The following is a 230,686-nucleotide window of genomic DNA, read 5'->3' as shown; positions in this document are numbered from 1 at the left end:
TTCGAAACCGACGAGCTGGTGGCCCGCCTCGCGGAGGCGGGCGCCGCCGTCGAGCCTTCCAGCCTGCAGGCGGACTTTGACCGCCTCACCGGCGAGGTCCTCAAAGAGGCTGAGCTGGACGTCCCCGACGTGCCGTTCGCCCCGGGCGGCGGCCGCCAGGGCAAGCACTCCGAACACCTGGGCTACATCCTGGCCGAGATGCAGGTGCTGGCCCGGGAGCATCCCGGAGCAAGCTGGTGACTGCCGTGTACGTATCGGACTTCGAGACCAGGGCCGGAGTCTCCGCCGAGCAGAAGGCGTGGGGCATCGCCGCCACGGTCTGCGATCCCGAGATTCCGGTGCTCACCATCGAGGACCTCGGCATCCTCCGCAGCGTGAGGCTGTTCGACGACGGCGGTCCGGTTCCCGCTGTCCAGGTCACCATCACGCCCACGTACTCGGGCTGCCCGGCGATGGACGCCATCCGCGATGACCTGAAGGCCGCCTTCTCCAACGAGGGCTACCCGAGCGTGCACGTGGAGCTGGTGCTCGCGCCGGCGTGGACCACGGACTGGATGACCGAGGCCGGCAAGGCCAAGCTGCGGGAGTACGGCATCGCCCCGCCCTCCGGCAGGGCAGCGGCAGGCGGCCACTCCGGCCCGATCCGCCTGAGCCTGGCCGTGAAGTGCCCGCAGTGCTCGTCGCTGAACACGAAGGAACTCACCCGCTTCGGTTCCACCTCCTGCAAGGCGCTGTACGTGTGCCAGGACTGCAAGGAACCGTTCGACTACTTCAAAGTCTTGTAAGGAATTTCCCATGCCTGTTGTCCGCCAGACTGCCGCCGAATCGGCGCAGGCCACCGGCCGCCGTCGTCCGTCCTTCCACACCCTCACCGTCGCGGAGGTGCGCCGGCTCACCGAGGACGCCATCGAGGTGACCTTCGCGGTGCCGGCCGGGCTCGCCGGGCAGTTCGACTACCTGCCGGGCCAGTACGTGGCGCTGCGCACCACGCTGCCGGATGAGGCCGGCGAGCCGAAGGAGATCCGCCGCAGCTACTCCATCTGCGCCGAGCCGCGCAACTTCGCCGACGGCAGCAGCGAGATCCGGGTGGCCATCAAGAAGGACCTGGGCGGGCTGTTCTCCACGTGGGCCAACGCCGAGCTGAAGGCCGGGGACACGCTGGAGGTCATGAGCCCCATGGGCGCGTTCGTCTCCAAGCACGGCCGGGACGGGCAGGCCGTGGACCAGAACGTCATGAACTCGATGAACCATCCGGAGGATTTGGCGGGGGAGCCGGGCAACTTCGTGGCGATCGCCGCGGGCTCGGGCATCACGCCGGTGATCGCGATCGCCCGGACGCTGCTGGCCGCCAGCCCGGACACCCGGTTCGACCTGATCTACGCCAACAAGGCAGCCATGGACGTGATGTTCCTGGAGGAGCTCGCGGACCTGAAGGACAAGTACCCGTCCCGCCTGGCGCTGCACCACGTGCTGTCCCGCGAGCAGCGCATCGCCCCGCTGCTGAGCGGCCGGATCGACGCCGAGAAGCTGCGGGCGCTGCTGGGCACCGCCATCCACGCGGACGACGTGGACGAGTGGTTCCTGTGCGGGCCGTTCGAGCTGGTGCAGCTGTGCCGGGACACCCTGGCCGAGCGCGGCGTGAAGCCGGAGCACATCCGGTTTGAGCTGTTCACCTCCGGCAAGCCGGACCGGCCCGAGGGCAACGCCGGCCGCCCCGTCATCGAAGACGAGTCCAAGGAGACCTACAAGATCACGTTCAAGCTGGACGGCCTGCAGGGCGAGGTAGCCAGCCCCACGCACGCCCGCGAGTCCATCCTCAACGCGGCGCTGCGGGTCCGCCCGGACGTGCCGTTCGCGTGCGCCGGGGGAGTATGCGGCACCTGCCGCGCCAAGGTGGTCACCGGCACCGTGACCATGGACGAAAACTACGCGCTGGAGCAGGATGAGCTGGACAAGGGCTACGTCCTGACCTGCCAGAGCCACCCCACCAGCAAGGAAGTCTCCGTCGACTTCGACGTCTAGCATTCCGTCCCGCCCTTCCCGGTCTCAAAGGAGCAGCCATGATTTCCCTTTCCATTGCCGACGGCGTTGCCGAGGTGGTCCTCAACGCCCCGCAGAAGCTGAACTCGCTGGATGAGCAGGCGCTGGCGGACCTGTCCCAGGCGTACGACGACGCCGCTGCCGCCGCCTCGCGCGGTGAGGTGCGGGCGCTGCTGCTCAGGGGAGAGGGCCGCGGCTTCTGCGCGGGCCGGGACATTGCCGGCGTGACGCCGGAGAGCGACGACGCCGAGGCGTACCTGGGCGGGCTGGTGCAGCCGCTGCTGCAGAAGATGAGCGCCTTCCCGGCGCCGACGTTTGCCGCGGCCCAGGGCGCGTGTTTGGGCGTTGGTCTAGGCCTGCTGCTGGCCACGGACGTGGTGTACGTGGCGGAGAACGCGAAGTTCGGCTCGCCGTTCGCCAAGCTGGGCGCCACGCTGGACTCGGGCGGGCACTGGTACTTTACCGAGCGGCTGGGCATGCACCGGACGCTGGACCTGATCTACACGGCCGAGCTGATCTCCGGCACCGAGGCCGTGGCCCAGGGGATGTTCAGCCGGGCGTTGCCTGCCGAGGAGCTGCTGGACACCACGCGCTCCATCGTTTCCCGCGTAGCGACCGGTGCGACGGGTGCGTTCAAGGCCAGCAAGGAGCTGGTGGCGCACATCCGCGACCAGCGTCTTGGCCTGTGGACGTCGATGCAGGAGGAGAACGCCGAGCAGGCGCGTCTGTGCAAGAGTGAGGACTACGCCGAGGGCTTCCGCGCGTTCCAGGAGAAGCGGGAGCCCCAGTTCAAGGGCTAACCGATCTTCGGGGGCCGGGTAGGCTTAGGCGGCAGAGCTGGGTGAGCTTCCCGCAACCACTGCTCCACCGTGCCCAAAACCCAAACCCCCAGCATGGCCCCGGCAGTATTGGCCACGATGTCCATGGCGCTCGGAAACCTGTCGTGCAGGAAGAACTTCTGCCCCAACTCCATGCAGCAGGACGCGAGGAACGCGCTCAGCACGATCCGTCCTCGATGGAATGCCGGGACGGCCAACGCTGCGAGGATTCCAATGGGTGTAAACAACAGGATGTTCGATGCGAATTCCACGAAGTTGTAGTTGATGAGCTCGGGAAGCCCTGAGTGGTGCAGGGCGAACAGCACCATCTGCAGCCGTCCGGCAATAGGCCGGTCAACGGGAGTCGGCCAGAATGCCACGAACGCCAGAGCAGCGAGATACAGGGCAAGCAGCACACGCGCCATCCCGGCAGCGTCCGCCCGGCTCCATTTCCCCATACGGAAACGCTACGGGAGTCTCGGATTCAGCCGAAATCTGCGCCTGAAATTTCACTTTCTGCAAGTCAATTTGTAAGGTTCGATCATGACATTGGGGAAATCAGTCCGTAAAGCAGTTATTCCGGCCGCCGGTCTGGGTACGCGCTTCCTGCCTGCCACCAAGGCGATGCCGAAGGAGATGCTGCCGGTAGTAGATGCACCGGCCATCCAGTACGTCGTTGAGGAGGCCGTCAGCGCCGGCCTGGACGACGTATTGATGATCACCGGCCGCAATAAACGGGCGCTGGAGGACCACTTCGACAGGGCGCCGGCTCTGGAGCGAACCCTTGAGCTCAAGGGCGACCAGGCTCGCCTCGACGCCGTACAGCATGCCTCCGGTCTGGGGCCCATCCACTACGTCCGGCAGGGCGAGCCCAAGGGCCTGGGACACGCCGTCTTGTGCGGCCGCCAGCACGTCGGAGACGAGCCGTTTGCGGTGCTGCTCGGCGACGACCTCATCGACGAGCGGGACGAGCTCCTGACCATGATGATCGAGGTCCAGGCCAAGACCGGCGGATCGGTGATTGCCCTTATTGAGGTGGAGCCATCCCAGATCAGCGCCTACGGCTGTGCGGACATCACGCCGATTGATGGCGAGGGCTACGTCCGGGTGAATAGCCTAGTGGAGAAGCCGTCGGTGGATGAGGCGCCGTCCAACCTAGCGGTCATCGGCCGGTACGTACTGCACCCGGCAGTGTTCGATGTCCTTGAGAAGACCGAACCTGGCCGTGGTGGGGAGATCCAGCTGACCGACGCCCTGCAGACCCTTGCCGCAGGTGAGGGCGAGGGTTCCGGCGTATACGGCGTCGTCTTCCGCGGCCGCCGCTACGACACCGGAGACAAGCTGAGCTACCTTAAGGCCGTCATCACGCTGGCATCCGAGCGCCCGGAGTTCGGCGAGGACCTGAAAGCCTGGATGAAGAACTTCAACGGGTAGAAGGCCAACGCTCACGTTAATGAGCGAAGCCCCGACTGTTGTCGGGGCTTCGCTCATTAACGGGTACTGATTCGACAACAAAGAAGGGGCCCGTTCCGATAATCCGGAACGGGCCCCTTCTCTTGAAGCGCGGAATGGAGTGCTTAGGCAGATGCCTCAGCGTTCGCGCGGCGGCGAACGACGATCACCGAAGCGGCGCCGGCGGCAAGTGCACCGCCACCAACCAGTGACCACAGAACCAGGCTGGAGTCAGCACCGGTGTTGGCCAGGCCTGCACCGTTACCACCGGTGTTGGAAAGACCGGTGCCCGTGCCGCTGCCGAGGTCAGCTGCTGCGCCTTCCACGGTGACGGTCTGGGTTGTCACCCTGCCGGAAGTAACACCGGTTGCAGTCAGCGTGTAGACGCCAGGTTCGCTGATAGACAGCGGAAAGGCGAAGGCGCCATTGGCGTCAGCCGTGGTGCTGAATTCCTGTGCTGCCAGTACAACGCTGATCTTGCTGGGTACTGAACGGCTGGCACCGCCAGCGATGCTTGCACCGGTGGATGCAGGACGGGCGCCAGGCGTTACACGGATGATGAGTCGTTCGCCAGCGAGGAAGCCCCGGCCGGAGAATGTGAAGGTTTCGCCGGGTCCTACGACGCCGTCCGAAACAGCGGAGTTGGCGGGCGGTGCCGGGTAGTTGTTGCCGTTAACGGCCATGGCAGGCGCGGTGCCGGTCAGTACGATGGTTCCTGCAAGCGCGAGCGCAGCAATAGACTTCTTCATTTGTCCCCCCTGAGACCTTTTAACACGGATGTCACATTATTGTGGAGATTCCCCATCCCCATGTGACCGTGGGGCGAATCTCGTGGTGTTACCCAAGGAGAGATTAGCACCCTAAAGGGGATCTCTCCAAAGTGAATCCAAACACTTTACATACTGTTAATGAGCTGGCTACGAGGCAGGAACGCATGCGGCCGCTTGCGTCGCCAAAACCACGTCTTTTTGCGCCTGTACGGTGGGTGTCACCGATAGTTGGGGTGCTGTGTGTTGGACGATTTTGCCGAAAGTAAACTCAGCAGTGCTGCTTTGACCGGGCGCCAGCCTGACGGTTATGACACCCACTGGCCGACCAGCATGCCGATAGGAGGCGAAGGCTATCTTCTTGCCTCCCGCGAACACTTCTTCGACGTTTGATTGGGCAGGTCCATAGGCGATGATGTTGGTCTGAACACTGCCAGCTGGCACTCCGAAAACTCCGCCCCCTGTTACATACGCGGGAAGGGCACTCGCCGCGTTGGTAGGGGCGGTGTTGGTGCTGGTTACTCGAAGTTTCATTTGGATGTATCCGTCATCGGAACACTGCGGTATGAGCTGCGCGGTTCGCTTGACGTAGTAGTCCATCTTTGCTCCAGTTCCGTCGTTGAAATACAGTCCGAACTGGGCTGGCGACAGATAGGGGCCAGAGAGGGACCCGCTAAGCGGATATTTAGAAATTACGGTCTGCTCCTCCTTCGCGGCAGACCAGGCCATGACTCGTCCCTCTTTGACGCCGGAAGTAACACTGTCCAGCAACCGGGCGGAGTCCGCCTTCCCGTTTGAGAGAGAGTGAAATAGCTCCTTCGCTACGTTCGCGAAATACAGATCTTGCATGGCAGGGTCAGGAATCTCGGCATAGACGTCAGACAAGAGAGTTTTCACGACATTCTTGGCGGAGAGCTCCGTTGGGAGGGCAGCGAAGATTTCGGAGGATCCAGTATCGGTGAGTTTGACGGGGCCCGTCGCCGCCAACAGATAGCTGAGGGCAACCGGATCGATTGAAACAACGCCATCTAGGCGGGTCCCGGTCTTTTGCTGCCACATGGCCAATGCGGCGGAAGCCGAAGTCGGGAAGTCCGGAGTTAGATTGACATCCTGCATGAATTTCCCGACACGGCGAGAATATATTTGTTGCTGTTCGGCCTCGACGCCAATGATCGGCGACATGGCACCCAAGTCGGTTGCGCTCGTCTGATCTGTAAGCGACATCTTGCCGTTGTCGATTTGCAGAACGGCGAGTGCGCCTGGGATGCCTCCGCTGGCGCGGGATTCCGCATTATTCTGGATGAGCAGCAGGTACTTGCGAGGTGCTTCTGCGCCCATCATGCCTGGAGCTACGGACGCTGCATCCGCTGCAGTGGACAGCTCGCCCTGGAGCGAATCGAGTTGCTCTTTTGCTTGCCTGAGTGGTTCAGCAACCTGAGGCAACAACTGATCAGTATTTACTTCCGCGAGACGGTCGGCTGACTGAATGACCGTTTGAGACGCAGTTTGTAGTCTTGGGGCCGCGTCACTCAACGGCGACAGGTCTATTTTGCCGCCATTCGGTGCCAGTGCCTTCCAGTTGAGCGAATCCAATGCCTCCACCAGTGGCACGGCTCCAAACACGGTCATATCGTCGGCGGACGTTGCTAATGCACTTGCGGCCTGAAAGTTAGCGCCCAGCCAAGGTAAAGCCCCAGCCAATGTCCAGATGGGATCCGTTCCTGCCTCGTGCGCTCGACTGGTGGCGTTCCTAAGCTGTTCCACCGTCTTGCCCGCCGCGACGGTGTCCTCCTTGAGGACTTGTTCCTTGAGCTGGGGCATTAGCTGCCTAGCCGTTTCGAGTTGCCGGCTCATATCGAAGGCCTTTACCGCTAGCCAGGCCGAAGCCGCGACTGTCATAGCGCATATAACGCTTAGGGCGACCCACACGTATCTCATAAAGCGGGGCCGCCCCTGCCTGGTGCGGCCCCCTGGCCGAAAGGAATGGTTCCTCTGGCCTACGGAAGTCTTCTCGTTGCTGGTCATTTCAAGGACTCCTGCCAGAAATTTGAAGCAATACGGTCTTGCTTCCGTAAATGTGGGTTGCAACAGCGCTACAAACTCAGGTTTCCGCTGGTCCTCAAGCTGCAAGCTTCGTTGCATGCTCAAGGAACAGACTTATACGGCTCCTGCGCTGGCAAAAACAGCTTTGAATGTCTTGAACAGAATAACTACGTCACTCATGAGTGACCAATTCTCCACGTAGTAGAGGTCAAGTCGAATACTTTCTTCCCACGATAGATTGGAGCGGCCGCTTACCTGCCACAGTCCGCTCATGCCTGGACTGACATATAGCCTCCGGTGGGCCGCGTCGTCATACAGCGCGACCTCGCCGGCCCTTTGTGGACGCGGACCTACGAGACTCATGCTTCCGGTGAAGACATTTATTAGTTGAGGCAGTTCGTCGAGCGAGTATTTACGGAGAATCTTTCCCAGCGGTGTGATCCGGGGATCGTTCTCGACCTTGAACAGAGGCTTGTCAGCAGATCCCTGTGCCTTGAGAAGCGAATGCAATTCGGCATCGGCGTTCGTTCTCATGGAGCGGAACTTGATCATCTTGAATGACGTTCCGCGCAGCCCCACACGTTCCTGTAGATAAAAGACTGGACCTGGGCTGGAAATTTTGACGCATGTACCTACAAGGAGCATCAGTGGTGACAGAACGAGCAGCAGCAGCCCCGACCCAGCGATGTCGAATGCTCGCTTCGCTACCTTTTTTCCACCGGTCAGTTTCGGCGTGGAAACGTGGATGAGTGGAAGCCCGGCAACGGGCTGCGTATGGATTCGGGGCCCCGCAATGTCAGTTAGAGCAGGAGCCAGGATCATGCCGATGTCCCGGGCCGCGAGCTCCCAACCCAGATTACGCAGCTCCTCAGGCGTCATGAGCGCGCCGGCCGAAACTGCTACGGAATCAGCACCGCTGTTCTCTATGGAACGTAGTATCGACTGGGAATCGGCCCCATACCCAGTGACGGGAACGGAGAGCGCGTCTAGCGCTGCGCTCCCTTCGTCTGACCGGGGCAGATGTGCGGCGACGGGAAAATACCCTGCAGCGGGTACTGTCTGAAGCGACCGCACCAAATGAGCCGCCGACGCAGGGCCACCGATTATCAGGACTCGCGAATGACTTCGCCCAAGTCTCCTATCGAGGCTTAGGTGCTGTCGGACTACCCAGCGAGCAGCGAGAAGCCCCAATGCCCCTGCAGGAAAGGCCAGACCCACAAAGCCTCGGGCCGTGTCTATGCGTAGTGCGTAAGAAACGACTGCGACGAAGCCAAAAAGCCAGGCGGATGCGGCCAGGACGCGCTTGTACTCGTCTGCACCTGAGCCCAGTACGCGGCTTTCTCGACTTCCCCAAAAACCCAGCATAAGCCACCAGATTACGGAGAGGCCGATTGCTAGCCATTGGTAGCTCAGATCACTAGCGTCGACTGTGGGTTGGTCTGTGTATCCGAACCGAATTAAGTACGCACCTGCTACTGCCCACACGACGACAGCCGCGTCAACGACCACGAGGCGGCGGGCATAAATCAATCGCCAGGCCTTATGTGGCGTGTCCATCATTCCCCCATTTGTCATCCAGCGTTCTGCACGCCCAATCATAGAGGTAGGCCGAGACGTCCTGGACAACGCCGTGTCACATACTCCGCCGTTCGGTGCAACGCTTCACGGTATGCATCACCGTCCATAGCCTCAGGTAGGGCGCTCTGCCGAACTCACCGCGTAGGTGATGCCTACGGCGGAACTACGCCGGCCTTCGCGAGTCCTGCTAACCTATGTGCGGGCGGCTCTGGCGCGGCCCGCGGGGGAAACAGCTTACCGGAACGGTTTAAAATTCGGCACCCGCAAAGTTAACCGAATTCGGGGGCATCATATTGGCAGGGCGACGTACAACCTTAGGCGCGTTGGGAACCACAGATGAAGGGTCCGCTGACCGCAAAAAACTGTTAATCATCACCCCATACTCGCCGAGCCGAGTAAATGGTCACGCCGCTGACGATCTTGGGCGCCAGCTGGTGGCATCGATGGCGCAGAGTCATGAGGTCCACGTTTACGCACCTGGACAGGAACCTTCGGAAATTCCAGCAGGAGCAGGTGCTGGAATAATCTTTCACGGTGCGAGTGCACCACGCCCATCCTCTTGGCGGCATTTCGGTCTGTACCCAGCCGCTTTAAGAAAAGACTGGTCACGGCTGAACACGAAGGAAGTTTGGCAATTGATCAGCGAGTTACGTCCCGACAGAGTACATGTGGAGTACATCCAGCCTGTCGAATCTGTGCTGGGGTCTACTGGGGTACCTTGGACCGTCACACTGCACGATGTAACTACCCGCGTTTTTCGCCAACGCGCCGATCGTTCTCGTGGCCTGGAGCGCCCTTATCGGTGGCTCGAGTTTCTCCGTGTGTCGGCGCTGGAAAAGAAGGTCGTGAAGAAAGCGAAACGCGTGTTTACTCTTTCTGCGAGAGACGCGGCGTGGGTAGCTCGGTTCGTGCCGCGAAATGCAGTTTCCCACTTGAAGGTTGGGATTGATCGTGCTCCAAAGTTGTGGTCAGCGCGTGATTGCGAATCCACAACATTCGTATTCGCTGGTGCCATGTGGAGGGATGCCAATATTGCCGCTGCTTCCTATCTCGTCCATGAAGTGATGCCAATAGTTTGGGAGTCATTGCCCTCTGCGGTGCTGAGGATCGTTGGCTCCCGCCCGTCTGCTGCCGTTGTTGCTCTCGGAGATGATCATCGGGTTCAGATCGTCGGGGAGGTACCCAGCATCGAGGACGAGTACATCAAAGCAGCTGCGGTGCTTTCGCCATCGCTTGTAGACGCTGGAGTTCTATTGAAGGCGCTCAGAGCCTTGGCGTGCGGTTCCCCTCTGATAGTCAACGATGCCGCGGCCGTTCCGCTGGAAGTCACGGACGGTGTTGAGTGCTTCGTCCGAAACTCGCCGCGGGAGATTGCGAGCCAGATGATTTCGATTTCGGAGGATTCGCGAACCGCTGAAAAAGTAGCAGCAGCAGGCCCGGGATTTATTCACAATAACTTTTCGTGGAAGCGTTTTGAGGAAGATATGGCGACAGGGATTGATGAATAGCATGCCAACAGTATCGGCGATCATAGTTGCCTACGACTCCGAAGAGTTGATCGTTCGCTGTGTCAGAGCGGCTCTCGACGCTGGCGTTTCAAATGTCTACGTCTGGGACAACTCCCCAAAATTAGGGTCCGTTGAGACCTTGAATGATTTTGAGGATCAGCGGTTGGTCGTCCTTTCTGACGGCAAAAACCATGGTTTCGGGGGTGGGATAAACAGAGTCCTTGAACGTGGCGTTACCGGCGACCTTGTTCTGCTCGTCAACCCTGACTGCTTTGTAACGACGGATGTCGTCCAAGAACTGTCCGGTCTCTTTGATGACCAAAGGACAGGTATCGCTGCACCCAGGATGATGTACGAAAATGGCGCGCCAGGAATTGCTGGTGGACCTTTTCCTTCCTTGGCTAAGGAATTTTTTGCCAAACTTCGAGTGGATGAGATCCTTCCTGCTGCAGTAAAACGACAATTGCTCGCCTTGTTTTCTTCGAAGAGAAACGGTTTTTCTTTGGCGGATTCGATGAAGCCTGGTGCCCCGGCTAGTGCCGATTGGGTTTCCGGGTTCTGCATGATGATACGGAAGTCCGTATTGGCTGAACTTGACGGATTCGATGAGGATTACTTTTTGTACTTCGAGGACGTAGACATCTGTCGGCGGGCGTCTTTGGCGGGATACGACGTTAAATTGGCGCGCAACTTTGCTGCCCTTCATTTGGAGAGCACCAGTACCACGGCAGTGGGTAAATCGTCACATTACTATAAGGGACTGTCTGTTTATTTGGCCAAACATGGAACCTTCACCCAAACGCGGATGGCGCGCCTGCTCGGATTGACCAAATGAAGATTCTTGTTGTGGTTCCTTGGGCCCCAAGTGCCATTAGGCCTAGGAGCTTGGGCCTCATTAGACACTTGGCCCGCCATCACAGTGTGTCCGTAGTCGGTGCTGCTTGGAGTGAAGCGGACGTGGCTGACCTCAAGGCTATCGGAGTAGAGCACGTTTCATCCGTAAGGCTGACGAAGGTCGGTGCCGCTTGGCGCTGTTTCTTGGCCCTGTTTTCGCGCGGTTCTCTGCAACAAGCCTACGTCGATGCGCCTTCGCTTAGGCGCGCGATACGGCTAGAAGCAGAAAGGTTCAAGCCCGATCTTGCCTACTTCAATGTGATCAGAAGTGCTCAGTTCGTAAACGAGGTTGGCGATGTGCCTTCTGTGTTGGATCTCGACGAGTTCCGAAGTGCGTACTACGGACTTCTAGCCCAAAACAGCCGCAATGTTCTCTGGCGACTCATCGCCCGAGCCGAGGGAATCCGCATGCAGGGCGCTGAACGCCGCGCCCTACGTAGCTTCTCTCGAATAATCGTTTCGTCTCCCACGGACTTGCGAGCAGACCAACCCCATGTGCGCCTTGTGCGGAGCCCCCATGCCCTGCACGCGGATCACGCACCAAGGATCGACAAACTCGAGCCTGGCTCGATTGTCTTTGTCGGACGACAGAGCTACCGGGCAAACGCTGAGGCTGTGTTGTGGTTCGTTAACGAAGTCCTGCCCCGAGTCTTGTTGAGAGTTCCGTTTGCACACTTGACCATTGTGGGAGATGCGCCGCCGGCTCGGGTCCTGAAGCTTGCTGGCCCAAAGATTTCTGTCACCGGGCGGGTAGATGACCTGACGGCGTTCTACACGTCGGCAGCTGTCTCTGTAATTCCTGTCAGGATGGCCACAGGGGTTCAGATGAAGCTCATCGAATCGATGGCCCTCGGAGCTCCCGTCGTGGCAACGCCAATCGTTGCCAGGGGCGCCGGTGTAGACGAGAACCACTGCCATATTGCTGACACCGTTGACGAGTGGGTCGACCGTGTAGTCGACCTGCTACTCAAAGCGGAATCTCGCGACAGGCTCAGGTCCGGTGCTTTGGGCTGGGTAAGCGAGGCGTACTCGGCGGATGTAATTGCTGACAGCCTGGATGCGGTGTTGTCAGGAGTTTGGGACGACCGTGGTCAGGAGCTTCTGAGTTGATGATGCTGGTCCTGCCTCTAGGCCCTGTGAGGGGCAGATGTCGCTAGGGAGAACGGCCGCCCAGGGAGCGATGGTGACCCTCTCTCTCCAAACAGCGCGCTTCATTGTTCAGTTGTCCGGACTCGTTATTCTCGGACGACTGATTGCTCCTTCAGAGTTCGGACTGGTTGCCATGGTTACCGCGATCATCGGGATTGGCGATATTCTCCGCGAACTTGGCCTGGTGCCCGCGGCCATTCAGGCTAGGGTTCTAACACAGCACCAGAGAACGAATCTTTTTTGGCTATGCTCTGGCCTAGGCGTCTTGGTTGCGCTGCTGGTCTGCGCAGCTTCGCCTCTGATCGCGAACATATATCGGGATGATCGTCTGATTGAAATTGCCCTGATTCTTTCATTGACCTTTGTTTTCAATGGAGTGCAGGCGCAATTTCAGGCAGGACTAGCTCGTGAAATGCGTTTCGCCGCCTTGTCTGTTACTGATTTGTGTGCGCAAAGTGTCGGTTTAGTTGTCGCCGTGACCGCGGCAATTCAAAGTTTCGGATACTGGTCGCTCGTAGCGCAACTGGTTTCACAGTCCTTTGCTTTGCTGGTACTGAGGATTCTAGCTTCCAGATGGATGCCAGGATTGCCGAACAGAAAGGGGGGTATGGGAAGGCAATTGGCTTTCGGAAAAAATCTCACCCTGACGCAATCATTGGTTTATGCTAGCAGTAACGTCGATTCTCTCATTGTCGGCTCCGGTTTCGGAGCTTCCCAGTTGGGCTTCTATAACCGAGGATTTCAAATCCTGATGATGCCACTGAATCAGATACTAACGCCTTTGACGACGGTCGCGCTGCCTGTTCTGTCGCGGGTATCGGATCAGAGGCGGCGATTCAATAAGTACCTTCAGAGTGCCCAAATAGTAATGGCCTATCCGGTTGTATTGTTATTTAGCGGTATGGCCGCCGCTGCCCAGCCGCTCATCCGTTTGATTTTCGGTGAGCAATGGTCTCCGAGCGCTGTGATATTCCAGATTCTTTCTGTCGGCGGCATCTTCCAAGCTATAGGTTATGTGGGCTACTGGATTTTTCTCGCGCGAGGCCTGACGAATAGTCACTTTAGGTTCTCTTTACTTTCTCGGAGCGTACTCATTTTGTCGATCTTGGCGGGTAGTGCTTTCGGGCCTTTGGGTGTCGCTGCTGGGTATACTATTGGCGTAATCATTAATTGGCCTCTTGGTTTGATGTGGCTTGGGCGAGCAGCAGGCGTCCGTGTTAGGCTGCTGTTTCTTGGTGGGCTCCGGGCTGTACTTTTGGGAGTTTTCTGCGCAGGTGCGGCCAGTGCTATCAATTTGGTTGTAGCGCCTACAAGTGAATTCGCTTCTATCCTCATAATTTTTATTAGTGGTCTTATTGTTGCTGGTTTGACCGTGATCATAATCCCCGTTTATAGACGTGATATGAAGACGATCCAGAGCACCATAAAACTTGTCGCGAGACCTAAAGATACAACATCGGTTTTGAAAGCCCCGGAGAGTGCAAAATGAGTACTTTGAAGTTGTTTTGGTGGGCCCCCGCGAGGGACCCACGATTGGCATGGCCGGAAGTGAAGGCGAACCCAGACGTGTGGCTCAGGCTAGCGGCCCGCACTGGAAGATTTGCTACCAACTTCGGCGATGAGTTGTCTAGCCATGTGGTGGAAGCCGTCACTGGGAGAAAGGTGAAATGGGCCAGTCCCCAGCACGCTGATCTAGTAGCGGTTGGCTCGGTGCTTGGCTTATACGCGTCACAGGGCTCTGGTGCTGCCGTGTGGGGAAGTGGAATCCGTGAGCCCGAAGACGCACACGAGTCCAAGGATTTAGTCAGCAAACTGGGCCCGATTCTGGCTGTGCGAGGAGTAAAAACTAGAACGCAGCTTGGCCTGTCGGATTCCGTGACACTCGGCGACCCTGGTGTGTTAGCTCCTATGTTTCGAACCCCACCGCAGACTGGGCAACGAAGCGTACTGGCCATCCCACATTTCAGAGCCTGGTCCAGTCCGTCGGGTCGTGAAACGTTAAAGCTGCTGTTGAACTCAGGCATAAAAATTGCGGAGCCCACTCTGCACCCTAAAACAATGATCGACCGTATCTGCGGTGCGAGCCTCGTGCTCACGTCAAGTCTTCACGGGCTAATTTTGGGTCACTCCCTTGGGGTTCCCACGCAACTCGTGTCGTGGAATAACGATGGCCCCCAAGAACCCGACTTCAAGTATGCCGACTACGGATCCAGCCTGAACCATTCGATTTCGACCGTTTCCATAACTGAAGCTCTAGATCCGCAAAAGCTAAGAGTTCTCCACGAGAACAGCGAGAAGGACGTAAACAAGCTGGCAACGTCGACGGCATTACTCGCCGAAGGCCTTGTGAAGGCAATCGCATCGCTATGAGTCTCTTTTGGGAAGAAATGTCCATGTTATACGGGGTGGAAACGGTGATCTGTGGCGATGACTGAAGTCTTCGTCGTCATCGTACTTGCGGTTGGTTTGGGCTTCGCGGTCCGTGCCTTCGGCTTTGCAAAATGTGCACTGATGCTGATGCTGGTGTGCACCGCTCTTGTGCCCCGAAACTTGACAAGCACATCTCTTTCTAAGCACGTCGGCATTGCGCCGTCCAACCCTGAGCTGACCACCTACGCCGTTGTGCTGGCCGGATTCCTGCTATTCGCAGTATTCAGGCCCCAGCATGGTTACCGGCTGTGGTTGTGGATTCCGCTGCTGCTATGGCTTACCTTGGGCACGATCTTGATCTGGTCCGGAGGCCCGACAGTGGAGGCGGGTGTCCTGCAGCTTATCCTCGCGCCGGCAGGGTGGGTCCTTGGCGTCAATATTTCCGGGCAAGTGAGTAGCGACGGCGGCCGTTTTTTGGTCAGAACCGTATTTCTGATTATTTTCGTTCAGCTTTTAGTCTGCGGACTTCAAGTGCTCGGTCTAAACGTGAATGCCATGGATGCCAGTCAAGAGGCCATTCTGGGTCTGCGATACAACGGGACACTTGGCCATCCAAACGACCTAGGCAAGATCATTTTCTTGCTGGTGGCGCTGATCCTTCCTTTCGGACGAAAGCTGGAGCGCTTTGATCTTGCAATATGGCGCATGGCTATTGCTGCCGCCCTAGTTGTGCTGGGATTGACCGGGGGACGAGCCGTCTCTGCCGCGACGGTCTGCATGCTTCTCCTCTGGTCCGTACTTTCTCCGTCGCGAGAGGGCACGAAAGGCAGGAAAGCCCTTACAGTCGGTATTGCCCTGACTGCTGCAGTGTTCTTGGCCGGAGTGCTTCTGGGCAGGTTTGATGAGGATCCCGAGGGTGGTGCCCGCACTACGTTGACAGATATAGCTTGGGCCCAAATAATGTCTTCCCCATGGGCCGGCGTGGGTCCGAACCTGTATGTTGACGTTGTGGGCAGTTATAACCCCTTGACGGCTTCCGGCGTTCCTGTTCATAACGCATTTCTGCTTGCGTTGGCGGAAATAGGCGTTGTCGGCGCTCTGGCCTTATTGCTGCCAATCGTGGCCTGCCTAATTCGCGTATTGCCGCGCACCCGGTTACGTTCCTTTTCGGGTGAAGCGTCGCGTGTCTACGTCTGCGCGTTACCCGGGCTGTATTTGATCGGTACGACGGGGTGGGGTGTCCTAGGCGGCTACGTATTACCTTTGCTCGCCATGGTGTTTGCTGTTGTGTACTCATGGTCCGCCCAGCCGGAGGTCGAAGAGTTGAGCCAGTTGGAATTCGCACAGCGCTAATCGAAATAAAACGACCGTACCTAAGCGAGTTCGTAGCAGCCACATCACCGTTGTGACAGCGATGTCCTCTATGGGTAGTTTTACATTTTCGTCCGTCCGCGGCCTCAAGAGCAGTGCCCAGCAGGAGTGATTCTCTCTGCGGATGGCATCGCAATTGGTTGCACGTGAAGCAATCTTCGGCGACACGCACCGCAAATCCAAGCCGCAGGGTTACGCGCGTGAGGCACTGATTAATCTGTCCAGTAGCCAGCGGTTACAATTGATTTGACCGCACGAACGATGCTGCCTCCAGGCTCGGCATGTCGGCAGGTCTCAGCCATCGACTCAGGGGGATCCGGTTTGGACTTACGCGACTACCTGCACATAGCGCGCCGCAACTGGAAATTGCTCGTTGCCGCCACAATGATGGGCCTTATGGGCGGTGGGGCGGCGTCAGTGCTGGTTCAGCCGACCTATACGGCCGAAACCCAACTCTTCGTTGCGATCCAAAGCTCCGGCTCTGTTCAGGAGTTGCAGCAGGGAAACACGTTCAGCCAGGCCCGAGTCCAGTCGTACGTGAAGACTGTTACGACGCCAGTAGTGCTTCAGCCGGCAATCGACCGGCTGGGACTCGAGGAGTCCGCCGAAGACCTGTCCAAACATGTCAAGGCAACCACGGACCTCAACACGGTGTTGATCAATATTTCTGTATCGGATACATCCCCGGTGCAGTCGGCAGCCATAGCGCAAGCCGTCGCGGACAGCCTTATTAAGGCTATTGACTCTCTCGAGAAGCCGAAGGCAGGGGGCACGTCTCCTGTTAGCCTCTCGATAATTACGCCTGCTGTTGCGCCCACCGATCCCTCTGCCCCCAATACAAGGCTAAATCTTGCACTGGGCCTCGTTGCTGGGATGGCATTGGGTGTGGGCGCTGCAGCTGTACGCACAACGTTTGACTACCGTATTCGCGGGGAATCGGATTTGAGGCGAGTGACGGATGTTGCATTGTTGGGGGGAATCGCTTTCGATCAAGAAGCTGTGAGGAAGCCACTCTTGACGCAAGCCGCGGCTCAGAGCCCGAGGGCGGAATCATTTCGTCAGCTGAGAACCAACCTAAAGTTTGCAAATGTGTCAGGCGAGGCGAAAACAGTACTCATCACGTCTTCGCTGCCAGGCGAGGGCAAGAGCACAACAGCCACGAATCTAGCCATTGCTCTCGCGCAGGCTGGTCAGTCCGTTTGCCTAGTAGATGCTGACCTGCGCCGGCCAATGGTCCATGAGTACCTGGGCTTGGACCGTACCTTGGGCCTGACGACCGCCTTGGTGGGTTCGGCCGATGTCAACGACTTGCTTCAACAGTGGGGCGAGGACAACCTCTTTGTGCTCCCATCGGGCCAGATTCCGCCAAACCCCAGCGAGCTGCTCGGGTCGGATGAGATGCGGTCGCTGATCGAACGACTAGAGCATGCTTTTGATACCGTGATTGTCGATGCGCCGCCGCTTCTTCCCGTTACGGATGCGGCAGTCCTTTCGCAACATGTGGGGGGAGTGGTGCTCGTTATTGGTTCACAGAAGATCAAACATCAGGACCTGCAGAAATCTCTCAATGCCCTATCTTTGGTGGGGGCGAAGATCCTCGGAGTAGTGCTTAACAGGTTGCCCGGCCGCGGTCCTGACTCTTACGCGTACAGTTACCACAGCCATACTGAAGACAACCCTCCCCGTCAGTTGAGGGGATCAAAGTTAGCCAGCAAGGGTGGCCGTGAGAGTGTCTCAGTTGGCGACTATGAGGGTGCCGTCCGGGCGAGTGCTGGCCGGGATGCCACGGCGTTTCCTAGAACTCGCCTTACTGCAGAATCTATTGATCGGTCTCACTAGAAGTCCGCCTGAATAGGTTGCCGTGCACTCCGCGCAGGAACCAGGGTTGAGTCGTTTCCCTACACTTTGGAATCGGCTCTCGTGGTCGTGTTCAAGTTGGCGTCCGGCCCTCGGTGGTTGCTCGTCAACAGACTGGCGTGGGCCTGTCCGACCAGTGCGATCGGCGTGGTCATCAGCTACAGCCGGGTAGATTGACATAACGGCACTGTCTGACCGTGGCTGCCCGGAGTTAGCGCCACTATCGCGTATCCACATCCTCAAACACGAGGAACGTCTGGGTGTCCAACACCCCTGGCATGGACTGCAGCTGGTCGAAGATCACCCGTCGCAGGTGGACGTTGTCCACGGCCCGCACCAGCAGGATGACATCAAAGTCCCCTCCCACGAGTGCGATGTGATGCACCTCCGGGATTGTGCGGAGCTGCTCCCGCAACTCACGCCACGAGTGCTGCTTCACCTTGAGGGTGACGTACGCCGATGACTTGAGGCCGGCCTTGATGGGGTCAACCAGTGCCGTGAACTTTGTCAGCACACCCTGGCCCGTCAGCCGCGCTATTCGCGTGTAAGCGTGAGCCCGGGAAATGTGGACGTTCCCGGCCACCTGCGTCACGGAGATCCGGCCGTCCTTTGTCAGCTCAGCAATGATGTTGCGATCCACGTCGTCCAGCGGCACCGCCGTCTGCTCCTCATCCGCCTCCGCCATTTGTCTACAACTCCTGCCAGTTACGCAGCTCTCATTTACGATTTGTCTTTCAGAATAAGGGAGTTGGGCGTACTTATCCACGATTCGTGATGGCGCTGGATACGAAACATCGCACGGGACCATACTGAAAGCGAATAGTGGCTACAGAAGGACGGACCAATGACGATCTCCGCAGACCACACTGCGCCCGGCACTGCGGGACAGGGCCAGCCGGCATCGGAGCAGGCCGAGGACAGTTACCTGCCGGGCGCTGCCGCCGAGGCAGTGCGCAAATTCGGCATCACCGCCGAGGATTACATGCTGCCCGCCCGCCATCAAATCCAGATGGTGGACCAAGACGGCACCCTGAAGCATCACTCCGAGCAGGGCACCGAACCCGGCCACGAGTACCCGCTGCCCGGCGATGACGAACTTCTGGCCGCCTATGAGCAGCTCGTTGTCGGCCGCCGAGTCAACGACCAGAACTCGGCCCTCGTCCGCCAGGGCCGCATGGCGGTCTACCCCTCAAGCCACGGGCAGGAGGCCTGCCAGGTGGCGGCCGCCCTGTGCCTCGCCGAGGGCGACTGGATGTTCCCCACCTACCGCGACGCGGTCGCCGTCATGGCCCGCGGCGTGGACCCGGTGCAGGCGATGACGATCTTCCGCGGAGACTGGCACGGCGGCTACGACCCGCTGAAACACAAGGTCGGCATTCAGTGCACGCCGCTCACCACGCAGCTGCTTCACGCCGTGGGCGTCGCCCATGCAGCCAAGTTGCGCGGTGAGGACACCGTGGTGCTGGCCATGTGCGGCGACGGGGCAACCAGCGAGGGCGACTTCCACGAAGCCCTAAACTTCGCGGCCGTTTTCCACCTCCCGGTGGTCTTCTTCGTGCAGAACAACCAGTACGCCATCTCCGTGCCGCTGGCCCACCAGTCCGTCGCTCCTTCGCTCGCGCACAAGGCCGTGGGTTACGGCATGGCCGGCGAACGGGTCGACGGCAACGACGTCGTTGCGCTCCTCGCTGTTCTAGACCGTGCGGTTAAGCTCGCCCGCGAGGGTTCCGGCCCGCTCCTGGTGGAGGCGCACACCTACCGCATGCAGGCCCACACCAACGCCGACGACGCCACCCGCTACCGGCAGGACAGTGAGGTGGCCCAGTGGCTGGCCCGGGATCCGCTGAGCCGGATGCGTACCTACCTCACTGGCAAAGGACTGCTGGACGACGACGGCCAAGCCCGGATCGCGGAAAAGGCGGAGGCGGTTGCCACGCAGCTCCGCAACGGCCTTGGCGAGGATGTTCCCGTCGATCCCCAGGACCTGTTCAAGTACGTCTTCTCCACGCCGACACCGCAACTCAAGGAACAGTCGGCCCTGCTCGCCGACGAACTCGCCCGAGACGCCGCCGGCACTTCATCTACCACGGAGGCCCCGGAATGAGCCCCACCATCACCACATCATCTGAGGCTAATGGCAACGTCAGCTCCGCCACCGCCCGGGCAGCCGCATCCGCCGCAGCCACCGCGGAAGCGGCAGGACCGCAACCGGTCACCATGGCCAAGGCATTGAACACCGCGATGGCCGATGCCATGCACGCTGATCAGTCCGTCCTGGTCTTCGGCGAGGACGTCGGCAGACTGGGCGGCGTCTTCCGCATCACCGATGGCCTCATGGCCACCTTCGGAGAGCAACGCTGCTTCGACACGCCCCTGGCGGAATCGGGAATCGTCGGGATGGCCGTGGGCATGGCCATTAACGGCATGCGGCCCGTCATCGAGATGCAGTTCGACGCCTTCGCCTATCCGGCCTTCGAGCAGATCGTCAGCCACGTGGCAAAGATGCACAACCGAACCAAGGGCAAGGTGAAGCTGCCCATGGTCATCCGTGTTCCCTACGCCGGCGGCATCGGGGGAGTGGAGCACCACTGCGACTCGTCGGAGTCCTATTACGCCCACACCGCCGGACTGAAGGTCTATACGCCGGCGACCGTGGCCGATGCATACCGTATGCTCCGGGAGGCCATCGACTCGGATGACCCCGTGATGTTCATGGAGCCCAAAAAGCTGTATTGGTCCAAGGACTTGGTGGACCTGGACGCACTACGTGCGGAGTATGAGGCAAATGCCGAAAGCGGACGGTTCACTGAGGGGAGCGCCGCCGTCGCCCGCTCCGGCACGGACGCGACACTGATCGCGTACGGGCCGTCCGTCCCCACCGCACTGGCGGCCGCCGCCGCGGCCGCCGAGGAAGGCCGCTCGCTGGAGGTCATCGACATCCGAACGATCGTTCCGTTCGACGACGAAACCGTCGCCGCGTCCGTCCGGAAGACCGGCCGTGCCGTGGTGATCGCCGAGGCGCACGGGTTCGCGTCGGTGTCGTCGGAGATCGTGGCGCGGGTCCAGGAACGCTGCTTCCACCATCTGGCGGCACCGATCCGCCGCGTCACCGGATTCGACGTGCCGTACCCGGCACCGAAACTCGAGCACTACTACCTGCCCGGCGTGGACCGCATCCTCGACGCCGTTGACGACCTCCAGTGGGAAGACTGACAGATGAGCGAAACCAAAGTATTCCCCCTCCCTGACTTGGGCGAAGGCCTCACCGAAGCCGAACTCGTGAACTGGCTCGTGGCCGTGGGCGACGAAATCCGCGTCGACCAGCCCATCGCCGAAGTGGAGACGGCGAAGTCCGTGGTGGAAGTCCCCTCCCCGTACGCAGGTACCGTCGCCGAGCTGCACGGCGAACCCGGCCAGACCTTGGACGTAGGAAAACCACTAATCTCGGTGGTTGAGCCTGGCGAAGACAACGCACCGCCGGTTGAGCCTGTCAAAACCGAACCTGTCGAAGAAAAAGCCCCGGTTGTTGAGCTAGTCGAAACCGAGCCCGTCGGAACGGGGCCTGCCAAAACCAGTTCCGCAGAAGCCGTAGCGGCCGAAATCTACCGGACCGAAGAAAGAGCAGGCTCCGGCAACGTCCTCATCGGCTACGGAACTCCTGGCGGCAACGCAACGGTCCGGCGGACCCGGCCCCGGCGCCCTAGGTCGCTGGTTGAGCCTGCCGACACCCCAAAGGCTGAAGCCAAACTGACTACCTCAGCCGACGATCTCCTTCTCCAGCGGACTCGTGTCCCGGGCAAACTCGGTGCTGTCATCTCACCGCTCGTGCGACGGATGGCGAAAGAGCACGGCGTGGATCTTGGACACGTGCATGGTTCGGGAGACAGCGGTCTGATTATGCGCCGCGACGTTGAAGCGGCTATCACTAAGCCGGCGGAGGTTGAGCCTGTCGTAAACGAGCCCCGCCCGCTGGTTGAGCCTGTCGAAATCGGGCCTGCTGACAGCCGGGTCTCGGCAGGCTCGCCTACGGGCACGATCGATTCCCGCACCGGCCTCAACATCACCAGCCGGACCCCTGTCCGCGGCGTGCGCAAAGCCGTCGCGGCCAACATGGCCCGCAGCCGCGCCGAGATCCCCGAGGCAACGGTCTGGGTGGACGTCGATGCCACTGCGCTGGTGGAGCTCCGCGCCGGATTGAAGAAGACCGACACACACAACACGCCCGGGCTGCTCGCATTCATTGCCCGCTTTGTCACGGCAGGCCTTAAGAAATACCCGGCGTTGAATACGCGGTTTGTCAGCGCCGAGGACACTTCAGGTGGGGAGTCCCAGGAGATCCTGTCATTCGGCGGGGTCAACCTCGGGTTCGCTGCACAGACCGACCGCGGCCTAGTGGTTCCCTCGATCCGCAACGCGGACAAGCTCACCGCCCGAGAACTAGACGCAGAGGTCAAGCGGCTGACCGCCGTCGCACGGGACGGGAAGGCGACGCCAGCTGAACTCGGCAGCGGCACCTTCACGGTGAACAACTATGGCGTGTTCGGAGTGGACGGTTCCGCGGCGATCATCAACTACCCAGAGGTGGCAATTCTGGGCGTGGGCCGGATCGTCGACAAACCTTGGGTAGTCGGCGGTGAACTCGCCGTCCGCAAAGTCACGGAGCTGACCCTGACCTTTGACCACCGTGTCTGTGATGGCGGAACAGCTGCCGGTTTCCTTCGCTACGTGGCGGATGCAATCGAATCCCCAACTTCATTGCTGGCCGACTTGTAGGCCGGAAATCGCCCGTACCCCCTTCGCGGAGCTTCGCCGTCGCTGATCTCTTGCGACGGCGAAGGTCGACGCGTCCTACAGGGTGGTGTCCGAATGATCACTGCAACGCACAGAGGCCACCAGACGGCCGCCGTCGTCGCTGTACGACGTGACGTGGTTGGTGATCGCGTTGCAAGTCTCGCAGTAGTTCCTGTGCTGTTTAGTCCCCATGTGCAGATCATACCCACCAAGGCATTTCGAATGAGTAAATTTAGGCTCGGTGGCCTGTGGCCGTAACCGTGGGCGGCAAAGCAATTGCCCGATGTTCCTCAGCCAGATGGATAGAATCGAGGCCTGAAGACCGCAGATGCTCCCCAGATGTACGGAGAAGAAATGTCACGATGGCTCGACGTCGGCACGGACAACTATGTGCTGGTAACTGACGGTTCCAAGCTCAACACCGGCCTGATTGTTGGTACTGAACGTGCAATGGTGATCGATACCGGCTGCGGGCCGCGGCAGGGCCAGGAAATCCTGCATGCCGTCCGCGAGAAGACGCCTCTTCCCCTTGTTGTTGTCAACACCCACGCGCACTACGACCACTTCTTCGGCAACGCCGTGTTCGCTGAGGCCGGCGTCGAGGAATTCTGGGCGCATGAAAACTGTGCCGAGGAGATCGGCGACAACGGTGACGCCCAGCGCAGCGAGGTCACGGACCTCGAACCCGAGATGGCCGCTGGCGAGGGCGAGAACGTGGAGCTGGTCGTTCCCAACGCGATTGTCCGCGACCAGCCGGTGCTCGTTGACCTTGGCGGGCAGACCGTTACCCTCTTCTACCTGGGCCGCGGTCACACCGACGGTGATCTCCTGGTGGGAACCACCACCACCCTGTTCGCCGGCGACCTCGTAGAGCAGGGATCGCACCCCTCGTTCGAGGACTCCTACCCGGAAGAGTGGGCGGACGCCCTGCGGCACCTCTCCGCCCTCCGTCACCGCTACGAATTTCTGGTCCCTGGGCACGGAGAGCCCTGCAGCGACCGCTTCGTCAAAACCATGGCTGACACCATGACAACGGCCGTCCGGCAGGCCCGGCAGTCCATCAGGGACACTCCCGCAGACGCCACCAAGGCGATTCCCGTGCTGCCTTACGGGCCGGAGCAGTCGCGCTGGTTCATCAAGCGGCTGCAGGAGACCCGGCCACAGCACTGAGCCGAGTACTGCCTGCCGTCCGAGTACTCGACCACCGGAAAGTCAGGTAACGACTACGCTGGGGGCTGCGGGCAAACCTCCCTAGGTTCAGGTCATGAAGACCGGAATCAGCGCAGCCATCCGCCGCTTCATCGAGCAGAACATCGTTGCCGATGACCCGTTGCCCGAGCGGTCGTGGCTGGACCAACAGGACATGCCCCGTTCGCAGGAGTCCGCCAGGGTCGTGGCCGGCCTTCCCGTGAAGCCGCTGCCGCCCCTTCCTAGCCATGAAGCAGGTCATGGCCGGCATCCGCAACGCCTCCGGCGAAGGGTTCGTGGCCACAATGCCAGCACACGCCGCGGTGACGGCGGCTAACCTCATCCGATTGGAAGCGCGTGCGTCTTGATCAAACCTTGAGGTTTCCTTGCGCTTCCCTTGAGTTTCCGTCCGTAGCGTCTCCGCCATGGGATCTCGTGGGGGAGGCCGTTACGGTCGGGACTCGCGGCGCGAACTTCGCCGCGGCCAGCTTCGCGTGCTGTCCTACGTCGGGCTCGCGGTTTTGGCAGTGTCGACTGTGGTGGTGGTGATGCTGGCCCTCCGGTGATAGGGGCAAAGGGCCACCGCGCAATAGTTGAATAGTGGCTGCAGTAATGGGCGTGTCCGATTGGACAGCGCCCTTAACTGGTAAGTACGCTGGCGAACGACCCAAAAATGGGGGTCCATTCCCAGCCCCTTTGTCGTACCCAGACGATGCTTACTCTGGTGGCGCCAAAGGAGTTGCCGCTTACGGAGGTCTCAACCGTGGCTGTCACTGATTTTGTTCTCGCGCTATCCGGCCTATTGGGCAGCCTGCTGGTCCCGTTCGCAGGGCTCTACTGGGTGCTCCGCCTCAAGCGAAGGGCCGTTGCGCCTGTCGCCGTTCCCGCCCCTAACGCTGCTCTGGGGCGCGTGAAATAGCATGCCGTACGTAGACATCAATCCGCACCGCAGCCGGCCCAAATGGTGGGGCTACGTGGGGCTGAGTATCCTGCTGGTGATCACTGCCGCTGTGGTCGTGGCGGCACTCACCCTCGGATGAATACGGCTCGCTCTGGTCCTTGAGTGACCGGCTACCCAGGGTGCTGATCACTAGGTCGTCCGCGGGCACCTAGAATGGATGCTTGAACCAAGCCAATCGACCACCGCAGCGGGACGCCGCTGCGAGTCCCGGGGGACTACATCATGCCTGAACCAGCGGATAACCGATTAGCCGAGGCCGATACTGACGCGGAGCAGCCCGAGCTGCGCCGCCGCTTCCGTCGTCGCAATGCCGACGGCTCCGACGCCTGGACAGGAACCTTTCCCGCCGTGACACCTGAGCCCACCGCACCGCCCCGTCCCATCCGGAGCTCGTCTTGGGCGGAAGCAGCCGCGGCCGCCGACGCTCTATCCGACTCGCCGCCCGCCGCCGCAGCTGCTCCGCCGACGCCGGACCGCCAGCCGGCGGGAGCACCGCCGTCGCGCGTTCCGGAAAGCCTCCCGGAACCGGAGGTGCCGGCAGCGGGCGCCACCGCTATGCCGACGTCGTTCGTCCGCGAGCAGAAGCCGCGGCCCAAGAAGGGCTTCCGCGGCTTCCTGTACCGGGCCACTGGCGGCGCCTGGAACCTCGGTCCAAGCGCGCTGGAACGCGAGGAGGACGAGCTGGCGCGCCGGATCGCGCGCCAGCTGCAGGGCAGCTTCAACACAGCCGTGCTCAGCCTGAAGGGCGGCATTGGCAAGACATCCACCACTGTGGGTGTCGGGCTTACCCTGGCTGAGTTCCGTGGCGACCCGCCCTGTGCCATCGATGCAAATCCCGACTCCGGTGACCTCGTGGAGCGTGCCCTCGGCGAGGGCATCTACCAGCAGGCCACACCGCGGACCATCACGGACCTGCTGAGAAACATCGACTCCGTCGACTCGCTGACTGAGCTGTCCCGCTACATGCACCACTCCGGGCGGCTGCACCTCATCGCCGGCGAGCAGGACCCCGAGGTGTCCGACTCGCTCACAGCGGAGGAGTACCTGCGGATCCGCAAGCTCATCTCCAGCTACTACTCCGTGGCGCTGACCGACTGCGGCACCGGCGTGACGCACAATGCGATGAGTGGAATTCTGCAGTCCGCAGACAACCTGATCATCGCCGCCGGCTACGCAGTGAGCGGCGCCAAACGCGCCCGCAGTACGCTGCAGTGGCTGGCCGGCCACGGCTACGAGGACCTGGCACGCAACGCAATCGTGGTGATCACGGACAAGGACGAGGTCTCCAACCGCGTGGACAAAGACGCCATCGAGGAACACCTGGCCGGCATGTGCCGTGAGCTCATTGCCGTGCCGCACGACCGGGGAGTGGCCGACGGGGACCTGGTAACTCTGGACCACCTGAAGCCCGAGACACGGCGTGCGTACAAGGAGATTGCTGCGGCGATCGTGGACGGGTACCGGTAGCCGGCTTCGCGGCACGAGACCTTCCAGCGACAGTCTGGGGTGCACAAAAGCGGCACTTAACCGGTCTTATCGAGCCCACCGGATGGGTATTAAGGCTCGTTCAAATCGACAGGCGGGGGAACTTCCTCGAGTGACATGCCCAGAATGTAGTGGGTCTCAATGCCCCCTTGCAGTGGTTCACCCGCGTAGCAATCCTGCGGAAATTGAACATCGCCGAGCATGAAACGTGCATCCTGGAGGCTCATGACGACCTCTTGGGCCATCGTCCTCATCGCAGCGAGAATCGGGCTCAATAGAATGTCCTCCGTCTGCGCTGACTGTGGCCACGGCGCCGATCCGTCATCAAACCCTACGGCGAAACCCATGGAGCCTTGCTGGGTCAGTCGACGAACCCTCTCGTTCAGTTTGCCGATATGCGCCCCGCCGTCCCTATTCGCCAAGACGGTCATGAGGTCCTTTCTCGTGAACTCCTCTCGGGCCATGTCCTTGATGACGGGGGCGCCCCACCAGTCGTCAAAAGTCGTCTTGTGTCCGTTCTGCCTGATGTAGCCCTCCGGCACGCTGCGGTAGCCGCCAAGCGGAACCCCGTCGGAACTCTGCCCCAACTCCAACCATGCCAACACGTTCGAGGAAACAAGATTTGCGGGGTTTATTGCGCCAGCTGACCACCATCCCATCTTGCTCTTCACGCCCATCTGGTGCAGCAAGCTGTAGCTACCACCGCCGCGTTGACCCGGAACCTTGGGGACATCGTGGAGTAACACGCGGATGGTTACTGCTAGACGTTTCGCTTCGATATGGACGCCGTTGTCATAGCTCTGACAGCTGGCGTCTAGGAAGGCGAGTTGTTCTTCCAGGTCAAGGACCAAGTTTCGATGCTGAGACATGCCCTTAGCATCTCGCACTTTCCCATAGTCGATCTTCTTGGGCACTCTCATGGCCCCTTTATACTTGCGGCATGACTTCTGGGGGAATTTCCAAGCGCACTGCGCTTATTTGCACTTCGGCTGCGTTCTTTATCGCCGCCCTGCTGTTCGCGCTATGGGGCCACGACGTTTGGCAGAAGATATCCATACTTTGGATGGCGTTCGGCTTCATCTCTGGTGCAGGGTCCTGGTTCGCCGGTCTTCCCGAAGTTGAAGACCCCGACGCTGAAGAGTGGACTAAGTCCATCAAGTAGAATCTGTGCAGGTCTCTATCTGGGGGAAGCACACATGAAGCAGTCCGCGCCGGACATCCGGCATGCAGTCGCGCCGTCGCCACGGGTGAAGTCAAAGTTCCGGGCGGACATCCAGGGGCTGCGTGCCCTCGCCGTTCTGGCGGTGATCGTGGATCACATGCTGCACTGGCCGTCCGGCGGGTTCATTGGCGTGGATGTGTTCTTTGTGATCTCCGGATTCATGATCACGAACCTGATGCTGCGCGAGCGGGCGAACACCGGGCGTATCTCGATCACGGACTTCTATAAGCGGCGGGTCAAGCGGTTGCTGCCCGCATCGGTCCTGACTATCGCCGTGACAGCCCTCGTGGGCTGGGTGGTGTTCGCCAAGGCACGCGCCACTGAGACGTTGTGGGATGCTGCCGCGGCACTGTTCTTCTCATCGAACTGGCGGTTCGCCGCGGCCGGCACTGATTACTTCCAGCAGGACATTCCGCCGTCACCGCTCCAGCATTTCTGGTCCCTCGGCGTTGAGGAGCAGTTCTATTTCGTCTGGCCGTTCCTGCTGATCGCGGTCTTCCTGATGGCGGGCAAGGGCGCGTCCACGCGGCGGCGGGCAGTGTTTGCCGCCGCGACAATGGGCGCGATCATCGTCGCTTCGCTCGCGTGGTCCATGCTGGAAAGCTCGGCGCAGCCGACGTGGGCCTACTTCTCCACTCTGTCCCGTGCCTGGGAGCTTGGCGTGGGGGCCCTGCTGGCCGTCTGCGCGGGTGCGTTCTACAAGCTGCCGGGCTGGCTTCGCCCGGTTCTTGCGTGGGCGGGTCTGGCTGGCATCGTCTACTCGATGTTCATCATTACTCCGGCCTCGGCGTTCCCTGCGCCGTGGGCGCTGCTCCCGGTCCTCTCGACGGCTGTCGTGATCGGCGCGAACATCGGCGGGAACCAGAAGTTCCTCGGGATCCTGACAAACCCGGTGTCGGTCTACATCGGAAACGTGTCGTTCTCGCTGTACCTCTGGCACTTCCCGGCCATCATCTTCCTTGAAGCACTCTTGGAACCGGGCCAGCCAGCAACATATATCGCGATCATCGCCGCGATCATCCTCGTGTCGGTTGGCTCCTACCATGGGATTGAGAACCAGCTCCGGAATAGGCCATGGTCCTTTGGCGGCAAGCGGAGCTCTCGCGCTCCGGCGTCCGCGCAACTCCAAAATATCGGCCTCGGCGTCCTCACTGTTGCCACCGTCGCGGTGGTCGCTTTTGCTTTCGTGAAGAACGCTCCCGTTGACCTGCCCGCCAGTGCCACGGTCAAGCCTGTCGCGTCCGGGACGGCAGCGCCGCTGGCTAAGACTTCCTTGCAGTCGAGCCTGGACAGTGCCCTCGCCGCATCAGCGTGGCCGAAGCTGACGCCCTCCATTGATGAGGTAGGTACGAACTCGAAGGCGACAGAGCTGGGCGTGCCCGGCTGCCTGAACGCGGAAGACCTTTCGGTGCCCGCGCAGTGCGCGTTCAACGAGGGAGCGGCCAAGTACGCTGTGGTCGTTGGCGATTCCATCGGCATCAGCTGGATGCCTGGCGTGCGGGCAGCGCTCGAACCTGCCGGCTACAGCGTGCACGGCATTGGCCTCTCGAACTGCCCGTTCGCCAACGTCGAGATCAAGATCGAGAACGATCCGGAGACGTCCAGCCGGTGCAACGATGGCCACTCGCAGATCTATGAGCAGATCAAGGCGACCAGCCCTGACCTGGTTATCGTCAGTGACGCCGTGGCCGGGATCGTGAACCTCGCGAGCGGCGCGAAGGACGCGGCGGCCCAAGACGAATGGGTCGCCGGACTGTCAGACGCCATCTCCCAAGTCAAGGCAAAGGGGACCCGCGTCGTGGTCCTCTCGCCGAACCCCACCGGCAAGGCCGTGAGCGAGTGCTACAACAACTTCGCGAAGCCTGCTGACTGCGAAAGCAGCATTTCGCAGGCGTGGAAGCAGAAGAGCACAGCCGACACCGCTGCCGCCAAGAAGGCCGGAGCCACGTACGTGGACACCAGCCAGTGGTTCTGTTCCGGCGACAGGTGCCCCATCTTTGCAGGCGGGGCACCCATACGCTGGGACGGCATGCACCTGACAGAGGCCTACTCTAAGAAGATGGCCCCGGAGCTGAAGGCTGTTCTGCTGCCAGCCGGCTCTTGAGCGCTTCGTTCTCCTGCTGGAGGGTGGACACTTGCGCGTAAAGCTCGCCGATCAGGGCAAGTACTGCTGCGGGGTTCATGACTACTCCTAGGCGGGTGCGAGGGTTGTGACGGTTCCGGAGGAACCCTTGTACTTCAGGGCGCCGGCCTCCACATAGAGGGCGCCTGCACCGGTGGGGGTGGCGGGGACTGTGGTGACGTTTTGCAGCAGGTTGCCGCCCGCCGCGAGCACGGTCAGCTTGCCGTTGTACAGTGTGAGGTTGTCCGCACTGGTCAGGCGCATGATTTCCTGGTAGCTCGTTGCGGCTGCGTTCTGCGCCTGGAAGGCCTTGTTGTTCTTGAGCGCCACATCGCCGGAGCTAAACACCTGAAGCGAGTCACCAAGCACACTCACCGCGTCCTGCGCGTTGAGCTTGATTAGTTCCGTCTCGTTGGTCGTGCCGAACTTGATTCCGTAGAGGGGCGTGTTGTTGGGAAGGACAGCCTTGGATCCGAAGTAGACGGACTTGTTGGACCGGATGTCGATGCCACCCTCATAGAGCCGCAGCGTGGCTGCGGAGCTCATGCGGAGAGCGTGTACGAGGACGCCGGCATTGTCATTCCATGAGATGGACTGTGCGTTGCCGAGACGGATGGCCGTGGTGGTGATAGTCGAGCCGCCGAGGCTGATCCCGACATCGTGAGTTCCGATGGAACGGATGAAGCTGTCGGACTTCATGTCGTTCTGGATGACGTTGGAGAAGTCCTTGCCGGTCGGGTTTGCCGCCTTGTCCGCCCGGTTGTTCCCGAAGTACAGGGCATCCGTGCCAATGGCCGTGCCTTGGTTCACGATGGACAGGCCCACCACATCATCGAACGGGACGTTGTTGCGGTCCACGATGGGAGCAACCACGGCCTGCATGGCGTAGAGGACTCCCTTGTTCGCTGCGGTTACGTCGCTGCGGTCACGCGCCTGGAACTGTGCAGCGCCCACGCCGCGGAACGTTGCGTTATCACCTTTGCCCGAGACGAGGTTGAACTCGTTGAAGATCAGGGCAGGGGAGCCGGCCAGTGCAGGCGCGTCGGCGATGTTCCGGGCAATGGTCTGCACCGAGCCACGGTCGGCATAGTTGCCGCCCTCGTCGTAGTAACGGGGCATCTGCGCGAACGCCGCGATAACGTCCCAGTTGGTGCCGCTGTAGCTGGTCCCGGAAGTGAAGGACGAGTTGGCTTTGACCAGTGCGCCGCCAGGGCTGACCACGACATCGCCGGTCGTGTACGCCGTGTTTGGCTTCCAGCGAGGCGTGGACGCCGCGGGCGCGTAGGTACTTGCAGCTTCGGTCTTGTCGAGCTTTGAAGTCTCGACTCCCTTGCTGGCATAAGTGGCATTTTGTTCCCATCCAACTTTGAATGTAACCAGACACGGCCGCCCCAGCTCAACACAAGCGCGTCGTCAGGACGCATCCTGACAGACTTAATGCTCGTCGTCCCGCTTGCCCCAAGCTGTCCCACTCGAGGTCCCAAAGACCGGAGGAGCGCCGTTACCTTTTTGTGATAATGCCCCTTTTCGTGGGTAGACTGGACCGTTCGTCGCCGTCTCACCGAGGGAGAAAGAACAATTTCACGCGCCCGGCTGGATTCACTGACAGGACTTCGGTTCATAGCCGCCATGCTCGTGGTCCTGTACCACGCGGCAGTGACGCTGGTGCCTGAAGTGTACCCCCTCGTGTCCATGGGGCAGACTGGCGTGACGTTCTTCTTTATGCTTTCCGGGTTCGTGCTGGCCTGGTCCATGAAGCCAGACACGCCGAAGCGGCAGTTCTACTGGCGCCGGTTTGCCCGGATCTGGCCGCTGCACGCACTCTCGGCGAGTGCCGCCGTCGTCCTTGCCCTGGCCACCCAGGGAGACCAGTCCCTTCCCAGGCTCCTGGCCTCGCTGCTCCTCGTGCAGGCCTGGCTCGGCGACCAGCACTGGGTCTACGCCTACAACGGCGTGTCCTGGTCGCTCTCCTGCGAAGCGTTCTTCTATTCCGTGTTCCCGTTCCTGGCGGTACGGCTGTCACGCCTCGAACCGGGAAAGCTCTTCCGCGTCAGCGCCGCGGTCTTCGCCGCCGCCGTCTCCCTCGTTTCCGTCCTGCTCGCCTTCGCCCCCGGCTTCGACTGGGGAGCTCTGTTCTACACGTTCCCCGCGTTCCGGATCGCAGAGTTCATTGTGGGTGTGTGCCTCGCGATCGCCATGAGGAAAGGCTGGAAGCCCAGGTTCGGTGTGGGCGTCGGCGCGGCTGCGGCCATCGGTTCCTTCCTCATTCTCGAAGTCGTAGACGGCATCGCGCCATGGCATACCGCCGGGCCGCTGGCGGGAGCGCTCTGCATTCCTGGCTTCGCCCTGCTGATATCGGCCTATGCCGACCGTGACCGCTGCGGAGGCCGCCCCACCTTCGCCAGTGCGCCTGCCATGGTGAAACTGGGCGAATGGTCCTTCGCCCTGTACCTGGTCCACGAGCTCGTGCTGCGGACGGCACTGGAACTCGGCCCGGAGACTCTTGCCGAACGCGTCACTGCCGCCGTCGTCGGAATTGCCATATCGATTCCGCTCGCCGGCGCCGCCTACACCTTCTTCGAGCGTCCCGTTGAGGCCCGGCTAAGGAACCGGGGATCGGGTGGTGGCCCCGTGGCGGACACGCGCGAGCCCGAATCGACGCCCACCTCCACCGAGCCGCAGGTGGAACGAACGCCTACTGGGGCATCTGCACGAGGGTGACCGTCCCTTCTATGGCCCCGCTTGGGATGTACTCTTTGTCCGGAAGGTTCAAAAAGGCGATCGAGCTTCCCACGAATCCGACGGGCGCGGTGCCGACGACGGTGATCGAGGCCAGGCCAATGACGTGGAGGATGCCGCCGACTGGCGCCTTGCCGTCGTGTCCCCCAATCGAGAAGCCCAGTAGGCCCGCGTGGTTCAGGTGGATCCGCCCTGCGTCGATGGCCGTCAAAGGTTTCCGGGCCACGACTTTCTGCGTGGACAGACTGACCACAACCATGGAGTCGAAGCCGTTGATGTAGGCACAAGTCCCCGCCGCGTTGACTGTCACACCGTAGGAGAATTCGCCCACATGGATAACGGACTGTACCTGCCGGGCGCGGGGATCGATGACCGCCAGCTGCCCGTCCGACAGATTGACCATGTCCGGGGGCATTGGGACGGCTAGGGCACGAGACTAGCGCGGGCTCACGAGGGCGTAGTCGTTGACGATGGACGTCAGCACGGGTCCCGGCAATATGCGACTCCACGATCAGGTCCACTGCTGAGTGGGCCAACTTGCAGGCGGGCTTCTAACCGAGGTTAGGTGACGTCAATGATTAGCGGCATGTGGTCGCTATGCGGGAGCCATCGATCAGGTTCACCTACTGCCACCTTCGCGTCCATGGCCGAAGAGAGGAACGCGTAGTCGATATGGTGGCCGAATTTCAGGTTGCGGGTATGGAAGTACGTCTTGGTCATCTCGCTGCCGTGGTCGGCGCTCTCCTGGCGGTGGAAGACGCTCTCAAGTCCGAGGCCGGCCAGCTTGTCGACGAGCATTGAATGGTTCCTGCCTGGGTGTTCGCGGTCCCAAATGGTGTTGCTGTTGAAGTCGCCGGCGATCAGGGCCCGTCCTGAACCCAGAAAACCGGCATGCCGGTCCACGATTTCGTGCGTGATGCGGACGTAGCGAAGTTCGCCTGTCAACTGGTGTGCCCACAGGCCAATGATGTTCAGGCCGTCTACGCTGAAGGGAATATGCCACGGCAGAGCGGGGTCGCTTGGTTCCATGACTTTATTGCTGGCGTGGCGCAGTCCTATGACGCCCAGGCCCTTGCTTGGGTTGGCGCCGACCCAGGCTGCGAAGGGGTAGCCCCCGCTTTCGATGTCCTTTTTGGAGACTTCCTGGATTATTGCGACGTCCGGCACCAGGGCTTCGAGCAGGTGGCGCTTCTTATAGAAAGCCATTGAGCAGTTCCAGGAAATGATCCGCATTAGCACCCTTAGTTTGTGGTTTGGCCTCCGGAATCCTATCCCTTCCGGCTCGATGCCTCGTGCGCCTACCGGCTACACGCCAGGCTTTCCCCTTTCACCGACGCCGATGTGAATGCAGTTTGCAGTGCCGGGAAGAACCAGAGGAACAGAGCCTTCCACCAGCTGTCGATGGTTTCCCCGGCGGGCTTGAGCGAGACGCACATGGCACCGCTTGCGAGGGCTTCCTGTAGGCCGGCTACGTTGTCCCCGAGGGTGAATACGAGGACACTCGCCCGCACAGATCAGGCCAGAGTGGCTTGCAGACTAGCTGCTCTGACGGCTCGTCGTGCCGTAACGGCAGAGAGAGTCAGCCAATGGTGCGCGACAATGCGGAACAGGACGGGGCATTGGAGCAGGACCGGGGCCACCCACTGACCAGAGGTAATAGTAGGCGTCGGCGGGCGGCTCTTTGTCGCTCTTGACTCAGACGATGGCCTTCATGCCAGCCCAGCCGGCCCCGATGCGGGCAGCTGGTAAGCCAGGATTGCGGTACAGCCACAGGACTCCGCTGGCATCGCGGACCAAGAGATCGGACTCTCCGTCGCCGCTCAAGTCACCGGGGCTCGCTATTGCAGTCACACCCTTCCACCCGGTGTACAGCTTGCTTCGGGGAAGGAACCCACCTTGTCCGTTGCCGCGATAGAACCACAGGGTTCCAGTTGAGTCCCTCGCGATCACGTCAGCAATGTGGTCGGCTCCCATGGAGTCTCCACCAACGATCGAAGCCATCGTGTGCCAGCCGGCGCCGATCCTGATCCGCGCAAGCCATGCGCCCTTGCCGTTGCCTGGATAGAGCCAGAGGACTCCGGCACTATCGCGCGCCAGCAGATCGACCTTGCCATCAGCGTTGGAGTCGCCAGCGCCGACGAGGGCGGTCATGATATTCCAGCCGGCGCCTAATCTCACTCTCATGCCCCACCCGGATTTGCCGTTCCCGGGGTACAGCCAAAGAACACCCGCGCTGTCTCTCGCCAGAACGTCCGCCCTACCGTCTCCGTTGAAGTCCCCGGGACTCACGATCATTGTCATCGAGTTCCACCCCGCCCCCAAACGCGTTCTCGTTGGCAGCGTGGACTTGTTGGTTCCTGGATAGAGCCAGAGGACTCCGGCGGAATCCTTTGCCAGGAGGTCGGACCTACCATCACTGTTGAAGTCACCTCTGGACGGCTTGGTGACGACATAGGTTCGTGAAATTGCGCCATTCACCTGGGTTCCGTATGCCTCAAGGGCCGTGGACCCGGTTGACTGGGCGAGGGGCCAGACGAAGAAATCGACCCACCCCTCCGCATAATAGGTCGCGCGAGCAGTCGCGCCCTGGAGGGTGTGCTGCGGATAAGGAAAGTCAGGATCGTGCGCTGGCATCAGCTGAGAGCCGTTGAACCCCCTGTAACTCGGCAACGGAAACGTTGCCAAAATGACGTGCTGCTCACGAGCGTCTGAGGAAGCATTCACAGACAATGTGCCGAGTTTCTGGATGGAACCCAACGGGGAAAAATCGGTGACGGCAGGCGCATCTATTGTGAGGTGGCGGACGCAATCCTCAGGCAGACATCCGCCAGAATTCAGATTCGACAGTGGGGAAAGTGCCCTCACGCTCGGGACCACTAGATTGATCGCGGAAATGCAAGGCTTCGAAGCAGAGCATGACATTGTCGGAGACGATAGAGGTGAGAGGTCCGTGATCGCAGGCCCTTGCAGGCTAACCTCGTCAACGGAAGGAGCAGCGTATTGGATGGCTGTGACGTCATCGTTCGTCCCTTCGTCGATGACGAGACCTTTGAGGGACGTCAGCCTTCCAAGAGCGGTCCAGTCTTGAACGTGGCCGCTGGTGTGCAGGTGAGTTGCATCGGTGGCCACGAGAGACAAATCGATGTTCGGTCCGCTGCACGTATACGAAATGGATTGGAATTCGGCGATCCGGGTACAGCCCGAGCCGTCTGCAACAGCAGCGGGCGCGAGCCCCGCGCTAACAATGGCTGTCGCCAATAATGTAGCGACGAGTCGTTTAAGCATGAAGATCCCCCAGATGGCCGCAGGCTACCGCGCGGCAAAAATTATCGATGACTTCCCGCATGGTAGCGGAAATTGTCCGGCGTTCGCGGTGTTTTCATTCTTTTCCAGTCATCTCCCTTGCGTGTAACACGGCAAGAACCAAGAAGCTATTAGTGTCTGCGTAATCGGTATGCTTCGCTCGCTGCTCCGACCACACCGTGACGAGCACAGCGGCCAGCACCACCCCGATCCACGAGAGCAGAACCCGGTCGCGGATGTTGACCACCACCAACAGCGTGTAGCTGGCCGACGGGTGCCAGGCCGCATATCCCGGCCAGGTGTCACGGGGAAGCGCGCTGCCCACGAGGAGGGTGATCGCGGCCACCGCGCCGAGGGCCGTGATGGCCGGGCCCAACGGAAGCGGGCCCTGGCGAGGGAGCAGCACCACCACGGCGGCCGCGACGTAGATGGACATGGCCAGCAACACCGGCCACGCGGCGGTCACCAGGTCCAGACTCAGCAGCCCCAGGCCGATCTGGACCGCGACGAAGAGCGAGCACGTCGTCGATGATTCCTGCACGAACCTGCTGCAGTTCCGCCTGTTCCACTGCGGCTACCCCTGTTGTCACCGACGACGGCGATTCCCGCCGACGCCATTTCTGCCGCAATTGTGCCAGTTGATTAGTAGGAATTCGCTTTGCGTCGCGGGCAACCAATTGTTTGCTGGCCGGCTGCTATATATTAAAGCTTCTCGGTGTCCCCACTTCCGGTGACAAATTCCGCCGCCGGCTCGTTACTGTGCTGACCCCGCTGGGACGGACTGGCTAGTCTCTCAGAAGGCGCAGGGATTCCAACGGCATTTATGGGGGGCCGTTGGGCTCCTTGCTGCCAGGGGAGGTGGCATGCGTGACTTGGTGAACCTCGGCCGCCCGGGCAGACCTCTTTTCCAAATCTTGAGCCAACACGCCGGGTTCATTCCCAGGGGCGCCGATTCGCGCCGGTGGTGTCGCCGCATCACAACTGAAAGTGTGGCCGCGATGACTATCGTTGAATAGGCATCGGCACTAGCAATAATGCTGGGATCCTTGGCCGCCGCAACTGGTCTCTCCGCCGTGATTCCGGTCCAGGTCCAGACAGGGTCCAGAGCAGGCTCCTGCTATCTCATCCTAGATGCAGCTGCAGGCTTCGATTTTGAACGTGGCACTGGCGTTTATGGCATCGGGCTAAGTCCACCGGCCACGAGGGGGAGCGAGGCGCTGCTGCATGGATATTGAAGCTTGAAGTTATAGCTACAATTCAACATGGACGCGGGGCACGCGGCCTCCATCCGCGTAGTGACTCGTCTGTGGTCGACGCATGACCTTAGGACGGTCCTATTGATTGGCCTGCCGCGAGCACGGTTTTTTTCGCATGTAACTTTGGCTGCCGTTGGCGCTCTTATCGGCGGCGGACTGTTCGCCCCTCCAGCCGTGGCGGACGAGCCAACACTGCCCGCCATGCCGATGTCTCCTCAGTCCGCGGATGTGCCAACGGAGCAGATTATCGTCAGGTACAAGGAGAAGGCACGGATAAGTGCGGTTGAGCGTGGACGTTCCTATGCTGCCGCAGGATCAAAGGTCGGTGCTGCGCTGAAGGATGTGCGTGCGACATCGGCCGGAGCGCATGTTCTTCGGACCGACCGGAAGCTGTCCACCGATCAGATCGGAACACTTCTTGATGCACTGCGCGCTGACCCGGATGTGGAATACGCCGAACCCGACCTGGTCATGAGGCCGATGTCCGTCGCAACCTCCAATGACACCTTTTTTCCGCTTCAATGGGACTTCTTTGAATCGCAAGGTGGCATGCGAGTGCCGGAAGCGTGGACGGTCAGCAAAGGCGAAGGCGTCGTGGTGGCGGTCGTCGACACCGGCATCACGAACCACAGCGACCTCAACGCAAACGTTCTTCCTGGCTTCGACATGATCTGGAATCCCTTCTCAGCCCGCGACGGCGATGGGCGGGATGCCGATCCTAGTGATGAAGGCGACTGGACAGGGGCGGGACAGTGCTACTCCGGCTCCGGAGTGGGCCAGTCATCGTGGCATGGCACGCATGTTGCCGGAACGATTGCAGCCGTGACGGACAACAACCAGGGCGTGGCTGGCGTAGCTCCTGGCGCAAAAATCCTGCCGATGAGGGCGTTGGGGCCTTGCGGCGGATACACATCCGACATCGCGGACGCCATTATATGGGCCGCCGGCGGCTCCGTGGCAGGACTACCCGACAACGCAAACCCGGCCAAAATCATAAACCTGAGCCTCGGCGGGAGCGGTGCCTGCTCCCTTACATATCAATCTGCAATCGACCTAGCCACATCGCGAGGGGCGGCCATTGTTGTAGCATCCGGCAACGAGAATAGGCCAGCGGCTGAATCGAGCCCCGCGAATTGCCAAAACGTAATTACCGTTGGCGCCAGCACGCGCAACGCCCAGCGCGCCCCGTACTCGAATTACGGACCAGAAGTTGATGTCATGGCCCCGGGCGGGGACATGAGTTGGAGTGCATCAAACGGTATCGCCTCCACTTTGAACGAAGGCGTCACATCGCCCGGAGCGGAGGCGTACTACTTCTCTCAGGGCACATCTATGGCTGCCCCGCACGTAGCAGGCGTGGCGGCCATGTTGGTGGCTAACCTCGGTGAGAAGGCGACCCCGTCCTATATTGAAGAAAGACTAAAAGCGACCGTCCGCTTCTCTGGCTCTCCCTGCATCATCGGGGCCGTCTGCCCGCCATCCCTTCCCATCGTCAACGCCGGCGCCGCAGTTCGGCCTGATCCGGAATTGACCGCCGGCTCGCCCACCGTGACTGGCGTTGTCGCACTGAATCGTACGCTGACGGTGGAACCGGGGACCTGGGGACCGGCGCCGGTCACGCTTAGCTATCAGTGGTTAGCGGACGGGGATCCTCTCCCGAATGGGATAGGCGCGTCGTTCACGCCCGGTGTCTCTGAACTCGGCAAATTGATCAGCGTGAAGGTCACGGGCACGAAGAGCCGTTATGTCACAGCTTCCCGGACTTCGGCCCCCGTTGGACCAATCGAGTCGTTTTCGATCTCACCCGGTGAACCAACGGTTACCGGCGACGCAGTCGTCGGCAACACTCTGAAAGCTGCGACAGGGCAATGGGCGCCCGAAGACGTGGCATTCGCCTACCAATGGAGCAAGAACGGCTTCGATATTGAAGGCGCTACCGAAGTGACCTACAGGGTTCCGCCGTCGGACCTAGGTGCTGTTTTAGCAGTCACGGTCACCGGCAGCAGTGCTAAGGCCAACAGCGTATCGGCTACTTCACCATCAACGAGTGCTGTAGCGCCGGGCCTTCTCACCGGTTCTCCTGTGCCTGTCGTGACTGGAGTGCCTCTTGTCGGGCGCGTTTTGGCAGCGGAGCCAGGAGATTGGACGCCTTCGCCTGTGACCCACACATTCCAATGGTTCCGCTCACAAACTGCCATCGAAGGGGCAACTAACGCCACATACGAGGTTGGCACCGAAGATCGCGGGCACAACTTGCACGTATCGATCACGGGCACCAAACTCGGCTATCGCCTTGAGACACGTTCCAGTGCGGCCACATCCACCGTCCTGCAGGACGTGGAGCCTGGAACTATTGCGTTCACGGACAAGGACGGCACGGCGGAGGACACGTACACGATCCCGGCGACTGACGGTGTGGAGTATCTGGTCGGCGACAAGGTCGTCGAGGCGGGAACGTACCCCGGCGCCGGCACGGTCACTGTGACGGCGCGGGCGAAGACTGACTACGTGGTCAAGGCCGGTGCTGTGGCGGAGTGGTCGGCGACGTTCAAGGCGACCCCGTTTGAGGTGGTCCCGGCGGCGGTGGTGTTCACGGACAAGGACGGCACGGCGGAGGACACTTACACGGTCCCGGCGACCGAGGGTGTGGAGTACCTGGTTGGGGACAAGGTCGTCGAGGCGGGGACGTACCCGGGCTCTGACACGGTCACTGTGACGGCTCGGGCGAAGACTGACTTCGTCGTTAAAGCCGGTGCTGCCACGGAGTGGACGGCGACGTTCAAGGTGACCCCGTACGAGGTGGCACCGGCGGCGGTGGTGTTCACCGACAAGGATGGCACCGCCGAGGACACCTACACGGTTCCTGCAGTTGAGGGTGTGGAGTACCTGGTCGGTGACAAGGTCGTCGAGGCGGCAACGTACCCCGGCGCTGGCACGGTGACGGTGGCGGCGCGCGCGAAGACTGACTACGTCTTCAAGGCCGGTGCTGTGACTGAATGGACGGCGACGTTCAAGGCGACCCCGTACGAGGTGACACCGGAGGCGGTGGTGTTCACGGACAAGGACCGCACGGCGGAGGACACTTACACGGTCCCTGCGACCGATGGTGTGGAGTACCTGGTCGGGGACAAGGTCGTCGCAGCTGGCACCTACCCGGGCTCTGGCACGGTGACGGTGACGGCGCGGGCGAAGACCGATTATGTGGTCAAGGCCGGTACCGTGACTGAGTGGACGGCGACGTTCAAGGTGACCCCGTACGAGGTGGCACCGGAGGCGGTGGTGTTCACCGACAAGGATGGCACCGCAGAGGACACCTACACGGTTCCTGCAGTTGAGGGCGTGGAGTACCTGCTCGCTGACAAGAGTGTGAAAGCGGGCACGTACCCCGGCACTGGCACGGTGACGGTGACCGCGCGGGCTAAGGCGGATTATGTCGTCAAGGCTGGTGCTGTGACGGAGTGGTCGGCGGCGTTCAAGGCGACGCCGTTTGAGGTGAGCCCGGTTGCCGTGGTGTTCACGGACAAGGACGGCACGGCGGAGGACACTTACACGGTCCCTGCGACCGATGGTGTGGAGTACCTGGTGGGGGACAAGGTCGTGGCCGCTGGCACCTACCCGGGCTTTGGCACGGTGACGGTGACGGCGCGGGCGAAGACCGATTATGTGGTCAAGGCCGGTACCGTGACGGAGTGGTCGGCGACGTTCAAGGCGACCCCGTATGAGGTGAGCCCGGTTGCCGTGGTGTTCACCGACAAGAACGGTACGGCAGAGGACAGCTACACGATCCCTGCTGTTGATGGTGTTGAGTACCTGGTCGGGGACAAGGTCGTCGGGGTCGGAACCCACCCGGGCACCGGCACCGTCACCGTGGTTGCACGGACGAAGACGGATTACGTCCTCAAGGCCGGTGCTGTGACTGAGTGGACGGCGACGTTCAAGGCGACGCCGTTGGTGGTCACGCCGGCGCCTGTGGTGTTCATGGACAAGGACGGCACCGCGCAGGACACCTACACCGTTCCCGAGGTCGAGGGCGTGGAGTACCTGGCCGGGGGCAAGACCGTGACTGCCGGGACCTATCCCGGGGCAGGAACGGTCAGCGTCGTCGCGAAGGCCAAGCCGGACTACGTGCTGAAGGCCGGAGCGGTTTCATCCTGGTCCACGACGTTCAAGGCCGTGTTCCGAATGACTATGGTTGTGCCTGCGGGTGACCTGAACAGTGACGGGAAGGCTGACGTGCTCGCCCGTGACAGCGGCGGGACGTTGTGGCTGTACCCGGGCAACGGGCGCGGGGGCTGGCTCGCCCGCACAAAGGTGGGCGCCGGCTGGAACGTCATGAACTCACTCGTCGGAGCCGGCGACCTGACCGGGGACCGCAGGGACGATGTGCTGGCACGCGACTCTGCCGGAACGCTGTGGGTGTACCCCGGGAACGGTCGCGGGGGATGGCTGGCCCGGATCCGGGTGGGCGGTGGCTGGAACGTCATGAACTCCATCGTCGGTCCCGGTGATATGAACGGTGACGGGAAGGCGGACGTGCTGGCCCGGGACAGCGGCGGGACGCTGTGGGTCTATCCCGGCAACGGTCGCGGGGGATGGCTGGCCCGGATCCGGGTGGGCGGAGGCTGGAACGCGATGACCGCCGTCGTCGGTCCCGGCGATCTGACGGGTGACCGCAAGGTGGACATCCTGGCCCGCGATCAGAGCGGAATCCTCTGGGTCTACCGCGGCAACGGGCGCGGCGGGTTCGGCTCGCGGACCAGCGCCGGTGCGGGCTGGAACGCCATGGGCACCATCGCGGGCCGCGGCGATTTCAACGGCGACGGCAGGCCTGATGCCCTGGCAATTGACGCTGCCGGCGTGCTCTGGCTGTACAAGGGCAACGGTGCAGGCAACTGGCTGGGCCGGACCTCCATGGGCGCCGGCTGGAACTGACACGGCCGCTTCCCTGAACTGAAGGGCCGCCGCGCGAATCTTCGCGTGGCGGCCGTTGCCGGGGATGGACCGTTTCCAAATCTTGATCCAACACGCCGGGTTCGTTCTCAGGGGCGCCGATTCGCGCCGGTATTGTCGCCGCATCACAACTGAAAGGGTGTGGCCGCGATGACTATCGTTGAATACGCATCAGCACTTGCAGTAATGCTTGGATCATTCATTGCAGCAAGCGGTCTCTCTGCCGTGATCATCCGGGCCAGGTCCAGACACTAAGGCCTGTGTTCCGCAAGCATGCGCGCTGCCGGCTCATCGCCGCTCGCGGGAACGGGCAGCGGGCAAGTTCGCAACGCGCTGTTCCTGCCCGACAGCAGGCCGAGTCAATTCGTGAACACGAAGGCATTCTGTCCTCGCGGTCAAGGCATTCTTGTCCTCGCGGTCATTGAGGATGGCATCGTTCCTCCAGCAAAGCGCCTGCCCCGGCCGCTGGCCACGAGACCGACGAACCTAAACGACGCCCGCTATTACTCGCTGGCACTGACCGGTTGGTTCAAAGATGCAGAAGGGCCCTGCACCGGTGCTAGCACCGGTGCAGGGCCCCTTCAATGGCCGGCTTCTAGTCCAGTCGCTGGCTGTTGAAGATTCTGTATCCCTTCCAGCCCGTACCGACGAGGGAACGTGTCCCCCGGCCGGCGAAGCCTGCAGAGGACGCCACAGAAATGAATGTCCAGCCGGATCCGATCTGCCCGGAGCCGAGCCAGGCACCGGTACCGTCCCCCCTGTACAGCCGCATGGCGTTGGACGAGTCGATTGCCACCACGTCCTGGTTGCCGTCGGCGTTGAAGTCCATGGGGAGGATGTTCCAGGCGCCCCAGTTCCAGCCCACCTGCGTCTTACCCGCCGTAGTCAGGGCGGCGCCGCTTGAGTTCGTGTAGTACCAGAGGCTTCCGGAAGAATCCTTGGCCAGCATTCCGGGCAAGCCGTTGGACCTGATGAACCGGGAGGGGGCGATCTGCATGCTCTGCCATCCGACGCCGATGCTTTGGTAGCTGTCGAACCCGCCGTCGGCTTGCCCGCGGTAGAGTCTGAGGCTGCCGTCGTTCCATTTGGCTACGACGTCGAAGATGCCGTTGCCGTTCCAGTCCACGGTCCAGCCGGTGACCATGTTGCCCCAGCCTGGACCGATCTGGATTCTCGCCCCAAAGCGGCCGTTGCCTGAGGCTGGGTAGTTCCAGAGCACGCCGTACGGGTCAACGGCGAGCAGGTCTGCTGCGGACTTTATGGTCGGGGAAGGGACGTTGTTGCGTATGGGGCGCAAATATCCCGCCAGCCCTTGCTTGGACAGGTACTGCTTGACGCTCGGCCCGGGGTTTTGAGTAAAGCAGTAAACGTTTGGGCCGGCGTCACTGATCACCATAGCCACATGGGAGTACGGCAAGTAGCTCCCGTATTGCCATATTGCGACGTCGCCCTTTTGCGGCACAGACGACGCGGATATCTGAATGAAATAGTCGGCGGCCCCGTTGAATGCAAAACCGTCCCAAAGTGCAATGGCGTAGCCTCGGTGGGGCGAGAATTGCGTGCTGATCCCTGAAGTTCCGATGACATAGAGGCAGTAGTTTTCCCAGAGGTCCCAACACTGGGCGCCGTAGGCGCCATCCATATCGATGTACCGGTTTTCGTTGTTCGCTACCCAGCCGTCAAAGGTGCTCAATGTCCGCGCCGCCTGCGCTACAAAAACACCTTCATCGGCGAAGTAGCTTTCATCAACGTGCGGCGTGTCCGTCCCACTGACATCATCGGCGTGAGCGGCGGCCGGCACGGCGAGTCCAAATGCTCCAATTGTTCCTGCTGCGCCTGCAGCCATGAGAATTTGGCGTCGCGAAATGGCGTTTTTCATTCTTCCCCCAACTTTTTGTCAAAAAGCAAATGAATAAGCCCACCCAAGAGACCAATCAGGGTGAGCGAGATCAGATTATGGGTTGAAGAGGAAAAATCTATCGAAAATACTATCTTGTTTTATATAACGTTTGGACTAATGCTGCACCCCGGGTGGCGAGTGCCTCGCCCTGATCCACAGATAGAACTTTTCGGCCCGGCGTTTCTCGTTAGTGGCTGTCGCTGTACGCGTTGCTCGTGGCAGTAAGGGTTCCACTGGTAGCAATCAGCCTGCAATTCGAAGCACTTCCCTGAGGCTGAAGTCCGGTGAAGGTCGCCAGGCCCGAAACGGCCTGCTGAATCGTGGTTCCGCTCAGTTTGCAGGTGCTGAGGTTAGTGCTGATGGTGACAGAACCGGTGCCGGACGGGTTGCCGAATGTGTCAGCCATGAGGACACGAATGACGGGGTTGAAAGGCTGGTTGATGGTGGCAACCGGGGTTGGGCCGGTCTCGAACGCGAGCTGGGATGCCGCACCCGCCACGACGGTTTCGGTCTGAGTGACTGCGCCCAGGCTGCTGTTGCTCACCGTGATTGTCGGCGAACCTGCCTTGGTGTCCCCGTAGTAGACGGACGTTACCGAAGAGCCGACGTCGATCGTCACCTGGCTCACGGGCGCGCCTGCGGAACTGGCGGCGAAGAATGACGTCCCGGAGCTGGAGGACAGGAGCAGCGTGGTGGAGCCTGCCGTGGCGGGGTTCCCATACGCATCCTGCCGCTGGACCGTGATGGGTCCGAGGATGGCGGTATCAGACGCTGCTCCCGTCACAGGCGCGCTGAGCACAGCGAGCTTGGTGGCCGTGCCGGCGGTGATGGTTGCCGTTTGGGAAGCCGCAGCCAGGCCTGTGCTGCTGGCAGTGAGAGTGGGCGTCCCTGCTTTGGTGTCCCCATAGCGGAAGGACGCAGCCGACGACCCGTTGGGGATAGTTACGGTGGTGATTGCCGGGCCACCCACCGTTGCGGAAAATATGCCGGTCCCGGCTGTGGTGGAAGACAGCCCGACGGCGAGATCACCTGCCGTAACCAAATTGCCGTAGGCATCCAGCCGCTGGACCGAAATGGGGCCAAGATTTGCCGACGCCGAGGCTGCCCCCGAGACGGGGGCAGTGGTGAATTGCAGTGTCTTCGCCGCCGCCGGGGTGATGTTGAAAAACCCGCTGCTGATGGGCGTCAGGCCGGATGAGGACGCCGTGAGTGAGTACCCCGAACCGGCCTTGTCGATGGACAGGTTCGCGAAAGTGGCAACGCCAAGCACATTGGTGGAAGCCGTCACCGTGCCGGAGAGCGTGCCCGAGCCCGGATTGTTCCCGATTGAAAGAGTCACCGGAACGTTCGCAACGGGGACCAGCCCCGAGGACCGTACCGTCACAGTCACCGCTGGGCTGACCGCCGCTCCGGCGGTCGCATTGCTCGGTCCTTGGGTGAAGGCCAGCTGGTTGCTTGCCGGCAGCACCACCGTGATGTTGCCGCTGGCTAGGCTGACGGCCGTCCAGGACCGGTAGACAGCCGTGACGACGTAGCTGTGAGTGCCGACAGGCACCGCGTTGTCGGTGCAGGACGCACTTGCCAGCAGGGCTGCCGGGCTGCTGCCGCAGGCCGGCGCCGTGGCGCTGCCCGTGATGCGGGTGACATAGTAGCCGGTGGGCGCTATTGCTCCGGCGGAGGCCGTCCAGCTCACCGGCACGGCGCCCACATTGGTGGCTGGCGCGGTAACTCCGGTGGGTGCAGCCAACGACCCGGTGACGGCGCTCCCGGTTCCCAGCCCCACGGACTTCCAGAAGGCCGATGCGCCGGGAGCGCCCACCAACGCCGCCATCAGCAGCGAGGCGACTATGGCTGTGCAACGGATGGCCGAGCGCTTAAGCAGCACCAGCCCCGCCCGAGGCACCCGGGGGGCCTCGGTGGAGCTGGTGCTGTTGGCTGCCATGTCTACCTTCTGAACGCGAGGTGGGCGGAAAGCTGGTCTACCAGCGGAGACTGAAGAGCGGGCTAGTGACCAGGTACGTCAGCCGGTTGTGCCTTCAGCTCGCGGAGAAGACCAGCGGTACCGTCACTCCCTTGCAGGAGTCCTGGTTGGTGGCGAGATTCTTCATGGTGACGGTCACGGTGCCCTGGACATTCCCGGCGGGGTTGATGGCCCCCTTGGTGACTGAGGCTGTGCCGACTGTGAAATCAGCGGCCGTGCACGGGAGCGTGGTACCTACGGACCAATCCGCGGGAATGGCAACATCGACGGCCGCCAGGTTTTGTACACCCGAGCCCGGGTTCGTCACCGTGAAGGCTACGGTCTGCTGGGGGCCGCCCGGAGAAAGGGGACCGCCCGTGGCTGCCTGGCTCACGACGGTGAACGGAACGCTGGTTCCGGTTCCTGCCTGCCCCGAGCCGGTGCCCACTGAGCTCCAGTATGCGAACGCGGCGCCGCCGCCGACAGCGGCCAGTACTGCGGTGGTAACGATGATGCGCTTCTTGCGTCCTGCGATCTTTGCCATGGTCTCCCCTGAAGTTGTTGCGGCTCTGTCGCCCGCTTCCGCGGCGCCTGTCCGGTCCCGATGAAAAGAGCATGTCGTTCCAACATCAAGTGGCAACCAAGGGGCGCTCAAGGTTTCATCAAGAATCTATTCGGCCCAAGGAGGCGGTTCGGTGGCTGGAAGGCAAGCACCGCCGTCGTACTCTGCTCCGGAACGCAACCTCAATATTGCCGAAGGATTGGCGCGATTCTCACAGCTCGCGTGACATCCGGTGTTAGCTTTGACCAAATTTGGCAGCGCTGGCTGGCGCGTCATGTTTGCGTTTGCAGCGTCGGGGCTTAGGCGCCTGGTTCTGCTGGCTGTAGCCTGATCCCGATTCTCTGCCTTCATGAAGTTACCGTTCATGCCTGCCGGTTCCTAACGGCAGAGGGTCTGCTGGGTTTGCGGTTGCGTCGTGAAGTGGCGCTGATTGTGGGGGAATCATGTTCAGTTCGACGTTCCGGCGAGCCTTCTCGGGTTTCGGTGCCGGTGTGGTTTCGATGGCTTTAGTCCTGTCGGGATCGGTTTCGGCCGGCGCCGCTGATTTCGCAGCCCAAGCGGTTGTCGACCCGGCCGCCCCCTCGGCCGTTTATTCTGACGCGCAGTACCCTCAGGACGGTGCGGCCGGCAAGACGTTCAAGGATGTTCCAACCAGTGCAGCGTTCGCCCGAGAGATTGGCTGGCTGGCTGCGTCCGGTGTCTCCACCGGCTGGGCGGACGGGACTTTCAAGCCGGTTACCGCGGTCAACAGGGATGCGATGGCTGCCTTTATGTACCGGCTGGCGGGAAAACCGGCGTTTACGCCCCCGAAGGTGTCGCCCTTCACGGATGTGGCTCCCGGCTACTTGTTTTACAAGGAGATCACGTGGCTGGCGGCGGAGGGCATCTCCACCGGGTGGGCGGAACCCGGCAACCGGCGATCTTTCCGGCCGGTGCAGCCCGTGAACCGGGACGCGATGGCCGCGTTCATGTACCGTCTCGCCGGAAAACCTGCGCTGTCCAGCTCCACAGGGACCCGTTTCAGGGATGTTCCGGCGGGCCGGGCGTTCAGTACTGAAATTGGCTGGCTCGCTTCCACCGGGGTCTCCACCGGGTGGGCGGACGGCACCTTCCGGCCGCTGCAGGCAGTCAACCGCGATGCGATGGCTGCGTTCATGTACCGGTTCCTGGTGCGCGCCCGGCCACTTGCTGCCGGGGCCACCAGCACCGTGCATCTCGGCCCGCTGGCCACCGGCCACAGCGCCGGCCTGGTAAGGCTTTCGGTCAAGGATGCCAGGGACGCCGTCACTGTGAGCGTGACTGGCGCTCCTGCCCTTACCGTTCCCTCAGGAACCTCTGCCTCCACGACCGTCCTGGCGCCGCTCGTTAACGGGGCCATCACCGTGTCCGCTTCGAACGACACACAGGTCACGATCCAACTCATCGCCACGTTTGACGGAGTTGGGACGGTTCCCGGATCGACTATCGCACTGCCTGCGCCGGTCACGCGCGCTGACACGGACCGGCAGCTCGCCGGCCCGCAGCTTTCGACAGCCCCTTTCGACGTCGGCGTTACGGGAGCCGGAGGGGTGCCGGCCACGGAGGTGCGAGCTGTGTTCGTTACCGCAACCGTCACTCTGGCAGCCCCTGACACTCTTCGGATCGGTGATCAGGACCTGAACGTCGGGGCCGGAGTGACGACGATCACGACGATGCTGCTGCCGTCCGAGACCGGCACCGTGAATGCCTCACTGCGTAAAGGGACGGGATCGCTGCGGATGGACGTCCGCGGGTACGTCACCGATGCCGCGCAGGCAGCACCCAACGTGAACGTGGGCGGAAGCTTCGTGCCCGCGAGCGAACCAACGCCCCAAAAGTTCACAGCCACCTCAGCGGGCACTCCGATTTCCCAGGAGGGCCCTGCCGGCAGCGAAGCCGTGCTGATGCTGGTTTCTGCAGAACCCAGCGGCGCGGCCGCCAGTGTCCTCGATGTCGCTCCGGGTTCCACTCCCGGGGTTGGAGGGGCAGTGATCGACGCCGGACGCGGCGCCCAGCCCCAGCTGGCGTTCGTTCCCTTAGGAAAGGGGCAGCCGACGGCGAGGATCGGCTCCGGCTCTGCCGCCGCCGTCGCTCTTCCGTTGGGAACCCTTCTCTCGGCGCCGCCCGCTGCCTCGGGTCCGGCGCCGGAAGTAAGCATTACTTCGCCCGCGTCTTCGGCCAGCGTGGATCTTGGGGAGACCGGGAAGCTCGTACTGGAAGGCACGGTGGCATCGTCCACGGCCCACGTTGCGGCAATGCTGGTAACCGTGGGCGGGGCTGCGGTAGGAACACCGAAAGTGCGGCAGACCGCGGGGGGCATCCGCTGGTCTTTCGAGACGGGCCTTCCGCAGAGTGGCCAGGTAAGTTTCACGGTGAGCGCCACGGACAGGGCGGGGCACACCGGCTCTTCCAGCGTCCTGGTGAACGCCGTCCTGCCGACAGTTTCCACGCAGATCATTTCCCCTGATGCGGTGCAGCTGGACGAGGCGGTGAACCCCGTGCAGTCTGTCACTCCCACCTCGGTGACGGTGGCCAACAGCCCGGACCTGGCGGTTGGCCAGATCATCGTCGAAGGACCCAGCGCCGCAGCCCCGGACGGACTGCTGCGGCAAGTATCGGCCGTTGACCAGGTGGGCAGTTCCACCGTCGCAACGACTACCCCGGCGACACTGGCTGATGTGTTCCTGCAGGTTGATTTCAGCCAAGAGGTGCCCCTGGATAGCAGCATGGGACTGGCCACCGCTGAAACAGGGGCCGACGGCGACAACTCCCCGGGACTCACGGTGCAGGACGAAGGAATTGCCGCTGCAACGGTAGAGACCGGGTCAGACGTGTCCCTGGACACCTACACCGATACAGCCACATCCAGCTGGACCGATGCCGAAGTTGTTCCCCTCAATGCGGCGCCGGCAAGAATGACGGCGCAATCACTCCGGCCTGCCGGGATCGCGCCCCTCGCGGTGACAATCGACGAAAGCCTCCAATTTGCAAGCCACATTGCGTTGAAGGACACGATTACCTGCGACGCCGTTAAAGGCTGCCTATCGTTCGGCAAGACGCCCGAATCGACGATTCAGAAGGCCAAGGCCGCGATCGCCTCATCAGCCGGAGTCTCACTCAGCGGTGAAGCGAAAGTCGGTTTCACTCTGACCTTCACCCTCAGGACCAACCTTCAGTGGGGTTGGGGCGGGCCCCAGGTGCAAATTGAAGAATTTTCAACGATCGTGCATACGGAGATGAGCGCAAAGGCCACAGCGAGTGCATTCTTGAAAACCGCCACCAACAACCGCATGAAACACGAGCTCGCCACACTCAAGATGGCGCCTATCACCTTCATGGTCCTCACGATTCCTGTCGTGATCAGGCCGGGCGGCACCGTCTACCTCGAAGCCAATTTTTCGGCTGCGACGTCCCTGACGGTGGATCTCGGGGTTGAGCGCAGCCAGGACTTCGGCGTCCGCTACTCATCCAACGGCGGTTTCAGAAGCGTGGACACCGGCCCGGTCACTAAATTCAGCACGCCGGTGTTCGGGCCGAACGGGACCGCCGCGGTGACCGGAAAGATCGAGGCGGGATTCGGACCCACGCTTAAGGCAGGTCTCCTGATCTACGGCTTCGCGGGGCCGACGCTGACAATCGGCGCGCAGGCGGGTGCCTCCGCATCGATCACCATGGCCACGACCGGCAACAAAGTCGACGCGTCCCTTTACATCAGAGGCGACGTCATCATCGGCGTCGAACTCACCGTTCCCATCATTGAAAAGAAACTGCTCGACGCCGTGATCGTCAGTGGCAACTACACCTGGAGAATCAAAACCTGGCAATGGGACTATGCCACCACCTTCCCCGGGACCGAGTTGCCGACGACGCCGGCACCGAACCTTCCTTTTGACGCGGTCGCCCTCGCGAGCGGTGCCGCCACTAATTACGCACTCGATCGAAATGGCAACGTGTGGGCGTGGGGAAACAACGGCACCGGACAGATTGGCGACGGCACAACTCAAGACCGCTTGCTCCCCGTCAAAGTACCCGGTGTTACTTCGGTGACAGCAATTGCAGCTGGCTACCAGAGCGCCTACGCCCTGAAATCTGACGGGACCGTATGGGCTTGGGGCTACAACGCACTGGGAGAACTTGGAGACGGAACGAAAACCACCAGTCTCCGGCCTGCTCTGATCGCAGGACTGACCGGTGTAGTTTCGATAACCGGGGGAATGAACTGCGCATACGCCGTGATGCGAGATGGGACAGTTCGGGGGTGGGGTCGTAATGACTGGGGGCTCCTAGGCGACGGAACGACCATCGACCGGACAAGACCTGTCCTCGCGACAGGGCTGAGCAACGTGAAAAGCATCGCCGTGGGGTTTGGAGGTACAGGTTACGCACTGCGCAAAGACGGCACAGTTCTATCCTGGGCCTGGAATGATGGAGGGTCACTCGGCGACGGGTCAAGCGTCGATTACCGCCTGAACCCCGCACCAATCCCTAACCTCTCAGATGTTGCCAGCATCGCCACCGGGCAAGGTACCTTCGCTGTACTCAACGATGGGACAGTTTGGGCGTGGGGCTCGTATCACGGCATTCTTGGTGACGGCGCAAGGGAAGTCGTGAGTAGTCCGAAGCATATTTCCGGGCTGCCCGCTGTTGCCGCCGTAGCGACCGGTCAAGGAGTCAATTTTGCACTTGGCTCGGACGGCAGCATCTGGGGCTGGGGTAACCCGTCGACCGTTCGAATGGGCGACGGATCAACAACCGTTCGATTATCGCCCGCCAAAATTGGAATCAATGACGCCACGGCGTTGACGGCCGGATCCGGCTCGACCATTATCCGGCGAACAGACGGGTCATTGTGGGGCTGGGGAACCAATCCAAGCGGCACCGTGGGGGACGGAACGACGACAGACCGCGCGACACCCGTGAGAGTTGGTCTGCAAGGATGACTAAGGCCACCCTGCAGGTGAAACATACCAGCCGGCAGGTTGCCGTCGGATATCCTCAAGTGACATCATCTCCCTCACGCTAGGTCAATACAGCCATGTCAGTCATGCCCTCTGCCCGTGTGGCCATCGTCATGCGGACCAGGAACCGCTCGCTGCTCCTGGACCGTGCCATCCGCGACGTGCTGGCGCAGTCCTTCACGGACTGGCTCCTGGTGCTGGTCAACGACGGCGGGCGGACCAGCGAAGTGGACCCCGTCGTCGAGAAGTACAGGGACGAACTTGGCGGCCGGGTACTGGTGATCCACCACGAGGTGGGGCGGGGCATGGAAGGGGCCTCCAATGCCGGCATCAAGGCGTCGGACTCCGAGTACATCGCTGTCCATGATGACGATGACAAGTGGCACCCGGACTTCCTGGCCCGCACGGTGGCGCACCTGGAGGCCACCGATGACGCGGGCGCCGCGGTCCGCACCGAGATCGTCTATGAGCGGATCGTCGGCGAGAGCGTCGAGGAAATCAGCCGCGAGATCTTCTGTGCCGACGTCCGCGCCATCACACTCTTCGACACGCTGCGCCACAACCGGTGCGTGCCCATCTCGCTCCTGTACCGCCGGGCGCTCCATGACGAGGTCGGCTACTTCGACGAGGACCTGGACGTCGTGGGCGACTGGGAGTTCCAGCTGCGGGTTCTCCAGTCCCACCGGATCGGCTTCATCGACGGCGAGCCGCTGGCTTTCTGGCACCAGCGCCGCGAATCCACCGGCGACCTCGGCAACAGCGTCATCGTCTCGGACACCGCGCACCAGGACTTCGACCGCGACGTGCGTGAGAAGCATCTGCGCAGCTACGTCTCGGAAGCAGGTCTGGGCGCCCTCCTCTACATCACCAAGCACCAGGACCGGGAAGCACACCACTTCCACAACCGCCAGAACTACTCCGAAGGGCTGCTCCGGGAACTGATCGACCGTTCCGTCCGGAGCGAGGAACGCCTGCGCCTGCTGGAGGAAGCCATCAGCGATGCCAGCCTGGTGAGCCTCCTGCGCCGGCGCTACCGCAGGCTGAAGGATCGCCTGCTTCAGCGGTAGGGCCAGCCCATCGAGGAGCCGGGCGCTGTCCCCGGTTCTTCGCCACTTTCAAATTTTATTGGCCCTGTCCACGGGACAGGTGTGTATCAGCCTGCCGTCGACCATCGACGCGCCGCGGGCCGGAAGAGGACATCTAAGTGAAGATTGTTGTTCAAGGGGATCTGGGTCAGGCTGCGTACCACGTAGGGGACGAGGCCATGACAGTCGCCGCTGTGGACGAGCTGAAGAAGCGGATGGACGCCGAGTTTGTCCTGCTGTCCCGCGATCCGGCACAGACATCTCGGCTCTACGGGGTGGACGCTGCCCAGACCGTCGAATTTCCCTGGCAGCCTGGGGAACGGGCCCGCCATCTCGATTTGGTCCGGCGGGCCGCCGCCGGTGACCGGTCGGCCCTGCCTCCCGCTGACCATACGTGGTCAGTGATCGAAGCGATCGGGGAGGCCGACGGCGTGCTGATCGCCGGCGGGGGCAACATGAACTCTCTGTTCGGCTGGCTGCTGTATGAACGTGCCGCCGTCGCGCTTATCGCGAAACAGCTGGGAAAGCCGCTGGTGGTCAGTGGCCAGACGTTCGGGCCCGCGCTGCTGCCGCAGGACCGGGCCGTCCTTCAAGAACTGCTGACCTCCGCCACGCTCGTAGGGGCCCGCGAGACATCTTCCTACGCTTTGGGGTTGGAACTCGGTCTGGAGCCCCAAAGACTGGTGAAGGTCCTCGACGACGGCAGCTTTATTGAGATGCGTCAGCCGTCTGAGCAGCTGAATGCGCACACAGGTCAGCATGGAACGGAAATGCCCAATGGGCAGTACATCGCTGCGACATTCAGCCCAGACTCGGGGCGGGAAGGAAGCAACAACCTGCCGGCATATGCCGGAGTGCTCGACCGAGCGGCCGATCTCACCGGTCTTCCGGTGTACCTCGTTCCCCACCTCGGGGCGCTCGGAGCAGGCCACTCCGGCGGCGACCATGATTCCCACCGGGTCCTGCTTGAGAATTCCCGCAGCGGCCGCCTCAGGACGCTCCCTGTGCTCCCGGCGGGTGAAGCCGCGTCCATCACCAAAGCGGCCGAACTGGTACTGACGAATCGCTATCACCCGGCCGTCTTCGGCCTGGCCGCTGGCGTGCCAGTGGTTGCAGTATCAAACGATGCTTATTCGGATGTCCGCCTGCATGGAGCAATGGAGAACTGGGGATTGGAGAACTGGGCCCTTCCGTTGCCAAGCCTTGCATCGGGGGGAATGGACGACGGCATATCGGAAGTTTGGTCGCGACGCGAACAAGTCCGTCAGCACCTCGTGCAGGCACTTCCTGATGCAGTCCAAAGGCAGCAGGAATGGTGGGATGGCGTAGCAGTGGCACTGGCAGGCGCCCGAACGGAAACGCCGGACGGCTTGGGCGGAGTAGCCCAACTGGCGGCAGAAGGCGCCTGGTCCCGGGAGGCAAACGGGCACAGGCGACTGTTCCGCACCCTGAGCAGCAGCATTGGCCGCCTGTGGACCGAACTGGATGAGGTAAGTTCCGAGCGTGATGCTCTTGCCCGACGCCACGCCGAGCTCATTCGTGAACGCGATGCAATTCTTTCCTCCCGGTCGTTCCGAATGGCATCGTTCCTGCGGCGAAGCGCTCACCTCACCGGTCGGCTAAAAGGCCGACGGCACTAAAGGGCTCCCAGCCGTATCTCCGTTGGCGACAGAGGCCTGCCGGGCAAACGCCACGGTGTGGCCTGCCGCCACGGACTTGACGCCGGCGAGGCCGTCCAGCTGCTGGGAACAGACCGCCGCCAGGGCCACGGAGATGAAATCCCGAGCTAGTAGATCCCGATGTGAAGCCTGCAGCTGCTCGAATGACGGCCTGCGTAGTGCCCACGAACCGACGCCCCCGGTAGACTCATCCTGAACGCGGCGGGGGCCGCGCCTCAAAACTGCCTCCCGGCACCAGCGGCCGACGGGCGAAGGACAGGATGGTCTCGATGTCGCCTATGCACCGAACGCGCTTCTTCTCTGCCCTTGTGACGTCGGCCGGCATCGCCGCGCTTGTGGCCACTGCCCTCGTTGCGCCCGCAGCCTCGGCAAATGATGCCCCGATAACCCCGACGCCGGCCCACTCGTTTCCGTCTGTCCCTCGCCGGCCGTCCATGGCCACCCCGCCGACGGACCAGTTCATCGTCAAGTTCAAGGACCCGGCCAGGTCCGGCTCCGCGCTCCGTGCCCAGTCCTTCAGCCGCGCAGCCGCCAAGCTTGGCGCCACCGCGAAGGACGTCCGCGCCACGGCTGGCGGGGCCCGCGTGGTGCGTACCAGTAAGGAACTGGGCGGCGGCGACGCTGATAAGTTGCTTGCCTCGCTGCGCGCGGACCCCGCCGTCGCTTATGCGGAGCCGGACTTCAGACTGCAGGCCAAGGCGGCCGATCCAAATGATCCAGCGTTCGGCGATCAGTGGAATCTGTCCCCGAATTCCGGCGGAATCAGCGTGACCCGAGCTTGGGACGTCACCCGCGGCGCCGGCCAGGTGGTGGCCGTCATCGACACCGGCATAACCAGCCACGATGACTTGAACGAGAACGTGCTGGACGGCTATGACATGATCGCTGACCCAGTTGAATCCGGCGACCACGATGGTCGCGACGCCGACGCCACGGACCCGGGCGACTGGTCTTCGGATGGCCAGTGCGGCGACGGAGCAGCGGGCGTGCCCGTCTCCTCCTGGCATGGCACGCACGTGGCCGGCATCGTTGCCGCAGTTACAGGCAACCGAGTGGGCATGGCCGGGGTTGCACCCGGAGCTAAAGTCCTCCCCGTGCGTGTGCTGGGCCCGTGTGGTGGCCAGGTATCGGACATTGCCGACGCGATCCTCTGGGCGTCCGGAGCCCCCGTCAATGACGCGCCGGCGAACCTGCATCCGGCGCGCGTGATCAATCTGAGCCTTGGCGGCACGGAAGCGTGCCCCCAGACATTCCAGGACGCCATCGACACCGCGACGGCCAGGGGCTCGGTGGTGGTGGCGGCGGCCGGCAATGAGATGGCGCAGGCCTCCGACTCCACCCCGGCCAACTGCCGGAATGTCGTCAGCGTTGCGGCCAGTGGCCCCAGCGGCGCCTTGGCGCCGTACTCCAACTTCGGTCCCGGCGTCGACATCACCGCACCCGGTGGCGACATGACGCCAACCAACGCCGACGATTCCAACAGCGGCACCGCGAACGGCATCCTCTCGACCGAGAACGACGGCGATACAACGGCAACAGAGACCCCAGGCACAAACTATTACTGGTCCGAGGGCACCTCTTTCGCGGCACCGCACGTGTCCGGTGCGGCCGCGCTGCTCATGGCCCAGATGGGCCCGACGGCGACACCGGCCGCCGTCGAAGCACGCCTGAAGCACACCGCCAAACCAGTTGCCGGCGGATGCCCGCAGGGGTGCGGCGCCGGCCTGGTGGATGCCGCCGCGGCAGTGCTCCCGGACCGCGTCCGCATCACCATGCTCGTGGCAACCGGTGACATGAACGGCGACCGGAAGGCCGACGCCGTGGCCAGGGACAGCAGCGGCACCCTCTGGCTGTATCCCGGCAACGGCCGGAGCGGCTGGCTGCCCCGAGTTCGCATGGGCGGCGGCTGGAACGTGATGACCTCGCTCGTGGGTGCGGGTGACATGAACAGCGACGGCAAGGCGGATGTGCTGGCCAGGGATACTGGCGGAACGCTGTGGCTCTACCCAGGCAACGGGCGCGGTGGCTGGTTGCCGCGCGCCCGGGTGGGCGGCGGCTGGAACGTGATGACCGCCCTCGTCGGATCCGGCGACATGAACAGTGACCGGAAAGCCGACCTGCTGGCACGGGACAGCAGCGGAACCCTGTGGCTGTACCCGGGGAACGGCCGCGGCGGCTGGCTGCCTCGCGTCCGGGTGGGCGGCGGCTGGAACGTGATGACCGCCCTCGTTGGGCCAGGTGACATGAACGGTGACGGGAAGTCAGACCTGATGGCCCGTGACAGCAGCGGAACCCTGTGGCTGTACCAGGGCAACGGCCGCAGCGGCTGGCTCCCGCGGGTCCAGATGGGCGAGGGCTGGAACTCCATGTCCACCCTGGCCGGACGCGGCGACTTCAGCGGCGACGGCAGGAACGACCTCCTTGCCGTCGACACGGACGGGGTTCTTTGGCTGTACGGCGGGACCGCCTCCGGTGGCCGCGTCCGGATGGGCGGCGGCTGGGGCTAAGCCACCACATAGCGCGAACGTACAGTTGTGGCCCCTACGGCGCTTGCGTTCACAGCATGGCACGGGACCGAATCACCGCATTTGCCAGCCTTGTTGGGCGTGATCAGCAACAAAACGGCTGGTCACAGGCAGCCGAGTAAACAAGTAATGGGCGAGGCCCAAATTCGAGTACTCATTAGGGGTGCGCTCTAGTTGCGCGTCACCTAGGGTAGGTAATCCCAAAGGTCCTCTAGTCACAGGGGCACAATCGCGGCAAGACGAGATGGGAGCCTCAGCGCAGGTAAACCAGTATTAAATCTGCGCCCACTCTTCTCTACACGTCACCCTGAAGTGTAGCCACAATCAAAGCAAAAGCGCGGAAAATCCGAAGTTGCGACGTTCGAATACTTGCTCGTCTGTGTTTCTTGCCGCCCTTCAAAACAACAACCCGAGGTTTGGTTCCGCGGGGCCGTTCTCACCACCGTTCCCGGGGAATCAATAAAAAGAAGCGGTCTCCGCGCGCCTGCGGAGACCGCTTCGGCCGTCCAACAGCAGCCTGATTCCCATCATGCGCTTCAGGACGACGACTCCTTAGGTGAGGCAGTTGAGCTGAGCTCTCCTTGCCCTCGGACTTGGATCAAAGCTAACGACCACGCGGTAGGCAGAACCGAATTCAACAGGGCCTGCTGACGCTAATTCCGGCCGATTCCTCTGAACAGTCCGTTAAACCTCAGCCGCGTGTAGCGCGGCCGAGGCGGCCAACTGTAACGTTCACTTTGGATCCACAGACCCGGTGGAAGAGGCAGATGCCGAATGCGGAAAATAGTCGTGATGGCTTCGGGGTTGTTTTCCCTGGTCTTGCTGGCCTCTGCTTGCGACGGTCCGCCGCCGCGACCGTCGGATGAGAAGGTTGTGCCTGACGTGTACATGACGGCCTACACATGGTTCGACAACACGCCCGCCCGTTCCCCCGACATCAGTCACCCCGTATTGCATCACGAAGCCGGTGGAACCGGAACATACGAGGATCCCATTACCGTCGCCGTCGGGCACTCTTTGGAGACGGGGAAAGATGTCCTCGACGTTCCCGCCGGCACGCGCATATATGTTCCGAATGTACGGCGATATTTCATAGTGGAAGACACGTGCGGTGATGGACCCACTCCGGAGGATCGGCCCTGCCACTCCGGGGCCGAGAAGTACGACGGGGCGTCCATCTGGATCGATCTGTGGATTGGTGGGGAGGGCGGAAGCAAGGCGTCGGCCCGGCGCTGTACTCGGAAAGTAACGGGCACGCGGACTGCCGTGTTTAACCCGCGTGCGGACTACGCGGTTGCCTCGGGAGAAGGCGTGATCCACAACGGTAAGTGCGACACGGGCTATGGTGACGGACTGGCCACCAGGTAGCCGCTTCCCGAATACTGTCTGTGTGAGGACAGTCACGAGGCATCGTTGGATTTAGCCGAACTGGGCGCGACGCGCCGAGGATTGGCCTCTTTTAGCCGGGCAATGTAACGTTTGGATCACTGGTTGGCGCACACGCCCTTTAGAACATTCTGAAGTGAGTTTCGTGTGGTAAGTCCCGAGGAGGCATTGCCTGGCATTGCTTCAGACCGTGACCCACTTCGGGCAGGACCTGTTTCCCTTCGGACTGCCCGTTTCGCACCCCGAAGAGGATTTAGTTCCCATGCGCAGGAAATATTTGCTGTCCGCCGCCATGCTCTCGGTTCTGCTCGCCACGTCGGCGTGTGGAGCTGCAACCGTTGTCCCAACCTCATCCCCGCAATCTGCACGCCTGGCAAACTCCGGCGTGCAAGTTAGCTCCAGCAACGGACCGGAAATCGGCACGTCACAGAGGGTCGCGGCTGCGGAGGCCAAGGCCGCCAAAGCCAAGGCTGCCAAGGACGCCAAGGCCGCCAAGGCCAAGGCGGATGCGGCAGCTAAGGCCAAAGTGGTGGCAACAGCCAAAGCCAAGGCCGGCGCAGCAGCTAAAGCTAAGGCCGACGCAGTAGCGAAGGCGGCAGCAGCGGAGAAGGCAGGCATCCAGCAGGTAGCCGCAGCTACGGCCGCCGCAGCCAAGAAGACAGCGGAGCGGTCCGCGGCCAAGGCGTCCTCAGCGGGCGCCGCGAAGCGTGTCACGCCGGTCCCTGCCGTCCCCAAACCGGCGCCTGCACCCATTCAGCCGGCGTCCTCTGAAAAGATTGTCAACACGGCTTACACCACGGCCTACACGTGGCACGACAACACTCCGGTAGGGTCGGCGTCCATCAGCCATCCGGTGCTACATAGGACCGCAGGTGGAACAGGCACGTATGCTGACCCGATCACCATTGCGGTAGGGCACTCCCTGGCAACCGGCAAGGACGTTCTCGACTACCCTGCCGGCACGCGCATCTACCTGCCGGATGTTCGCCGTTATTTCATCGTCGAGGACACATGCGGTGACGGTAACGATCCCGAGAATGGCCCCTGCCATCAGGGGACGAACGCTCAGGGTTCGAACTCCACTATCTGGATTGACATGTGGATCGGCGGCCAGAGCGTGGACGCCGGGGGCGCAGACAACTGCGCCGGCCGCGTGACCGACGTCCACACGGCGGTCTTCAACCCGGCGAGCAACTATGTGGTCGCACCCGGTGAAGGGGTAATCCACGACGGCAGGTGTGACGCCGGATACGGAAACTCTCTCCTTAGGAAGTAGCCGGCAGGACGGGGGGACGGCGTGGTTCTAGTCGATCCCCCCAGATGGGTGGGATGGCGCCTCGCGCCCCACGGTATTTCCAAGGTAAACCGGTCAGAATCGAGCAGTGAGTTCTGAACATCGATTCACCGGTGAGCACCATGATTCCCATCCGGTGAAAGTGGTCATGGCCTTCGACGGATTGGTGGACGCACATCCGCTGGACTTTCATGCCCTCGGCCTCGCAGGAGTTATCGATCAACTCGCAGTCCGGATGCGGTCGGTTGGACTCAAGGTTGCGCTCGAGGTGGGGCATGGCGAGGCCGAGATTGACAGACGGAGTGCCATCTTGCTTTACAGGGCCACAGATGAGTTGTTCCGCAACATCGTGGCTCATGCCCTCGCGCAAGAGGTAAAAATCCTCCTGCAGGTTGCGCCCGGCGCCATTCAGCTCAGCATCCAGGATGACGGCGTAGGCTTTCACGGCAAGCGCCTGCTCTCCGAAGAAGCTACGGACGGCGGACTTCGGAAACTGCACCGCGTCATCGGTCGGGCAGGCGGCTACCTGGACGTGGAATCAAGCACGGAAACCGGAACCTGTGTCACCGTCCAGCTGCCGCTTGACTGACCAGTACACCCAAACGCGGGCGGAGCTAGGTGGCATATCCGTTCCCCAGGAGTTGTGCGAACATCCCGTTCTTCTGCTGGACTCCGCTGCACGTTGATGAGGCAGCGGAGGGCGCTTCCTTCCTGTCGGAAGGAGTGCAGGCCCTGTCGCGGCTGAGGGACCACATGGACATTCGCCCGACGCCGTGCTCCAAGGCAAAGCTGTTTAGTCCTGTAGCGTCCTGCAGACTCAGTACCTGTCCGCTGACGTCGTTTTGGCCCACCATGGGGGTGATCCCCATCTTTTTCCAAAGCAGGGCCGGGTCGAGTTGCTGGCCGGCCCGCCCGTAGAGGGCCGTCATTTGCCGGTGGGTTGCCTCGGCAGCGCTGATGGAGACGTCCAGCATGCTTTGTCCGGATTGGAGCGGACCGAAGTTCATCGTCATGATATTGACGCCGGCAAGCTCCACTCCGGCGCCAAGCATGGTTGCAACCGTTGACTCTGCCTCGGGGGCTAGTCCGTGAGCGTCAACCGGAAGCGTGAGCCAGACGTGCAGGGGTTTGCCGGGCGGTCGGTTGGCCTGCAGCAGGGCAAAAGCGGTTGCGCGCCTTTTTGCGGCATTGGAGTCCTTCAGCGCCCCGCCTTCGACGTCGAGGTCGACGACGTCCAGCCCGTAGCGGCTGATGACGGCTGCGTAGGCCTTACCCAGGGCTTGGGCGTCGGTGCATGTGAGGGACAGTTCTTCCCCGCGTTGTCCTCCAAAGGAGACGGCGACGTCATTTCCGTCCTTGCGGTGACGCTCTATCTGGCCGTCCAAGTGCAGCTTCTCGCTCGCTTGCTCCTGGCTGTAGAGGCCGCCCCAGGACGGTTCGCAGGGGTGCGCCGGATTGGCGACGATAAAGGACAGGATGGTGGTGACCTGGCCAAGCCGGGGCCAATTGGCGAGCCGCTTAGCGGGATCAAGGGTGAGATCGAAGTAGGCTCCGAACCATGGTGGATAGGTGTTCTCTTCTGGTGTCGCCTCGGTACTGGGACCCGGCTGGTTCATATCCTGTTCCCTGCCGCTAATGCCGGAAAGTACGAGCGCAAGGATAACCAGGGCAACCGCGGTTGCCCCCACAGCAAGAAATTTGAATCCGGTCGCCAGACGCAATATGCCTCCGTCAATAGACGTTGGGCCTATTTTAGCGGCTGGTATGGCCCCCGGGACCACACGCGGCGATCGGATCCGGCTTGGAGGCCCGGCTGAATGTGCGGACTTCTTCGATAAGGGCCCTCGCGCTGGGGTCCTTTGCAAGCTGGGCGTACACGGGGCCCACGGCGGCCACGAAGGCTGCCACCTGCTGTTCCGTGGCGTTCACGATTGTTCCGCCTTTCTGGCAGTAGGCCGAGGCTTCGGCTGCGGTATGCATGGCTCCTGCGGCTGCCTCCCGGGTCCGCGAGGCAGCTTCCTTCAGGATTCGTTGCTCATTTGCGGTGAGGCGGCCGAACGTTACGGTATTGACGACCAAGGTATTGATTTTCGGGTACAGCGGCAGGTTGCCGGTAGTTGTTGTTCCTCTGGGAAAGGACTCTGCCCGGGCGAAGGAGGATTCCGCTGCCTGCACTGTGCCGCTTGCCAATGCTTCGGCGAACAGGTCTCCTGTCAAAGCCCGGGGCATGGCTCCCAGTGAGCTCAGCGTTGCGTACGTGGTCGCGGACCGGGGCGCACGTACCACCTTCCCTGCCAGATCGGCTGGCGTGAAAACCGGTCCGGTGAAGGAAAACAGCCTCCGCTGCGAGTCAGGAAGGAGCGCGAGCCCGGTGACTCCAATCTGTTTCAGGTCGTCCAGCATCCCGCTGGCGATATCCGGCGAGACCACGCGGCTGACGAGTTCATCCGAAGCGATGAGGAACGGAGCGGACAGCGCATCGAAGGATGGTATGCCTTCGGACGCCCAAGTCCGGGTGGGAATAAGGGCCATGTCGAAGTCGCCACCCTCGGTCGACTGCGCGACCGCCTGATTCCAGGCGTCTGCTTCCTCAGCGGCAGCCTTCAGCATGGGCTCGATGCGGAAGTCGCCGGAGGACAGCGTGGCGACGTGGCGAGCGAACTCTTGAATTTGGCTGGCGGCGCGGCTTTCCGGTCCTGCCGCGGTCGCCATGGTCAGGACTGTCGCCTCATCCTGCTTCTGCCGGTCACTCTGCACTTGGCATCCGGACGCCGCAAGAAGGACGACAATCGCCGCCACTGCCGCACCACGCAAATGGGACATTTTCGGCCTCTTCCGACTACTGAGGCCGTCCCGTCTCGCCGAATCAAACAAGGGGATGGTCTCTATTTCGAAAATACGCCTCAGCGCGGACCCCACCAAGAGAGGCGGGACAACTGACAGGAAACTCGCAGGCTAAGATCCGGCGGCAAATGGCCCACTCCTCTGCTCCGGAGAACGTAGCGAAGCTGTGTAGGCAAGTACCAGTCGGGCAAAGGATTCGAGTAGTCACCACTCGTGCGCTCCCGCCCCCGGATTCATAGGGTCGAAATACACAGAAACCGACAGAAGTCGGGACCATGGCCGAGGCTGGGCGGCCCAACGGGAACTGAAATACCGGAAGTCTCATACCGGAACTCTTTAGTTGGGTTGAGTACGCGCATGTCACAGCCGAGTTCAAAACCGCCGCATGCCTCCGCGCCAGTCTTCTTCGATCCCAGCGGCAAACGCTGGCGACGAATCCTGTACAGCCTGCTGGCAGCTATCCTGACCGCCATATTGTCCGTCGTTGGGATCCTGCCGGGGGCCACGGCCCCGCTGTGGAAGGGGCAACTGAACCAATCCCCCGAGTACCCGCGCAAGCTCCTGGCCACCGGCGACCAGAACAACATTCCGACTCTGGGCCGTGACACGGATTTCGTCTTCGACCGGATAGCGCTCGTTCAGCGCGCCGGTAACAAGGTTCTGCTCAAAGATCCCTTCAGCGACACCGTGTACCGGGAGGCCGACGCTGACGAAAAGGAGCTCATCGGGACTCACACGTATGTCATCGACAGCTACGGCCATCCTGCAGACCGTCAGCTGATGCTGACCTTCGACGACGGGCCCGATGCACGCTTCACACCAGAAGTCCTGGACCTGCTCTCGAAGGAAGGCGTGCCGGCAACCTTCTTCACGGTCGGGAGAAACATCGTCAAGAACCCCGACGTCTTCAAACGGATAATCCGTGAGGGCCATATGGTGGGCAACCACACCATGTTCCACTCCGACTTCTGGGCGCACGACGACGCGTATAACCGGGAAGCAATCATCGGAGCCGACCGGGTCATGCGCGCAACTGACAACTACGCCACCAGGCTGTTCCGCATCCCCTCCGGGGACCCCGAAAACAACACGCTGGCCCTCCTCCAAGCCCAGCAACTGGGCTTCCTCCACATCAATATGGACTTGGACACTCGCGACTGGGACCACCCGCAGGGAGAACCAGTGCCGGTGCCTGAACTCGACGGCAAGGGACACGTCGTCCTGGTACACGACGCTGGTGGTGACCGTACCGCGACGATCAACATGCTCAAGACCCTGATCCCTCGGGCAAAGGCACAAGGCTATACCTTCAGCACCGTCCAGCCACTTCTGCCCAATGAGTATGTACCGCAGCGAATCACGCCCAGTGTGGACGATCATTTGACGCTGGCCACCTACACGAGCGCGCTTGTGACCCCCAATGTAGTGATCACATGGTTGTTCTGGTTCGGCATCGGCTCCCTGACCGTCCTGACCTTCCTCTACGTCGTCCTGGCATTAATCAACAACCGCCGCCAAAAGCGTCGCCGTTGGGACGCCATCCCGGAGCAGGACTGGCCGTTCGTCAGCGTAGTACTGCCCGTGTACAACGAAGAGCGAGTCGTAGAAAAGACCCTGGCCGCCCTCCAAGTCAGTAATTACCCCCGCTTCGAGGTCATTGCTGTCAATGACGGATCCACAGACAACACTCTGGCCGTCCTCAGAGACTACGCCAGGACCTGGCCACAGCTACGCGTGCTGGACCAGCCCAACCGGGGCAAATCCGAGGCCAGTAATAACGGCATTTTTCACTCGCAAGGGGAGGTGGTAGTCACTCTGGACGGCGACACCCTCTTCGAACGACAGACCATCCGGATGTTCGCGCGCCATTTCTGTGTAGACGACGGCGGCAAAAAGCTGGGCGCCGTTGCTGGCCATGTCAAGGTCGGCAACAGGCGGAGCTTCCTCACTGCTTGGCAAAGCCTGGAATACCTCTCCGGCATCTGCGTCACCCGCATGGCCGAAGGGCTCATGGGAGCAATCTCTATTGTTCCGGGCGCTTGTGCTGCCTGGAGAAGAGAAGCGCTGATCCGGGCAGGCGGCTACTCGACCGACACGCTCGCCGAAGACGCCGACTTGACGCTGTCCCTGCAACAGCTCGGCTACCGGATTGTCCAGGAGAACAAGGCGGTGGCCTGGACCGAAGCTCCCATGACCGTAACAGGATTGGCCAAGCAGCGGCTCCGCTGGACCTATGGCAATATCCAGACCATCTACAAGCACCGCGGCATGATCTTCAATCCCCGCTACGGCGCACTGGGACTCCTCACCCTGCCCTACGCCGTGCTCTCAGTACTCGTCCCTTTGCTATTCATGCCCATGACGATCGTTGTCGCAGCCATCAATCTTTCCCACGGCGAATGGCAGGCCATCGCCTTATTTGCGGTCTTCGTCGCGGGGACCCACCTGATCATCTCGACCGTGGCTGTCATCATGGTGCGGGAAGATCCCAGCCATCTGCTCATGGTCCCCATGTACCGGCTGATCTACGAACCCCTCCGCGCGTACGTAATTTTTGGGGCGACGCTGCAGGCCCTGCGAGGGCGCGTCGTCGGCTGGTACAGGCCAGAGCGCACCAACAGCGTCCAGCTCTCCGTCGCCACCGAATCGGACGGCGTCGCCACGGAATCGGACGGCGTGACCGTCACGGTCCCCGCCTTTGTAACGGGCCAGGACCCACGTACCTCTGCCGCATGACGCACCTATAGGCTTACGGTGCTCATCGGCCTTGCAGCCGCTGCATCATTTCAGTTGCTCATAAGGCGTCCACTGGTCCAGCACTTCGACGAGTGTTGGCGCTGTCTCGTCAATTTGGTCCACGGCCTTGGCACAGCGGTCGCTAGTGGCGTCCTGGCAGGAGGTTGCGGCATTGGACTTGCTAAGTGGTGCGAGGGCATTGAGTGTCTCAGTGACCAATACCGTGAGCTCTGGGGGCGGGGGCCCGAGCGCAAGGATCGCATCGGTGGCACTGCGGGCGAGATTTGAAGCATTTTGGGCGTTCTTGATGCACCCCATGGCTCGTATGTAGTCGTCAGGTGTGACCCCTTCTCCGGCTTTGGTACATGAGTCTATGTTCGCTTCATAGTCACGCCATGCTTGTTCGTTGTTGCTAATGATGCTCGCTAATTGATCAGCCGAGGCAGCCAGACGCGGGTGGTGCGGCGGCGTTGGCGTCTGTTTTGCGTGGTCCACTGGTTGGTGGGTCGGAGTTGTTTCCGGAGACGCGGACGTGCAGCCGGATAGAAGTAGGGCGGTGGTGGCAAGGAGAGCAACAGGCTGCTTCAACAGGTTCTACCTCTCACACTCGGGTGGCGCGTGTGCTGAAGTGGACGGTTTTGCCGTGTTCTCCGCAGATTTGTACGTACTCAACCGGGTTAGTCCCCTGGCGACCAAACCAGTGGGGCGTCTTCCCGTCTATTTCTACAGATTGGCCCGAGGTGAGGATCATGTCTTGATCGCCGAGCACTACGCGGAGGCGCCCGTTCAGGACATGGATCCAGTCGCGTCCCTCGTGGGCCCGTGGTTCCGGCCGGAGAGCGTCCGGTCCCGCCTGCAGTGTGCATTTATATACGTAGACCGGGCCGGGTTGGTGCCCCAACGCTGTGACTGTTAGGTCGCCGCTGGTGATCGGTGCTTCGTCGATACCCGGGGACCCGGCGGGGTGTTCGCCTTCGGCCGGGAGATGCCTGGAATCTGCGGTCTGGCCATGAAAATGCGGCTTCCACTGGCTTCTGAAGAAGCTCCGGGCAATGGCCGGAGGCCTCTGAGGGGAGCCGGTGGGCCATAACTGTGGTGAGCGTTCGGCGGCTATGTCTTCGACCCAGCCGATGGTGAGGAACATAATGGCGAGCACCAGCCAGACAGCGAAGAACTGTGTCCACTCGCTGTCTAGAATCCAGGGAATGGCGGCGGCGACGGCGTCCAGTTCGTAGAGTCGGTTGATCACGACCACGGTGACCACGAGCAACAGGTTGTGCCAGAGATAGATCGTGATGGCCCGGTTGTTAATGAGGGTGACGGCCTTGTCCAGAAACCGGATCTGTCTGGGCAGGGCCCGCCACGATGGTGAGATCCGGAGCAGCATCGCGCAGAAGCCCAGGGACCACAGGGCCTGGGCAAGAGGGATGTTGTTTAGGTCCCATCCGTTCTCATCGAGGTGGTTGGCGGCCCACACCAGACCCAGCGCCATGAGGACGATTCCCGCGGTGAAAACCACCCGTCGGGACATCCCGAGCAGCAGGCCGTTGTAATGGGCGAAGCCGAGGACCCAACAGGAACCGTAGGTGGCGAAGTCGGTAATGCCGCTGTTTCCCCAGTTCGGGAGCGGGATAAATCCCATGCTGAGAATTGCCATGATGCCGAGAGGCGCCAGCAGCGTTGCCCACGGCAGCCGATGGAAGGCTTTGAGTAGCAGTGGAGACAACAGCATGAACCAGAAATATGCCCGGATGTACCACAATCCCTCTTCAGCCTGAAACGCCCAGGAGGATTCGACGAGACCGGCATCGGAGCCGATGTTTGGCGGGAACGGCGGATCCCCTAGAGGGACGAACCACAGGAGGGTTTGGAGCCAGGAGCCGCCGACGCGAACTAACGGGTTCCAACCCTGCCAGAGGAGTAAGACCAAGACCGTTGCGCTGTATACCCACAGCGGCAGCAACAGCCGCCGGGTACGACTTCTGAGGACTCCCAATGCGGGGCGTTCAAGGGAGCGCGCCATCAGGGAACCTGCGAGTGCGAACATCACGCCCATCGATGGAAAAGCCACGCTCAACCAGACCGCGCTAGCGAACGAATGATAGGCGACAACTCGGACCAAGGCGATCGCACGCAGCAGATCCAGGTATCGGTCCCTGGAGGAAGTACGTGCCGGGGCGGCAGGAGCTGGGCGGGATCCGGTGGCGGGCGATGCCTTTTCCACCGTTACCCCTTGCGGAGACGTACTTGCTGGCACTGCCACTCCTTACGCGGAGTTAATTAGGCCGGATTCGCAGCCGGAAGCATCAAGGCTCTGCTCCCGTTCAAGCGGCAAGCAATATGGGAACACAGAAACCCGGCCAAGCAGTCAAAACGCACCTCCGCCGTCAGTATGCGTTAGGAGAAGGGCCGGGCGACAATAATGTGCGCCTTGCGACACCCAGTACGCGGGGCCAATCTTGCATCTCGTACCGTGAAAGCAGTATGGGAAGCACTAGAACCACGCTAGGACGGCCCGCTCGTGAAATCATCCGTACCGACTACTCGAGTTTAATTACCAGCCGCTACCTAAGTACTCAGTACTGCGAGACAGAAGAAATCCGGCCCTGCGGTAGCGAGCGTGCACTTGTGGCCAATCGCCGTTGGCCACCGAGCGTGAACGTACAGGGGTGGCCCCGTCCGCATACTGAAACGGCTGTCTCAAAACAAGATAGGGACTTAGGCTGGGCTCATGGAAGAGAACCCCCTGATCCCTCCGTTCGTCGATCTCGCCTGGTGCGCCGGGCAGCAGCGGCGGATCGTGCTGGCGGACACACGCTGGTACCTCGACGGGGCCTCCGGCCAGGATGCCTACGAACAGGGCCATCTGCCCGGCGCCGTGTTCGTGGACCTGGACCGATGGTTGTCCGGGCCGGCCTCGCAAGACGAGGGGCGGAACCCGCTGCCGGATCCTGCGGTGTTTGCCGAAGGCATGCGGGAGTGCGGCATCGGGGACTCGGATGTGGTGGTGGCGTACGACGACGCCGGCGGCGTCATCGCGGCCCGCCTGGTGTGGATGCTCAGGGCCACCGGCCACCACGCAGCCGTCCTGGACGGAGGCATCGCATCCTATGCGGGCCCACTGGAAACTGCGGTACCGCGCACCGCACCGCGCACGTTCACCGAGCGCCCCTGGCCTGCCCACCTGCTGGCGGACATCATCGATGCCACCAGTCCTGAGTTCCAGGTGGTCGATGCCCGCAACCGCGACCGGTATCTGGGCCAGCATGACCCCATCGACCCGCGGCCCGGACACATCCCCGGGGCGGAGAATGTCCCGTGCCGCAAGAGCCTGGACCAGTCGGGCCGGCTGCTGTCCGAGGCCCAGCTGCTGGGGAACTTCCAGCGGGCGGGCATCGAATCGGCGGAGCGGACAGTGAACTACTGCGGCTCCGGCGTCACCGCCTGCCACAACCTCCTGGTCCTCGAGCATCTGGGACTGGGCCGCGGCAGGCTGTTCGTGGGTGGCTGGTCACAGTACGCGCACGCCGTCGACCTGCCGGTCGCGACAGCCTGACGTTTCCGGGCGTTAGTGCCCACTGACAGCGGTGGGGTGACGTTCACAGGGCGTTCGCTGGCAGAGAGATCAAATGCAAAAGCATATCCAGCATGACGGCAGTACGGAACCTTCACAGCATCAGCACAGGGTCGGGACAGAAGGGCCAAAGCCCCGGTGGACAGGATTAGGGGGAAAGCTCCGGGAACCGTCGGAGCGGAACCGCCTGAGGAGCCATAATGTACACGGAGACCGGCCACGCCTCTGTTGTTGAAGAGACCTTCCCTGTTCCGCCGGCGCCTGTCCCGCATGCGCCTGTCCCGCCGGCGGCGCCGCGGGACAAGAAGCGGGTTGGCCCCGCCGTTTTCGTCACGTGCCTCGTGGCGGCCGGACTCCTGGGCGGCGGGGCTGCCACGGGGGTTGCGGCCCTGTGGCCCGACGCTACGGCGCAGATGCCCACGACGGCGCAGGCCGCCATCAGCCCGGTCATCGTCAACAACACGGAAAGCGTCAACGCCGTCACGGCCGCCGCGCACAAGGCCTCGCCCAGCGTGGTGACCATCAGCGTCAGCTCCGGCAGCTCCGGGGGCACCGGCTCGGGCATCATCCTGGACACCGAGGGCCACATCCTCACCAACACGCACGTGGTCACCCTGGACGGGGCGGCCGCGGACGCTTCTGTTGAGGTCCGCACCAGCGACGGGCAGGTCTACAAAGCGACCGTCGTAGGCACCGACCCGCTCTCCGACCTGGCCGTCATCAAGATCGACGCCCAGGGCCTGACTCCGGCAACCCTCGGCGACTCCGGCGCCGTCAACGTCGGCGACACGGCCATCGCCATCGGAGCACCCCTGGGACTTAGCGGCACCGTCACGGACGGCATCGTCTCCGCCGTTAACCGCACCATCGAGACGGCATCCTCCGCCACCTCCGACGGATCATCGTCCCAGGACGGATCTTCGCAGAACCCGTTCGGATCCCCGTCCGGTGTTGCTGCCTCCGCACAGGACTCCATCAGCATCAACGTCATCCAGACGGACGCGGCCATCAACCCGGGCAACTCCGGCGGCGCCCTGGTAAACGCGCAGGGTGAGATCATCGGCGTCAACGTGGCCATCGCGTCCGCGGGATCGTCGTCATCCTCGTCGACCCAGAGCGGCAACATCGGCGTCGGCTTCTCCATCCCGATCAACCAGGCGAAGCGCGTGGCGGAGGAGATCATCTCCACGGGCAAGGCGAGCCATGGCCAGTTGGGACTGTCCGTTCAGGACAAAACGTCAGGGTCGTCGTCGGACTTCACGGCCGGCGCAGAGGTGGCCTCGGTGACCTCCGGATCCGCGGCGGACAAGGCCGGGCTGCAGGCCGGCGACGTGGTCACTGCCCTGGCCGGGCGAAACGTCACCGACGCCTCCGAGCTGACGGCCGCCGCGCGCGAGCAGGCCGCCGGATCCACCGTGAAGATCACCTTCCAGCGCGACGGCCAGGAACAGTCCGCGGACATCACCCTGGATGCGGCGTCCTAGGCCTTGGGCCAGGATGGCAAACCACTGTTCGCTGAGACCTTCCAAGGAACTCCATCCTTCTTCCAAGGTCGGCGCCGGAGACTTGAACCGGCCGGTGGCGGTGGTCTTACCTCCACTCTCCGGGACCGGGCTGTTAGCCCAGTCCGCTGCCGGCCGCCAAATGGATCGCGGAGTCGTTTTAGGATTCGTGTATGCGCCGGACTGTTGTCAACAACATCGTCTCTCTGGACGGCTTCTACGCTGACCAAAGCGGGAACCCGACGGTGCTGAACATGGATGGGACTTTCGACGCTTACAACCTTGAACGGCTGCGCTCAGCGGGAACCGTGCTACTGGGCCGAACGTCCTTTGAAGGGTTCGGCGCCTACTGGCCGGCCATTGCTGACGCTCCTGAGGACCCCAACAACCGCGCGTTGAGTCCGGACAACCGGGACATCAGCCGCCTCTACAATCGCATAGCCAAAGTCGTGGTGTCGGACACCTTGGTTGTCCCTGCCGGCCACCCCTGGGCGGCCACCACGACCGTTATCCGGCGAGAAGAGGCGGGCACATGGCTGAAAAAGGAAAAACAGAACGGGACTGGGGACATCCTGATCTTCGGCAGCCGTGTCATGTGGAACGGCCTGCTGGCCCAAGGGCTTGTCGACGAACTGCATCTCACTGTCAGTCCGGCCGCCCTCACTGCAGGCCTGCCCTTGTTCCTCCGGCCCGTGAACCTTTCCCTGCTGGACTCACGGCCGTTCCCGGGATCCAGCAACGCCCTGCTGCGGTACCGCCCGGCGTCGACCTAGTGAGTCCTTAGCTCGCTGGCGCCCCCGGTGGCGGTTCCGAACCATCTCTTCAGGTAGGGGAGGAGGCCGTCCTGGTCCTCACCGATCCATGCGACGTGGCCGTCCGGCCGGAGCAGGACCGCTGGTGCGTCCAGTTCCGTGCTGGTGACCGCGACGTGGTCGATCCGGTCTGCCCACCCCGTCACGGAGAGTTTGCCGGTCTGGTCGAGCAGGAGCCCGCGGCCTTCACGGGTGAGCTCGTAAAGACGGCCCCGTGACAGAGGGATGTCACGGAGGCGCCTGCCGAGCAGTTCGGGCCCTTCGCCGAAGTCATACCGGACCCCGATCGAGCTGATCCTCTCGGCCAGGAACCGGCTGACGTCGTCGAAGTCCATCAGCTCGGCCAGCAGGCGGCGCACGGCCTGGGGGCCTGGCTCGGGTGAGATCAGTTCGCTCTGGGCCCGGGTGATGGTCAGCACGTCGGCGGCAACCGGGTGGCGCTCGGCGTGGTACGAGTCCAGCAGCCCTTGCGGCGCCCAGCCGTTGACCTCGGCGGCGAGCTTCCAGCCGAGGTTGAACGAGTCCTGGATGCCGAGGTTCAATCCCTGCCCGCCCAGCGGCGGGTGGACGTGCGCCGCGTCGCCGGCGAGGAACACGCGGCCATCGCGGTACTGCTCGGCCAGCCGGGTGGCGTCTGTGAAGCGGGTTATCCAGCGCGGTGAATGGATGCCGAAGTCTGTGCCGGCGAAGGCCCGCAGCTGCGTCCGGAGCTCCTCGATGGTCGGCGGGACCGCGCGGTCCTCGGCCACGGTGGCCGCGGGCACTACGGCGCGGTACAGCCCATTGCCGGCCGGGCCGACGCCGAATCCCCTGTGGGTCTTGCGAACCTCGTCCACCACCGCGGCCAGCTCGTCCGGCGGCGTTGTCACCTCCATCTCGCTGTGGATCCATTCGTTCGTCGCGGGGTCGCCGGGGAAGCCGATACCGAGCAGCCTGCGCACCAGGCTGCGTCCGCCGTCGCAGCCGACCAGCCAACTTGAGCGCAGCCGGGTGCTGTCGGCAAGCTCGACGCTTACACCGCCGCCGTCCTGCTCGAAGCCCGTCACCTCGCAGCCGCGGCGGACCTGCGCACCGAGCTCGACGGCGCGCTCAGCCAGCAGGCGGTCGGTGACCGGTTGCGGGATGCCGAGGATGTAGGCGTGAGCGGTGTCCAGGTTTACCGGGAGGGGTTTCTCGATCCCGGCGAAGCGGCCGACGCCGCCGGGATACTGCTGCCCGAGTGCGAGGAACCGGTCCAGCAGCCCGCGCTGGTCCATGATCTCGATGCTGCGCGGGTGCAGGCCGAGCGAGCGGACCGCGTTGCTCGGCTCTGCATCCTTCTCCAGCACGAGCACGTCCACGCCCTGCAGCCGCAACTCGCCGGCCAGCATCATCCCCGTCGGCCCGCCACCGCTAATGATCACGTCGAACATGTGAAAACCCCAATCCAGAAAGTAAGCGCGGCCTACCATTCTGGGCGAGGGTGGGGGCCTTGCGGCAAGCCCCCCGGCGAGCTATATCCTGAAAGTGGCAAGGAGGATGTTTCTCCTTGCCACTCGCATATGGGGGTCGGGCCTGCGAAGACGCCGAGGCTAAGCCCCGCGGGGCACGCTGTCCGGGTGCACCATGTCGCCGAAGCCATGAACCATCCACCGCCCGTGGTCTGGCCGCCACACGAGCGTGATCAGCAGTGGGTCGTCCAGCATTGTGGCCGGTGTGATGAACGTATGCTCTTTGGCTTCCCGGATAACACGCATGTAGCAGACGTCGAGGTCTCCCTCGGCGTAGACAGCCTGCCGGAGCATGCCGGGCTCCTCGATGGAGTCCAGCAAGGCGGCGGCGATTTCGAAGGATCCCCATAGTGGACGGGACTCCGGGGTCACGATCAGATGCAGGTCGTCGAGGTTCTTCGCCCTGTCATGGAGCGCCCTGAAGAACCAGTACCCGATCCGGCGCGGATCATTGGCGATCTCCTGCGATTCTTCCGCGTCAAGGTCAAAGTCTTCCGTCATGGCACAAAGCTACTCGTGGGGCGGCGCGCTGACGAGACCTTCCCCCGGGCGTAAATCGTGGCCGCAACCGAGACGGCTGAATCGTTTCCGCTAGGCTGGCTTCATGACGTTGGGGGACGCGGCCGAGCCGCTTGTGCACATCAAAAACTTCCGCATGGACTTCGGGGAAACGACGGTCGTCAAGGACCTGTCCTTCGATGTCCGGGCCGGGGAAACGTTCGGCTTCCTGGGCAGCAACGGGTCCGGGAAGACCACCACATTGCGGGCGCTGCTGGGCATTTACCAGCCCACCGCCGGCACCCTGCACATCGGCGGGAAAACCTTCGAGCCCAGGGACGGGGCGCGGCTGGGGTACCTGCCGGAGGAGCGGGGCCTGTACAAGAAGGAAGCCGTACTGGACGTGATGGTCTACTTCGGCCGGCTCAAGGGCCTGAGTAAACACAGGGCCCGCGCGTGGTCCCAGGCCTACCTGGAGCGGGTGGGCCTCGCCGACAAGGCCGCCGTCCGGCTGGACAAGCTCTCCGGCGGCCAGCAGCAGAAGGTCCAGCTCGGCGTCACGATCATGAACGACCCCGATCTGCTCATCCTCGATGAGCCCACGAAGGGCTTCGATCCCGTGAACCGCAGGCTGCTGATGGACATCATCGAGGAGCAGAAGCTCGCCGGCGCCACCGTCATCATGGTCACGCACCAGATGGAGGAAGTGGAGCGGCTCTGCGACCGGGTCATCCTCCTCAAGGACGGCATCTCCCGGGCGTACGGGACCGTCGCCGAAGTCCAGGACCAGTTCGGCGGCACGGTGTACCGGCTGGGCTATGAGGGAATCCTGCCCGCCTCTGACCTGTACGACGTCGTGCGCGACGCCGACGGGCATGCGGAGCTGGCCCCGACTGCAGGGGCCGACGAAACCACGGTCCTGCGGGAACTGATCGGAGCCGGGGTCGCGGTGCGCAGCTTCGCCACGGCACGGGCGTCCCTGGAGGAAATCTTCATCCAGGTGTACGGGGAACAGCACGAAATGGCAGAGTTCTAGGACGATGGCACGCACAGCATTCAAACAGCACAACCTGGGCACCGTCGTCGGGTTCGAATTCATACGCACCATCAAGAAGCGCGGGTTCGTGATCGCCACCCTGGCCATCCCGGTGGTCTTCGCGATCATCTTCGCCCTCGTCTACGCCAGCAACTCCAGCACCTCGGCAAACGCCGACGCCCAGAAGAACTCGGCGCTGACCTTCACCTACACGGATGCCTCCGGCCTCATCCCCGCACCGCTGGCCCAAACCGTTGGCGGGACCCTGACGTCCGACCCCGGCGCCGCGCTTGAGTCGGTGAAGAACGGCAGCAGCGAGGCGTACTTCGCCTACCCGGCGGACCCCGCCACCGAGCCGGTCAAGGTCTACGGCGCGGACAAGGGCATGTTCGAGAACGGCAAGTATGAGGCCGTGGCCAAACACCTGCTGGTCACCGCGGCCCAGTCCAAGGTCAATTCCCCGGAAGTCACCGCGGCGCTGAGCGGGGGAGTGAAGTTCGACGCCGAAACGTACCGGGACGGCCGGGTCTCCGGCGGGATCGGCTCGGTGATACCGCCGCTGCTGTTCCTGGTCATTTTCTACGTCAGCATGATTCTGCTGTCCAACCAGATGCTCAACAGCACGCTGGAGGAGAAGGAAAACCGGGTCACGGAGATGATCCTGACCACCCTGAACCCCACCACCCTGGTCACCGGCAAGATCATCTCCCTGTTCGCCGTCGGGCTCCTCCAGATAGCAGTGTTCCTCACCCCGATCGCCGTCGGCTACTTCCTCTTCCGCGACTCAGTGGCCCTGCCCGACCTGGACCTCTCCTCCCTGGTGTTCGAGCCCGTCCCGATGATCACCGGGGCGCTGCTGCTGCTGGGCGGGTTCACCCTGTTCACCGGCGTGCTCGTGGCCATCGGCGCGATCATGCCCACGGCCAAGGAAGCCGGCACCATCTTCGGGCCGCTGATGGCCCTGATCTTCGTGCCCTTCTACGCCGTCAGCCTCATCATCAGCGACCCCGAAGCCCTGATCGTGCAGGTCTTCACCTACTTCCCGCTCACCGCCCCCGTCACCGCGCTGCTCCGCAACGGCTTCGGAACCCTTGGTGCGGTCGAATCAGCCATCGTGATCGCCGAGGTGTTCATCGTCGGGATCCTGATCCTGCGCCTGGCCGTGCACCTGTTCCGTTACGGCTCCATCGAATACGGCCGCAAGCTCTCCATCGCGGGGACGTTCAGCCGGAAGGAACTGACCGCCAACTAGCGGGTTTGTTGCGGTCCCGGTGCGAGAATGTCCGCATGCTCATTTTCCTGGAGACCGAGCGGCTGGTGCTGCGGCAGTTCAATCCCCACGACGCAGACCTGCTCGTGGAGCTCGACGGCGATCCTCGCGTGATGCGGTACATCACGGGCGGTGCCCCGACGCCCCGGGGCGAGATTGAAAGCGAGTACCTTCCAGCATTCCTCGGCTACTACCGGAAATTCCCCGCCTATGGATTCTGGGCCGCGATCGAGAAATCAACCGGAGATTTCCTGGGCTGGTTCCACTTCCGGCCCGCCCCCGGCGATCCGCCCGACCAGCCGGAGCTGGGCTACCGGCTGCGCTGCGAGGCGTGGGGGAAGGGGTACGCCACAGAGGGTTCCCGTGCGCTGATCGCCAAGGGGTTTGCCGAGTTCGGCGTGCAGCGGGTGGTTGCCTTCACCATGGCAGTGAACACAGCCTCGCGACGGGTGATGGAGAAATCCGGGATGCGCCTGGTACGTTCCTTCGTCGCTGACTGGCCCGTGTCCATCCCGGGCGACGAACCCGGGGTCGAGTACGCGATCTCCCGGGGTGAATGGGAGCTGAACCCGGCCGGCGCAGCTTAGGGGCGCCCCTGGGTCAGATAACGGCCAGGGCGCCCTTCGCGCTTTCCACCAGAACATGGGTGGCGGCGGGCAGATGCCTGACCTCGCCGTCAATCTGGCAAGGAACGGCATCCCGCGTGGTGAAGGCGTAGCTGCTGACGCTTGGCTGGTTCCCGAGTCCCAGTGTCACGGCCCGAAGGGTCATCAGGGCCATCTTCCAGTGACCGGAGTGAGGGAGCGTCACAACCTCGAACCGGCCGTCGTCGGGGCCGTCGGACTCGCTCACCGTCCCATACTTGGCCATCCGCGAAATGTTGGCCAAGATCAGGCTGTCGAAGCGGGCGGTGGCCCCGTCGGCCCGGACCAGCTCGAACGGCTTCAGATGAGAGAGCGTGCGGGCGACGGACAGAAGTTCCAGGAATTTGCCCTTTCCGCCGCTCTCGATGCCGATAGCCATCAATGGTGTGAGCCCGAAACCTATATAGGAGTGGGCGTAGTGAACCCGTACCTGCTGTTCCTCGGTGAAGGTAATGCGCAGCAGGTCGATGTGCCGGGCCCGGCCTCGGAGGACAGCCTCCGGCAACGGCCTTGCGGGCATGCTCCGGTGATGGTCGTTGGCGTTCCCTGCCGCGAGCACGGTGCACACCGCCTTGCTGCCGGGAACGTCCATCACCCCGTTGACAACCTCGTTGTACCCGCCGTCGCCGCTGACCGAAACAATGAGCGGGGACCCCGTGGCCGCCACAGACCGTGCAAGGTCCCGTGCATGCCCGGCAAACTCCGTCGGCAGCACGTCAATCTGCAGGTCCGGTACTCCGGCAGCCAGATCCCGTTGCAGCTCGTTGATCCTGGCGGTCATGCCGGGCTTACCCGGGTTGAAAATCAGGACAGCCCGGTCAAAACGGGCTGCGGTTGCCTGGTCAGGTCCACTCGCTGTCATCGGCCTTTCAGCCCTGCCGATCCACCAGGTCGTCCGCTACGCGGTGGAGGTCCTGGACCCAGCCGGCTGAACGGCTCGGGGCCCCCGAACCGGCCTCGAAGTTCGCAAGCGCCTCCGCTATGCGGTCCAGTGCCTCCGAGATATTGGCTCTGACCGCCTTATAGCCTTCCTCCGAGCGGGGGTCGGAGGAAGCCGATGACAGCAGTTCCGCTCCGGACTTGATGACCAGTGAGGCCTCGTACTCGTTCACACCTGCACCTCGCGGCTTCCTCGTGTTGGACGGGCGGTATCTGTTCGTCAGCACAACCCTACATCTGCGGTGGCTGCCCCGCGGGGAGCCGGAAGCGGGCCACGAGAGTTTGCATAGCTTAAAGGGTTAAGCGATTGGTTCCCTTTGTGCCGTTACGGTAGGTCACTTCGACTTCCACGCCGTTAGTCGCCGCGTCCTGCAGTTCGTCGCCGGGTAGCCAGAGAGCGAACCGCCCTTGGGAAACCGTTGCTTTCACTTTCTGGTGGGCGCGGCTCACATAGCTGACTTCCGCGATGTCTGAACCTGCCGCGCCTGCCGCCAGGGAGATGAAACCGGCACTCATGCTGCCGGTTCCCAAGTCCGTGGCGATAAGCTCGCGAGGCCCTGGTGAGGCCTGATTGGCTGGTTTTCCGATCGAGCCGATCATGCCCTTGGTGAAGAGGCTCGCGAAGTCGTCGGTGATGCACATGACCGAGAACCCGCCGGCTCCCGACAGTACGACTGTGGTCCATACGCCGCGGCGCTCAGCGATCGCTAGCTGAGCGGACACGACCTCAGCGGCGTACATTCCGCCCCCCGTCCCCTTTTGGGATGAGCGGCAGTCGGCGGCGGCGGCGGCGCGGTCCTGCTCGCTCATGCTGGCCGGTGCGGGGGTCCAGCTGGCAAAGGCCGGGTCGCCACCTGAAAGGGAGGGCAGGACGATCAGGCCTGCGGTGGCGGCAGCCACCATTCCGCCGACGATTGCGAACCTTCGAACGGGCAGGCCGGTCCGTCTGGCTGACCGCGTTTTGTCGAAAACAGCTGAGGGTGCGGACTGCTGTTGGGGTTCCCGCCCTGTGTCGGTGGCCAGGATGCGTTGCAGGTCGGGGCGGACGCGGTGTGTGTTCGTGGAGCGCTGCGGGGCAGCGGCGTCGAGGGTACGAAGCACGGCGTCAATGTCTTGGTTTCGGGTCATGGCGTGGTTGTCCTTCCAAGGGAAGCCGTCGGCGTGCCAGCGGGTTCTGGTAGGTGTTCGAGATGAAGTCGGAGTGCTCTGCGGGCGCGACTCAGTCGCAGGCGGAACGCGACGGGTGAGATGCCAAGCACAGCAGCTGCCTGCGGTGCCGCGAGATCTTCGAAGACAGTGAGGCCGAGTGCCTCTTGATGGACCTCGGAGAGGAGGCGCCATGCTCGGCTCAGGTCCACGCGGCTCATCACTGCATGAGTGTCCTCATCCAAGTGCAGCCGGGTTGTGGCATCCGCCAGCCGCACGCCAAGTGCTTGGCGCCGCTGTTCGCCTCGGTGTGCGTTCAGCAGAATGTTCCGGGCGATGCCAAAAATCCATGCCCGTGCGTCCTCATGGATGCGCGGCACCTCATCGAGGCGACGCCAAACAACAAGGAACGCGTCAGCCGCGACGTCCTCGGCATGATCCGGATGTGCCCGCCGTTGAACGAATCTGAGCACGTCAGGGTAGATCACTTCGTACAACACTCGGAAAGTGTGCTCCCGGTCAGGAACTCGCGAAAGATGACTCATGCCCTGTACCTGTCCGCCACCCAACCAAGTGTGTCGCAAACGGCGGCCTATACAGGATATGAACACCAAAACGGTGGCATCCGGTCCGCAGGATTGGCCCATGAGTAGCAAGCCAAAGGCCGTGGAAGCTGTCCGGGATGGTCCCGGTGGGTCGGGCGCTCCTGGTCATGCGCTCCGAGCATCGGGATCCCTCAACATCATGCGAGGATTTCCGCAGTTCAGCAGGGGTCCCGATCAAGATTCTCCGAGCTTATCCACATAAGGGGCTGTATCGGTTTCACTGGCCTGCCCGGCATGCTCCCATGTTAGGAGCATGCCGCCATCCACCAGCCTCGATCCACCAGCACGCGGCGGCCTTCATGGGGGAGATCTAATGTCAAAGCATCTTGCACCTGCCGCTGTCCGGCGCACACCGCAGGTCCTACGGCCAGCCGTCCTGAGTCGTGCCGTTCGGATAGGCGCCGGCGCGGCATTCCTTGCGGTCTACGCTTTTGGATTCCACGGCACTGGCCCTCTTCTTTCGTCAGGCCAGCCGCCTGCAGAGATGCCTCGTGACATCGCCGTCAACATGCCGCTCGTATCCGCTGCCGTTGCCGCGGCTGCAGAGGGCTCCGTTTCGAGCGCCGGTGCCGTCTCGGCCTCCGCTGACGCGTTCCTGTCTTACAGCCGTCCTGTGGTCTTTACCGTAGCTAAGCCCATGACCCAGAAACTGGATGCGGTTTCCAGGAAGGTGCGGCGCCCCGTGGCTGGAAAGCTGATGGCGCCGTTGGAGGTCCTGGTTCCCACCTCGCACTTTGGGCTGCGGACAAGTCCGATCACCGGTTCTGCGGGTGAGTTCCACTGGGGCCAGGACTTTGCCGCCGCCTGCGGAACCCGCGTATTCGCGGCGGATGCCGGCGTGGTGCGGGCCGTGGGATGGCATCCGTGGGGTGGCGGCAACCGGGTGGAAATCGACCACGGGAACGGCCTGATCACCACTTATAACCACTTGGAGGGCATCGGTGTGAAGAAGGGCCAGTCGGTCCAGGTGGGGGAACTCATCGCCAGGGTCGGGACCACGGGGTCATCAACCGGATGCCACCTCCATTTCGAAACCATTCTGAACGGCAAACACACAGACCCCGACAACTGGACTCTGCTGCGGCTCCGTCACTCGGGACCGGTTGCCAATATCAAGATGACCGACTATCGGAAGCGCGGCACCGCGATGGAGACACCCTCCTGGGCTGTTCCGGTCGGAGCCGGCGCTCGCCATGCAGCGGTGAACGATGAGCACGGACCGTCCGCGCAGAGCGTTTCAGCGGTGAAGTCTTCTTCTCCCTCCAAGGCGTCTGCTTCCGCCGCCAAGCCTTCGGGTAGGCGGGCCGCGCAGCCAGCACCGAAAGTGGCCCCGCCCAAACCGGCTCACAGGGTGGCCGCGCCTAAGCCCGCGCCTAAGCCGGTAACTCCGGCTCCGGCACCGAGGGTGGCCGCGCCTAAGCCCGCGCCTAAGCCGGTAACTCCGGCTCCGGCACCGGCTGCCGCGCCCAAGCCGGCAACGCCGGCCCCGGCCCCGGCTGTCACACCCAAGCCGGCACCGGCTGTCACACCGGCACCGAAGGTGGTCGCGCCTGCGCCGGGTCCCGCGGCTACGCCGGCTCCGGCACCCAGGGTGGTCGCGCCCACGCCGGCTCCCGCGGCTACGCCGGCTCCCGCGGCAGCGCCGGCTCCGACTTCTTCACCCAGTGCTGCACCGAGCTCCACACCGGTTGCGGTCCCCGTTCCTGTTCAGCAGGTAACCGAGAAGCCGGCAACGGAAGCGGAGACAGCACCGGCGGCGGCACCGACAGCGGTTCCGGCTGCTACTGAGACAGCAGCACCGTAGGGAGCCCCTAGTTGTGGTTCGGCAAGGTGAGGATTTCGGCTCCGTCGTCAGTGATGGCGATCGTGTGTTCGCTGTGCGCCGTCCGGCAGCCTGTCGCGCTTCGGAGCGTCCAACCATCGCCATCAGTGACCAGCCGGGCCGTGTCCGCCATGACCCACGGCTCCAGTGCGAGCATCAGGCCAGGCCGCAGTTTGTACCCGCGGCCGGGCCGTCCGGTGTTTGGAACGTGCGGGTCCTGGTGCATGGTTGATCCGATGCCATGACCGCCGAACTCGGTGTTGATCGGGTAGCCTGCCTCGCTGAGGACCGAGCCGATGGCATGGGAAATATCACCGATGCGGGCGCCTGGTCCGGCAGCGGCTATCCCTGCGCTCAATGCGCGCTCGGTCGCGTCGATCATCGCGACGCTTTCCGCAGGCTTTGATTCGCCCACGATGAAGCTGATGGCCGCGTCTGCAGCGACTCCGTCTTTGGAGACGGCGAGGTCAAGAGTCAGCAGATCGCCGTCAGCAAGCGGGTAGTCGCGTGGCAGCCCGTGGAGCACGGCGTCGTTGACGCCCGTGCAGATGTAGTGGCCAAACGGCCCGCGTCCGAAGGACGGCGCATAGTTGACGTAGCACGACTCCGCTCCGGCCTCCAGGATCATGGCCTGGGCCCACCGGTCGATGTCCAGCAAGTTCGTGCCCACAGCGCTACGGCTCTTCAGCGTGTGCAGGATGTCAGCCACCAGGGCGCCCGACACTTTTGCTCGGGCCAGTTCGGCGGGGTTCAGGATCTCGATCATGCGGCGCCCTTCTCATGCGACCAATAACTATACCGGCCATATTATCCCGGTATTAGTATTGGATCCATGGTCAGGTTGCCCCTCACATCCGCGGAAGTCGAGCGCGGACAGCGCCTCGGCGCCCTGTTGCGTCGCGCCAGGGGAGAGCGCTCGATGCTCGAGACCGCGCTCGATGCCCGCGTCTCACCGGAGACCCTCCGGAAGATCGAGTCGGGCCGCGTGGCGACCCCTGCCTTCCCGACAATCGCAGCGATCGCCGATGTCCTCGGTCTCTCACTCGACGACGTGTGGGCCGAGATCAACCAGCCCGAACGGGGGGTTGAACCGGCCAGCTCTGGGCACAACGCAGGTGAGAGGTTGGCTTCGTAAGCCGCAATCCCGCGGCTGTGTTGCGGGGGCCGGCAAGGTGCTGCCTCCGCCTGGGCTCCGTCGTTCTTGTACGCTGCGGGTCTTATGCGCTGCGGCGTTGCTTCGGGGCCACGCCGCCGAGGCGCTGCGTGACCTGCCGGGCCCCGCTGGCGCAGGCCTCGCCGAGGCTCTGCAGGGTGTCGGGGGAGACCCGGAACTTGGGTGCGGGGATGAGGACGGAGGCCACGATGTCGCCGCGGTGGTCATAGACCGGGGCGGCAATGCCAACTTCCTCGATGGACGTCTCTCCGTAGTTGATGGCCCAGCCGCGCTTGGTGACTTCCTCGAGGCGCTGCAGGTACTCCTCGACCGAGTGGTCGTCCAGGCCGGGCAGGGTGATGGTGCCGCTGCGGAGGAGGGCGTTCACTCGTTCGGCCTGTTCCCCGGCGAGGAAGATCTGGACCGAGGCGCTGAGGGCATCGTTGTAGCGGGCGCCCAGCGGTGTGGTGTGCTTGACCTGCTGGCGGCTGGCGATCTGCTCCACGCACATCGACTCGGTGCCATTCCACACCATCAGGGCGCTGGTCTCGCCGGTGCGTTCGGTGAGGTCGCGCAGAACCGGATAGGCCACGCGCCGTTCCTCGAGTTCGGCCAGCAGCGGACCCGCCACCGCGATCAGGCCCAGCCCCAGCCGGAAGCGGCGTGTGTCCGGGTCGCGCTCCACCAAGTGTTCCTGCTCGAACGTGGCGAGGATCCGCGACACCGTGCTCTTGTGCAGGCCCACCCGGCTGGCGATCTCGGTGACGCCCAGCATGGGCTCGTCCGCGGTGAAGCTGCGGAGCACGGCGATGGCGTTGACGATCACGGAGGCGCCGCGGGCGTCGCCGTTGCCTGCGTCTTTGCCTGCGTCAGGGGCTGGGCTCGCGGGTGTTGCCGGGGGAGTCATGGTGTTCACTATATTTCTTCACTGTCGTGCTTCCGGACTTTGTTGCCTCGCGGAAGCGGGGCGGACATGCCCTCCCGGCCGCCCGCCGTCGTCGTACTTAACCCAAGGCTGCTAAATCAAAAGCCTTGCTGACAACGGCCTGCGGGGGAGGGCATGCCCTGTGGTTAGCCAAGCGGGTTGTTGGCTACCAGGGGTGTCAGGCGCTGATGATGTTGTGCTCAGGACCGAACGGGAACTTGGTGATGTTCTCGGCGCCGTCCTCGCCCACCACCAGGATGTCGTGCTCGCGGTAGCCGCCGGCACCGGGCTGGCCGTCCAGGACCGTGATCATCGGTTCCATGGAGACCACCATGCCCGGTTCCAGCACCGTGTCAATGTCCTCGCGCAGTTCGAGCCCGGCTTCGCGGCCGTAGTAGTGGCTGAGGACGCCGAAGGAGTGGCCGTAGCCGAAGGTGCGGTTGGCGAGTAGGCCGTGGGACACGTAGATCTCGTTGAGCTCGGCGGCGATGTCCTTGCACACGGCGCCGGGCTTGATGAGTTCCAGGCCGCGCTTGTGGACCTCGACGTTGACGTTCCACAGCTCGAGGGACCGGGTGTCCGGTTCGCCGAAGAACAGGGTCCGCTCCAGCGCCGTGTAGTAGCCGGAGGTCATCGGGAAGCAGTTCAGGGACAGGATGTCGTGCTCCTGGATCTTCCGGGTGGTGGCCCAGTTGTGCGCGCCGTCGGTGTTGATGCCGGACTGGAACCACACCCAGGTGTCGCGGATCTCGGAGTCCGGGAAGGTGCGGGCGATCTCGTGCACCATGGCCTCGGTGCCGATGAGCGCCACCTCGTACTCGGTGATGCCGGCGGTGATGGCGTTGCGGATGGCTTCGCCGCCGAGGTCGCCGATCCGGGCACCGTGCTTGATGACCTCGATTTCCTCGGCGGATTTGATCATGCGCTGGCGCATCGCGGCCTGGGCCACGTCCACCAGGGTTGCGGACGCGAACGCGGCCTGGATCTTGTTGCGGTTGTCCAGCGGCAGGGAGTCGTCCTCGACGCCGAGCCGGCGGACATTGATGCCGCGGGTGCGCAGCACCTCCTGGATGCCGTGGATGAAGTTGTCCCGGCGCCAGTCCGTGTAGACGAGGTTGTCGCCGTAGCTGCGGCGCCACGGCATGCCGGCGTCGATATTTGCGGTGACGGTGACCGTGTCCTCCTTGGTGACAACCATGGCGTAGGAGCGGCCGAAGTAGGTGAACAGGAAGTCGGAGTAGTACTTGATCGAGTGGTAGCTGGTCAGGACGACGGCGTCCAGGTCCTTCTCGGCCATGATGCTGCGGAGGCCGGCGAGGCGGCGCTCGAACTCGGCGTCGGAGAAGGTCAGCGAGACCTTCTCGCCGTTGTTGAGGACCTTGAGGCGCTCGAGCTTGGCGACGTCGTTGACAGCGTCGCCGGGACGGGTGAGGTTCTCGGTGGTGGTCATGCTTTTTCCTTTTCTTTCTTGGGTGGGTGTGTTGTCAGTGCTGCTGCAGGGGCTTCTTGGAAGTCTCCACGGCGAACAGGACTGCGATGAGGGAAACCAGTGAGGCGGCCGCGAGGTACCAGCCGGGGGCCAGCTTGTTGTGCGTGAGGCCGATGAGGAGGGTGGCCATGAACGGGGCGGTGCCGCCGAACAGGGCGTTGGAGAGGTTGAAGCTGACGGCGAACCCGCTGTACCGGGTCTTCGTGGGGAAGAGTTCGGCCAGGAAGCTGGGCAGCGTGCCGTCGTTGAGGGTGAGCATGCCGCCCAGGAGGATCTGGACCAGGACGATCACCAGGAAGTTGCCGGTGCCCAGGAGCATGAACGCCGGGACCGTGAGCAGCATGAACAGCACGGACGCGGTGATCAGCATCCGCTTGCGGCCGAACCTGTCCGAGGCGATGCCGGTGAGGAAGATGAAGCCGATGTAGCTGGCCAGCGCGATGGTGGTGGCCAGGAACGACTCTCCGGCGCCGAAGCCCAGTTCCTCGGCGAGGTAGGTGGGCATGTAGCTGAGGATGACGTAGAAGCCGACGGCGTTCAGGAGCACCGCGCCGGTGGCGATGATGAGCTGCTTTCTGTTGTTCCGGAACATGTCCCTAGCGGGTGCCTTGCCGTGTTCCTCCTGCGAGAGGGCGCGGAAGGCGGGGGTGTCCTCGAGCTTGGTGCGGATGTACCGGCCGATCAGGCCCATGGGGGCCGCGAGCAGGAACGGCAGGCGCCATCCCCAGTCGTGCAGCTGGCTTTCACTGAGAACTGACGTCAGCAGTGCGGCCAGGAGGCTGCCCAGCAACAGTCCCGCCGCGGTGCTTGCGGGTACGACGGCGGCATAGAGTCCGCGCCTATGTGCCGGTGCGTACTCCACCAGGAAGGCGGAGGCGCCGGCGTACTCGCCGGAGGCAGAGAACCCCTGGACCACGCGGACCAGCAGGAGCAGGACCGGCGCCAGAATGCCGATGGTGCCGTAGCCGGGGATCAGGGCAATGCAGAACGTGGCCACGGACATGATGACGATCGAAAGCGACAGTGCTTTCCGCCGTCCGAGCCGGTCGCCGATGTGGCCCCAGAAGAAGCCGCCCAGGGGACGGACGAAGAAGGAGATGGCGAAGACGCCGAAGGTTGCCAGGAGTGCTGTCTGGCGGTCGGCTTCGGGAAAGAAGACCGTGGAGATGATGCCGGCCAGGTAGCCGTAGACGGCGTAGTCGAACCATTCGACGAAGTTGCCGATGAAGCTCGCGGTGATGACCCGGCGTCGGGTGTCCTTGCTGACTTCGTCGCCGCTGTGGGGTGCTGCGGGTGCGGGCTGCGCGCTCAGCGACTCTGCTGGCTCCGCCGCTTCGGAAGGTTGGGTTGTCGGGTGTTTCATGTGTCCACCAATGAAATGTCGGGTTGCTTCTGTTGCAACGCTGTTGCATCAGGTTAGGCGTGATGTAGTTCACCAGTCAATGGGTATTTTCGAACTCTTTGGTGTTATTCGCCGTGACCGGCTGCAAAATTGCGCTCCGCACTGAGAATCGCTCGGTTGCTTCAAGTGCAACCGCGTTGCGAGCGCATGCGCGATGCGGGCACGCCAAGGTGACGCGTCCTCACTTTTCGTCGGGTTTTTCCTGACGCGTCCTCAGGTATCGTCGGGTTTTTCCTGACGCGTCCTCAGGTATCGTCGGGTTTTTCCTGACGCGTCCTCACTTGTTCGCTGGGCGCAGTCAGGGGCATGCAGGAACTGAGGAGGCGGCGGGATGTGAGGAGGCGTCCGGTTGGAGGCGGCGGGATGTGAGGAGGCGTTTGGTTGGAGGCGGCGGGATGTGTGGAGGCGTTCGGCTGGAGGCGGCGGGATGTGAGGAAGCGTCCGGCCGACCCCTCAGTCGGTCCGCAGACTGTAGGTGCTGACGACGTTGCCCTTGCCGGTCTTGTACTGGTCCTTCAGTTCCAGCCTGGTCAGCGGGTCGCCGTCCTCGAACAGTCGCCGCCCGCTGCCGGCCACCACGGGGTGCGTCATGAGGGTCAGCTCATCGAGGATTCCCGCGAATAGCAGTTGCCGCGTCACTGAGATGCTGCCGCAAACGGCGATCTCGCCGCCGTCGCGCTTTTTAAGATCGGTGACGAACTCCTCCAGCGGTCCCTCGATCAGGTGCGAGTTTTGCCATTCGAGGGGCTCCGAGAGGGTGCGCGACGCCACGAACTTTTCCACCGGGTTGATGAAAGCGGCGAAGTCCTCATCCTGTGAAGCGTTCGGCCAGTACCCCGCCCACTCCTGATAGCTGACCCGCCCCAGAATGACGGTGTCCACGGTGTTGATCATCTTGGTCAGTCCGTTGCCCAGGTCCTCATCGAAGCTGTCGAACTGGAACTTGAACGGGTCCTGCACCACACCGTCTACGGAGTGGAACAGTCCGGCAGTCACTTTGCGCATCGGGTCCTCCAAATCGGGTCGTCAGGCATTACCGTATTCCGCCGCGGCTGCCGTGGGAAGGTTTTGCGCGCCGACGCCGGCCGCCCCCGACGCCTGGCCCTTTATGCTGGGGCCAAGGATCGGCGTCGAAAATTTAGGGGACAGGGATGACTCACCGGGCTGCCTTCGGCCTTGCCGCGACCATCGCACTTGTCCTCGGGGCATGTTCGGCGCCGCAGGGGGAACCCAAACCTGCATCAACCTCACCTTCAGTTCAGCAGGAAATGCCGACGGCGGTGGTGCAAAGTGCCGGAGGCAAGAAGGCCGTGGTGCACGCCGGAGTGTCGTCCGCTCCCGAGGAAGGTGGCCAGCTCATCGGCAGTCTGGCGGCAGACGGGGCCGGATGCATCGTGGTGCGCACCCGCGACGGGGAAACAACAACCCTGGTCTTCCCCCAAGGCACGGTTTTCGAGGGCGAAGCACTGGCCCTGCCGGACGGTTCGTCTCTGTCCGATGGGGCCAAGGTGGCCTTGGACGGCGCGCGTGTTCCAGCTGATGAGAAATTGAGCGTGTGCCCGAACTACGTCCGGCTCTTCTCGGTGGTAAGGGCCACTGTCAACCCGTAATAAAAACGATCCTGTGGCTGGGGCCAGGCTATCCGCACGCGACAAGCACGTTAACGGCAGGGTCTGCGGGAGCGTGCGGCGGGAAGCGGCAGGATCTGCGGGAGCGTTTGGCGGGAAGCGGCAGGGTCTGCGGGAGCGTTTGGCGGGAAGCGGCAGGATCTGAAGGTCCCCACCGTTCCAAACGCTTCCTCACCTTTGGTCGCTTCACACCAAACGCTTCCTCAGCTTCCGCCGTCGTTATTCCAGCACTTCCCGCGGGACCCCTTGCGGTTCCGCTACTTAGCGTTACTATGTACTGGTAGCTAGTATTACTAAGTAGCTGGAGGAGGTGTCCGGTGGGCAAGCAAATGACGGAGATGCTCAAGGGGACGCTGGAGGGCATCGTTCTTGCCCTTCTCACCGGGAATCCGGCGTATGGATACGAGATCACGACGCTGCTCAGGGAGAAGGGCTTCTCTGATATCGCCGAAGGAACTGTATACGCGCTGCTGGTGAGGATCGAGCAAAAGGGTCTTGTCGACGTCGAGAAGCGTCCGTCAGAGAAAGGACCCCCGCGCAAGGTGTACACGCTCAACGCCCAGGGCGATGAGTACTTGGAAGAGTTCTGGAGAACGTGGAGCTTTCTGGCCCAGCGGCTCGAACAGCTCCGAGATGGAGGGAATTAAACATGGCCATGGGATGGATCGAGCAGGTCACCGGCTCGCTCGAACAAAAGAAGCAGTACCGACAGTACAAAGCGCGCACCAAGCAGCTTCCCGCGAACTATCGCACAGCCATCGATGCGTTGGAGCGGTACCTGACGTACTTCGGGGCGATCACGAAAGGGGAGACCCTGGTGAAGATGCTGGAGGATCTGGCGGATCTCTTTGAGCAGAGCGCGGCGACCGGAACCCCGATCCGGGAAGTCGTCGGGGAGGACCCCGTGGAGTTCGCTGAGACGTTTCTCCAGAACTACTCGGAGGGGCAGTGGATCAACAAGGAACGGAAGCGGCTCAACGAGGCAATCGAGAGCGTTAGGAAGGAGGAGGAAGTCCCATGAGCGTCAACGCCTCAGCTCCGCCGGATCGCGAACCCGCGATCCGTGTGCAGGGACTGGAGAAGTCCTACAAGGAACTGCATGTGCTGCGCGGCGTGGACTTCGACGTGGCATCGGGCGGCATCTTCGCCCTCCTCGGCTCGAACGGAGCCGGAAAGACCACGATCGTGAGGATCCTGTCCACACTGTTGCGGCCCGACGCCGGCACAGCCACCGTGCATGGATTCGACGTCACGGCGCACCCGCTCCAGGTCCGGGAATCCATCAGTCTGACCGGACAGTTCGCTGCGGTCGACGAGATCCTCTCCGGCCGGGAGAACCTGGTGCTCGTTGCCAAACTGCGGCACCTGAAAGACCCTGGCGCGGTGGCGGATGATCTCCTCGCACGCTTCAACCTCGCCGAAGCAGGATCGCGAAAGGTGTCCACCTATTCGGGCGGCATGCGGCGTCGTCTTGACATCGCCATGAGCCTCATCGGGCAGCCGAAGGTGATCTTCCTCGATGAGCCGACGACCGGGCTCGACCCCGAAGCGCGCATCGAGGTGTGGCAGGTGGTCAAGGAGCTCGCCAGGCAGGGGACCACCGTTCTGCTCACCACGCAGTATCTCGACGAGGCCGAGCAACTGGCAGACCGAATCGCGATTCTTCATGAGGGGCGGATCATCGCGAACGGCACCCTCGCCGAGCTGAAGCGGCTGCTCCCGCCGGCGGAAGTCGAGTACGTCGAAAAGCAGCCGACCCTGGAGGACATCTTCCTCGCACTGGTGGGGAAGGACGACAAAGTCGGGTCAAGTAAGGACCAGCCATGAGCAAGCATTTCTTCGGAGACACGGCCGTCCTGCTGGGCCGTTCCCTGCGCCACATCATCCGCAGCGTGGACACGATCATCACCACCGCAATCACGCCGATCGCCCTCATGCTGCTGTTCGTCTACGTGTTCGGCGGCGCCATCAAGACAGGCGCCGACAACTACATCAACTACCTGCTTCCCGGCATCATGCTGATCGCGATCGCGTCCGGCATCGCGTACACCGCCGTCCGGCTGTTCACCGACACGAAGAGCGGCATTTTCGAGCGGTTCCAGTCCATGCCGATCGCACGATCGTCCGTGCTGTGGGCCCATGTGCTGACGTCGATGGTTGCCAACGCGCTCTCGCTGGTGATCATTGTGCTGGTTGCCCTGCTCATGGGCTTCCGCACATCGGCGGGCCCACTGGAGTGGCTCGCCGTTGCCGGAATCCTCGCCCTGTTCACCCTGGCACTCACCTGGATCGCGGTCATCGCCGGCCTGTCAGCGAAGTCCGTGGACGGCGCCGGCGGCTTCTCCTACCCGCTGATCTTCCTGCCGTTCATCAGTTCGGCCTTCGTCCCCACCGGCACCATGCCGGGTCCCGTGCGGGCGTTCGCCGAGAACCAGCCGGTCACCTCGATCGTCAACACCATCCAGGACCTGTTTGCGCAACGGCCGGTCGGCGTCGACATTTGGATCGCCCTGGCCTGGTGCCTCGGGATCCTCGTTCTCGCTTACGTCTTCGCCATGGCGGCGTACCGCCGCAAGATCACGTAAGGGCGGCCGACGGCGGGATGGCGGCGGTTCGATCTACGGCGTGAGCGGACCGCGGATGACACGTAGTCCAAGCTCGACGTCGCCCTCTATGAAGGCCGTGTCTGACAGGCTGGAGCGGCCCCAGAGGCCCAGGTACATGTCCTGTGGCGCTGCGGTAACCGAGGCCGCGATGTCCCCGTTGCCGACAGTCCATGCGGTGCCGCCGGGTACACGGAAGGTCACGCCCTTTCCTGGGTCGGCCATCCGGTGCAGCCGGAGCTGGCGCGGGGCGAACATTGCCAGGACCTCGTCGACGCCGTCGAGCAGGAAGTCCTCGGCGAATTCCGGGTCCGCCAGGCCGGATCCTTGGTGGCCGTCGACGAGGTGAATAGCGTGTTCGTGTGCCTGCCGGCGCAGCCAGAAACCGGCAGTGCGCGGGGGAGGGCCGAAGTTCCAGCACGGCGCTGCGGGGTCCAGGGAGGCCATCGTGGCCAGGAAGCCGGGGGCACCCTCGAGGAACCAGGTTGCGGCCCCCTCTGCAGGCGGGGCCGTTTCCTGGACGTACTCGCCGGTGCGAACAATAGCGGCAGCCCATCGCTCGATTGAACTGATGTGCCCGAAAAGCGCATCGAGAGTCCATCCCGGACAGGCCGGAACTGAACGGCCCAGCGTGCCCTCCGGCTGGCGCGCGAGCCTTTCGAGGGAACTTAGGGTTTGTGTGAGTTCGGCAAGGTACCGTTCGGGCAACATCTGTCGAGCATATCGAGACCCACCGCGGGCCTCGGGTGTTCGCCCGCGGGAGGGTTGGGATCTAAGCGGCAGGAAGGGAGGGAGTGTCCGGGCAGGTGGAGAATTCGGAGCTTCGGGTGGCGAGGTTACGACGAGGCTATTCAATGCCCTGTCGTGCGGATTGCGTCCGGATTCGGTGGTTGGCGTCTACGCTACGACGGCCCGGCCGGGCGAAACAGGAACTGGCAGTACACCGCACAACAGGCACTCCCGCGCACCATCGCCACCCTGGACACCGGTGCCAGCATCTTCTTCGACCACCGCGACCCCGCCATGGTCAGCTGGCTGGGAGGACGCCGGATCGACTGACCTGGCCTGCCCTCATGCCCCAGAACCTGCCCGCCGCCGACCGGCGGTCCGTCCTGCGCTCCGCGGCCATCGGCATTGCCGGCGCGCTGGTCGGCGCCGGCGCGTCGGGGTGCACCCAAGGAAACACGATGCCAGCAAAAGACACGCCACGCCAAGCGAGCCCAATCAAAAGCAGGAAAACCGGCGCGAGAGTCCTGCTCGCATACTTTTCGCGTGCAGGCGAGAACTAGCACTACGGCGGCCGTCGGGACCAGCCGCCGGCAACACCGAGGTCCTGGCCGGCATGATCAGCGGTCTCATTGGCTGCGACGTTCATCGCATCGAAGCAGCGGTTCCTTACCCGGCGGACTACGACGCCACAGTGGCGCGTAACGTCCGCGAGCAGAATGAGGACAGCCGCCCTGCGATCGCCAACCCACTTCCATCCATCGACCACTACGACACCGTGCTCCTGGCCAGCGGCATCTGGAACATCAGAGCACCGATGATCATGACCACGTTCACCGAAAGCCATGACTTCGCCGGCAAAACTGTCTACCCTCCTGCAGGCTCCACCAGTCCTGACGGTCTTCGCCGACCGAAACGAGCCACGTCGCCCCGAAACAACAGGAACGATGGCCAAGGGCCTCAGCTTGCACAGGCACCCCTGGAGTGGCAACGCTCCCCATTTTAGAGGTTGATGTTCAGCGGCCCGATTGATGTTCCTGCAGACAAAACAGAATTTAGGTCGGGACAACTACCTCACTTAGTGAGGAGGCTTAGCGGGGAACATTGGTCCGCAAACAAATAGACGGGACCCCGTTCTCTTCAAGCGGGTCCCGTCTATTTATTCTCAGATGTCATTCGAGTAGTGCACTATTTTCGACGCATTTCACTTCACCACATATATCGCTGTCGCGACAACGGAATACTCGTCTTGTTGAGCCAGCCGCCATTCGACTATGACAGCTTGGCCGCCCACAAGAGCCCGGAAACCGTGTTCTTGAATCAAGGCAGAGAAATGACCAAAACACTTTTCCCCATTCGGAAGAACTAGTTCCCCCCACCCCTCGTCTGACTTCCAAAAGGAAACGACGGCGCGATCCGTACCCGACGTATCGGTCATTACGCCCGCTCTAAGATTATGAATTCACACATACGTAATTGCATAATTGAAGTCCCATTTCACGGTAGCTGTTCCCGACCAGCCAGGTCCAGCCGCTCTGAACGCCCATTCCCCATAGAGGTAGTACATGGAGCTTGTAGACTGACTCCCGCAACTCCAATGGAAGATGTAGTCCTCATTTTGGCCTGCCTTATTATAGCCGCAGTTAGCCGGAGACTTGAAGGCATATGCCGTGAGCGCCTCGCCATAGATTATAGATTTGAGATAGGCAGATGGTGCCCACCGATAGGAAGTCGGGAGCCCAGCGGCGTAGCTTTGCTGAGCCCAGAACTGAGAGTTGGTGTCAGATGCGTAGAAGGATGGACGATTCGGGCCAAAGTAGAAAGTTCCGAAAGTCGCAGCGAGAAGCGTTGGTGAGGACTTATTTTTCTTGACTTGTTCTTGGTCCTCACAGCCTGAAAACTGCGGTTCTGCGGGTCCCTTCTTCAACCTTCCTTCGCGGTCGAGGGTGTAGTCCCCGTCCTTCCCATCGACCTTAATGGACACGACCGAAGAACTCGCACAGTTGGCCCCTCCCCCTTTCCTTATCTCTTGATATTTACTCTCTTGTTCCTGCGTCAGTTGCAGTTCAACCGGACTTGAATCCCCGGCTGCGAGCACCATCGGTGCGGGAATAAGCAATGTTCCAGCCATGAGTGCTACGACCGTTAGGGCATATCGAGACAACCTTTTCATTTTTTCCCCCATTTTCCCCCAAATAGATGATTTGGAGCTTATTAGCAGTCCGCTAGGGGCGTCAACGTATGCACGGGGTCAGGCCAAGTTCGGACGTGGGTTCCTGGGGCAAAAAGCCTCCTAGGCAAGGCACAACGTACTGCGAAATGTTTGTACCATAGGTGGTGGATTACAGGCCCGAGACCTATAACAGTCAAGGCTGGTGCCGTTTACTGCCTTACTGATAAATCGCGTTTAAGGCTGTAGTAGATCTCTCGGGCGATAAAGCGTTTGAGGCAGCGGATGGCATCCGCTGATGAGTGGCCTTGGGCGCGCTTCCGGTCACGATAGGCCTGGGATCTCGGGTCATAGCGGAGGCGGCAGATGGCGATGAGGTAGATGACCCTGTTGGCTTGGCGGTTACCTCCCCGATGGAGTCGCATGCGATGTGATTTCCCGGAGGAGACAGGGATGGGCGCGACGCCGCAGAGCCGCGCGAAGGCGGCTTCGCTGCGGAAGCGTTCAAGTTCTCGCCGGCGGTGATGAGCAGTTGAGCGACACTGACGGGGCCGACCTGGGGCAACGCCAAGGTGTTGGGCGCAACGGCGGAGACCAGCTGAGTCAGATACTTGTCTGTCTCGTTGATTTCGGCCGTGAGCTCGTAAATGCGGCGGCCGAGTTCCCGGAGGGCGTATTTCACTGCCTGCTCAGGTTCATGGATCCTGCTCAAGTCAGGCCTCAGCGTGCGCGCCTGAGTGGCTTTACCCTCCAGCGTTTTGGCGGTCAGTCTGGTTCTGAGATGATCCGGTGCGGTGAGCAGAACGTCGCGCAGCTGGACACAGGCCGCGCTGCGGGCCTTAATCGCAGAGCCTCTGACCAGATGCAGATTGCGGATGGCTTCGACCGCCCCGGTGGTGTCCTTCGCCGGATCTGAGCATTCACCGGAGAGGACTTTTCGAGCGGCAGCTTCAGCGTCGACGGCGTCACTCTTTCCGACGCGCTGACGGACTTGTGAGTGGCCCTTGTTGACCTCTACGACATCGATTCCTGCCGCGAGCAGGTGCCTGGTCAGTCCGGCGCCGTAGGAGCCGGTGCATTCGACGCCAAAAGTGTTGATGATGCCGAAGCTTGCGGCCCAGTCCAGCAGTTGTTGGTAGCCGGCGTGGTCCGCCGGGAATTGTCGGTCGCCGAGCATTCGCCCGTCCTGGTCTACAGCCGCGGCTGTGAGGAAGCCTTGGGGTTTGGGCAACGGGATGTGAGGAAGGGTTTGGATTCAAGCGGCGGGATGTGAGGAAGGGTGTGGGTTTGGGCGGCGGGATGTGAGGGAGGGTCCTAGGGGAGTGGGGCTAGGCGGGCGGCCAGGTGCAGGCCGGCCAGGCGACCCGTTCCCCGGGGGTCGCCGCCGCACAGATCGAAGATGCGCTGCAGCCGGTGGTACATCGACTGCCGTTCCAGATGCAGCTCACGTGCCGCCTGGGCCGTGTTGCAGCCGGAGTCCAGCCACACCGTCAGGGTGTGCAGCAGCTGCGAGTTCCGCTGCTCGTCGTGCTCGAGAATGGGTCCCAGCGTGCGGCGGACGAAATCGCGGCGGGCACCGCCGTCGATGCTCTCGGCAGCCAGCCGCTCGGCACTAAACGCATCCGCATCCCGCACCTGGCGGGGTCCGCCGGCGGAGCGGCCAGTCCGTGGTGCCAGATCCAGCGTCCGCCGGGCTTCCGCCATGGACCACGCCGCTTCACCAATGCCCTGCCCCAGAGGTCCGACGGCGATCGCAGAACCTTCCGGGACATCGAGGCTGCCCAGCGCCCCGATCAGTGACGCCCGCGCTGTACGGGTTCCCTTGACGGGAAGGCCGGCCAGCGCAATGAGCTCCAGCTTGTCCGCGTAGCTGGCAGCATGCGGGACCGACTCCGCGAGGATCGTGTCCAGCGCCGGGCGCAGCCGGCCGGAGGCGGCGGAACGGATCATGACGGCGGCCACCGGACCGTCGACGGCGAACCCCGCCGCCGCGCCGAGCTGCTCCAGCCGCCACGGCTGGGCGCCGGAATGGACGGCCCGCATCAGCTCCGCTCCCGCCAGTTCCTTCAGGCCGGGCGGCATCCGCTGCAGCAGCGCAAGGCCAAGAATGTCGACGGAGCGTTCGCCGGCCACCCGGACAAACGTCGGGTCGACGCCTTCGGGCAGCTCCAGCTCCAGCCGGGCGGCCAGAACGCCGCGGACCGGCACGTCGACCGCCGTCGTACTCACTGATCCCGAACCGCCGGTTCCCGGACCGCCGGCGGAGCCCCCGCCGTCGGCCGCACCCGCACTCCCCAGCGTCAGCCCCGCCGGCGACACCAGGCGGACGCCGGTCCCGGTCTGCCCGGCGAGCACGGCGAGCACCTCATCCAGCCCGCCGCCGTGGGCGAGCTCGGCGGCCATGGCGTGGCTGATCTCGTCGCCGCGCTGCAGCAGTTCCACCGACTGGCTGACCAGGATGGAGTTGATCTCCTGCATGATGCCCACGAAGGGAGCCACCTTGCGCAGCTCGAACAGCGGCAGTCCGTGCGACTCCGCAGTTATCAGCATCGACTCGGGGATATCGGGCAGCGCCGGCCCGGTCTCGATGGCAAGGGCAGCGACGCCGCGTCCCGCCAGTTCGCGGATGTAGTCCACCCGCCGCTCCTCGGTAGCCGTGGCCAGTGCCTGGCCGCCGCTGAGGAGGAGCTCGCCGCCGCGCAGCAGCGGAGCGATGTCCAGAACCTCGCTGGAGTGGACCCACCGCACCTGCCGGCCGGGCACGCTGTCCGGGGCGGCCCGCAGCAACGGGTCAGCGGCCCGGACGGTCCGATGCTTCAGGACGTCTTCGAGGAACACCGATCTTACACTCCGTCATATGCAAGGGAACTCTGTTAGACAGATCCTATCTTGTTGCTGTGATGTGGCGCGCATACGCTTAGTGCATCCCTTCTTCACGGAGGCTCTTCTTCCTCATACGGAGGCTTTTCCGATGCACAACTCCTCAACAACGCAGCCCGGGCCCGCAATGGAGCCGGCCGAGGACTGCGAAGCCTGGCTACAGCCCATCCCCGAGTCGCAGCGCACCCGCAAGGTGTCGGGCCAGTTCTGGATCTGGGCGGGCGCAAACCTGGCCCCGATCAACTGGGTCCTCGGCGCCCTGGGCATCAACCTTGGCCTTGGCTTCGCCGACACCGTCACCGTCCTGGTCCTCGGCAACCTGATCGGCATGCTGCTCTTCGGCTGCTTCGTCCTGCTGGGCCAGAAGACGGGCGCCACCGGCATGGTCCTGGCCCGAGCCGCTTTCGGCCGCCGCGGCAACTACCTGCCGGCCGCCATCCAGGCCCTGCTGGTGGTGGGCTGGTGCGCCGTCAACACCTGGATCATCCTCGACCTGGTCATGGCGCTCTTCGGCACACTCGGGTGGGTGGATCCTGCCGCCCACAACTACGCCTGGAAGATCGGCGTCGCCACGTTCATCATGGCCGCCCAGGTCGCCATCGCGTGGTTCGGCTACAAGGCGATCGCCGCCTTCGAAAAATGGACCGTACCGCCGACCATTATCATCCTTGTGGTCATGTCCGCCGTGGCGTGGTTCGGCCTGAAGATCAACTGGACCTACGCCGGCCCCGCGGGCAACATCCTGGAAGGCTCCGAGCGCATCGCGGCCATGAGCGCCGTGATGACGGCCATCGGCATCGGCTGGGGCATCACCTGGTTCACCTACGCGGCCGACTACTCCCGCTTTGTCAGCACCACAGTGCCCAAGAAAAAGGTCTACCTGGCCTCCGTCCTGGGCCAGTTCATCCCTGTGGTCTGGCTCGGCGTCCTCGGCGCCAGCCTCGCCACCAACAGCGGCGAAGTCGACCCCGGCAAGCTCATCGTCCAGAACTTCGGCGCCATGGCGCTGCCCGTCCTCCTCATGGTGCTGCACGGCCCCATCGCCACCAACATCCTCAACATCTACACCTTCTCGGTGGCCACACAGGCGCTGGACATCTCAATCAGCCGCCGGAAGCTCAACCTGTTAGTCGGCGTCTTCTCGCTCATCGCCGTCGTCTTCTTCATCTTCCAGGAGGACTTCGCCTCGGTGCTGGATGCCTGGCTGATCGGCCTGGTGGCCTGGGTGGCCGCCTGGGGCGGCGTGATGCTGGTGCACTTCTTCTGGCTGGAGAAGCGCTGGCCGGGCAAGGTGGACCGGCTGTTCGACGGCGTCGGAACCCGCCGCCTGCCCGTGGTCAACTGGGCCGGTGTGACCGCGCTCCTGGCTGGCATCGTCGCCACCTGGCTGTTCATGTACGGACTGGTTCCGGTAATGCAGGGCCCCATCGCGGTTGCCCTGGGCGGCTGGGACCTCTCCTGGCTCGCCGGCGGACTCACCAGCGCCGCGGTCTACGCGGTTCTCGGCCCCCGGCTGCACCGGCCGTACGTGACGGTGACGTCCGACGGCGGCACCACCGCCGCGGTCAACGCACCTGACGCTGCGCAGGCACCCCAGCCCGTCACCGCCGTCGAACTCTAAATCCTTCTGTACCTCTCCGCTTCGCCCTCTGACGAAAGGAACCCCGGCATGAGCACCAGCGCCTTCGCGGATTCCCAGCACCCCATGACCTGGCCTGCCGGCTTCAGCGCCGCCGCATCCTTCACCTTCGATGTCGACGCCGAATCCTGCGTCATTGCGCACGACCCCAGCAGCACCCGGCGAATGTCGCTCATGAGCCACCAGTCGTACGGGCCCAAGGTCGCGGTGCCGCGGCTGCTGCAGATCCTGGCGCGGCAGGAGGTTCGCGGGACGTTCTTCATCCCCGGCTTCACAGCCGAAAGCTACCCGGACGTGGTGCGGCAGATCGTCGACGGCGGGCACGAGGTTGCGCACCACGGGTACCTGCACGAGCCGATGCAGGGGATCGACGCCGCCACCGAAGCGAGCTACATGGACCGGGGACTCGAGGCGCTGGAGAAGGTCGCCGGGATCCGCCCGGTGGGTTACCGGGCACCGTGGTGGGAACTGAACTGGCACTCGCCGGCGCTCCTCGCTGACCGCGGCTTCCTCTACGATTCCAGCCTGCTCGACGGCGACGCACCGTACCGGATGTCCGTCTCCTCGGGTTCTCCTTCCGGTGCCGGCGACACCCGCGACATCGTGGAGGTCCCCGTGGACTGGACGCTGGACGACTGGGAGCAGTACGCGTTCTATCCGGGCGTGACGGGCAGCGGCGTGATCGAAAGCCCGGCCAAGGTGCTGGAGATGTGGACGCTCGAGGCCCAGGCACACCACTCGCAGGGGAGTTGCTTCGTGCTCACGAACCACCCGTTCATCTCGGGCCGGCCGTCCAAGGCGGTGGCGCTGGAGCAGCTCATCGAGCGGGTCAAGGGCATGGAAGGCATGTGGGTGACCACCCTGGAGCAGATCGCTGATCACACCAAGGCAACCGTCAGCGAGGTCCACACCCATGCCAGGATCGACGTGCCCGTTGCTCCCGGTTTCGGAGCCCGCTTCAAGCCGGGCCAGGTGCAGGTGCCCGCGCTCAGCTAGCGCGGCTTCGTCAAGCGCGAACGGACACTTGAGGCCCTTGAACAAGCGCGAACGGACACTTGAGGCCCTTGGTGGGGGCCCAAGTGTCCGTTCGTGCTTCCTGGGTTTCTGCACCCGCGTCGGCGCGGAGCCGGAGCGGGCGAAACTGCAATGATCGGACCATGAGCAGAGTGGACGGCCTTGGACACGAGGCATCGAAGTTCGACAGACCGGCGCATCATTCACGGCTCCGGTTGCTGGTGATGGCCGTCGTCGGTCTGGCAACGGCTGTGGCCGTGGGGCTCCTGCAGTCGTGGACCTATGCCCCGGCCATGGGCTGGGCGGCCGCGTCCGCCACCTATCTGATCTGGGTGTGGGCCATCATCGGGCGCCTGCCGGCAGCGGCCACGGCGGACCACGCCCGGCGCGATGACCCCGGGCGGGCCGCCTCTGACGCCCTGGTGCTGGCCGCCACGTTGGCCAGCTTCGGCGGCGTTGCCATGATCCTCGGGGATGCCTCCAACAGCGAAGGCGGAGCCAAATCGGGCATCATCGCGCTCGCGTTGGGGACTTCCACACTGTCCTGGTTCCTGGTGCATTCGCTCTACACGCTGCGCTACGCCTCCATCTACTACCGCGACAAGACCGGCGTCGATTTCAATCAGGACAACCCGCCGCGCTACATGGACTTTGCTTACCTGGCCTTCACTGTGGGCATGGCCTACCAGGTCTCGGACACCAACCTCAAGACAGATCCAATTCGCGGTACGGTGCTCCGCCACGCGCTGCTGTCCTATCTGCTGGGCGCCATTGTACTGGCCACCACCATCAACCTGGTCTCGGGCCTGGTCCACTGAGCTGTCCTCGCCTCGTCGTGTTGCCAAAAAGGGCCCCAAGTGTCCCTTCGCGCTTCTGGATTCCTGCGAAACGGCGACCAAGGCTGCAACGTCCCTCTAATGCCCGGCCTTCACCGTGAGTACTTTCAGGGCGGCGGCGTTGACCTCGGCGGCGAACGCGGGACTGCGCTGGGCGAGCTGCAGCACGGCGGCGTACATGGTCGGAATGGCGCGGGGGTTCGCGCATAGCAGCATGGTTCCCCCGGCGTTGATGAAGTTCGTGGCCCGCGTGCCCAGTGCCCACGGACCCAGCTGCGCCGCGTTGCACAGGTCATCGGAGAGGACGACGCCGGTGAAGTGCAGGTCCGTGCGCAGCATCCTCCGCATGATCAGAGGCGAGAATGGGGCGATGCGGCCGGCGTCGATGCGCGTGTAATAGGCGCTCGAGACCATGACCCACCGGGCACCCGCCTGGATCGCCGTCCGGAACGGCAGCAGGTACGGGTCGGTGCGAGTGGTCACGGTGTCCTTGACGTTCCGGCTGGTGTCCGTGTTCAGGATGACGCGGCCCAGGCCAGGGAAATGCTTGATCACAGGCGCGATCCCAGCCGAGCGCATTCCGGCCGCGAAGGCGCCGCCGTGGGCTGAGACCGTCTGCGGAGTGAACCCGTATTCGCGGGCGAAGAACCCGATGGGCGCGTTGCGCGGGGCGAACTGTCTGCTCGGAACGGTGTCCAGAACCGGCGCCAGGTTCATGGTGAGCCCGGCCGAGCGGAGCTGGCTTCCCCAGACGCGCGCGTTTGCCTGGAGGGCCGCCGTCGTCTGTGTTCCCTGGGACAGCGCTGTGGGGATCGCCGAGAAGCCGGGACCGCTGAGGACCTGGACGAAGCCGCCCTCCTGGTCGGTCGCCACCGCGAGGCGAATGCCGCCGGTGGTGGCCGCCGATACGGTGGCCGTCATGCGGCGAACGACGGCAGCCGTCGCCGCGGTGCCCGCACGGCTGCGGCCCGCAAGATAGACATTACCGACGTGGAACCGAGTGAGGTCGGACATGGTGTTGGCGTCCGCTCCGGTGGCCGTGGCCGCCACCATGAACAGCTGGCCGACCCGCTGGGGCAGTGTGAGCCGGGCGAGCTGCTGCGCCGGGGTGGGCGCCGTCACGGGCGCCGCTGTCACAGCGGCAGCATGGCGGCCGACTGTCTGCCGGACAGTACGGGGCACAGGTGATCGCTGGCTTGTTGCTGGCGGGCTTGTTGCCGGCCGGTTTGTTGCGGGCAGGACGCCGGCCGTTGTCGCCGACAGCGATTTTCTTGTCGCGGACTGGGGCGGGCCGCCCGCGGCTGACAGGGCGAGCAAAAGCGCTGCTCCTAGGACTGCCAACCTACTCAGATAACGCATGTGTCACACGGCTTTGCTGGGGCACTCATATATCAATGAGAGTACGCCGTTTCAGCGGCCTCGGACCCAACCGGCGGCAAACGCCGTTGCGAGGAACGGCGGCTTGGAATCCAGTCGAGCGCGAACGGACACTTGAGGCCCTTCAGGCAAGGGCGCCAAGTGTCCGTTCGCGCTTCCTGGTTTTCTGCATCGCAAGCACCGCCGTCGTGCTTTTGACCGAGTCGTGCTTTTGACAGATGAGGACTGCCGGCGGAGGGCATGGACGTGCCGGGCAGGGCATGGAAATGCCGCCCTGCGGTGTTGGGGGCCATCGCAGGACGGCATGGATTCAAGGTACTGTGCCGCACTTTCCCGCAACAGTGTTTCCTCCGGTGGCGGGTGGAATCTTAACGGTTTTTTAACGCCTCTTCGGTTTGAAGGGCCCAAGCGTTGGGGTCCCAGCCGGAACGCGGCGAGGCCCTGTCCGCTCTTACCGGACAGGGCCTCGAGCTCTAACGCGGGACCTTAGTGCCTTCTGAAGGCGTCCTTGATCTTTTCGCCGGCCTGCTTGAGGTCGGCCCTGATGTGGCGGGCCCTGCCTTCGGACCGGAGCCGTTCGTTTCCGCTCGCGCGGCCGGCTGCTTCCTTGCTTCTGCCGTGGAGTTTTTCGGCGGCGTTGTGGATCTTGTCACCCAAACCCATCGTGACCTCCTGTTCGGGAAAGCCGGGGCGGCCTGTTGCCGCGGCGGCCATTCTCAGTCTATCGACGGCGGGCCGGGGCGGCCATCATCAGCGCCTCGCGGTTCAGGGACGCGGCCGCCACCTGCCAAGCCCAATCAGAACCGGTAGCGATAGCCGGTAACGGGTCAGAGCCGCGACCGGAACCATGGTCACGGCGCACAGGGCCGCAAGGATTAACGCGGCAGGGCCGCTGCAACCCCGGTTCGGATTGCAACGGCCCTGCGGTGTTCGGGAACCTCTAAGTTACGACGGCGGTGAGCTCACCGGAATCGTCGCCACCCAGAAGTTCACCTCGGTCGCGTAACCAGGCTTTGATCCCGTGACCGTTACAGTCAAGTACCTGCCCAGGTCCGCTGCCGTCAGCGGGTACGTGCTGGCGGTGGCACCCGTGATCGCCGCTCCATTGGCGTACCACTGGTACTTCAGTGTGACCGGCGCCGGACCCCACGTGCCCACCGCAGTGAGTGTCGACCCCACTGTTAGAAAGCCAGCGACGGTAAAGTCGGGCTCAGTTCGGGTTGGGACACTCCGCCGAACCCATCGCCGACTTGGAGCGTGCGGCATCGCTGGACCCTTCCCTGGACACCCCCTGGCGGGTCTTGGCGAATATCTACCAGCGCCTCGGAAACGTCCAGGAGGCTTTGGCTGCCAGCCGGCGTGCGGATGCCCTGGCGGGGAATTAGGACTGCAATTACTGAATATTTCCGCTTCGGTGATGCCCGCGCTAAGAATGCCGAAGGAAACGATCAAGATTGGCGCAGTTTCCGGAATTTGGCCTTAATTGCATTTCCTGCGTGTTATTAGCCGGTGCATTTACCGGGTTCTGAATTCCTGCCGTAAACGCGTCTATTTATGAGGTGCGCTTGCTGGCAGATCCGGTAACAGCGCAGACACACAATGAGCACCCGTGTGAAACGTTTTAGAAAACATCGTGGTGCAGGCTGGGACTATCGAATCAGTCCAATGCAAGGGGTCCGGTCATGAACGATAACGGGGAGCTTGAAGTTCAGTCCAGCGCAGAGCTGACGGTGGGGGACGAAGTGGAGGCCTGGCACCGCGGGCGGCTGTCGCACCGGGGGACCGTGAGCAGCACGCTCCGGGACATTGACCTGTTCTGGATCATCGACTCCCGGACCGGCGCCCGCCGGCTGCTGGATCTTGAGCAGCTCACCGTGCGTCGGGTCCCAGCCGGAAAGGCGGCATCCGCCGTCGGGCATTCCACAGGCGCCGCGCATTCCGCAGGTGCCGGGAAACTCAAGTCCGACGCCGGGAACCCGGCGAACACCGTCGGCAAGCCTGCCGCCCGGAGGCGGAGGCCAGTCAGAAACCTGAGCCAGGTGGTCTTTATTGAGGCGCCGGCCACGAGGTAACGGGCCACCGGCAAAACCTATGTCATGTTGCTGAACCGCTCCGCCTGCGTCTTGCTGCCCTGCACGATTATCTGGTCGTCGTCGTACAGGACGGTTTGCGCGGTGGTGTGGCCCCAGATGCCGCCGGGGCGCTTGACCGCCACGATGGTGATGCCGTACTTGTCGCGCAGGCCCAGCACGCCGAGCGGACGGTCACGGGCCTCGGTGGGCGGGCTGGTGCGGATCATCACAAAGTCGTCCTCGAACTCGACGTAGTCCAGCAGCGAGCCTCGGACCAAGTGGGCCACGCGCTTGCCCATGTCGTGCTCGGGGCGGATCACGTGGTCCACGCCGAGCTGGTTGAGGATCTCGGCGTGCGGCTCGCTGATGGCCTTGGCCCAGATCTGCGGCTTCTTGAACGTGAGCAGGCGCGACGTCGTCAGGATGCTCGCCTCGATGTCGCTGCCGATGCCCACCACGGCGCGGTCGAACTCGTGGACGGAGAGCTGCCGCAGCACTTCCTCCTTGGTGGAGTCCGCCCGGACCACGTGGGTGAGCCGGCCGTTGTAGGACTGCACGGTGTCCTCACTGGAGTCGATGCCCAGCACCTCGGTGCCCTGCGCCTCGAGCTCCAGCGCCAGCGACCCGCCGAAGCGGCCCAGCCCGATGACCACCACCGAGTCCGCCTGCGCCGCGGTGTCGGCTGACCGGGAGAAGAAGTTCTTAGCCAATGAGGGGCCTTTCCTTGGGGTACTCGTAGAGCAGCGGGCGTTCGCGGAGCGCCAGTGCGGCGCCCAGCGTCACCGGGCCGAGACGGCCGATGAACATGAGCAGGATCAGCACCACCTGGCCGGCCGGCGGCATGGCGGCCGTGATGCCGGTAGACAGCCCCACCGTGGCGAACGCGGAGATGACCTCGAACAGGATCCGTTCCTGGCCGAAGTCGGTAATGATCATGAGGAACATCGTGGCGCCCACCACCAGCCCTATCGCCAGCAGCACCACGGTGATGGCCTGCCGGTGAACGGCGCGGGAGAGGCGCTTGCCGAAGATATTCACCGCCGTGCCGCCTTGCAGTTCCGTCAGGAGGATGAAGAACAGCACGCTGAAGGTGGTGATCTTCAGGCCGCCCGCGGTGCCGGCCGGGCCGCCGCCGATGAACATCAGGATGTCCATGCCCAGCCAGGACACCTCATGCATCTGCCCGATGTCGACGCTGTTGAATCCGGCCGTGCGGGTAATGACCGACTGGAAGAAGCCCGCCAGGATGCGTTCGCCCGGCTTGAGTGCGCCGAGGGTGGCCGGGTTGGACCATTCGACGGCGGTGAGGAAGACGGTGCCTGCCGTGAGGAGCATGGCGGTGCCTACCAGGACCAGCTTGGTGTTCATGCTCCAGTGGATGGGCCGCTGGTATTGCCGCCGCAGTTCGAAGAGTACCGGGAAGCCGAGGCCGCCGATGATCACCGCGGCCGCAATGGGCAGGCAGATCCACGGGTCGCCCGCGAAGCCAATGAGGTTGTCCGTGTGCAGCGCGAACCCGGCGTTATTAAACGAGGACACCGCATGGAAAACGCCGTGCCACACTGCACGCCCGGGCTCGTAGCCGTAGCCCGCGACGAGCCTGGCGGCCAGGATCCCGGCGAGCAGAATCTCCACGGTGAGGCTGATGGCCAGCACCCCGAGCAGCACGCGGCGGACGTCGCCGAATCCGGTGCTCTTGGTTTCCGCGGCCGCCGACAGCCGTGAGCGAAGGCCCAGCCGGCGCGCCATGAGCACCCCCAGCAGCGTGCCGAAGGACATGACCCCGAACCCGCCGATCTGGATCAGCGCCATGATCACCACCTTGCCGAACCCGCTCCAGTACACGGGGGTATCGACGGTGATCAGCCCCGTGACGCACACGGACGAGGTGGAGGTGAACAGGGCATCGAGGAAGGGTGCGCCCCCGGGGCCGTTCCGCGCGATGGGCAGCATGAGCAGGATTGTGCCGACGGCGATGGCACCGGCGAACCCGAGCACGATCACCTGGGCAGGGTGCTGGGGTGCGAAGACGTTGAGGATGCGCGGGAAGACCTTGGAGCCGCCGGGCCACAGCCCACTGAAGCCGCGGTCCGTTGCCTTACTGTCCACTTTGGCGGCGGTCCTGGCCGTTTTCGCCGCGAGCCTGGCAGTCCTGGCTGCCGGGCGGGGTACTTTGGCCTCCGGCGGCGGCTTTTTGCCCACCTGCAGAGGCCTCTTGCCGGGAGGCCGGGCGTTCCTGCCCGCAGGCCGGGCCCTCGGGTCAGGAACGTCGCGCATACGCGTCACGCTACCACCGCGGAATTACCTGGGACGGCGTGAAGGGCGAGGCGTTAAGAAAGCGTTAAGATCCAAGGTTTTAGCGCTTTTCGGATTCCGGCCGGTGCTAGGCTCCCGTGGTCATCAGCAAACTGCCCATGTGAATCGAAGGACCCCGTGGCCACCTCAAGCACGCAAGGCCGTGTCCTGCCATGCTGACCCAAAGCGCCCCGTTGCTGTGGCTTATCCTCGGGATCGGCGTAACCGGCTACATGATCTACCGGCTCATCAGAGCAACGAAGTAGCCCCCGCCGTCGGACGCCTCTCCCGCCGCCCGACGGCGGGTGCGCTCCGGCCGCTCCCGGCTGCCCTCCCGCCGCTCTACAGCGGCCCGACGGCGGACCTTCCCCAAATCCAGAAAGACACTTCATGACCGCACCAGCCCAATACTCCGTTCCGGCCAGCGTGCCCAACCCAGAGCGGGAGAACGGCCCAGGCGGCGCACTCACGCGGTGGCTGCTGGAGCACAAGGTGCACCAGCCGGTCGGGCCGGAGTCCGCCGAGGGCACCGGGCACCAGCAGAGCTGGTGGAAGGTCATGTGCCTGACGGGCGTGGACTACTTCTCCACGCTGTCCTACCTCCCCGGCATCGCCGCGCTCGCCGCCGGGGCGCTGTCGCCGTTGGCCACGCTGCTGATCGTGGCCCTGACGCTGCTGGGCATGCTGCCGATGTACCGGCGGGTGGCGCACGAGAGCCCGCACGGGCAAGGGTCCGTGGCCATGCTCGAGAACCTGCTGCCGTTCTGGCGCGGGAAGGTGTTCGTGCTGGTACTGCTGGGGTTCGTGGCGACGTCGTGGATCATCACCATCACCCTGTCCGCCGCCGACGCCACCGTGCACATGCTGGAGAACCCTTATCTTCCGCCGTTCCTCGAGGGCCAGGCCGTCCCCATCACCGTGGTGATGCTGCTGATCCTGGGCGGGGTGTTCCTGCTGGGCTTCTCCGAGGCGGTGGCCGTGGCCATCCCGCTGGTGGGCGTCTTTCTGCTGCTGAATGCGGTCATCATCGGCACCGGCATTTACGACGCCGTCACCCCGCCGGGTGCCGTCGCCGCCTGGATGTCTTCACTGGGTTCGTTTGGAGGCGGCTTTGGCAACATCGCCGGGCCCGCGATCCTGGCGTTCCCGCTGCTGGTGCTGGGACTCTCCGGCTTTGAAACCGGCGTCAGCATGATGCCCCTGGTGAAGGCAACCGGTTCGTCTCCGGAAGAGGTGCTGCGTCACCGGATCCGGAACACCCGTAAGCTCCTCACGACGGCGGCCGTGGTGATGAGCGTGTACCTGATCGGCAGCAGCTTCGTCACCACCGTGCTGATCCCGGCCGAGGCGTTCCAGGAAGGCGGGCCGGCGAATGGCCGTGCTTTGGCCTACCTGGCGCATGAGCGGCTCGGCAACGGCTTCGGGTCCGTCTACGACATCAGCAGCATCCTGATCCTGTGGTTCGCCGGCGCGTCCGCGATGGCCGGTCTGATCAACATCGTGCCCCGGTACCTGCCTTCCTACGGCATGGCTCCGGACTGGTCCCGCGCGGTGCGGCCCGTGGTCCTGGTGTACACGGCCATCAGCATCCTCATCACCATCGGCTTCAAGGCCGACGTCAACGCCCAGGCGGGCGCATACGCCACCGGGATCCTGTTCATGATGGTCTCCGGCGCGGTGGCCGTGAGCATCTCCGCCGCGCGCCAGAAGAAGCGCGGCGCCGCCGTCGGCTTCACCATCCTGACCCTCGTGATGCTCTACGCCTTGGCGGAGAACGTGATCGAGAAGCCGGACGGCCTGGCGATCTCCGGGTTCTTCATCCTGGGTATCGTGGTGGTCTCGCTGGTGTCCCGCGTCTCGCGGACCACCGAGTTGCGGGTGGACCGGATTGAGTTCGACGAGGCCGCGCGCCGCTTCGTGACGGACACGATCGACTACGACGGGCGGATCAACATTATCGCCAACCGCCCCCAGGCCAGGGACGCCAAGGAGTACGCGGAGAAGGAAGCGGCACAGCGGGAGAACAACCCGGTGCCCGGCACGGCCGACGTGATGTTCCTGGAGATCGACATCACGGACCCGTCGGGCTTCAGCGACGTGCTCACGGTGCGGGGAGTGGAGGTGGCAGGGCACCGGGTCCTTCGCGCCACCAGCCCGGCCGCGCCCAACGCCATCGCGGCGATCCTGCTGGCCCTGCACGCTGCCACGGGAGTCCGGCCGCACGCGTACTTCGAGTGGGCCGAGGGCAACCCGCTGGCCCACCTGATGCGCTACCTGCTGCTGGGCCGCGGCGACACCGCCCCCGTGGTCCGCGAGATCATCCGCGAAAACGAGCCGGACCCGGCCCGCCGCCCCGGCATCCACGTCGGCTAGCCCTCCCGCCCGTCTTCCCTTCCGCTGATCGAGCCCGTCGAGATCAAGGTTCCCGGCACGCGTCCTCACTTTTCGTCGGGTTTTTCCTGACGCGTCACTTTTCGTCGGGTTTTTCCTGACGCGTCCTCACTTTTCGTCGGGTTTTTCCTGACACTTCCTCACTTCTCGTCCGGTTTTTCCTGACACTTCCTCACCGCTGATCGAGCCTGTCGAGGCCAAGGGTGCCGCACGCTGGTTTTCGACAGGCTCAACCGGCGGCGCACGATATGCCCTGTTCACTCGGGGCGTCAGGCAACAGTGCCCCACCGCCCTGCCGGTGGGCAGGGTGGTGGGGCGCGCCGTCGGACGTTCCCAATCCGGGAAGCGCGGCCGCGTCCCTACCGCACTGAAGGAGAACCGTGTGCTGCTCAAAAGCACCGTCATTGCCCTCGTCGCCCTAACGGCGCTCGCCGGAATCGCCGCCCCATCCACCGCGGCGCCGGATGCCGGCGAGACAAGCCTGTCTTCCAGGTCTCGTCGTTCATGAAGCGGATTGTGGCGGTGCTGCGCATGATGCCCATGGGGAGAGGGGCCGGCTGGTTCAGGACGGCGCCGTGGGTCCAGAGGACTGCGAGAAGGAAGTCGCCCGCGTCCAGGAAACAAGCGACGAAAGCTGAGGACGCGTCGGGCGTTGGGCGACGAAAGCTGAGGACGCGTCGGGGGAGAAGCGACGAAAGCTGAGGGAGCGTTGGGGAGAGGCGACGAAAGCTGAGGGAGCGTTGGGGGAGAGGCGACGAAAGCTGAGGAAGCGTCCCTACGGGGCAGGGGAGGCCGTAACCACGACGTTCTTGCCCCACGGGTCCTCGGTGTAGCAGCTGATCAGCACCACGCGGTCGGGCACGACGTTCCAGATGTCGCTGTCCTTGAGCGTGTTCTTGTCGTGCGTCGTCACCGAATCCACCACGTACTTCAGCGTGCCCTTCGCAGTGGTGACCGTGACCGCCTTGCCCACGAGCGACTTGTCGCTGAGCCGGTTAAACGGAGCATCCCGGCCGTCCCAGCTATGCCCCACGATGTATGTCGTATTGGTGGACCCCGCACCCGGCAGGCCGTAGCTGGTCAGCCAGTACGCGTCGAGAGTCAGCGGCGGCACGAGCGATTGCGAAGCCAGCTCGTCCGCACTCGGCGTCAGCGGCAGGACCCGCACGTTCAGGCCGGCTGCGTCGATCGACACCGACGTCGGCGGCGCCGCCACCGGCCGCATCGCCTTGCGGGCGACGGGCGCGGCACTCGGTGAACCCACCACCGAAGGAACGGCTGAAGGTGCGACGGCGGTGCTGCCGCCGCTTGGGGGAAAAGCGTTCGACGGCGCCAGGAAGAGAGCGGCCGCCAAACCCGCCGCAGCAACTGTGGGCACGGCAAGCCAGCGCCGGCGGATGGGCCGGCGCTGGCTTGCCGTCGTCTGCGGTTCCAACGTGAAATGCCTAGTTGCGGCTGCGCTCCAGGCGGCGCATCCTCACGGCGACGGCCGCGGGCACGGCGATGCCGGCCGCGAGGAGCCCGGCGAGGAGCGCCAGTCCGGGGTGGACGCCCGGCTCGGCTTCTGCCGCGGTCTGCACGTTGAGGCCCTTGTTCGTGACGGCTGCCGCGGTGCCGGCCTTGGCGGGAGCCACATTGACCGCATTGGCGACGGCCGGCGTCGTGCTTTCCGGCGCAGTGACCGGCGAGGTCGTGATTCCGCCCGGTGCCGTGACCGGCGGCGTAGCGACGGGATCGACGCCGACGGCGCCGGGATTGCAGGCCGTGACGTACGCCTCGAACAGTCCCATGAGATTGGTGGCAGTAGCTTCGTCGAGCGAGACGGCTGCCAGCAAGGTTTCGAACTCGGCGGCCGCTGCATTGAAGGCGTCCCGGGCCTCGACGATCTCGGGCGTGTTGATGGCTGCTTCGTATGCCGCCGTCAGGTCCGTCACGGCCTGCCGGGCCGCGTCCTCGGCCTCCTCGGCCGCTTCCGTGGCGTCTTCGGCAGCACTGATGGCGGCCGGATCGCCCGAATCCTCGGCCTCCTCCTCTGCTTCCTCTGCCGCTGCTGTTGCTGCGATGGCGTCATCCAGCGCTGCCTGTGCAGTCGCGAGTTCAGCCGCGGGGACTGCACCGGCTGCTTCGACCATCGCGAGATAAACCGCCTCGGCGTCCGCCGTGACTGCGGCCTTGGACTCGACATCGGCGACAGTTGCCTCGGTGATACCGGCGGCAGAAAGGGCACCCTCAAACTGGGTGAAGGCCTGCAGGCAGGCGGCATCCCCCGGTGCTGCGGCGGCTGTGGGGGCTCCGATGAAGAGCCCGCCGGCGAACACGGCTGCTGACGAACCGGCGGCGACCCATTTGGATACGGTCATGGTGTTTACGTCCCCCAAACATGAAGTGGCCGCCGGGACAGCCCCGGCGGGGTCAGCGCGCGGCAGAACGGCTCATCGCTGCTGCCCCGAAGATTCCGGCTGGACCAGGCAGGAGAGACGCTCGTATTGTTAATCATCCGAGTACGACGGCGAGACCTCAGTTTTACCTGAATGCCGCCCGGAAGATTGCTGTGAGAGTAAAAATACATACCGATACCGGTCGTGGCAAACGTCACTGACCTGTCAGGCAATCGGGTCGCCGGCTGAGCCGCGGGCTGCGCCGGGGGCCGTCCGCCGGACCACGTGCAGGGCCAGCGGATCAAGGAGCTTCCGGGTCCCGGTCCTAGGTGAGGGAGGGCTTACGCGGTGTCGGGGGATTGGAGGCCGGGGGCCACGGAGAGGTTGGGCTCGGGCTGCGTCAGATCCCGGGCACGGAGCACGGCCATGGACTTCGCGGCGACCTTCAGCACCGAGCCGGCGTCGATCGGTCCGCGTTCCACTCCGGTCCCGGCGGTGTTGATGACCATGTCCCAGGCATCGGCAAACTCACCGGACGGGAGCGTGAACTTGATGTCGTCGTCGTGCGCGTTGAAGTACAGCAGGAAGTTTACGTCCGTGATGCGGCGGCCGCGGTCGTCCCGGCCCTGGATGCCGTCACCGTTGAGGAACACGCCGATGGTCCGGCCGAACCCGCGGCCCCAGTCCTCGGGGAGCATCTCCATGCCGTCCTCGTTCAGCCACACGATGTCCGGCAGCTTCTCGCCCTTGCCGCGCCGCACCGGCCTGCCGTCGAAGAAGGTGCTGCGGCGGAACGTGGGGTGCTTGGCGCGCAGCCGGTTCACCGCGGCCGTGAAATCCATGAGCGGCATGTCGATGGCGTCCCAGTTGACCCAGCTGAGCTTGGAATCCTGGCAGTAGACGTTGTTGTTGCCCTGCTGTGTCCGGCCGAGTTCGTCGCCGTGCAGGATCATCGGCACGCCCTGCGACAGCAGCATGGTGGCGATGAAGTTCCGCTGCTGCCGTGCCCGGAGCGCCAGGACCTTGGGATCCGTCGTCGGCCCCTCGACGCCGCAGTTCCACGAGCGGTTGTGGGATTCGCCGTCGCGGTTGCCCTCGCCGTTGGCCTCGTTGTGCTTCTCGTTGTAGGACACCAGGTCCCGCAGCGTGAAGCCGTCGTGCGCGGTGACGAAGTTGATCGACGCCACGGGGCGCCGCCCCGACCGCTCGTACAGGTCCGCCGACCCGGTCAGCCGCGACGCAAACTCGCCCAGCGTTGCGGGTTCGCCGCGCCAGAAATCGCGCACGGTGTCGCGGTACTTGCCGTTCCATTCCGTCCACTGCGGGGGGAAGTTGCCCACCTGATAACCGCCCGGCCCGACGTCCCACGGCTCCGCAATGAGCTTCACCTGGGACACGATCGGGTCCTGCTGCACCAGTTCGAAGAACGTGGAGAGCCGGTCGACGTCGTAAAACTCCCTGGCCAAGGCGGCGGCGAGGTCAAAGCGGAACCCGTCCACATGCATCTCGGTGACCCAGTACCGCAGCGAATCCATCAGCAGCTGCAGGGAGTGCGGCTGCCGCACGTTCAGGGTATTTCCGGTGCCCGTGTAGTCGACGTAGTACTGCCTGTCGTCCTCCAGAAGCCGGTAATACGCGGCGTTGTCGATCCCCTTGAAGCTCATGGTGGGGCCAAGGTGGTTACCTTCCGCCGTGTGGTTATAGACGACGTCGAGAATCACCTCGATCCCCGCACGGTGCAGTGCGCGGACCATCGCCTTGAAATCCTGGACCTGCTGGCCCATCTGGCCGATCGAGCTGTAGGTGTTCTGCGGCGCAAAAAAGCCGATGGTGTTGTAGCCCCAGTAGTTGGTGAGGCCCTGCTCCTGCAGCGTCCCGTCATTGACAAACTGGTGCACCGGCATCAGCTCGATGGCCGTGATGCCCAGCCGCTGCAGGTGCGCAATGACGGCGGGATGGGCGACGCCGGCAAAGGTGCCGCGCTGCTCCTTGGGCACCTCGGCGTGCAGTTCCGTAAGCCCCTTGACGTGTGCCTCGTAGATGACGGAGCGGTGGTAGGGGATCCGGGGCGGCCGGTCCCCGGCCCAGTCGAAGAACGGGTTGATCACCACGCCGAGCATGGTGTGCGGCGCCGAGTCCTGGTTGTTGCGGGAAGAGGGGTCGCCGAAGTTGTAGGAGAACATCGCCGGGTGCCAGTGCACCTGCCCGGCGACGGCCTTGGCGTAGGGGTCCAAAAGTAGCTTGTTGGGGTTGCAGCGGTGGCCCTTGGCGGGGTCGTAGGGTCCGTAGACCCGGTACCCGTATTTCTGCCCGGGCTGGATCTGGGGCAGGTAGCAGTGCCACACATACCCGTCCGCCTCGAGGAGTTCCACGCGCGTTTCGGTGCCGTCACCGGCTATCAAACACAGCTCGACGGCGGTTGCCGCCTCGCTGAAGAGGGCGAAGTTTGTCCCCATCCCGTCAAAGGTCGCACCCAGTGGATACGCGCTGCCCGGCCAGACTTCCATGATCACTCCTGCGGCTGTTCAGTTATTTCCGAACAATACTCATGTCCAGTTGGGGTCCGCGCGCCTCGCCCTGACACAAGGCTAAGCACACTTGTTAATTTCGCCAAGGTCTGGTCTTAAACCCGTGGCGCCGTAAATCAAATTGTTTGTGATTCTGGCCTCGTGGAGGCCCGCGTTTCCGCGGGGGCGACCTGGCCCGCACCTAGGATAAAAAGGATGACTCCGCCGAACAGCCCGCCGCCCTTCAGTCTCCGCGGCATTGCTGTTCCGGCATTCGGCCCGGCGCTCCTGTTCAGCATCGGCCAGGGAGCGATCCTGCCGGTGGTGGCCCTGTCCGCCCGTGAACTGGGCGCGTCCGTTGCCGTGGCGGCGCTGATCGTCACGCTGATCGGGCTCGGCTCGTGGTTCTTCAACCTTCCGGCCTCCATGATTACGCTGAAGTTCGGCGAACGCTGGTCCATTGTGGGCGCGGCCGCCGCCGGGGCGCTGGCCCTGCTGGCCGCCGCGGTGTCCCTGGTCATTGGCAACGGGCTCTGGCTGCTCGCGGTGGCGATGGCCGTCGTCGGGATGTCCGCCGCCGTCTTCAGCCTGGCCCGGCAGAAGTACCTCACCGAGGCCGTACCGGTGGAATTCCGCGCCCGTGCCCTGTCCACGCTGGGCGGCGTGAGCCGGATCGGCACGTTCGTCGGTCCGTTCATCGGCGCCGTGGCCATCGCTTTCGTCGGCATCAGCGGCGCTTACTGGGTGGGTGTGGCCGGCATGGCCGCTGCCGCCGTGCTCGCCATAACCGTCCCCGACCTGGTGGCGGCGGACGGGTCCTCCGCCAAGACCGGTCCGGAGCCCACCCTGCGCGGCGTGGCCGTCTCACATGCCGGTGTTTTCCTGACTGCCGGAATCGCCATTTTGCTGCTCAGCGCCCTGCGCACCTCCCGCCAGGTGGTGATCCCGCTGTGGGCCGACCACCTGGGCCTCGACCCGACGCATGCTTCGCTGGTGTACGGGCTCTCCGGGGCGATCGACATGCTGGTCTTCTATCCGGCGGGCAAGGTGATGGACCGGCGCGGGCGGCAGTGGGTGGCCATCCCGTCCACCCTGATCATGGGTGTGGCGCTGGTGCTGATCCCGCTCACCGGCGGGTTCCCCAGCCTCCTGCTCGCGGCCCTGCTGATCGGCTTCGGCAACGGGATCAGCTCCGGCCTGGTGATGACACTGGGCGCCGACTTCTCACCCGACCGCGGCCGCGGGCAGTTCCTGGGCCTCTGGCGGTTCATGGCCGACGCCGGCTCCACCGGCGGTCCTGTGCTTCTCTCCGCGGTGACGGCTGCAGCCTCCCTCGGCCCCGGCGTGACGGCCACGGGGGTACTGGGGTTCGCAGCGGCAGGTGTGTTCGCCGTCGTGCTCCCCAGGCTCAAGCACCGCCGCAACTACTGACGCCACTTACCCAACCTTCTCGCAGTAGTTGTCGTTTTGACGGCTGAAAACGACAACTATTGCGAGGTAGTTGGGCCGCAGGGTCCTGGTTAGGTCCCCGCCCAGCGGCGGAGGGTGCTGTTGACGAGGCCGATCAGCGCGGCCGTCCACCAGCACGCCTGCGAGATGCTGAGCGCGATCAGCAGGCGCGTGCGAAGCCGGCGGCCCAGTTCGCTGAAGCTGGTATCCCGCGGAAGCGCGAACATTTTGTGCATGGCCGGGGCGATGCTCAGGCCGTTCAGCATCAGGATGAGCACGCAGCCGAGCTTCACGGCTGTCACCGGGTTGGTGATGTCGGGCTGGATAAGAGCGCCCGACGTCAGCAGAAGCGCGAGGCCGCCCAGATCAGGGGCTTCGTTGTGCGTTCAAGTTTCGGAGATGCCTTAGTCGCCCGAACCGTGTCCGCCGCTGTCGTCACCAGGTTCGGACGCCTTGCGCAGGCCGCCCCGGTCATCGCCTGCTTCCGGGGCGGTGCGCAGGCCGCCTTTATCGTCGCCAGGCTGAACGGAGACGACGGCGGGGCCGGCGTCGGTCTGGGAACGGACGTTGCCGTCGGGCTGGGACACGGCGGGGTCGGCGTCGGACAGGGAACCGACGGTGCGGCCGGGCTGGGACCCGGCAGGACCGGCGTCGGAATTTCTTGTAACGGTGCCGCCTTTATCGTCCCCGGACTCCGGCGCCCCGGCAGTCTTAGCGGTGGCGGGAACTGTGCCGCCGCCGACCGCGGACGTCACGTCAGGCGTCGCTTTCGCGCTGACGACGGCGGCCGGGGCCGGAGTCCTGCCGGAGTTGTTCGGCAGGAGGACGCTGTTCGCGTTGCCGGTGCCCGCCGGCGTGGTGTTCAGAACCTGTGTATTGACGGCGAGGGCGGCGGATCCGGTCACGAGGATCCCCGCCACGGTTAGCGTGAGGGCTGCTCTGGTTTTCATGGTCCGCTCCAGGGGCGTCGGAAAAATTGCGTGTAGGCGGAAGTCCAGGAGTCGGCGGATTTCATCCTCGGTGTTGGATCTCGTGCAGATGCGCCAGCATTGCCTGTTCGGGGTGTCCGGGATGCTCGGAGATATGCCTGAGCAGCGACAGCCGGGTCTCCGAGTTTAGGCCTTCGTCGCCAAGGATTTCTCCGATGAGCCGCATCAGTTGGCGCTGCAGTATGCCCCCTTGGGGAGCGCGCTGGGCTGGCCGTTGGCCGGCCCGTGCCGGGTCGGGAACTGCTGCGGGGCCTCCGGCGGCGTGCCGGGCAGCTAGCCCCTCCGGGGCGGGGGACTGCCACTGGCTGTTACCGGGTGAATACGGGTCCGGGCTCATCATTTTATTTACCTTCCACCTGTGCCGCCCCGCGGGCCCTTCCGGCATGCGCTGAGACCGGCGGCGTTGCCGGCAAATCCCGGTGCGAAGGGGAATGCCGTCTGTCGATATTGTTCCGGGACTCCATGGTGAATTTGCTGGTGAACCTTGGAATGCGGGGAAGGCAAGGTCCCCCCAGCCGGAAGGTGCGTTAGCAGTGCCGCGGCGGCGAGAGGCCGCTGGTGGGGTGGGGGTCTGGGTTCCCCAAGGTTAAACGGGATTTTCCTAGGAACCGCTGACACGATCTTTCTATCTGGTCCGACGCCACAGCCGCGAGTGGTCGCTGAGCCAGCTGGCCGGCCCGGCAGTGCACCCCCCTGACATGCCGGGCCGGCAACCCCCAAGCCTTTAGCTGGGCCGCCCTAGAGGGGCAGCCGGCCGTCTTTCGCTTCGCCTGGGACGCGCCGTCGTCGGTCAGAACACCTGTTCCACAGCCGCCCGGGTGAGTCGGAGGTTGGGAAAGGCGAGGCTCTTGCTGGAAAAGCTGACTTAGGACACCAAGATGGGGATAGCCCGGTCAGGGCAGTTTTCTTGGGCTCGCGGGAATGATGGGGATCAGGCCCGTGGGCAGCTTGATTTCGGCGTCCTCGGGCCGGTCCTGCCCCGCCCGTTCGATGGCCGCCCGGAAGTGGGGCAGGCTGCGCTCCACCATGTCCTCGCTAGCGGTGAGGGAAATCCGGAAAAACCCCCGTGTCTCGAACAGGACGCCCGGAAGCACAAAGACATCCTCCTGGCCCAGCGCCTCGGTGAAGGCCTCGTCATCATGAATGGGGGAGTGGACGAACAGGTAAAAGGTGCCCTCGGACGGCCGGAGCCGGTATCCCATGCCGCCCAGCTCCTGGACCAGCCGGTCCCGCTTCTGCTGCAGCTGGCCGACGTCGATGGTGAACGTCTCCAGCCGCGGCAGGGCGTACTGCAGCACGGCGTTGGGGTAGATCCATCCCATGGCCAGCTGCATGGCTTCGACGGCGGTGCCGAGCTCCTTGCGGTCCGGCATGCTTGGCGGCAGCGCCAGGTACCCGATCCGCTCGCCCGGCGACAGGTGCGTCTTTCCGTAGGAGTAGGCAAGGAGCGTGTAGGGATAGAACTCCGCGGGGCTGTGGAAGCGGGCACCGTCGAAGACGATTCTGTTGTACGGCTCATCGGACACCAGGTAGATCCGCCGGCCTATCCGCGCCGACGCGTCGTCGAGGAGCGTGGCCAGTTGGCGGAGGAGCTCAGGCGGGTAGATCCTTCCGGTCGGGTTGTTTGGCGAATTGATGATCACCACACGGGTCCGCTCCGTGATGGCCGCTTCAATGGCCGCCAGGTCGAGGTCGAAGGTTTCGAGGTCGATCCGGACTTTGACAGGGACCAGTCCGGCCTCGACGGCGAGCGGCTCGTAGAGGAACCAGGGCGGCAGGCTGTAGATGACCTCGTCGCCGGGATCGGTAACAGCCTTCAATGCAAGGGCGATCGCGGTGAAGCCTCCGGTGGTGAGGTACAGGTCCTCGGGTTCGAACGGAACGTCGAGCAGCCGGCCCAAGGAATCCGCCGCCGCCTCCCGGGCATCCACCTCGTTGGTCTTGTACGCGAACCACTGGTCGTCATGCGGGTGGAGCGCGTCCCGGAGGGCGTCAACGTAGGCCTCCTGCGGCATCTGGTGCGGGTTGCCCAGGGTGAAGTCGCAGATGCCGGGAAGGTGCTTGCGGTGGGCGTAGGTGGAATGGTTCAGGTGCTCGTAGATCCTCCGGAAGGACGGGATGGAGGCGACCTCAAGGGCGCGGCGCGAGGCGGGGGAGTCCGTCACAGCCCGGTTTCCTGGGGCTTGGCATTGGTCTTCGCCGTGAGCAGCAGATACTCCCATTCCATCTGCGAGGGCGTGTCGCCGTGGGCTTCGATGTACGTGCTGGCAAGTTCCGTGAGTGCGTCGTCCAGGGCCCTGGCCTTCACCTCGTCACCGGACAGCGACTTGTACACGGAGATGGTGGGGCCGTAGTGCGACTTGAAATAGTGCAGGAAGTCTTCGGGCTGGCGGAAGCTGGTGACTGCGACTGTCCGCTTTTGCGCCCGGATCTCGCCCAGCCGGTCGCCGAACAGCTCACGGACATGGTCTTCGCTGCCCCACAGCGGCGCTGGCTGCGCGCCGGGCGGGGGCGGGGGAGCGAAGGGTTTCATGGTGGAGAACATCTGCCCGACGAAGCCCTCGGGTGTCCAGTGCAGCAGGCCGATGGTCCCGCCTGGCTTGCAGACACGCACCCATTCGTCGGCGGTCGGCTGGTGGTGCGGGGCGAACATGGCGCCGAGGCAGGACATGACGACATCGAATTCGCTGTCCGCAAAGGGAAGGTTTTCGACGTCGGCCTCCACCCACTCGAGCTCAACGCCGCGGTCGGCAGCCTGCCGACGACCGGCGTCGAACATCTCCGGGGTGAGATCGCTGGCTATCACCCGCGCACCCATCATGGCCGCGGGGATGGCCGCATTGCCGGCGCCCGCGCCCACATCCAGGACGCGCTGCCGCGGTTTGATGTTGCAGGCCTCCACCAGGATGGCGCCCAGATCCAGGAGGAGCTCGCTGGCTAGGGCAGGGTAGTCGCCCTGCGCCCACATGGCCCGGTGTTTTTCCTTCAGGGCCTTGTCCGCCTCGGCTTGGTCGTTCATGTCTGCGCACCTCTGCTTTCGCAGGTCCAGTAACAGCGCCCAGCTGAGTCTGTGGAGGCTGTGGTGCGACTTATTGTGGGCTCCCCGGCGGGGCTTGTAAAGGTTGCGCATCCCCAACTGAGTAGCACCTCAGGGCGTTTTCAGGGCTGAGAACGCCCTGTGGTGCTACCTAGTTGGGTGGGGGGAAGGTGACGGTGAGGTCAGCGCCTTGATTAGTCCCGGCGTCGGACGGCGTATGCGAACAGGGACGTCGTGGCCACGGTGGCCAGGTACCCGGCGATGACGATCAGCGAGATGCCCGCCCAGAAGTAGTTGGTGGTGCTGGCCTCCTGGCCGACGCCCGGAACGATCATGACGAGCGAGTACACGGACACCGCTGCAGAGGCCAGCCCCAGCACCACAGGCAGCCCGATCCACAGCCGCGCCGAACCCCAGTGCCCGCCGAAGCCGTCCCAGACGTTCCACTCGTGGCCGTCGTTGCGGAGAATCAGCCAGCCCGCGGGAATCATGAAGCAGCCCACCACCAGGAACGCCGCCACCACGTCCGCCGGCCGGTGCCACTGGTTCACCAGCGTGGACATGCCCGAGGCGATCGCAAACGTACCGCCGACAAAGCCTGCCAACGGGCGCCATCGCGGGGACGCCATCAGGAACACGGCCGCCGCCGCGGACGCCGCCAGCGTGGTGTGCCCGGACGGCAGCGAGTTCAGCTCCAGCGTTTCCACGCCCCGGTGCGGCCGCAGCGGCAGCAGGTCCTTGAGCACCTGCGTGGCGATGTTCGCCGCGACGCACGCCGCAACGGCAATGCCCGCGGCCCGCCAGCGGCGGTGAATCACGGTCACCAGAAGAACGACGACGGCGGCCATCACGAGGGAGATGGTGGGCAGCCAGTCCAGGAACCGGGTGGTCACCTTGCCCGCGGGCCCATGGATTTCCACGGCCTCCACGAGGGCAGACTCGTCGATGAACTGGCCCGTGGTGGTCCGGACGAAGTAATAGTAGGTGGCGGCGAGGCCCGTGGCGCAGGCCAGAGTGGCCACGGCGAAGAGGAAGCCGGTGCCCGCTGCCAGGCGCATCCGTCGGGCTGACGGCTGCCGGCGCGGCTTCTGACGGCCCTGCTGTTGGCGGCCTTGCTTCTTACGGCGGGGGTCCCTGAGCTGGAAAGTCATCGTAACAAGGGTGTCACAGTTTGCTGGGAGTCGCCTGTCCGCCCGGTGGGTGTGCCCTGCTGCCCGGGATCCTCGGCGCCGGTGGATGCTCGACTCTGCAGGGCCGCGGGCATTACGTTGGGGGCATGACCGAAAACCCAGACGAGACCCGCACTGTTTCCGAAGAACCGGTCCGTGACGAAACCGGCCGCGACGAACCTGCGGGCGATGAAACCGACCTCAGCACCAAACTGGACCCGGATTTCATCCCGCAGCAGGGCGAAACCCCCGACGCGAAGCGGGCCCGTGAGCACCCCGAGGAAACCGGCAGCTGACGCCCTGTATTGGGCTAAATGCATGCCGGCCGGCGGCTAAAGTTGGTGCATGGGCGGTATCGCGGATGTACTTGGCCCCATCCTGGAAATGATGACGTGGGTGGGCTTGCTCCCCGGCGCGCCGTTGCTCGTGTGGGGACTGATTATCGAACGGCGCCGCTGCGCCTGGACCAAAACAACGGGTGAGGTGTACACCGCCGGCGGCTTCACCGGCTTCCGCTGGACGGACCAGGAGAACGTCCCGCGCCAGACCCTGGTGGACTCCGACGTCGCCCGGGGCCTGGTGGCCGGCACCAAGGTGGAGCTGCATTACGACCTCTGCCACCCGTCGCGCTGGGGCCTGAGACCCCCCAAGCACGACAACATCATCCTGATCCTCGGCTGGATCCTGACCGGAGTGGGCATCCTCAGCACTGTGGTGGGCTTCGTGCTGCTGCTCTTCTGACGGGCCACTTCTCATCGGGGCCCGGACAGAGGGGCCCGGACACAGGGACCATACAAACCCACCTGGACCCGGACATGCGTCGGGTACCCGTGCCGCGGCGGGTACCCGGTCTGTGGGCAGCTGTAGCTGCGTTTTCCGTCTGCTAGACGTGCGGATCGACTGTTGAAGCCCGGTCGGCGCGCGGGGAACGACCGCCGCGTCGGTTCCTGTCGCGCAGGTGGTCCAGCAGTGCCTGTTCGGGATGCCCGGGGTTCTCTGCCAGGTGGCGCAGGAGCCGGCGCCTGACGTCGGACCGCGGATCGGCTGTGGCGAGCACATTGTGGATGATGTCCAGAACCTGTTGATGGAGTTCCGAGTCGTCCACCATCACGGTGGTCGGCTGACCGTAGGCGGAGTCGACCGTGGAGCCCCATCGCTCCGGCGGAATAGGTTCATACAGATCGCGGAATTCCGTGTGCATCACTGGCTCCTTATTGCGGGGGGAAACTGCATCTTCGGGTTGCCGCCGCGTGCGCTTATTCATTGCTGCTGCCACTCCTGCCGTTGGTGCCGGAGAGACCGTTGTTGCCGGTGAGACCGCCTTTTCCGTCGAGCTGGCTCGAGGACGTCGAATTGTCAGTGGGTTCCACTGCCGGGGAAGTGACCTGGGCCGGCTCCACAAGCTCGACGCCGGAATCATTGGAGGATACGTCGGGGTCTTCGCTGGAATCGGCTGGGTCGTCTGGTGCCGGCCCGGTCCGAGCAGGTTCCGCTGCTTTCGTGGAGAGAGGGGAGGAGGTGGCAGGGTTCAGCGGCGCCGATTTGAGCGCCGGTGACGAGGCCCTGGGCCCGGCCTTGGGGTGGGTGAGCGGCGACAGTCGCAGGGTTTCAGTGAAGCCGTCGATGTTCAGGGCCGAGTCGCGGGGGTCCGGTCCACGAACAATCACGCCGGGTTCCTGACCTGTCGGCGCCCCGGTGACAGCCTGCGCCCAGACGGTGATGCTGGCGAGACCCACCAGCGGAATGCTCAGCAACAACCACCTCTTCATCGGCCTGCCACCTCCTTCGTGAAACAACTTTGAGGCGTGAAGGTGAGGCAGGGATGAGACGCGGATGAGAGTCTTCTCATGCAACCCGGCGGCCCGGCGTTGGGTGGGCAGGGAGGCCTAAATCGACTGGCCTTCTGCATCATCACCGGTACCGGCTGCATCATCGGGAGCTGCTGCGGAGGGGCCGGGCAGGCACACGAGGCGGTAGCCCACGCCGCGGACGGTCTGGATGCGGTCCTGGCCGAGCTTGTTCCGCAGGTACCGCACATATACGTCCACCACATTGGAGGACCCCTCGAAGTGGTAGCCCCACACCCGGCTCAGGAGCTGCTCGCGGCTGAGCACCTTGCCGGCGTTCTCCATGAACGTCCGGGCCATGACGAACTCCCGCGCGGACAGGTCGATCACGCGGCCGCCGATCTCGGCAGTGCGCAGGTTCACGTCGAGCGACAGGTCGCCGCAGACGAATGTCGGGGCGGAGGTCACCGCCTGCGCGCCCCGGAGCCGTAGCTTGATGCGGGAGAGCAGTTCCTCGAACCGGAAGGGTTTGGTCATGTAGTCGTCCGCACCGCCGTCGAGCGCCGCTACCGTGCTTTCGAGGCTGTCCGCCGCCGTCAAGATGATCACCGGAATCGTGGAGTGCATGTCGCGGAGGTTCTTGAGGACGGTGAGGCCGTCCATCCTGGGCATGCCGATGTCCAGGATGAGGAGGTCGAACTCCCCGGACGTGGCGTAATCCAGTGCTTTCACCCCGTCGGAGACCTGGGTGGTGGTGTAGCCGGCCGCCGTGAGGCCCTTGGCGAGGAAGGCCGCGATGCGCGGCTCGTCGTCGGCGATCAGGATCCGGGTCAAGGCGTGCCTCCCGCCCGGGTGGCCAGTTCAATGCCCGACGCCGGTCCGGCCGGCTTCGGTTTGCCGCCTGCGGCGCCCGTTCCCTTGTGTCGCGGTCCCTTGGCAGCGGGGCCCTTCACGGCGGGTCCCCTCACCGCGGGTCCCCTGATCGCGGGGCCCTCAAAGCCCGGGGCTTCGGTGCCGCTGCCGCTTCGGCCGGCGCTGTCCGCGGCGGGGGAATCATCCGTTTCGCCGCCCGCGTCCTTGCCGCCGGAGGGGATCCGGAGCACGAAGCGGCTGCCCTTGCCCTCCTCGGACTCCAGCAGCACACTGCCGCCATGCGCCTCGGCGATGGCCTTTACGATGGACAGCCCCAGGCCCGAGCCCTCCGAGGCCGCCGAGTTGCTGCCCTTGCCGAAGCGCTCGAAGATGCGCTCATGGTCGTCCGCCGGAATGCCGGTGCCGGTGTCCGACACCCAGATCTCCAGCTCCCTGGATGCCGAGTCTGCCAGCTCCCGCACAACTACCGCCCGACCGCTTTGGGGGGTGCCGTCGTCGTTCTCCACCCACGCGCCCCCGACCGATATCCGGTCCGACTCGGAGGTGTATTTGACCGCGTTCGCGGCGAGCTGCTCCAGCGCCTGGGTAAGCCGGCGGCGGTCGACGCGGATCAGGCCGCCGGGCTTGGCGTCCAGGTGCCACTGGCGCTCGCCGAGGACCCGGACCCGGTTCAGGACGTCCTCCAGGAGGTCGTCGGCCTCCACCCAGGCGGGAGTCACGAAGTCCGGCCGGCCGCTGCGGGCAAGGAGCAGCAGGTCGTCCACCAGTACCTGCATCCGGTCCAGCTCGTCCAGGAGGAGCATGCGGGTCTGGTCGACGTCGTCGGGATCCCCGGCGCGGAGCAGCTCCAGGTAGCCGCGGATGATGGTCATGGGGGTGCGCAGCTCGTGGCTGGCGTCGTGGACGAAGCGGCGCTGGTTGTCGAAGCCGGACTCCAGCCGTTCGAGCATGCGGTTGAAGTTCATGGCCAGCTGGGCCACGTCGTCCGTGCTGTCCGGCACCTCAACCCGCTTTGTCAGGTCCTCAAAGGTGGTGGCTTCCGTGGCTTCGCGGAGCCGACGGACGGGACGCAGCAACCGCCCGGTGACAAGGAAGCCCACCAATCCGGTCAGCGCGAGCGTCACCAGGGACGCCAGGGCGAACGTCCACATGGAACCGAAAACCTCGGCGCGCTGGGCGCCGATCTCGCTTGAGGCAATCAGCAGGCCCTGGTCCTGGCGGCCCCGAGCCAGGGAAACGGACGTGATGGCCAGGCGGACCTGCCGGCCGTCAAGCTCAATATCGCGCATCACGGTCTGTCCGGGCACACTCCAGTCCCAGACATGGTCGGTGACGGCCGCCGTGTTCAGGTTGGTTGCTTGCTTTGCCCGGGGCAGGATGACGTTGCCGCCCCGAACCATGGTCATCACGGACTCGTCGCCTCCGGGCGCCCCGTTGCGCAAATAGGTCGTAAACAGATCGTGCAGCGAGGTGTAGGCCGCACCGCCGTTGTTTGGCGAGCCGCGGCTCGCCAAGTCGTCCAGGTTGCTGCGCGGCTGCAGCAGCTCGGCGTTGACGCGGTCATTGAGGCTTTTCAGCTGCGCCGCATGGGTGGCCGCGCCGGCAACAAAGAGGCCCACAGCCATGAAGACGAGCAGCGTGGCCAGCAACCGGAAGCGGACGGAATGGATTTCCGTGCGCAGTGCGCCGGCCGCATTCATGGGACTACCCGGCCTTTTTTAATGTGTGTCGTTCGTAACACGACGTGTGCCAGGGCCCACGGCGCAGAATTTTTTTGAAATCCGGAGCGGCCGCCAAAGACGCTCATCGCCGAGTACTCGGAGTACTTGGTTGTACCCGGGCCGGCCATGGTCCGCCTCATTGGATCACCCATTTCATGCTGATTCGGCGGTCCTCCGGGGACGAGGATCGCAGTAGTGCCGCTCTAACTGCGGTACTACGAATGTAGCCCCGGGTTCTTGGGAAAAACTTGGTGTTTCTGGGCCCGCTGCCGACCTCCCGGCGGGCTTCAGGGTGGCCTAGGGCCGGCCCAACCGAGTGGTGGCCCGCTCGATGCAAAGGCACCCAAGTAGTGTCCCGGCCGAAATTCGAGTACTCGCTACTCGTGCCCATACTTGCCTGAGTGACAAGTATGAATCCAAGCCATTCATGGGGAATGCAGTTCATGGGGATAGTAGGTGCAGACAAATGGTTCAGACGGTTGCAGAAGATACTCGTTGGTCCCGGAGAGTCAATGACGACGAGTACATGCCTAACTCAGCGGAAGACGCCGGTGGCACAACAACGAAGTTGTCCATCAACATCCTTGGTCCGCTCCGTGTCCGCCGCGGCGGCGTGGTGATCGGATCCCACGAACTTGGCGGCCCCAAACCCCGCCAGGTCCTTGAAATCCTGTTGCTCAAGCTGGGGACCCCGGTCTCCAAAAACCACCTGATCGATATTCTGTGGAACGGCCAGCCGCCGGCTGAGGCCCTGTCCACACTGGAAAGCTACGTCAGTGTGCTGCGCCGGCACCTCCAGCCGGGGAGCGGCAAGGGCGGTGCCCTCCGCACGGTCACAGGCGGCTACATGATGGACCGCAGCATGGTTGACCTTGACCTCGACCGTTTCGATGACCTGCTCAAGCAGGCCGGACATGCCTCTCCGGAGGAATCCTTCCGGCTGCTCGAGAAGGCCCTCGACATCACCTCGGTGCCGCTGCTCGGCGATGAGCTGCTGGCCGGCTGGGCCGAGGAGGAGCGTGCGCTCCACTCCGCACGCGTCGCCAGCATCAAGGCGCGGGCCGCGGAAGCCGCTGTCGCCGTCGGGCACCCGGAGCGCGCGGTGGCCCTGGCCAGCGAACTGCTGGTGGACGATCCCATCAACGAGCGCGCCTGGACCGCCCTGGTCCTGGGCCTCGAAGAATCCGGGCAATACATGGAAGCACTGCGGGCCTACGGGCGCTGCCGCCGGGTCATGGACCAGGAGATCGGCTGCCTCCCGGGACGTCCGCTGCGGGAAGCACACGCACGGCTGCTGCAGGCAACGGCTGCCAGCGAGGACGAAATGGAACTCTCAGATTCTGACGCTGCCATCCCGGCAACATCGCAAATCACCCGGGAAATCAGCATCCTGACGATCGACGACCACAGCACGTTCACCGAACTGCTGACGGCGGCCCTCGACCGCGAGCCCGACCTGCGGAGTGTCGCCTCGGCCACCACCGCGAAGAGCGGAGTGGAGCAGAGCATCGCCCTCAAGCCCGACGTCGTTATCATGGACTTCCATCTGCCCGACGGCGATGGCCTCACCGCCGCTGCCCGGATCCTGGCCGACGCCCCGAACACCCGGATCGTCATGCTCACCGGCGACCCGACGCCGGAAGCGTTGCGGACCGCCGCCTCGATGGGCATCTGCGCCTTCCTGCCGAAGGGCGGATCATTGTCCACCCTGCTGGACACCCTCCGTTACGCTCGGGCCGGCAACATGGTGGTCCACCCCTCCCTGGTGGCCCAGCTGGGCATGTCGACACCTGCCCCGGCTCCCGCGGCCCGCGTGGTGGAGCCCGGCGGACCCGTGCTGACGCCCAGGGAACTGGATGTGCTGCGGCTGATGGCCGGCGGCCACGGGTCGAAGGAAGTGGCCAGCAAGCTGGACATCTCCCTCAACACCTGCCGCGGCTATGTGAAGGCGATCTTCGCCAAGCTTGGAACCCACTCGCAGCTCGAATCGGTCATGGAAGCGTCACGGCGCGGCATGCTCGAGCAGCCGTCCAATGGCTAGGCCATCACTCCGTAAACCTGCCCTGTTCCGTCCGTTCGAATTGACGGCCTCCCACAACTCGGAGGTTTTCAAGGCCGTCCGGCGGTTCCTGCTGATGGGGCTGGTTGCCCTGGTGGTGGTCACCACCCCGGTGGCCTTCTGGATCTGGTCCGAGGCTGAACGCCATGCACTGGAGAACTCCAAGGAGGCCACCGACCACCTGGCCAACAACGTGGTGGGGCCGCTGCTGGACGCGGAAGTCCTGTCCGGCGATCCCACCGCGGTTGACCGGCTCGACGAGCGCCTCCGCCCCTGGATGGGGGAGACGTCCGTCTTTGAGATCAGGCTCTGGGACAAGAACGGGCGCATCGTCTACTCGGAGGACCCCAAGCTCATCGGCCACACGTTCGGGCTGCCGCACGAGGCGCAGGAAATCCTGGCCGGCGGGGACGTGCCAGCGAACCTGGAAATGCAGAAGGACGAGGTCAACACGCCCGACGTCGAAAACGGCGAGCTCGTGGAGGTCTACGTGCCCGTCACGGCCCCCGACGGGCAGAAGCTCGTGTTTGAAACCTACTATGACGACGACGGCGTCCGGCAGGAGCAGGCGGCCGTTCTGTTCGGCATGGTCCCGCCGTTCCTGCTGTCACTTGCCGTCCTGCAGCTTGCGCAGCTGTTCCCGGCAGTCCGGCTGGCACGCCGGATCCAGGCGTACGAAGCCGGCCGGAGCCGCCTGCTCCGCCGGGCCATCGAAGCGTCCGAGCTGGAGCGGCAGCGCATAGCCCGGGACCTGCACGACGAAGTGATCCAGGAGCTCTCGGGACTGTCCTACGTGATGGAGTCCGAGGAACTGCACAGCCCGGTTGGCCAGCGGGCGCTGTTCTCCGACGCCCGGCGGATCCTGCAGGACAACGTCCGCAGCCTGCGCGCCATGACCAGCGAGCTGTACCCGCCGGACCTGAACCGGCTCGGCCTCTCCGGGGCGCTGGCCCGGCTCGGCGATCCGCTCGAGGAGCGCGGGATCAGCCTGGAGCTTGACCTGCCAGCACAGTGCGAGCTGGACCGGGACCGCGCGGCGCTGTTCTACCGGGTGGCCCGCGAGGCCCTGGCCAACACCGCCAAGCATTCCAGGGCGACGAAGGCCGAGCTCCACCTCCACCAGGACGGCGACCGTTCGGAGATCCGCATACAGGATGACGGCTGCGGCTTCGACCAGAGCCACGGGTCACCGGAAGGACACTTCGGCCTGCGCATCATGAACGACACCATCGGCGAGGCAGGCGGCACACTCCAGGTGATGTCCGCTCCCGGCCGGGGGACCACGGTGACCGCGCGCTTCGGAGTGGGCGGCAACAAAGTCCCGGCCTCCTTTGACCGCGAGCCGGAACCGGTGCCCTCGGGGTAACTCCCGCCTGAGCGCACCCCAAAGGCCGCCGGCCCCTCCAATGAAGTGGGGGCCGGCGTGGTTCTTTCCGGCTGGTTTTCGCCGTGGCGGGTTGGTGGCGGGCGCGCCGGTACAGTGAATTCATGCCCCTCCAGTACCCGTCCCTCGAGGACCTGCTGCAAAGCGCCCGCGTAGTGGTTCTGCCCATGCGCGTGAAGTTCCGCGGGATCCTGGAACGCGAAACGCTCCTCCTCCGCGGCCCGCTGGGATGGGGCGAGTTCGGTGCCTTCCCCGAGTACGGAGACTCCGAGGCCTCCCGCTGGCTTGCCTCCGCCATCGAGGCCGGCTGGCATGGCTTCCCGGAGGCCCTGCGGACCAGCATCCCCGTCAATGCCACCGTGCCCGCCATCGAGGCAGGCCGGGTCCCGGAAATACTGGCACGTTTCGGCCGCGTGGACGCCGTCAAGGTCAAGGTGGCCGAACACGGCCAGACACTCGACGACGACGCCGCCCGCGTTGCTGCTGTCCGCGCCGCGCTTCCGGACGCTGCCATCCGCGTGGACGCTAACGGCGGCTGGGACGTTCCAGCTGCTGTGGAGGCGCTGTCCCGGCTGGCCGACGTCGGGCTCGAATACGCGGAGCAGCCCGTGCCGGATATTGATGGCCTGGCGGAAGTGCGGCGGAGGCTGCGTGCTGCGGGGGTGCCGGTACTGATCGCGGCCGACGAAAGTGTCCGCAAGGAAGAGGATCCCCTCAAGGTGGCGAGGGCAGGCGCTGCAGATCTCCTCGTGGTGAAGGTGGCGCCGCTCGGGGGAGTCCGGCGCGCGCTGGAGCTGGTTGCGCAGGCGGGGATGCCCGCCGTCGTGAGTTCCGCCCTCGATACGTCCGTGGGGATCCGTGCCGGGCTCGCGCTCGCGGCCGCGCTGCCGGAACTGCCCTATGCGTGCGGGCTGGGAACAGTCTCGCTGCTCGCCGCGGACGTCACCAACCAGCCACTGGTGGCCGACGACGGCGCCATCACCCTGCGCGATGCCGTCGCCGACGAGGGGCTGCTTGAGCGGTACGCTGCCCCTCCCGAGCGCCGGGCTTGGTGGCTCGCCCGGCTCCGCCGCGCCTACGCCGTCCTGCCTGCCCCCGCGTAGCCTCCTCCCCAACAAACGCTTCCTCAGGTGCTGCGGGTTTTCCCCCGACGCTTCCTCAGGTCCTGCGGGTTTTTCCCCCGACGCTCCCTCAGGTCCTGCGGGTTTTCCCCCGACGCTCCCTCATCGGGGGTCCGAGTTCACCGGAGCTTCATCTGGGTGTCGGCCTCCGGTTCGCTTTCGCTGCAAGGGTGGCGGTGCCGCATCTAAACCCTTGGAAGGTCTCTCTCCCATGTCTGAAATCTCCGGACGCAAGTTCGCCCTGCTGCCCATGCTCGGCCACACCAAAGGCAAGCGCAGCCCTGTCACGTGCGCGCTCAAGTGCGACAACGCCTGCGCGGGCGACGTCTGCAACACGAGCTCGAACAGCTACTTCCGCGACATTGCCTCCACCACACTGTCACGCCGCGCAGCCCTGGGCTTCGGCGCCGCCGGTGCCCTCGCCGTCGTGCTGGGCGGCGCCGTAGCCTCCAGTGAGAAGGCCGTTGCCGACGGCGGAACGGGACTGTCTGCCGCCGCGAAGAACGGTTTTGGCCAGGGTGCATCCAAACTGCAGTTCACCGCCATCCCCGCCGTTGCGTCCGACATCGACGCCTTGACGGTTCCGGCAGGCTTCACCTGGCAGCCGGTGATCCGCTGGGGTGACCCGATCTTCAAGGACGCCCCGGCGTTCGAGCTGGGCAACCAGACCGCAGCAGCACAGGAGCGCCAGTTCGGCTACAACAACGACTACTCGGATATCCTCGAGATCCCCGGCAGCAAGGGCCGGCGTGCGCTGCTGTTCGCGAACCACGAATACACGAACGAGAACATCATGTTCCCGGCCAGCATGCCGGCTGAGCAGATGCGCGCGGTGGGTGCGGCCGCCCACGGCCTGACCGTCGTTGAGCTGGAGCGCAAGAACAAGAACAAGCCGTGGAGCTACGTCCAGGGCGCCCCGCTGAACCGCCGCTACCTTAACAGCACCCGTTACGAGCTGACCGGACCCGTCGCCGGCTCGGACCTGGTCAAGACCGTGGCCGACCCCGAAGGCCGGTGGATCAACGGCACGCTGGGTAACTGCTCCGGTGGCACCACCCCATGGGGCACCATCCTCTCGGGCGAGGAAAACTTCAACGGCTACTTCGTTGCTCCGGGCACGTCCGCCTCCGACAAGCGCTACGGCCTCACCAACAAGGCCACGGCCCGGCACTGGGAGTTGGACGATCCCCGCTTCAACGCCAACAACCTCGGCTACGAAAACGAGACCAACCGCTTCGGCTGGATTGTGGAGGTGGACCCGTTCAACCCCACGTCCACGCCGAAAAAGCACTCATCACTGGGCCGCTTCAAGCACGAGGGCGCCAATGTGATTGTGGCCAAATCCGGCCACGTGGTCGCCTACTCCGGCGACGACGAGCGCTTCGACTACCTTTACAAGTTCGTCTCCAAGGCCAAGTACCGCGAGGGCGACCGCAAGCACAACATGACGATCCTCTCCGAGGGCGACCTGTACGTTGCCAAGTTCACCGGCAACGCCCCGGCTGCGGAGATCGACGGCAAAGGCTCCGTTCCGTCCGACGGCTCCTTCGACGGCACCGGCGAATGGCTGCCCCTGGTGGTCGGCGGCAAGTCCATGGTTGCCGGCATGTCCCTCGAAGAAGTGCTCGTGTACACGCGATTGGCTGCGGACAAGGTGGGCCCCACCAAGATGGACCGCTGCGAGGACGTCCAGCCCAGCCTGCACACCGGCAAGGTCTACGTCGCGTGCACCAACAACTCGGACCGCGGCAAGCCCGGCAAGGAAGGCGCCACCGAGGTCAACCCGCGCAATGAGAACCGCGACGGCCACATCGTCGAAATCACGGAGACCGGCGACCAGACCTCCACCAAGTTCACCTGGAACCTGCTGATGGTCTGCGGCGATCCCTCCACCGGCGACGTCACCTACTTCTCCGGCTTCCCGGCCGACCAGGTTTCGCCGATTTCCTGCCCGGACAACCTGGCCTTCGACTCCGTGGGCAACCTCTGGATCTCCACCGACGGTGCCCCGTCCGGCATCGGCAAGGCCGACGGTCTGTTCAAGGTCACCCTGGATGGCCCCGAGCGCGGCCGCGTGGAGCAGTTCCTCGCAGTGCCCCGCGATGCCGAAACCTGCGGACCGATCGTCCATGACACCGAGCGCAGCGTTTTCGTTTCCGTGCAGCACCCGGGCGAGGAGGGTACCTTCGAGGCGCCGCACTCCTACTTCCCGGACTACGTTGCCGCCGGCACGACACCCCGCCCGGGCCAGGTCCGGGCTCCCCGCCCGGCCGTGGTCCAGGTGTTCCGCACCGACGCCTAGCCCCGGCAGCGCCCTGACACCACCGACGCTCCCGTACTTCTCCCGTTGAGAAGTGCGGGAGCGTTTGGTTTTGGGCGACGGGATGTGAGGAAGGGTTGGGGGTTGGGTGACGGGATGTGAGGAAGGGTTGGGCGGAGGGAAGTGAGGGACCATATGGGTTGGTGGCAGACTGGTTCGGTGACTTCCCACGAACCTACTGAGCCTTCCGCCTCCATTGTCGGCACCGCCGCCGACGCCGATACTGAGCCCGCGCTGACGTCCGTGGCGTCCGCACGGATAGCCGTCGCGACGCTGCTCGACGGCGGCGTCCGGTATGTCGTGGTAGCGCCGGGCTCGCGGTCGGCCCCCATGGCCTACGCGCTTGCGGAGGCCTCTGCGGCCGGGAAAGTCGAGCTGCTGGTCCGGATCGACGAGCGCTCGGCCGGGTTCACCGGACTCGGCCTTGCCCTGGCCACCGGCGCGCCGGTAGCGGTGCTTACGACATCGGGGACCGCCGTCGGGAATCTTCTTCCGGCGGTGATGGAGGCGAACCACGCCGCCGTCCCGCTGGTGGTGGTTTCGGCGGACCGACCCGAGGAACTGCGCGGGACGGGCGCGAACCAGACCACCATCCAGCTTGACCTGTTCGGCGAGCACGTCCGCTTCGCCGTAGACGTTCCCGCCGGTGAGAGTCCGCAGCGCGCGGTGGAAACTTCCCTTGCCGCTGCGACCGGGGCCTTCGAGAACACGCCGCCGGGACCCGTGCAGCTCAACCTCGCCTTCCGCGACCCCCTCGTGCCGGAGGTGGGGGAGCGGCTGCCGGAGCACCGCGGCCACGGGACCTTCCGGATCGGCACCGAACCGCTCATCATGACCCTCGATCCTGCTGCGGCAAACCTTCCCGAACGGCGCACCGTGGTCCTTGCCGGGCACGACGCCGGTCCGGTCGCCGAGGCCTTCGCCCGCGCCCACGGACTGCCTCTGCTGGCCGAGCCGTCGTCCAACTCACGTTTCGGCCCCAACGCCGTGGGACCGTACCGCCTGCTGCTGGAGCATTTCGGCCCGGACTCGGACCTGCCCATTGAGCGTGCCGTGGTGTTCGGGCGCCCCACACTTTCCCGGCCGGTGTCGGCGCTGCTGGCCCGGACGGACATCCCGGCAGCCCTCTATGAACCGGTGCCGGTGGCCTGGTACGAGCCGGGGCGCCGCCGGGAAACGCCCATCGACAGCCTGGCCGAGCTCGCGGAGTTCGCCGGCCGGGGTCCATCCGCCTGGCTCGACGCCTGGTTGCTCGCGGGCGCTGCGGCCACACATGCCGTCGACGGCATACTCGCCACGGCCGAGGCGGCCACCGGCCCCGCCGTCGGCTCCCTTGTCTGGCAGCACGCCCGTGGCCAGCTGGTCCTCGGCTCATCCAACGGCATCCGCGACGTGGACCTCGCCGGCCAGCCCGCACCCGAGCCGGCCGCCACGGTCTTCGCCAGCCGGGGCCTTGCCGGCATCGACGGCACCATTTCCACCGCCACCGGCATCGCCCTCGGCGGCCATCAGGAAACCACCCTGCTGCTCGGCGACGTCACCTTCCTGCACGACGCCGGCGGCCTCTTCCTTGGCGCCGGCGAGGAACAGCCGCAGCTGCGCATCGTCGTGCTCAATGACTCCGGCGGGGCCATCTTCAGCCTCCTGGAACACGGCGCGGTCGCCGAGGCCGGCGGCTACGGGGACGCCGTCGAACGTCTTTTCAGTACCCCGCACTCAGTGGACATTGCGGCGCTCGCCGCAGCCTACGGCGTCGGGCATTGCTCGGTGAGTACGACGGCGGGACTCGCCGAGGCGCTTGCCGCGCCCTTCACCGGGCGGACCATCATTGAGGTCCGCACGGACCGGCACGAACTCCGGGCCCTGCACGGCAGGATCAAGGCGGCAGTGGGCGCGGCAGTGGCCGGGGTGCTCGCCGGCTAGAACGCGGCGCGGGATGCGGATCCGGCCTCGCGACGCGGATCCGGTGCCGGGACACGCAAATTTGGCTGTCCCACGGCCGGATCGCAGTCCTCAGGCCAGATCCGTGTCATCAGCCGCTGGCCGTTTGTCCACTTAGCGGCAATTCTGCACATAGGCGCAGCCGGCGCTTCAGCCAGCCTGGCTGCCATGGAATTGTCTCAGCATGACGACACTTCCCCGGCTGATTCTGACCAAGCACCTGACCCAGATCGGCGCCAGCCCCCGCCCACTGTCCGCTGACGCCAAGTCGGGCAAACTGGTGCGCATCCGCCAGGGCGTCTATGTTGATGCGGCGGAATGGAACAGGCTGCACGGATCAGAGCGGTACAGGCTGCGGATCGAAGCCGTCGCCGAGACCTGCGTGGCTCCCACGATCTTCTCGCATCACTCTGCAGCGTCGCCATGGGGTGTGCCCACCATTCAGCGGGGCCAGCCGGTTCACGCGCTGACCACCTTCCACGGGGGCGGGCGATCTCGGGCCGGCGTGCGGCGCCACCTGGCTGATCCCGAAAAGATCGAAGCCGAGGAACTGGACGGGCTACTGGTTACTTCACGCATCACCACCGTGCTGGACCTCGCCGCCTTCGTCCCGTTCGCTGAGGCGCTCGTGCCCCTGGATCACGTGCTCAGGCCGGACAGCGCGCGCGGCCTTCCTGCTCTCAGCAAGGAGCAGTTGCTCGGGGAGCTGCCGGGCCGGTATGTCCCGGCGGTTGAAAGGCGGGTACGTATTGCCATCGAGTTCGCCGATCCGCAGGCAGAATCGGCCGGAGAGTCCTACAGCCGCGGCCTAATACACGCGGCCGGATTTGCACCGCCGGCCCTGCAGTATGAAGTGCGGAACTCCACGGGGCGCGTGGGCTACTCGGACTTTTACTGGGAGGGTAGCCGGACGGTTGGCGAGTTCGATGGCATAGCCAAGTACCAGAAGCCCGAATATCTCAAGGGGCGCACGCCGGGGCAGGTGGTAGTCGACGAGAAGCTGCGCGAGGACCGTATCCGGGCGACCGGCCGAAATGTCGTTCGGTGGGTGTGGGCTGACCTTTGGTCGCCCGGTGAACTCGAGCGGAAACTGTCGGCGGCGGGTGTGCCGCGCCGTCGTCTTTCTTCGCTGGGACGCGCAAACGGTGCCGCGACGCAGAAAAGGTCCGGGGATACCCGAATATGAGTGTCCCCGGACCGATTGCGCGTCGCAGGAGTGACTACTCGGCGATCTCGATGTGGGTAGGGTCCAGTACGCGGCGGAGGAATTCCTTGGTACGGCTCTGAGTGGGGGAGGAGATGACGTGTTCGGCAATCCCTTCCTCGACCACTACGCCGCCGTCCATGAACACCACGCGGTCAGCCACTTCACGGGCAAAGCCCATTTCGTGCGTGACAACGAGCATGGTCATGCCTTCCTTGGCCAGGTTCCGCATGACCGAGAGTACGTCGCCCACGGTTTCAGGGTCGAGGGCGGAAGTGGGCTCGTCGAAGAGCATCAGCTCGGGATCCATGCTCAGCGCCCGGGCGATGGCCACACGCTGCTGCTGGCCGCCGGAGAGCTGGTCGGGGTACCGGTCGGAAAGGTGCCCGAGCCCCACACGCTCAAGGTTGGCCCGGGCGATCTTGTCCGCTTCGGCCTGCGGGCGCTTCAGCACCTTGGTCTGGGCGACCGTGCAGTTTCGCAGCGCGTTGAGGTGCGGAAACAGGTTGAACTGCTGGAACACCATGCCCACCTTGCGGCGCATCTTGTCGATGTCCACGTCTGGATCAGTGGCGTCGAAGCCGCCCACGTGGATGTTGCCCTCATTTGGCTGTTCCAGCAGGTTGACGCACCGCAGGAGCGTGGACTTGCCGGAACCGGACGGACCGATCAGGCACACCACTTCGCCCGGTGCGACGTCCAGGCTGATGCCCTTGAGGACCTCGTTGGAGCCGTACGACTTGCGCAGGTCCTTGATGGCCACACCGGCGGCGTGGACGCGCCCGCTTTGGGCGCGGGAGTGAATTTCGACGTCGTTCATGACTCTCTGCCTAACGCTTGGTCCGCGCGGAGCGGCTTTCGAACTTCCGGGCCAGGAGGCTCAGCGGGATGGTGACCACGAGGTAGAACGCGCCCGCCACCAAGAGCGGGGTGAGCCCTGCGCCGAGGCTGGAGATGCCGTCGCGGCCGAACTTGGTGAGCTCGTACTGCGACGCCGTCAGACCCAGCACGTAGATCAGCGACGAGTCCTTGGTCAGCAGGATGACCTCGTTGGTCAGCGGCGGCAGGACAATCCTGAAGGCCTGGGGGATGACGATCGTCACCATGGCCCGCCACTGCGGCATGCCCAGCGACCGCGCGGCTTCCGTCTGGCCCTTGGGCACGGCCTGCAGGCCGGCGCGGAGCGTCTCGGCGATGTAGGCGGCCGCCACCATGCCTAGCGACACCATCACGACAACGGCCACATTCCACTGCACACCGAACGCCAACGGAACACCGTAGCCGAAGGCGATAAACACCAGCAGCGCCGGGATGCCGCGGAAGAATTCGATGTAGCCCGTGGCGATCCAGCGGTACAGCGGGAAGCTGGAGAGCTTCATGAGGGCCAGCAGCAGCCCTCCGGACAGACCCACAATGAACCCGAGGAACGTGTAGATCAGGGTGTTTTTCAGACCCGAGAAGAAGATGTCCGGGAACATCGGGCCGATCTTGCCGAAGTTGAAGACGTTGGTGGTGACGGTCTTCCAGTCGGTGGCCAGGATCAGCGCGGCCACAGCCACAACGAAAATCCCGGCCTGGACGTACAGACTTACTCTGGCCCGCTGTCGTGCGGTCATTGCCATGGTGTACTCACATTCGTTTTGCGCAGTTGAGGCCCCGCACGGACTGTCGAACAGATCCCGGACGGGGCCCCTGCCACGTAGGTGTCAGGCGCGCCGGTTACTTGGTGGCTTCGCCGAACCAGCTGGTCTCGAACTTCTTCAGGCTTCCGTCGTCGGTCAGGCGCTTCAGCGTCGTGTTGACCTTGTCGAGCATGGCGGTGTTGCCCTTCTTAACCGCGATGCCGAGCTTTTCCCCGGTGGCGTAGTTCTCGACGCGCTTGAACTTGGCGTCATCCTTGATGGCGTAGCCGAGGACCGACTGGTTGCCCAAAGCGGCATCGATGGTGCCGGCCTTGAGCGCCTGGACCAGGAGGCCGGTGTCCTCAAACTGCTGTGCGTCGAGGCCCTTGTCCTTGGCGTACTTGGCACCCGTGGTGGCCTGCTGGACGCCCACCTTCTTGCCCTTGGCGCCGTCGAGGTTCGTGATGCCGGACGCCTCGGTTGCCACGAGCGTCAAGTCATCGTTCAGGTACGGATCGGAGAAGTCCATGACGGCCTTGCGCGTATCCGTGATGGAAATGGAGGAGATGGAAACGTCGCAACCGGTGAGTGCGGTGCCGGTCTCGATGGCCTCAAAGGAGCTGTCCACCACGTTGAGTTCGGCGTTCATGTCCTTGGCGAGCTCGCCTGCGATGTCCATGTCGAAGCCGACGATCTTGCCATCCTTCTGGAATTCGAAGGGCTCGTAGGGGACGTCGGAGCAGACGGTGAGCTTGCCGCCATTGATGAGCTGCACGCCGCCGCTGCTGGTGGCAGCCGGGGTGGAGCTGCCGCCGCCGCAAGCGGTGAGGCTGATGGCCCCGACGGCGAGGATTGCGGCTGCCTTGGCGCTGAATTTGGCCGTGGCACGGGACTTGAGCTGCATTTCTTTACCTTTTGTTGCAGGGGTATGCGGAACTAAATCGGTTCATAGTGTATCGCCGAAGAGGAGATGTGCATCACAGAAAACTAAGTTTCACTATTTGATAACTAAACCACAGCGATTTTCAAGGGCCTTAATCGTAGGCCTGTCCGGAATCCGAGACAGGCTCATCCCCTTGCACCGACGATAGGGGCCATGCATGCCGGGCTGAGATCAGCTGCTGATCCCTAGCGCCTCCAGCATCGGCCGGAACTTAGCCCACGTTTCCGCAAGCTCCGCTTCGGGCTGCGAGCCCTCGACAATTCCGCAGCCGGCATATAGCCGGACGGTAGTAGGGGACTCGATAACGGCGCCACGCAGCGCGATGCCCCACTCGCCATTGCCTGCGGCGTCCAGCCAGCCGACCGGACCGGCGTACGGCCCCCGGTCCAGGTGCTCGAGTTTTCGGATGAGTGCCCCCGCCACCTGTGTGGGCGTGCCGCATACGGCGGCGGTGGGGTGCAGCGCGTTGATCAGCGCAAGGCATGTGGGGACGTGGCCCTCCACCTCGGCGAGCTCGGCCTTGACGTCGGAGGCGAGGTGCCACACGTTGGGCAGCTCCAGGATGAACGGTTCGTCGTGGGCATTCATGGCCTCGGAGAAGGGCGCGAGCTGGGTGGTCAGGGACTGGATGGCGATCTCGTGCTCGTGCCGCTGCTTCTCCGAGCCGGCCAGGACCCGCTCGGCGTAGTCCAGCGGCAGCCCCGCCTCGCCCACGGCGTCCCGGCGGTCCAGCGTCCCGGCGAGCACCCTGGCCTGGGCGGTGCGGCCCTCCACCTGGATGAGCATTTCCGGCGTCGCGCCCACGAGGCCGTCCACGCCATAGGTCCAGCATTCCCGGTACCGCCCGGCCAGCTGCCGCAGCACCTCGGCCGCGTTCACACCCTCCGGAACGGTGGCCACAATGTCCCGGGCCAGGACCAGCTTTTCCAGTTTCCCGGTGCGGATTTCGGCAACACCGGCGGTAACGGCGTCCATCCAGCCCTCCTCGCTAAGGGAACCGGTCTTCAGCGTGGCCCGGTCCGGCAGCGAGGCTCGGTCCGGAAGCACGACGGCGGCAGTCGGGTCCGCGGTCGGCCCGCCTTCCGTGGGGACGCCGGCCGTATCTGAGGCGACAGCGGGGGCCAGGCCCGACTCCAGCCACCCCTTCAGGGCGGCGAACGCGCCCGCCTCGGTGAGCTCGCCGTCGTCGGCCGTTATCTGGGTGAGCCAGGCGCGGCCGTCCCGGACGCCCACCACCATCTCCGGCACGATCAGGCGGGATTCATGGTCCGAAGCTTTGGAGAACGCGAAGGACCCGAACGCCACCGGGCCGGTGCCGGGGCACTCCACATGGTCGGTGATGTCTGCCTCGATGACCAGATGACGCCACCAGATGTCCGCTTCGAGGAACCGCTCGGGGCCGGTGGCTGTGAAGCGCGCCACCTCGCCGTAGCCCACCAGGCCGGCCTCGCGCCGGGTCCAGCACAGAACGTCATCGCGGACCAGATACGACGGCAGCCCCTCGGGAGCCGATTCTCCATGCAAAGGGACTGTCAGGGTGCGGAGCGTGCTGGTCATGATGGGTCAACAGTACTCCGCGCAGCAAGTTGGGGGCGTTTCCCGGCGGAACGGCCGGGCCACCACGCCCGGCGGCGCCCGTGTCACGGAGCCTGCGGAACTTTTGAGACAATGACAGGGTGAACCGAGCATCCTTGGAAAAGCGTCCGGACGAAGTAGCCACGATGTTTGACGACGTCGCACCGAAATACGATGTCGTCAACGATGTCCTCTCGATGGGACAGACCCGCCGCTGGCGCAAGGTCGTGGTGGAGGCCGTGGACGTCCGGGCCGGCCAGTGGGTGCTGGACCTGGCCGCCGGAACGGGAACCTCCAGTGAGCCATATGCCGATGCTGGCATAAACGTGGTGGCCTGCGACTTCTCCCTCGGCATGCTCAAGGTGGGCAAGCGCCGCCGTCCCGACATTGACTTCATCGCCGGGGACGCCACCAACCTGCCCTTCGCCGACAACACCTTCGACGCCAGCACCATCTCCTTCGGCCTGCGCAACGTGAACGAGCCCAAGAAGGCACTGGCCGAGATGCTCCGGGTGACCAAGCCGGGCGGCAAGCTGGTCATCGCCGAGTTCTCCCAGCCCGTGGTCCCGCTCTGGCGCACCATGTACACCGAATACCTGATGCGCGCGCTGCCGGCCATTGCCACCAAGGTCTCCTCCAACCCGGACGCCTACGTGTACCTCGCCGAATCCATCCGCGCCTGGCCGGACCAGGACCACCTCGCCGGATGGCTGCAGGAAGCCGGCTGGGAAGAGGTCACCTACCGCAACCTCAGCGGCGGCATCGTGGCCGTCCACCGCGCCCACAAGCCGCTCACCGGCAACGGCTCGGCGGAAGCCATCGCTGCCCACACCGGCCCCGTGGCCAAGCTGCGCCGCAACCTCCCGCGGACCGCCCGCTGACACTGTGAAAGTACTGATTGTTGGCGCGGGTCCGGCCGGATCCACCGCCGCGTATTACCTCGCCAAAGCCGGCATCGACGTCACGGTCCTGGAAAAGACCAGCTTCCCGCGCGAAAAAGTGTGCGGCGACGGACTCACCCCGCGGGCTGTCCGCGAGATCCAGAAGCTCGGCCTGCCGCACCCTGAGCAGGACGGCTGGCGCCGGAACAAGGGGCTGCGCCTCCTTGCCGGCGGCCGCAGCCTCGAACTGCCATGGCCCGAGGTGTCCGACTTTCCGCAGTACGGCCTGATCCGCACCCGCCTGGGCTTCGACGAGGAACTCGCCCGGCACGCCCAGGCCGCCGGTGCCACCGTCCTTGAACGGCACAGCGTGACCGGGGCCATCCGCAGCGGTGACGGCCGGGTGACCGGCGTGCGGGCAGCGATCCTGGACGAGTCCGGACGGAAGACAGGGGAGACGCTCGACTTCACCGCCGACGTCGTCCTGGCCGCCGACGGCAACTCGACCCGCACCGCCGTCTCCCTCGGTATCCAGAAGCGCGACGACCGGCCCCTGGGCGTAGCCGTCCGCACCTATTTCCAGAGCCCGCGGCACGAGGACGACTGGATGGAAGGCTGGCTGGAACTTCCCGGCCGCGACGGCAAGCTGCTGCCGGGCTACGGCTGGGTGTTCGGCGTCGGCGATGGCACGTCCAACGTGGGCCTCGGCATCCTCAACTCGTCCAAGGAATTCGGCAAGCTCGACTACAAGCAGGTCCTCCGCGAGTGGACCGCCGGCATGCCCGCCGAGTGGGGCTTCACTCCGGAGAACCAGGTGGGGGAGATCCGCGGCGCCGCCCTGCCCATGGGATTCAACCGGACCCCGCACTACTCGCCCGGCCTGCTGCTCCTCGGCGACGCCGGGGGCATGGTGTCCCCGTTCAACGGCGAGGGCATCTCCTACGCCATGGAGTCCGCCCGCTTCGCGGCCGAGTTCATTATTGACGCCAGCTCCCGTTCCGCTTCAGGCGGCTGGAACGCGTCCGACGCCGACACCCGGCTCGCGGGGTACGCGGACTATGTTCGGGAACAGTGGGGATCCCACTTCACGCTGGGGCGTGCCTTCGCAGCGCTGATCGGCAAGCCCGCTGTCATGAAGCTCGCCCTGCGGACCGGGATGCCCATTCCCGTGCTGATGCGCTTTGTGGTCCGGCTGCTGGCCAACCTGACCGACCCGTCGGCCAAGGGCTTCGAGGACCGTGTGATCCGCGTGCTCGAACTGCTGGTCCCGGCCACCTCCAACACCTCCGCCCTTGCCTCCTCCGGCGTCAAATCAGCGGTTTCCGCAACAAAAAGTTAGGGTTAACCCGTGACCAACTCCGCGAACCATAGCTGGACGCATGCCGGGCACGGCCTGCCGGACTCCGAACCCAGCCTCAACACCACCGCCATCGCCACCGGACTGCAGCTGCCGGCAGGCTTCGCGGCCATCGCGGAAGACCCCGACCTGGGTCCTGCCCTCACCACGAACCTGGCCCGGGTGGAGAAGAAACTCCGCGAAGCGATCGCCAACTCAGACCCCCTGGCTGACGCAACGTCGCGTCACCTCGTGGAGGCCGGAGGCAAGCGTATCCGTCCCCTGCTGACCCTGCTCTGCGCCCATCTGGGTGACGCGTCGCTGCCCGCCGTGGTGCAGGCCGCCGTCGTGGTTGAGCTGACCCACCTGGCCACCCTGTACCACGACGACGTCATGGACTCCGCGCCCTTCCGCCGCGGCGCCCCCACGGCCCACGAGGTCTGGGGCAACTCCGTGGCCGTCCTCACCGGCGACCTCATTTTCGCCCGCGCCTCCATCCTCGTGTCCGAGCTCGGCTCCCGCGCGCTCGGCATCCAAGCCCGGACCTTCGAGCGGCTGTGCCTCGGCCAGCTGCACGAAACCGTCGGCCCGCGCCCGGACGAGGACCCGGTGGAGCACTACCTGTCGGTGATCGCGGACAAGACCGGTTCGCTGGTGGCGGCATCCGGCCAGTTCGGTGCCATCTTCTCCGGCGCCGATGAGGCTTACGAGAACGTCCTGGTGGAGTACGGCGAGAAGGTGGGCGTCGCGTTCCAGCTCGCCGACGACGTCATCGACGTCACGGGCGTCAAGGTCAAGTCCGGCAAGTCCCCGGGCACCGACCTGCGCGAAGGCGTCCCCACCCTTCCCGTGCTGCTGCTCCGCAAGGCCGCAGCGGACGGCGACCAGTCCGCCGTCGAACTTCTCAAGCTGATTGACGGCGACCTCTCCTCCGACGAGGCCCTCGCCGAAGCCGTCGCCGGGCTGCGTGAGCACCCCGTCACGGCGGAATCCTGGGTGGTGGCCCGCGCCTGGGCGGCCGACGCCATCGCCGCGCTGGCCCCGCTTCCCGAGGGGGTTGTGAAGGCCTCGCTCTCCAGCTTCGCGCACGCTGTGGTGGACCGCGCCAGCTAGGTTTGGTGGGGCCCGGCACCCTTAAGGTGGCGGGCCCTTCTGGCCTAATCGGCTAAAACGGAACGGCCCCGGTTCCAAACAGCGTCACGAGTCATACGCTGCGCGGAACCAGGGCCGCCTCTCCGTTCGCATCAAATCCACCGGAGGCATTCAGTGGATCCAAGAAACACTCTATGACAGTTTTGTCACATCCGCCAATTCTCTTGTTAACCGGCGTGTCACACAGCTCCTGGGCCAATTCGGGCGCCTTCCTGACCCTGTTTGGCTTCCCGCGGCAACGGACACGCCAATGCGGCGCCTCACCGGCAGGAGTTGGCCGCGGACGCGGGTCACGACGGACCGGGCTGCTTTGTGCACGTTGAAGCCGGTCTGCTGTACTCAGCGGCGAGTCGCCATCCGTCGGCAGCCAAACGGGGTCAGGGCGGCGCGCCAGAGACGAAGTGGAGGCGAGGACCCTAGTCCTCGTCGTTGAAGGCCCAGTCGAACATGTCGAAGACGAACTCCGAGAAGGTGCCTTCTTCGCTCTTCCACTGGCCGCGGGCGTTGTTCCGGCGGTACACGATGGGGTCCGGGATGCTCAGGTCGCCGATGCGGAAGCCCCAGGTGAAGTTTTCCTCCTCGTCCTCGAGGAACATGAGGAAGCCTTCGTCGTCCACCTCGAGTTCCTCGGGGTCCCAGAAGTAGTGGTAAGCCTCCATTAGGTCCTCGCATCCTCCGAGCGCCAGGTAGAACTCGCGCAGCACCAGGGGAATGGTGAACTGGTGATCGGAGAGCTCCGCGTCCAACTCCTCGGCGGACAGCCCGTCCTCTTCCTGCCATTCGTCTTCGAGATACTTCGGAACAAGCGCACGGAACTTCTCGAGGAACATGTCAGTCATGGCTCTTATCCTAGCTAATCCCGGCCCCTCGAATTCCCGCTCTCGAGCCCCAGCCGGTGCCACCCGCGGACCGCCAGCGGAATGCGCCAGGAGCGGCGCCATGCCACCACCCGGAACGCGAAGACCAGGGCCGCCACTACGCACGCCGAGAGGGGATTGAAGGCGCCAAGGACCCACAGGATGGTGGTGAGTGCGGCGCCCGAGAAGGCCGGCAGTGCGTAGAGGTCCCGGGCATCGAACAGCTGCGGCACTTCGTTGGCCGTGATGTCGCGCAGCAGCCCGCCGCCCACCGCCGTCGTAACGCCGAGCAGCACGGCGGCGACGGGATTCATTCCGAAGGACAGCGCCTTGAGCGTCCCCGTGATGCAGAAGAGGGCGAGGCCGGCGGCGTCGAACAGGATGAGGAGTGAGGTGAAACGCTGGACGCTGGAGAACAGGTAGTACACCAGCCCGGTGGCCAGCAGCGGCGGCACTAGATAGGCAGGGTTGCTGAACGCAGCAGGTGGGCCGGAGTTGAGGATGATGTCGCGAATCACGCCGCCGCCCAGGGAGACCAGGGAGGCGAGCAGAAGGGACCCGAGGAGGTCGAACTGCTTCCGTGCGGCGAGCAGCGATCCGGACACTGCGAAAAAGAAGATGCCGGCCAGGTCCAGCCATGCCAGGGCGATGTCAAAAGAGAAAGTCATGGGGTGTCCCGGCATATTTCAAGGGGCGGACAGTGCAGCTCCAACGTTACGCTAGCCCCTATGAATAGCCCGATCCTGATCGCCTGTGCCCATGGGACCTCCAACGCGCAGGGAGCCGCCGAGGTCAACGCCCTCCGTGACGCCATTGCCGCGCTGCGTCCCGGGCTTGACGTCCGCGAAGCGTATGTGGACGTCCAGCAGCCCGATCTGGTGGACGTGGTGGCCGGGCTCCCCGCGGACCCCGCCGGTGCCTCCGCCGTCGTCGTTCCCTTGCTGCTAAGTGTGGGCTACCACGTGAAGGTGGACATCGCGAAGGCCGTTAAGAGCCGGCCGGGCACGGTGGCTGCGGCGCCGCTGGGGCCCGACCCCCGCCTCGCTGCCCTGCTGGACCAGCGGCTGCGGGAGGCGGGCGTTACGGACAACGACGCCATCGTCCTCGCTGCCGCGGGCTCATCCAACCCGAACGCCGCCGTCAGCGTCGAGGAACTGGCCGGGCAGCTGAGGGACCTGCGCTCCAACCGGATTGTGCCCGCGTATGGCGCCTCAGCCAAACCGTCGGTGCCGGAAGCCGTCGCCATGCTCCGCGAGGAAGCCGCGGGCGGCGCCGGGGCGGGGGAGTCGGCCGGGGGCGTGAGCGTTGGCGGGCGCGTGGTGGTGGCCTCGTACCTCTTGGCGCCGGGCTTCTTCCACGACCAGCTCGCGAAGGCCGGGGCGGACCTCGTGACCGAGCCGCTGCTGCCCTCGCCAGTGCTCGCGGAGATCGCGCTGGAACGGTACGACGCCGCCCTGGCCGCCCACGCAGTCAAGTCCTGAAAAACGCCGGGAAGCAGGCCGTCGGAAAGCACAGCCGGCGGCGCCGTTCAAGGCTTCCCGGCGAGTCATGACGAAATGTTTCCTTAGGTGACTTAGCATTTCCGGTCCTTTGTGACGTATTTCGGCGCGGCTCTACAGTCGATGCATGACTGATACAGCTCTAGCCGGAGCGTCCACGGACAAGCCCGCGCGCCCCGCCCGTGCCTCCCGACCCGCCGCCAAGCCTCACGGCCAGTGGAAGGTGGACGGAACCACCCCGCTTAACGCCAACGAAACCTGGAAACAGGAAGACGACGGCCTCAACGTCCGCGAGCGTATCGAGTCCATCTATGCCAAGGAAGGCTTCGACGCCATCCCCGGCCAGGACCTGCACGGCCGTTTCCGCTGGTGGGGCCTGTACACGCAGCGCAAGCCCGGGATCGACGGCGGCAAGACCGCAACGCTGGAGCCGCACGAGCTTGAGGACAAGTACTTCATGCTCCGCGTCCGCATCGACGGCGGTGCGCTGACCACCGAGCAGTTGCGCGTCATCGGCCAGATCTCCGTGGACTTCGCACGCGATTCCGCGGACCTCACAGACCGCCAGAACATCCAGCTGCACTGGATCCGCGTGGAGGACATCCCCGAGATCTGGCGCCGCCTCGAGAGCAACGGCCTGTCCACCACCGAGGCCTGCGGCGACGTTCCGCGTGTCATCCTCGGCTCCCCGGTAGCAGGCATCGCCAAGGACGAGATCATCGACCCCACCCCGCTCATCGAAGAGCTGGGGGAGCGATTCATTGGCAACCCGCTGCTCTCCAACCTGCCGCGCAAGTACAAGACCGCCATCACCGGCCACCCGAGCCAGGACGTGGTGCACGAGATCAACGACTGCGCCCTGGTGGGCGTCCGCCACCCCGAACTCGGCGTGGGCTACGACCTGTGGGTCGGCGGTGCCCTGTCCACCAACCCGATGCTCGGCAAGCGCCTCGGCGCGTTCGTCACGCCGGAGCAGGCCGCGGACGTGTGGCTCGGCGTTACCAGCATCTTCCGTGACTACGGCTACCGCCGGATGCGCACCAAGGCTCGCCTGAAGTTCCTTTTGGCCGATTGGGGTCCGGAGAAGTTCCGCCAGATCCTCGAGGACGAATACCTCGGCTACAAGCTCGCCGACGGTCCCGCCGCACCCAAGCCGTCCACCCCGGGCGACCACGTGGGCGTGCACGAGCAGAAGGACGGCAAGTTCTTCATCGGCGCCACCCCCATTGCCGGCCGCCTCTCCGGCGCGCAGCTGGTGAAGCTGGCGGACACCCTCGAGGCCCGCGGCTCCTACCGCCTGCGCACCACCCCGCACCAGAAGATCGTGGTGCTGGACGTGGAGAAGAACGAGGTGGAGCCGCTCGTGGCCGAACTCGACGCGCTGGGCCTGTCCGCACGCCCGTCCGTGTTCCGCCGCGGCACCATCGCGTGCACCGGCATCGAATACTGCAAGCTGGCCATCGTGGAAACCAAGATGACCGCAGCAACCGCCGTGGCCGGGCTGGAACGCCGCCTGGCCGACCTCGCAGACAGCGGCCAGCTCCCGCACGCGCTGTCCCTGCACATCAACGGCTGCCCCAACTCCTGCGCCCGCATCCAGACCGCGGACATCGGACTCAAGGGCATGATGCTCCCGACGCCCGACGGCGATCCCACCCCGGGTTTCCAGGTCCACCTGGGTGGCGGGCTGGCTTCCACCGACCGCGAAGAGGCTGGCCTGGGACGCACCGTCCGCGGCCTCAAGGTCTACGTCGCGGACCTGCCCGACTACGTGGAGCGGGTTGTCCGACGCTTCGTAGCCGACCGCGCCGAAGGCCAGACCTTCGCCGAGTGGGCCCACGCAGCTGACGAGGAGGCACTTCAGTGAGCAAGCACGCACTCGGAGTAAACCCGGTGGTTGGGTCTGAAGGGGCGGCGGCGGCATCGCCTGCCAGCACCGGGTCACCCGCGAAGCGCTCCACCGAGGAGCTGAAGGCCCTGGCCGAGGCCGGCGCCGCCGAGCTCGGCTGGGACGCCCCGGCCCGCGACGTCATTGCCTGGGTCGAGCGCAACTTCGACATGCCCGCCGTCGCCGTCGCCTGCTCCATGGCCGACGCCGTGCTGCCCGCGCTCGTCGCGGACCAGCTTCCCGGCGTTGACGTCCTGTTCCTCGAGACCGGCTACCACTTCCCGGAAACCTACGCCACACGTGACGAGGTGGCCGCGAACCTCCGCGTCAACGTGGTGGACGTGCTCCCCGAGAACACTGTGGAGCAGCAGGACCGCCTCCTGGGCAAGGACCTGTTCGCCCGCGACGCCGCCCAGTGCTGCGCCCTCCGCAAGGTGGCTCCGCTGCGCCGCACCCTCTCCGGCTACGAACTGTGGTTCACCGGCGTCCGCCGCGACGAGGCCCCCACCCGCACCAACACTCCGCTGGTGACGTGGGACGAGGCCAACGGCCTGGTCAAGGTCAACCCAATGGCCGCCTGGACGTTCGACCAGCTGGTCCAGTACTCCGACGACAACCTCCTGCCCGTCAACCCGCTCCTGTCCCAGGGCTACCCCTCCATCGGTTGCCAGCCTTGCACCCGCAAGGTGGCACCCGGCGAGGACCCCCGCGCCGGCCGCTGGGCAGGAACCAACAAGACAGAATGCGGATTACACGTATGAGCACTTTCCTAACTGAGGAGTCCACCCTGGTGACCGACGCAGCTGCCTCAACGCGCCTCTCCAGCCTGGACACCCTCGAATCCGAAGCGATCCACATCATCCGCGAGGTTGTTGCCGAGTTCGAGAAGCCGGCGCTGCTGTTCTCCGGCGGCAAGGATTCCGTGGTCATGCTGCACCTGGCCACCAAGGCGTTCTGGCCGGGCAAGGTCCCCTTCCCGGTGCTGCACGTGGACACCGGCCACAACTTCCCCGAGGTCATCGACTTCCGCGACCGGACGGTGGAGCGGCTGGGACTGAAGCTCGTCGTCGGCAGCGTTCAGGAATTCATCGACCGCGGCGAGCTGGCGGAGCGTGCCGACGGCACCCGCAACCCGCTGCAGACCGTTCCGCTGCTGGACGCCATCCAGTCCAACAAGTTCGACGCCGTCTTCGGCGGCGGCCGCCGCGACGAGGACAAGGCCCGCGCCAAGGAGCGCATCCTGAGCCTGCGCGACGAGTTCGGCCAGTGGGACCCGCGCAACCAGCGCCCCGAACTGTGGAACCTCTACAACGGCCGCCACACGGTGGGCCAGCACGTGCGTGCGTTCCCCATCAGCAACTGGACCGAGCTGGACGTGTGGCGCTACATCGAGCGCGAAAACATTGAACTTCCGGGCCTGTACTACGCCCACGACCGCGAGGTCTTCGCCCGCGACGGCATGTGGCGTGCGGTGGGCGAGGTGTCCCAGCCGCTGCCGCACGAGGAAGTCATCACCAAGACCGTCCGCTACCGGACCGTCGGTGACATGTCCTGCACCGGCGCCGTCGAATCGGCCGCCGCCACCGTGCGCGACGTCGTGATCGAAGTTGCTGCCTCCACCATCACCGAACGTGGCGCCACCCGTGCGGATGACCGCATCTCCGAGGCCGCCATGGAAGACCGCAAGAAGGACGGCTACTTCTAATGACTACCGACATTGACACCGCCCGCGCCGCGGCGCTCCTGGACGAGGCCCCGCTCGCTTCCGCCTCGCTGTTCCGCTTCGCCACCGCAGGATCGGTCGACGACGGGAAGTCCACGCTGGTGGGCCGCCTCCTGCACGACTCCAAGGCCATCCTCGCCGACCAGCTCGACGCCGTTGCCCGCACCTCGGCCGACCGCGGCTTCGGCGGCGACAAGGGCGGCATTGACCTGGCCCTGCTGACCGATGGCCTGCGTGCCGAGCGCGAGCAGGGCATCACCATCGACGTCGCCTACCGCTACTTCGCCACGGACCGCCGCAGCTTCATCCTCGCGGACTGCCCCGGGCACGTGCAGTACACCAAGAACACGGTGACCGGCGCGTCCACCGCGGATGCCGTCGTCGTACTCATTGACGCCCGCAAGGGTGTCCTGGAGCAGACCCGCCGGCACCTGTCTGTGCTGCAGCTGCTGCGCGTGGCCCACGTGATTGTGGCCGTGAACAAGATCGACCTCGTGGACTTCAGCGAGACCGTGTTCCGCGACATCGAGGCCGACGTGCAGCAGGTGGGCCGCGAGCTGGGCCTCGGATCCGATGGGATCACCGACCTGCTGGTGGTTCCGGTTTCCGCGCTCGACGGCGACAACGTGGTGGAGCGCTCGGAGCGTACCCCCTGGTACACCGGCCCCGCGCTGCTCGAGGTGCTCGAGACGCTGCCCGCCGCCGATGAACTCGAAAGCCACCTGGAGAGCTTCCGCTTCCCGGTGCAGCTGGTCATCCGCCCGCAGGGTGCGCTGGCACCCGACGCCGTTGCCGGCGGGCTCGACGTCGAGAAATACCGCGACTACCGTGCCTACGCCGGACAGATCACCGAGGGTTCCGTGAAGGTGGGGGACAAGGTCAGCGTGCTGACCCCCGGCCAGGACCCGCGCACCACCACGGTCACCGGCATCGACTTCGCCGGCGCCTCGCTGGAGGAAGCCTCCGCCCCGCAGTCGGTGGCGATCCGTTTGGCCGACGAGTTCGACGTCGCCCGCGGTGACACCATCGCCGCCGCAGGCACGGTCCGCGAAAGCTCGGCCGACCTGTACGCGCAGCTATGCTGGCTGTCCCCGAAGCCGCTCCGCGAGGGCGCCAAGGTCCTGGTCAAGCACGGCACCCGCACCGTGCAGGCCCTGGTCCGCAGCGTCAACGGCAAGCTGGACCTTGCCACCTTCAACCTCGAGGGCGCATCCAGCCTGGAGCTCAACGACATCGGGCACGCTCAGCTCCGGCTCGCCGCCGCGCTGCCGCTCGAGAACTACCTGCACCACCGCCGCACAGGCGCGTTCCTGGTGATTGACCCGCTCGACGGCAACACCCTCGCCGCCGGCCTGGTCAAGGACCACCCGGGCGACCACGAGGACGAGCGCTACTCGATCTAAAGTCTGTGCACTGAGGTCGCCGGAAACGTGCGAGATCGCCGCAAATTTGCGGCGACTTCACACGCTTCCGGCGACCTCGCTGTTTCCGGGCCCTTGCCGCCCCACGCCCGGCCCACCATCATCAAGAGTGGGAGGCGAAGCATGGAAACCATCACCAGCCGGCTCATCAACTGGGCATCGATCCTGGACGACAGGACCCGTGAGCAGGCACTGACCACCTCCCGACTGCCCTTCATCTACCCGCATCTGGCCCTGATGCCGGACGCGCATCTGGGCAAGGGAGCAACCGTGGGGTCCGTCATCCCGACGCTCGGCGCGATCATTCCGGCCGCCGTCGGCGTGGATATCGGGTGCGGCATGATCGCGGTGCGGACCCAGTACAACCTTAAAGAGCTTCCGCGGGACCGGAAGCCGCTCCGCGAGAACATCGAGCGCGCCATCCCGCTGTCCGCCGGCCACAACAACCGCAAGGTGACGGCCACGGCGCAGCCACGCATCGCCGAACTGCACAGGCGGGCCGAAAAGGCCGGGTTCAACCCCGCACAGTACGTGGCGAAATGGGACCTCCAGCTTGGCTCCCTCGGCTCCGGCAACCACTTCATCGAGGTGTGCACGGACGAGACCGACGCCGTCTGGCTGTTCTTGCATTCCGGCTCACGCGGCATCGGGAACAAGATAGCCCAGCACCACATCAAGGTGGCGCAGGGCGTGGCACGGGACAAACGCATCACGCTGGAGGACCCGGACCTCGCCTACCTGGAGGAGGGCACGGCGGCGTTCACCCGGTACATCAAGGAGCTGCGCTGGGCCCAGCACTTCGCCCTGCTGAACCGCGAGGAGATGATGGACCGCCTGATCCGGCAGTTTAGTGACTGGGTCGGTGGAGCAGTCAAGGAGACCGAGCGGATCAACTGCCACCACAACTTCACCCAGCAGGAAACGCATTACGGGAAGTCCGTCTGGGTGTCGCGCAAGGGCGCCATCAAGGCCGAAGCCGGCGACCCCGGCCTGATTCCGGGGTCCATGGGAACGGCGTCCTACGTTGTGGAGGGACTCGGCAACACGACTTCCCTGAACTCCTCGCCGCACGGTGCCGGCCGGGAGTATTCGCGTAATGCCGCGCGCAAGGCCTTCTCGCTGGCGCAGCTCAAGGAGGCCATGCACGGCATCGAGTTCCGGGCCAGCGAGGCGTTCATCGACGAGATCCCGGCAGCCTACAAACCCATCGATCAGGTCATGCGCGACGCCGCGGATCTGGTGAAGGTGCGGCACCGGCTTCGCCAGCTGGTCAATGTCAAGGGGGATTAGCCCCGAAATTCCAGGGGCCCGCGGGTAGGCGGATTTTTGTGGCCGAATATGACGTTGCATGAACCTGCGTGACCCCGGGTTTCCGCTCCGTTGAACCCCGTTTATGCCAGTCCCTATGGTGAATCCATGAGTACTTCCAGGCCGGGCATGACCCGCATTGTGGCCGGCGAAAGCCAGACGCCCAAGCGCCGCCGCGCCTTGGAAGTCGCGCTGGCCGTCGGCCTCGTCCTGCTGATCAGTGTGGGTGCCGTTGTTGCGTCGGCCGTGGCCCGGGATTCCAATGCCTCGGCGGCCCCTGACGCAGCGGGCAGCCCCGCGGCCGAGCTGAAGCTGGGCTACTTCGGGAACATCACCCACGCGCCGGCGCTGGTCGGAGTGAAGCAGGGCTTCATCGCGAAGGAGCTGGGCGACACTAAGTTGAGCACCCAGGTGTTCAACGCGGGCCCGGCCGCGATCGAGGCGCTGAATGCCGGCGCGATCGATGCCACGTACATCGGCCCTAACCCTGCCATCAACTCGTTCGTCAAGAGCAAGGGCGAGTCCATCAGCATCATCGCCGGGGCAGCCTCCGGCGGCGCGCAGCTGGTGGTCAAGCCCGAGATCAGGACCGCGGCCGATTTGAAGGGCAAGACCCTGGCCTCCCCGCAGCTGGGCGGCACCCAGGACGTGGCACTGCGCGCCTGGCTGGGTAAGCAGGGCTACAAAACCAACACCGACGGCGGCGGGGACGTTGCGATCAACCCCACCGAGAACGCCCAGACCCTGAAGCTGTTCCAGGACGGTAAGCTCGACGGCGCGTGGTTGCCTGAGCCGTGGGCCTCCCGTCTGGTGCTCCAGGCTGGCGCGAAGGTACTGGTGGATGAGAAGGACCTGTGGGACGGGTCGCTAACGGGCAAGCCGGGCGAGTTCCCCACCACCATCCTGATCGTGAACAAGAAGTTCGCTGCGGAGCACCCGCAGACTGTCGAGGCGCTGCTCAAGGGCCACGTCGAGGCCGTGAAGTGGCTCAACGACGCCCCGGCCGCCGAGAAGGCCGCCGTCGTCAACGCCGCCCTGAAACAGGACGCCGGCAAGGCATTGGCCCAAAATGTCGTTGACCGTTCGCTGAAGAACATCGTGTTCACGGTGGACCCGCTGGCGGGAACGTACAAGAAGCTGCTGCAGGACGGCGTGGATGCCGGCACCACGAAGCAGGCCGACCTCAACGGCCTCTTCGACCTCCGGGCGCTGAACTCAGTGGCCACGGAAAAAACCACAGCTGCAGGGCTGGGCCAGGACTAGCCCGGCCCGCATCTGCACCGCCGCATTTAACGCACCACGAACAAAGGACGGGACCATGCCAGTCGTACTGGAAAACCTGGGCAAGCGCTTCGGCGAAGGCGCCCCGGTGCTGGACGACGTCAACGCCACCATCGGCAGGGGCGAGTTCGTCGCGCTCCTCGGTGCGTCCGGCTGCGGCAAGTCCACCCTGCTGAACATCATGGCGGGACTGGAGCTCCCGACGTCGGGCGCCCTGGAGGTGCCCAGCGACGGCGCCGCCTTCATGTTCCAGGACTCCGCCCTGTTTCCGTGGCTCACCGCCCGCGAAAACGTGGAGCTGGCGCTGAAACTGCGCGGTCTCGGCAAGGCCGAGCGGCGGGTGAAGGCTGCCGAACTGCTGGACCTGGTCCATCTTTCCGAGGCCGCGGACCGCCGGCCGCACGAACTGTCCGGCGGCATGCGCCAGCGTGTGGCCCTGGCCCGCTCACTCGCGCAGGACCGCCAGCTGCTCCTCATGGATGAGCCGTTCGCGGCCCTGGACGCCATCACGCGCGACCTGCTGCACGACGAACTTGAGCGCATCTGGAAGGAAACCGGACGCACCATCGTCTTTGTGACCCACAACGTCCGCGAGGCAGTCCGGCTGGGCCAGCGCGTCCTGCTGCTGTCCTCCCGGCCCGGCCGCGTTGTGCAGGAATGGGAAGTCACCGAAGAACACCGTACCGACGCCGGTCTTGCCGGACAGCTGACCGGGGTCATCACCGCCCGGCTGCGAGAGGAGATCCGCCGCCATGCCAAGTAATTCATCTCCCGTGGCCGAGTCGCCCGAGGCGACCGAGTCCCCGCTGGGCGAGCCCGAGCCCATGCTGGGCGAGCCCGAGTCAACGCTGGTCGAGCCTGGGGAGGGGGTGGGGAGCGAGACCAAGGGCTCAACCAGCCCTGCTGCCAAGGTGCACGCGGCGCTGACCAGGTCCTCCACCGGCTCGGCGGACCTGCGCGAACTCGAATCCGGACTGGACTCGCTGCAGTCGGATGCGGTCCGCAAGGCGCGCATCGACTGGAGCCGCATTCTGCTGCCGGTCGCCGCTGTCGTGGTGCTCATCATCATCTGGCAGTTCTACGTTTCGCTGGGCCTCAAGCGCCGCGACCAGGTGCCCGGCCCCATGGATGTGCTGGAGCAGTTCGGCACGCTATGGGCTGAGGGATCGTTGCAGGAGGCCGTCTGGACGTCGCTGCAGCGCGGGCTCCTGGGGTTCCTGATCAGCGTCGCGATCGCCACGCCGGTCGGTCTGCTCCTGGCCCAGGTGGCGCCGCTGCGCAGGGCGTTCGGCCCGCTGATTTCCGGCCTGCAGGTTCTCCCATCGGTCGCCTGGGTGCCGGCCGCCATCATCTGGTTCGGACTTACCGACGCCACCGTGTACTTCGTGGTGTTCATGGGCGCGATCCCGTCGATCATCAACGGCCTGATCTCCGGTGTTGACCAGATCCCGCCGCAGTACCGCAGCGTGGGCACCGTCCTCGGCGCCTCACGGCTGCAGATGGCCGTGCAGATCATCCTCCCTGCAGCACTTCCCGGCTACCTCAGCGGCCTCAAGCAGGGCTGGGCCTTCTCGTGGCGTTCGCTCATGGCCGCAGAAATCATTGCGGTGGGCGGCACCATCGGCTTCGGCCTGGGCTCCATGCTGAACCAGGGCCGCGACCTCGCCGATATGACCATCGTGATGTCCGCGATCCTCCTGATCCTGGCCGTCGGCATCCTGATCGAGCTGCTGGTGTTCGCGCCGATTGAGAAGCGACTGCTTCAGCGTCGCGGCCTCCTGGCAGGCAGCACCCGCTAAGGACCTCCGCACTGAACCCGAAAGCCCGACGGCGACTCCCGCCGTCGGGCTTTCTGCTGTCTGTTGTCCCTGAGGTGCCTTCTCCGCGACCCAACCGGGGCACATTGACATGGGACACGCCGAGACATGGGACACGCCGAGGATGAGGAGGATTCTGGCCGTTCTTGCCGTCAAAGTGCCCCGCGGCGGTACCGGACCAACCGCTCCGAGGGCATAAGAAAAGCCCGACGGCGGTAATCGCCGTCGGGCTTTCTGCTGTCCGGAGGTTAGCCGCGGGTCAATGTCCCGCAGCCATGGACTGAGAAGCCCCTGGCCCACGACGGAATGGTCACGACGATCCACCCGGAGGGGATGTCGTTGTCATAGATTTCGTTAAACGTTCCGGTAAACCCGCTCAAGGTTTCCCAGTAGCAGAAGTCCCCCGAAGCGAATCCGTAGTACGTTCCCGGCAGGATGTCGATCCCCACCCGGTAGGTGCCGTCCCGGGTGATGCTTGTAGCCCTTGCCCCAGTTGACGGGACAGTGGTCCACGCTCCACAACCATCGCTTTCGAAGCCAACGTCACCAGGAAGGATCTGCACGTAGGTCACACCTGAGACGATGTCGTTCGCGTTGATGTCACTAACGTTTCCCGAGAACCCGCGAAGACGTGCCCAGTAGCAGAAGGATCCGCCAGTGGATTTGTACAGGCCCGGCTTGATCTGGGTTCCCACCCTGTAAGTGCCGTCACCGCGAAGAACGGTCACCGCCCAAGTGGGCAGTTTCACTGCGGGGCTCCCTGCCGCGCGGGTGTCGTAGTGGGTCTTGCTGGCCCAGACTCTTACCGAAAGAGACTTCCCGTTATCTGCGGCGGCTATCCGGTAGGTCTTGTACCGTGCGCCGGAGATTGCCACGCCATTCCGGTACCACTGGTATCCGTAGGCGGAAGGTGCCGGCGAGTAGGTGCCCGGGTTCGCCGTGAGTGTCGCCCCTAGCCACTGGCCTCCGGTGACCTTCGGTGCTGTTCTTGGCGTGATCACGGCCTTGCCCACCGTGACGAGCTTGGTACTGGCCGCGCGGCTCGCGTAGCCGGCCTTGGAGACGGTGACCTTCACGTTCACCCTGGAACCGATAAAACCGGGATTGAGGTAAAGCGACGAAGCCGTTCCTCCCCGGATCGCCACGCCGTTCCGGTACCACTGGTATTTGAGTGTGACTCCGGGCGTCCAGCCCTGCGATATGCGAAGCGTCTGTCCGTACCGGTGTACACCTGTCACGAGGAGAGATTTGGTGGCCACGATTGTTCCCGCACCAATTGTGCGGGCAGTGGAGTAGCGGTCCAGTGTTACGAAGCCGGCCTTGGTTGCCCGCACCCGCACCTTGAGGGCCTTGCCGTAGTCAGCCGCCGTCGCGGTGTACCTATAGCCGACGGCTCCTGCGATAGCCGTTGTTCCCCGGTACCACTGGTAGGACAGCGCTGCACCGCCGGGAGCCCACGCTCCTGCATTCGCCGTCTGCACCTGGCCCACGCGTGCGGTTCCGCCAATGGTGGGCACAGGTGCTGCCACGAATGTCGCGGTGACACCTACGACCTGAACGGACGAGAGTTGCTTGGATAAGTAGCCCGGGGCAGACAGGGTCACCTTGGCCCACAGCTTCTGTCCCACGTCGCCAGGGGTGACTGTATAGCGTGGGGCTGTCGCCGACGTGATGGCCACGGCTCCGCGGAACCACTGGTAGGTCACGGTTCCCTGGGTGGTCAGCGGGTTCAACCGCAGTTCCTGCCCGACTGCGGGCCTGCCGGTCACCGCGTTGCTCCAGGCAACAGTGAAGGCCGCCGGTCTCACACTGACGGCCACGGCTGATGCTTCGGTTCCGGCGGCCTGTGCGTCCGATGATGCCGTCACAGTGAGCTGGACGCTCTTGCCGGCCATGGCGGGGATGATTTTGAGGACATCAGCTTCGCCAACCACGTGACCGGCGGTCTGGACGGGAACCCCGTCGATGATCCAGGTGTATTGGATCCAGCCGGCGCCGCTCCACTGACCGCCCGTGGAGGTGAGGTTGCCGTCTACGACGGGATCCCCTTCGATTACCGGCAAGCTGATGTTTTCCGGTGCGGCTGGTGTCACCTCCGTGGGCACAACTTCCGCGGGAAGCACCTCGGCGGGTGCGGTTTCCACCGGCGCGGCGTCGGCGGGTGCGGTTTCCGTCGGCGTGGCCTCGGCTGACGGCTCTCCTGCCGGAGCCGGGTCGGCCGGTGCCGGGTCTACCGGTACCGGCTCAACCGGAGCCGGTGCGGGCTCCGTGACAGTGCCTGTTTCCATCGGCAGCGCCTGGGCTGCCGGAGCCATCAGAAGTCCGGCAAGCAACGCGATGCTGCCGGCTGTGGCAATGCTCCTGGTCAGAAGACCAGGGCGCGTCCGCGGATGGACGTTTTCGTGCAGAGACAACTAGTCCCCTTCCCCCATGTTGAGACCGATCGGCGATCCCGATCCCAGTTATTGTAGGGCTGGCCACAGACATTCTTCGTCCCGAATGCACGCGCAGGGCTTAAACCTTGGGAGAAACTAATGTGACGCAGCGTTACCTTGCGTGAACTGGTGTTTCCGTTGCGTTGTTGGGGAATGTGACGCGGCCCTACCGTTGATCCATGGCAATTCAGGACATTTACCCCACGGCGTTGCGCCTCCTTGGCCGCCCCGTGCTGGTAGTGGGCGGCGGACGCGTTGCTGCGCGCCGCGCGAAGGGCCTGCTCGACGCCGGTGCCCGCGTCACCGTGGTAGCCCCCGAGGCCACCGCCGCGCTCCGCGAACTCGCCGACGCCGGCCTGCTCATCTGGCAGCCCCGCACCTACCGCTCCGACGACGTCGACGGCGTCTGGTTCGTCCAGACCGCCACCGGCGATCCCGCCGTCGACACCCGCGTAGCGGGCGACGCCGAGGCGCAGCGCGTCTGGTGCGTCAATGCCTCCGACCATGAGTCCTCCGCCGCCTGGACGCCCGCCGTCGCCGTGGTGGACGACGTCAAGATCGCCGTCAATGCCGGGGGAGACCCTCGCCGTGCCATGGCCCTGCGCGACGCAGTCGCCACCGCCCTGGAGTCCGGCGACCTGCCGCTGCGCCGCCGGCGCGCCCACCGGGGATCGGTAGCCCTCGTCGGCGGCGGCCCCGGCGACACCGGCCTCATCACCGTCCGCGGCCGCCGGCTGCTGGGCCAGGCCGACGTTGTCGTCGCCGACCGACTCGGTCCGCGTGAACTGCTCAACGAACTCGCGCCGGATGTCCGCGTCATCGAGGTCGGCAAGACCCCCGGCCACCACCCCGTGCCCCAGGCCGAGATCAACCGAATCTTGGTCGAGGAGGCGCTGCAAGGCCACCGCGTGGTGCGCCTCAAAGGCGGCGACCCCTACGTCCTGGGCCGCGGCGGCGAGGAAGCAGAATTCTGCCGCCAGCACGGCGTCGAGGTGGAAGTGGTTTCCGGTGTGACATCCGCGATCTCCGTCCCCGCGGCCGCCGGTATCCCGGTCACGCACCGCGGCCTGGCCAAGGGCTTCAGCGTTGTCACCGGCCACGAGGAACTGTCCGAGATCCCGGCCCGCGCCGACCACACCGTGGTGCTCCTCATGGGCGTGGGCCAGCTGCGCGAATCCGCGTCCGCCCTCGGCAACGCCGGCCTGCCCGATGACACACCAGTTGGTATTGTTGAAAACGGCTACCTGCCGGACCAGCGCGTCACCATCGGCACCCTCGGCACCATAGCCGACCAGGCTGAGGCCGCCGGCGTCGCCAATCCAGCAGTGATCGTCATCGGTGACGTTGTCCGCGTCAGCCCCTTCGCGCCGTCGCACTTCAAAACCGCTGACTACAGCACCACCAGCCCCAACAAGCCCCGCACCAGCACCACCCGCGTTCTCACCCCCTGAAACCCATCGATTGCTCCATAACTGCCCTTATGAAGGTTCAAAAGGGCGTCTACGGAGCAACCGATGCAGAAGAAAAGGAACACAGCCGTGTCAACCAGCACCACCGTAGGAACCGCCGCCCGCCCGTTGCGCGTGGCCGTCATCGGATCCGGCCCGGCCGGCGTCTACGCAGCGGACATCCTCACCAAGAGCGAGGCCGTCAAGAGCGGCGAGCTGACCGTGAGCATCGACCTCTTTGACCGCTACCCGGCACCCTACGGCCTGATCCGCTACGGCGTGGCCCCGGACCACCCGCGCATCAAGGGCATCGTCAACGCCCTGCACAAGGTCCTGGACCGCGGCGACATCCGCTTCTTCGGAAACGTCGACTACGGCACGGACCTCTCCATCGAGGACCTGCGCGCGCACTATGACGCCGTCATCTTCGCCACCGGCGCCATCAAGGACGCCGACCTGAACATCCCGGGCATCGAACTCGAGGGCTCCTTCGGCGGCGCGGACTTCGTCTCCTGGTACGACGGCCACCCGGACGTTTCCCGCGAATGGCCGCTGGACGCCAAGGAAATCGCCGTGATCGGCAACGGCAACGTCGCCCTCGACGTGGCCCGCGTCCTCTCCAAGCACGCCGACGACCTGCTGGTCTCCGAGATCCCGGACAACGTCTACGCCGGCCTGAAGGCATCGCCCGTCACCGACGTCCATGTCTTCGGCCGCCGCGGCCCAGCCCAGGTCAAGTTCACCCCGCTGGAGCTCCGCGAACTGTCCCACTCCAAGGACGTGGACATCATCCTGTACCCGGAGGACTTCGAGTTCGACGAGGAATCGGACCGGCAGATCCAGAGCAACAATCAGATCAAAACCATGGTGGGCACGCTCACCAACTGGATCGCCGAGCAGCCCGAGGACGTCTCCGAGCTCAAGGCCTCCCGCCGCCTGCACCTGCACTTCCTGCACAGCCCGGTCGAAATTTACGACGACGCCGAGAACCCCGGGCGTGTCAGCGGCATTAAGTTTGAGCGCACCGAACTGGACGGCACGGGCAACGCCCGTGGCACCGGCGAGTACATCGACTACCCGGTCCAGGCCGTCTACCGCGCCATCGGCTATTTCGGTTCGGCCCTGCCGGAGATCGAGTTCGACCACAAGAAGGGCGTCGTCCCGAACGCCGGCGGCCGCGTCCTGGACGCCTCCGGCGAGCACGTCCCCGGCATCTACGCCACCGGCTGGATCAAGCGCGGACCGGTGGGCCTGATCGGCCACACCAAGGGCGATGCCCTGGAGACCGTGACCTTCCTGCTGGAAGACCGCGAGAACCTGCCGGTTGCCGAGGCGCCCGCTGCCAGCGCCGTCGTCGACCTGCTCGAAAGCCGGGGCGTGGAATACACCACCTGGGAAGGCTGGCTGGCACTGGACGCCCACGAACTCGCCCTCGGCGCCGAGGCCACCGCCGCCGGCGGCTCCCACGGCGTTGAGGTTGTGCGTGAGCGCATCAAGGTGGTGCCGCGCGAGGACATGGTCTCCATCTCCCGCGACGGGATCGCCGCCAGCGTCTAACCTCTGACGGAGACGGGGGCCACACCCGCAGGGTTCCCTGGCCGAGCTTGCGAGGCTAGGGTGCGGGTGGGGACTTCGCGCCCGTTCCAGATGGAATATTGGGCGCGAAGTGGCCCCCGTTGGTTTAAGCTCCCGCGCCGCCGGCTCCCCGTTGGTTTAAGCTCCCGCGCCGCCGGCGGCCATGAGCTCGAGGCGCTGGAGCGTTTCCCGGTTGCGCACCGTGATGATCGGGTCGCGCAGCGCCTTGGGAACCGCCAAGCCCGGGCCGCGGACCGCGTCCTCGGCCATCGTGACCCTGCACTGTTCGCCGAGGTCTTCAATGGTGAGGATCACCTTGGCCTCGCCGATTGGCCAGCCACGTGCGATCATCTCCAGCCGCTGGCCCGGTTCGGCCGCCGTCACCCTGGTGGAATCGTTGAGGAGCAGCGGCCAGGCGCCCACGGAGTGGTGGAGCAGGGCACCGACCTCCGGCCAGCGCGCGTCCACGGAGCGGATTCTCGAGGCTCCGACCACCCAGCCGGAATAGAGCCAGCCGTCCGCTATCACTGTCCAGACTGCCGATGCCGGTGAATTGAAGACCTGCGTGACGGTTGACATGGTGTTCCTTTCGTCGGCCGAACCCTGGCGCCGGGCGGCGGAGCTTCGGTCTGCAGCTTTGAGCCCGGCGGGATGAGGGTCGCCGGAAACGCGCGGAGCGGGGCGCCGCGCGGCACGGTACGAGCGCTCCCGGAGCCGGCGGGCCCAGGCGTATGTCCCGGCGCCGGGCAGGGGGTGCTTCAGCGGATCGAAGCGGATGGCCGTGTCCCCGCCGGCCCTGTCTCCGCCGTCCGTTCGCCCGCCGTCGGGAGCGGCCCTCAGGTGCAGCAGGCCGGCCTGCACCCACCGGCCAGCCGGGGTGGCGTACGACAACGCCAGGGTCCAATCACCGGTGGCCAGCGACTCCTTGAAGTTTCCGTCCGTGTCCGCCCTGCCTGTGGCGCGCGCCGGCAGGGACAGCGTCCGCAGCCCCAGGAGGACGGGGCCGTTGGCACCCTTGTAGGGCATCAGCGTGGTGAACTTTGCGGTGCCAGCATCCAGCTTGGGCAGCAGCATGAACCGGGCCGGCACGCCCCAGCCGGTCGAGGCGAACAGGACATCGGCGACGTCGTCGGAGTCGCCGACACCGGCACCCAACCGTAGCGCCAGGCCCAGAATGTCCGGCAGCGACTCAGGGAGCCCGACCGAGCGGGAAAACCGCCCGCGCACCTGCCGCGTCCCGGCGTCGTCGAGCCAGGAGATTCCGCTGCGCCCCGGGAGACCTGCTGCTGTGCGGCCCGTGGCACCGGTGAGGGTCAGTTCCCCAACCAGGCTGATGCCCCGCGGATGAATGGGGCGGAAGGGGCGCACTGCCTTGACGGCCCGGAATACCGCGGCAAAACCGCGCCCGGCGACCTCGGCTGCCCGCTCCGTCGCCCCTTCTGCCTGCGTTCCCGTGCCAGTGCTTGATTGTCCCCTCATGCGTCGCCTTTCCATGACTACATCCTGCCGAACTTTGACCGGACCAGGGCGAAGATTCCGTAGCAAATGAAGCCTGCGCCGATGGCAAACAGGAGGTAGGGCCCGTACTCGTGGTCGCGGAGGGCCTTCAGGCTGCCGTCGAGGCCGGTGGATTCCTCAGGGGTGTGTTTGGCGGCCGCGATGGCGAAGAGCAGGCCGGCCAGGAACAGCGCGATGCCTTTGGCCACGTGTCCAGTCACGCCCAGGGAATCGATGATCTTGCCGCGGCGCGTGCCGTCGAAGTGGAAGAGCTCCTCCTTGAAGCCCCGCCGGAAGCCCTTCACCACGAAGTAGATGCCCACGCCAATGACGGTCAGGCCCAGGGCACTGAGGATCACGCCGCCAAAGGGACTGGTGAGGAGGGCCGCGCTCACGTCCCTTGTGGACTCGCCGGAGTCACCGCGAAGCCCCACCGCAAAGCCGCCGAAACTGAGCCCGACGCTGCCGTAGGCGATCGCAAGGAAGCCCGAGGAGATCAGCTTCCCGATCCGTTCCTTGCGGGGCAGGGGGCGGGCCCGGAGGGTGGCCTCGCTCAGCTGCCAGAGGGAGAGCCCGGCGCACCCGATCATGCCGGCCCACATGAGTGCCGGCCCCCAGGGACTGGCTGCCAGCTGTTCGATGGCACCGGTGGGTTCGGCCTCGCCGGGATACCCGAAGGCCAGGGCAATCGCAATGGCGCCCACGATGATGTGCAGCAGGGCCATCACAGCAAAACCGGAACGCGCGACGACGTCGAGCGCCTTGGTGTTCGATGCAGCCTCCGCGGCGTCGGCCGCCTCGCTGATCGTTGAGTCGTTGTCCGTGGTGCCCTCCGGTAGCGGTTGTACTTTTAGCCGTTCATCGGCCCTTCCGCGTGGACGCTCTCGGAGCCCTCACCCACGAGCCTCACCGTGCAGCGCACCACGAGGTCGTCGGGTGCCGTGTCGATGTCGACGAGCGCTTCGCCCGCGCTGAGGACGGTGAATACTTCCGAGCCAGCCTCGACATCGAAGCCCTTGCTCCTGGCGGCCTGCGTGGCATTCGCAAGGGCCTCACGCTTCAGCCCGTCCACGTACGACTGGTCGTCCTCGCGTTCGGAGTCGCCGAATGCCCAGCCGAACAGTGTTCCTGTTGATCCCATGGCGTTGATTTTACGCACAGAACCATTGATATTACGGGCTATCGTAACGTTAGTAAGTGTGCTTACCATATGGGGACCATGTCTTTGGTGCGGCTGGCGGGAACCTGTTTGCAAGGTCCGCGGCAGCCACTGTTCCGGATTGAACCTCGCGTATTAGGAAGGACATCATGGCTGGAAATCTTTTGGCGCGGTCTGTTCATGACCTGACGGCAGCGGCCTGGTTTGGCGGCTCGCTAATGGGCGCGATTGGCCTCAATGGAGCCACGGCGGAAGCTAAGGACCCGGCCGAACGGACCCGGCTGTCGAGCCGCGGCTGGATGAAGTGGGCCCCGGTGCAGACGGCCGCCTTCGCCACGCACTTGCTGGCGGACCTGTTCATCGCACTGGAAAACAAGGACCGGATCGCGCAGCAGGAGGGCGTTGCCCGGGACACCCTCTACAAGACGGCGGTCACGCTAGCGGGAGCGGCGGTTACCCTGTACGCCGGCGTGCTGGGAAAGAAAGTGGACAAGCTGGCCGACGAGGGTGGTGAAGGTGCCACCGAACCCCGGCCGGGAGCTTCGCAGAAGCTGCAGTCGGCGCAGAAGCAGCTGAAGGCGCTGCAGTGGACCATTCCCGCCTTCGCCGCCTCGGTCATTATCCTGGGCGCCAAGCACGGCGAAATGCAGCGGCCCAAGAACGTGTTCAAGGGCCTGCGCTGACGGCGGCTGGGAAGGGGCCTTAACGCGAACGACGCCGGCCGGGCACCTTGGGTGCCCGGCCGGCGTCGCGCTCGTCCCGCCGTCGTGCCTTACGCTGGCTGGCTGTTCACGGGCGGAAGATCCGGGTTTATGTCCTGAAGATGCGGGTCCTCGGCGGTCCACACCTGGATGATCGCCCACGTCACGGCCGCCAGCGGAACGGACAGGACGGCGCCGATGATGCCTGCCAGGATGGTGCCCGCCGTCAGGGCCATGAGGATGACGAGGGCGTGGAGCTGCAGCGACTTGCCCATGACGATTGGCTGCAGCAGGTCGCCTTCGAGCTGGTTGACCGCGATGACCACTGCCACCACGATCAGCGCCACGACCGGCCCGTTGGCGACGAGCGCCACCAGGGCGGCGAGGATCCCGGCCACGGTTGCCCCGACGAGCGGAATGAAGGCGCCGATGAAGACGATGATGGCCAGCGGGATGGCCAGCGGCACCTGCATGATCAGCAGCGCGGCGCCGATGGCCACGGTGTCCACCAGTGCAACGATGGCCGTGCCGCGGACGTAACCGCCCAGGACCTCCAGCGTCCGCCTGCCCACGCGCCGCAGCCTGGCTTCCCGCTCCCCGGAGAAGGGCCGCAGGAGGAAATTCCAGATCTTCGCGCCGTCCTTGAGGAAGAAGAAGAGGATCACCACCATGAGGCTCGCGCCGGCCAGGAACTCCGTGACCACGGACAGGCCGGTGATGGCGCCGGACCGGACCTGGCTGCTCGCGGCGAACTGGACGGCGCCGTCCCGGGCCTGGTTCAGCTGTTCGCGGTCAATGGGGACCGGGCCCGAGAGGAGGAACTTCTCAAGTTCGCTGAGCCCCTCGGAGGCCTGCTGGACCAGCTCGCCCCACTGGCTGCGGACAGAAAAGTAGATCACGGTGCCCACGCCCGCCAGCAGGAGCAGCAGGCCCACGAATGCCACGGCCGTGGCGATCCCGCCGGGCAGTCCGCGGCGCCGCAGCAGGTTGACAAACGGGCCGATGGCGGCCGCGAGGATCAGTGCGATCAGCACCGGAATGACCAGCAGCCGCACCTGCAGGAGGCCGTACGCGGACACGGCTGCCACGGCAAGGACCAGCAGGATCTGCGCGCACCGGATACCCACTCTGCCGAGGTTGTCGGACCACAGCTCCCGGGACGGTTTGTGCTCCGGCCGCCGGGCTGCGTTTCGGGGCGTGAGCGGACCCGACGCGAGCTCTTGGGCTGAATCTTGCTCGGACAGGCGGGCTGTTCGGGCCACGGGAACTCCTACTCATCAGGTCAATCAGTCGACTGGCTTGATTAGTAAGCCTACTGACGTTTCCGGTTGAGGCGAAAGCCCGTTACTCCCGCAGCCACTCCGCGCAGGAGTTGAGGTTCCGGTGCACGCTGGCCACGGCGGCATCGCCGTCGTGTGCTTCGATGGCGTCGACGAGGTCCCCGTGGCCGGCCTGCGGCAGGCCGTTGAAGCCGGGGCGCCGGTGCTGCTTCAGCAGATCGGCGTGGAACACGTCGCCGAAGCTGACATAGAGCTCGTGCAGGAGGGGATTGCCGGAGGCCTGCGCCACCCGCTCGTGAAAGCCCCAGTCCGCGCGGGCCCACCGCGCGTACTCCTCGGCGTTCCAGGCGTCCCCACGTTCGGTGAGCAGCGCGCGCATCGCGGCAACGTCGTCGGCCGTTGCATGCCGGGCGGCGAGGCGGGCCGCCTGCGTGTCGAGTCCCACGCGGACCTCGAGGACGTGTTCGTCCGTGTGTTCCTTGTAGAGCCGCCGGGCGGCTCCGGAGATTTCGCTGGTGGCACGGACGTAAGTTCCGTCGCCGCGGCGGACTTCGAGCATCCCGCTGTGGGCCAATGCCTTAACCGCTTCCCGGAGCGTCCCGCGGGACACGCCCAGCCCGGACATGAGCTCGGTTTCGGAAGGGATGCGCTGCTGCAGCGGCCATTCGCCCGTCTGGATCATTTCGCGGAGTTTGGCGGTGACTTCGTCCGCCAGCGGCGGGCGGTGCGACGTGCTCAGGGTCATGGCGTCCTATTCTTTCATTCCGGCGGCGTCGGTTCCTGCGGCGCTCGTTCCTGCTGTGCTGGCGCCGGTGGCGCTCACTCCGCCAGCCCGGCCGCTGCTGAGCAGGTGCGCCACAACTATCTGAACCAGGGCGATGACCAGGAGCAGTGCCAGCGGCAGCGTCCAACTTCCCGTCGCGCTGTGCAGCAGGCCCATGCCGAACGGGCCGACGGTGGCCAGGAGGTAACCGGTGGACTGAGCCAGCGTGGACAGGGCGGTGGTCTCGGCGGTGTTCCGGCCGCTGCGGCTGATGATCACCATCACCAGGGGGAAGATGCCCAGGCCGAAGCCCAGCAGCACCGCCGGGATGACGGCCAGCGAAACGGGAAGCAAGAGGAGCGCGGCGATGCCGGCCGTCATGGTGAGGGTGGCCAGGTAGACGGCGGGACGCAGCATCCGCGGCCGGGAACCGATGGCGATCAGCGTCATGCCGGCAGGGACCGAGACCAGCTGCATGACGCCGAACATGAGGGCGCTGTCCGCCGCGCTGAGGCCCATGGTGGTGAGCATGTACGGGAACCAGCTGAGCAGCGCATAGGCGAGCAGTGCCTGCAGGGTGAAGATGCCGGTGAGCAGCAGCCCGGTCTTGGTGCGCAGCAGCGGCCACGGGGAGATGGGTCCGGCCGCTTTCCGGACAGAGTTTCGGTGGGCGTGCAGTGTCACGGGCAGGAAGCCCAGGAACGCGGACAGGGCGAGGATCCCGATGGTGCCCAGCCCGGCGGACGGCGACCCCAGCAGCTGTGACAGCGGAACCACGACTACAGCCATGACGGTGGCGCCGCTGGTCATGGTCACCGTGTAGACGGCCGTCATGAGCGATGTACGCGCGGCGAAGTGCTCCCGAATGAAGGACGGCATGGACACGTTGCAGACAGCCAGGCCGGACATCCCCACCACCGTGCCCACCACCAGCATGCCGGTGGTGGGAATGCCCCGGACCAGCAGTCCGGCTGCCAGCATGCCTAGCGAGAGCAGGATGGCCTTCTCGACCCCGAGCTTCCCGGTCAGCCACGACGTCGCAGCTCCGGCCACGGCGAAGCACAGCGTGGGGATGGAGGGGATCAGCGAGGCAACCAGCGGGCCGTAGCCCAGAACCTGCTGCAAATCGTGCAGCAGGGCCGAGGCGCCGGTGATGCCGGCCCTCAGGTTCAGGCCAATGAGCACCAGGGCAATGACGCCGGCGACGACGGCGGTGCGCGGCTTGGTCGGGTACGTGGCTGAGGTCGGGGGTGCTGAGGAAGTGGTCGCCATTCCTTAACGTTAGACGTTTGACGTTTGATGTCTAGAACTTTGTGGGGAAACTCTCGCGGGCACCCCGGCCCCGGCATAGACTCAGGCCAGCAGGCGCTTTGAGCGCAGCAACCCGGCAACGGGAAAGGACGCCGCCCAGCCATGACTGCCGAAGGCCTTGAGACCGAGAAAAAGTACGACGTCGACGCCGGCGCGGTGTTGCCCGACCTGGCCGCCATCCCCGGCGTGGGCGGCGTGGGTGAACCGCACGATGCTGAACTTGAAGCCGTCTACTTCGACACCGAGGACCTGGTTCTCGCCTCCCGCCGCATCACCTTGCGGCGCAGGAGCGGCGGAGCCGACGCCGGCTGGCACGTAAAGCTGCCACCAGATGCCCTGGCTGCGGCCGGGAGCGGGTCCGCGCCGGAGGAATGGCCGGGACCCCGCCGGGAGATCCACGCCCCGCTGGGCCAGGCCGACGTCGTTCCCGAGAAACTGCTGGCCCACCTTCACGCCTTCCTTCGCGGAGCCGATCCCGTGCCTGTGGCCCGCCTGAATACCCGGCGCACCACCCATGCACTCTATGGGGTCGACGGCGTGCACCTCGCCGACTTTGCCGATGACACCGTGGAAGCGGAACTTCTGCAGGGGGCGGGCGGGAAGCAGCAGTGGCGCGAATGGGAACTCGAGCTGGTTCACGGCCAGCCGGGGGTGTTCAAGGCAGCCGCAGCGGTCCTGGCCGGGGCCGGTGGTCGGCCGTCAGCGCACGAGTCCAAGCTGCGGCGCGCACTGGGGCCGGCGGCGCCGAAAGCCCCCGTCACTGCTGAAACTGAAGGCACTGCCGAAACTGAAGGAACGGCCACAACTGAAGGCGGGGCAAAACAGCCCGGCGGCAGGAAGCCCGGCAAGAAGTGGCCGGCGTCCGCCGTCGTAAGCGCGTACCTGGCCGGGCAGATCAGCGAAATCCTGGCCAACGACGCCCGGGTGCGGCTGGAGGAACCCGATGCGGTCCACGCGATGCGCTCGGCCACGCGCCGCGTGCGGTCGGCCCTGGCGGTTTACCGGAAGCTCTACGGCCTGGGCGCCGTGGGCAGGCTGCGCGACGAGCTCAAGTGGCTGGGACGGATCCTCGGCACGCCCCGCGACGCCGAAGTCATGCAAAACCGGCTGCGGGCCCACACCGGCAAGCTACCGCCGGGGGAGGCGGCCGACGACGTGAGACGGCGGATCGAGCGGGAGCTGGGCGCCAGGCTGGACGCCGGTTACCGCAAGGCGCAGGAGGTGCTCCTGACCGACCGCTACTTCCGCCTCCTCGGCGACCTCGAAGACTTCCGTGACCACCCGCCCGTCCGCCCGGCGGCTTCGGCACCCGCGCGCAAGGCCGCCCGCAAACTGGTGGGCAGGTCGGCCAAACGGCTGCGCCGCGCCCACAAGTCGGCTCTGCGGGTCAAGGACGGCGCCGGCGAAAAGCCTGGCATGGAACTCAAAGATGCCACGGCACACGAAACGGCGCTGCACCAGGTGCGGAAGGACGCCAAGCGGCTGAGGCACGCCGCCGAGACCGTCGATCCCGTCTTCGGCAAGCGCGCCACGAGGCTCGCCAAGGCCGCGCACAAGCAGCAGAAGATCCTCGGCGACCACCACGACAGTGTGATGGCGCGGATTTTCCTGGGGAAGCTCGCCGGCGGCCCCGACCTGCCGGAGCCGGTGGACGCGGCCTACGGCTCGCTCCTGAAGCGGGAACAGAAGAGCGCCGCCAAGGCCGAAGCCAAGTACCGCAAGGCGCACCGGAAGTCCCGGAAGGCAATTCGGCGCGGCGTGGGATAGCGGGGCGGCCAGTGGATGAGCACGCAGACCGGCATGCAGCGCGCCCGGGGAACACAGTCATCAGCCTGGCCCCACGTGGACGCGGACATGGTGCCTGAGGTGGGCGGCAAGGCTGCCAACCTCGGTGTGCTCCTGGCCGCCGGATTGCCGGCTCCGCGTGGCTTCTGCGTCACCACCGCCGCCTACCGGCGGGTAGCGGCCGCGGCAGGAGTGGAACCGTCCGAGCCGGCGGAGCAGACCCGCAGCAGGCTGGCGTCGGCTTCCTTGCCCGGGGACATCGTCGAAGCCATCCTTGCCGCCTACGCCGATCTGGGCGGGAGCACCCCGGTGGCCGTGCGTTCCTCCGCCACCCGCCGAGGATCTCCCCGAAGCCAGCTTCGCCGGCCAGCTGGACACGTACCTCAATGTCGTCGGCCCCGACGCGCTGTTGGATGCGGTCCGCCGCTGCTGGGCCTCCCTGTGGACGGACCGGGCCGTGGCCTACCGCGCAGATCACGGGATTGACCAGCGTTCGGTCGGCGTCGCCGTCGTTGTCAGGAAAAGGTGGACGCCGGCGTGGCCGGGGTGATGTTCACGGCGAACCCGCTGACCGGCCGGCGCAAGGAAACCGTGATCGACGCCGCGCCCGGACTCGGCGAGGCGCTTCAGCGCCACGTGGGAGAGGCAGGAGGGCACGTGAGCACCTTCGTTCTTGTCCCGGGCGCCGGGGGAGCGGGCTGGTACTGGCACCGGCTGGTTCCGGAGCTGGAACGGCTGGGGCACCAGGCCATTGCGGTCGATATCCGCGAGGACGATCCCCGTCTGGGACTGCAGGACTACGCCGACATCGTCGTCGCGGCTATCGGTGATCATCGCGATGTGGTGCTCGTGGGCCAATCCCTTGGCGCCTTCACGGTCCCGGTCGTCGCGGGGCGGGTGCCAGTGGAGCTAATCGTCCTGCTCAATCCGATGGTTCCTCTTCCGGGTGAGACGCCCGGCGAGTGGTGGGAGGCCACCGGCCAGCCCCAGGCCCGTGAGCTCAATGACAGGCTGAATGGACGCACCGGCGATTTCGATGAGCGCGTGCACTTCCTGCACGACGTTCCCCCGGAGGTAATCGCCGCGGGCGCCGGCGAGCAGCGCGCTCCATCCGACACGCCCTTCGGGCAGCCCTGCGAGATCGACCGCTGGCCCGACGTGCCCACCAGGGTCCTGGTTGGCCGGGATGACCGCTTTTTCCCTTTGGACTTTCAACGGGGCGTGGTCCGGACCCGGCTTGGCCTGGGGATTGACGAAATCCCGGGCGGACACCTGGTCGCCCTGAGCAACCCGGTTGAACTCGCAGGCCGGCTGGATGGCTTCGCCCGCGGACCCCTGTGACGGAACCGGCTCAGCCGGCGTGCCGCGCCCCGAGCCGGGCCACCGCCAGGGCGAGCCATAGCTGCACCCGGTCGGCGGTGACGGAGGGGTCGTACCCAGTGAGCTCGGTGATCTGCGCCAGCCGGTAGCGGACCGTGTTCCGGTGCAGGGTGAGCGCCTCTGCGACGGCTGCGACGGAGCCGTTGTTGTTCAGGTAGCTCTCCAGCGTGGCCATCAGTTCGGCGCCGTGGGCGGCGTCGAAGCTCCGGAGCGGATCCAGCGATTCGTTGGCCATGTCCGCCAGCGGCACGTCCTCACTGGCCAGGAGCAGGGAGGTCAGGCTGAGCCGTTCGGGCTCATTCACCGGCAGCCCGTGACTGGCGGCGTCGCGCGCCTCGAAGTAGCTCCAGCGCAGTCCGTTCGGCTTGGTGTACGCGCCGCCGATGCCGATGGTGGCGTGGATGCCGGCCTCGGCGAGGTGGTCGCTGAGGCTCCTGGCCATTGCGGTGGCGCCGCGTCCGTCGTCGGCCACCACCGTCACCAGGTCCTTTCCTACGACGGCGGTCACCGCGTCCTCCAGCGCCTGCGGCAGTGAGGAGCTGACCAGCTGCTTGTGGTGCGCCTCGGAACCGGCCAGAATCACCACGTTTTTGCGCGTGCTGTTGATGCCCGTGCCGGCGAGGCGGCGCTGGGCCTCGCTGGGGTCCAGGGTTCCGTGGATGACGTCCTCGAGCACCTGCCCGCAGAGCGCCCGCTCGGCCTGGCGCTGTTTGACCATGTTGTTGAGTTCCACGCTGATGAGATTCTGCGCGTAGCCGATGATGCCGGAGTCCTCGAACGGCTGCTTCACCCAGAGGGTGCAGGCATCGCGGCGGCCCGTGGGGATGGGGTATGTGGTCCAGGAGCCCGCAGTGGGCGGCTCGCTTCCGCTGTTGTACAGCTGGGCGGTGAACTGGGTGAGCGCGATCTCCGTGCGGAGCATGCCGCCGAGGTGCCGCAGGAGTTCGGCCAGCCCGCCGCCGGTCAGCAGGGCGCGGGCCAGGATCTGGTGCCCGGCGATGAGCCGCTCGAGCTTCGAATAGTGGTCCGCGGACTGCGCGTCGGCCACGAGCTTGCTGATGGCGATGAACGGGGTGCCATAGGGCACTTCGACCACCGGCAGCCCCCACCGGTTCGCTTCCGCGACCAAAGCCGGTGGAACGGCGTCGTGCGAGAGGCCCACGCCGAAACCGATGCCGACGGCGCCGGCGCGCTGGACCTGGCGCACAAAGCGGCGCTGTTCGGGCGCACTTTTCATCCGAAGCCCGGTGGTCAGCACGAGTTCGCCGCCGTTGAGGAAGCGCTGCGGGTCCTCCAGTTCGGTGACCGCAACCCAGCGGATGTCCTGGTGTGAAGTGGTCTCCGCCAGGCTGGATTTCTTGAGTCCCAGGGACTGCACGGCCAGCAGCGCCGCGAGGGAAATTGCCATGGATCAAGCGTAGCGGGAGGCTGGCCGATCGCACTAAAGCACCGGTTCAAGGGTGTGCAGGTGGCTATTCCCCGCGGTGTCGGGCTGGAATAGGCTCGAGTCAGCCGCATCACACCATTCAGGACGAAAGAGGTTGTACACCGTGGTTCAAACCTTGCAGAACTTCATCAACGGAGAGTTTGTCACGCCTGCGGGCACGGGCCTGATCGACATCGTGAACCCCGTGACCGGCGACGTGGTGGCCAAGTCACCCGTGTCCGTAGAGGCTGACGTCGACGCCGCCATGGCCGCCGCCAAGGACGCCTTCAAGACCTGGAAGCACGTGACCCCCGGACAGCGGCAGCTCATGCTGCTCAAGCTCGCCGACGCCATCGAGGCCAACAGCGACGAACTCGTCGATGCCCAGCACCGCAACACCGGCCAGGTCCGTTCCCTGATCGCGTCCGAGGAAGTGGCGGCAGGCGCCGACCAGCTGCGCTTCTTCGCCGGCGCCGCCCGCATTCTCGAAGGCAAGTCCGCCGGCGAGTACTTCGAGGGCCACACCTCCTTCGTCCGCCGCGAGCCGATCGGCGTCGTGGCCCAGGTGGCCCCATGGAACTACCCGTTCCTGATGGCCATCTGGAAGATCGGCCCCGCGCTCGCCGCCGGCAACACCGTGGTCCTGAAGCCCTCCGACACCACGCCCGAATCCACGCTGGTCCTGGCGCGCCTGGCCGCGGACATCCTGCCGGCCGGCGTCCTGAACGTCATCCTCGGCACCGGCCAAACCGGCGCGCTGATGGTGGAACACAAGGTCCCGGGACTCGTGTCCATCACCGGGTCCGTCCGCGCCGGCATCGCCGTCGCCTCGGGCGCCGCGAAGGGCCTCAAGCGCGCGCACCTGGAACTGGGCGGCAAGGCCCCGGCCATCGTCTTCAAGGACGCCGACATCAAGAAGAGCGCCGCGGCCATCGCCGAGTTCGCCTTCTTCAACGCCGGCCAGGACTGCACGGCCATCACCCGTGTCCTGGTGGAGGACTCGGTGCACGACGACGTCGTGGCCGCCATGGTGGAACACACCAAGACCCTGCACACCGGCTCCCAGAACGACGAGGACAACTACTTCGGTCCGCTGAACAACGTCAATCACTTCAAGGCCGTCAGCGCCGTCGTCGATTCACTGCCGGCACACTGCCGGATCGAGACCGGCGGCCACCGCGCCGGCGAGAAGGGCTTCTTCTTCGAGCCCACCATCGTCACCGGCGCCAAGCAGTCGGACGACATCGTGCAGAAGGAAACCTTCGGCCCGGTCATCACCGTGCAGAAGTTCAGCACGGAACAGGAAGCCGTGGACCTGGCCAACGACGTCGAGTACGCCTTGGCCTCCAGCGTCTGGACCAGCGACCACGGCACGGCCATGCGGCTCAGCCGGGACCTTGACTTCGGTGCGGTCTGGATCAACACGCACATCCTCCTCACCGCCGAAATGCCCCACGGCGGCTTCAAACAGTCCGGCTACGGCAAGGACCTCTCCATGTACGGCGTCGAGGACTACACGCGCATCAAGCACGTCATGTCCGCACTTGACGCATAATCCCCACCCGCGCCCTAACCTCGCTCCGCTTCGGCCAGGGAACCCTGCCGGCGTGGCCCCATCCACCGGCGCCCTAACCTCGCTCCGCTTCGGCCAGGGAACCCTGCCGGCGTGGCCCCACTCAGTAGAGAAAGAAACCCCATGACCACCACCGCCAACGAAATCACCTACCGCCTCGAGCAGAAGCGCCGCGTCCAGGCCGACTTCCCGGGCCCCAAGTCAGTGGCCCTGACCGAACGCCGCAAGGCAGTGGTGGCCGCCGGCGTCGCCTCCAGCGTTCCGGTCTACGTCGCAGACGCCGACGGCGGCATCATCCACGACGTCGACGGCAACTCCTTCATCGACCTCGGCTCGGGCATCGCGGTGACCAGCGTCGGCGCGTCCGACCCCGCCGTCGTCGGTGCCGTGAAGGAGGCGGTGGAGCACTTCACCCACACCTGCTTCATGGTCACCCCGTACGAGGGCTACGTCGCGGTCGCCGAGCAGCTGAACAAGCTCACCCCCGGCACCCACGAGAAGCGCACCGTCCTCTTCAACTCGGGCGCCGAAGCCGTGGAAAACGCCATCAAGGTGGCCCGCCTGGCCACCGGCCGGGACGCCGTCGTCGCTTTTGACCACGCCTACCACGGCCGCACCAACCTGACCATGGCGCTGACCGCCAAGGCCATGCCGTACAAGACCAACTTCGGCCCGTTCGCGCCCGAGGTCTACCGCATGCCCATGAGCTACCCGTTCCGCGAAGAAAACCCGGAGATCACCGGTGCCGAGGCCGCCAAGCGCGCCATCACCGCGATCGAGAAGCAGATCGGCGGCGACCAGGTGGCCGCCATCATCATCGAACCGATCCAGGGCGAGGGCGGCTTCATCGTCCCGGCCGAGGGCTTCCTGCCGGCGCTGTCCGCCTGGGCCAAGGAAAAGGGCATCGTCTTCATCGCCGATGAGGTCCAGTCCGGCTTCTGCCGCACCGGCGAATGGTTCGCCGTGGACCACGAGGGCATCGTTCCGGACATCATCACCATGGCCAAGGGCATCGCCGGCGGCATGCCGCTGTCCGCCATCACCGGCCGTGCGGACCTGCTGGACGCCGTCCACCCCGGTGGCCTCGGCGGCACCTACGGTGGCAACCCGGTGGCATGCGCCGCCGCCCTGGCCTCCATCGGTTCCATGCAGGAGTACGACCTCAACGCCCGCGCCAAGCACATCGAGGGACTGTCCTTCGGCAAGCTGCGCGAACTTGCCTCCGAAGTTTCCGTCATCGGCGACATCCGTGGCCGCGGTGCCATGCTGGCCATCGAGCTGGTCCAGGCCGGTTCCAAGGAGCCCAACCCGGAGCTCACCAAGGCCGTTGCCGCCGCCTGCCTCAAGGAAGGCGTCATCATCCTCACCTGCGGAACCTACGGCAACGTCATCCGCCTGCTGCCCCCGCTGGTGATCAGCGACGAGCTGCTGCTGGACGGCCTGGAGGTGCTCGCCGCGGCCATCAAGGCCAACGCGTAGTTCAGGCCGCTTTAGCGCGAGCGGACAGATAAGGCCCCCACCGTGTGGGGCGTACGACGACGACGGGCCGGGTACCAAAAGGTGCCCGGCCCGCCGTCGTTCTCGCTGCCGTCTCACTCCCCGTTGTGTTCCCGCCCGCGGGCGCGGGCGCCGCGGTAGAGTCATCCTCACCACTGCATTTCACGCCGCAGGCCGGGGAGCGCCGCCGGGAACGGGCGCCGGCCTGCACTACCCAAAGAGGGGTTTCGCATGCGATACGTAGTCGGTTACACACCCACCGAGCGGGGCGCTGACGCCGTCGCTTTGGCCACATCACTGGCCCTGGCCCAGGGCGCCGAACTGGATCTGGTCTACGTGGTGAAGCCGGGCACGCCGTACGTGGCCCTGAATCCGGAGGGCAGTCGGGTCAGCGCCGCGGAGCAGGAGGTGCTGACGGCAGAACGGGAGGGCCTGGCCCTGGTTCCGCAGGGGTTGCCCGCGAAATTCCATGTGCGGGAGGCCGATTCCTTCGCCGGCGGGCTCATCGACGCGGCGGTGGAGTTCGAAGCCGGACTCATCGCTGTGGGAGCGGCCAGCACGGGGCTGTTCAAGCGCTACACCGTGGGATCGGTGGCCAACGCGCTGCTGCACGCCTCACCGGTTCCGGTGGCACTCGCGCCGCGCGGCTACCAGCGGACGGCACCCGTCACCCGCCTGACGCTGGCCGTGGGGCAGCGCGCCGGCGCCGAGGCTGCAATCGAGACCGCCATTAGGGCAGCGAAGCGGCGGGGCGTGCCGCTGCGGCTGGTGTCGCTGGTGGAGCTCGACGCCGCCGGTGACGCCGGGGAGGCCATCAACGCCGCGCACATCCACGCGAACACCGTCCTGACGGCAGCATCGGGAAAGGTGCCGGCCGGGCACGAGGTCGGCGTGGCTGTGGCCCACGGCCGCACCATTGAGGAAGCCATCGACGGACTCGAATGGGACGACGGCGAGATCCTCATCGTCGGGTCCTCGCGCCTGGCCGAGAAGAACCGCATGTTCCTTGGCAGCACGGCCAACAAGGTCCTGCGCGCGCTGCCGGTGCCCATGGTGGTTGTGCCGCGCGACTACGACCGTGCGGACTCGGCGCCCTGATCGTCTTGCCCCGCCGAGCGCGAACGGACAGTTGGGGCCCCGGCCCGGCGCGCACGGACAGTTGGGGCCTGCCCCCCGGGGGCTTAAGTGTTCGCTCGGGCTGCCCCCGGGGCCTTAAGTGTTCGTTCGCGCTTCCCTGCGGGCGAGCCGCTTGGCTGCTGAACTCTTCCGCGTCGCAGCCAGCATGTCCACGGTGAGCACCAGCAGGGCAAGCCACACAACGCCGAAGCCGATCCACCGGTCCAGCGTCATGGCCTCGCGGAACACCACAAGCGCCACGATGAACTGCAGCACCGGTGCGAAGTACTGCAGCAGCCCGATGGTGGTCATGGGCAGCCGGCGGGCGGAAGCACCGAAGAATACCAGCGGCACGGCCGTGATGACGCCGGATGCCAGAAGCAGCCAGAAGTGCCCGGGGCCGTGGGTTGTCAGCGAGGCGGTGCCGCTGGCCGCGAGGAAGATCATCGTGGCGGCCGCAAGGGGAGTAAGGACGATCGTCTCGACGGTGAGGCTGGTTATGGCGTCGGCACGCGGCCCCACCCGCTTCTTCACGAAGCCGTACAGGCCGAAGCTGACGGCCAGCGTCAGGGCGATCCAGGGCAGCTTACCGTAGGACACGGTGAGCACGCCGACGGCGATGAAACCGATTCCGACGGCGGCCCACTGCAGCGGCCGGAGCGTCTCCTTGAGGACGAACACGCCGAGGAGAACGGACACCAGCGGGTTGATGAAGTAGCCAAGCGAGGCCTCGACCGCCTGCCCGGTGGTGACGCCGTAGGTGTAGGTCAGCCAGTTCACCGCGATGAGGCCGGCGGCGGCCGCCAGGGTCCAGAGCACGGAGCGGTTCCGCAGGGCATCACCCAAGACCCGCCACGCCCGGGTCACCGTGATCAGGAGGGCGCAGAAGATCAGGGACCAGACCACCCGGTTGGCCACGATTTCCACGGCACCTGCCGGCTGCAGAACGAAGAAGTATAGCGGAAGCAGCCCCCACAGCCCGTAAGCGCCGATGCCGAACAGGATGCCCGCCGTCGTCTCTTTATCCACAGCCTTGGGTGCGCCGGGCGAACCGGACTTGCCGGGTGCCGCAGGCTTGCCGGCGTTTGGGGTGCCGGGGCTGGTCACGCCGAGGGGCGCGGCGCCGGGTGAAGAGGCAGCTGGAACAGCGGAGGAGACGGATCCGTCGGGGTTAGGCACACGATCCATAACATCATGCTAGGGAGCGGTATTCCGCCTGGTGCAGACTAAAGGCTGCCTTCGGGAGGCAATTAGTCAGTAGGCTTGCAATTATGGGTACGACTCAACGCGGGACGGCGGCTCCGTGAGGCTCCGCCACAGCAACGCTTCCGGCCGCGGTTACCGGCGGGTGCGCGCCGGTACCGGCTTCAGCTACAGGGACCTGGACGGCTCCACGCTGCCGCCCGGTCCGGTCCGGGACCGGCTGGAGAGCATCGGCATCCCGCCCGCTTGGACGGACGTGTGGATAGCTCCCTTCGACAATGGGCATATCCAGGCCACGGGGCTGGACGCCGTCGGCCGGCGGCAGTACATCTACCATCCGGAGTGGCGCGAACGGAAAGACCGCGTGAAATTCGACCGCGCGCTCCAGCTCGCCGAATCGCTGCCCACCGCCCGCCGCCTGGTCACCATCGACCTGAGGTCCGACGGCGTCACCCGCCAGCGCGTCTTGGCCGCCGCGTTCAGGATGCTGGACAGCGGTTCCCTGCGGGTGGGGTCGGAACGGTACACGAACGAAAACGGTAGCCACGGGCTCGCCACCCTGCTCTGCGCCCACGTCCGTGTCCGCAAGGAATGCCTGTTCCTCAGTTTCCCGGCCAAGAGCGGCAAAACCTGGGAGTCCCGTATTGATGACCCCGACCTTGCGCCTCTGGCCCGGGCCCTGAAGCGGCGCGGCGGCAACGCGCGGCTGCTGGCCTACAAGAACGGCCGGACGTGGCACCCTGTGACGAGCGCCGACATCAACGGCTACGTCAAGGAGCGCACGGGCGACGACTTCACCGCGAAGGACTTCCGGACCCTGCGCGGCACCGCAGCGGCCGCCGTCAGCCTGGCCCGGAGCGGGCCGCAGAAAACCGAGGCCAAGAGGAAGCGGGCCATCAGCGTCGCCATGATGGAGGCGGCAGCGGTGCTGGGCAACACGCCGTCGATCGCCCGCAAGAGCTACGTGGACCCCCGGCTGCTGGACCACTTCGCGGCCGGCGAGACCATAGACCCCAAGCGGCTGGACTCGGCGGAGTCGGAGCTGCGGGCACTGCTGTACCGCGAGGGCGACGTGGTGGCCCTGCGCAAGAGCGGCTGACCCGGGCGTGCCCGGGACGCGCGGGCGTTCGGCCTCGCGACCCGCGCATCCGCCTCGGGACCCGGGCGCGCCCGTGGCCGCGGCCGCGCCAGTGGCCGCGAACCGGTCCGGGGGGCCGCAGGCCGTCACGGACCGCCGTGTGCCGTCACGGGTGGGACGCCCGGCCGGGCGGACAATTAGAATTGAAAACTGCGCGCCGGTGGGGCGCGGTCTCCCGTTCCGGAAGGGCTTACGGTGTCCAACACAGCTGAATCCACGGCCAAGCGCCCGCTCCGCGTCGCGATCGTCGGCGCCGGACCCGCAGGCGTCTATGCCGCGGACATCCTGACCAAGTCCAACGAGGTCAAGGACGGCGACTTCGAGGTCAGCATCGACCTCTTCGAGGCCCACCCGGCACCGTACGGCCTGATCCGCTACGGCGTGGCCCCGGACCACCCGCGCATCAAGGGCATCGTCAACGCCCTGCACAAGGTCCTGGACCGCGGCGACATCCGGTTCCTGGGCAACGTCACCTACGGCCGCGACCTCACGCTGCACGACTTCCGCGCCTTCTACGACGCCGTCATCTTCTCCACCGGAGCCATCAAGGACGCCGATATGGACATCCCCGGCATCGACCTCGAGGGCTCCTTCGGTGCCGCCGACTTCGTGTCCTGGTACGACGGCCACCCGGACGTTTCCCGCGAATGGCCGCTGGACGCCAAGGAAATCGCAGTCATTGGCAACGGCAACGTCGCCCTGGACGTCGCGCGGATGCTGGTGAAGCACGCCGACGAGCTCCTCGTCACCGAGATCCCGGACAATGTCTACCAGGGCCTGAAGAACTCACCGGTCACTGACGTCCACGTCTTCGGCCGCCGCGGCCCCGCCCAGGTCAAGTTCACCCCGCTGGAGCTGCGCGAACTGAGCCATGCCCGCGACGTCGACATCGTGCTCTACCCGGAGGACTTCGAATTCGACGAGGCCTCCGACGACGCGATCCGGAGCAACAACCAGACCAAGACCATGGTGAACACCATGACCAACTGGCTGGTTGAGGAGCACGCCGAGTCTGAACAGCCGTCGTCGCGCCGCCTGCACCTGCACTTCCTGCACAGACCGGTAGAGATTTACGACGACGGCGGGTCCGGCAAGGTTGCCGGCATCAAGTTCGAGCGCATGCAGCTTGACGGCACCGGCAACGTCAAGGGCACGGGGGAGTTCATCGACTACCCGGTGCAGGCCGTTTACCGCGCCATCGGCTACCACGGCTCTGCTCTGGACGAACTTGAATACGACGTCAAGCGCGGGGTCATCCCCAACGACGGCGGCCGCGTCCTCGACGCCGACGGGAACCCTGTCCCCGGCATTTACACAACCGGCTGGATCAAGCGCGGGCCCGTCGGCCTGATTGGGCACACGAAGGGCGACGCCCTGGAAACCATCGGCTTCCTCCTCGAGGACAGGTTCACGCTGCCGCCGGCACAGAACCCCGACCCGCAGGCGATCATCGACCTGCTCGAGGAGCGCGGCATCGAGTACACCACGTGGGAAGGCTGGAACAAGCTGAACGCCCACGAGGCCGCCCTTGGTGCATCGTGGACGGAATCCGCCGAGTCCGACGGCGTCGTGCGTGAACGCATCAAGGTGGTGCCGCGCGAGGAGATGATCCAAATCTCCCGCGGCTAAACCCAACTAGGTAGCAGCACTGGGCGTTCCCAGCGCCGGGAACGCCCTCTACTGCTACCTAGTTGGGTGGACTAGACTGTCGCGGGCAAGCGTTTGGGCGAGTGGGAGTTCGATGAAGAACCTGATCCAGCCGGCGACACCTGAAACCAAAGATTCGGCGCTGGTGCAGCGCCACGCCCTGGCAAGCCACGAATTCCTGGACAGCCACGTGCAGAGCGAAGCGTTTCCGGATGCCGAAGAGATCCCCGGCCTGCGCCGCCTGATCCGCGAATCTTGGCAGCGGTCCGCCAAGCTCCGGGCCAACCCGGACAACCCCGAGGCGCCGCTGGCCATTGCCGCGGACGAACTGGAGGAATACCGCCGCCAGCACCCCCTGGCCGCCATCATGCCCGTCATCCAGAAGCTCCTGGTCCGGCCCAGCCACGACTGCGGCCTGCTGGTTGCCGTCGGCGACGAGGTGGGCAGGCTGCTCTGGGTGGAAGGCGATACCGGCGTGCGCAGCCGCGCCGAGGGCATGATGTTCGTTCCCGGTGCCGACTGGTCGGAGGCGACCGTGGGGACCAGTGCCCCGGGGACCGCCCTCGCGTTGGGCCGCGGCATCCAGATTTCCGGCGCCGAGCACTACAAACGTTCAGTCCACCCGTGGAGCTGCACGGCGGTACCGTTCCAGGACCCCGATTCGGGCGCGCTGCTGGGGGTCGTGGACATCACGGGCACGGAGGCGGCGGTGGCACCGCACACGCTCTCCCTCGTGGAGGCCACCGTGGCGGCGGCCCAGGCCCAGTTGCGCGTGGAACGCCTGCAGTTCGCGGCTGCCCACGAACGCGTCAAAGCACGACGGCGGCACCCGGATTCCGGGGCGGCCGGCGGTTCCGTGCGGGAAGGCAGCCTGTACCGCAACAGCCTGCAGCTGCTGGGCCGCGACCAGGCCCTGCTCAGCATCGAGGGCCGCAGCGTGGTGCTGTCCGCCCGCCACAGCGAGATCCTGGCCCTGCTCAGCACCCGCCCGGACGGCCTCAGCGCCGAGGAACTGAGCGTCCTTTTGTACCCGGGGGACGGCTCTACGATCACCCTGCGCGCCGAGATGGTGCGGCTCCGGAAGGTCCTGCAGCAGCTGAACCCCGCTGCGGTGCCGGAGTCGCGGCCGTACAGGCTGGCTGTGGAGCTCTTGCCGGACAGCAGCCAGGTGCTCACCTGCCTGCAGCGCGGCGCCCACCGGATCGCCCTGGATATTTACCGCGGCGCCGTCCTGCCCCGCTCGGAGGCGCCCGGCATCGTCGAGCTCCGGAATCGCGTGTCCGCGCTGCTGCGCGAGGCCGTCCTGACGGACGGCAGCGCCGAGTCGCTGCTCAAGTACGCGGATCTGCCTGAGGCGGCGGACGACGTCGACGTCCGCCGTGCCGCCCTGAAGCTCCTGCCGCCGCGCTCGCCCAAGCGGGCCGCCGTCGTCGCCGACCTGGAGCGGCTGGAAACGGAGCTGAGCGCCTAACCGTCGGCCCAGCCGGGATTTTGCGAGGCTCAATCAAGGGTGACCCGGGTCACAGAGTTGCAACCTGGCTGCAACCTGCCCGCTCCTAGGCTCGATGCATCGGCGATCACCATGACACATCGCCACCGTGTTGCACAGCAAAGGAGCTAGCAATGACCGTTTACGCACAGCCGGGCACCGAGGGTTCGAAGGTCACGTTCAAGGACCGCTACGAGAACTGGATCGGCGGCGAATGGGTTGCACCCGTGAAGGGCCAGTACTTCGAGAACATCACCCCCGTCACCGGCAAACCGTTCTGCGAGGTGGCGCGCGGCACCGCCGAGGACATCGAACTCGCCCTCGACGCCGCGCACAAGGTGGCTTCCCCCTGGGGCCGGACCTCGGTGGCCGAACGCGCCGCGATCCTGAACAAGATCGCCGACCGCATTGATGAGAACGTCGAACTGCTCGCCGTCGCGGAGGCCTGGGACAACGGCAAGCCGGTCCGCGAGACCCTCAACGCGGACATCCCGCTGGCTGCCGACCACTTCCGCTACTTCGCCTCCGCCGTCCGCGCCCAGGAAGGCCGCCTGTCGCAGCTCGACGACGACACCACGGCGTACCACTTCCACGAGCCGCTCGGCGTCGTGGGACAGATCATCCCGTGGAACTTCCCGATCCTGATGGCCGTCTGGAAGCTGGCCCCCGCGCTCGCGGCGGGCAACGCCGTCGTCCTCAAACCCGCGGAACAGACGCCGACGTCCATCCTGGTCCTGATCGAACTGATCAGCGAGCTGCTGCCGGCCGGCGTGGTCAACGTGGTCAACGGCTTCGGAGTCGAGGCAGGCAAGCCGCTGGCCTCCAGCCCCCGGATCCGCAAGATCGCCTTCACCGGTGAGACCACCACCGGACGCCTGATCAGCCAGTATGCCTCCAACAACCTGATCCCCGTGACGCTGGAACTCGGCGGCAAGAGCCCCAACATCTTCTTCAACGACGTCGCCGACTCCAATGACGCGTTCTACGACAAAGCACTGGAAGGCTTCGCGCTGTTCGCGTTCAACCAGGGCGAAGTCTGCACCTGCCCGTCCCGCGCCCTGGTCCAGGAGGGCATCTACGACTCCTTCATGGCCGACGCCCTGGCCCGTACCCAGAAGATCATCCAGGGCAACCCGCTGGACACCGGAACCCAGATCGGCGCCCAGGCCTCCAACGATCAGCTGGAAAAGATCCTCTCCTACATCGACATCGGCAATCAGGAGGGCGCCAAGGCGCTCACGGGCGGCGCCCGTGCCGAACTGTCCGGGGACCTGGCCGGCGGCTACTACGTCCAGCCCACGATCTTCGAGGGCCACAACCGGATGCGCATCTTCCAGGAGGAGATCTTCGGCCCCGTGGTGTCCGTGACCCGGTTCACCGACTACAACGACGCCATGGGCATTGCCAACGACACCCTCTACGGTCTAGGCGCCGGCGTCTGGTCCCGCAACGGCAACGTCGCGTACCGGGCAGGCCGCGAAATCCAGGCCGGCCGCGTCTGGATCAACAACTACCACGCTTACCCCGCCGGCGCCGCGTTCGGCGGCTACAAGTCCTCCGGCATCGGACGTGAAAACCACGCCATGATGCTGGACCACTACCAGCAGACCAAGAACCTCCTGGTCAGCTACAACGAGAACAAGCTCGGATTCTTCTAAGCCGAACTTCACCACCCGTCACCGCACTCAGTTCAACCAAACGCACCAACGACGCAAGGATTTCGCCAATGACGACGACAATGCAAGCAGCCGTAGTATCCGAATTCGCCAAGGACCTCCAGATCCAGGACATCCCCGTCCCCACGCCCGGCCGCGGACAGGGGCTGGTCAAGGTGATCACCAGCGGGGTCTGCCACACCGACCTCCACGCCGCGGAAGGGGACTGGCCGGTCAAGCCGTCGCCTCCCTTTGTACCCGGCCACGAAGGCGTGGGCGAGGTGGTGGCCCTCGGCGAGGGCGTCACAGACCTCGCCGTCGGGGACCTGGTGGGCAACGCCTGGCTCTGGTCCGCCTGCGGCGACTGCCAGTACTGCCGCACCGGCTGGGAAACGCTGTGCGAGGCCCAGCAGAACGCCGGCTACAGCGTGGATGGCTCCTTCGGCGAGTACATGCTGGTGGACAGCCGGTTTGCCGCGCGGATTCCGGCCGGCTCGGATCCCGTGGAAGTCGCCCCGGTGCTCTGTGCCGGCGTCACTGTCTACAAGGGGCTGAAGATGACTGAAGCAAAGCCGGGGGAGTGGGTCACCATCTCCGGCATCGGCGGTCTGGGGCACATCGCCGTCCAGTACGCCGTCGCCATGGGCTTGCGCGTCGCCGCCGTCGACATCGCGGACGACAAACTCGCGCTGGCGAGGAAGCACGGCGCCGAACTCACCGTCAACGCGCTGCACGAGGATCCCGCCGAAGTCATCCAGCGGAAAACCGGAGGCTGCCACGGCGTCCTGGTCACGGCGGTGCACCCGTCGGCCTTCGGCCAGGCCATCGGCATGGCCCGCCGCGGCGGCACCATCGTGTTCAACGGCCTGCCGCCGGGCGACTTCCCCGCACCGATCTTCGAGATCGTGCTCAAGGGCCTGACCGTCCGCGGCTCCATCGTTGGGACACGGCAGGACCTCGAGGAAGCGCTGGACTTCTACGCACAGGGCAAGATCCACCCCACCGTCTCCACGCGTGAACTCTCGGAAGTCAACGCGGTCTTCAACGAGATGAAGCACGCGAAAATCGACGGCCGCGTGGTGCTGAGGTTCTGATGCCGGGCACCAGGCTGGACGCCGCCGTGACGCTGCCCGGGGAGGACTTCTCCCGGGTGGCGCTCACCGCCGAGGCCGTGGGCCTGCTGCGGAAGCTCTGGACGCAGCACGGCCCGCTCATGTTCCACCAGTCCGGGGGCTGCTGCGACGGCTCCGCGCCCATGTGCTACCCGGCGGGGGACTTCCGCACGGGGGAGTCGGATGTGCTGCTGGGGCGGTTTGATCTCTCCGCTGACGATGACGGCCGGTCCGGTTCCGCTGACGACGGCGGCTCTGACAGCAAGGACGACGGCGGCCGGCCGCTTGAGTTCTGGATGTCCAGGGAACAGTTCGGCTACTGGAGCCACACCCACCTGACGGTGGATGTGGTCGACGGACGGGGGAGCGGATTTTCCGTCGAGGCGCCGGAAGGCAAGCGGTTCCTGATCCGCTCCACGCTCATGGACTGGCCGGTCTGACCCCCTTCTGACACCTTGTAACACTGCAATTAGGGGATGCCCGGGCGGGGCCGCAAATGAGCGGCCCGGCCCGGGCATTACTGATTAGCCAAGCGGTTGGGAACCCCCAATTTGGGTGGCTCAACAGGGCAAAGAGCTACGGTCCGGCCGCATCCACAAGGTTTTCACGGGCAGGCCAACAGACGATGGCACGGTTACATCCCTCCTAGCGGCAGGTGTGCCATGAATCTCTCAGCCTTGAAGTCAGATGGGGGCGCGGAACAACGTCGATCCGCAGCTCCCACCGATCCACCAACAAACCGGCGTCAACGACGCAATAAGCGCGGCAAGCAGGCCATCTCCTTCCGGACGATGGCAGCAGTAACCACACTCATGATGCCAATCGCCATGGGGTTGCCCGTGGTGGCAGCCAACGCGGTGCAGGCACCGGTGGGGGAGGGTTTTACCATCACCCCCTCCGATCTCTCTTTCATCCTGAAGCAGATCAAGATCGCTGAAGCACATGTGGCCAATACGACCTCAGCCACCGGCCCCTGTGGTGCGCTGATCGGCACAGGTCCCAACCAAATCCCGAGCCCCCTCGTCTCGGCGGGGCTCCGGACGGTGGACGGGTCATGCAACAACCTGCAGCCGGGCCAGGAGACGTTCGGTTCAGCCGACCAGAAGTTCCCCCGCCTGACCACACCGGTGTTTAAGAGTGCCGAGAATGCATCGGCCTTCGGCGGTCCGGCCGCCTCGTCGTACACGCAGAAGTCGGGGACCGTCGTGGACTCCGAGCCTCGCGTGATCAGCAACCTGATCGTGGACCAGACCTCGACTAACCCGGCAGCTGTCGCCGCCGCCGGTAACCCGGTAAGGACACAGGGCAACACGGGCGTCGTTCCCTGCACAACGGACCCAGATCCCCTGGCCACCCCGCCTGTCGTCGGCGCGCCCGCAGACTGCGTGCCGTCCCACAGCACGCTGTTCATCGAGAACGTGACCACCGACGTCGGCCTCTCCCCGCCCTACAACTCGATGTTTACGCTGTTCGGCCAGTTCTTCGACCACGGCGTTGACCAGACGGTCAAGGGCGGCGGAACGGTATTCGTTCCGCTCAAGGCTGACGACCCGCTGCGCACCGTTGGTCCCGATGGCAAACCCAACACCGGCGACGAAGTCCCCGCCAGCCAGGCCTTCATGGTGCTGACCCGCGGCCAGAACCAGCCCGGTACGGACGGTATCCGGGGCACGGCGGATGATGTCCAAGATGCGAACAATACGGACTCGCCGTGGGTCGACCAGAGCCAGACCTACACTTCACACGCGTCCCACCAGGTGTTCCTGCGGGAGTACGTCGACAACGCCGACGGCAAGCCGGTCTCGACGGGCAAGCTACTCGGTGGCCCTGCTGGCCGCACCGCTGGTGGCATGGCAACTTGGGCCACGACCAAGCTTCAGGCGAAGACCTTGCTTGGTCTCAGGCTCGAAGACAAGGACGTCCTGAACGTTCCGATGATCGCAGCGGACCCCTATGGCAAGTTCATCCCCGGTCCGGCCCGCGGACTGCCGCAGTACGTGACGGCGACGGGTCTGGTCGAGGGACAACGCGACGACCCGTTGACCACGGTGGACGAGACCGTACCGGTGCCGGCGAACGTCAAGTACTTTGACACCCCGTTCCTGACGGACATCGCCCACAACGCGGACCCGTCTCCGCAGGATGCCGACCACAACCCGGCAACGCCGCCGGTGGCGCCGATTCCCGACTCCGAGGTCCCCGCGACGGCATCGGCCGATTTCGCCCACCAGCCCCCCGGCACTTATGACGACGAAATGCTGGACGCGCACTTCATTGCCGGCGACGGACGGGTCAACGAGAACATCGGTCTGACGGCCATCCACCAGATCTTCCACTCCGAGCACGACCGGCTCGTCGGCGACATTGAGAACGTCCTGACGACCGACACTTCCCCCAGCGGCGTCAAAGCCCTGACAGAGTGGAAGCTGGCCACCGGCGCAGGTAGCGCAAACGGTGGAGACGGCTGGAACGGTGAACGCCTGTTCCAGGCCGCCCGGTTCATCACCGAAATGGAGTACCAGCACCTGGTCTTCGAGGAATTCGCCCGCAAGGTCCAGCCTGCAATCAACCCCTTCGAGCCGTTTGCGTTCACTCAGACCGAGCTCAACCCCGCAGTCAAGGCGGAATTCGCGCACGCCGTGTACCGCTTCGGCCACTCCATGCTGACCGAAACGATCTCCCGCAGGAATGAGGACGGCGCCGGCTCCGACACCGTGTTCGGAACGTCTGATGACACCAAAGGCAGCCAGAACGACATCTCGCTGCTCGACGGCTTCCTCAACCCGCCGGAGTACACCAACGGCGGCCCTGCCGGCGCGCTGACCTCGGAAGAGGCCGCCGGCAGCATCATCATGGGAATGTCGGACCAGGCCGGCAACGAACTGGATGAGTTCGTGACCGACACGCTCCGCAACAACCTGCTGGGCCTGCCCCTGGACCTTCCCGCGATCAACATGACACGGGCCCGTTCCGAAGGAATTCCGCGGCTGAATGTTCTTCGCCGTGAGCTCTTCAACAAAACGAATGACGGCCAGTTGAAGCCATACATCAGCTGGGTCGACTTCGGCGAGAACCTCAAGCACCCGGAGTCCCTCGTGAACTTTGTCGCAGCCTACGGCCAGCACGCGTCCATCAAGGGCGCTACGACGCTGGCAGGCAAGAGGGACGCCGCACGGCTAATCGTCAGCCCCGCTGCAGGGGAGGTCCCTCCCGCTGACGCGGCGGATTTCATGAACAGCACGGGTAGTACCTGGAGCAACGACGGCGTCAACTCGAAGACCGGCCTCGACAACGTCGACCTCTGGGTCGGCGGTCTCGCGGAGAGGACGAACCTGTTTGGCGGCCTGCTGGGCAGCACGTTCAACTACGTCTTCGAGAACCAGCTGACGGACCTGCAGAACGGCGACCGCCTGTACTACCTGGCGCGCACCCCGGGCATGAACCTGAGGGCGCAACTTGAGGGCAACTCATTCGCAGAACTGATGATGCGCAACACGAACGTGCAGAGCCTGAAGGCCGATGCATTCGCGACGGCGGACTGCAAGTTCGAACTGAAGAAGCTGGCAGGCACCACCGCCGGCTTTGCAGCCTCCGGCAACGCCGTAGCGGATGACCCGGACTCAGACTGCAGTGAGGCGGATCTGCTGATCCGCATGCCTGACGGGACGATCAAGTACCGTGCGAGGAACACAGTCGATCCCTCCGGAATCAACGGACAGAGCGTCTACAACGGCACTTCCGGCGTCGACCGCATCTACGGCGGCAACGACAACGACACCTTCTGGGGCGGTGAAGGCAACGACATCATCGAAGGTGGGGACGGAGCCGATATCGCACTAGGCGGCGAAGGCGACGACATCATCACGGACCTCGCAGGTGACGACGTCCCGAAGGGCGGACCCGGCAACGACGCGATCGACGCCGGACCCGGCCTGGACATCCTCATGGCTGGAGACGGCAAGGATTTCACGAACGGTGGGGCCAACGCCAACGAAACCTTCGCTGGAGCCGGTGACGACTTCGTCATGCTCGGTCAGAGCCTTGACGCCGCATTCGGCGACAGTGGCGACGACTGGGAAGAGGGTGGCGACCAGCCGGACCTCATGCAGGGGGACAGTGGCAACCTGTTCTTCCTGGATGACTCACAGAAGCCCGGACACGACATCCTGATCGGCCAGGGTGGCGACGACGACTACGACATGGAAGGCGGCGACGACATCGGCCTCGGCGGTCCCGGCATCGAGAAAGTCGCTGGAGCCTCCGGCTACGACTGGGAGATCGGCCTCGGGGACCCTCAGCCGCAGAACCTGGATCTCGACCTTCCCCTTGTACCGCTGGACATCCTGCAGACTGATGTCCGCGACAAGTTCAACGAAGTTGAGGCAGCCTCCGGCTGGAAATTCGATGACAAGATCCGCGGCGACGACGTTGTTCCCAGCGGCGTTGGCGGTGGAGGTTTTATCGGCTGCAACGTTTTGGACCAGGCAGGGCTCAACCGCATCACGGGCCTTGACGCCCTGGTGCCTGATCTCGATACGTCCGCTGACGCCGTGATCGCAGCGTCTGCCTCCAAGGATTGCCCGCTCCTTACCGCCGGATCCCTGGTTTGGGGTGCTGGCAACGTGCTCTTGGGCGGCGGCGGAAGCGACGAAATCGAGGGCCGCGGAGCCAACGACGTCATCGACGGGGACGCATACCTCAGCGTCCGGCTCAGTGTCCGGACGGACCCGAACAACGCGGAAACCGAAATCGGCAGTGCATCTGCCGATGGAGCGGGCCAGAGCGCAATGACCAGCCGGTACCTGAAGGACGCCAACGGTGCCCTAACAGGCCCGACGCTCCAGGAAGCTGTCTTCGCGGGAACCGTGAACCCAGGCAACATCGTGGCGGTCCGCGAGATCCTCACGGGCTCCGGCGGCACCGACTCGGCACGTTTCTCCGGCCCTGAGGCCAACTACACCGTCAACACTGTCGACGCTAATGGTGCCCCAGCCGCCCTTGGGGCGCCGGGGTCAACCACCACGGTAACTGACACCACTGGCACGGACGGCACGGACACCCTTCGCAACGTCGAACGCCTCGTGTTCTCCGATACGGTTGCACCATCCGCTCCCGTGATCGGCGCAGTAACGGCCGGCGACGGCCAGGCGACGGTCAACTTCATTCCGGCAGCAGGCGGCGCCGCCACCAGCTTCCTGGTACGAGTTGTGGACGCCAACGGAGCTCAGGTAGGCGCACTTCGAACGGCAGACGCCGGGGCCACCAGCCTGGTGGTCACAGGACTGACCAACAACCAGTCGTTCCGGTTCCAGGTACAGGCGCTGAACGCAATCGGAGCCAGCGGCTTCTCGGCACTGTCCAGCCCCGTCACCCCGGCGGTCCCTGAGCTGGTAACGGCCGTTCCCAGCATCACAGGCGCCGCCACAGTGGGCAGCACCCTGCAGGCGAACACGGGAACCTGGGGGCCGGCGCCGGTGACCATGTCCTTCCAGTGGTTCAGCAACGGAGTTGCGATAGTCGGCGCCAACCTGCCCACGTACACCGTGAAAGCTGCGGACGCGGGCAAGTCCCTGACGGTCACGGTCACAGGCTCCAAAGCCGGTTTCCCGACGGTGTCTCGTACTTCGGCAGCGGTTGCGGCGCCGGCCGTAGTAGCGGCCAACGCACTCCGCGATTTCAACGGTGACGGCAACGCTGACATCGTCACGAGGGACACCAGCGGTGTGCTGTGGACGAACCTGGGCAATGGCTCCGGAACCTTCCCGAACCGCATCAGGGTCGGTGCAGGCTGGAACACCATGAACGCCTTCAGCGCCGCGGGTGACCTGACCGGTGACGGCCGCGCCGATCTCGTAGCGCGGGATTCCAGCGGTGTGCTGTGGACCTACCAGGGTAACGGTGCCGGTTTGTTCCCGACCCGTATCCGGGTTGGTGGCGGATGGAACGCAATGAATACCTTCAGCGTTGCGGGTGACCTGACCGGTGATGGCCGGGGCGATCTCGTGGCCCGGGATTCCAGTGGTGTGCTGTGGACATACCGGGGCAACGGCGCGGGAATCTTCTCGAACCGCATCAGGGTCGGTGCCGGCTGGAACTCCTTGAACGTCGTCAGCGCCGCGGGTGACCTGACCGGTGATGGCCGGGGCGATCTCGTGGCCCGGGATTCCAGTGGTGTGCTGTGGACATATCCGGGGAACGGCTCCGGAATCTTCCCGAGCCGCATCAGGGCCGGCGCCGGCTGGAACATCATGAATGTGATCAGTGGAGCGGGTGACGTCAATGGCGATGGCAGGGCTGACCTGATTGCCAGGCAGTCGAATGGGACGCTCTGGTCCTACTTCGGCAACGGAACCGGTGTCTTCCCGACACGGGTCTCCGCCGGCGGAGGCTGGAACACCATGAACCGCATCAGTTAGTCACAATCGAACCGATGTCCCGAGTCCTCTCAAGGACTCGGGCATCGGTCCGCGTCAGTCTTTCGGCTGACGCGTTACAGACCCGCGCCCGGCCCTCCACCACACCGCGCAGCCGCAGCGCGGAGGAGGGCCGGGCGTGGTCTTGGGTGCGGCCCGTCTCAGTATTCGGGACAAATATGGCCGTCCACTGGATGGACACTACACTTGATAGGTCTGTTTCCATCCCCTATCAGGACTGTGGACTTCCAATGAACCTTTTCCGGACCAAATCCATCGAGCAGTCAATAGCCGACGCCGATGAGCCCGGACGCAAGCTGAAGCGCTCCCTGAGCAGCTGGGACCTCATGATCATGGGCGTCGCTGTTGCCGTCGGTGCCGGCATCTTCTCCGTGGGTGCCAAGGCCGCTGCAAACTTCGCCGGCCCCGCTGTCACCATCTCCTTCCTGGTCGCCGCCGTCACCTGCGCCCTGGCGATCATGTGCTACGCCGAGTTCGCCACCGCCATTCCGGTGGCCGGCTCCGCATACGTCTTCACCTACGCCACCATGGGCGAGATTCTGGCCTGGATCATCGGCTGGAATCTCATCCTGGAGCTCTTCACCGCGGCTGCGGTGATCGCCAAGTACTGGGGCATCTACCTCAGCAAGGTCTTCGCGCTCATGGGCGTGGAAATGCCGCCTGCCATCTCGCTGGGCGGAGTGGACCTGTACTGGGGCGCCTTCCTCATCGTGGCCGTCTTCACCGTGCTGCTGGTGCTCGGGACCAAGCTGTCCGCCCGTGTGGGCAACATCTTTACGCTGATCAAGATCGCCGTGGTGGTGTTCGTGATCATCGTCGGCTTCAGCTATGTGAAGTTCTCCAACTACACCCCCTTCGTCCCGGCCTCCGAGCCGACGGCAAATGCCGGCGCGGCCGACGTCATGAAGCAGTCATTCTTCGGCTTCCTTACCGGTGCCGCCCCTGCGCAGTACGGCACCCTGGGCATCTTCGCCGGCGCCGCGCTGGTGTTCTTCGCCTTCATCGGCTTCGACGTCGTGGCCACCTCCGCGGAGGAGGTCAAGAACCCGCAGAAGACTCTGCCCCGCGGCATCTTCGGTGGCCTGGCTCTCGTGACGCTGCTGTACATCCTGGTGTCCCTGGCACTGACCGGCATGGTCCCGTACACGCAGCTTGCCGAGGCTGAGAGCCCTACGCTCACCACGGCCTTCGAGGCTGTGGGCAATACTGACGCCGCGAAGGTGATCGCCTTTGGCTCCCTCGTGGGCCTGACCACCGTGATCATGGTGCTGCTCATGGGCCTGGCCCGCGTGGTGCTGGCCATGAGCCGCGACGGCCTGCTGCCGCGCTCGCTGTCCAGGACGAGCGAAAAGCGTTCGACGCCGGCGCGCCTGCAGATCATTTGCGGCGCCGCGGTTGCTCTTGTTGCCGGGCTCACCAACGTGGACCTGCTCGAGGAAATGATAAACATCGGCACACTGTCCGCCTTCGTGATGGTCAGCCTTGGCATAATCGTGCTGCGCAAGAAGCGCCCCGACCTGAAGCCGGCCTTCCGCGTGCCGCTCGGCAAGGTAATTCCCGTCGTGTCCGCGATACTGTGCCTGTACCTGATGACCAACCTCGCCGTGGAGACGTGGATCTTCTTCGGCATCTGGCTGGTGATTGGCATTGCCATCTACTTCGCCTACGGGCAGCGGCACTCGCGCCTCAACGAGAAGTTCGCCGCTGCCAAGGCCGCGGTTGACGGCACAGCAGGTGGCCCCGACGGCCGGGACGACGTCGAGGACGAACTCACCAAGGTATAGCCTGGCCCTGTCCAGCGGGGTGGTATACGTGAGCTCCGGATCTGGTCTGACCGCGATGCGGGTGGCGATCATCCGCTGGTGGTTCTGGTTACGGGGCGGCATGCCGTCCCACCCAGTCCACCAGCGGCCGGAGCCGTTCCCACCGGGCGGCGATCTCGCGTTCCGCTTCCGATGACCTGAGCCAGTCTGGCTCGCCAAGCGCAACACCTGCGGACAGCGACTTGTGCTTGAGCAATTCGGCGCGCGGGTGGTCCTTCGGGAAGCCCCGCGGCACCGTCTTTAGCTTTTCGCCTTCAATGGCGAAGCCGGCTGCTGCGACGGCGTCCACGATGCGCTGCAGCTGTCCGCCGCTGCCTGCTGCGTCTACCGAGTTCCGGTAGCGGACTAGCTGTGCGGGAGAATGTGAGTGGTAGCCGCCGCCGACCAGCAGGCCGTCCGCGCTGATCTGAAGGTAGAACCCCACGCCTTCCTGGTACGAGGCGAAAGCGCCCTGGGCCGTCTTGTACGGGGATTTATCCTGCGAAAAGCGAACGTCCCGGTTGGGCCGGAAGATTTTCCCCGGTCCAAAGCGGGGCTCAAGAGTGGCGAGCAGTGCGGCCAGGGGCTCTTTCACGGACTCGCGGTACACCTCAGAGTGGGCCTGCCACCACTCCCGGCTGTTGTTTTCTTCCAGCTCAGCATAGAACTCCGTTGCTGCTGCGGGAATGCCCTCGAATGTGCTCATGAATGAAGCCTAGGGACGCTGACCCAGCTAGGCTACGGGCACCTCGCCCATGTGGAAAACACGCACGCGGACCAGCATTCACCGGGGGCTCACTTCGCCAGTCTGTCCAGCAGCAGCGGTGCCAACAGCTCGCTGTACTCCCGGTTGAGGTGGTTGGCGTCGAAGTAGACATTGACTCCGCCAACAACCGTGTAGCACTTGCGCTGATCGCAGAAATAATCGGTCAGGTCCACCAGCTGGACGTCGCGGTTGTACGACGACTTGGCTGCCGTGATGAGCGGGTCTTCAGGCTGCGCAACGGCGCGATCCACAGCGCAGGACGCCGGATCGTGGATATGCAGATTGGTACAGTCAGGCTGCCGCACCGCCTGGTTGAGCGGCGGATCAGCCAGGACATAAACCATGGACCCTGCGTCGGTCCACCGCTGCCAGGTCCTCTGCAGGCCCGTGGTGAACTGTTCGGAGACCGGACGGCCGGAGCCGTCGTCAACGGACTGCCTCCGCGCGAACATGGACGTGAAAACCGCCGCGGGTCGGTCGGCCGCCACGGCGTCGGTCACCCTCTTCGCCCAGTCCATGCAGGTCCGGGCGGAGTTCTGGTCGGCGCTGTCTTCGTAACCCGTGAATTCGACGTCCGCCACAGGACAGCCTCCCAGCAGGGCCGTCCTGACGATCCAGCCCCGTTGCTTGGCCGCCGCGAAGACCGCCGCCTGCCACTGCTGTGCGTGGGAGTCGCCCACTAGCCACACAGTTTTGGCGTCCCGCCTCCCGCCCGAGAAGTCACAGCGCTGGTGCGTCCTGGTGTCCGCGGCCTTCAGCTCGTCGTCTTGGTGGTCGCATGAAGGAGGCGTTTTCCAGTAGTCATTGGCATCCGACATCACAGGGGCAGCGGACGGCCCGAACGGATCGGCGCAGTCGGCGCCGGGGAGCAGGGCCAGCGGACCGTGGCAGGGCTCCAGGGCGGCCGCTGCCGCCGCCTGTTCCGCTGCCTCCTGACGGATTTCCTTGACGTGCAGCTGAAGGCCGGCGAGCCCGGCAACAAGTGCCATGCCGACGGCCATTGCGACGAACGTCCGCCGCGCTGACGCGGTGAGATACACGGATAACTGGCCGCGGTCCTCTACATACGCTTTAGTGAGGCCTGCCAGGACAACGGCGAGAAGGACTATCCCGATCCTGTCGAAGTTGTCCAGGGCGTGCCCCAGGGCGAACGGGGCAATGACGATGAGCGGCCAGTGCCAGAGGTACAGCGAATAGGAGATGTTGCCGAGGTACTGCAGCGGAATCAGGCTGATCAGTGGCTTGAACGCAGGCCTGCGGTTATTGTTCCCGGCAACGATGACCATCACAGTCCCCAGGACGGGAAGGAGTGCGAGAAAGCCGGGGAAGGCGGTCCCGTCGTTGAAGGCAAGGGCAGAGCACACGATCAGTGTGAATCCGGCGGGACCGCTCCCCTTCAGGGCTGGCGACGGCAACCCCTGCCGCCCGAGGGCCAGAGCGGTCAGCGCACCCGCGCCGAACTCCCAGGCGCGGACAGGAGTTACGAAATAGGCCTGGTTAGGCGAGTACTCCGTCGTGAGCACCGAGGCCGCGAGCCCGAGTGCCGTCACGGCGGCTATCCCCCCGAACACCATGGGGACCCCGGGCCTGCTGCCGCGGCCGGCCAGCCAGGACAGCGCTAGGAGCAGAAGAGGCCAGATCAGGTAGAACTGCTCCTCGACGGAAAGCGACCAGAAATGTTGGACCACCGTTGCCGATGATGTTGACGCTGAGTAGTCGACGGATTTGGCCGCCAGCACCCAGTTCTCTGTGTACAGGGCGCTGGCCAAAACTTCGTGAGCTGTGTCCTCCCAGCGGGAAAAAGGCAGCCACACCATAGCGGCGATGAGCGACGCTGTCAGGACCAGGAAGGCTGCCGGAAGCAGCCGCCGGATCCTGCGGGCATAGAACGAAGCGAGGCGGATCCGGCCGGTTCCCAGGAGTTCCCTGAGCAGATGCGAGGTAATCAGGAACCCCGAGATCACGAAGAAGACGTCGACCCCGACATATCCTCCGCTCAGCTCCTTGGGCCACAGGTGGTTCAGGACCACTAAGGACACCGCAAGGGCGCGTAGGGCTTGGATGTCGGCCCGAAACGACGGCCGGCGGCGGAGTTCTGCGGCGATTGGCCCGGCGGCAGCCCTGCCCGGTGCCTGCTTGACGATGCTCATGAATCCCTTTTGACGAGGCTGCGGCCGGAAGTGTCTTGCTGATTTTGCCATGCCGTCCGGTTCTGCCGAATTTACGGCAGCGACACGGCGTAACGGAGCGCCTGCCTCGGGGAACACCTCCGGACGCAGGGAAACCCCGCCGCGGCTGTGAACGGGTCACGTGCCGTGGCGGGGTTCCTGTTGCTACCTGGTGCTGTTAGCCGATCTTGTTGGCGGCTTCGGCGTCGGAGAGCGGTGCTGCGCCGAGGTTGGCGCGGAGCTTGGCGCCGAGCTCAGCGTCGACGTTGGTCCAGTACTGGATGGCACGTTCCTTGATGTCGGAGCGCTTCACGCCGCCCACGGCACCGGTGATGGTGTCCAGGAAGCGGGCCTTTTCGGCGTCGTTGTAAACCTCGCGGTACAGCGCGCCGGCCTGGACGAAGTCGCCGTCCTCGGCGTGCAGGGAGTGCGCGGCGTGCGTCAGCTCGCCGTCGTTCTCCCAGCCGCCGCCAACAGCGGCCGGCTCAAGCGCAGCCGGGCCACCGAACGTGTTCGGTGCGTAGACCGGCACGGAAGGAGCGTTGAACAGGAAGCGTCCCGCACCGTCCTGGCTGTAGTTGTTGACCTGGTTCTTCGGCTGGTTCACCGGGATCTGGGCGTGGTTGGTGCCCACACGGTAGCGGTGTGCGTCGGCGTAGGAGAAGATCCGGGCCTGGAGCATCTTGTCCGGGGACGCGGCGATGCCGGGCACGAAGTTCGACGGCGCGAAGGTAGCCTGTTCGATCTGCGCGAAGTAGTTCTCCGGGTTCCGGTTCAGTTCCATGGTGCCGACCTTGATCAGCGGGTAGTCCGCGTGCGGCCAGACCTTGGTCAGGTCGAACGGGTTGAACCGGTAGGTCTTGGCGTCCTCGTAGGGCATGACCTGAACGTGCAGGTCCCAGGAGGGCAGGTTGCCGGCTTCGATGTTCTCGTGCAGGTCGCGGATGTAGAAGTCCGCGTCCGAGCCGGCGAGGGCTTCGGCTTCTTCACCGGTGATGTTCTTCACGCCCTGGTTGGACTTGAAGTGGTACTTGACCCAGAAGCGCTCGCCTTCGGCGTTGATCCACTGGTAGGTGTGCGAGCCGTAGCCCTGCATTTCGCGCCAGGACGCGGGCAGGCCGCGGTCACCCATCAGCCAGGTGACCTGGTGCGCGGACTCGGGGGACAGGGTCCAGAAGTCCCACTGCATGTCGGCGTCACGCAGGTGCGTGCCGGGCAGGCGCTTCTGGGAGTGGATGAAGTCCGGGAACTTGATGCCGTCGCGGATGAAGAACACCGGGGTGTTGTTGCCCACGAGGTCGTAGTTGCCCTCGGAGGTGTAGAACTTCACGGCGAAACCGCGCGGGTCACGCCAGGTGTCGGGGGAGCCGTTCTCGCCAGCAACGGAGGAGAAACGGATCAGCATCTCGGTCTCGACGCCGGGCTGCAGGAACGCGGCCTTGGTGTACTTGGAGATGTCCTCGGTGGTCTTGAACGTGCCGAACGCGCCGCCGCCCTTGGCGTGCACCACACGCTCCGGAACCCGCTCGCGGTTGAACTGGGCGAGCTTCTCCACCAGGTAGTGGTCCGTGAGGATGATCGCGCCGTCAGCGCCGACAGCCTTGGAGTGGGCGTCGGACGTAACCGGGGCACCCGACTGGGTCGTCGAAATGGCAGTCATTGTTCTCCTATTTCTTTGCTACTTGTCATTTACGTTTGCAGGAAGTTTTTGGGCCCGCTGGCACTCGCCGCAGATCCCCTGGTACATGACATCCGCGATCTGGATGGTCATGGGATGGGAATCCTCGTTCCAGTGCGGGGTCAGGCACGGGGCATGGCCGACAGCACAGTCGACGTCCTCAACCCGCCCGCAGCTGATGCAGATCGCGTGGTGATGGTTGTCGCCCACCCGCGTCTCATACAGTGCAGGGGAGTGCGGAGGTTCGAACCTGCGCAGCATGTGCAGGTCCGTCAGATCACCCAGCACCACATACACGGACTGCGCCGTCAGTTCCGGCAGTTCCTCGCGGGCAGCCGCAAGGATGTTTTCCGCCGGGGAGTGCGGGTGATGCTCGACGGCGGCCAGGACCGCCAGACGCTGCTTGGTCACCCGTCGGCCGTGGGCGCGTAGGGCCGCGGCCCATGCTTCGTGGCTTTCGAGGTGATCGGTCATGACACTATTGAAACACTTATTTTGACTAGATCACAATAAGGCAGGGCTAAGTTTTCGCTGAGGCTAGAGTTGCCGGGTGGGAAAACTTCTGGCTGACATCACTCCGCTGCGCGAGAGCCCGGATTTCCGGCGGCTTTGGCTGGGGTCGGCGGTCTCCAATGTGGGCAGCCAGCTCACCCTCGTGGCGGTGGGCCTGGAGGTATACCGGCTCACCCAGGACAGCCTGTACGTCGGGCTGCTGAGTATCTTTGCCCTGGTGCCGCTGGTGCTGGGCGGCCTGCTGGGCGGGTCCATCGCCGACTCCCATGACCGCCGGACGGTGGCGCTTCTGTCGTCCGCAGTGCTGTGGCTGACCACGGGCGGGCTCGCCCTCCAGGCCTGGCTGCAGGTGGGCAATGTATGGCTGCTGTACGCCCTCGTGGCCGTGCAAAGCGGTGCCCAGGCGATCAACCAGCCTGCCCGCAGCGCCATCATTCCCGCGCTGTTGCGGAAGGAGCTCCTGCCGGCCGCCAACGCACTGAACATGGTGACGTTCGGGCTGTCCATGACGGCGGGGCCGCTGCTCGCCGGTGTCCTGGTGGCCAGCATCGGCTTCGGGTGGACGTACACGCTGGATGTTGTCAGCTTCGTCTTTGCCTTCTGGGCCCTGCTGAAGCTTCCTCCCATGCCGCCCGGTAAGGAGGCGGGCCGGGCCGGGATGCGGTCCGTCGTGGAGGGCTTCCGGTTCCTGGGCACGCGGCCCAACCTGCGGATGACGTTCATCCTCGACCTCATCGCGATGATCCTCGCCCAGCCGCGTGCACTGCTGCCGGCCATCGGCGCCCTCATGATCGGCGGCGGGGAAACCACCGTGGGCATCCTGCTGGCGTCCGTGGCGGTGGGGGCTTTCCTCGCCGGCCTCTTTTCCGGGCCGCTTGGCGCGGTGCAGCGGCAGGGGAGTGCGGTGGCCTGGTCGGTTATGGGCTGGGGCGCTTCTTTTGCGGCGTTCGGCCTCGTGGTGGTCCTGGCCGGGCGGTCCGGCTCCGGCGGCGTCACTTTCTGGCTGGTTCCGGCGGCAATATGTTGCGGCCTGGCGGGCATCGCGGACTCGGTGAGTGCCGTCTTCCGCACCACCATCCTGCAGGCCGCGACCCCGGACCACCTTCGCGGCCGGCTGCAGGGAGTCTTCATTGTGGTGGTCGCGGGAGGGCCGCGGCTGGGCGACATGCTGGCAGGCGCCGGCACTAAAATTCTTAGTGAGGGCTGGGTCCTGCTGCTCGGCGGCCTCCTTTGCATCGTCGTGGCCTGGACGGTGGCGCGGTGGCAATCCGGCTTCCTGAAGTACGACGCGCGGAATCCCGTTCCGTAGCGGCGGTGCCGGTTCCGACTTCTGAGCTGTGGAGGAAAAATTGCACAATCACCACAACGGGCTGAAAACGGCGGCGCTGTTCGGCGTGCTGTGGGCGATCCTGCTGGGCCTCGGCGCCCTCATTGCCGCCAATACCCGGAGCTCGGCCCCGATCCTGGTCATGGCGCTGATCGGCCTGGGGACCACGGCCTACGGCTACTGGAACAGCGACAAGATCGCGCTCCGGTCCATGCAGGCCTACCCCGTCTCCGAAGCCCAGGCACCGCAGCTGTACCAGATGGTCCGGGAGCTGTCCGCCCGCGCCAACCAGCCAATGCCGCGGATTTACGTCTCACCCACCATGGCTCCCAACGCCTTCGCCACCGGGCGGAACCCGCAGAACGCAGCCGTCTGCTGCACCGAGGGGATCCTGCAGCTCCTCACCCCGCGGGAACTGCGGGGTGTCCTCGGCCACGAGCTCATGCACGTCTACAACCGCGACATCCTGACCTCGTCCGTGGCCGCGGCGGTGGCCGGCGTCATCACCTCGGTGGGGCAGATGCTGCTGTTCTTTGGCGGCGGGGACAGGCGCAATTCGAACCCGCTGGCCCTCATCGCCATGGCGCTGCTGGCACCGCTGGCAGCGTCCCTGATCCAGGTGGCCATCTCGCGCACCCGGGAGTACGACGCCGACGAGGACGGTTCGCAGCTCACCGGCGATCCGCTGGCGCTCGCCTCCGCCCTGCGCAAGATCCACCAGGGCGTCCAGGCCGCGCCGCTGCCGCAGGACCAGCGGCTGGTCAACGCCTCGCACCTGATGATCGCCAACCCGTTCCGCGGCGGCGGGCTCAGCAAGCTCTTCGCGACGCACCCGCCAATGCAGGACCGCATCAGCCGCCTGGAGCGGATGGCGGGCGGGCCGCTCAGCTGACGGCCGCCGTCGTACTTTCCGCCGCTGAAGGATCTGCTGCCGCCGGCGCCAGTGAGCGGGCGTAGCAGACGGACAGCGGCTCGCCCGCGTACGGGCCGAAGTTGTCGATCAGGCGGTAGCCCTCGCGCTTGTAGAAGCGGATGGCGTCGGGCTGGGCCGTACCGGTTTCCAGCTTGAGCTCGCTCAGGCCCAGACGGGCGGCCTCGGCTTCCAGGCTCCGCAAAACCGCCGTGGCGGCTCCGCTTCCGCGGTGGTTGGGCAGCACGAACATCCTCTTGATTTCCGCGGATCCGGCGTCCAGCCGGCGCAGGGCGCCGCAGGCAACGGCTGTCCCCTCGTGGTTCCGGGCCACAAGGAACACGGTGATGTCCTCGGCGCTGGGCACGGAACCCGGCTCGTGGTCGTCGCTGCCGTAGCGGGCATCCAGTTCGGCCCGCTGCATGCTGCGGAGCCTCGCTCCGTCCTCGGCGTCCCACGGCTCAGGGGTGACCGCGAACTTCATGTCCTGTCCTTTCGTCGCATGCCCGGATCCACTGTTCCGGGACGCGCAAACGGGCCGGGGACACGCGAAGTGGTGTGTCCCCGGCCACGTTGCAGTTTCCTAGCTGCGGAAGTTGACGAACTGAAGGTCTGCCTCGTCGAAGTCCTTCAGCAGGGCCATGGTGGCCTGCAGGTCGTCGCGGGACTTGGACGTGACGCGGAGTTCGTCGCCCTGGATCTGGGACTTGACGGATTTCGGGGCTTCGTCGCGGATGAGCTTGTTGATCTTCTTGGCGAGGTCCTGTGCGATGCCTTCCTTGATGGAGGCCTCCAGCCGGAATTCCTTGCCGGACGCGTAGGGCTCGCCGGTGTCCAGGGACTTGAGCGAGATGCCGCGGCGGATGAGCTTGGACTGCAGCACGTCAAGGACGGCCAGGACGCGCTCCTCTGAGTTCGCCTTCATCAGGATCTTTTCGCCGCTGAAGTCGACCTCGGCACCGACGCCCTTGAAGTCATACCGCTGGGCGATTTCCTTCTGCGCCTGGTTCAGCGCGTTGGCCACCTCCTGCTTGTCTACCTTGCTTACGACGTCGAATGTGGACTCGCCTGCCATGACTCTCCTTTGCTGGTGCATGCGTTGCCCGGCGGTGGGGCTCCGGGCAGGGTGTGGACATCTGGATTCCAGCGTAGTACGGATGGCAAGGATGTGAAGGTGGGCGGCATTCACAGTTCACTCATAGCCAAGTCATGGCGGGAACGAAGTTTCGGCGCCCAGAGTTGTAGCAGTTGGAAGCCGCTCGGAAGGAAAGCAATGTCCCATAAGGCCGTCCGCTACGTCACCAAGTCCACCGCCGCAGCCGCCGGAACCATCGCCACCGCCGCCTCATCCGTGGCCGCCGCTGCCGTGGCGGCATCCATCATTCTCAGCCCTGTCGCTGACGCCTCGACCCGGCTTGAGGGAGTGCAGGCGGATCTCCAGCGGGCAGTGCAGCTCAATCAGATCACCGAGGAGCAGGCGCTGCGGTTCGAGGCCAAGCTTGCCGGCCGGATCCTCGGCGAAGCCTGATTTTCCGCGGAATTTCGGCCCGCAGATCCCCGATTTTATTCTTCGCCAGAAGTTCTGTAAGGTTGTCTTGCCCGCGGTTGATGGAAACACCGGCCGGGGTGATCTTCTTTTGAAGTTCGGCAGATTACCCGAGCGGCCAAAGGGGGCTGACTGTAAATCAGCTGGCAACGCCTACGGGGGTTCGAATCCCTCATCTGCCACCCACGGGGAAACCCCGCCTGACCTGCGAATACGTAGGGAGGGCGGGGTTTTTTACGTTAAGCCATGTGATCCGTTGCACCTTGGTTGTAGACAAAACGTTGACATTCTTGTTGCCCCTATCAAGGAGGGGCGCCCCCTTTGATAGCGTCGGGGCAACACTGGACCGGATCGCGAGGAGTTAGCTACAACATGACTGCACTGAAAGACCTGCTGGAGATACCCTCGTTTGCAGCCGCCCTCCGCGGAGCTGCAAGCATCGATCCGGAGTACCGCCAGCTCCTGCTGATGAGCATGGGCGAGTCTCTGCAAGAGTTACCAGAAGGCGTCCGCCTTCCAGCCGAGACAAGCTGGAAACGAATCGTTAGCGCCTTTTCTCTGGCGTACGACACAGCTGAAAAAGAGGGCCGCGAGAACGTACTGAAAGATCTCAGACAGGCAGACGAAGACTTCACTGAAGCTGAGATCGAAAACTTGAGCCTTTTGCTCGAAGGAGATCCAGCTGTAGATGAGCAGCTGAGCGGCATCCGCCAGCGTGATCACTTCCTTCCGATTTTTCAGGGAATGAGCCTTGCGCTCGACTTGCGAGTGCTGGACTTCGAGGGCGGGACGAAGCTTGCTCCCCTTATTACAGCGAGAATGCACTTCGACGAGCCCATGGCAGGGGTGGAGCCTGTAGTTTTCCAGATCCCCGTACGGGCAGTAAGAGGCCTCATCGACCGCCTTGAAAAGATCGCTACACAAGCGCAGGGAATCAGAAAGACACTAGATTCGACATCCATCCCAGACTGGGCCATGCAAGGCATTGAGCGGGGAGAGTCCAGCGAAGAGAGTGCTTCGTGATTTTTGATATAGAACACTTCACCGGGTCCGACTGGGCAGCTGTTATCAGCGGGCTTGTGGCGTTCGGGACGGCTATAGCTAACATCCTTGCCGGGAAGGCTCAAAATAAGACTGTCGAAAACATCACGAAGACCGCGGATGCCAGCATTGAGCTGTCGAAGTCTGTATCAAAGGATGTTGGCAGTAGTCTTAGGTCTGTAACGAAGGCCCTGTCGACGCATCTGAACGACATCGGAACAAAGACAGCAGCAATGGACGTTAGAACCACAGCCATGGAAGTTAAGGCAACAGCTATGGACTCGAGAACTACTTCCATAGACTCTAGAACTACAGCGATGGACGTTAAGCTGGACGACATTATCTTGAAGTTGAAGTAGCAGGGGAGGACGCAGATGGACGCTCCACTCGTGATTTTTCTGGTGCTCACTTCGGCTGTGGTGTTGGCGCTCGCGCTGTCTAACTACCTGAAGGCAAGACGAGCACTCTTGACGGCCCAGCAGAAAGCCAAGACGGCTCAGGATGGTTTTCTAGAGCTGAAGTCTGCGGTGGCTGAGTTCGAATCTTGGGCATCGGACTACCTTGCTGCTGCCAGCAAGTCCATTACGCAGACTGAGGCAAATCCGCAGGATTCTACGAGCCTAGAGATGCCCGCACGTTTTACTGGCGCTGAGGCAGCCCATGTCGATTGGCGCGCCTTCCTGCCCGCTCTAGTAGCAGCGTCGGAAAAATTTGAGTCGGGCCAACTAGACGAGCACTTGCTTCTCTTACTCCGCTGGGAAATGGCAAGCAACAATAAGGAAGCTGCCCGGTGGTACGCGAACGAGTTGCGTGGCGCGTCAGTCACCGATGTCGCATGTCGGTGGTTGTTTCAGGATTCTGATGATTGGAACTATCGTCCTGCGGGCGGCATTCCTGCTCGTACTGCGGCTTATCTGAAGGGTGCAATTCAGACTCGTGACTTGGCGGCTACTCCCGAACGGCCGGAGTTGGCGTTCTAGTTGTTTCCGGCCACAATGCGTCGCGGTATTAGCGATGCGGCTTTCTCAGCTGCGTCCCTGCCCACGCCGTCCAGCATGTGCGCGTAAGTATCGGCGGTGAACGACGATCGGGCGTGGCCAAGCCGCTTGGAGATGATGTTCATGTCCACTCCGGCAGCCAACATCAGCGATGCCTGGCCGTGGCGGAGGTCATGCAGCCTCACCCTGCGCAGCTTGAACCCGTCCGGGAGTTGCACCGCGTCGGTGAGCTTATGAAACAGGCCGGTGACGTGACTCGGAGAAAGCGGGTTCCCGTCCTCCCGGCAAAACACCAACCCGTGGTCGCTGTACGCGTCGCCCCACGCCATCTTCTCCAGCCCCTGCTGTACCTGGTGGTGGAGCAGCACCCCGGCGGTCACCTGATCCAACTCGATCTTGCGGTATTCACCAGAGTCGGTTTTCGGAGTGGCGAACGCGAGCCCTTGGTGGTTGCGCCCGCAGAACGGGCAGACGGAGTCGTCACCGGACCGCTCGGTCAACTGCTGCCTAACCGTGATAACACCAGCTCCTGGGTCAAGGTCGTCCCATCTGAGCCCGCACGCCTCGCCTCGCCGCATCCCGGACGCGGCCACCGTCTCGAACAAGGCGCCCAGACGGTCGTTCTGCACCGCGTCCAGAAATGCTCCCAGCTCGGCAGGCTGCCAAGGCTTCACACGCTTCCTTGTCACCTTCGGAAGTTCAACGTCGCGGGCAGCGTTGAAAGCTACCAGCCGCATCTTCACGGCTGTGCTCAGCGCTGAGCGAAGGCACGCGTGGACCCGTGTGAGGGTGTTGGGGGAGAGGCTGTGGCCGCCGGTGCCAGGGTTGGTCTGCAGCCGAGCCAGCATGTCGGCCACGTGTCCGGGGCGCAGGTCACGGAGTAGGATGGACCCAAGGAATGGTTTGAGGTAGTCGTCTATGTGCTGGCGGTACACGCGAACAGTGGCCGGCCTCAAGCCATTAGCTTGCTTTCGAACCAGCCAAGCGTCCAACCAGGCGGAGACTGTCACCCTGTGGTCATCGGTCCAGATCCCTGACCTGATCTGTGCTGTCACCTCTGCGAGCGCCACTTCAGCATCCCGCTTATTCCGGTATCCTCCGCGTGAGATCCTCTTCGGCTTCCCAGTGGCTGCGTCAACGGGTCCGCGAGTGTGGAACCACCAAGACCCGTGTTGTTTGGAGCACGGGCGTCGCTTACCTGTTCGTTGGTCAAGGGGCAAGTCAGCTGTCGGGCATGAGCACCGCTTGTATACGGAGCCATTCATTGCGTTACTCCTCTGTTCCTTTCGCTTTGGAGAGCCTGATAACGCGAACGTAAAAGGTCAGTTATTGGCCACACCTTCACCTGCAGTCGCTGAAGTTCTTGGCGGTGGTCAAGAATGGCGTTAAGTGCTCTTTTCGCCGTTATTTCTAGAGCACCGATCTGCTCCTGATACTCATCGTCCGATTGGTATTGATCCGCCCAAGGATCGAGGGATGACGGCTCCACGCCTCGCTTCTGTGCAAGCTTTTCAATCCGAGACTGTTCTTCCCACACTTCCTTGAGTGCTTCCGAGTCGGACACGCACTCGAAGGCTGCCGCCTCCCACTTCGACAGGCTGCGAAGGACCTCTGTCCTTTTCCAAGTAGCGAACGCCTCTTCATGAAAGGTCCGACCCCCACTGAACTCTGCGCTGCGATGTCCGGCGAAATCGTCGGAAGCCTCCCAGAGGTAGCACTTCGCGCCCGGAACTCTTTCGACTTCTTCGCCCGCCGCCGCGGGATCAAAAATAAGGCTTAGCGCCGGGACATGTAGGGCTTGTGCGATAACAATGAGGTCGGTTATTGGAACGGTTGCTCTGCGGCCGTTCTCGAGGTTGGAGATGACGTCCCTGGGAATAGGGTGTCCAATTTCAGCGCAGAGGTCTGCGAGCTTCTGAGCGGACATCTTCCCCAACCTCTCCCGGGCCGTCTTTATGTTCCCTCCGATTCTTCGAGCAACCTGCATCTGCCAGACCCTTTGTGTCATAGAAACACAATACGCGTACTATCTGCGTCAAACAAGCACAAGCGAGTAGAATTTGGCTATGTCCTGGTACCACTAGCAGCAAGGAATGCGGATGGACCCCCAAGTTGCGCCTCACGAATTGCCGATAACCATGCCTGCTGTACCCGATGCGAGTTCAATTCTTGGCATAGGGCGAAGCACTGCTTACTCCATGCTCCAGGATGGCACCTTCCCCGTTCGGGTTCTCAAAGTAGGCAAAAGGTACCGCGTAAGCAGGGCTGACCTTCTTGACTTCCTGGGCGAGACCCGGGTCGCAAAGGCGTGAAAAGGTTGTGGATCATCTCCGCTGCCAGCCCTCCATCGACTCCTGTCCAGGACGATTACGAGGCCTTTGAAACGTGGCAAAGTGGCATGGAAGTGGGGCATGTTGAGCATGTTCTGGCCGTTCCGTTGAGCAAAATCGACTCACTGCTCTGTAAGCGGGTGCTGTAATGCCATGGACTCGACTGGATGACGGATGGACCGAGCAGTCAGTAATCGCTGCCCTATCATTTGAAGCACGGTGGCATTACCTCTGCTTGATCCAGTTCTGTTCCAGGACCAAGCGTTTTGATGGGTACATCCGGGCTGTGGACGCTAAGCGGTGCTCTGACGTGACCGAGCCAGACGCAGCTCTTAAGCAGCTGACTGATGTTGGACTCATCCTCTTCGATGATCAGGGTGGTTACGTCGTCCATCGTATGGAGGAAGATCACGCCCCGCCTCCGTGGGTTCGCAATAGGACCGAGAGCAACAAACAGGCCAAGCGGCGGCAGCGCTCGCATGATGCTGGGGATCATTCGCTCTGCTTGCCTGGCGGTTGTCAGCTTGCCCCCACTCCGAATGCAGCCCGTCATGCTGACATCCGTGCTGAGGGTGATGCTGACATCCGTGCTGACGGTCATGCTGACATCCGTGCTGACGGTCATGCTGACATCCGTGCTGATTCTCAGGACAGGACAGGTCAGGACAGGCTCAGGACAGAAAGCTTTAAGGGGCCCGATAGTTCAAGTCGTGATCGCAGAAATCTGGCAGTCGACCCTGCAGCCTGGCCCACGGATGAGGTCGGGCTTGAGTGGCGGAATTTCTGCGAGGAAAAGAACGTCACGACGGTTCAAGCGTTGATGGCAGAGTCTCCCCAGTTGAAAACTGAGAATCAAGCGCGCAAGGTCCTGATGATGGCATACCCGGGGCAAAAGTTTTGATGATCGTTCCGTGTTCCAACTTGGGTTGTCTTGGGCTGGCTAACGTCGCAGGAGTGTACTGCGACGAGTGCGATGCGTTCAGGATGTTGGAGGGCTGGTCTCGGACGAGGGATGAGGCCTGGCTGGCTTATAAGACCTCGCCTGAGATCGACGCGACCCCTCTGCCGGGCAGGACGTACAGCTACCGCAGGAATCTGCTTCTCGTGAAGGGCAGCAAGGCGTGAGATTGCGGCAGCCCTTGGGCATTGAGCTCAGGGTGAAACGTAAGGAACCAATGATAGACAGCACTAAGGAACCGATGATGGTCAGTGACGTTAACGGCACCAGTAAAGCCATGGGAAAGCGGAGCGCATGCAGCAGCGCATTCAAGCGCGGAAGGATATGCACGTGCTCATCTGTGCCAGCCTGCAAGGCCACGCCTCAACGCGTTGTTCCTTAATGCAGATGCTTAGGGACAGGCAGCGGATAACCGCGCACCATGCTCGGCCGAGCTTGTGGAACTGCTTGTCGGTGAGTTGGCATATCTGCTGTCTGACCAAGTACGCGAGGAGGACCAGCGGTGGCCACATCAATAGGGAAGGCAGCAAAGCCTTATGAGAACGACGATGCCACACAGCCATGCGCCCTGCCGTTCGAGGAGGAACCGTGCTCAATTGACTGGGATGCGGTGAGGGTTCGCACCGTGGCGCACCCAAAATACACAGAGTGCGTCTGCGCACCCGGTGTGGAATGCGGATGGGATGACGCCCTTTGGTCGGACGACGGCACCTGTGACGTCTGCTACGAGCCATTGAACCGTTCAGGCTTCGAAGACGACAATGGGTTCATCGGCCCTGCCGAGATTGATCCTGAGAAGTTCCAGCACAACATAGCACTGGTTGAGGAATATCGGGCAAGGTTTAAGGCGTATGAGGAATGGCGGACGAAAGAACCGCGGGATATGGGACGGCGATTCTGACGGCCTTTACGCTGGAGAAGGTGCAGCAATTCGATCGCGACCGCGCCATTCCCGCACCTTTCTGTATGCAAGTGGCTCCGACGGCCGGCTACCCACGGGCCACCTCTGACCAACAAGACACCCGCTGGACTTGAACCCAGAACCCATTGCTTGCGCGTCCTTGTTTTCGACGGATTCCATGGCATTCCCTGTGCCTGCATTCACTGGCAAGTGGGGCGGCGGACGGTTACCGCATCTTTCTGGAGATTGCGTGGACTTCCGATGTTTTAGGTGGGTAAGTGATGGGTCTTCCAAGGTAGTGATCGGAGAGAGCGGCGACGACGAAGGCTGCCGCCATTTCAAACAGCTCGGGGCCCGGAACCTTCTGTAAATCTGGATCGGCAGCCTTTGGTTCTACCGGGTTGTTAGCCGGTAGTTGTTCTTGCGACTTCTTCGCGGGAACGGGGAAAGGAGAGGATCTGCCCTTGGTGATCGTAGCTGCTCTAACCCCCAGCCATTACGTGGAAGGAACTGCCTGGAGACCAGGCCACAGGTGCACTTGCAAGATTTGAAGGGTGAGTCCAACGCTTATGCGTGACAGGCGCATGGGCGAGGCTTGATGCCCGTCCATTTCTCGGCTGGGACGGGTTCTGCCATGTGCTTCAACGCCTGGGCTTGTTGGTACTTGTGCATCAAACTGCAGGCCGACTGCGAGACATTAGGGGGTTGACTCGGTTAATCACCTCCGGCCACCTTGGAGACAAGCAATGGCATCGTCGGCCGGACGGCAACACAAGCTAGTCCCATGATGACGAATAGCCGACGCCCATCGACGTCGGCCATTCATTCTAGTGGCTGATAATCTTCGCTACCTGCACATCAACGATCTTCGAGGCACCAAGCACGGACTCAGCTGCTTTCGTGACTTGGTCAACTGTTTTAAAGACGGCTTCAATTACCTTATTTATCCAGGTTTCAGCCGCGTCCGGATCATCTTTGACATCGACCGTTACCTTCCCGCCCTTAGTAGGTATCGTCGCTACCCAACCGTAGGGAACATCCTTGTCCCTGTAGAAGATATCGGGGACGTCAGGACGAAGGTCGATCACCAACCCCCCTTTTCGACGATCCCACCATTGCAAAACCATCTTTACTCCTGCTACGACGCCAGCCCCAATAAGAACTGCTATTATCGGCGCCACCTGCTCCTCGAACTCATCTGTGGGCTCCGCCGTGACTTCCGTCAGTGAAACGCCGGTAGCTTCCGCTGCCTTGCGAGCGGCATCGAGGTCCTCGTCGTCTTCGACTTTGATCCTCATTGAAGTAATACTCATTTCGCACTCACTTTCTTTTGTTTCCTTTAGGGAGCTAAAGACCAGAGCATTGGGTCTTCTTCAGCTCGGGAGAATTCGTTAAGCCGCGTCATATACGGCGCATAGTTCGGGCGGAGCGTTACCGCATCTCGCATATTATCGATGGCGAGATGCAAGTAATCCCTGGTTCGCCCCATGTCATTCGACTCCTTTGCAGCTTCAGCTTTGCATGCAAAGGTGATTCCGAGATTGGCGGCCGCGTGATAGTTAGTCGGAGCGAAACCGCGAACTGTTTTCAAGAGTTGTTCGGCAAAGCCGAGGTCACCTGTCTCCGTGAGAAACAACCCGAAGTCGATGTACGCTGGGGCCGCAAAAAGGGCACACTCTGGACATGGCGAAACGTCGTCAATTGTTTCCTTGTGGTGAGAGTGTGGGGCGCTTTCCAGAGCATCCCGAAATAGGGATCGCACGAAATCCAGGTCCTTCACGGTCGGGGATCTAAGCCATGCCATGGCAGCGCTGGCGTTAGCGGACCGCCGGGCGCAACGGAGATACTGGGAAAGCAGTTCCCGTTCCTTCATCAAACTGGCAAATCCAGCGATTAGAGGGCAAGCAAAGCTAGATCCCAGGACGTTTGCTGGCTGTTCGAGAAGATAATCGCTGCCAAGCGACTGTAGGAAACTCGGCGGCGTGGATTCGGCGATTTCGACACGGTCCACGATCTCCCGTTGAACGATCTGAAACCCCACGGCGGCAACGCCTGGCATTGCAGCCGGGATATATACGTAGTCATTGTGGTTTCCGGCCGAGGCAATCACCGTGACACCCGACTGCAGCGCTGCACGCACAGCAGGCCCCACAGGTGAATCGGGGATGTTGAACAGTCTTCGCCAATCATCGATGTCTGATATATCAGGAGTGGGGCTGTCTACGTCCGTGTCCCTCCACGCCTTGGCTAACGAAATGCCCTTGCCAAGGCTCAGGTTGATAACGCCGACTCCATCCGCTATGCACTGGGTAATTGCCTCTTCTACGAGCCGAACTTCCAGTTTGCCCCCTATAGCGCATGGGTAGAGGTCGAGGTCTGCACGGGGAGCGATCTCATGCACTAAGAGAGCGACGACGGTGCCGTGCGCCGTTGGTTGGTCTTCCCGCGTCGGGAACTGGAGGTGCTGGTCTGCAATAGCCGGATAAGAGGCATCGAAACCTCCGTCAATGATGGCGATGCGACAGCCCTCTCCAAAGCGGTCTAGCATGCGTGCGGAACGGACCGCTTCCCAGAATTCTCCCCCTTGTGGAATAGTCCATTCGCGTTCTTCGCGGTCGTACTTAGATAACATCATCTCGGCAACTTTGACTCCCCCCTCAAGCAGCACAAAGTCCTCATCCACAGTTTCCCCCTAAGGAGCCCTCTACGCGAGTCTTGTAGGCAAAGATACGGCGTCTAGACCGCCGCGTACAGACTTCTTGCTACCCTTTCATTCAACTGTGCCCGCAGTTTACAGGGCGCCTTTCCTTCCTGTCGATGCAAGCAACTAGGACAGTGTTGGCGGATCGTGTCCTTCGCAGTCCCAGTCACACAATCAGTGCTGGCGCGCCGCCACTGTTAAAACGTTGCCTCTGCGCTACTCTCATAGTCCCACCGGGATTAGCGTGTGCAGAACCCCGGCAGATTCCTATTGACGCTAGCGCTGCGCCCTACTTAATTCCGGTCATTGCCGAAGGGTGGGATAGAAACTGAATGCGGGCGGGGTGCGCTGATTTTCTTTTATACCAAAGGAACCATTGGTATAATTGAAGTGTGGAAAAGGCCCGTGACGGTCAAAGGAAACCCCTAGCACTCGCGTATATACGAGTATCTACCCTAGAGCAGGCGGAACAGGGCGCTTCCTTGGAAGCCCAGAAAAACGTACTTACGGCAGAAGCTGCTATCAGGAATTGGGACGTTGAAGTCATCGCAGACGAGGGAGTCAGTGCGAAAAGTTTGAAGCGCCCAGGTTTGCAAATGGCGCTGGCGAAATTGGATTCTGGCGAGGCTGATTACCTCCTTTCTGTAAGACTTGACCGAGTCAGTCGTTCTGTGTCTGACTTCGCTGGGCTGCTTGACCGTGCTGGCCGTAAAGGCTGGGGTCTTGCCCTGCTTTCTCCCAACATCGACACGTCTGACGCTGCAGGCCGCTTCACGGGCAACGTATTAGCCTCTGCCGCACAGTACGAGCGGGAACTTAATGGCGCGCGCACGCGCGAAGGAATGGCCCAGCGAAGAGCCGAAGGGGTCAAGCTTGGCAGGCCTCGTAGCCTTGCCACAGGAGTCTCCGATGAGATAGTCAGCTTGCACAGACACGGGCGGTCCCTAAGCGGTATCGCCAGGGAGTTGAACGACCGAGGAGTTCCGACCGCTCAGGGCGGAGCTCGGTGGTACGCCGCAACAGTCAAGAGAATCATAGATTCCAGGGCTAATAATCAGACCTGGACAGCAGCGCCTAGAACGGATTGAACGTTGACAAAGCGGTGGGTGGTTAGAGAAATCGAGCAACAGGTGCGCGACTATTTCCATTTAGAAGGCCGCCCGAAATTCGTCAAACAACTGGCGGTTGCCCTCGCGCCGGACGGGGAGAGCATAGTTGTGAGCGCGGTCTATCAGGATGGTCGCACAAGTAGAACGATCTTCGAGGGGAACGCTGACGTCAATGACGTGGACGACATCATGGCAGTAACCATTGAAGAACTGACCATCAATAGCGACGAGGTTGCTGGCCACATGGCAGGGAGCACACCGTCTTCAGCGACTCCTGTGCCGTTCGCCGAGGTCACGCATCGCAGAGGACCTGCCCCAAAGCTGCCCTGGGGAGGGCAGTGGATGCCCCCGCTGGCTATTCCGTCGATAAGGTAGGTAAGACAGCTCAGACAGAGTCGGTTTGCTGTATCAAATGTCGGGCACCTGTCCGTTATCGGACACTGCGCCGGTTGCTATGCGCTCAGCAGTCATGAGGTAAGCCCGCTCGATGTAGTCCTCAAGATCCTTAGTAGCCACACGCCACAAGCCCCGGCCCCCAACCTGCAAACCACGCAACTCCCCAGTTTCCAACAACTGACGAACAGTAGGCAGGCCAACGCACAGCTCCTCAGCAACCTGCGAAATAGTCAAAAACCTAGGACGCTTCGGCAACGCATCATCACTCACCTGACAACCATAAAGCTTTCGGAACCACAGTTAAGGGGCGGGGTCCGAATCACATAAAGTTTCGGAACTCGCCCCTCGCAAACTGCTCGAAGTCACTTTAGTGGGCCGCATCGTACTGCTCGACGACCTCAGCCGGGATGCGACCTCGGGTATTTACCGGGATGCCATTATCAGCCGCCCATTGGCGAACAGCTTTAACGTCAGGGCCTCCTTGGGGTGACGGCTTGCGGTCGGTGCGGCGAGCCCGGCCGCCGGAGAGTCTCCGGCCAGCATTAGCAAAATGGTTGAGAGCATCACGTAGTTCATTCGCGTGACCGTCATTCAGGTCAATCTCGTAATTGGAGCCGTCGAGGGCGAAAAATACCGTTTGACTCGCTTCCGAGCCGTCGATGTCATCCTCAAGCAGCACTACTGTCTTCTTTGCCATGTACCAAGGTTATCAGGCAGACGTAAGTGAGAAAGGTGCAATGCCCCTCAGGGGGAGAACAAAACTTATGGGTCACGATGACTCGTCCACGCAAAAGTGCGTCGTTGTCTTTAGAACCCCAGCTGACCAACCGTTCTGCTTGAATTTATTGTTTATGCATCGTCGCAAGTGAAAAGTGCGGAAAACTGCCAGGAGTAACTATCGTCGCGCTTTGCCGTTCTTCCTGGACTCCTTTTTGTGAATTTTTCGGGCTGCAACGTATAAATAGGACGCGTCACGCCGCGAGTCAACTCGGGTTCCCAGGTAGGGCATGAGAGACCCGAAACCCCCGAGAGCGGCTCCGAGGATGCCAGGTAGCTCCCCAGCGGAGGCGACCATTAGCCCTCCCAGAGATGCCGCCGCCGGGAAAAATCCGGAATAAAGTCGGTTCGTTTTGATTCGTTTCTCTAGGGTGTGTGAGGCGCTTTCGATCTCATGAGTGAGTTGAGAGATTGCAGAGACGTCTTGCCCAGGTTCTTTGGCTGACACCATGGCAGTGCGAACTTGTGCGCGGAGGTTCTCGATGGGCTCTTCGTTCCGTAGTAGTGCTGCCAGTCCTGCGCTGGAGAGGTCGCCCAGAAGGGGAACATCGGCCCAGACCGCGGCTTGAGCCGGGTGGCGTGTAAATACAGCAGTGCGGCGTTGTAGCAGTCTGGCCTCAAAGGGGGACGCTGATACGTATTGCGCGCCAAAGAGGTCTGCGGAGACCAGGCGTTCGTTGGTGCGTTGGGCGTAGTAAGAAACTGCGTCGTTTTCTACTTTGCGGATCCAGGAGCTGTAGTCATAGTCGTGTTCGTAAGCGTGGAGCATCGTTACCCCAAATCCCCCGGCCTTGTCCGTGCGGTTAGTCTCGATACGCCCATGGAAAAACATCTTGGCGAACACTTCGCGATCGTCCTTGGCCGTGGCGAAGATGACCTCTCGGGCGGTTGGTCCCTCGAGGATGAGTTGAGTGCGGATGAAATCGACAATGTCTTGCTGCGAAAGATCTTGAGCGGTTCGCTCTCTGACGCTATCTCCATGGACTGCTCGGGCAACGCCGTTCGGTATGGGGATCACCAAACCCGCTGCCAAGAGGTTCCTGTGCTTGAGGAGTTTACGTGCAGCTTCCCGGAGGGAGCGATTGGTGGGCTCGTTCGACGCTGCGCTCAGAAGTAAGTCGGGAACGAAGACATGGTCTGCGAGCAGCAGTGTTCGGCTTAGAAAGACATCGGCATCGAGTTCGTCATTCCATAGCAGCGTGAGCTCGCTGGGCTTCTCCGTCAGGCTATTCACTGTTTGCAGGGTTAGCACTGCCAGTTTGAGGATGCCCTCCAATTGAGAGTCGGACGCTGCGGAGTCGTTCTCAGGAGCGTTGGAAAGTTCTGTCAGCGCTTCTACGAGCAGCCGTCCTAAGGCGTGGGGGGAGAGAGCCTCTCCATCGTGCTTTGCATGGGCAGTAAGCCTTTCAAGTTCGCTGTAGCGAACTGCCTTAGGCTCGGGGGCGGTGCTTGGTGCCATGATGGGAGTGCCTGCTGACAGCAGCTCTGTTAGCAGGGAAGGCCGCATGGACAAGTTCGGGCTAATCCAGATCGAATCCCTGCCGTCCTCCGGAACTGGGTCTCCCGGTCGGGAACGAGGGCTTTGCAATTTGCGGTGGCAGAGACGATACGTCTTGCCTGAGCCGCACCAGCAGGGGTCCTGCCTGTCCAAAGGGGCGAGAGGGTCCACCTGGGCTCCTAAAGAGAGATTTACCGACGGGATGCAATTTCCTGTCTTTGTTCATTCTGCCCTTCGCCAGGGCAGAAGCCTTCCAAGCCCGCTGGGCGCGGAGCGGCGGTCTTGTGCGCGACTGACGTCGTTCGGCGGGCGCTTTCTGCACGGAGCGACGCTCCTTCGACCGTTTGCCAGGTCCTCACAACGCCGCGGATCTTGTATCCAGGCCTCTGTGCCACGCAAAGTACAAGTTTCGATACCAACACCTGCGGCAGTCACTTCTGCAAACTATCGAACGCGCCCGAGCCTACGGTTAGTTAGGAGGAGTAAGAATGCTTATGTTCTTCTTGTTGGCTTCGTCGTATCAAGAGAGTCGGAGGTAGAAATCTTCGCTAACAACCCACGCTCCTGGATCTACCATAAATGGCTGCGCGGAGTCCCTCGGAAACTTCGCCCAGTACCCCTCGCGGATGACCGCTTCACTTACTGGGGAATCAACGAGCACATGAGAAGCGTCCCCTGGTCCAACGTTTTCAATCGCAATCCGACCGAGTTGATCCCAGTCGGGACTTATTATTGGTTTCCTTTGGTTGGCCGTATTTATTGTTTTAGGCAACGGTGGGAACCGGGAGGATATTGTCTAGCGGCGGGGGACAAGTCCCACCTTGCTCGAGTTACACATCGTCTTCATCAGCCACATCCAAGCGTCCGGGGCTGACAGAGTTGGACCCCTTCGTAGGGCGACCTAATCGTCGAGACTGTCGATGACGAAATTCTAGTAGCGCGGTGCTCAGGTCAGGGACTCTTGGTGTCGTAATCTCTGACAATGAAAGTTGCTGAACGGTATGTGCCGCCTAAACCGAGCCGTCCTCCTAGCACAGACATAAGACGTGACAAACGTAGCTGGAAGCGTGACGCGCTGGTTGCTCTCGCTTCAGCCGGGCTGGTCGCCTTTCTGTCGCTGGCTTTCCAGGCGGCACTGGACGACAGACGATCCAGTCACGAAACTCGGCTAGAAAACCTACGCTTTGTTCGCGAACGTTCCTCTGCGGATCCCTCGTCCCCTCGACCTTTTCGAGAGATGGACTTGGAGAATCAGAATCTATCGGGACTTGGGCTCGCAGGGGCTGACATGGAGGAAGCACTACTTAACGACGCCGTCTTCAGTCGGGCGAAGCTCCCGAAAGTAAACCTCAAAGAAGCCAAAATGGTGCACGTTCGGGTGAGCGACTCCGACTTCTCTGCCTCGGACCTGTCCTATTCGAACCTTCGAAGTTCCAGTTTCTCGTACACCGACTTGTCGGGTACGAACCTGCACGCGTCCGATTTGAGCAAAACCTACTTTCAACACGTCAACTTCACCGACGCTGATCTCACGCTTGCCCGTCTCGACGGCGCCAAACTGGACCAATCCATCCTTGCCGGAGCGAAACTTGTGGGTGATCGTGGAGAAACTATTTGTTATGACGAGGAGACCGAGTGGCCTGAAGGGTTCACGCCGCCCCCGGAGAATGAAGAGCGTTGCGAGACAGTTACATATGGCTAGGGGATAGGCGCGCTGAAAAAGGCACCGTATTCAAAGCTAGTTGCTGTTGAAATTGATGGCACCTAAGTTCTGGTAGTGAGCCATGAGTGCGAGGAAGCTCCGGCCGTTATTGTGCTCTTCGCCGTGTGGAGCACCAGCGTCACCCTCCTGAACTGCTGGGCCTGTTCGGCGCCAGTGGTTTTAGCTAGGGAGTACCTGCAGCGTATTCCTAAGCGGGCCAACCTAAGGAATTAGTAGTCATGTGAGGCCTCTGCATAGGGCGGGCGCCGATCAGCTCCTTCGGGGGGTTACGCGTTTCGCCTAAGCCCCAGGCGACGATATCAAGGGCCCGCAAGGGAGAAATGGCGGGATCGGTGGCGAGGCTTGCCAGATGTCGCCACTTTGCCCTCTGGCTTTGAAGATCCTGCTGCACAGCTTCTATCCAGACTTTCCCGTACCCCTCCCAGCTCCTGCCTTTCACGAAGGAGAGGCGAGGGGTGGGACCAACCTGGAAGTCGAGGTGCTTGATATTTCTGTCGTAAAGAGGGAGAAGGTGGGGACGTTTGCGGTGCAAGACCTTCGAAAGTTTTGTTAGTCCGACCTCGGGAGTTTTGCGATCGTCGAGTACCCCGAACGGTTTAGCGATGTTCTTGAGTTGGTCTGTGTCTGCATCCACCAAGGAGTGAGCAGTGCCGAGCGCGGTGAGTCTGGTGTTGAGCTCCGGCAGTAGCCCAACCAGGGTGTAATACGAGGTGATTGGCTTTTGGTGTGCATTCAGAAGAGCAACCGCCAAAAGATCTTGCTCGGCTAACTGCGGGGTGCCAGACCCTGGATAACTGTCGTATGCGGGGTACGACCAAAGCCCTGAGTTTGTTCGCACGTATCGGGCCACCCAGCTCTCGGCCGCGCTCATTTCAACTTCCAGTCCGCCAACAGTCAGCATCTCGTTCATGGCTGGACAGTAGCGTCTTTTGTGGTCCACATGTGAGAACCCCAGCAGTCTTCCTTCGGAATGCAGTTAACTAGAACCCGCCAATTTTCGCATGTACAGCTCTGTGCCACGCATAGTATTTTGCGTTATGAGGTCCAAAGTCGCCTACGGTCCTACCAGCTAGCTTACTAAGGTGCTCGATCAGCGCCGGAGCCGTTGCATCCTTCGGCCCAGCCATCAGTTTGCCGTCAGAGCTCACGCTAACAAAGCCCTTTTCGTAAAGAGCATCGCAGCCGAGAGCGCAGGCAACCATTACGACGTGCTCGTCTACTCGCTCTTCCTTCGAACACTGGGCTCGCTGCTTGATATGCGCAGTAATCAACAAGCTGACAGGGAGAGTCCTCCCGCAGAGGGCACAATCAGATTCCTTCTTTCCCTTGAACAGAAGGCTCTTGAGCTGGTGGTGCTCGGCGCGGGTCTTGACAGTGATTTCCCCGTCTGGGCCAACTACAATCACGGTCTCATGGTTCTGCGCTTCGCCATGCGGGGGTAGGTCATAGAGTTTATCTTCCGGACCGGCAACAAGACCGACTGTATCCATGATCCAGACACCGATTTCATCAGCCAGATCGAAAAAGTACCCTAGGTTAACTGAGCCGTATCGATCGAATGGCGACCCATTCCCTGAATGGCTTCGCCGTAACTCCAGGGGCAGGCGTTCAAGAGCCACTGCAACATCAAGGACGTCGTAGCTAAGCTTCAGTTCCCGGCCTGACTGGATCCACTCCCCGCCAGCGTGCGGATTTGAAGCCGGATGCGAGCCAACCAGGACGCGGCTAATAGCCCGAATTTGGCCTTCCGCGTAGTGCATCACGACGTCTCCGGGCTGAGCCAGGTCCATGCGCTCCCAGTGGTGCTGCTTTCGGCCCTTTTCGGTCAGCAGTGGTGCCCATGTAATGCCCATGTCCAGCTCACGCGCGAAGCTCCTTCCCTGGTTCACCCACCAAAACTTCGACATGTATATCTCCTTGTGAATCGACGTCCTAGGGGGCGTCCCAATTCGACAAACGTTTCCGGTGTATCTCACTGAGAATCAAGATGCTCGAAAGGAAACGCTACACGAATGACTCTTCCAAGCCTTCCCGGGGGTCTATTCAACCGTGACTTCTTTACGTTTTTGCTGAAGTTCTTTGGAAGCAGCTGCCAAGGTGTATCACGGGCAATCTCCTCGCTGTCGAGCTCGAGCGAGCATACGGTACGGTGCAACGACTTCGTGTCTTCGTTGCCGCGCTCAAAGGGCCACAAGGGTCGACACATTCCCTCACACTAGTCGGTGCGACTCGGCTATGAAATCCTGCCGATTCACCCATGCAGGTGAATACTGGTCTGAGCGGCGGGAGACAACCTTTATTTTTGGTGGGGGAACGTGGTTAAGAAGAAATGGCAGCCAGTGTTCTGCGGCGGATTGCTTGCCGCTCTTGGGTTTGGCGTAATGCTGGGGTTCTGGTCTTCGGGAGGACATGCGGACGGGGTTCCCGGTCTACTTGACTATCGAGGTGCCACATGGGGAGATGGCCTTTTTCTGCCAGTGCTTGCTGCCTCACTGGTGACGCTGATTGGCAGACTTCCTGCGCCCGCTGATTTTCGCGTTCGCGCAAGCGCCGGGATTATGGGAGGGGTGGCAGGCTTGGCCGTCATCGTTCAATGGCTCCTCGATCCGTCACCGGGGCTCAACTGGACTATGCCCGGTGCACACTACCTAAACTGGCCGGGACGCTGGCACGCCGCTTTCCTTGTTGGCGCATGCGCGACGTTCGGGTGGCTTTGGGGGGACTTCTTCGACCGGCTGCGTCGCTCCTTCAAGGAGTCTGCGACTGCCATCAGCGGCAGGAGCGCTCTTCGTTCAGGAGCCTTTGCTTGGGTGATCGGATCGTCGCTGGCGTTTGGCGCAGCAGCCGGTCTTGACAGCATCAATGTCGGTACGACGAGGGCAGGTCTGACTTCTCTAGCGTTCCTACTTACCGCGTTGGTACTCGTTACGGCGGCTTTGGTGTGGGCTGCCCGTGGCGAAATTGTGGCGGCTGGGCTTCCGACATTGGTCGGCGGGATACTGTTCTTGGCACTGATGGCTGTGTCAATGCTTGTGCCGCCAGACCTTGTGGTCATACTTTTTGTGGTGTCGGCAGCTGCCTTCGGGCTCGCTGTCGCCCTCACGGCCGAACTGAATCTCGGGAGCGGGGATAGGCCGTGGGTCTTCAATAAATACCCTAGTAAGGGCGCCGCTTCCCTTGAATTGCTTGCTATCCCGGCGCTATTCGTGCTGTTGCCGATCGGCTCTTCAAGCATCAGCGCAGGAAGGGTGAATCAACTGCTGCCCCTTGCAGGTCTCCTGCTTGCCGTTCTTCTTTTTGTATTCATTGTGCGGGGTTGGCGCAGGGGCGAATGGCGGCCGGGTAAGGATTACCCGTGGATTGCGATATCGATACTGTTTGTGCTGGCCACTGCGGGTGTCTTGCCCTTGCGGCAAGTGAGCGGAACTAATGACGCTGCTACGTCCGTGTTCTTTGCTTTGCTCGCGACACTGTTGGCCGGTCCCACCATCAAGCTCTGCCAAGTAGATGCTCAAGTCCTGGTGAAAATGGAGTGGTCGCAGGAGTACCTCGAGAATGGTTCCAAGCACACTGCCCGTCAGAAGCCTGTCGCTTGGTGGCTGCGGGTGAGGCTGGCGGCCTGCACTGTTGCCGCGATGTGCTCAGTTTTTGGCCTTACCATCCTTACTGCCCGCTCAGTGGGGTGGAGCGGAAATGAGCAAGACCTACCTCTCTCACATGGCCTCTGGCTCGGAGCCGGGCTCGTAGTCGTCGGTCCCATATTCCTGATTCATCAGGTAACCCGTTCAATATCGCTGGGAGAGACTGAGATCGGACTTAGTAGACGGACGAAGATCGCGACGGCAGCTATTTGGACCTTTTCGGGCTGCGCTCTTGTCTACAACGTTTTTTCCCATGCCGAGATATTTGATTTGTGGGCTGCCTTCCAGAGTTCGTGCGTTGCTTTGTTCGCGGGAGAATGCGTGCTCAGCAACGGTCTGAGACTTGGCCTTCAACGATTGACTATGACCTCCACAATAATGGTCTCTTCCATAACCTTGGGAATTTTCTCAGTGGCGTATTGGACTTTAACCATGGGCGTCGGCACTACGATAGCGCCAGTATCAGTCGTCCAGTCGTTTGTTGCACTTATGGTCGGCTATGGGATTGTAGGCCTCCTGACAGTCGTCGCAACGACGACTGTTTATGGCGAGGCAGGGGTACCAAATCGACCTTTAGCGGAACGTTTCGGGAACGCTGTACAGAACGCGCTCATGCTACTGCCAATGTGGATGTTGCTATGCTGGCTGCCACGTACTATTAGTGCTCATATACCGGAGAGGAGCGAGGATCTTCACCGGTGGGTGGCCATTGGACTGATCTACGTAGGGTTCCTCGCTCTGTATTGCAAGGCGTTGGTTTGGCTCACGGAGACCAACGACATCCATGTGGGCAGTCATCTTGACCACATGAAGCTAGCGGTTCCCGCTCATTTCCACCCTCATGCGAGTCATTGGATAAGAATAAAGTCGCTCCGGGGTCGCATAGCTGACTATTCGTTTCGAAATGACGGAGGCACTCCTGAGGAGCGACGCGGACGTGCCCTTAGTACTCATACGGCGATGCAGAATGTCTTAGCATTCTCACTGGTGGCAATCACAGTTCTTGGTGCATTTTGGCTTTTTCCCGTGGAGGTGGAAGCCTAGGGACAGAAGAGCTGCTGGAGCACGAGGTTATGCGACTCTGCTAGTCGGATGCGATGGCCCTCAGCTAACTGGAGACCCCCGATGACAAATTGCGGATTCTTGAGCAGTCTTCAGCTTGTGCAACCCGCAGGGGACGGGCGACAAAGGTCCGCTAAGGACAACTGGTTCCTTCCTTAGCAGAGTTCATGCGGGATCGACCAAAAGTCCGGGGTGAAGAGGATGGTGTTATACCTTTCACCGGCTGTTGAGGCCGCGCTCTAGGCGAGTTTAGTGCCTTTGGCGACCAGGGTCAGGGATTGTCATTGCCTACGAGCACTTCTTTGCAGGCCTTGGTGAGTGATTGGGGTGAGGGAGGCCGTGAAGGCTTCGTGCGGGGCTATGGGAGGCCGTCACGAGCCTTCAAGGTGCAGGGTAGTTGTCCTGTCCACGAGTCCCAGCTCGACCAAGACTGGAGGGCGGGGTTGTTCCTAACGGGGGTGCTGGCACACGAAGAAACCCGGTCAACACTGGGGGAGTGGACCGGGTTTCCATAGACGATTGTACACTCTCAGTTCCCCCTTTTAGATGGCTGTTTCCTCATGGATAGAGCGCCAAGCGGTTAGCTCCCGTCCAGGGCGGGACACTCGCTGTCTGTGGTGGCAAGTATTTCCTGGGCGGATAGATTCCTCCCCAGGTTCGCGCCCGTTCGAGCCGGTGAACGCGTTGCGGTGGCGGGAATACTGCACGCTGTGGAAGACAGAGATCAGGTGCTCAGCCCTAGGAACAATGGGAACGACTGGCCCGCCTACCAGGGTCGATTGCTCCGCCCTCGTCAGGACCCAGGGAGAGCGCTACTAGCTCCGTGGAACCATCCGCATCCTTGACCCGCAGAGCGCACCCGCGCACACGGGCTGTGATCATGTCAGAGATCAACTCAGACGGGGCATGGTCCAACAGGCCGTCTGCAGATCCAGCTTTCGAATGTCACGCACCGCTGCTAATTGCTTTTTTGGGCCTCGCGCCGCTCGCAGGCTGCTATAACTTAGTGCAGGGGCCAGTGACGCCTCACTCAGCGAAGCATATGGGGGTATTTGGCGTGGAGGGTATCAATCTTGGGCTCAGGTGTCAGGATGTTCATTCTGGAGTTCGCAACGTCGACCCGAATTCCCCACTCCTAGGTCCCCTGAATGACACTCGCACTGTTGGTATGGCCGCGACCGTTGCAGGTCTAATACGAGGCCGTGACGTGATTCAGGACGGCCAAGCCCTCATGACTGTGGCCGCCGCGCAGCTTGACGTAAACATGTTGTCTTTCGATTCCGTGATACGGGTACTGGAAGACGTGGGTTTTGTTCAAGGCGTACAACGGACCGGCGGAAAGATCACCTCGTTCACGGAGAATGTGCCTTATTACGAGAGCCTCTACGAACGCCTGGGGGAGTCTTGGAAAGAGCGCCAGCCGACCGATATTGAGCAGCAGCTGCTGACAGTCGTTGATGGACTCTCAGGGGCCCCTGTGCCCGTCGATGACATCGAGAATAAGTACGGCCTGGACCGCTCCGATTTGAAGCACGTCATGGAGGTGGCCAAAGGCGGCGGACTGATCCAAGTTTTGAAAACTCGGGACGGGGATATCGCCTACTCGCCGTTTTTTGGCTTCGAGAATCCTGAAGTCCTGAGCGACCTCGTCAATGACCACGGTAGTGGTCAGCTGAGTGATGAATTTGATGCTGTTCGAAAGCATCAGGGTCTGGCAATCTCCAAGGAAAAGTATCCACTGATTTCCGATGCCATTGCGCGTGGGTTGGTAATGGCTCCGGCAGTGCAGCTTCCAAGCGGCACTACCCAGGCCTTTGCTGCACTGCCTTACGTGCCAGATAAGAGGCTGCTCACCACGCACAAGGCCATTCTGGACAAGGCATTGACTGTGCTTGCTTGTCTGCGCTGTGCGGAGTACGACGGAGGCCACAACAACCTCTCACAGAGTGCCCTTGTCTCCGTGATTAACAAGTTGTTGGACAAGAACCGAGGCTTCCTCTCACCGCACAGTTCCCACGAGCGGCAGTACAACCTGATGTATCGTGGTGGGCTCATAGTTTTCGATCCGGATAGCAGGCCTGGCGGTAACTGGAAGGTGCCGCGCTTTGTTGATACGGAAGACAACCGAGCCGCTCTGATTCTCGCTAGAGATCTAATAACGCATGGAGAGGGCGTTGAAACGCGGGTAAGCGATCAGGACGCACGGAGTGCCTTGGACGCTGGCAATGCGTACGTCGCCCCTATGCAAATGATGTACCGCAGCCGAGAGAGCGCGATGCAAGATCCGATGCACTTCTCGCAAATATTCGAAGCAGCAATGGGACGGTTTGTATAGTGTCTGAGCTTGATCTGGGGCTTAAGGTGGGAACTCGACGCCTTTTTTGGGATATGGGATTGTCAACGCGTTTGGACGTGGAGCTGCGAGGGCACAAAGCCGCCAACCAACGCGGAGGCGCTCAATCTTTCACCGATCTAGACGTCCTGGGAATCTCCATTTCACCCGATGTTCGCCTGACCACACTCATAGCCGATTGCAAGACGAGCAGGCGTGACAGCACCTCGCGCATGTTTTGGGTTAAGGGAGTCGCTGACTTCTTTGGGGCGGACCATGCGTATCTGGTTCGAGAACACGAAGTAACTGACGCTGCGAGGCAATTGTCGGCAAGGCTTGGCATTGGTATTCTCACGAGTCCTGAGCTTGAAAGACTCCAAACTATCCACGATCCAAGTCCCAATAGTGATTCCGCGGGCCTCGCTGTCCTTTTTGATCGCCGGGCCGTGGCTAACCACCTCAGTGCATTCAACGGTTTGAACAGCAAACTCAATCATTTGCTCGACTTCAGCCAGTTCGATTACTGGGTGAACGCGTCTCACAGAAATCCGACGCAGCTTGCGGCCCACATGAGCAAAGCTAGCAAACTTCTTAACCCAGGGGATCCAGCACATCGGGCTGTGGTCCTTGATCTATGCTGGCTTTACCTGCTGAGTCTGACGCGTATTACTGGATACGTTCGCGGGGGCTTTCTTGGCGACCCCGACAGGGCAGTCCAGGAGTATCTTTTTGGTGGGCCTTCGGGACTGGAAGAGAAAAGGGTAACAGCTGCTCTCCTAAACCGTGCGCGTCCTGCAGGCACACAGGAAATGGGACATCTGCCTTCTTATTATCGACCAATGCTTGAATTGGTTACGCGGCTTCTCAAGCGTCCGCAGCACCTCCAAGCCTCTCTCCGATATATCGAAGTGGCCACCGCATTCGCTACGGCTGCGGACGTTGGCCCAGTCCCTCAGGCGCTCAAACAGGGGACCTTTGACCCAATCGCAGCAAAGCTTGCGGCTGATGTCTGCGGGTTCATTACCGACATTTGTGGTCTCGACCCTAAGTTTCGATTCCATGCGCGTCGAACGTTGCTGGGGGAAGAGCCCTCGGCTGCACCGACGCTGAGCGCTGCACCAAAAGGCCAGCCCTCGAAACTCGAACCGAGCGGCACACGAATGCCACAACCTGGGTCTGCTGCGAACAGGAGCCACCCGCAATTGTCGCTTCTCGATCTGGAAGACTGGGAGCCCGACAGAAACTACGAACATGAGCATGAGGAAGACGTGGCCGAAAGTCCGGACGATTAACCGGGCTTCCGAGTGAGGTTCCGGTCAGGGCTTAGGCCCCAGTGCTGCCTGCATGAGTTCCTCAATGAAGGCCGTTCCGAGGCGATATCCGTCTGCTTTCTCGATGAGAAACTTCAGCGTGGCCTCCCGCATAGCACCTGCCGTCCCGGAACTTGGCCAGTCTCGCCGTTCAACTAGTTCCGTGGCCAACTCCGCGAAATGGGATGGGAATATTTGCTCGTACTCATAGGCAGTTCTCTTGGCCACCCTGCCAGCCTCGGTATAGGCCATCCGAAAGCCCCAGCTGTCCACCAGGTCGTCAGAGATTGTCAAGGCTATTGACTCGGCGATCGCCCGTCGTTTTTGTACCGATGCGCCCCTGAATTCGCGGGATGCAGCGAGCTTGGCTTCGAACTTGCGCAACTGCTCGTTGCGTACCTTTTGTGCCTCTTCCAGCTCTTCGCTGGATTCCTGAGACACTTCTGCTGTGGCTTCGGAGAGCTTGTCCCACAACTCGTCATGCCAATCTGCACCGGCGGTCCATTCGAAAATGAGCCCCTGCGCTGGCCACTTCAGGGTCAGAACCTCGATGTCGCCCTCATGAAAACTGGCTTTAGTTATGATGCGCTCGACCTTGCGCGGGAGCTCATTTCTCTCTTCGTCTGTCATCACAGAACGGAGCAGCTCTGCGCAGAACCTGGTTTCGCTAACTGAGACGAAGGGGGCTTGGACGGCTAAGGCTATGGCCAGGGCAGCATCGAGTGCAACGGTGGCTGCACCAAGCACCACATCGGACTCATTTTTGAATTCGGCATCCGCGACGAACAGCAGTCCCTTGTCCGCTGCGGCAACGGGAACGTGCTCGGCTAGGGCGGCCAACTCAGCCGAAGTGTAAGTCGTCATGATGCCGACGGAAGCGCTTCTCGGCGATCGTGTTCCATCTTCACCTCTACCACTGTGTCGTAAAGCCCGAACCGCCGCAGTCCCTGGTGGGACTCGATGCCGGTATAGGACAGGGATGCGTCTTCATAGCGACGGAAAGCGAAGACTGCTTGGTTCATATGAGTTGCGTTGAAGACACCTAGTGAAACAAGCAGATGGAAGTCATCGACCGTGAGGCCAGTGACGGCTTTGAACAGCTCGGGCTCCAGCTTGGTGATTACGTCGCGAAGGGTGTTCTCGCGGTAGTCCGTGAGATACATAAATGCTGGGATCCGTGTTGCGAATTTGATCAGCTTCTCTTGAATCTGTTTTCTCTTGGACTTGTAGTCCTTTTCCTCGGCACTGAGCTCCTTCTTCTTCGTGGGAGTAAGTGCGTCGCCGTGCTCTTTCTTCGTGCTGTTGACCGACTCGCTCTTGTTTACGACTGTTTCGAAGATTGAGCTTCCCAGAGCACGGAAACCTTCGATGTTCATAACGGCTTCCATGGCTGCCTCACTATTCATGATCTTGCGAAGCGTCTCGTTGTCGACGTTAACGAGGACTGCGGACTCCCATTTGCGTGCCAATAGGGTCGCCGACGTCCCGGCCATGGCAATGTCGAGGATCCCTCCGGCATCGACCTGGGTCATGTTGGAGCCGTCGTAGGCCAATACGGGCAGAAAGCTGACGAGTTCCGCGACAGCATGCTCAGGGTTGATGGCATCCGGAGTCAGTCCGTAACCGTAGTCGGAGATCTGACGTAGGGCTCGGGTGGGAGCGAAGTCGAAGACGAAACATGCTGGTTTCAGGACCACTTCTTCGCTGGGATCGTCACCGTTTGGATTCTTGATGGACCATGGGGACTGCACTCGAAAGGCTGCCTGGAAGTAGGTCTCTGGAGAGTTGAGGCTGCGTAACATGAGGATCGAGGACCACTGCTTTACTGTGACGCCGGTGGTCAGCTTGCCGCACGAGAGTGTGATCGTCTTAGTAGCATGACCGTCCCCGATGGCCTCGCGAACAGGTGGAAGTGCTGCCAAACCGATACCGGCATGAGGCCCCGCCACTGTGAGTACCTCGTAGTCGTGCCAAAAGACATTCTGTCGCTCGGCCAGAAGGTTGGCCATCGCCTCACAGGCGGCAACGTTGGGCAAGAACCAGAACGAGTGCTGAAGATATGGCAACAAGCGCGCGTCGGAGTACGGGAACGGAGGACGACTACTTAAGTGCATGGCGTCGACCTGGGTGGGCAAGTACGAGCCGCGGATGATGTCGAGCCACTTCTGCACGTCGCTCTTGTGCTTGAACTCCGCTGCGGCGCCCGATCCCTCGGCTTCGAAGAATGCGTTGAGGTCGAACTCGTCAAACTCTCCCTGGTTCGCAACGGCGACGATTTCGTCGGGCATCTGGTAGGTAAGCAGACGCATCTCCGGTAACGCACCGTAGGGGTTCCACTCCGCGGGATGGGCTTCGGCGTACTCAACCTTGGCACGCTGCTCGTCCGTATAGGTCCAGTTGAAGATCTGTTCCTCGATGAACTCCCCAGTCGCCAGCGCCTTGAACGGGGTCCCCGAGAGGTAGAGGTATGCGCGTGTTGTGATGGGGAGAAAGTCGTCTTCGGCGTTGCCGAGCTCATCGAGTTCCTCGTCGAACGTTGCCAGCGCATCCTGGCTCAGGGCTGCAAGCTCCTTCTTGGCGACCGTCGCGTCCTCGCCCTCGAAGAGCTCTTTTGCGCTATCTCGCCAGGCGCCGAAGTGGTACTCGTCGAATATCACAAGATCCCAGTTGGTGGCATGCAGCCACTCGTTCTTAGCCTTGATGGCACCGGTTTGATTGTCACGTCCCAACAAATCCTGGAACGACCCAAAGTACACCAGGGGACGGCCTGAGTCCGCCGATTCGAAGCCATGAAAGGTCGATGTAGATAGGTACTGCCAGCCGTCGAAGTCGGCATGCGTTTCGAGATCGCCCTTCCAAGCATCTGCCACGGCGGGCTTGAAGGTCAGTACGAGCACCCGGCGAGCCTGGAGCTTTTTTGCGAGGTGGTAAGAGGCAAAAGTCTTGCCGAAACGCATCTTCGCATTCCAGAGGAAACGCGGCACGGCGTCGGGGTTCTCGTTCCAGATCTCGCGGTAGTAGCTGTAGGTCTTCTCGACGGCACGTACCTGTTCGGGCCGCATTATGAAGGTCTCGTGATGGGTGCCGGTCACTGCCACACCGGTGCGCAGCTCAGAGATGGCAGTCAGCACGTCCGCAGGTGAGCAACGCACCCATTCCCGAGAGGAGCCCAACCTGGGATTGGCGAACCCCTTGTCAATGAGACGCTGGCGTACGTCGCTGTCGCGGAAGAGTGAACCATCCTCGCGCTCAGCGAGCACATCAGCGTGCAAGACGTAGGGGTGCTGCATCTGCCCTTGGGACTCGCGAATCCGCTCGTTCACGTCAGACTTTGTGGTCTGACCAATTTTGATCAGTCCGGTGTAGTCAGCCGGGGGGTGGAGGGGCGACCACGTGTAAATCCTCAGCCGAGCCGTCGGTTTCACCGGCAACAGCTCGTCAATGCTCTTAGTCATCGTCGCCAGCATCATGGTCGGCATCAAACAGGTCGCCATCATGCGCAGCGACCTGAGACTCGATGAATGCGATCTCGTCCTGAGTGAGACCGTAGCGCTTGTAGAGTGACGCATCGCTCCACTCCCGATCCAACGAAACATCCGGCACAAACGCGTACACGTTCCTCGGAGCGTCCTGCGTGGACTTCCGCAACGACACCAGGAACCGTACGAAACGAGTCCGCAAGTACAAGGCGTAGCGCTTCGCCTCGGTCTCGGACCCAAAGTGTCCTGCAACGAGGTAGCTCTCGGTGCACGCGGTGCCAGGTCCGGCGATGATGGGCTTCGAGAGGAACTTCGTCTCGACCGCGGCGCTCGTTCCCTGGACTCGAGTCATGAGGACCTTCCACTCATCGATCCACCCATCGTTCACCGGGATATCCGAGCGGTCGATCCAAGTCACCTTCCGCGATCCAAAGAGCTGGACAGGGTCCTTTAGGCCCAAGCGCGTCTCTTGACCGTGTACGAACGTGCGCAACCCGAATGGCTTTTGGCTCGAGACCCGAGCATCGAGAGTGGGTTCGCACTTGGCATGGACTTTGTCGAGGATCGGGACGGCTTCGTTGCGGCGCACTAGGACGTCATAGGTGTCGAGGTCGCGGGCGACAGGTTCGCCGATGAGCTGTCCGTCCCACATTGTCTGGATGGTGCAGGGGCCGTCGTGGTCGCGGTCCCAGAGGAAGTAGGAGACGCCGCCGCGGATCTTCACCCCGGGGAAGGCCTCGTAGAGCTTGGGGTAGTCCACGATGCTCTGGATTCGGCGATCGCCCAGCATCTTCCTGCGGTATTCATCGAGGCCCTTGCCACCGGCGAACCAGCGGGAGGGGGTGACAAAGACCGCGAAGCGCGGATCAAGCTCGAGGGCTTTCTCGACGAACATCTGGTAGATCGGCGCTGCCGAGGAGCCGTGGCCGCCGTCGCTGAGCTGGTAGGGGGGGTTCCCGATGATCACGTCGAACTGCATGTCTTCTCCGAACAGCTCGGCGGTGCGAGCTTTGACGTCGTTTGTGTGGATGAGGGCGTAGGCGTGGGTCTCCAACTCGGCGCCACGCTCGTAGTCTTTTTCGTTGGCTCCGCAGTAGATGCATTTACGTGTGGTGTCGACGCTCTTCTCGTCACCGCTAAGCGGATCCCTCGGGGATTCGCGTTTGCCGCCGCCCCAGGTGTGCTCGGTGCGTTGGAACCAGATGTTGCCGTCCTCGGTAGTAAAGGACTTCGCTACCGAGTGCGGGCCGTTGGCATATCTGGAGCAGTAGACGCTTCGCCGCGCGAGGTAGCCCGTCAACTCGGTGATGGCGATGCCGTAGACCTGCCGCGTAAGAATGTGATCTACGCGCTCGTTGAGGTCTGGGATCGTGGGGTCCAGCCCATCGGTCAAACGGCGGACGATCTCGCGAAGGAAGACGCCGGACTTTGTGAACGGGTCAAGGAAGGTCGCCGTTGGGTCAGCCCAGAGGTCGGCGCCGCCATGCGCCTCCGACCAAGCCGTCGCAAGCATGTCGAGCATCCTGTTGGCCATCTCCGGCGGCGTGAAGACCTCGTCGTTGGAGAGATTGGCGATGCAGGTAAGGACATCGGGGTTGTGGGATTGCAGTACCAGGTGCGCCTTGCTCACGCGGTGGCCTGTTCGGCGAGTTGATGGACATTCATCGTTGGGTGGGTTCGTGTCGGCGTGAAGAGGTCCTCTTCGGCAACCTCGCCGAAGAGGGTGCCCTCGAATGATGCTCGTTGGGTCAGATCTGCGTATCGGAAGTCTCGACGTTGGTACTTGCCCTTCCCGAGATAACCCCACTCAGGGAATGTGATGGGTTGGCCGTTGGGAAGAGTCATACTTAGCGCGTCGCCCTGGACGATGTTGGCGGCCAGCACCCAGCGGGCGGCAAGCGCCCATTCGTTGTCTGCCTCAACACCAAGGTAACTATTGAAAACCGCAGCAAGGTTGTCGCGACAGTCCTGAGCGTTATCGGGCAAGAGCTCTATTCCATACGTGCACATCAGCGAGAAGAGAGCATAGTGGCGCTTCTCGAACTGGCTCTTAGCGTGCTTGGCTTGCACCGTAATGAGCTTATGCAGCAGGACCGGTATCAGGAAGTTACCCGAGCCGCAGGCTGGCTCCAAGACTCTGGCGTCGATCCGCTCGGATTCATCCTTTACGAGCCTCAGCATGTCCTCGACCATCCACGCAGGAGTGAATACCTCGCCGTGGTCGGCGACCCGTTGCTTGGACTTGACCAAACTCTCTGCCTCTTTGAGACTCATTGCCGCTCCTTTGGCTGGTGCTCCTGTCTCCTTAGGTTAGGCGATCCAGTCCAGCGCAAGTTGATTAGCCGCTGTCGTTAGGCTCGCTCTCCGGCCCGGAAGCCCCTCCCATAGGGCGAAACCAGAGGGGGGCTACATCCTGCCCAAACAAGAGTGCAAGAGGGGCTGGTCTGTCGGCCATGTATGGTGCCGCAGCAACGGCGTTGATTCCGTACCGGGACGTCCCCACGACCCAACGTTGACCCTTGGGTGGTCCCCGCGGGTCCTCATAATCTTATCGGCATCCGTGTCTCGTTCCTGAGCGGAACAACTGCGCATGAATGTCGGGACAAGCCGTCGCAGTGTGGACAAAGTGTAGACACACTCATGATCACGAGCCGGTTTGAAGTACCACCGAATGGACTGTCAAGCGCCTCTGGGCTGCAACGACAGAACTAGACATCATTGAGTGGCAGTGGTCAAAACCCGGGCACTGTAACTGTAAATCAGCTGGCAACGCCTACGGGGGTTCGAATCCCTCATCTGCCACCAGCCAGTAATGGCAAGGAATTTAGCCCTTCCGGGATCTCTTACGAGGTTCCGGAGGGGCTTTTTTCATGCCCGTCATGCCCGGTGATCGCACCTGTGGGATATAGGACAAAACGTGTGTAGATCCCGGGTGCGTCAGGGCCGTGCAGGAACGAAGCACTCCCTCCCTGGCTCGGGGTGCCCATCAACCAGCCAAGGAACGCCTCCAGTTCCACGAGGCGGCTCACGACAGGGCGTTCACCCGAGCGGCTTGCCCCACATTCCAGACACTTCATCGATCTATCGGGCGGGCTACCTGGGGCTGGTGGCCGCCTATCCCTGAACGGGGATGGCGTCTTCACCCGACCCTTCTTTTGAAGGCTGCACGGAGACTCTTGTGAACTCGGTGGGCAGGTCAACGTCAGTGGAAGCAAGGATGATCTTCGCTCGTCCGGCAACTCCAGCGTCATTCAGGTTGGCGTTGTACAACTCGGACCCCTCGTCGTTCAAAGCGCTGCCCGTCGCGTGGTCCAGGACCCGGCCGTCCGGCGCTTTATATTCAAAATCGTTACGGTAAGTCGGTTTCCACATTTCGATGGCCTGCCGGACGGCGCTGAAGGTGTACTCACGGCCTTCCCTATCGAATGCGTTGATCTGGGACATGTTCACCACCTCTGTGCCGTTGCGGTTATCCACATCCGCAACGACGTACGTCACCGGCTTGCCGCCGGTCTTCTTCCGGTAGGCCTCAAGCTTTGCCAGTGCAGGTTCTGTTACTGGTGTGGGAAGTTCGAACTCGATCTTCGCTCCAGACTGCGTTTTGAGTTCAAATTTCGCGACCGGCAGTACGGTGGGCGTGGCCTCAGGAGAGGCGATCTCACTGCCCGCGGGCGTACCGCCGGTCGGCGGGTTGGTGGGCGCGGAGCAGCCGGTGGTGAGCATGATAAGAACAAGCGGTGCGAGTAGGAGTTTCACGGTCCCCCCAATATCCGAAATGCGCTGTGGGGCACACTCTACTCATGCAGTGACCCTTGGGCGAGAGCAGCTGCCAACCCGGCTCTATCGGTGTCGCCGGTTAGCGTGCGATTCGAGGTGAAAGCAGCGCACATAGTGTAGATCCCCTCGGCCAACGTCCGCCGCCAGGAACACAATGGCCGTCCCCATCAGGGGCCATTCGGCGAGGTCCCGATAGCGTCGCTGCGTCATGGCCACGATCTTACGGACGCCCGTGCGGGCGGTCCCGTTCCCGGCCGGGATTTCCGTGGTGGTCCCGGCCGGGCTTTGTGCTCTGTTTCGGTAGTCCGGTCAGTTCAGCGCAATGACAAGCATCTGGGTGGTGCCCGGAATGCAGGTTTGCAGGACTGCCCGGGGGAAGCCGCCGAACACCGCAGCGACGTCGTTGGTGGTGCCGGGGTTCGGTACCTGGCTCCGGGCCGAGACCCGGTACGAGCCGTAGCCCGGAATGTCGACGCGCTCACCGACGCTGATTCCTGAGAACCGGGCCCAGCCGCCACAGAAGTCGTGCTCGGTGATGAAGAGCGAGTATCCGTCGGTGGGCGTGAAGTGGATGGGTCCGATGCAGCTGTCCACCATCGCCTGGCCGCCGGCGCCAGCCACATAGATGGTCCGCACCGCAGGAGCCGGTGCAGGAGCCGGTGCCGGTGCAGGAACCGGTGCGGGCGCCGGGGCCATAGCGGGAGCTTGTGCCGGTGCCGGTGCGGACACTGCGGGGCCGCTGAGCTTGAGCATCTGGCCCGGAACAATGATGGAGCCGGGTCCAAGGCCGTTGGCTGTCAGCACACCGCCGGTACTGACATTGAAGCGCGCCGCGATGGAACTGACCGTGTCGCCGGCAACCACCCGGTAGGTGGTGGGCTTGGGTGCAGGAGCCGGCGCAACCTTGTGGACGGTTGCAGTTTTCACGGGTGCCTTCACTGTCGCCTTTGGTGGCTTGGCGGTCGCCTTCGTTAGCGGCTTGGCAGCTGCCTTCGAAGGTGCTTTTGCTTGCGCTGTTGTGGCGGGGGCTGCCGCTACCGCCGTGGCCGGCGCGCTGGCGTTCGGTGCGGCCGACGTGGACGAAGTCGCGGGCGCCGGTGGTTCGGCGGGCGCCGGTTGGCCGACGACGGCCGGTTGGCCGACGGCGGCCGGTTGGCCGACGGCGGCCGGTTGGCCGACGGCGGCAGCCGGGCTCCCGCCGTCGGACGCCACCAGCGCGCTGACGCCCGCCCCCGCCGCCAGCACGGCAGCGGACACCGCTGCGGATATGAGCAACACCCGGGCAGCGGGCCTTCTGGCCAGCGGTCCATGCCTGCCCCGGCTTGGCCTGACGAAGCTTTCCGCTTCCGGGTCGCTGTCCTGGCCAGAGGTGATCTGGGGATCTGGCGTCTCCTGATGGTTCATGGCGGGCCCTTGATTCGTGCGCAGGCGGTGTCCGGATGCGCGGCGGACGGTGACGCGCAGATACAGGAGGCGCTCGGGCCCACGGGGCGGAGCACGGCATGTGGGGCGCATGACCGCTATTCATGAGTGGCGCACGCCCGCGAACGTGCCGGCCCCAGCCTGATTCGAGTGTAGGAAGCACCACACGGGTGCTGCACGAGTAGGGAATACCTGTTTTTCTGGGAGCGGGCACTTGTTTCCCCCATATGGCACATTGCTGCGCGAGCGGCCGGGCCTGAGCGGCGCACGGCCGGCAGAATATTCCCGGTGACGCGGGGAGCGAACAAGGCGCTATCGCGCGGGACTTACGGACATGGCTCGCGTACGGTTGAACCATGGCTACCGTTGACATCACAGGTGAACAGTTCGCATCGACCATCGAGGGCAACGACATTGTCCTAGTGGACTTCTGGGCCGAATGGTGTGGCCCCTGCCGCCAGTTCGCTCCCACGTACTCCGCGGTGTCGGAAAAGCACCCGGACGTCGTCTTTGCGAAGGTGGACACGGAAGCGGAGCAGCAGCTGGCAGCGGAGGCGGGCATCTCCTCGATCCCCACGCTGATGGCGTTCCGCGAGAAGGTGCTGGTCTTCTCACAGCCGGGTGCGCTGGGCGCCCCGCAGCTCGAGCAGGTCATTGACGCCGTCAAGGCCCTCGACATGGAGGAAGTCCACGCCCATGTGGCCCGCTCCCAGGCCGAGGCCGCCGCAGCCGCGGGCAATAGCAACAAGGGCTCCGGACCCCAGGACGGCTCGCAGATCCCCGAGTTTTAGCCCTTACCCAAAAAGCAACGCGGGGGTCACTTCGCACCCAATGAACCGAGGTTATTTGGGCGCGAAGTGACCCCCGCGTTGCTTTGTAAGGGGAGTTGCTTTTGTAAAGGGGGAC

Annotated in this window: 191 protein-coding genes, 1 tRNA gene and 4 pseudogenes (1 of these 196 cut by a window edge); 105 read left to right on the top strand and 91 right to left on the bottom strand. The window is 63.7% G+C overall.

Features of this window, described 5'->3' with window-relative positions; translation table 11 throughout:
* The 4 genes in view from paaC to QFZ23_RS19120 are tightly spaced (at most 38 nt apart) and all read left to right on the top strand, a layout consistent with a single transcriptional unit that may run on beyond the window.
* Positions 1–240, top strand: the end of a protein-coding gene (gene paaC / locus QFZ23_RS19135; protein WP_306925347.1) for a 1,2-phenylacetyl-CoA epoxidase subunit PaaC. Its footprint begins 675 nt before the window's first position; the window shows 240 of its 915 coding nt (coding positions 676–915); the start codon falls outside the window, past its left edge; its stop codon occupies positions 238–240.
* Between the two features lie 5 nt (positions 241–245).
* Entirely contained in the window at positions 246–785 is a 540-nt protein-coding gene (gene paaD, locus QFZ23_RS19130; RefSeq protein ID WP_373427950.1) for a 1,2-phenylacetyl-CoA epoxidase subunit PaaD, read from the top strand.
* A gap of 10 nt (positions 786–795) precedes the next feature.
* On the top strand, positions 796–2,022 hold the full coding sequence (paaE, locus tag QFZ23_RS19125) for a 1,2-phenylacetyl-CoA epoxidase subunit PaaE (RefSeq protein WP_306925343.1): 1,227 nt from the start codon (positions 796–798) through the stop codon (positions 2,020–2,022).
* A 38-nt stretch (positions 2,023–2,060) separates the two neighbouring features.
* Positions 2,061–2,840 carry an enoyl-CoA hydratase/isomerase family protein gene (locus QFZ23_RS19120; protein WP_306925341.1) on the top strand — a complete coding sequence of 260 codons (780 nt, stop codon included), beginning with the start codon at positions 2,061–2,063 and terminating at the stop codon, positions 2,838–2,840.
* Here QFZ23_RS19120 and QFZ23_RS19115 read toward each other — a convergent pair.
* Positions 2,837–3,316 (bottom strand): VanZ family protein, encoded by a 480-nt coding sequence (locus QFZ23_RS19115; protein WP_306925340.1) that lies wholly within the window; start codon positions 3,314–3,316, stop codon positions 2,837–2,839. The two genes, QFZ23_RS19120 and QFZ23_RS19115, sit on opposite strands and share 4 nt — an antisense overlap.
* An 85-nt stretch (positions 3,317–3,401) precedes the next feature.
* On the opposite strand from QFZ23_RS19115, the gene galU reads away from it, so the two are divergent.
* Positions 3,402–4,292, top strand: a complete 891-nt coding sequence (galU, locus tag QFZ23_RS19110; protein ID WP_306925339.1) for a UTP--glucose-1-phosphate uridylyltransferase GalU — start codon at positions 3,402–3,404, stop codon at positions 4,290–4,292.
* Positions 4,293–4,435: 143 nt separating this feature from the next.
* On the opposite strand, the gene QFZ23_RS19105 is transcribed toward galU, so the two are convergent.
* The 3 genes from QFZ23_RS19105 to QFZ23_RS19095 all read right to left on the bottom strand — a co-directional run bounded on the left by QFZ23_RS19105 (position 4,436) and on the right by QFZ23_RS19095 (position 8,677).
* Positions 4,436–5,059, bottom strand: a complete 624-nt coding sequence (locus QFZ23_RS19105; RefSeq protein ID WP_306925337.1) for an LPXTG cell wall anchor domain-containing protein — start codon at positions 5,057–5,059, stop codon at positions 4,436–4,438.
* Between the two features lie 168 nt (positions 5,060–5,227).
* Positions 5,228–6,898, bottom strand: coding sequence for a DUF4012 domain-containing protein (locus tag QFZ23_RS19100; RefSeq protein WP_306925335.1), 1,671 nt, complete (start codon positions 6,896–6,898; stop codon positions 5,228–5,230).
* Positions 6,899–7,234: 336 nt separating this feature from the next.
* Complete coding sequence (locus QFZ23_RS19095) at positions 7,235–8,677, bottom strand: sugar transferase (RefSeq protein WP_306926938.1); 1,443 nt, start codon at positions 8,675–8,677, stop codon at positions 7,235–7,237.
* A 455-nt stretch (positions 8,678–9,132) separates the two neighbouring features.
* Here QFZ23_RS19095 and QFZ23_RS19090 point away from each other — a divergent pair, with 455 nt between their 5' ends.
* The 7 genes from QFZ23_RS19090 (at position 9,133) to QFZ23_RS19060 (ending at position 17,829) form a co-directional block, all read left to right on the top strand.
* Entirely contained in the window at positions 9,133–10,206 is a 1,074-nt protein-coding gene (locus QFZ23_RS19090) for a glycosyltransferase family 4 protein (RefSeq protein ID WP_306926937.1), read from the top strand.
* 1 nt (position 10,207) lies between these two features.
* On the top strand, positions 10,208–11,041 hold the full coding sequence (locus QFZ23_RS19085) for a glycosyltransferase family 2 protein (protein ID WP_306925334.1): 834 nt from the start codon (positions 10,208–10,210) through the stop codon (positions 11,039–11,041).
* A gap of 122 nt (positions 11,042–11,163) precedes the next feature.
* Complete coding sequence (locus tag QFZ23_RS19080; protein WP_306925331.1) at positions 11,164–12,210, top strand: glycosyltransferase; 1,047 nt, start codon at positions 11,164–11,166, stop codon at positions 12,208–12,210.
* 37 nt (positions 12,211–12,247) lie between these two features.
* Complete coding sequence (locus QFZ23_RS19075; RefSeq protein ID WP_306925330.1) at positions 12,248–13,738, top strand: lipopolysaccharide biosynthesis protein; 1,491 nt, start codon at positions 12,248–12,250, stop codon at positions 13,736–13,738.
* Positions 13,735–14,619, top strand: a complete 885-nt coding sequence (locus QFZ23_RS19070; protein ID WP_306925328.1) for a polysaccharide pyruvyl transferase family protein — start codon at positions 13,735–13,737, stop codon at positions 14,617–14,619. The genes QFZ23_RS19075 and QFZ23_RS19070 overlap by 4 nt, the downstream gene beginning before the upstream one ends.
* 57 nt (positions 14,620–14,676) lie before the next feature.
* Positions 14,677–15,972 (top strand): O-antigen ligase family protein, encoded by a 1,296-nt coding sequence (locus QFZ23_RS19065; protein WP_306925326.1) that lies wholly within the window; start codon positions 14,677–14,679, stop codon positions 15,970–15,972.
* A 339-nt stretch (positions 15,973–16,311) separates the two neighbouring features.
* Positions 16,312–17,829, top strand: a complete 1,518-nt coding sequence (locus tag QFZ23_RS19060; RefSeq protein ID WP_306925324.1) for a polysaccharide biosynthesis tyrosine autokinase — start codon at positions 16,312–16,314, stop codon at positions 17,827–17,829.
* Positions 17,830–18,067: 238 nt separating this feature from the next.
* Here the strand turns inward: QFZ23_RS19060 and QFZ23_RS19055 are convergent, their stop codons facing one another.
* The gene (locus QFZ23_RS19055; protein WP_306925323.1) at positions 18,068–18,532 is read right to left on the bottom strand and encodes an Lrp/AsnC family transcriptional regulator; all 465 of its coding nucleotides are present in this window, start codon (positions 18,530–18,532) and stop codon (positions 18,068–18,070) included.
* A gap of 159 nt (positions 18,533–18,691) precedes the next feature.
* Between QFZ23_RS19055 and pdhA the strand changes: the two genes are divergently transcribed.
* From pdhA to QFZ23_RS19040, 3 genes are read left to right on the top strand one after another with little or no spacing between them, the layout of a single operon-like run.
* On the top strand, positions 18,692–19,951 hold the full coding sequence (gene pdhA / locus QFZ23_RS19050) for a pyruvate dehydrogenase (acetyl-transferring) E1 component subunit alpha (RefSeq protein WP_306925322.1): 1,260 nt from the start codon (positions 18,692–18,694) through the stop codon (positions 19,949–19,951).
* Entirely contained in the window at positions 19,948–21,060 is a 1,113-nt protein-coding gene (locus QFZ23_RS19045) for an alpha-ketoacid dehydrogenase subunit beta (protein WP_306925320.1), read from the top strand. Before pdhA ends, QFZ23_RS19045 begins: the two co-directional genes overlap by 4 nt.
* A 3-nt stretch (positions 21,061–21,063) precedes the next feature.
* Entirely contained in the window at positions 21,064–22,620 is a 1,557-nt protein-coding gene (locus QFZ23_RS19040; RefSeq protein WP_306925318.1) for a dihydrolipoamide acetyltransferase family protein, read from the top strand.
* A gap of 75 nt (positions 22,621–22,695) precedes the next feature.
* Here QFZ23_RS19040 and QFZ23_RS19035 read toward each other — a convergent pair whose 3' ends face one another.
* Positions 22,696–22,830 (bottom strand): hypothetical protein, encoded by a 135-nt coding sequence (locus QFZ23_RS19035; RefSeq protein ID WP_306925316.1) that lies wholly within the window; start codon positions 22,828–22,830, stop codon positions 22,696–22,698.
* 162 nt (positions 22,831–22,992) lie between these two features.
* Between QFZ23_RS19035 and QFZ23_RS19030 the strand changes: the two genes are divergently transcribed.
* The 4 genes from QFZ23_RS19030 (at position 22,993) to QFZ23_RS19015 (ending at position 26,254) form a co-directional block, all read left to right on the top strand.
* Positions 22,993–23,808 (top strand): MBL fold metallo-hydrolase, encoded by an 816-nt coding sequence (locus QFZ23_RS19030; RefSeq protein ID WP_306925313.1) that lies wholly within the window; start codon positions 22,993–22,995, stop codon positions 23,806–23,808.
* A 94-nt stretch (positions 23,809–23,902) separates the two neighbouring features.
* Positions 23,903–24,163: a hypothetical protein gene (locus tag QFZ23_RS19025; protein ID WP_306925311.1), complete on the top strand. Its 261-nt coding sequence runs from the start codon at positions 23,903–23,905 to the stop codon at positions 24,161–24,163.
* Positions 24,164–24,251: 88 nt separating this feature from the next.
* On the top strand, positions 24,252–24,392 hold the full coding sequence (locus tag QFZ23_RS19020; RefSeq protein ID WP_306925310.1) for a hypothetical protein: 141 nt from the start codon (positions 24,252–24,254) through the stop codon (positions 24,390–24,392).
* 617 nt (positions 24,393–25,009) lie between these two features.
* The gene (locus QFZ23_RS19015) at positions 25,010–26,254 is read left to right on the top strand and encodes a MinD/ParA family ATP-binding protein (RefSeq protein ID WP_306925308.1); all 1,245 of its coding nucleotides are present in this window, start codon (positions 25,010–25,012) and stop codon (positions 26,252–26,254) included.
* A gap of 89 nt (positions 26,255–26,343) precedes the next feature.
* On the opposite strand, the gene QFZ23_RS19010 is transcribed toward QFZ23_RS19015, so the two are convergent.
* On the bottom strand, positions 26,344–27,186 hold the full coding sequence (locus QFZ23_RS19010) for a hypothetical protein (protein ID WP_306925306.1): 843 nt from the start codon (positions 27,184–27,186) through the stop codon (positions 26,344–26,346).
* Positions 27,187–27,212: 26 nt separating this feature from the next.
* On the opposite strand from QFZ23_RS19010, the gene QFZ23_RS19005 reads away from it, so the two are divergent.
* Entirely contained in the window at positions 27,213–27,434 is a 222-nt protein-coding gene (locus tag QFZ23_RS19005; protein WP_306925304.1) for a hypothetical protein, read from the top strand.
* Between the two features lie 34 nt (positions 27,435–27,468).
* Complete coding sequence (locus QFZ23_RS19000; RefSeq protein WP_306925302.1) at positions 27,469–29,598, top strand: acyltransferase family protein; 2,130 nt, start codon at positions 27,469–27,471, stop codon at positions 29,596–29,598.
* A gap of 87 nt (positions 29,599–29,685) precedes the next feature.
* Here QFZ23_RS19000 and QFZ23_RS18995 read toward each other — a convergent pair whose 3' ends face one another.
* Positions 29,686–30,837 (bottom strand): hypothetical protein, encoded by a 1,152-nt coding sequence (locus QFZ23_RS18995; RefSeq protein WP_306925300.1) that lies wholly within the window; start codon positions 30,835–30,837, stop codon positions 29,686–29,688.
* A 357-nt stretch (positions 30,838–31,194) separates the two neighbouring features.
* Between QFZ23_RS18995 and QFZ23_RS18990 the strand changes: the two genes are divergently transcribed.
* Positions 31,195–32,337 carry an acyltransferase family protein gene (locus QFZ23_RS18990; RefSeq protein WP_306926936.1) on the top strand — a complete coding sequence of 381 codons (1,143 nt, stop codon included), beginning with the start codon at positions 31,195–31,197 and terminating at the stop codon, positions 32,335–32,337.
* On the opposite strand, the gene QFZ23_RS18985 is transcribed toward QFZ23_RS18990, so the two are convergent.
* The 4 genes from QFZ23_RS18985 to QFZ23_RS18970 all read right to left on the bottom strand — a co-directional run bounded on the left by QFZ23_RS18985 (position 32,312) and on the right by QFZ23_RS18970 (position 36,199).
* Complete coding sequence (locus QFZ23_RS18985; RefSeq protein ID WP_306925298.1) at positions 32,312–32,758, bottom strand: hypothetical protein; 447 nt, start codon at positions 32,756–32,758, stop codon at positions 32,312–32,314. The two genes, QFZ23_RS18990 and QFZ23_RS18985, sit on opposite strands and share 26 nt — an antisense overlap.
* A gap of 158 nt (positions 32,759–32,916) precedes the next feature.
* Positions 32,917–33,561: an endonuclease/exonuclease/phosphatase family protein gene (locus QFZ23_RS18980; protein ID WP_306925297.1), complete on the bottom strand. Its 645-nt coding sequence runs from the start codon at positions 33,559–33,561 to the stop codon at positions 32,917–32,919.
* Between the two features lie 489 nt (positions 33,562–34,050).
* The gene (locus QFZ23_RS18975) at positions 34,051–35,112 is read right to left on the bottom strand and encodes an FG-GAP repeat domain-containing protein (protein ID WP_306925296.1); all 1,062 of its coding nucleotides are present in this window, start codon (positions 35,110–35,112) and stop codon (positions 34,051–34,053) included.
* A gap of 622 nt (positions 35,113–35,734) precedes the next feature.
* Positions 35,735–36,199: a hypothetical protein gene (locus tag QFZ23_RS18970; RefSeq protein WP_306925295.1), complete on the bottom strand. Its 465-nt coding sequence runs from the start codon at positions 36,197–36,199 to the stop codon at positions 35,735–35,737.
* 721 nt (positions 36,200–36,920) lie between these two features.
* On the opposite strand from QFZ23_RS18970, the pseudogene QFZ23_RS18965 reads away from it, so the two are divergent.
* Together QFZ23_RS18965 and QFZ23_RS18960 are read left to right on the top strand one after the other, a co-directional pair.
* A pseudogene (locus tag QFZ23_RS18965) lies at positions 36,921–38,336 on the top strand (S8 family peptidase); the annotation flags it as partial.
* A gap of 735 nt (positions 38,337–39,071) precedes the next feature.
* The gene (locus tag QFZ23_RS18960; protein WP_306926935.1) at positions 39,072–41,846 is read left to right on the top strand and encodes an FG-GAP-like repeat-containing protein; all 2,775 of its coding nucleotides are present in this window, start codon (positions 39,072–39,074) and stop codon (positions 41,844–41,846) included.
* A 613-nt stretch (positions 41,847–42,459) separates the two neighbouring features.
* Here QFZ23_RS18960 and QFZ23_RS18955 read toward each other — a convergent pair.
* From QFZ23_RS18955 to QFZ23_RS18945, 3 genes are all read right to left on the bottom strand, one after another.
* Positions 42,460–43,665: an FG-GAP repeat domain-containing protein gene (locus QFZ23_RS18955; protein ID WP_306925294.1), complete on the bottom strand. Its 1,206-nt coding sequence runs from the start codon at positions 43,663–43,665 to the stop codon at positions 42,460–42,462.
* A 286-nt stretch (positions 43,666–43,951) separates the two neighbouring features.
* Complete coding sequence (locus tag QFZ23_RS18950) at positions 43,952–45,706, bottom strand: hypothetical protein (protein ID WP_306925293.1); 1,755 nt, start codon at positions 45,704–45,706, stop codon at positions 43,952–43,954.
* Positions 45,707–45,800: 94 nt separating this feature from the next.
* Positions 45,801–46,268: a hypothetical protein gene (locus QFZ23_RS18945; RefSeq protein WP_306925292.1), complete on the bottom strand. Its 468-nt coding sequence runs from the start codon at positions 46,266–46,268 to the stop codon at positions 45,801–45,803.
* Positions 46,269–46,786: 518 nt separating this feature from the next.
* On the opposite strand from QFZ23_RS18945, the gene QFZ23_RS18940 reads away from it, so the two are divergent.
* The 6 genes from QFZ23_RS18940 to QFZ23_RS18915 all read left to right on the top strand — a co-directional run bounded on the left by QFZ23_RS18940 (position 46,787) and on the right by QFZ23_RS18915 (position 59,820).
* Complete coding sequence (locus QFZ23_RS18940; RefSeq protein WP_306925291.1) at positions 46,787–51,244, top strand: S-layer homology domain-containing protein; 4,458 nt, start codon at positions 46,787–46,789, stop codon at positions 51,242–51,244.
* 95 nt (positions 51,245–51,339) lie between these two features.
* Positions 51,340–52,329 (top strand): glycosyltransferase family 2 protein, encoded by a 990-nt coding sequence (locus QFZ23_RS18935; protein ID WP_306925290.1) that lies wholly within the window; start codon positions 51,340–51,342, stop codon positions 52,327–52,329.
* 137 nt (positions 52,330–52,466) lie between these two features.
* Positions 52,467–53,987, top strand: a complete 1,521-nt coding sequence (locus QFZ23_RS18930) for a polysaccharide pyruvyl transferase family protein (RefSeq protein ID WP_306925289.1) — start codon at positions 52,467–52,469, stop codon at positions 53,985–53,987.
* 308 nt (positions 53,988–54,295) lie between these two features.
* Positions 54,296–56,533 carry a S8 family serine peptidase gene (locus QFZ23_RS18925; RefSeq protein ID WP_306925288.1) on the top strand — a complete coding sequence of 746 codons (2,238 nt, stop codon included), beginning with the start codon at positions 54,296–54,298 and terminating at the stop codon, positions 56,531–56,533.
* Between the two features lie 1,789 nt (positions 56,534–58,322).
* Complete coding sequence (locus tag QFZ23_RS18920) at positions 58,323–59,213, top strand: hypothetical protein (RefSeq protein WP_306925287.1); 891 nt, start codon at positions 58,323–58,325, stop codon at positions 59,211–59,213.
* Positions 59,214–59,319: 106 nt separating this feature from the next.
* On the top strand, positions 59,320–59,820 hold the full coding sequence (locus QFZ23_RS18915) for a sensor histidine kinase (RefSeq protein WP_306925285.1): 501 nt from the start codon (positions 59,320–59,322) through the stop codon (positions 59,818–59,820).
* A gap of 25 nt (positions 59,821–59,845) precedes the next feature.
* On the opposite strand, the gene QFZ23_RS18910 is transcribed toward QFZ23_RS18915, so the two are convergent.
* Together QFZ23_RS18910 and QFZ23_RS18905 are read right to left on the bottom strand one after the other, a co-directional pair.
* On the bottom strand, positions 59,846–60,847 hold the full coding sequence (locus tag QFZ23_RS18910) for a chitinase (protein WP_306925284.1): 1,002 nt from the start codon (positions 60,845–60,847) through the stop codon (positions 59,846–59,848).
* Positions 60,848–60,983: 136 nt separating this feature from the next.
* Positions 60,984–62,054: a TRAP transporter substrate-binding protein gene (locus QFZ23_RS18905; RefSeq protein ID WP_306925282.1), complete on the bottom strand. Its 1,071-nt coding sequence runs from the start codon at positions 62,052–62,054 to the stop codon at positions 60,984–60,986.
* Positions 62,055–62,420: 366 nt separating this feature from the next.
* Between QFZ23_RS18905 and QFZ23_RS18900 the strand changes: the two genes are divergently transcribed.
* Positions 62,421–64,811 carry a bifunctional polysaccharide deacetylase/glycosyltransferase family 2 protein gene (locus QFZ23_RS18900; RefSeq protein ID WP_306925281.1) on the top strand — a complete coding sequence of 797 codons (2,391 nt, stop codon included), beginning with the start codon at positions 62,421–62,423 and terminating at the stop codon, positions 64,809–64,811.
* 45 nt (positions 64,812–64,856) lie between these two features.
* Here QFZ23_RS18900 and QFZ23_RS18895 read toward each other — a convergent pair whose 3' ends face one another.
* Positions 64,857–65,306 (bottom strand): hypothetical protein, encoded by a 450-nt coding sequence (locus QFZ23_RS18895; RefSeq protein ID WP_306925279.1) that lies wholly within the window; start codon positions 65,304–65,306, stop codon positions 64,857–64,859.
* A 106-nt stretch (positions 65,307–65,412) separates the two neighbouring features.
* Positions 65,413–67,035, bottom strand: coding sequence for an acyltransferase family protein (locus QFZ23_RS18890; RefSeq protein WP_306925278.1), 1,623 nt, complete (start codon positions 67,033–67,035; stop codon positions 65,413–65,415).
* Between the two features lie 507 nt (positions 67,036–67,542).
* Between QFZ23_RS18890 and QFZ23_RS18885 the strand changes: the two genes are divergently transcribed.
* From QFZ23_RS18885 to QFZ23_RS18875, 3 genes are all read left to right on the top strand, one after another.
* Entirely contained in the window at positions 67,543–68,367 is an 825-nt protein-coding gene (locus QFZ23_RS18885; RefSeq protein WP_306925276.1) for a sulfurtransferase, read from the top strand.
* Positions 68,368–68,585: 218 nt separating this feature from the next.
* Positions 68,586–69,869, top strand: coding sequence for a S1C family serine protease (locus tag QFZ23_RS18880; RefSeq protein ID WP_306925274.1), 1,284 nt, complete (start codon positions 68,586–68,588; stop codon positions 69,867–69,869).
* A gap of 191 nt (positions 69,870–70,060) precedes the next feature.
* Positions 70,061–70,660, top strand: coding sequence for a dihydrofolate reductase family protein (locus QFZ23_RS18875; protein ID WP_306925272.1), 600 nt, complete (start codon positions 70,061–70,063; stop codon positions 70,658–70,660).
* Here the strand turns inward: QFZ23_RS18875 and rox are convergent.
* On the bottom strand, positions 70,657–72,111 hold the full coding sequence (gene rox / locus QFZ23_RS18870; protein ID WP_306925271.1) for a rifampin monooxygenase: 1,455 nt from the start codon (positions 72,109–72,111) through the stop codon (positions 70,657–70,659). The two genes, QFZ23_RS18875 and rox, sit on opposite strands and share 4 nt — an antisense overlap.
* 159 nt (positions 72,112–72,270) lie before the next feature.
* A complete protein-coding gene (locus tag QFZ23_RS18865) occupies positions 72,271–72,690 on the bottom strand; it encodes a hypothetical protein (protein ID WP_306925269.1) in 420 nt (139 codons plus the stop codon).
* 103 nt (positions 72,691–72,793) lie between these two features.
* Here QFZ23_RS18865 and QFZ23_RS18860 point away from each other — a divergent pair, with 103 nt between their 5' ends.
* The 3 genes from QFZ23_RS18860 to QFZ23_RS18850 are packed head-to-tail and all read left to right on the top strand — an operon-like array spanning position 72,794 to position 75,580.
* Positions 72,794–73,723: an ABC transporter ATP-binding protein gene (locus tag QFZ23_RS18860; RefSeq protein WP_306925267.1), complete on the top strand. Its 930-nt coding sequence runs from the start codon at positions 72,794–72,796 to the stop codon at positions 73,721–73,723.
* Between the two features lie 4 nt (positions 73,724–73,727).
* Complete coding sequence (locus tag QFZ23_RS18855) at positions 73,728–74,975, top strand: ABC transporter permease (RefSeq protein WP_306925265.1); 1,248 nt, start codon at positions 73,728–73,730, stop codon at positions 74,973–74,975.
* Between the two features lie 35 nt (positions 74,976–75,010).
* Positions 75,011–75,580 carry a GNAT family N-acetyltransferase gene (locus tag QFZ23_RS18850; RefSeq protein WP_306925263.1) on the top strand — a complete coding sequence of 190 codons (570 nt, stop codon included), beginning with the start codon at positions 75,011–75,013 and terminating at the stop codon, positions 75,578–75,580.
* Positions 75,581–75,593: 13 nt separating this feature from the next.
* Here the strand turns inward: QFZ23_RS18850 and QFZ23_RS18845 are convergent, their stop codons facing one another.
* The 4 genes from QFZ23_RS18845 to QFZ23_RS18830 form a co-directional block, all read right to left on the bottom strand.
* Positions 75,594–76,499: a diacylglycerol/lipid kinase family protein gene (locus QFZ23_RS18845; RefSeq protein ID WP_306925261.1), complete on the bottom strand. Its 906-nt coding sequence runs from the start codon at positions 76,497–76,499 to the stop codon at positions 75,594–75,596.
* Positions 76,500–76,506: 7 nt separating this feature from the next.
* Positions 76,507–76,749, bottom strand: a complete 243-nt coding sequence (locus QFZ23_RS18840) for a hypothetical protein (protein ID WP_306925260.1) — start codon at positions 76,747–76,749, stop codon at positions 76,507–76,509.
* A gap of 118 nt (positions 76,750–76,867) precedes the next feature.
* Positions 76,868–77,704 (bottom strand): hypothetical protein, encoded by an 837-nt coding sequence (locus QFZ23_RS18835; RefSeq protein WP_306925258.1) that lies wholly within the window; start codon positions 77,702–77,704, stop codon positions 76,868–76,870.
* On the bottom strand, positions 77,701–78,222 hold the full coding sequence (locus QFZ23_RS18830) for an RNA polymerase sigma factor (protein WP_306925256.1): 522 nt from the start codon (positions 78,220–78,222) through the stop codon (positions 77,701–77,703). Before QFZ23_RS18830 ends, QFZ23_RS18835 begins: the two co-directional genes overlap by 4 nt.
* 589 nt (positions 78,223–78,811) lie before the next feature.
* Between QFZ23_RS18830 and QFZ23_RS18825 the strand changes: the two genes are divergently transcribed.
* Positions 78,812–80,131 carry a M23 family metallopeptidase gene (locus QFZ23_RS18825; protein ID WP_306925254.1) on the top strand — a complete coding sequence of 440 codons (1,320 nt, stop codon included), beginning with the start codon at positions 78,812–78,814 and terminating at the stop codon, positions 80,129–80,131.
* A gap of 7 nt (positions 80,132–80,138) precedes the next feature.
* Here QFZ23_RS18825 and map read toward each other — a convergent pair whose 3' ends face one another.
* Complete coding sequence (map, locus tag QFZ23_RS18820) at positions 80,139–80,915, bottom strand: type I methionyl aminopeptidase (RefSeq protein ID WP_306925251.1); 777 nt, start codon at positions 80,913–80,915, stop codon at positions 80,139–80,141.
* Between the two features lie 66 nt (positions 80,916–80,981).
* Here map and QFZ23_RS18815 point away from each other — a divergent pair, with 66 nt between their 5' ends.
* Positions 80,982–81,284 (top strand): helix-turn-helix domain-containing protein, encoded by a 303-nt coding sequence (locus QFZ23_RS18815; protein ID WP_306925249.1) that lies wholly within the window; start codon positions 80,982–80,984, stop codon positions 81,282–81,284.
* An 82-nt stretch (positions 81,285–81,366) separates the two neighbouring features.
* Here QFZ23_RS18815 and QFZ23_RS18810 read toward each other — a convergent pair whose 3' ends face one another.
* From QFZ23_RS18810 to QFZ23_RS18795, 4 genes are all read right to left on the bottom strand, one after another.
* The gene (locus QFZ23_RS18810) at positions 81,367–82,209 is read right to left on the bottom strand and encodes an IclR family transcriptional regulator (RefSeq protein WP_306925247.1); all 843 of its coding nucleotides are present in this window, start codon (positions 82,207–82,209) and stop codon (positions 81,367–81,369) included.
* Between the two features lie 196 nt (positions 82,210–82,405).
* Positions 82,406–83,677 carry an aminopeptidase P family protein gene (locus QFZ23_RS18805; RefSeq protein ID WP_306925245.1) on the bottom strand — a complete coding sequence of 424 codons (1,272 nt, stop codon included), beginning with the start codon at positions 83,675–83,677 and terminating at the stop codon, positions 82,406–82,408.
* Between the two features lie 34 nt (positions 83,678–83,711).
* Positions 83,712–85,079: an MFS transporter gene (locus QFZ23_RS18800; RefSeq protein ID WP_306925243.1), complete on the bottom strand. Its 1,368-nt coding sequence runs from the start codon at positions 85,077–85,079 to the stop codon at positions 83,712–83,714.
* Positions 85,080–85,571: 492 nt separating this feature from the next.
* Positions 85,572–86,123 (bottom strand): dihydrofolate reductase family protein, encoded by a 552-nt coding sequence (locus tag QFZ23_RS18795; RefSeq protein WP_306925241.1) that lies wholly within the window; start codon positions 86,121–86,123, stop codon positions 85,572–85,574.
* 146 nt (positions 86,124–86,269) lie between these two features.
* Here QFZ23_RS18795 and QFZ23_RS18790 point away from each other — a divergent pair, with 146 nt between their 5' ends.
* The 5 genes from QFZ23_RS18790 to QFZ23_RS18770 all read left to right on the top strand — a co-directional run bounded on the left by QFZ23_RS18790 (position 86,270) and on the right by QFZ23_RS18770 (position 89,331).
* The gene (locus tag QFZ23_RS18790; RefSeq protein WP_306925239.1) at positions 86,270–86,728 is read left to right on the top strand and encodes a hypothetical protein; all 459 of its coding nucleotides are present in this window, start codon (positions 86,270–86,272) and stop codon (positions 86,726–86,728) included.
* 335 nt (positions 86,729–87,063) lie between these two features.
* Complete coding sequence (locus QFZ23_RS18785) at positions 87,064–87,393, top strand: PadR family transcriptional regulator (RefSeq protein WP_306925238.1); 330 nt, start codon at positions 87,064–87,066, stop codon at positions 87,391–87,393.
* 2 nt (positions 87,394–87,395) lie between these two features.
* Positions 87,396–87,767: a DUF1048 domain-containing protein gene (locus QFZ23_RS18780; protein ID WP_306925237.1), complete on the top strand. Its 372-nt coding sequence runs from the start codon at positions 87,396–87,398 to the stop codon at positions 87,765–87,767.
* A complete protein-coding gene (locus QFZ23_RS18775; RefSeq protein WP_306925236.1) occupies positions 87,764–88,573 on the top strand; it encodes an ABC transporter ATP-binding protein in 810 nt (269 codons plus the stop codon). Before QFZ23_RS18780 ends, QFZ23_RS18775 begins: the two co-directional genes overlap by 4 nt.
* Positions 88,570–89,331, top strand: a complete 762-nt coding sequence (locus QFZ23_RS18770) for an ABC transporter permease (protein WP_306925235.1) — start codon at positions 88,570–88,572, stop codon at positions 89,329–89,331. The genes QFZ23_RS18775 and QFZ23_RS18770 overlap by 4 nt, the downstream gene beginning before the upstream one ends.
* A gap of 33 nt (positions 89,332–89,364) precedes the next feature.
* Here the strand turns inward: QFZ23_RS18770 and QFZ23_RS18765 are convergent, their stop codons facing one another.
* Complete coding sequence (locus QFZ23_RS18765) at positions 89,365–90,060, bottom strand: maleylpyruvate isomerase family mycothiol-dependent enzyme (protein WP_306925233.1); 696 nt, start codon at positions 90,058–90,060, stop codon at positions 89,365–89,367.
* A 153-nt stretch (positions 90,061–90,213) separates the two neighbouring features.
* On the opposite strand from QFZ23_RS18765, the gene QFZ23_RS18760 reads away from it, so the two are divergent.
* Together QFZ23_RS18760 and QFZ23_RS18755 are read left to right on the top strand one after the other, a co-directional pair.
* Positions 90,214–90,408: a hypothetical protein gene (locus QFZ23_RS18760; protein ID WP_306925231.1), complete on the top strand. Its 195-nt coding sequence runs from the start codon at positions 90,214–90,216 to the stop codon at positions 90,406–90,408.
* A gap of 283 nt (positions 90,409–90,691) precedes the next feature.
* Positions 90,692–91,081 carry a flavodoxin gene (locus QFZ23_RS18755; RefSeq protein ID WP_306925229.1) on the top strand — a complete coding sequence of 130 codons (390 nt, stop codon included), beginning with the start codon at positions 90,692–90,694 and terminating at the stop codon, positions 91,079–91,081.
* A gap of 456 nt (positions 91,082–91,537) precedes the next feature.
* On the opposite strand, the gene QFZ23_RS18750 is transcribed toward QFZ23_RS18755, so the two are convergent.
* The 4 genes and pseudogenes from QFZ23_RS18750 to QFZ23_RS18735 form a co-directional block, all read right to left on the bottom strand.
* Positions 91,538–92,206, bottom strand: a complete 669-nt coding sequence (locus QFZ23_RS18750; RefSeq protein WP_306925227.1) for a hypothetical protein — start codon at positions 92,204–92,206, stop codon at positions 91,538–91,540.
* A gap of 251 nt (positions 92,207–92,457) precedes the next feature.
* Positions 92,458–92,700 (bottom strand): transposase, encoded by a 243-nt coding sequence (locus tag QFZ23_RS18745; RefSeq protein ID WP_306926934.1) that lies wholly within the window; start codon positions 92,698–92,700, stop codon positions 92,458–92,460.
* A gap of 401 nt (positions 92,701–93,101) precedes the next feature.
* Positions 93,102–93,422 (bottom strand): annotated as a pseudogene (locus tag QFZ23_RS18740) (IS110 family transposase); the annotation flags it as partial.
* Between the two features lie 137 nt (positions 93,423–93,559).
* A complete protein-coding gene (locus QFZ23_RS18735) occupies positions 93,560–95,083 on the bottom strand; it encodes a PucR family transcriptional regulator (RefSeq protein WP_306925225.1) in 1,524 nt (507 codons plus the stop codon).
* 133 nt (positions 95,084–95,216) lie between these two features.
* Between QFZ23_RS18735 and QFZ23_RS18730 the strand changes: the two genes are divergently transcribed.
* The 3 genes from QFZ23_RS18730 to QFZ23_RS18720 all read left to right on the top strand — a co-directional run bounded on the left by QFZ23_RS18730 (position 95,217) and on the right by QFZ23_RS18720 (position 98,596).
* On the top strand, positions 95,217–96,746 hold the full coding sequence (locus QFZ23_RS18730) for a purine-cytosine permease family protein (RefSeq protein WP_306925223.1): 1,530 nt from the start codon (positions 95,217–95,219) through the stop codon (positions 96,744–96,746).
* Positions 96,747–96,794: 48 nt separating this feature from the next.
* Positions 96,795–97,760, top strand: a complete 966-nt coding sequence (locus tag QFZ23_RS18725; protein WP_306925221.1) for a polysaccharide deacetylase family protein — start codon at positions 96,795–96,797, stop codon at positions 97,758–97,760.
* A 161-nt stretch (positions 97,761–97,921) separates the two neighbouring features.
* A complete protein-coding gene (locus tag QFZ23_RS18720) occupies positions 97,922–98,596 on the top strand; it encodes a DUF1345 domain-containing protein (protein ID WP_306925220.1) in 675 nt (224 codons plus the stop codon).
* 96 nt (positions 98,597–98,692) lie between these two features.
* On the opposite strand, the gene QFZ23_RS18715 is transcribed toward QFZ23_RS18720, so the two are convergent.
* The 3 genes from QFZ23_RS18715 to QFZ23_RS18705 form a co-directional block, all read right to left on the bottom strand.
* Positions 98,693–99,796, bottom strand: a complete 1,104-nt coding sequence (locus QFZ23_RS18715; RefSeq protein ID WP_306925219.1) for a glycoside hydrolase family 3 N-terminal domain-containing protein — start codon at positions 99,794–99,796, stop codon at positions 98,693–98,695.
* A 681-nt stretch (positions 99,797–100,477) separates the two neighbouring features.
* Positions 100,478–100,654: a CsbD family protein gene (locus QFZ23_RS18710; protein ID WP_306925217.1), complete on the bottom strand. Its 177-nt coding sequence runs from the start codon at positions 100,652–100,654 to the stop codon at positions 100,478–100,480.
* A 282-nt stretch (positions 100,655–100,936) separates the two neighbouring features.
* On the bottom strand, positions 100,937–101,170 hold the full coding sequence (locus tag QFZ23_RS18705) for a hypothetical protein (RefSeq protein WP_306925215.1): 234 nt from the start codon (positions 101,168–101,170) through the stop codon (positions 100,937–100,939).
* 503 nt (positions 101,171–101,673) lie between these two features.
* On the opposite strand from QFZ23_RS18705, the gene QFZ23_RS18700 reads away from it, so the two are divergent.
* Positions 101,674–102,063 carry a hypothetical protein gene (locus tag QFZ23_RS18700; RefSeq protein ID WP_306925214.1) on the top strand — a complete coding sequence of 130 codons (390 nt, stop codon included), beginning with the start codon at positions 101,674–101,676 and terminating at the stop codon, positions 102,061–102,063.
* Between the two features lie 17 nt (positions 102,064–102,080).
* Here QFZ23_RS18700 and QFZ23_RS18695 read toward each other — a convergent pair whose 3' ends face one another.
* Together QFZ23_RS18695 and QFZ23_RS18690 are read right to left on the bottom strand one after the other, a co-directional pair.
* Positions 102,081–102,773, bottom strand: coding sequence for a potassium channel family protein (locus tag QFZ23_RS18695; protein ID WP_306925212.1), 693 nt, complete (start codon positions 102,771–102,773; stop codon positions 102,081–102,083).
* Complete coding sequence (locus tag QFZ23_RS18690; RefSeq protein WP_306925210.1) at positions 102,766–104,340, bottom strand: TrkH family potassium uptake protein; 1,575 nt, start codon at positions 104,338–104,340, stop codon at positions 102,766–102,768. Before QFZ23_RS18690 ends, QFZ23_RS18695 begins: the two co-directional genes overlap by 8 nt.
* A 408-nt stretch (positions 104,341–104,748) precedes the next feature.
* On the opposite strand from QFZ23_RS18690, the gene QFZ23_RS18685 reads away from it, so the two are divergent.
* Both QFZ23_RS18685 and QFZ23_RS18680 read left to right on the top strand, forming a co-directional pair.
* The gene (locus QFZ23_RS18685) at positions 104,749–106,731 is read left to right on the top strand and encodes an amino acid transporter (RefSeq protein WP_306925209.1); all 1,983 of its coding nucleotides are present in this window, start codon (positions 104,749–104,751) and stop codon (positions 106,729–106,731) included.
* Between the two features lie 400 nt (positions 106,732–107,131).
* The gene (locus tag QFZ23_RS18680) at positions 107,132–107,257 is read left to right on the top strand and encodes a hypothetical protein (RefSeq protein ID WP_306925207.1); all 126 of its coding nucleotides are present in this window, start codon (positions 107,132–107,134) and stop codon (positions 107,255–107,257) included.
* 267 nt (positions 107,258–107,524) lie between these two features.
* On the opposite strand, the gene QFZ23_RS18675 is transcribed toward QFZ23_RS18680, so the two are convergent.
* From QFZ23_RS18675 to glgX, 3 genes are all read right to left on the bottom strand, one after another.
* Entirely contained in the window at positions 107,525–108,184 is a 660-nt protein-coding gene (locus tag QFZ23_RS18675) for a class F sortase (protein WP_306925205.1), read from the bottom strand.
* 10 nt (positions 108,185–108,194) lie between these two features.
* Positions 108,195–109,109, bottom strand: coding sequence for a hypothetical protein (locus QFZ23_RS18670; protein ID WP_306925203.1), 915 nt, complete (start codon positions 109,107–109,109; stop codon positions 108,195–108,197).
* A gap of 359 nt (positions 109,110–109,468) precedes the next feature.
* Positions 109,469–111,634 (bottom strand): glycogen debranching protein GlgX, encoded by a 2,166-nt coding sequence (gene glgX / locus QFZ23_RS18665; protein ID WP_306925201.1) that lies wholly within the window; start codon positions 111,632–111,634, stop codon positions 109,469–109,471.
* Between the two features lie 216 nt (positions 111,635–111,850).
* Here glgX and QFZ23_RS18660 point away from each other — a divergent pair, with 216 nt between their 5' ends.
* On the top strand, positions 111,851–113,065 hold the full coding sequence (locus tag QFZ23_RS18660; protein ID WP_306925199.1) for an MFS transporter: 1,215 nt from the start codon (positions 111,851–111,853) through the stop codon (positions 113,063–113,065).
* Positions 113,066–113,154: 89 nt separating this feature from the next.
* On the opposite strand, the gene QFZ23_RS18655 is transcribed toward QFZ23_RS18660, so the two are convergent.
* The 6 genes from QFZ23_RS18655 to QFZ23_RS18630 all read right to left on the bottom strand — a co-directional run bounded on the left by QFZ23_RS18655 (position 113,155) and on the right by QFZ23_RS18630 (position 118,260).
* Positions 113,155–113,385 carry a hypothetical protein gene (locus QFZ23_RS18655; RefSeq protein WP_306925197.1) on the bottom strand — a complete coding sequence of 77 codons (231 nt, stop codon included), beginning with the start codon at positions 113,383–113,385 and terminating at the stop codon, positions 113,155–113,157.
* A 102-nt stretch (positions 113,386–113,487) separates the two neighbouring features.
* Complete coding sequence (locus QFZ23_RS18650; RefSeq protein WP_306925195.1) at positions 113,488–114,033, bottom strand: hypothetical protein; 546 nt, start codon at positions 114,031–114,033, stop codon at positions 113,488–113,490.
* A 61-nt stretch (positions 114,034–114,094) separates the two neighbouring features.
* A complete protein-coding gene (locus tag QFZ23_RS18645) occupies positions 114,095–114,412 on the bottom strand; it encodes a hypothetical protein (protein ID WP_306925193.1) in 318 nt (105 codons plus the stop codon).
* 553 nt (positions 114,413–114,965) lie between these two features.
* Positions 114,966–116,237 (bottom strand): aminotransferase class I/II-fold pyridoxal phosphate-dependent enzyme, encoded by a 1,272-nt coding sequence (locus QFZ23_RS18640; RefSeq protein WP_306925191.1) that lies wholly within the window; start codon positions 116,235–116,237, stop codon positions 114,966–114,968.
* Positions 116,234–117,091 carry a class I SAM-dependent methyltransferase gene (locus QFZ23_RS18635; protein ID WP_306925189.1) on the bottom strand — a complete coding sequence of 286 codons (858 nt, stop codon included), beginning with the start codon at positions 117,089–117,091 and terminating at the stop codon, positions 116,234–116,236. The genes QFZ23_RS18640 and QFZ23_RS18635 overlap by 4 nt, the downstream gene beginning before the upstream one ends.
* Positions 117,092–117,303: 212 nt before the next feature.
* Positions 117,304–118,260: a phosphatase PAP2 family protein gene (locus QFZ23_RS18630; protein WP_373427901.1), complete on the bottom strand. Its 957-nt coding sequence runs from the start codon at positions 118,258–118,260 to the stop codon at positions 117,304–117,306.
* 125 nt (positions 118,261–118,385) lie between these two features.
* Between QFZ23_RS18630 and QFZ23_RS18625 the strand changes: the two genes are divergently transcribed.
* Both QFZ23_RS18625 and QFZ23_RS18620 read left to right on the top strand, forming a co-directional pair.
* Positions 118,386–118,574 (top strand): hypothetical protein, encoded by a 189-nt coding sequence (locus tag QFZ23_RS18625; RefSeq protein ID WP_306925188.1) that lies wholly within the window; start codon positions 118,386–118,388, stop codon positions 118,572–118,574.
* A gap of 49 nt (positions 118,575–118,623) precedes the next feature.
* Positions 118,624–119,019 carry a hypothetical protein gene (locus QFZ23_RS18620; protein WP_306925187.1) on the top strand — a complete coding sequence of 132 codons (396 nt, stop codon included), beginning with the start codon at positions 118,624–118,626 and terminating at the stop codon, positions 119,017–119,019.
* A gap of 142 nt (positions 119,020–119,161) precedes the next feature.
* Here the strand turns inward: QFZ23_RS18620 and QFZ23_RS18615 are convergent, their stop codons facing one another.
* The 4 genes from QFZ23_RS18615 to QFZ23_RS18600 form a co-directional block, all read right to left on the bottom strand.
* Positions 119,162–119,479, bottom strand: coding sequence for a hypothetical protein (locus tag QFZ23_RS18615; RefSeq protein ID WP_306925185.1), 318 nt, complete (start codon positions 119,477–119,479; stop codon positions 119,162–119,164).
* Positions 119,480–119,534: 55 nt separating this feature from the next.
* On the bottom strand, positions 119,535–120,047 hold the full coding sequence (locus tag QFZ23_RS18610) for a hypothetical protein (protein ID WP_306925183.1): 513 nt from the start codon (positions 120,045–120,047) through the stop codon (positions 119,535–119,537).
* Between the two features lie 117 nt (positions 120,048–120,164).
* Positions 120,165–120,899, bottom strand: a complete 735-nt coding sequence (locus tag QFZ23_RS18605; RefSeq protein ID WP_306925182.1) for a response regulator transcription factor — start codon at positions 120,897–120,899, stop codon at positions 120,165–120,167.
* Positions 120,896–122,638 (bottom strand): sensor histidine kinase, encoded by a 1,743-nt coding sequence (locus QFZ23_RS18600; protein WP_306925181.1) that lies wholly within the window; start codon positions 122,636–122,638, stop codon positions 120,896–120,898. Before QFZ23_RS18600 ends, QFZ23_RS18605 begins: the two co-directional genes overlap by 4 nt.
* 547 nt (positions 122,639–123,185) lie before the next feature.
* Between QFZ23_RS18600 and QFZ23_RS18595 the strand changes: the two genes are divergently transcribed.
* The 6 genes from QFZ23_RS18595 (at position 123,186) to QFZ23_RS18570 (ending at position 132,670) form a co-directional block, all read left to right on the top strand.
* Positions 123,186–124,700 (top strand): BTAD domain-containing putative transcriptional regulator, encoded by a 1,515-nt coding sequence (locus QFZ23_RS18595; RefSeq protein ID WP_306925179.1) that lies wholly within the window; start codon positions 123,186–123,188, stop codon positions 124,698–124,700.
* Complete coding sequence (locus QFZ23_RS18590) at positions 124,693–126,084, top strand: sensor histidine kinase (RefSeq protein WP_306925178.1); 1,392 nt, start codon at positions 124,693–124,695, stop codon at positions 126,082–126,084. The genes QFZ23_RS18595 and QFZ23_RS18590 overlap by 8 nt, the downstream gene beginning before the upstream one ends.
* A gap of 122 nt (positions 126,085–126,206) precedes the next feature.
* Positions 126,207–127,205: an o-succinylbenzoate synthase gene (locus QFZ23_RS18585; protein ID WP_306925177.1), complete on the top strand. Its 999-nt coding sequence runs from the start codon at positions 126,207–126,209 to the stop codon at positions 127,203–127,205.
* Positions 127,206–127,434: 229 nt separating this feature from the next.
* Positions 127,435–129,525 carry a PhoX family protein gene (locus QFZ23_RS18580; protein ID WP_306925175.1) on the top strand — a complete coding sequence of 697 codons (2,091 nt, stop codon included), beginning with the start codon at positions 127,435–127,437 and terminating at the stop codon, positions 129,523–129,525.
* Between the two features lie 177 nt (positions 129,526–129,702).
* Positions 129,703–131,466: a 2-succinyl-5-enolpyruvyl-6-hydroxy-3-cyclohexene-1-carboxylic-acid synthase gene (gene menD / locus QFZ23_RS18575; RefSeq protein ID WP_373427900.1), complete on the top strand. Its 1,764-nt coding sequence runs from the start codon at positions 129,703–129,705 to the stop codon at positions 131,464–131,466.
* Between the two features lie 202 nt (positions 131,467–131,668).
* Positions 131,669–132,670, top strand: coding sequence for a hypothetical protein (locus QFZ23_RS18570; RefSeq protein ID WP_306925174.1), 1,002 nt, complete (start codon positions 131,669–131,671; stop codon positions 132,668–132,670).
* Between the two features lie 34 nt (positions 132,671–132,704).
* On the opposite strand, the gene QFZ23_RS18565 is transcribed toward QFZ23_RS18570, so the two are convergent.
* The 4 genes from QFZ23_RS18565 to QFZ23_RS18550 all read right to left on the bottom strand — a co-directional run bounded on the left by QFZ23_RS18565 (position 132,705) and on the right by QFZ23_RS18550 (position 136,810).
* The gene (locus tag QFZ23_RS18565; protein WP_306925172.1) at positions 132,705–133,508 is read right to left on the bottom strand and encodes an amino acid ABC transporter ATP-binding protein; all 804 of its coding nucleotides are present in this window, start codon (positions 133,506–133,508) and stop codon (positions 132,705–132,707) included.
* Between the two features lie 10 nt (positions 133,509–133,518).
* Positions 133,519–134,310 carry an amino acid ABC transporter permease gene (locus QFZ23_RS18560; RefSeq protein WP_003804150.1) on the bottom strand — a complete coding sequence of 264 codons (792 nt, stop codon included), beginning with the start codon at positions 134,308–134,310 and terminating at the stop codon, positions 133,519–133,521.
* 97 nt (positions 134,311–134,407) lie between these two features.
* On the bottom strand, positions 134,408–135,214 hold the full coding sequence (locus QFZ23_RS18555) for an ABC transporter substrate-binding protein (protein WP_306925168.1): 807 nt from the start codon (positions 135,212–135,214) through the stop codon (positions 134,408–134,410).
* A 210-nt stretch (positions 135,215–135,424) separates the two neighbouring features.
* Positions 135,425–136,810: an isochorismate synthase gene (locus QFZ23_RS18550; RefSeq protein ID WP_306925166.1), complete on the bottom strand. Its 1,386-nt coding sequence runs from the start codon at positions 136,808–136,810 to the stop codon at positions 135,425–135,427.
* Positions 136,811–136,929: 119 nt separating this feature from the next.
* On the opposite strand from QFZ23_RS18550, the gene QFZ23_RS18545 reads away from it, so the two are divergent.
* The 3 genes from QFZ23_RS18545 to QFZ23_RS18535 are packed head-to-tail and all read left to right on the top strand — an operon-like array spanning position 136,930 to position 140,158.
* On the top strand, positions 136,930–137,709 hold the full coding sequence (locus tag QFZ23_RS18545) for a demethylmenaquinone methyltransferase (protein WP_306925164.1): 780 nt from the start codon (positions 136,930–136,932) through the stop codon (positions 137,707–137,709).
* A gap of 4 nt (positions 137,710–137,713) precedes the next feature.
* The gene (locus QFZ23_RS18540) at positions 137,714–139,048 is read left to right on the top strand and encodes a geranylgeranyl reductase family protein (protein ID WP_306925162.1); all 1,335 of its coding nucleotides are present in this window, start codon (positions 137,714–137,716) and stop codon (positions 139,046–139,048) included.
* A gap of 9 nt (positions 139,049–139,057) precedes the next feature.
* Positions 139,058–140,158 carry a polyprenyl synthetase family protein gene (locus QFZ23_RS18535; RefSeq protein WP_306925160.1) on the top strand — a complete coding sequence of 367 codons (1,101 nt, stop codon included), beginning with the start codon at positions 139,058–139,060 and terminating at the stop codon, positions 140,156–140,158.
* Between the two features lie 455 nt (positions 140,159–140,613).
* On the opposite strand, the gene QFZ23_RS18530 is transcribed toward QFZ23_RS18535, so the two are convergent.
* Positions 140,614–141,036: a hypothetical protein gene (locus QFZ23_RS18530; RefSeq protein WP_306925158.1), complete on the bottom strand. Its 423-nt coding sequence runs from the start codon at positions 141,034–141,036 to the stop codon at positions 140,614–140,616.
* A 14-nt stretch (positions 141,037–141,050) separates the two neighbouring features.
* Complete coding sequence (locus QFZ23_RS18525; protein ID WP_306925156.1) at positions 141,051–141,722, bottom strand: trimeric intracellular cation channel family protein; 672 nt, start codon at positions 141,720–141,722, stop codon at positions 141,051–141,053.
* Between the two features lie 60 nt (positions 141,723–141,782).
* On the opposite strand from QFZ23_RS18525, the gene QFZ23_RS18520 reads away from it, so the two are divergent.
* The 9 genes from QFZ23_RS18520 to QFZ23_RS18480 all read left to right on the top strand — a co-directional run bounded on the left by QFZ23_RS18520 (position 141,783) and on the right by QFZ23_RS18480 (position 151,973).
* Entirely contained in the window at positions 141,783–142,535 is a 753-nt protein-coding gene (locus QFZ23_RS18520) for a sirohydrochlorin chelatase (RefSeq protein ID WP_306925154.1), read from the top strand.
* 145 nt (positions 142,536–142,680) lie between these two features.
* A complete protein-coding gene (locus QFZ23_RS18515) occupies positions 142,681–144,420 on the top strand; it encodes a nitrite/sulfite reductase (RefSeq protein WP_306925153.1) in 1,740 nt (579 codons plus the stop codon).
* A 26-nt stretch (positions 144,421–144,446) separates the two neighbouring features.
* Positions 144,447–145,202: a phosphoadenylyl-sulfate reductase gene (locus QFZ23_RS18510; RefSeq protein WP_306926931.1), complete on the top strand. Its 756-nt coding sequence runs from the start codon at positions 144,447–144,449 to the stop codon at positions 145,200–145,202.
* Positions 145,199–146,146 carry a sulfate adenylyltransferase subunit CysD gene (cysD, locus tag QFZ23_RS18505; RefSeq protein WP_306925150.1) on the top strand — a complete coding sequence of 316 codons (948 nt, stop codon included), beginning with the start codon at positions 145,199–145,201 and terminating at the stop codon, positions 146,144–146,146. The genes QFZ23_RS18510 and cysD overlap by 4 nt, the downstream gene beginning before the upstream one ends.
* Positions 146,146–147,567, top strand: coding sequence for a sulfate adenylyltransferase subunit 1 (locus QFZ23_RS18500; protein ID WP_306925148.1), 1,422 nt, complete (start codon positions 146,146–146,148; stop codon positions 147,565–147,567). The genes cysD and QFZ23_RS18500 overlap by 1 nt, the downstream gene beginning before the upstream one ends.
* A gap of 141 nt (positions 147,568–147,708) precedes the next feature.
* Positions 147,709–148,875: an RtcB family protein gene (locus tag QFZ23_RS18495; RefSeq protein WP_306925146.1), complete on the top strand. Its 1,167-nt coding sequence runs from the start codon at positions 147,709–147,711 to the stop codon at positions 148,873–148,875.
* A 126-nt stretch (positions 148,876–149,001) separates the two neighbouring features.
* Complete coding sequence (locus QFZ23_RS18490) at positions 149,002–150,156, top strand: ABC transporter substrate-binding protein (protein WP_306925144.1); 1,155 nt, start codon at positions 149,002–149,004, stop codon at positions 150,154–150,156.
* Positions 150,157–150,211: 55 nt separating this feature from the next.
* Complete coding sequence (locus QFZ23_RS18485; protein ID WP_306925142.1) at positions 150,212–150,937, top strand: ABC transporter ATP-binding protein; 726 nt, start codon at positions 150,212–150,214, stop codon at positions 150,935–150,937.
* Positions 150,927–151,973 carry an ABC transporter permease gene (locus tag QFZ23_RS18480; protein WP_306925140.1) on the top strand — a complete coding sequence of 349 codons (1,047 nt, stop codon included), beginning with the start codon at positions 150,927–150,929 and terminating at the stop codon, positions 151,971–151,973. The genes QFZ23_RS18485 and QFZ23_RS18480 overlap by 11 nt, the downstream gene beginning before the upstream one ends.
* Positions 151,974–152,239: 266 nt before the next feature.
* On the opposite strand, the gene QFZ23_RS18475 is transcribed toward QFZ23_RS18480, so the two are convergent.
* Positions 152,240–154,405 (bottom strand): hypothetical protein, encoded by a 2,166-nt coding sequence (locus QFZ23_RS18475; protein ID WP_306925138.1) that lies wholly within the window; start codon positions 154,403–154,405, stop codon positions 152,240–152,242.
* A 200-nt stretch (positions 154,406–154,605) separates the two neighbouring features.
* Between QFZ23_RS18475 and cobA the strand changes: the two genes are divergently transcribed.
* Both cobA and QFZ23_RS18465 read left to right on the top strand, forming a co-directional pair.
* On the top strand, positions 154,606–155,877 hold the full coding sequence (cobA, locus tag QFZ23_RS18470) for a uroporphyrinogen-III C-methyltransferase (protein WP_306925136.1): 1,272 nt from the start codon (positions 154,606–154,608) through the stop codon (positions 155,875–155,877).
* A gap of 87 nt (positions 155,878–155,964) precedes the next feature.
* Entirely contained in the window at positions 155,965–157,431 is a 1,467-nt protein-coding gene (locus QFZ23_RS18465; RefSeq protein WP_306925134.1) for an FAD-dependent oxidoreductase, read from the top strand.
* Between the two features lie 156 nt (positions 157,432–157,587).
* Here the strand turns inward: QFZ23_RS18465 and QFZ23_RS18460 are convergent, their stop codons facing one another.
* From QFZ23_RS18460 to QFZ23_RS18450, 3 genes are all read right to left on the bottom strand, one after another.
* Positions 157,588–158,928 (bottom strand): SRPBCC family protein, encoded by a 1,341-nt coding sequence (locus QFZ23_RS18460; RefSeq protein ID WP_306925132.1) that lies wholly within the window; start codon positions 158,926–158,928, stop codon positions 157,588–157,590.
* Positions 158,929–158,945: 17 nt separating this feature from the next.
* Positions 158,946–159,671 (bottom strand): DUF1206 domain-containing protein, encoded by a 726-nt coding sequence (locus tag QFZ23_RS18455; protein WP_306926930.1) that lies wholly within the window; start codon positions 159,669–159,671, stop codon positions 158,946–158,948.
* A gap of 125 nt (positions 159,672–159,796) precedes the next feature.
* Positions 159,797–160,087: a hypothetical protein gene (locus QFZ23_RS18450; RefSeq protein ID WP_306925131.1), complete on the bottom strand. Its 291-nt coding sequence runs from the start codon at positions 160,085–160,087 to the stop codon at positions 159,797–159,799.
* A 167-nt stretch (positions 160,088–160,254) separates the two neighbouring features.
* Between QFZ23_RS18450 and QFZ23_RS18445 the strand changes: the two genes are divergently transcribed.
* Entirely contained in the window at positions 160,255–160,788 is a 534-nt protein-coding gene (locus QFZ23_RS18445) for a hypothetical protein (RefSeq protein WP_306925130.1), read from the top strand.
* A gap of 89 nt (positions 160,789–160,877) precedes the next feature.
* Here QFZ23_RS18445 and QFZ23_RS18440 read toward each other — a convergent pair whose 3' ends face one another.
* The 3 genes from QFZ23_RS18440 to QFZ23_RS18430 form a co-directional block, all read right to left on the bottom strand.
* Positions 160,878–162,068 carry an AI-2E family transporter gene (locus QFZ23_RS18440; protein ID WP_373427899.1) on the bottom strand — a complete coding sequence of 397 codons (1,191 nt, stop codon included), beginning with the start codon at positions 162,066–162,068 and terminating at the stop codon, positions 160,878–160,880.
* 82 nt (positions 162,069–162,150) lie between these two features.
* Positions 162,151–162,831 (bottom strand): FadR/GntR family transcriptional regulator, encoded by a 681-nt coding sequence (locus QFZ23_RS18435; protein ID WP_306925129.1) that lies wholly within the window; start codon positions 162,829–162,831, stop codon positions 162,151–162,153.
* 6 nt (positions 162,832–162,837) lie between these two features.
* On the bottom strand, positions 162,838–164,121 hold the full coding sequence (locus QFZ23_RS18430) for an MFS transporter (RefSeq protein ID WP_306925127.1): 1,284 nt from the start codon (positions 164,119–164,121) through the stop codon (positions 162,838–162,840).
* 141 nt (positions 164,122–164,262) lie between these two features.
* On the opposite strand from QFZ23_RS18430, the gene QFZ23_RS18425 reads away from it, so the two are divergent.
* A complete protein-coding gene (locus tag QFZ23_RS18425) occupies positions 164,263–165,927 on the top strand; it encodes a CYTH and CHAD domain-containing protein (RefSeq protein ID WP_306925125.1) in 1,665 nt (554 codons plus the stop codon).
* A 33-nt stretch (positions 165,928–165,960) separates the two neighbouring features.
* A pseudogene (locus QFZ23_RS23865) lies at positions 165,961–167,286 on the top strand (alpha/beta fold hydrolase).
* A gap of 10 nt (positions 167,287–167,296) precedes the next feature.
* Here QFZ23_RS23865 and QFZ23_RS18405 read toward each other — a convergent pair.
* Positions 167,297–168,733, bottom strand: coding sequence for a PucR family transcriptional regulator (locus QFZ23_RS18405; RefSeq protein ID WP_306925121.1), 1,437 nt, complete (start codon positions 168,731–168,733; stop codon positions 167,297–167,299).
* A gap of 142 nt (positions 168,734–168,875) precedes the next feature.
* On the opposite strand from QFZ23_RS18405, the gene QFZ23_RS18400 reads away from it, so the two are divergent.
* From QFZ23_RS18400 to QFZ23_RS18390, 3 genes are all read left to right on the top strand, one after another.
* Complete coding sequence (locus tag QFZ23_RS18400) at positions 168,876–170,306, top strand: aminobutyraldehyde dehydrogenase (protein ID WP_306925120.1); 1,431 nt, start codon at positions 168,876–168,878, stop codon at positions 170,304–170,306.
* A gap of 141 nt (positions 170,307–170,447) precedes the next feature.
* The gene (gabT, locus tag QFZ23_RS18395) at positions 170,448–171,803 is read left to right on the top strand and encodes a 4-aminobutyrate--2-oxoglutarate transaminase (RefSeq protein ID WP_306925118.1); all 1,356 of its coding nucleotides are present in this window, start codon (positions 170,448–170,450) and stop codon (positions 171,801–171,803) included.
* A gap of 249 nt (positions 171,804–172,052) precedes the next feature.
* Entirely contained in the window at positions 172,053–172,919 is an 867-nt protein-coding gene (locus QFZ23_RS18390) for a universal stress protein (protein WP_306925116.1), read from the top strand.
* A 114-nt stretch (positions 172,920–173,033) separates the two neighbouring features.
* Here the strand turns inward: QFZ23_RS18390 and rarD are convergent, their stop codons facing one another.
* A complete protein-coding gene (gene rarD / locus QFZ23_RS18385; RefSeq protein ID WP_306925114.1) occupies positions 173,034–174,125 on the bottom strand; it encodes an EamA family transporter RarD in 1,092 nt (363 codons plus the stop codon).
* 115 nt (positions 174,126–174,240) lie between these two features.
* Between rarD and QFZ23_RS18380 the strand changes: the two genes are divergently transcribed.
* From QFZ23_RS18380 to QFZ23_RS18345, 8 genes are all read left to right on the top strand, one after another.
* A complete protein-coding gene (locus QFZ23_RS18380) occupies positions 174,241–175,239 on the top strand; it encodes a DNA topoisomerase IB (RefSeq protein WP_306925113.1) in 999 nt (332 codons plus the stop codon).
* A gap of 234 nt (positions 175,240–175,473) precedes the next feature.
* The gene (locus QFZ23_RS18375; RefSeq protein WP_306925111.1) at positions 175,474–176,907 is read left to right on the top strand and encodes an FAD-dependent oxidoreductase; all 1,434 of its coding nucleotides are present in this window, start codon (positions 175,474–175,476) and stop codon (positions 176,905–176,907) included.
* 112 nt (positions 176,908–177,019) lie between these two features.
* A complete protein-coding gene (locus QFZ23_RS18370) occupies positions 177,020–178,396 on the top strand; it encodes a GAF domain-containing protein (RefSeq protein ID WP_306925109.1) in 1,377 nt (458 codons plus the stop codon).
* Between the two features lie 152 nt (positions 178,397–178,548).
* Positions 178,549–180,072, top strand: a complete 1,524-nt coding sequence (gene exaC / locus QFZ23_RS18365) for an acetaldehyde dehydrogenase ExaC (protein ID WP_306925107.1) — start codon at positions 178,549–178,551, stop codon at positions 180,070–180,072.
* A 68-nt stretch (positions 180,073–180,140) separates the two neighbouring features.
* The gene (gene adhP / locus QFZ23_RS18360) at positions 180,141–181,163 is read left to right on the top strand and encodes an alcohol dehydrogenase AdhP (RefSeq protein ID WP_306925105.1); all 1,023 of its coding nucleotides are present in this window, start codon (positions 180,141–180,143) and stop codon (positions 181,161–181,163) included.
* On the top strand, positions 181,163–181,621 hold the full coding sequence (locus QFZ23_RS18355) for a DUF779 domain-containing protein (protein WP_306925103.1): 459 nt from the start codon (positions 181,163–181,165) through the stop codon (positions 181,619–181,621). The genes adhP and QFZ23_RS18355 overlap by 1 nt, the downstream gene beginning before the upstream one ends.
* Before the next feature lie 351 nt (positions 181,622–181,972).
* Positions 181,973–187,597 carry a peroxidase family protein gene (locus QFZ23_RS18350; RefSeq protein WP_306925101.1) on the top strand — a complete coding sequence of 1,875 codons (5,625 nt, stop codon included), beginning with the start codon at positions 181,973–181,975 and terminating at the stop codon, positions 187,595–187,597.
* 248 nt (positions 187,598–187,845) lie between these two features.
* Positions 187,846–189,399, top strand: a complete 1,554-nt coding sequence (locus QFZ23_RS18345) for an amino acid permease (RefSeq protein WP_306925099.1) — start codon at positions 187,846–187,848, stop codon at positions 189,397–189,399.
* Positions 189,400–189,487: 88 nt separating this feature from the next.
* Here the strand turns inward: QFZ23_RS18345 and QFZ23_RS18340 are convergent, their stop codons facing one another.
* The 4 genes from QFZ23_RS18340 to QFZ23_RS18325 all read right to left on the bottom strand — a co-directional run bounded on the left by QFZ23_RS18340 (position 189,488) and on the right by QFZ23_RS18325 (position 194,503).
* A complete protein-coding gene (locus tag QFZ23_RS18340; RefSeq protein WP_306925097.1) occupies positions 189,488–190,123 on the bottom strand; it encodes a DUF2461 domain-containing protein in 636 nt (211 codons plus the stop codon).
* Between the two features lie 89 nt (positions 190,124–190,212).
* Positions 190,213–192,333 (bottom strand): acyltransferase family protein, encoded by a 2,121-nt coding sequence (locus QFZ23_RS18335; RefSeq protein ID WP_306925095.1) that lies wholly within the window; start codon positions 192,331–192,333, stop codon positions 190,213–190,215.
* A gap of 196 nt (positions 192,334–192,529) precedes the next feature.
* On the bottom strand, positions 192,530–194,011 hold the full coding sequence (locus tag QFZ23_RS18330) for a catalase (RefSeq protein WP_306925094.1): 1,482 nt from the start codon (positions 194,009–194,011) through the stop codon (positions 192,530–192,532).
* An 18-nt stretch (positions 194,012–194,029) separates the two neighbouring features.
* Complete coding sequence (locus tag QFZ23_RS18325) at positions 194,030–194,503, bottom strand: Fur family transcriptional regulator (RefSeq protein WP_306925092.1); 474 nt, start codon at positions 194,501–194,503, stop codon at positions 194,030–194,032.
* A gap of 76 nt (positions 194,504–194,579) precedes the next feature.
* Between QFZ23_RS18325 and QFZ23_RS18320 the strand changes: the two genes are divergently transcribed.
* Complete coding sequence (locus tag QFZ23_RS18320) at positions 194,580–195,851, top strand: MFS transporter (RefSeq protein WP_306925090.1); 1,272 nt, start codon at positions 194,580–194,582, stop codon at positions 195,849–195,851.
* A 40-nt stretch (positions 195,852–195,891) separates the two neighbouring features.
* On the top strand, positions 195,892–196,761 hold the full coding sequence (gene htpX / locus QFZ23_RS18315; protein WP_306925088.1) for a zinc metalloprotease HtpX: 870 nt from the start codon (positions 195,892–195,894) through the stop codon (positions 196,759–196,761).
* On the opposite strand, the gene QFZ23_RS18310 is transcribed toward htpX, so the two are convergent.
* A complete protein-coding gene (locus QFZ23_RS18310; RefSeq protein WP_306925086.1) occupies positions 196,754–197,263 on the bottom strand; it encodes a GNAT family N-acetyltransferase in 510 nt (169 codons plus the stop codon). The genes htpX and QFZ23_RS18310 overlap by 8 nt on opposite strands.
* A 99-nt stretch (positions 197,264–197,362) precedes the next feature.
* Positions 197,363–197,854, bottom strand: a complete 492-nt coding sequence (locus tag QFZ23_RS18305; RefSeq protein WP_306925085.1) for a YajQ family cyclic di-GMP-binding protein — start codon at positions 197,852–197,854, stop codon at positions 197,363–197,365.
* Positions 197,855–198,052: 198 nt separating this feature from the next.
* Here QFZ23_RS18305 and QFZ23_RS18300 point away from each other — a divergent pair, with 198 nt between their 5' ends.
* From QFZ23_RS18300 to QFZ23_RS18280, 5 genes are all read left to right on the top strand, one after another.
* Positions 198,053–198,307: a hypothetical protein gene (locus tag QFZ23_RS18300; RefSeq protein WP_306925083.1), complete on the top strand. Its 255-nt coding sequence runs from the start codon at positions 198,053–198,055 to the stop codon at positions 198,305–198,307.
* Positions 198,308–198,425: 118 nt separating this feature from the next.
* Positions 198,426–198,507 (top strand) — tRNA-Tyr (locus tag QFZ23_RS18295).
* A gap of 190 nt (positions 198,508–198,697) precedes the next feature.
* Entirely contained in the window at positions 198,698–199,348 is a 651-nt protein-coding gene (locus tag QFZ23_RS18290; protein ID WP_306925081.1) for a hypothetical protein, read from the top strand.
* Positions 199,345–199,725, top strand: a complete 381-nt coding sequence (locus QFZ23_RS18285) for a hypothetical protein (protein ID WP_306925079.1) — start codon at positions 199,345–199,347, stop codon at positions 199,723–199,725. The genes QFZ23_RS18290 and QFZ23_RS18285 overlap by 4 nt, the downstream gene beginning before the upstream one ends.
* A 15-nt stretch (positions 199,726–199,740) precedes the next feature.
* Entirely contained in the window at positions 199,741–200,346 is a 606-nt protein-coding gene (locus tag QFZ23_RS18280) for a hypothetical protein (protein ID WP_306925077.1), read from the top strand.
* On the opposite strand, the gene QFZ23_RS18275 is transcribed toward QFZ23_RS18280, so the two are convergent.
* Both QFZ23_RS18275 and QFZ23_RS18270 read right to left on the bottom strand, forming a co-directional pair.
* Positions 200,343–201,629, bottom strand: coding sequence for a site-specific integrase (locus QFZ23_RS18275; protein ID WP_306925075.1), 1,287 nt, complete (start codon positions 201,627–201,629; stop codon positions 200,343–200,345). The two genes, QFZ23_RS18280 and QFZ23_RS18275, sit on opposite strands and share 4 nt — an antisense overlap.
* Positions 201,626–202,291 carry a hypothetical protein gene (locus tag QFZ23_RS18270; RefSeq protein ID WP_306925073.1) on the bottom strand — a complete coding sequence of 222 codons (666 nt, stop codon included), beginning with the start codon at positions 202,289–202,291 and terminating at the stop codon, positions 201,626–201,628. The genes QFZ23_RS18275 and QFZ23_RS18270 overlap by 4 nt, the downstream gene beginning before the upstream one ends.
* Before the next feature lie 166 nt (positions 202,292–202,457).
* Here QFZ23_RS18270 and QFZ23_RS18265 point away from each other — a divergent pair, with 166 nt between their 5' ends.
* Complete coding sequence (locus QFZ23_RS18265; RefSeq protein ID WP_306925072.1) at positions 202,458–202,676, top strand: helix-turn-helix domain-containing protein; 219 nt, start codon at positions 202,458–202,460, stop codon at positions 202,674–202,676.
* 223 nt (positions 202,677–202,899) lie between these two features.
* Here the strand turns inward: QFZ23_RS18265 and QFZ23_RS18260 are convergent, their stop codons facing one another.
* Positions 202,900–203,319, bottom strand: coding sequence for a hypothetical protein (locus QFZ23_RS18260; protein ID WP_306925070.1), 420 nt, complete (start codon positions 203,317–203,319; stop codon positions 202,900–202,902).
* An 835-nt stretch (positions 203,320–204,154) separates the two neighbouring features.
* On the opposite strand from QFZ23_RS18260, the gene QFZ23_RS18255 reads away from it, so the two are divergent.
* Positions 204,155–204,553: a hypothetical protein gene (locus tag QFZ23_RS18255; protein WP_306925069.1), complete on the top strand. Its 399-nt coding sequence runs from the start codon at positions 204,155–204,157 to the stop codon at positions 204,551–204,553.
* Between the two features lie 827 nt (positions 204,554–205,380).
* On the opposite strand, the gene QFZ23_RS18250 is transcribed toward QFZ23_RS18255, so the two are convergent.
* Together QFZ23_RS18250 and QFZ23_RS18245 are read right to left on the bottom strand one after the other, a co-directional pair.
* Positions 205,381–205,851: a hypothetical protein gene (locus QFZ23_RS18250; RefSeq protein ID WP_306925067.1), complete on the bottom strand. Its 471-nt coding sequence runs from the start codon at positions 205,849–205,851 to the stop codon at positions 205,381–205,383.
* Positions 205,852–205,892: 41 nt separating this feature from the next.
* Entirely contained in the window at positions 205,893–207,236 is a 1,344-nt protein-coding gene (locus tag QFZ23_RS18245; protein WP_306925065.1) for a S8 family serine peptidase, read from the bottom strand.
* 410 nt (positions 207,237–207,646) lie between these two features.
* Between QFZ23_RS18245 and QFZ23_RS23815 the strand changes: the two genes are divergently transcribed.
* Together QFZ23_RS23815 and QFZ23_RS18240 are read left to right on the top strand one after the other, a co-directional pair.
* Positions 207,647–208,342 (top strand): recombinase family protein, encoded by a 696-nt coding sequence (locus tag QFZ23_RS23815; protein ID WP_373427898.1) that lies wholly within the window; start codon positions 207,647–207,649, stop codon positions 208,340–208,342.
* An 18-nt stretch (positions 208,343–208,360) separates the two neighbouring features.
* A complete protein-coding gene (locus tag QFZ23_RS18240) occupies positions 208,361–208,738 on the top strand; it encodes a hypothetical protein (RefSeq protein ID WP_306925063.1) in 378 nt (125 codons plus the stop codon).
* A gap of 33 nt (positions 208,739–208,771) precedes the next feature.
* Here QFZ23_RS18240 and QFZ23_RS18235 read toward each other — a convergent pair whose 3' ends face one another.
* The 4 genes and pseudogenes from QFZ23_RS18235 to QFZ23_RS23810 all read right to left on the bottom strand — a co-directional run.
* Positions 208,772–209,029: a helix-turn-helix domain-containing protein gene (locus tag QFZ23_RS18235; protein ID WP_306925061.1), complete on the bottom strand. Its 258-nt coding sequence runs from the start codon at positions 209,027–209,029 to the stop codon at positions 208,772–208,774.
* A 97-nt stretch (positions 209,030–209,126) separates the two neighbouring features.
* Complete coding sequence (locus QFZ23_RS18230; RefSeq protein WP_306925059.1) at positions 209,127–209,456, bottom strand: histone-like nucleoid-structuring protein Lsr2; 330 nt, start codon at positions 209,454–209,456, stop codon at positions 209,127–209,129.
* Between the two features lie 198 nt (positions 209,457–209,654).
* A complete protein-coding gene (locus QFZ23_RS18225; protein ID WP_306925057.1) occupies positions 209,655–210,995 on the bottom strand; it encodes a hypothetical protein in 1,341 nt (446 codons plus the stop codon).
* 132 nt (positions 210,996–211,127) lie between these two features.
* Positions 211,128–211,205 (bottom strand): annotated as a pseudogene (locus QFZ23_RS23810) (SEC-C metal-binding domain-containing protein); the annotation flags it as partial.
* 811 nt (positions 211,206–212,016) lie between these two features.
* On the opposite strand from QFZ23_RS23810, the gene QFZ23_RS18220 reads away from it, so the two are divergent.
* Positions 212,017–212,736 carry a pentapeptide repeat-containing protein gene (locus QFZ23_RS18220; RefSeq protein ID WP_306925056.1) on the top strand — a complete coding sequence of 240 codons (720 nt, stop codon included), beginning with the start codon at positions 212,017–212,019 and terminating at the stop codon, positions 212,734–212,736.
* 208 nt (positions 212,737–212,944) lie between these two features.
* Here QFZ23_RS18220 and QFZ23_RS18215 read toward each other — a convergent pair whose 3' ends face one another.
* Positions 212,945–213,667 (bottom strand): DUF6308 family protein, encoded by a 723-nt coding sequence (locus QFZ23_RS18215; RefSeq protein ID WP_306925055.1) that lies wholly within the window; start codon positions 213,665–213,667, stop codon positions 212,945–212,947.
* A gap of 70 nt (positions 213,668–213,737) precedes the next feature.
* A complete protein-coding gene (locus QFZ23_RS18210; protein WP_306925054.1) occupies positions 213,738–214,664 on the bottom strand; it encodes a hypothetical protein in 927 nt (308 codons plus the stop codon).
* A 408-nt stretch (positions 214,665–215,072) separates the two neighbouring features.
* On the opposite strand from QFZ23_RS18210, the gene QFZ23_RS18205 reads away from it, so the two are divergent.
* From QFZ23_RS18205 to QFZ23_RS18195, 3 genes are all read left to right on the top strand, one after another.
* Complete coding sequence (locus tag QFZ23_RS18205; RefSeq protein ID WP_306925051.1) at positions 215,073–217,442, top strand: hypothetical protein; 2,370 nt, start codon at positions 215,073–215,075, stop codon at positions 217,440–217,442.
* A gap of 1,186 nt (positions 217,443–218,628) precedes the next feature.
* A complete protein-coding gene (locus QFZ23_RS18200) occupies positions 218,629–219,795 on the top strand; it encodes a hypothetical protein (RefSeq protein WP_306925049.1) in 1,167 nt (388 codons plus the stop codon).
* The gene (locus tag QFZ23_RS18195; protein ID WP_306925047.1) at positions 219,795–221,084 is read left to right on the top strand and encodes a hypothetical protein; all 1,290 of its coding nucleotides are present in this window, start codon (positions 219,795–219,797) and stop codon (positions 221,082–221,084) included. Before QFZ23_RS18200 ends, QFZ23_RS18195 begins: the two co-directional genes overlap by 1 nt.
* Positions 221,085–221,108: 24 nt before the next feature.
* Here the strand turns inward: QFZ23_RS18195 and QFZ23_RS18190 are convergent, their stop codons facing one another.
* The 6 genes from QFZ23_RS18190 to QFZ23_RS18165 form a co-directional block, all read right to left on the bottom strand.
* Positions 221,109–221,966, bottom strand: a complete 858-nt coding sequence (locus QFZ23_RS18190) for a hypothetical protein (RefSeq protein WP_306925045.1) — start codon at positions 221,964–221,966, stop codon at positions 221,109–221,111.
* Positions 221,963–224,557, bottom strand: a complete 2,595-nt coding sequence (locus QFZ23_RS18185; protein WP_306925044.1) for a DEAD/DEAH box helicase family protein — start codon at positions 224,555–224,557, stop codon at positions 221,963–221,965. The genes QFZ23_RS18190 and QFZ23_RS18185 overlap by 4 nt, the downstream gene beginning before the upstream one ends.
* Positions 224,550–226,211, bottom strand: a complete 1,662-nt coding sequence (locus QFZ23_RS18180) for an Eco57I restriction-modification methylase domain-containing protein (protein ID WP_306925042.1) — start codon at positions 226,209–226,211, stop codon at positions 224,550–224,552. The genes QFZ23_RS18185 and QFZ23_RS18180 overlap by 8 nt, the downstream gene beginning before the upstream one ends.
* Positions 226,208–226,855, bottom strand: a complete 648-nt coding sequence (locus QFZ23_RS18175) for an N-6 DNA methylase (RefSeq protein WP_306925040.1) — start codon at positions 226,853–226,855, stop codon at positions 226,208–226,210. Before QFZ23_RS18175 ends, QFZ23_RS18180 begins: the two co-directional genes overlap by 4 nt.
* 840 nt (positions 226,856–227,695) lie before the next feature.
* Positions 227,696–228,337, bottom strand: coding sequence for a hypothetical protein (locus QFZ23_RS18170; protein WP_306925038.1), 642 nt, complete (start codon positions 228,335–228,337; stop codon positions 227,696–227,698).
* Between the two features lie 330 nt (positions 228,338–228,667).
* A complete protein-coding gene (locus QFZ23_RS18165; protein WP_306925036.1) occupies positions 228,668–229,762 on the bottom strand; it encodes a LysM peptidoglycan-binding domain-containing protein in 1,095 nt (364 codons plus the stop codon).
* Positions 229,763–230,136: 374 nt separating this feature from the next.
* Here QFZ23_RS18165 and QFZ23_RS18160 point away from each other — a divergent pair, with 374 nt between their 5' ends.
* The gene (locus QFZ23_RS18160; RefSeq protein WP_306925034.1) at positions 230,137–230,571 is read left to right on the top strand and encodes a thioredoxin family protein; all 435 of its coding nucleotides are present in this window, start codon (positions 230,137–230,139) and stop codon (positions 230,569–230,571) included.
* Positions 230,572–230,686 lie beyond the last annotated feature (115 nt).

It is taken from the genome of Arthrobacter globiformis, from assembly GCF_030818015.1.
Taxonomy (GTDB): Bacteria; Actinomycetota; Actinomycetes; order Actinomycetales; family Micrococcaceae; genus Arthrobacter; species Arthrobacter globiformis_C.
Note: the sequence above shows the minus strand (reverse complement) of the source record. Positions and strands in the feature narration are given on the sequence as shown.

Coding starts and splice junctions, on each gene's coding strand:
- QFZ23_RS19000 (WP_306925302.1), top strand. CDS start 27,469: ATGAAGCAGTCCGCGCCGGACATCCGGCATGCAGTCGCGCCGTCGCCA.
- QFZ23_RS18650 (WP_306925195.1), bottom strand. CDS start 114,033: ATGAAAACCAGAGCAGCCCTCACGCTAACCGTGGCGGGGATCCTCGTG.
- QFZ23_RS18210 (WP_306925054.1), bottom strand. CDS start 214,664: ATGTCGAAGTTTTGGTGGGTGAACCAGGGAAGGAGCTTCGCGCGTGAG.
- QFZ23_RS18530 (WP_306925158.1), bottom strand. CDS start 141,036: ATGACTGACATGTTCCTCGAGAAGTTCCGTGCGCTTGTTCCGAAGTAT.
- QFZ23_RS18925 (WP_306925288.1), top strand. CDS start 54,296: ATGTCGCCTATGCACCGAACGCGCTTCTTCTCTGCCCTTGTGACGTCG.
- QFZ23_RS18185 (WP_306925044.1), bottom strand. CDS start 224,557: ATGACTAAGAGCATTGACGAGCTGTTGCCGGTGAAACCGACGGCTCGG.
- QFZ23_RS18515 (WP_306925153.1), top strand. CDS start 142,681: ATGACTGATACAGCTCTAGCCGGAGCGTCCACGGACAAGCCCGCGCGC.
- QFZ23_RS18165 (WP_306925036.1), bottom strand. CDS start 229,762: ATGAACCATCAGGAGACGCCAGATCCCCAGATCACCTCTGGCCAGGAC.
- adhP (WP_306925105.1), top strand. CDS start 180,141: ATGACGACGACAATGCAAGCAGCCGTAGTATCCGAATTCGCCAAGGAC.
- QFZ23_RS18525 (WP_306925156.1), bottom strand. CDS start 141,722: ATGACTTTCTCTTTTGACATCGCCCTGGCATGGCTGGACCTGGCCGGC.
- QFZ23_RS18275 (WP_306925075.1), bottom strand. CDS start 201,629: ATGAATGGCTCCGTATACAAGCGGTGCTCATGCCCGACAGCTGACTTG.
- QFZ23_RS18815 (WP_306925249.1), top strand. CDS start 80,982: ATGGTCAGGTTGCCCCTCACATCCGCGGAAGTCGAGCGCGGACAGCGC.
- QFZ23_RS19015 (WP_306925308.1), top strand. CDS start 25,010: ATGCCTGAACCAGCGGATAACCGATTAGCCGAGGCCGATACTGACGCG.
- QFZ23_RS18565 (WP_306925172.1), bottom strand. CDS start 133,508: ATGAACGACGTCGAAATTCACTCCCGCGCCCAAAGCGGGCGCGTCCAC.
- QFZ23_RS18910 (WP_306925284.1), bottom strand. CDS start 60,847: ATGAACCAGCCGGGTCCCAGTACCGAGGCGACACCAGAAGAGAACACC.
- map (WP_306925251.1), bottom strand. CDS start 80,915: ATGATCGAGATCCTGAACCCCGCCGAACTGGCCCGAGCAAAAGTGTCG.
- QFZ23_RS19020 (WP_306925310.1), top strand. CDS start 24,252: ATGGGATCTCGTGGGGGAGGCCGTTACGGTCGGGACTCGCGGCGCGAA.
- QFZ23_RS18945 (WP_306925292.1), bottom strand. CDS start 46,268: ATGGCAAAGATCGCAGGACGCAAGAAGCGCATCATCGTTACCACCGCA.
- QFZ23_RS18950 (WP_306925293.1), bottom strand. CDS start 45,706: ATGGCAGCCAACAGCACCAGCTCCACCGAGGCCCCCCGGGTGCCTCGG.
- QFZ23_RS18520 (WP_306925154.1), top strand. CDS start 141,783: ATGAATAGCCCGATCCTGATCGCCTGTGCCCATGGGACCTCCAACGCG.
- QFZ23_RS18405 (WP_306925121.1), bottom strand. CDS start 168,733: ATGGCAATTTCCCTCGCGGCGCTGCTGGCCGTGCAGTCCCTGGGACTC.
- QFZ23_RS18625 (WP_306925188.1), top strand. CDS start 118,386: ATGACCGAAAACCCAGACGAGACCCGCACTGTTTCCGAAGAACCGGTC.
- QFZ23_RS19105 (WP_306925337.1), bottom strand. CDS start 5,059: ATGAAGAAGTCTATTGCTGCGCTCGCGCTTGCAGGAACCATCGTACTG.
- QFZ23_RS18345 (WP_306925099.1), top strand. CDS start 187,846: ATGAACCTTTTCCGGACCAAATCCATCGAGCAGTCAATAGCCGACGCC.
- QFZ23_RS18855 (WP_306925265.1), top strand. CDS start 73,728: ATGGCACGCACAGCATTCAAACAGCACAACCTGGGCACCGTCGTCGGG.
- QFZ23_RS18570 (WP_306925174.1), top strand. CDS start 131,669: ATGACGACACTTCCCCGGCTGATTCTGACCAAGCACCTGACCCAGATC.
- QFZ23_RS18340 (WP_306925097.1), bottom strand. CDS start 190,123: ATGAGCACATTCGAGGGCATTCCCGCAGCAGCAACGGAGTTCTATGCT.
- QFZ23_RS18935 (WP_306925290.1), top strand. CDS start 51,340: ATGTCAGTCATGCCCTCTGCCCGTGTGGCCATCGTCATGCGGACCAGG.
- QFZ23_RS18425 (WP_306925125.1), top strand. CDS start 164,263: ATGACTGCCGAAGGCCTTGAGACCGAGAAAAAGTACGACGTCGACGCC.
- QFZ23_RS18310 (WP_306925086.1), bottom strand. CDS start 197,263: ATGAAGTTCGCGGTCACCCCTGAGCCGTGGGACGCCGAGGACGGAGCG.
- QFZ23_RS18645 (WP_306925193.1), bottom strand. CDS start 114,412: ATGATGAGCCCGGACCCGTATTCACCCGGTAACAGCCAGTGGCAGTCC.
- QFZ23_RS19025 (WP_306925311.1), top strand. CDS start 23,903: ATGAAGACCGGAATCAGCGCAGCCATCCGCCGCTTCATCGAGCAGAAC.
- QFZ23_RS18980 (WP_306925297.1), bottom strand. CDS start 33,561: ATGGCTTTCTATAAGAAGCGCCACCTGCTCGAAGCCCTGGTGCCGGAC.
- QFZ23_RS18940 (WP_306925291.1), top strand. CDS start 46,787: ATGGCTTTAGTCCTGTCGGGATCGGTTTCGGCCGGCGCCGCTGATTTC.
- QFZ23_RS18865 (WP_306925269.1), bottom strand. CDS start 72,690: ATGACGGAAGACTTTGACCTTGACGCGGAAGAATCGCAGGAGATCGCC.
- QFZ23_RS18160 (WP_306925034.1), top strand. CDS start 230,137: ATGGCTACCGTTGACATCACAGGTGAACAGTTCGCATCGACCATCGAG.
- QFZ23_RS18670 (WP_306925203.1), bottom strand. CDS start 109,109: ATGACCGTATCCAAATGGGTCGCCGCCGGTTCGTCAGCAGCCGTGTTC.
- QFZ23_RS18750 (WP_306925227.1), bottom strand. CDS start 92,206: ATGGCTGGAACATTGCTTATTCCCGCACCGATGGTGCTCGCAGCCGGG.
- QFZ23_RS18230 (WP_306925059.1), bottom strand. CDS start 209,456: ATGGCAAAGAAGACAGTAGTGCTGCTTGAGGATGACATCGACGGCTCG.
- QFZ23_RS18460 (WP_306925132.1), bottom strand. CDS start 158,928: ATGAGGGGACAATCAAGCACTGGCACGGGAACGCAGGCAGAAGGGGCG.
- QFZ23_RS18800 (WP_306925243.1), bottom strand. CDS start 85,079: ATGAAACACCCGACAACCCAACCTTCCGAAGCGGCGGAGCCAGCAGAG.
- rarD (WP_306925114.1), bottom strand. CDS start 174,125: ATGGATCGTGTGCCTAACCCCGACGGATCCGTCTCCTCCGCTGTTCCA.
- QFZ23_RS18325 (WP_306925092.1), bottom strand. CDS start 194,503: ATGACCGATCACCTCGAAAGCCACGAAGCATGGGCCGCGGCCCTACGC.
- QFZ23_RS18585 (WP_306925177.1), top strand. CDS start 126,207: ATGCCCCTCCAGTACCCGTCCCTCGAGGACCTGCTGCAAAGCGCCCGC.
- QFZ23_RS18595 (WP_306925179.1), top strand. CDS start 123,186: ATGCCTAACTCAGCGGAAGACGCCGGTGGCACAACAACGAAGTTGTCC.
- QFZ23_RS18175 (WP_306925040.1), bottom strand. CDS start 226,855: ATGAGTCTCAAAGAGGCAGAGAGTTTGGTCAAGTCCAAGCAACGGGTC.
- QFZ23_RS18610 (WP_306925183.1), bottom strand. CDS start 120,047: ATGAAGAGGTGGTTGTTGCTGAGCATTCCGCTGGTGGGTCTCGCCAGC.
- QFZ23_RS18700 (WP_306925214.1), top strand. CDS start 101,674: ATGAACGATAACGGGGAGCTTGAAGTTCAGTCCAGCGCAGAGCTGACG.
- QFZ23_RS19035 (WP_306925316.1), bottom strand. CDS start 22,830: ATGGGGACTAAACAGCACAGGAACTACTGCGAGACTTGCAACGCGATC.
- QFZ23_RS18500 (WP_306925148.1), top strand. CDS start 146,146: ATGACTACCGACATTGACACCGCCCGCGCCGCGGCGCTCCTGGACGAG.
- QFZ23_RS18835 (WP_306925258.1), bottom strand. CDS start 77,704: ATGACCCGAAACCAAGACATTGACGCCGTGCTTCGTACCCTCGACGCC.
- rox (WP_306925271.1), bottom strand. CDS start 72,111: ATGTTCGACGTGATCATTAGCGGTGGCGGGCCGACGGGGATGATGCTG.
- gabT (WP_306925118.1), top strand. CDS start 170,448: ATGACCACCACCGCCAACGAAATCACCTACCGCCTCGAGCAGAAGCGC.
- cobA (WP_306925136.1), top strand. CDS start 154,606: ATGGCAATTCAGGACATTTACCCCACGGCGTTGCGCCTCCTTGGCCGC.
- QFZ23_RS18795 (WP_306925241.1), bottom strand. CDS start 86,123: ATGCGCAAAGTGACTGCCGGACTGTTCCACTCCGTAGACGGTGTGGTG.
- QFZ23_RS18860 (WP_306925267.1), top strand. CDS start 72,794: ATGACGTTGGGGGACGCGGCCGAGCCGCTTGTGCACATCAAAAACTTC.
- QFZ23_RS18330 (WP_306925094.1), bottom strand. CDS start 194,011: ATGACTGCCATTTCGACGACCCAGTCGGGTGCCCCGGTTACGTCCGAC.
- QFZ23_RS18710 (WP_306925217.1), bottom strand. CDS start 100,654: ATGGGTTTGGGTGACAAGATCCACAACGCCGCCGAAAAACTCCACGGC.
- QFZ23_RS18590 (WP_306925178.1), top strand. CDS start 124,693: ATGGCTAGGCCATCACTCCGTAAACCTGCCCTGTTCCGTCCGTTCGAA.
- QFZ23_RS18600 (WP_306925181.1), bottom strand. CDS start 122,638: ATGAATGCGGCCGGCGCACTGCGCACGGAAATCCATTCCGTCCGCTTC.
- QFZ23_RS19040 (WP_306925318.1), top strand. CDS start 21,064: ATGAGCGAAACCAAAGTATTCCCCCTCCCTGACTTGGGCGAAGGCCTC.
- QFZ23_RS18495 (WP_306925146.1), top strand. CDS start 147,709: ATGGAAACCATCACCAGCCGGCTCATCAACTGGGCATCGATCCTGGAC.
- QFZ23_RS18555 (WP_306925168.1), bottom strand. CDS start 135,214: ATGCAGCTCAAGTCCCGTGCCACGGCCAAATTCAGCGCCAAGGCAGCC.
- QFZ23_RS19085 (WP_306925334.1), top strand. CDS start 10,208: ATGCCAACAGTATCGGCGATCATAGTTGCCTACGACTCCGAAGAGTTG.
- QFZ23_RS19070 (WP_306925328.1), top strand. CDS start 13,735: ATGAGTACTTTGAAGTTGTTTTGGTGGGCCCCCGCGAGGGACCCACGA.
- QFZ23_RS19065 (WP_306925326.1), top strand. CDS start 14,677: ATGACTGAAGTCTTCGTCGTCATCGTACTTGCGGTTGGTTTGGGCTTC.
- QFZ23_RS19115 (WP_306925340.1), bottom strand. CDS start 3,316: ATGGGGAAATGGAGCCGGGCGGACGCTGCCGGGATGGCGCGTGTGCTG.
- QFZ23_RS18780 (WP_306925237.1), top strand. CDS start 87,396: ATGGCCATGGGATGGATCGAGCAGGTCACCGGCTCGCTCGAACAAAAG.
- QFZ23_RS18765 (WP_306925233.1), bottom strand. CDS start 90,060: ATGTTGCCCGAACGGTACCTTGCCGAACTCACACAAACCCTAAGTTCC.
- QFZ23_RS18875 (WP_306925272.1), top strand. CDS start 70,061: ATGCGCCGGACTGTTGTCAACAACATCGTCTCTCTGGACGGCTTCTAC.
- QFZ23_RS19030 (WP_306925313.1), top strand. CDS start 22,993: ATGTCACGATGGCTCGACGTCGGCACGGACAACTATGTGCTGGTAACT.
- QFZ23_RS18725 (WP_306925221.1), top strand. CDS start 96,795: ATGAGCACCAGCGCCTTCGCGGATTCCCAGCACCCCATGACCTGGCCT.
- QFZ23_RS18220 (WP_306925056.1), top strand. CDS start 212,017: ATGAAAGTTGCTGAACGGTATGTGCCGCCTAAACCGAGCCGTCCTCCT.
- QFZ23_RS18265 (WP_306925072.1), top strand. CDS start 202,458: ATGCGGATGGACCCCCAAGTTGCGCCTCACGAATTGCCGATAACCATG.
- QFZ23_RS19045 (WP_306925320.1), top strand. CDS start 19,948: ATGAGCCCCACCATCACCACATCATCTGAGGCTAATGGCAACGTCAGC.
- QFZ23_RS18985 (WP_306925298.1), bottom strand. CDS start 32,758: ATGGTCAATCTGTCGGACGGGCAGCTGGCGGTCATCGATCCCCGCGCC.
- galU (WP_306925339.1), top strand. CDS start 3,402: ATGACATTGGGGAAATCAGTCCGTAAAGCAGTTATTCCGGCCGCCGGT.
- QFZ23_RS18490 (WP_306925144.1), top strand. CDS start 149,002: ATGAGTACTTCCAGGCCGGGCATGACCCGCATTGTGGCCGGCGAAAGC.
- QFZ23_RS19100 (WP_306925335.1), bottom strand. CDS start 6,898: ATGCCCCAGCTCAAGGAACAAGTCCTCAAGGAGGACACCGTCGCGGCG.
- pdhA (WP_306925322.1), top strand. CDS start 18,692: ATGACGATCTCCGCAGACCACACTGCGCCCGGCACTGCGGGACAGGGC.
- QFZ23_RS18805 (WP_306925245.1), bottom strand. CDS start 83,677: ATGACCACCACCGAGAACCTCACCCGTCCCGGCGACGCTGTCAACGAC.
- QFZ23_RS19055 (WP_306925323.1), bottom strand. CDS start 18,532: ATGGCGGAGGCGGATGAGGAGCAGACGGCGGTGCCGCTGGACGACGTG.
- QFZ23_RS18270 (WP_306925073.1), bottom strand. CDS start 202,291: ATGTCCGCTCAGAAGCTCGCAGACCTCTGCGCTGAAATTGGACACCCT.
- QFZ23_RS18660 (WP_306925199.1), top strand. CDS start 111,851: ATGACTCCGCCGAACAGCCCGCCGCCCTTCAGTCTCCGCGGCATTGCT.
- QFZ23_RS18755 (WP_306925229.1), top strand. CDS start 90,692: ATGATCAGCGGTCTCATTGGCTGCGACGTTCATCGCATCGAAGCAGCG.
- QFZ23_RS18435 (WP_306925129.1), bottom strand. CDS start 162,831: ATGACCCTGAGCACGTCGCACCGCCCGCCGCTGGCGGACGAAGTCACC.
- QFZ23_RS18290 (WP_306925081.1), top strand. CDS start 198,698: ATGACTGCACTGAAAGACCTGCTGGAGATACCCTCGTTTGCAGCCGCC.
- QFZ23_RS18225 (WP_306925057.1), bottom strand. CDS start 210,995: ATGGCACCAAGCACCGCCCCCGAGCCTAAGGCAGTTCGCTACAGCGAA.
- QFZ23_RS18480 (WP_306925140.1), top strand. CDS start 150,927: ATGCCAAGTAATTCATCTCCCGTGGCCGAGTCGCCCGAGGCGACCGAG.
- QFZ23_RS18845 (WP_306925261.1), bottom strand. CDS start 76,499: ATGACAGCGAGTGGACCTGACCAGGCAACCGCAGCCCGTTTTGACCGG.
- QFZ23_RS18580 (WP_306925175.1), top strand. CDS start 127,435: ATGTCTGAAATCTCCGGACGCAAGTTCGCCCTGCTGCCCATGCTCGGC.
- QFZ23_RS18305 (WP_306925085.1), bottom strand. CDS start 197,854: ATGGCAGGCGAGTCCACATTCGACGTCGTAAGCAAGGTAGACAAGCAG.
- QFZ23_RS18350 (WP_306925101.1), top strand. CDS start 181,973: ATGGCAGCAGTAACCACACTCATGATGCCAATCGCCATGGGGTTGCCC.
- QFZ23_RS18615 (WP_306925185.1), bottom strand. CDS start 119,479: ATGCACACGGAATTCCGCGATCTGTATGAACCTATTCCGCCGGAGCGA.
- paaE (WP_306925343.1), top strand. CDS start 796: ATGCCTGTTGTCCGCCAGACTGCCGCCGAATCGGCGCAGGCCACCGGC.
- QFZ23_RS19120 (WP_306925341.1), top strand. CDS start 2,061: ATGATTTCCCTTTCCATTGCCGACGGCGTTGCCGAGGTGGTCCTCAAC.
- QFZ23_RS19095 (WP_306926938.1), bottom strand. CDS start 8,677: ATGGACACGCCACATAAGGCCTGGCGATTGATTTATGCCCGCCGCCTC.
- QFZ23_RS18300 (WP_306925083.1), top strand. CDS start 198,053: ATGTCCCATAAGGCCGTCCGCTACGTCACCAAGTCCACCGCCGCAGCC.
- QFZ23_RS18250 (WP_306925067.1), bottom strand. CDS start 205,851: ATGAGGATCAAAGTCGAAGACGACGAGGACCTCGATGCCGCTCGCAAG.
- QFZ23_RS18370 (WP_306925109.1), top strand. CDS start 177,020: ATGAAGAACCTGATCCAGCCGGCGACACCTGAAACCAAAGATTCGGCG.
- QFZ23_RS18335 (WP_306925095.1), bottom strand. CDS start 192,333: ATGAGCATCGTCAAGCAGGCACCGGGCAGGGCTGCCGCCGGGCCAATC.
- QFZ23_RS19075 (WP_306925330.1), top strand. CDS start 12,248: ATGTCGCTAGGGAGAACGGCCGCCCAGGGAGCGATGGTGACCCTCTCT.
- QFZ23_RS18200 (WP_306925049.1), top strand. CDS start 218,629: ATGGCCGCGACCGTTGCAGGTCTAATACGAGGCCGTGACGTGATTCAG.
- QFZ23_RS18215 (WP_306925055.1), bottom strand. CDS start 213,667: ATGAACGAGATGCTGACTGTTGGCGGACTGGAAGTTGAAATGAGCGCG.
- QFZ23_RS18390 (WP_306925116.1), top strand. CDS start 172,053: ATGCGATACGTAGTCGGTTACACACCCACCGAGCGGGGCGCTGACGCC.
- QFZ23_RS18355 (WP_306925103.1), top strand. CDS start 181,163: ATGCCGGGCACCAGGCTGGACGCCGCCGTGACGCTGCCCGGGGAGGAC.
- QFZ23_RS18560 (WP_003804150.1), bottom strand. CDS start 134,310: ATGGCAATGACCGCACGACAGCGGGCCAGAGTAAGTCTGTACGTCCAG.
- QFZ23_RS18775 (WP_306925236.1), top strand. CDS start 87,764: ATGAGCGTCAACGCCTCAGCTCCGCCGGATCGCGAACCCGCGATCCGT.
- QFZ23_RS18260 (WP_306925070.1), bottom strand. CDS start 203,319: ATGACCGTCAGCACGGATGTCAGCATGACCGTCAGCACGGATGTCAGC.
- QFZ23_RS18690 (WP_306925210.1), bottom strand. CDS start 104,340: ATGCGCGACGTTCCTGACCCGAGGGCCCGGCCTGCGGGCAGGAACGCC.
- QFZ23_RS18770 (WP_306925235.1), top strand. CDS start 88,570: ATGAGCAAGCATTTCTTCGGAGACACGGCCGTCCTGCTGGGCCGTTCC.
- QFZ23_RS18445 (WP_306925130.1), top strand. CDS start 160,255: ATGGCTGGAAATCTTTTGGCGCGGTCTGTTCATGACCTGACGGCAGCG.
- QFZ23_RS18635 (WP_306925189.1), bottom strand. CDS start 117,091: ATGAACGACCAAGCCGAGGCGGACAAGGCCCTGAAGGAAAAACACCGG.
- QFZ23_RS19005 (WP_306925304.1), top strand. CDS start 27,213: ATGACTTCTGGGGGAATTTCCAAGCGCACTGCGCTTATTTGCACTTCG.
- QFZ23_RS18620 (WP_306925187.1), top strand. CDS start 118,624: ATGGGCGGTATCGCGGATGTACTTGGCCCCATCCTGGAAATGATGACG.
- QFZ23_RS18810 (WP_306925247.1), bottom strand. CDS start 82,209: ATGACTCCCCCGGCAACACCCGCGAGCCCAGCCCCTGACGCAGGCAAA.
- QFZ23_RS18455 (WP_306926930.1), bottom strand. CDS start 159,671: ATGGCCCTGCTGCACATCATCGTGGGCGCCATTGCGATTGCCCTGGCC.
- cysD (WP_306925150.1), top strand. CDS start 145,199: ATGAGCACTTTCCTAACTGAGGAGTCCACCCTGGTGACCGACGCAGCT.
- QFZ23_RS18190 (WP_306925045.1), bottom strand. CDS start 221,966: ATGACGACTTACACTTCGGCTGAGTTGGCCGCCCTAGCCGAGCACGTT.
- QFZ23_RS18430 (WP_306925127.1), bottom strand. CDS start 164,121: ATGGCGACCACTTCCTCAGCACCCCCGACCTCAGCCACGTACCCGACC.
- QFZ23_RS18280 (WP_306925077.1), top strand. CDS start 199,741: ATGGACGCTCCACTCGTGATTTTTCTGGTGCTCACTTCGGCTGTGGTG.
- QFZ23_RS18885 (WP_306925276.1), top strand. CDS start 67,543: ATGGAAGAGAACCCCCTGATCCCTCCGTTCGTCGATCTCGCCTGGTGC.
- exaC (WP_306925107.1), top strand. CDS start 178,549: ATGACCGTTTACGCACAGCCGGGCACCGAGGGTTCGAAGGTCACGTTC.
- QFZ23_RS18720 (WP_306925220.1), top strand. CDS start 97,922: ATGAGCAGAGTGGACGGCCTTGGACACGAGGCATCGAAGTTCGACAGA.
- QFZ23_RS18850 (WP_306925263.1), top strand. CDS start 75,011: ATGCTCATTTTCCTGGAGACCGAGCGGCTGGTGCTGCGGCAGTTCAAT.
- QFZ23_RS18825 (WP_306925254.1), top strand. CDS start 78,812: ATGCCTCGTGACATCGCCGTCAACATGCCGCTCGTATCCGCTGCCGTT.
- QFZ23_RS18880 (WP_306925274.1), top strand. CDS start 68,586: ATGTACACGGAGACCGGCCACGCCTCTGTTGTTGAAGAGACCTTCCCT.
- glgX (WP_306925201.1), bottom strand. CDS start 111,634: ATGGAAGTCTGGCCGGGCAGCGCGTATCCACTGGGTGCGACCTTTGAC.
- QFZ23_RS18685 (WP_306925209.1), top strand. CDS start 104,749: ATGACCGCACCAGCCCAATACTCCGTTCCGGCCAGCGTGCCCAACCCA.
- QFZ23_RS18730 (WP_306925223.1), top strand. CDS start 95,217: ATGCACAACTCCTCAACAACGCAGCCCGGGCCCGCAATGGAGCCGGCC.
- QFZ23_RS18450 (WP_306925131.1), bottom strand. CDS start 160,087: ATGGGATCAACAGGAACACTGTTCGGCTGGGCATTCGGCGACTCCGAA.
- QFZ23_RS18630 (WP_373427901.1), bottom strand. CDS start 118,260: ATGACTTTCCAGCTCAGGGACCCCCGCCGTAAGAAGCAAGGCCGCCAA.
- QFZ23_RS18550 (WP_306925166.1), bottom strand. CDS start 136,810: ATGACCAGCACGCTCCGCACCCTGACAGTCCCTTTGCATGGAGAATCG.
- QFZ23_RS18485 (WP_306925142.1), top strand. CDS start 150,212: ATGCCAGTCGTACTGGAAAACCTGGGCAAGCGCTTCGGCGAAGGCGCC.
- QFZ23_RS18905 (WP_306925282.1), bottom strand. CDS start 62,054: ATGTCCCATTTGCGTGGTGCGGCAGTGGCGGCGATTGTCGTCCTTCTT.
- QFZ23_RS18790 (WP_306925239.1), top strand. CDS start 86,270: ATGACTCACCGGGCTGCCTTCGGCCTTGCCGCGACCATCGCACTTGTC.